Below are 224,992 nucleotides of genomic sequence, written 5' to 3'. Positions count from 1 at the left end.
GGGGTCGGCACTGACCGACACCCTCGAGACCTATCTTGACTGCGGGGCCGCCGTCGAGACCTGCGCCCGCAAGCTGTTCGTGCACCCCAACACTGTCCGGTATCGACTTAAAAGGATCAGTGAGATCACCGGCAGGGACCCCATGAACCCGCGCGACGCATACGTTCTCAGAGTCGCGTCAACGGTGGGTCGTTTGGCTCAAGCCGGTCACGAAACAACCCATCCAGTCACTCCAATCACATTCTTCACAAACCGTGCGATCGACTTGTAACGTTCCCCCGCCCACTTCCGATGCCGGTACCCCACATGCGATTTTGTGGGAACCCTACAAAACACTTGTCCAAGGTTGATGGTCAAAAACATCACCCACATACCGCTGGACAGTGTTCCCTTATCTTGTGATTTCGTTGCTTGCCCCGGGTCAGGGCTCCCAAACCCCCGGCATGCTCAGCCCTTGGCTGGAGCTGCCGGGCACTGCAGACCGCATTTCCATCTGGTCGAAGGCCTCCGGCCTCGACCTCGAAAGGCTCGGCACCACCGCCACGGCCGACGAGATCACCGACACCTCGGTCACCCAACCCCTCGTGGTCGCCGCCGCGCTGCTCGCCTTCGAGGAGCTCGAGCGCCGTGGCCTCGTCCCCGCGGACGTGATCGCTGCTGGTCACTCGGTCGGTGAGCTGGCCGCGGCCGCCATCGCCGGAGTGATCTCCTCGGACGACGCCGTCGCGCTCGCCGCGCTCCGCGGCTCCGAGATGGCCAAGGCCTGCGCGCTCCAGCCGACCGGCATGTCCGCGGTGCTCGGCGGCGACGAAGAGGTCGTCCTTGCCCGCCTCGCCGAGCTCGGCCTCGAGCCCGCGAACCGGAACGCGGCCGGCCAGATCGTGGCGGCGGGCCTGCTCAGCTCCCTGGAGGAGCTCGCGGCCGCGCCTCCGGAGAAGGCCCGGGTCCGGGCCCTGCCCGTGGCCGGCGCGTTCCACACCGCGTTCATGGCGCCCGCGCAGGAAGCCGTCACCGAGGCGGCATCCCGCATCAGCCCCTCGGATCCGACGCGCACCCTCCTGTCCAATGCCGACGGTCAGCCGGTCACCTCCGGCGCCGACGCGCTGGCCAAGCTGGCCGCCCAGGTGACCAGGCCCGTGCGCTGGGACCTGTGCACCGAATCGCTGCGCGCGGCCCAGGTCACGGCGATCGCCGAGCTCCCCCCGGCCGGCACCCTGGTGGGTATCGCCAAGCGGGAGATGAAGGGCACGCCCACCCTGGCGCTCAAGACGCCGGACGACATCCCAGCGCTGTCCGAGCTCACAGGACTCGGATGAGGACCGCCGCGATCCTGCGGCCCTAGGCGCCTCGCAGCAGGACCACACACCACATTGGCCGGTCTGCCGACCGGCCAAGGCCAGACCCAAGTAACAACAAACAAGAAGGGAGCCACGAAGTGGCCACCACCCAGGAAGACATCATTGCCGGACTCGCGGAGATCATCGAGGAGGTCACCGGCATCGAGCCGTCCGAGGTGACCATCGAGAAGTCCTTCGTCGACGACCTCGACATCGACTCGCTCTCCATGGTGGAGATCGCCGTGCAGACCGAGGACAAGTACGGCGTGAAGATCCCCGACGAGGATCTCGCCAGCCTGCGCACCGTCGGCGACGCCGTCAGCTACATCCAGAAGCTCGAGGCCGAGGGTGGCGAAGCCGCTGACGCCGTCAAGGCGAAGCTCGACTCCGCGAACGAGGAGTGAGCAGGCCCGTGACCTCCACCAGGAACTTCCCCAACATCGTCGTCACCAGCCTCGCGGCCTCGACGTCGATCGCTGGTGACGTGGATGCCACGTGGAAGGGCCTGCTCGCAGGCGAGAGCGGGATCGACGTCCTCGAAGATCCGTTCATCGCGGAGTACGACCTTCCCGTCCGCATCGGCGGGCACCTGAAGGTGAGCCCCGACGATGCACTCTCCCGCGTCGAGATCCGGCGGATGAGCTTCGTGGAGCGACTCGCTCTCGTGCTCGGACGCCAGGTGTGGCAGAACGCGGGCAGCCCCGAGGTGGACAAGGACCGGCTCGCCGTTGTCCTCGGTACCGGACTCGGGGGCGGCGAGGCACTGATCGACGCCGTCGACAAGATCAAGACCCAGGGATACCGGAAGGTGTCGCCGTTCTCTGTGCAGATGGTGATGCCGAACGGTCCCGCCGCGGTCGTCGGGCTCGAGCTCGGCGCCCGCGCAGGCGTGATCACTCCCGTCTCGGCGTGCTCGTCGGGCTCGGAAGCGATCGCGCACGCGTACCGGATGCTCATCATGGGTGACGCCGACATCGTCGTCACCGGTGGAGTCGAAGGCCAGATCGATCCCGTGCCGATCGCGAGCTTCGCGATGATGCGGGCACTGAGTTCGCGCAACGACGATCCGAAGGCCGCCTCGCGACCCTTCGACAAGGATCGCGACGGCTTCGTCTTCGGCGAGGCCGGGGCGCTGATGGTCCTCGAGACCGAGGAGCACGCCAAGGCGCGCGGGGCCACCATCCACGCACGCCTGATGGGTGCGGGCATCACCTCGGACGGCTACCACATCGTGGCGCCGCACCCCGAGGGCACGGGCGCCGCCCGCGCGATGACCCGGGCGATCCAGACCGCCGGTCTGGCGAAGTCCGACATCACCCACGTGAACGCGCACGCCACGGCGACGCCGATCGGGGACACGGCCGAGGCCCTTGCCATCAAGGCCGCGGTCGGTGGCCACGCTGCGGTGTACGCACCGAAGTCAGCTCTCGGGCACTCCATCGGCGCCGTCGGCGCGCTCGAGGCCGTGCTCACGGTCCTGTCTGTGCGTGACGGAGTCATTCCGCCCACGCTCAATCTCGACAACCAGGATCCAGAGATCGATCTCGATGTCGTGAAGGGTGAACCCCGTTACGGCCAGATCGATTTCGCGCTCAACAATTCATTTGGATTCGGTGGGCACAATGTCGCGCTCGCCTTCGGCCGCGCCTGACCGGTCGGACTAGCTCGATGGTGGGGGCCTCGCATCCCGGGGCCCCCACCCCGACTACCGCCGCAGGCGGCCAGTACAAGGAGGACAAGCGATGACCATCTTGGCCCCGATCACCCGATCCGATGCCCAGCTCGATCCCCGCGACCCGATGGCGCGACTCGAGAACCTCTTCGACGCAGGGACCACCGTCCCGCTGCACGATCGTGACAAGTCCGGTGTGCTCGCCGCTACCGGCGAGATCGACGGAGTTCGCACGATCGCCTACTGCTCCGACGCGACCGTCATGGGCGGCGCGATGGGTGTCGAAGGCTGCAAGCACATCGTGAACGCGATCAACACCGCGATCGAGGAGAAGTCCCCGATCGTCGGCATCTGGCATTCCGGCGGTGCGCGGCTCGCGGAGGGCGTGGAGGCCCTGCACGCTGTCGGCCTCGTGTTCGAGGCGATGGTGCGCGCGTCCGGCCTGATCCCCCAGATCTCCGTCGTCCTCGGCTTCGCCGCGGGCGGCGCCGCCTACGGGCCCGCGCTCACCGACGTCGTGATCATGGCGCCCGAGGGACGGGTCTTCGTGACCGGCCCCGACGTGGTCCGCTCGGTCACCGGCGAACAGGTCGACATGGAGTCCCTCGGCGGCCCGGACACCCACACCAAGAAGTCGGGCGTCGCGCACATCGCGGCCACCGACGAGCTGGATGCGCTCAACCGGGCGCGCCGCCTGGTGTCGATGTTCTGCGACCAGGGCACCTTCGACCAGGCCGCGGCCGAACACGGCGACACCGACCTGCGCGCACTGATGCCCGAATCGGCCAAGCGCGCCTACGACGTGCGTCCGATCGTGCACGAGCTGCTCGACAACGTCGAGGGCGAGTCGACCCTCGAGGAGCTGCAGGGCAACTACGCCCGCAGCATCGTCACCGGTCTCGGTCGCCTCGGCGGTCGCACCGTCGGCGTCATCGCCAACAATCCGCTGCGCCTCGGCGGCTGCCTCAACTCGGAGAGTGCCGAGAAGGCCGCGCGCTTCGTCCGGCTCTGCGACGCGTTCGGCATCCCGCTGGTCGTGATCGTCGATGTCCCGGGCTACCTGCCCGGCGTGAGCATGGAGTGGGAGGGCGTCGTCCGTCGCGGCGCCAAGCTGCTGCACGCGTTCGCCGAGGCCACCGTCCCCCGCGTGACGGTGGTGACCAGGAAGATCTACGGCGGCGCGTACATCGCGATGAACTCACGGGCCCTCGGCGCCACCGCCGTCTACGCCTGGCCGGATGCCGAGGTCGCCGTGATGGGTGCCAAGGCCGCCGTCGGCATCCTGCACAAGCGGGCACTGGCCGCCGCGCCGGAGGAGGAGCGCGAGGCACTGCACGATCGCCTCGCCGCCGAGCACGAGGCCATCGCGGGCGGCGTCGGCCGCGCCATGGCGATCGGCGTCGTCGACGAGCTGATCGACCCCGCCAAGACCCGCAGCCGGGTCACCGCCGCGCTGGCGGCCGCCCCGGCTGGCCGCGGGCAGCACAAGAACATCCCGCTCTGATCGCAGCAGAGACGAGAAGGGCCCCCGACCTGAGGTCGGGGGCCCTTCTCGCTGAACGGGTGGCTCAGAGCACGTGAACCGCGGTGGCCTGCGGGCCCTTCGGCCCCTCGGTCACCTCGAACTCGACCTGCTGGTTCTCCTCGAGGCTCCGGAAACCGGAACCCTGGATCTCGGAGAAGTGCACGAAGAGATCCGGTCCGTCGGTGCGCGAGATGAAGCCGAAGCCCTTCTCCGCGTTGAACCACTTGACTGTTCCCTGACTCATATTTGCTCCTCACAGGGCTGGGATGACGGGGCCCACACGGTGTGGTGTCCCGGGCCGGTTCGAGACTCGGCGTCTCCAGATTCCTGAAGGCAAACAGAGCGCACGCAACTTGAGTTCCTGCGAGCGTGCGTAATACACAGACACACAAAACTTACGACCGCCTGGTGTAACGCCCGCGCCGGCGGATCCATTCCCGACGGGGCCATCTCCCCGTCGAGGGGGTGGCTGTCGGGCCCGCACTCGACCACCGCCCCGATAACCTCCCCTTCGCCCGCTCACACCGGCGCCCCGGCCATGCGCAGCTTCGCGCGCACCCGCTCCAGCACCACGTCCGGCCGATCACGCAACAGCTCTGCACTCACCCGAATCACCGCCCACCCCAGCGCCTCGAGGTCAGCGGCCCTGTCGATGTCGCGTGAACGTTGCCGTTCATCCAGCCAGTGGTGGTCGCCGTCGTACTCGACCAGTCTCGGGGCGTGGCAGCCCGTCGCGCACGATCAACAGCCGGGTTCGGGTCTCGGGCGGGGACTCCGCCCCGCCGTCGACCAGGTCGAGCACCCGTCGCAGCTGGACCAGGCCACGCGCGCCGGGGTGGTGACGGTCACGCCATCGACCCGACAGATCTCACCGTCGAGTAGCTGTGCCTTCCTGACGACGATTCCCTTCGGCGCGCGCACGTGACCCGCACGGATCAGCTCGGCGGGCTCGCTCGGATCGATCCACCTGCTGCCGTGCAGGGCGGCGGCGGAGAACCCGGCGAGCACGCCCGCGTCCCCCGACCACAGCTGTGCAGCGCGCGCACGGGCCACTGCGGTTGGCGGAGTGCCCTTGCGCACGTAGACGTCTCGGTGCAGCCGCAGGAAGTCGCGCCTGAGCTGATGCGCCGTCAGGGCGCCCCGGCGCAGGGCAAGGGTTCCGCGGAACGGCATCGGATTCACGCCTCGACAATCCCCGATCCGGACCCCACTCAGGGACGGAATACCCGCCCTGTGGATGACCGAAGCACCCCTCCACAGAATGCCGAGGGGGCGGCTCCCGGGCCGAGGGGGTGGTTGTCGGGCCCGCACTCGACCATCGCCCCGAGAACCTCCCCCTCACGCGTTCCCGTCAGCCGACCGCGACCAGTTCTAGGCTGTACTCAGGACGCTCGACCTCGTCGATCAGCGCGGCGGCGAGGTCCGCGTATGAGAACGGCCGCGCCCCGTCTGCGTCGGCAATGATGGTGCCACCGCCGATCCGGTTCGGCCCGGATCCAACGCCCAGTCCGCGGCGATGCCCGTCGCAGCCGCGGCGACCGCACCCGTGAGCCGGTTCGGGGAGTATCGGGCACCGCGCCGACCGATGATTCCCACGCCACCGACGACCTTCCCGTTCCCGCCGAGGATCGGGGCACCGACGCAGGACCACCCGAGAAGGGTCTGCTCGTACTCGACCGCGAATCCGTGGTCGAGGACCGAGGTCAATTGGTCGCGAAGCCTGCCGGGCTCAGTGACGGTGTACGCGGTCAAACGTCGAATCGGCTCGCGGAGAGCGACATCGGCGAGATCCGGTCGATGTGCCAGCAGACAGCGCCCCAAGGCGGTGGAGACCGCGTCCGTCACGGGACCACCGGCGAGTTGGCGCTGGGCGATGGCATCCCTGTTGTGACCGTGGACGCGTTCGAGTTCCGCCATGTCGTCCCCACACAACAACGCGAGGACGATCACCTCACCCGTCCGGGCGAACAGCTCCTGCAGGTGCGGCATCGCCGCGTCGCGCATGCCGTGATGAATCGCCGCGGTGGTGCCGAGATCGATCAGTTTCGCGCCGAGGCGGTATCCGCCCGGGCCCCGTTGCAGGACACCCCGCGCGGCCAGATCGTTGGCGACGCGTAGGACCGTGGGCTTGGGGATTCCGGTGGACTCCGTCAACGCCGCGAGGGACGCGCGTCCGTCGAGCTCGGCGGTCGCGTCGATGATGGCGAGCATTCGCCCCGCAACGGTGTGGTCATCCATGGCCGCGGCCCCGACGTGTCAGCAAAACAAACCGATAGTCCTGAACGTATCACTGGGTGACATGCAAGTCTTTTCCTCGCGGGGCGAGCGGCGAATCCTGAGGGAGTAGGCAACCTTCGGTCCGATCCACCATCAAAGGGATGATCGCCATGCCTGTCCTCGAACAGTCCGTCCTCATCGCCCGCCCCGCGTCGGAGGTGTGGGACTTTCTCGCAGATCCTGCGAACTGGCCGTCCTGGGAGTCGTCGATGCTCGAAATGGAGCAGGTCACCGACGGCCCGCTCCGGTTGGGCACACGGTGGCGCGGGGCGACCCGGGTCCTCGGCAAACGAATCGACTGGGTGGCGGAGTTCACCGAGTTCGACCCCCCGAAGGCGACCGTCTCCAAATCCGTGGAGAGCACGATCGACTTCACCACGACGATGAGGCTCGAGGAGGTCGACGGCGGCACCCGGTTCACGTATCGGACCGACACCGAGGCCGGTCTCGGTGGCGTGTTCGGCAAACTCGCCGACCTCTTCGTCACCAAGGCCGCCGAGCGCTCGCAGCGGGCGAGCCTGGACAACCTCGCCGACCTGTTGGCCACGGACAGCTGATTCCTGACGGGGTCGACTAGCCGACGTTCCTGCGCAGCCAGGTGACCTCGGCGCCCTCGCCGCCACTGCGGTACGGCTCGAGCGCCTCGTCCCAGGCCGTGCCGAGCGCGGTGTCGAGCTCGGAGGCGAGTTCGCCCGTGCTGCCGTGGGCCTGCATCAGCGCGCGCAGCCGCATCTCGCCGAGGATCACGTCGCCGTTCGCGCTCATCGCGCCGCGCCACAGCCCCAGCCCGGGGACGTGGCTGAAGCGCTCGCCGTCGACGCCGTCGCTCGGGTCCTCGGTGATCTCGAACCGCAGCATCGGCCAGGACCGCAGCGCGGTGACCAGCCGGGCACCGGTGCCGACCGGCCCGACCCAGTTGCTGGTCGCGCGCAGCAGCCCTGCCCCTGCGGACTGCGAGGTCCACTTGAGGTTGGCCGGGCTCTCGAGGGTGGCGGTGAGCGCCCACTCGACGTGGGGACACACCGCGGCGGGCGACGAATGCACGTAGAGCACACCAGTCGTCGCATCGGCGAACTGATTCAACGCGCGCACAAGCACCTCCGGCTCAGACGAGGGACGTCTTCCCCAACGACCTCATTTGTGCCTGCCGCGCGATTTGCGTCACCAGTGTGCCCTGTGAACCCCTGTTACGCCAGTGATAGACGAGATTGGTGTGATCACGCGCCCGCGAGCTCGGCCAGCACGGCCTCGCTCAGCGCAGGCCAGGCCGCCTTGGCCCAATCTCCGAAGGCCCGGTCGGCCAGCGCGACACACGCGATCGAGCGGGCCGGGTCGACCCACAGGAAGGTCCCGGCCTGACCGAAATGACCGTAGGTCGACGGCGAGTTCGTCGCACCCGTCCAGTGCGGCGCCTTGCGAGACCTGATCTCGAAGCCGAGCCCCCAGTCGTTGGGCCGCTGGACGCCGTAGCCGGGCAGCAGACCGTCCAGCCCGGGAAACTGCACACCCACGGCCTCCCGCGCCGTCTCGGCCGAGATCAGGGTCGGGCCAAGCAGTTCCCCCGCGAACCGAGCCAGGTCGGTCGCGCTGGACCTGGCGCCGTGCCCCGCCGGACCGTCGAGGGTCGACGACGCCATGCCGAGCGGCTCGAACACCGCCTCGCGCAGGTAATCCGGGAAGGCGATGTCGGTCTCCGACGCGATGAGGTCGGCCAGCACCTCGAATCCGGCGCTGGAGTAGATCCGCTTGGTCCCTGGCGCGCTCTGCACCGTCGGCTCGCCGAAGGCCAGCCCCGAGGTGTGTGCGAGCAGGTGCCGCACGGTGGCGCCGGGCGGCCCCGCGGGCTGGTCGAGCTCGATCGCACCCTCCTCGACGGCCACCAGCGCGGCGTACGCCACGAGCGGCTTGGTCACCGAGGCGAGCGCGAACACCCGGTCCTGTTCCCCGGCCGAGCCGATGGTGCCGTCCGGACCGACCACCGCCACCGCGGCGTGGTCTACGGGCCAGTGTTCGATCGCATTGAGGCTGTGCACCTTTGCAGCCTACGAGACCGCACTCACCCCTCCGCCAGCCTGGCCAGCCCCGCCGCAATTGCCGGATCCGCACCCGAGGCGGACTGGAGCGCAGCCAGGAACGTACCGGCCAGCAGCTGCTCGAGCACCGCCCGCTCGACGTCCGCGCTCGCCAGCCAGCGCAGGCACGCGGCCTTCTCGAACGCCAGGCAGCCCTCGATCGCCATCACCGCGACCTCGCTCGGCGTATCGATGCCGAGCGCGTCGAGGATCAGCTCGAACGAGGCCGCGTCCACCCTGCGCCCGAGTTCGGCGAGGCCCGAACTCCCGCCGGCCCGCATCAACGCCTGCCACCCGACGCTGTGCAACTGCACATGGTCCAGGTAGGCCCCGAGCCCGGTCATCAGCCTGCCGAGCAGGGATCCCTCCCCCGCGGCCGCGGTCAGGTCCGCGATCATCTTGTCCGCCGCGGACTCCATCGCCGCGAAGACCAGCGCGTCCTTTCCGCCGAAGTAGTGGTACAGCAGCCCGACGGACACCCCGGCCTCGGCCGAGATCTCTTGCACGGAAAGCCGTTCCGGCTCCCGAGTGGCCAGGGCACGCAGGGTCGCCTCGATCAGCTCGGCGCGACGTTGCTCGGTCGTCAGCCGGGTGCGTTGCTCGGGCATCGGCGCCCCTCCCCTCGGTCGCGCCCACTCTAGGCGCTCGAAGGCTATTGAAATGGCGTTCAACAGAGGCTACCGTCGTAGACACTATTGAATCCACTTTCAATACAGGGAGACCGACATGACGCACGGCGGCACCAACCTGGAAGTAGAACGCTGGATCGAGACCACCGCGGGCCCGGTACATCTGCGCGAGCTCGGCCCCCCGACCGGCGCCCCGCTGCTGTTCGTGCACGGCGCGCTCGTCGACAGTCACCTCTGGGACGGCGTCGCCGAGCGAGCAGCCGCGCTGGGTTACCGGTGCCTGCTGCCGACGCTGCCCCTCGGCTCCCACACCCGGCCGATGAACCCCGGCGCCGACCTGGATCCGCCCGCGCTTGCCGACCTCGCCGCCGAGGTGGTCGAGCAGCTCGGGCTCCGCGCGGTCACGGTGGTGGGCAACGACACCGGCGGCGGCCTGAGCCAGATCCTGGCCGCGCGACATCCGGAGCTGGTGCGGACGCTGGTCCTCACCGCCTGCGATGCCTACGAACAGTTCCCGCCCCGCTCGCTGCGCGCCTTCTTCGCGCTCGGCAGGGCGCCCGGCGTTCTCACCCTCGGGGGGCAGCTCATGCGGCTGCGGACGGCGCGACGGTTCGCGATCCCCCGTCCGCTGAGCCATCGCGGGGTCGGCGACGAGATGGTCGCCGGCTGGACCCGACCATTGCGGGACCGGGCGCTGCGCCGGGACACCGTCAAGTTCTTCGCGGGGATCGAGGCCTCGCACACCCTGGCGGCCGCGCGGCAGCTGCGCCATTACACGGGCGGCGCGTTGCTCGTCTGGGGTTCCGACGACCGCGTCTTCGGTCTCGAGCTGGGCCGCAGGCTGGCGGCCGACATCCCGGGCGCCCGGCTCGAGATCCTCGACGACTGCGGCGCGTTCGTCCCGCTCGACGCCCCGGACCGGGTCGCCGAACTCATCGACGAGTGGCTGACGAAATAGACAACGGCGCCGGGCAGCTCGACTGAGCTGCCCGGCGCCGTGGCGGTGTTGTCTAGCGGTCCGCGTCGGTGTACTTGATGACGCCGCGCAGGTTCTTGCCGTCCAGCATGTCCTGGTAGCCCTCGTTGATCTGCTCGAGGCTGTAGGTGTTGGAGATCATGTCCTGCAGGTTGAGCTGGCCCGACTTGTACAGGTCGAGCAGCATCGGGATCTCGTGACGCGGGTTGGCGCCACCGAAGACGTTGCCCTTGAGCGTCTTCTGCAGCATCGCGAAGAGGAAGAGGTTCATCTTCACGTCCATGTCGGACATGTTGCCCATCGAGGTCACGACGCAGGTGCCCGTCTTGGCGGTCAGGGTCAGCGCCGGATCCACCATCGCGCCGTCCATCTCGCCCATGGTGAGGATGACCTTCTGGCACATCTTGCCCCAGGTCAGCTCCATGACCGGGACGATGGCCTCCTCGAGGCTCGCGTAGGCGTGCGTGGCACCGAACTTGAGGGCCTGCTCGCGCTTGAACGCGACCGGGTCGATCGCGATGACGTGGCGTGCGCCCGAGACCACCGCACCCTGCAGCGCGGCCATGCCGACGCCGCCGACGCCGACGATCGCGACGGAGTCACCGGGGCGGACCTGCGCGACGTTGGTCGCCGAGCCCCAACCCGTCGTCACGCCGCAGCCGACGAGCGCGGCGACCTCGAACGGGATGTGCTCGTCGATCTTGACCGCGGAGTACTCGTGCACGGTCATGTAGGGCGAGAACGTGCCGAGCAGGGACATCGGGATGACGTTCTGGCCGCGGGCCTGGATGCGGTACGAGCCGTCGGAGATGGACTGGCCGCTCAGCAGGCCCATGCCCAGGTCGCAGAGGTTCGAATGACCCTGCGTACACGGGTCACAGGTGCCGCACGCCGGGATGAAGGACAGGACGACATGGTCGCCCTCCTTCAGCCTCTTCACGTTCGGGCCGACCTTGGTGACGACGCCGGAACCCTCGTGTCCACCCAGCGCCGGGAACGACGGCATCGGGGTGGCACCGGTGACGATGTGATAGTCGGAGTGGCACATACCGGCCGCCTCCATGCGGATCTGGACCTCGCCCTCTCGGGGATCACCCAGCTCGATCTCCTCGACCGACCACGGCTCGTTGAGACCCCACAGGAGCGCGCCTTTTGTCTTCATTTCGTTCCGGCCTTTCGTCCGCATCCGCTATACGTGATCGAGGTGACGGCGATCACAGCGCACACAATATCCCGAAACTCCGCAAATTGGAACACGTTCTAGGGGAATTTCGTGCCATGGTCTAACGAAGCTAGAAAAGACCAGGACAGCAGGGTTTTCACAGGCGACACGTGAGTCTCTCCGAGTCCCAGTGAGTGAGTTTCCAGGCCCCGAACTGAACGTTCGTCCGTCAGCCGCGCACGTCGTGCAGGTGATGGATCGGGTCGTGCACGAAGTACCGCGCCAGTGAGTCCACCGTGAAGGCCGATCCGTCGCTGCGCAGTCCCCGCCGCCCCCGGTCCGCGAGCGGGACCGCCTCGAATGCGTCCGCAACGGCGGCCGCGGCGGCACCGAGTTCGGCCGCGACCGTGGCCGGGTCCTGTTCGCCGTAGCGCTCGGCGACGGCGGTCTCGTCCTGATCCCAGTTCGCGAAGTGCGGGTCGTCCTGCGCGAGCATCAGCTCCAGTCGTTCGCGGAAGATCCGGAACACGTCCCGAACGTGCGCGGAGTACTCCAATGCCGACCAGGTCTGCTCGTCCGGCCGCACGGCGACATCCGGCCGCGCCAACACCGCGGGCCAGGCCGCCGCGTTCGCGCGGACCAGGCCGGGGATCTCGTCGTATTCGACCGCACCGGAATCGAATCCACAGTCGGCGCAGGGACGCTCGAGGACCCAGGTCCAGTTCTTGGTGTCGGGCGTGATCGTCATGGGTCCAGGCTAGTGATCGCGCCCGGGTTCCGCGCGCTCGAGACACACGTCGAGGGCGCGCGCCTCGTGCTCGTGTCCGACCCACTCGTAGCCGACGACCGTCACCACGGGGGCCAGCATCACCACGATCAGGCACCACGCCATCGAGACGCCCTGTGCGGCAATGACGACCGCGAGAACCAGGGGCGCCACGGTGCCGACGAGAAGGATCAGGTGGAACGGATCGGGTACCCGTACGAGATAGGCGTAGAGCAGGTAGACGGCCCCGATGAAGACCGCAACGGGTATCGCCACGGCGAGCACCGTGGCCACGGCACCGACGTGCGCGACGTGCTCGATGTAGTAGGCCGCGACATGCAGCCCGGCCCCGACCGCCGCGAGCGACGAGAAAATCAGGATGTGGCCGTAACCCCATACGAAGGAACGGTTTCGGTGCACCTCGAGCACCTCGGCCGACGGGAGGATGTAGTACACCCACCACAGACCGAAGGTCAGCCCGATCCCGGCGACCGCGACCAGAACCGCATCGAGCGTCCACCCCTGCCTGCCCACCACGGCCGAGAGCGACGCCACCGTGCCGATCACGCCCTCCCCCAGCGTGATGATGACGAGCAGCCCGTGGCGCTCGACGATGTGGTGCACGTGCCACGGCGTCCCGCCCTTGTTCCGCTCGGCGATGACCGGTCCGCTGAGCTCGAGCAGCATGAGCACCGCGGCGACCCCGAACACCTCCTCGAGGGTGAGCGGGGCGATGAGCACCGCCACCCAGCCGACCTGGGCGATGACGAGCGTCACGGCGTAGGTGAGCGCCGCGGGGCGATGCGTCGGATCGTGCTTCGCCGCCCGCAGCCACTGGAAGACCATGGCCACGCGCATCACGATGTACCCGGCGACCATCACGGCGTTGTCGAGTTCGGCCCCGCGGTCGATGGAGGCGAACATCTGCGGCAGTCCGAGCGCGAGGATCACCACCCCGACCATCTGCACCATCGTGGTGACCCGGTAGATCCAGTCATCGGTGTCGTAGGCGGAGGCGAACCAGGAGAAGTTGATCCAGGCCCAGGTGATCGCGAACATCGCGAACCCGAATCCGGCGAGCCCGCTCCCGAGGTGACCCTCGGCGATGAGGTGGGCGAACTCCTCGCCGGCAGCGCCGAAGGCGACGACGAACGTCAGGTCGAAGAGCAGTTCGAGTGGGGTCGCCGACCGGTGGGCCTCGTCCGGGTCACGACCGGCCATCCGCTGCACGCGGTGGGCGTAGTAACGGGCCGACCCCGCCGACTGCTGCGCTGCGCTCATGGTCGGGCTCCCTCACCAGGGTCCACGAATGATCGTTGCGGTGACAACCTACCGGCACGGTGGGCGCGCGAGGGGGACTTCCCCAGTGGGGCGGGCGGGGCTCGAACCCGCGACCAATGGATTATGAGTCCACGGCTCTAACCGACTGAGCTACCGCCCCATGGCCACATCAAGAGCATCCGTGGCCCGCCGAATGCTACCGGCCCCGCTCACCCCATTGTCCGCCGAGGGTGCCGGAGTGCGATGCCGGCAGATGCCTGTGCCGCCGAAAGCAAGAGGACCCCGTCACACGATGTGTGACGGGGTCCTCCCGGATGCTCCCCCGGCTGGACTCGAACCAGCAACCGTCCGATTAACAGTCGGAAGCTCTGCCAATTGAGCTACAGGGGATTATTCCGTCAGCCGTTCGTTTCCGTTTGGCTGCGGACAGACTTTAACCCATCCCCCCACCCAGGTACCAAATCGCCTGCCCGGAGGCCCATCAGGCAGACTGTCGAGAGGCTGGTCGGAGGAGGAAAGCAGGGATGATGCGCTTGTTGATCGCTGTCGGCGTCGGGTACGTGCTGGGGACCAAGGCGGGCAGGTCGCGCTACGAACAGATCAGCAAGGCCGCCAAGGCCGTGGCGGCCAGCCCTGCCACGAAGAAGGTCATCGACGTGGGCAGGCAGAAGCTCTCCGACAGCCTGAACACCCAGCCCCGGCTGGAGCCGCTCGAGGCCATCGATTCGGACACCACGATCTACGTCCCGCGCGACCGCCGGTAGCGGCGGTAGCGGCGGACCGCGCTACAGGTCGTCGGAGCTGTCCCCGACGGCCTGTTCCAGCAGGCTGCGCCGGTACTGCTCGAGCGCGACCAGGTCGCCGAACAGGGACATGTACTCGTCGGGCTGATCGGCCTGCGACATCCGCTGCAGCTTCGACTTGAGGTCGGCCACCTGGTTGCCCACCCACACCTCTTGCAGCCGGGCCAGCACCCGCGGGATGTAGGCAGGCACGTCCGAGGCCCGCATCGGGTCCACGGCCAGCTCGGTCACCAGCGACTGCAGCGGTTCGGCCCGCTTGCCGACCGCCTCCATCCACTCGGCCCCGCCGAGCCCGGCGCCGGTCCCGCCCGCCTCCGCGATCGCGTCGCGCACCAGCGCGTACGCGGGATGGGTGAACGATTCGGTCGGCAGCGAGTCGAACACCGAGCCGGCGATCGCCGGGTACTGCAGGGCCGACTTGAGCGCCTCGCGCTGCGGCCACAGCGTCGGGTCCGTCGGGTTCGGCCGGGCGGGACCCGCGGGCGCCTCCTGGGCGACCTGCTCCGGCACCCGGCTCCGCTCCTGCCGCTGCTGCCCGCGACCCGACCTCGGCGAGTTCCTGCGGGCCTCCTCGCGGACCCGCTTGATCACGGTGGGGATGTCATCCCAGCCGACCCAGCCGGCCAGCTGCCGGGCGTAGTCCTCGCGCAGCGCCTCGTCCTTGATCCGGGCGACCACCGGCACCGTCCGGCGCAGCGCCTCGACCCGGCCCTCGCCGGTGTCGAGGTCATGCTCGGCGAGCAGGGAACGCACCACGAACTTGAACATCGGGATGCGCCGGGCGACCAGGTCGCGCACCGCGGCGTCCCCCGCCGACTGGCGCAGCTCGCACGGGTCCATCCCGTCCGGCGCCACCGCGACGTAGGTCTGCCCCGCCATCTTCTGATCGCCCTCGAACGCCTTGAGCGCCGCCGCCTGGCCCGCGGCGTCGCCGTCGAAGGTGTAGATCACCTCGCCGCGGAAGTAGCTGTCGTCCATCAGGAGTCGGCGCAGCATCGCCAGATGGTCGTCGCCGAACGCAGTGCCACAGGCCGCGACCGCCGTCTTCACCCCGGCCAGGTGCATGGCCATCACGTCGGTGTAGCCCTCGACGACCACCGCCTGGTGACCCTTCGCGATGTCCCGCTTGGCCAGGTCGAGACCGAAGAGCACCTGAGACTTCTTGTACAGCAGGGTTTCCGGCGTGTTGATGTACTTGCCGGGCATGGTGTCGTCGTCGAACAGCTTGCGAGCGCCGAAACCGATGACGTCGCCGCCGAGGTTGCGGATCGGCCAGACCAGCCGGCGCCGGAACCGGTCGATCGGGGTGCCCCGCTTGCCGGGCGTCGCCAGGCCGGCGTCGACGATCTCGTTCGCCTCGAATCCCTTGACCATCAGGTGCTTGGTCAGGGTGTCCCAGCCGTCGGGGGCGTAGCCGCAGCCGAAGGTGATCGCGGCCTGGCCGTCGAAGTTGCGTTCGGTGAGGTAGTCACGGGCGGTCTGGGCGTCCGGTTCCCGCAATCGTGCCGCGTAGAACTCCTGCGCCGCGGCGTTGGCAGCCACCAGTCGCGCCCGTGTGCCGCGGTCGCGCTGCACGGAGGGGCCGCCGCCCTCGTAGGAGATCGTGTAGTTGAGCCGGTCGGCCAGCTGCTCGACGGCCTCGACGAAGGAGATGTGCTCGATCTTCTGCAGGAACGAGTAGACGTCGCCGCCCTCGCCGCAGCCGAAGCAGTGGTAGGTCCCGTGGTTGGGGCGGGCGTGGAAGGAGGGCGACTTCTCGTCGTGGAACGGGCACAGCCCCTTCATCGAGTCGCCGCCGCTGCGCTTGAGCGCGACGTACTCCCCCACGATGTCCTCGATGTGGGTCCGGTCGCGGATGGCCGCGATGTCTCGTTCAGGAATTCGGCCGGCCACCCGAGCAGTGTAGGCGCTATCCCCAGCTCGCCTGCGCGCCGAGGCTCTGCTTGTCGACGCGTTCGAGCCGGCTCTCGGTGTACGAGGCGATCTGGTCGACGATCACCCTCGTGCGGGCCGCATCGTCCGCCGCGCGCTCCCAGGCGGAGAGCAGCAGCGGATCCAGCCCGGACGGCGCCGTGCGGTGCAGCCATTCCGAGACCCGATGGATGCGGTCACGCTGCCGGTCCTGCTTGGTGCGGTGCCCGGCATCGGACATCACGTACCGCAGCGCGACCGTCTTGAGCAGCGCCACCTCCGCGGCCACCACCGGCGGGATCTCCAGATCCGCGGCGTAGCGCGCGAGCGGTCCTTCGCCCGCGACCCGTCGGGTCTCGGTGACGGCCGCGGTGGCGAACCGTCCGACCAGCTCACTGGTGAGGTTCTTCAGTGCCACCGAACTGGTCAGCGTGCCGTCGAAGCCGCCGCCCGCGCCGACAACCACCGGCAGCACGGACAGCCTGCGCGCCGCCTCCACCAGGTCGTCGACGATCAGGCCACGGAACTCCGAGGCACCCATCTCGGCCAGCGCCCGCTGCTCGGCGGGGTCCGCGAGCGCGCGCAGGTCGATGCGGCCTGCGATCACGCCGTCCTCCACGTCGTGCACCGAATAGGCGACGTCGTCCGCCCAGTCCATCACCTGCGACTCCAGGCAGCGCCGCCGCCCCGGGGCGCCCTCGCGCACCCAGGCCAGGATCTGGGCGTCGTCCTCGTAGGCGCCGAACTTGGCGCCGGGCGCCGGACGCGTCCACGGGTACTTGATCGACGCGTCGAGGGCCGCGCGGGTGAGGTTGAGCCCCACGCTGCGTCCGTCGGCATCGAGCACCTTCGGCTCCAGGCTGGTGAGGATCCGCAGATTCTGGGCGTTGCCCTCGAATCCGCCGCAGTCCGCGGCCACCTCGTCGAGCGCCTTCTCGCCGTTGTGCCCGTACGGCGGGTGGCCGATGTCGTGGGCGAGCCCGGCGAGGTCGACCAGGTCCGGGTCGCAGCCGAGGCCGTCCGCGATGCTGCGGCCGATCTGCGCGACCTCGATCGAGTGGGTGAGCCGGGTCCGCGGGGTGTCGCCGTCGCGCGGGCCGACCACCTGGGTCTTGTCGGCGAGCCGACGCAGCGCCGCGCAGTGCAGCACCCGGGCCCGGTCGCGGGAGAAGTCGGTCCGCCTGGCCGAGGTGCCGGGCAGCCCGCCGGTCTTCGGCGCCTCCGACACCCGCCGCTCCAGGTCCTGCTCGGTGTAGTCCGCCACCGGATCCGGCGCCATCACTGTCCCGCGGTGTAGGGGAAGTCCGCGGAGAAGTGGGTGAGCTGATACCAGATCAACGCCCCTGTCTCCCTTGCGATTCCGTGAGCCTGCGACTCCCGGGTGAAGACTGCGGGTCCCTGCCGGGTCGGCGCCGTCCATGCCTCGAGCCCGGCGTCGCGGGCCATCGTCCTTGTACGCAGCGAATGCCACGGATCGCTGACGAGGACGGCGGAGGTCATGCCGTGCTCGCCCATCTCCCGGCTGACGCCCTCGATGCTGCGCAGGGTGTCCGAACCCTCCTCGACGGCGATGATCCGGTCCCCCGGCACGCCGCGACCGATCAGGTAGTTCCGTCCCGACGCGGCCTCGGTGTAGACGTCGCCCTCCTGCTTGCCGCCGACGGTGACCACGCTCGGCGCGACGCCCCTGTTGAACAGCTTCACGGCCTGCTCCAGGCGCGCCTCGAACACCGACGACGGCGTCCCCGAGTACTGGGCCGCGCCGAGCACGACGATGGCGTCGGCCTTGGTCGGGTCGTCGATCCGGGCGACCTGCCACACGCGGGCGGCGGTACCGCCGACCAACAGCAGGCCCATCAGCACCGCACCGGCGATGGTGCGGCGCGTCCACCGGGCAAGGGTGCCCCCGAAACCGAGTCGGTCGGCTTCGTGCACGCGGACTACGGGTGAACTCACTCCGCAAGTCTGCCAGCCCTACGCCCCAGCGCACGTCGCGGCGCGCCCGAGCTACAACCAGCCGAGCCGTTCTGCGGCCTTGACCGCCTCGGCCCTCGTCGTCGTGCCGGTCTTCCCGATCGCCGACGAGAGGTGATTGCGCACCGTGCCCTCCGAGAGGTGCAGCGTCCTCGCGATGACGCCGGTGCCCGCCCCGCCGGATGCGGTCCTGAGCACCTCGCGCTCACGGGCGGTCAGCGGGGACGAACCGGTCGCCAGGGTCTCGGTGGCCAGGGTGGGGTCCACCGCACGCAGGCCCATGTGCACGCGACGCACGGCGTCCGCGAGCTCGCGGGCCGGGGTGTCCTTCACCACGAACCCGCTCGCGCCCGCGTCGATCGCGCGCCGCAGGTACCCGGGCCTGCCGAACGTGGTGACCATCAGGATCCGGCAGTCGGGGCACTGCACGCGCAGCTGCTCGGCCACCGCGATGCCGTCCATACCCGGCATCTCGACGTCCAGCAGGACCACCTGCGGCCGGTGCTCGCGGACCGCGGCGAGCACCTCGTCTCCCCTGCCGACCTCCGCCACCACGGCCAGGTCCGGCTCCAGGTTCAGCAGCGCCGCGAGCGCTCCCCGCACCAGGGCCTGATCGTCCGCGATGAGCAGGGTGATCGGCGCGGTCATCGCCTGCCCCACTTCGCGCCCACGCGGGCAACGTCCTGGGTCTCCGGGAACACCGCGCTGACGAGGAACCCGCCCGCAGGGGGCCGCGCGAGCCGCAGGCCCCCGCCCGCCCGGCCGATGCGCTCTCGGAGACCGGCCAGCCCGTTGCCCTCGCCGCCGTCGGAGCCGGGCCCCCGCCCGTCGTCGGAGATCTCGATCGTGGTCGGCGACAGGCGCACCTCGCACCGCGACGCCCCGCTGTGCCTGACCACGTTCGTCACCGCCTCGCGCAGCGTCCAGCCGAAGACCTCCTGACGGGACCGCGGCACGTCCTCCACCGAATCGGGGAGCACGGCCTCGATGCCCGCCGCGGTGAGCGCCGAACGGGCGTTGGCCAGTTCGCCCTCGAGGCTGACCTCCCGCAACCGCCCGACGGTGTCGCGGACGCCCGCGAGCGCCTCCCGCGCCAGCGACTCGATGTCGTCGAGTTCCGCGCGCGCCCGGTCGAGATCGAGGTCGAGCAGCCTGCGCGCCAGTTCGGACTTGACGGTGATCACGGTGAGCGAGTGTCCCAGGATGTCGTGCACATCGCGCCCGACACGCAGGCGTTCCTCGGCCACCGCCATCGCGGCCAGCTGCTCCCTGGCGGCGGCGAGCTGCATGTTCCGATAGATGATCTGCCCGATGCCCCAGGAGGCGACGGCCGCCACGATCATCTGGAAGGCCAGAAAGTCCTGGGGCTGTAGCGATTCGACGAGCCTCGGGAGCGCGAACACGGCCACAGCGAGCAGGCCGACCACCGTCGCGGCCCTGGCCGTCGGCAGCGTGATCGCCCCGAGCGCGGCGATGTAGATGGCGAGCGCGAACGCATCCGAGCCGAGCGGGATCATCGCCGCGGCCATGAGCGCGGTCAGCACCGCCAGTCCGGTGTAGACCACCCGCTGCTCCGGCCGCGGCCACTGCTGGCGGATCCCGTCGATCGTCCGGAACACGACGAAGCTGCCGACATACGCGATGCCGAACAGTCCGATCAGCACCAGCGCGAACACCCGCGCCGCCGGGTCGCTCAGCTGCAGCGCCGAGGACACCGGGTAGGCGAGGTAGACGAGCCAGATGGCGGCGAACAGGAAACCCATCCGTCCAGGGGCCCGCGGTTCGAGTGCGCGCTCGTCGATCACGTCCATCACGCTAACCCCGCCGAGACGACGGGGTCGGCCGCTGGTCGGTTTGATCATCAGACCCGCGCGGTGTCGCGGCGGAAGAGCACCGTCGCCCCGACGACGAAGATCGCCGCCCACACGAGCAGGTTCACCACCGCGACCGCCATGGTGCCCGCCCCTATCTCGCCGAGCGGCGAACGGGCCAGGGCCGCAACACCATAGGTCGGGAAGAACCGCGACACCGTCTCGAACCAGCCGCTGGGCGGGACGAACAACCCACCGGCGAAGGCGAGCACCGCGAGCCCTGGACCGAGGATCTGCATGACGTTCTCGGACGGGAGCAGGTACCCCATGAACAGACCGAACGCCGCGAACACCACCGAACCGAGCCAGGCCAGCAGGAAGCTGCCGAGCCACGCGGCCGCGGGCATGTGTGCCCCCAGCACACCCCCGACCACGAACACCACGCTCACCGAGACCAGGCCGAGGACCATCGCGACCGCGATCTTGGTGGCCACATACGCGTTCGGACGTAGTGGGGTGAGCCGCAGCTGGCGGCTCCAGCCGAGCGCGCGTTCGATCGAGACCATCGCGCCGCCACTGGTGGTGGCGAGCATCGCGCCGTACACGGCCATCGAGATCATCACGTACGCGGTGACATTGCCCGACCCGTAGGCCTGCGTCGTGAAATCGGATTGCACCCCGAAGATGGCGAAGAAGGCGGGCGGCATGACGAGGGTGAAGATCAACGTGCGCTTGTTCCGGAGCATGCGGCGCAGCTCCAGCAGCAGGAAGCCGAGGCTGAACCCGCCCGCGACCGGGATCCTGCGGGCCGAAGGGGCAACGGTCGTGATGGTCATGATCAGACTCCCTGGGTGATGTAGTCGGCGGCGGACGCACGGGGTGCGGTTTCGGTGGTGAGCGCCAGGAACGCGTCCTCGAGTCCCTTCGAGGCGATCTCCAGGTCCCGGGCGTCGGTGTGCGTCAGCAGGTATCGGGCCACCGCATCGGAGTCCCTCGCGTGCACGACGAGCCGCTCGCCGCGCAGCTCCACCTCGTCGACCCCGTCGATGGCGAGCAGCCGACTCTGGTCGGCGCCGGGCAGGGTCGCACTGATCACCCGGCCGGAGGCCAGGTTCTTGATCTCCGCCGCGCTGCCGTCGGCCACCACGCGGCCCTGCCGGACCAGGACGATCCGGTCCGCGTAGGCGTCGGCCTCGTCGAGATAGTGGGTGGCGAACAGCACCGTCCGTCCGCGGCTCGAGTCCTCGCGCATGGCGTTCCAGAATTCGCGGCGGCCCTCGACATCCATGCCGGTGGTCGGCTCGTCGAGCACGATCAGGTCCGGATTCGGCAGCAGCGCGAGCGCGAAGCGCAGTCGCTGCTGCTGGCCGCCGGAGCACTTGCCGACCAGCCGGTCCGAGATGTCCGCGATTCCGGCCCTGGCCAGTACCTCCTCGACCGGCCGGGTGGTGGCGAACAGCGCGCCGACGAGGCGGACGGTCTCCTCCACGGTGAGGTCCCTGAGCAGCCCGCCGCTCTGCAGGACCGCGGAAACCCGTCCGGTGGCGATCGCCTCGCCCGGCGTACCGCCGAACAGCGAGACGGCGCCGGAATCGGGCACGGCCAGGCCGAGCATCATGTCGATGGTGGTCGTCTTACCGGCGCCGTTGGGTCCGAGGAAGGCGACGACCTCACCCGGCTGGACGGTGAGGTCGAGCCCGTCGACGGCCTGCACGGGACGGCCGCCCCTGACGGCGAACCGCTTACGCAGATCTCTGAGTTCGATCGCAGGTGTGGTCATGGCATCGACCTTGCTCCGAACGCGGCCGTGACGGACCTGTCGGACGTCACGATCGACCCATGACATCTGTCATCCCTGCCCGACGACCGGCCGGACCTCGGATCACAGCGCGAATCCCACCGATGCCGATAGATTCAGTGCCATGGCACTCGCACAGCCGCACGCTCGCGGTCGACACGCTTCCCACCGCATCTCGATCGCCGCGGCCACGGCCTCCGTGCTGGCGTTACTCGGCCTGATCTGCCTGCCCGGAGTCGCGTCCGCCGAGGCGCCGTTCCGGATGCCCGGCCAGATCTCCGACCGGGTCGGCGCCCTCGACGACGCCGAACGCGCCGACGTGCGGGCCGCGCTCGACGCGCTCTTCGACGAGCAGCACGTGCAGCTCTGGGTGACCTACGTCGCCGGCTTCGACGGGATGGACGCCGGACAATGGGCGAGCAAGACGGCGCAGCAGAGCGGGCTCGGGGACAACAGCGCGCTGCTGGCGGTGGCGACCGAAGACCGCGCCTACGCCCTCGACCTGCCGCCGAACCTGAGCAATGTCAGCACCGCCGAGATCGACAGCATCGAGCAGGACGCCATCGTTCCCGCTCTGCGACAAGATGATTGGGCTGGCGCTGCGATTGCGGCCGCGGGCGGCATCGACGACGCGATGAGCTCGTCGGGGTCGGGATCGACGGCCAAGTACCTGCTCATCGGTGGTGGCGTCGTGGTCATCGGGGCCGGCGGCGTGGTGCTGTACTCGCGCCGCAAGAAGAGCGAGCGGATCCGTGAGGGCATCGAGGCGGCCAAGGACGTCGACTGGACCAACCCGGACGCGATCGCGGCCCTGCCGATCGAGACCCTCGACGCCAGGGCCAAGGAAGTACTGGTCGAGACCGACAACGCGATCCGCACCAGCGAGGAGGAGCTGAACCTGGCCCGCGGCGAGTTCGGCGATCAGTCGACCGCGCCGTTCACGACCGCCTACGAGGCCGCGAAGGCCGCCCTCGCGTCGGCGTTCACCCTCCGCCAGCGCCTGGACGACGACATCCCCGAAACCCCGGATCAGAAGCGGGACATGCTGATCCAGCTGATCTCGACGTGCAGCCGTGCGGACAAGGAGCTCAATTCGCGGGTGACGGAGTTCGACGGGATGCGCGACCTGCTCCTCGACGCGCCTGCCCGTCTCGACGCCCTCACCCAGGACGTCGTCGAGTTGACCGTCCGGGTCCCGAAGTCGGAGGCCACCCTCGCCGGGCTGCAGAACGAGTTCCCTGCGCCCGCGCTCGCATCGGTGTCGGGGAATGTCGCGATGGCGCAGCAACAGCTGACGTTCGCGGACCAGAACATCACCGCGGGCCGCGAGGCGGCCGCGCTGCCCGCGGGCAAGCAGGGTCCCGCCGTCGTCGCGATCCGGGCCGCGGAGGGTGCCATCGCACAGGTCCGCGAGCTGCTCGACGGAGTCGACCATGCCGCGGACAACATCCGCACCGCCATCGCCACCCTGCCCGCGGTCCTCGACGACGCCCGCAAGGACATTGCGGCGGCGGCCGCGTTGGCCCAGCACGGCGGCCAGGCCCTCGCCTCGGCCAAGGCCGCGACGGAGGCGGCGCTGACGCAGGCCGAGTCTCTCAAGGACAGCGACCCGCTCGGGGCGTTCAACGCGATCGTCAAGGCGGACAACGAACTCGACACCGTCCTGGCCGCCGCGATGGACGCCAAGGAGCAGACCGAGCGGGCTGCGCAGCGCCTCGCCCAGGACCTGACGGTCGCCCAGTCACAGATCACCGCCGCCAAGGACTACATCAACACCCGCCGCGGCGCCGTCGGCGCGGAGGCACGCACCCGACTCTCGGAGGCGGAGCGCCACCTCGACGCCGCCCGCCAGCTCAGCCAGTCCGATCCCGCGAAGGCGCTGCAGCACGCGAAGGCCGCGGGCGACCTCGGCGCCAGGGCACTGCGACTCGCACAGGGCGACGTGCAGACCTGGGAGGCGAGCAGGCAGCCGAGGAACTCCGGCGCGAACACCGGCGCGATCCTCGGCGGCATCCTCATCGAGTCGATGATGCGCGGCGGGATGAGCGGCGGCTGGGGCAACCGTGGCGGCGGAGGCGGCGGCGGTGGCCGCGGTCCCGGCTCCTTCGGCGGCCCGAGCAGTTCCGGGCGGATCAGTCGCAGCGGGCGGTTCTAGGGCAGCCTCGATGCCTGCGCCGACCGCCAGGGACACACCGTGAGTTCCGCACTGGCGCAGCCGGGGCCGGCACTGGCTGTCGTCTGCGTGGCCATGGCCGCGATCGCCGCGGTGGTGTACCGGGTTGCGGCACTCGACCCTCCGCTGACGGTGCCTCGGGCAGCGCTCCGCGGCGCCCTGCAGCTCGCGGTCGTCTCCGTCGTGCTCGCGGCCGCGCTGCGCCACCTGTGGTCGGCGGCCGCGGTCTTGCTCCTGATGTATGTCGCGGCCTCGGCAACCGCCGCACGCCGATCGGGCGCCGGTCGGTCGGGTCGATGGCTGGCGCTTGCCCTTGCTGTGGGCGTCGCGGCCGTTCTGCCGCTGATGTTGATCAGCGGCGTCGTGCCGCTCGAGGGGGTGGCGCTGATCCCGATCGGCGGCATCGTGCTCGGCGGTGCGATGACCGCCACCTCGCTGGCGGCCAAGCGTGCGCTCGACGCCATCGATCAACGACACGGGGAGGTCGAGGCGGCGCTGAGCCTCGGCCTGAGCCTGCGGGACGCGCGGATGGAGGTGATCCACACGGCCGCGTCCGACGCGCTGCTCCCGGGCCTCGACCAGACCCGCACGGTGGGTCTGGTGACGCTTCCCGGCGCCTTCGTCGGCGTGCTGCTCGCCAGCGGATCTGCGATCCAGGCAGGGGCGGTGCAGATTTTGGTGCTCGTCGGCCTGCTGTTGGCGCAGACCTGTGCGGTGGCCGTGACGATGGAACTGGTGGCCCGGGCCGCGGTCAGGCGCTGACGCCGTCGGCTGTGCTCCGGCGTCAGCTCACCGACCGGCGGCCCAGTCCTTGCTCGACGATCCACGCTGCGACCTGGATCCGGGACGCGAATCCGAGCTTCGCGAGGATCTGCTCGACGTGTCCCTGCACGGTGCGCTGGGAGATCAGGAGCTGCGCAGCGATCGCCTTGTTGGTCAGGCCCTGAGCCACGAGCTCGGCGACCTGCCGCTCACGCTGCGTCAGCGCCGATGCCGGCCCAGGTGACCGCCGCTCCTCCTCGGCCTCGGAGAGTTCGTCGAGCGCGAACGCGATCGCCTCCTCAGGGCCCCACCCTGCCCCTTCTCTGACGGCCCCCTCGAAGGCCCGGTCACCGAGAACCCGACGGGTCTGCTGCTCGCATTCTGCGTGGTACGCCTGCAGCGTCCTGGCGACCACCCCGGGGCTACCGACCGTTCGCCACATCGTCTCCACCGCGCCGAGCAACAGCGCGGCACGTCGGGCCTGATTCTCCGCGCACGCGATCCACGCCAGCGTCTCGACACACATCGCGGCCGCGAGCAGGTCGTCCGCAGATCGGGACAGTCGCAGGCCCTGTTCGAGGAGGCCGGCCGCGCGCGGTGGATCGGCCTCCCACAGCGCGAGTCCCAGCGCGCATGCCGCGTATGCCCGGTAGACGAACTCGCCGGTTCGTTCGCTGATGGAAAGGGCTTCTTCCTGGTACCCGACCGCCCCGGCGGCGTCGCCGAGCAGCCCGGATGCCAGGGTGAGCCCGAGCAAGGTCGAGATCTGCCTGAGGTTGTTCCCCTGGTCCCGGAAGGCCGAGAGGGCATCCGCCCACCCGGTCACGGCGCCGGGCAGGTCCCCGGCGAAGGCGGCGAGGTACGCATTTGCATGCATGACGGCCGCACGCAACGCGTCGTCGTCCAGCCGCTCCGCCAGGTCTTGTGCCGCCGCCGCCAACTCGGTCGCAGGCGCGGTGTCGCCCTGATACCCGGCGAGAAGGCTGTTCGCACACAGCGCCTTGACCCTGTCGACGGTCGGTTCGTCCCCGTGCAGGTCCAGCGCGCAGTCGAGCCAGTACCTGCCCTCGCGGAGTAGACCACGGGAGAGCCAGAACGGGAACAGCGCGACGGAGATCTGAAGGGCGATCTCGGCCTCGTCCGGCTCCCTCATGCAGTGGTGCATCGCTTCTCGCAGGTTCGCCTGCTCGCGCCCCAGTCGCGCCATGAGCTCGACCTGGCGGGGACCGATCCACTCGAATCTCGTCGTCGAGACCAGATCCCGGTACCAGTTCAGGTGCCGTCGACGGAGGACCGGGATGTCGTCAGGGGCGAGCAACTCCTCGCGGCCGTATTCGCGCAGGGTCTCGAGCATCCGGTATCGCACCACCGCCCCCGCGCCCTCACAGATCAGGATCGACTTGTCGACGAGCGACGCCAGCACGTCGAGCACCTCGTCCGCAGGCCGATCGCCTGCGCAGATCCCTTCCGCCGCATCGAGTTCGAACCCGCCGGAGAAGATCGTCAACCGACCCCACAGCTCACGTTCGGTTTCGGTGCACAGCTCGCGGCTCCACTCGATGCACAACCTGAGCGTTTGCTGCCTGCTCGGCGCTCCCCTGCGGCCACCCGTGAGCAGCTGATACCGATCGGACAGCCGGTCGAGGATCTGGTCGGCCGACAGTGTTCGCAGCCGGACCGCCGCCAGTTCGATGGCGAGCGGGAGCCCGTCCAGCCCGTGACAGATCTTCGCCACGGCCACTCGATTGTCCTCGGTGAGCACGAAACCGGGCACCGCAACGGCGGCGCGGTCGAGGAACAGCGTCGCCGCCTCGAAGCGAGAGAGCTCCTGCAGCGTCGGCGGCTCGTCCGGGTCGGGCACCGCGAGGGACGGGACTCGCAACACCGCTTCTCCGCCGACGGCGAGGGCCTCGCGACTGGTCGTCAGGATCCGCAGCCCCGGACAGCTTCGCAACAGGGTGATCGCCAGCGACGCAACCGCATCCACCACGTGCTCACAGTTGTCGATCACCAGTAGCAGGCGTCGATCTCGCAGGTGTTCCGCCAACATCCCGAGTGGCGGCTCGCTCGAGGTGTTCCTCGGCGCGAGGGTGGCCGCCACCATGCCTGCCACCAGGGCCGGATCGCGCAGGTCACCGAGCTCGACGAGCCACACCCCGTTCGCGAAGTCTCGTCTCGAATCGGCGGCTACCCGCAGCGCCAGTCGCGTCTTGCCGACCCCACCGATACCGGTCAACGTCACCAGCCGCGAGGAGGACAACAGTCGCCTCGACTCGGCCGTCTCGCTGCGGCGTCCGACGAAGCTGTTCAGTTCGACGGGCAGGTTTCCGGCCACCTTGCCATGGACAGTGGGCGGCATCGTCACTCCCGCCTTCCCCCGGCACAGGGCCGCGACCGATCTCGGCCGGAACCCGCCCCGTGCGGCGAGGCTCCGACTTGACACTTTAGAGTGAACTGTAACGCCATGGCACCGTGCGCCGTCGCGCGGATGAAGGTGCCGTCACGGCAGGCGCGGCCCGAAAACAGGTACGTCCCCCCGTCATCCCGCCGTGGTGCTCGACACAGCCCCCGCGAAGTATGGGATTTGTCAGATCTGCCCAGCGTGAAGTCGAGGTTCTCCGATGCTCTTGCTCACACGACCCATCACGGCCGGCAACCGATCGCCACGCGATGACGCGCCTGAGGTGCTGATGATCCGGAACTGCGCGCGCTGCGCGACACTACTGAGCCCGGAGAGCTCCACCTGCGACGTCTGCGGAGGCACGGACCTACCGCGGGTCCCGTCTACGGGGCTCGGGGAGATCCGCACATGGACGGTGGTCGATCGGGAGGCACCCGACAGGTGCGGCGATCCGATGCCGTGCCTGCTCGCGGTCGTCGCACTCGACGACGGCCCCTGGATCTGCACCTGGCTCGAGGGCGAGATCGCTGTTCGCTCGGACCAGCACGTCCGCGTCCAGTTCGATCACCTGGCCTCCGGGGACTGGTATCCCGTGTTCTGCGCCTGCGGCGCCGACTGCAACCAGTCGCTCCCCACCGGCTGACAGACGGCCGGCACTCGCTTTCCGATACCTGTACAACATTCGACGATCCACCCGAGGTACCGAACACGAACCGACACCCATTCGCACAAAAAGTGCGCATATTCAACCATTTTTAGAACGCCCCTATCACCGAACAAACCGCCCCCGAAATAAAGTCGGCACGGGCGGCATTTCTGCCTGCCAAGAAGACCATTAACCGAATTGCAGTGTCAATAAACAGTAATTCACTGTAATTCAATCAGAATCGGCCACAGACAACGCCACCGCGACCTGGCAGACCCATGCCGTCAACCCGCCTCACAGCACCCAAGCACGCCACTCGACCTGCATCTATTGGCCATGTTCAGCATTCTCCACGGGACACCGATGACGACTCCCACGCAAACAATCGGTGAACACACCGTAAATTGCGCCCCTTCCGCGGGCCTTACAGAACTCCGGACAGATTGCCTTTCTTTTTCACCCACATGGCGTCACCTCTTCGTGGTAGAAATTTGTGCGGCCGCAACTGCCCCCTGGTTGCGGCCGCACAAATTTCAGGAGCTCGATTCAAGGAGTGATCAATGGCAACCTTTCTCACGGTCCTCGGTGTACTCGGGAAGATCGGCACGGTCGGCACCCTGCTGCAGGCGCTGAGCTGACGACCCGGCGAGGGGCCGGCGCTCTCCCGAGGAGCACCGGCCCCTCGACCGCCAGTTAGCGGCGCCACCATCACCCGAGTCATCAACAACGGCAGCTGATTCCCACACCCGGGTGATCGACACCCGGCCCTCGACCCCGTGTGCTCGGCGCAGCGACCGCCGCGCGCCGAGCACACGGCTCCACACCCGAACACCGCGACCTTCATGCCGAAGTCGACGGTCGCCGTCCCAACCACCGAAGGAACAGCCATGACACAACGAGAGATCACCCGCGGCATCGCCGCAGGCGCGGCCGCGGCACTGTCCATCGGGGCGCTCGCCGTCCTCGGCGCAGGCACCGCAGGCGCGGCCCCCGGCTCGATCTCCTGGGACGACGGCAAGTCCCAGTTCACCAGGACCATCAGCAACACCACCCCAACGGTGGGCGACACGGTGACCGTGACAACGAAGTTCGACCGGACCAGCTGGATCGACGAGTACATCTACAGCGTCACGGACCGGCATCCGTCCTGCCTGACCTACATCCCCGGCTCCGCCAAGATGGGTGGGGAGCAGACCGACACGGACGACGTGAAACCCGACTACGTCCACTCCTCTTGGAGCGTCATTTCCTGGGTTGTCCAGAATCGCCCGGGCTTCCACGCCACACCGGAGTACAGCGTCTCCTACAAGATCGGCGCGAACTGCCCCACCGGTACCCCCCTGGCCACCGGCATGGACTACACCGGATCACTCGGCAGCGGCAACTACGGCAACAAGGGCCCGTCGATCACCGTTTCCCCGGCCAGTACCGGTGGAACGGGCGGAACGGGCGGCACCGGAGGCACCGGAGGCACCGGAGGCACCGGAGGCACTGGCAGCCTCAGCAAACTCCTCGCCGGCTTCGGCTCCTGACGACCGGCACACGATGAAGGGTCTGTCCCCAGCCACCGCGGCCGGGGACAGACCCTTCATTGCAGAGACTCGGCGATCCACGCCGCGATCTGAGTTCGCGAGGTGAACCCGAGCTTGGACAGGATGTGTTCGACGTGGCCCTGGGCGGTGCGGGTTGAGATCACCAGCATCGAGGCGATCGCCTTGTTCGAATGGCCTGCCGCGACGAGCTGTGCCACCTCGGTTTCGCGCGGGGTCAACAGTGACGACACAAGTGCGGGCTGAGGCCGGTCGGTGAGGTTCTCGCCGAGTGCGTAGGAGACGGATTCGTCGAGGTTCATGGCGGTACCGGTGCGAAATGCTTCGCCGTAGGCCTTGTCCCCGAGTGCATTGCGGGTGAGTTGCTCGCACTCGTCGTGGTTGCCGAGCAGGTTCGGGAGGGTCACCGAGATCCTTCCGACCGTCTGCGCGAGCGTCTCGGCGGCGCCCATCAGGACGGCGGCCCGGGTCGCCTGGTCCTCGCGAATCGCGGCCCAGGCCAACGACTCGAGACACCAGCCCGCCATGACCAGGTCTTTGAGGCGCCGAAGCAGCGGCAACGCCGAATTCAGGAGGGCTGTTGCCCGATCGGTGTCTCCTGCCTGCAATGCCGTCAGCGCGAGGGCCCACGATGCCCACGCACGGTAGGTGGACTCACCTCGCGGCGCGGTGATCGCGAGCACCTGCTCATGACAAGCGACCGCGGTCTCCTCGTCCCCCGACAGTCCGCTCGCGATCGCCAGGCCGAGAAACCCACCTATCGATCGTGCGATTTGGAGTCCGGTCCCGGTCGGGTGGGCGCCCTCCGCGCGTGCCCTGACGAGGGCCGCCCGGAACGGTTCGACCGCCCCTGCGAGGTCTCCGGTGAACAAGGCCAGATATCCACGCGCATAGTTCGCGACCTCGAGCGACTCCACGTGCCCCGATTGCTCTGCGAGCGAACAGCATTCCACCGCCCGCGTCGCGGCCTCCTCGAGTTGACCCTGCATCCCCGCCAACAAGCAGTCGCCGTACAACGTCTTGACGCGTTCCTCGGCCCCCGCAGTGTCGGAGCCGGCGAGGCAGCGGCCCATCCAATACCGGGCCTCCGTCAACAGGCCCCGGCACGACCAGAACAGCCACAAGGCGTTCGCCATGCGCGCGGCGACATCCGGGTCGGTGGCGACGACCTCCTCGGTCAGGCTGAACGTCAGCGCCTCCCGCAGGTTCGGCTGCTCCCGATCGAATCGATCGACCCAGTCCACCTGGTCGGGGCCGATCCACTCGATCTCGACCCGCTTGACCAAGCTCTCATACCACGCGAGGTGCCGCCGCTGCGCTTTGGAATAGTCGCCGGATTCGCGCAACTTCTCCTTGCCATACGCACCGATCGTCTCGACCATCCCGAATCGCACCACCGCCCCGCACTCCTGGCGTACCAGGATCGACTTGTCGACGAGGGAGGCCACCGAGTCGAGAAATCCGTCGACCAGTTCCTCGGGACAGATGCCCTCGGCCGCGTCCAGCTCGAAACCGCCCACGAACACCGACAGCCACGCCCACAGCTGCTGCTCGCGGGGCCCGCACAGCTCGTAGCTCCAGTCCACGCAGGACCGCAACGTCTGCTGTCGGGACGGCGCCACCCGGGATCCGACGGTCAACAACTGGTAGCGGTCGGTCAGGCGCTGCAGGATCTGCTCGGCTGTCATCGCGCGGATCCGCACCGCGGCCAGCTCGATGGCCAACGGAAGTCCGTCCAGCTGGCGGCATATCCCCGCCACCGCAGCGCAATTGGCCTCGGTGAGCGCGAAATCAGGCAGAGCGTCGGCGGCCCGCGCGACGAACAGCGCCACCGATTCGTACCGGGGCATCGCCTCGAGTCTCGGGGTGTGCTGCGGGTCCGGCGCCGTCAACGGCGGCACCTTCAGCACCCGCTCCCCGTCCACCCCGAGGATCTCGCGGCTCGTGGCCAGGATCCGCAGCTCCGGGCACGCTCGCAACAGGGTCTGCGCCAACTCCGCGACAGCACCCAAGAGGTGCTCGCAATTGTCCAGGACCAACAACGTGTGCCGGGTGGAGAGGTGATCGGCCAGCAGGCGAGCCAACGACAGGCCCGGCTGATCCGGCAGCCCGAGCGCGCCGGCGACGGCCTCCACCAACAACTCGGAATCCTGCAGGTCACCGAGCGCGACGAACCACACCCCATCGGCGAACGCTCGCCGCGAATCCTCGGCGACCCGCAACGCCAGCCTGGACTTGCCGACCCCACCGATGCCGGCCAACGTCACCAACCGCGAGGCCCCCAGCAGCCGCCTCGCCTCGGCGATCTCGTGGCGCCTGCCGATGAAACTGGTCAGCTCCGCCGGCAGGTTCCCGGGCTTCTCCTTCACCAAGGTCGCCATCGAGCGTCCTGTCGTTCGTCGTTGTCGTGTGCTCGAAACTACCCCTGTCACGTCACGACAAACAGATCGAAGGGGCCCGGTCGACCCTGTGGTCGACCGGCCCCTTCCGCACGTGCTCGCTCAGCGCCAGTCACCGACGCGGACCTCGTCGGGCGCGGGCGCGCCCGTCCCGGTCTCGACCAGCTGGATCAGGCTGAGGAGGAACGTTGCCCACTTCGTGCTGCAGTGGTGCATGAACTCCACCGGCTCCCGCCAGCCGGCGTGCTTGAAGAGAACGATCGTGTAGTCACCGTCCTGGCGCAGGTCGAACTCGATCGTTGTACCGAGCCACTCCTCGGGGCTCTCCCCCACGACTCGCCACACGACACGCTTGCCCGCGACGAGCTCGACCACCTCCATGTCGAACCCGCCGACCGGCGGGAACCTGAACTCGATGACGCCGCCGACCTCGTCGGGCGTGCCCGACGTGTCACGGGTCCACCACGCGGCAAGGCCGTCGATCGAGGTCAGCGCGTCATAGATCGGTTCCGGCGTCGGCGTCTTCGCGCCGACCCGATGCAGGATGTCCATCATCATTTCTCCTCTTTGCGCAATGTTTGGTTGCACATAACGTTAGCGGCTCCCCCGTCTATGCGCAACCATTGGTTGCGAATTGGTCGCCGACTACGTCGGCACGACAAAGGCCGCCCGGCAGCGATGTAGACGCTGCGGGCGGCCTTTTGCGGGTCAGACCCTTACGGGACTAGGCGCCGATCAGGCGCTGGGCGAGGTAACTCTCGACCTTGTCGAGCGAGACCCGCTCCTGCTCCATGGTGTCGCGCTCTCGGATCGTCACGGCCTGATCGTCGAGGGTGTCGAAGTCGACCGTGATGCAGAACGGGGTGCCGATCTCGTCCTGGCGACGGTAGCGGCGACCGATGGCGCCCGCGTCGTCGAACTCGACGTTCCAGTTCTTGCGCAGCAGTGCCGCGAGGTCCTTGGCCTTCGGGGTGAGGTCGGCGTTGCGGCTGAGCGGCAGCACCGCGGCCTTGACCGGGGCCAGCCGACGATCCAGGCGCAGCACGGTGCGCTTGTCGACACCACCCTTGGCGTTGGGCGCCTCGTCCTCAGAGTAGGCGTCGACCAGGAAGGCCATCAGCGAGCGGGTCAGGCCTGCTGCCGGCTCGATGACGTACGGGGTGTACCGCTCACCGCTGGCCTGGTCGAAGTAGTTCAGGTCGGTGCCCGAGTGCTGCGAGTGGGTCTTGAGGTCGAAGTCGGTGCGGTTGGCGACGCCCTCGAGCTCGCCCCATTCGCTGCCCTGGAACCGGAAGCGGTACTCGATGTCGACGGTGCGGGTCGAGTAGTGCGAGAGCTTGTCGGCGGGGTGCTCGTAGAGCCGCAGGTTCTCGGGATCGATGCCGAGATCGGTGTACCAGGCGAGCCGGGTGTCGATCCAGTACTGGTGCCACTGCTCGTCCTCGCCCGGCTTGACGAAGAACTCCATCTCCATCTGCTCGAACTCGCGGGTGCGGAAGATGAAGTTGCCGGGCGTGATCTCGTTGCGGAAGCTCTTGCCGATCTGGGCGATGCCGAACGGCGGCTTCTTGCGCGAGGTGGTGAGCACGTTGGCGAAGTTGACGAAGATGCCCTGCGCGGTCTCGGGCCGCAGGTAGTGCAGCCCCTCCTCGGTCTCGATGGGGCCGAGGTGCGTCTTGAGCATCATGTTGAAGTCACGCGGCTCGGTCCACTGGCCGACGGTTCCGCAGTCCGGGCACACGATGAGCTCCATGGACACGTCGTCGGGGTTGTCCAGGCCCTTCTTCTCCGCGTAGGCCTCCTGCAGGTGGTCCTGGCGGTGCCGCTTGTGGCAGTGCAGGCACTCGACGAGCGGGTCGTTGAAGACGCCGACGTGCCCGGATGCCACCCACACCTCGCGCGGGAGGATCACCGAGGAGTCGAGGCCGACGACGTCGTCGCGGCTGGTGACGATGTTGCGCCACCACTGCTTCTTGATGTTCTCCTTGAGCTCGACGCCGAGCGGCCCGTAGTCCCAGGCAGACTTGGTCCCGCCGTAGATCTCACCGCAGGGATAGACGAGCCCCCTGCGCTTGGCGAGGTTGGCGACGGTCTCGATCATGGACTTGGGTGCCACTTGGGGAGCTCTCCATCTGGGTAATAGATGCTGCGGTCACGTGCGATTTTCTGGCACCCAGCCTATCTGCCCCGCCGGGCCGACCGAAATCTCCCCATTTGACATGCGCATCCATGCATATCAAAATGGAATCGATTTGCAATAAGGCGAGCGCGGACCGACATGATCGGTCCAACGAGGAGGTGGGCACAGGGTGAGCATCAGCGATGCCGACGATCTCCACACCACCGAACACGTTCCGTCCGGATCGAGGCCGCCTGCCGCCCTGCCGAGCAAGGACACCCTGAGCGCAGCGGGCGACATCCTGCGCGCCCTTGCCGCCCCGGTGCGGATCGCGATCGTGCTGCAGCTGCGCGACGCGGAGCGCTGCGTGCATGAACTCGTCGAGGCGCTCGGTGTCACCCAACCGTTGATCAGCCAACACCTGCGGGTGCTCAAGTCGGCGGGCGTCGTGCGCGGCGAACGCAACGGCCGCGAGGTGTTCTACCGCCTCGTCGACGACCACCTCGCCCACATCGTGATCGACGCCGTCGCCCACGCCGAGGAAGGACCGAGACCGTGACCGAGAAGAACGACAGGCGCAGCCCGGTCGTGGTCGGCGTGCGAGCCACCAAGCAGCGCAGCGCGATCTCCGCTCTCCTGGACGAGATCGACGAGTTCCGCTCGGCGCAGGACCTGCACGACGAGCTGCGCAAGCGCGGCGAGGGCATCGGCCTGACGACCGTCTACCGGACGCTGCAGACCCTGGCCGACGCCGGCACCGTCGACGTCCTGCGCACCGACACCGGCGAGTCGGTGTACCGCCGGTGCTCCTCCGGGCATCACCACCACCTGGTGTGCCGCTCGTGCGGGTTCACCGTCGAGGTCGAGGGCCCGACGGTCGAGCAGTGGTCGCAGTCCATCGCCGACGAGAACGGCTTCACCGACGTCAGCCACACCGTCGAGATCTTCGGCACCTGCCGCAACTGCTCCGCCTGACGTCGGCGCGGTTTCGCCGATCCCAGGCCCGCCGCTCACGCCGCCCGGGTCAGCGGGTGTGCGGGATAGGCGTGGACCAGCGCGGTCGAGAGCTCGGGGACCGCATGGGTGAGCGCGTGTTCGGCTCGGTGCGCGATCCGATGGGCGTCCTCGAGACTGGTGCAGGCGTCGATGTCGAGTTCGGCGTCGGCGTGCAGCCGATGACCGATCCACCGCATCTTCAGGCTCCTGACCCCCGCCACCCCCGGCTCCGCGGCGAGCACCCGCTCGCAGGCATCGACCAGGTCCGGATCGACCCCGTCCATCAGCCGACGGAACACCTCACGCGCCGCGCTCCCGAGCACGACCAGGATCGCGGCGGTGATGAGCAGGCCCACGACGGGGTCGGCCAGCGGGAACCCGAGGGCGACGCCTCCCGCACCGAACAGCACCGCGAGCGAGGTGAAGCCGTCCGTGCGCGCGTGCAGGCCGTCGGCGACAAGTGCGGCGGATCCGATCCGCCGGCCGACCCGGATCCGGTAGAGCGCGACGAGCTCATTGCCGACGAACCCGACCAGCCCGGCCGCCGCCACCCATCCGAGGTGCTCGATCGGGACCGGTTCGAGCAGTCGGCGCACCGCCTCGTAACCCGCGATCATCGCGGACAGCGCGATCATGGCGAGCACGAACAGGCCGGCCAGATCCTCGGCGCGACCGAACCCGTACGTGTAGCGGCGGGTCGCCGCTCGTCTGCCCAGTGCGAACGCGATCCACAGGGGGACGGCGGTCAGCGCGTCGGCGAAGTTGTGGATGGTGTCGGCCAGCAGGGCCACCGACCCCGAGACCGCGACGATCGCCGACTGCACGAGCGCGGTGACAGCCAATGCCACCAGGCTGATCTTGACGGCCCTGATGCCGATCGCGCTCGATTCGAGGGCGTTGTCGACGCGGTCGGCCGCGTCGTGTCGGTGCGGGACGAACACCTCCCGCACCGCGGACCGGAGGCCGCCGCCGAGGCCGTCCGCTCGCCGGTGGCCGTGCCCGTGGTGTTCGTGCGTCACGGCTGGCCGCCGATCTCGCCGACCGCCGCCTCCCCCGCGGCATCGGCGTGCAGGACCCGCAACCCGCTGTCGGTGCGGTGATGGCCGGGCACGCCGGGACCGGCGTGCTCGGCGTTGAACACCGCGTCGGTCAGCAGCTGCCGCACGTGGTCGTTCTCGAGCCGATAGAACACCGTCGTGCCCTCGCGGCGTGTCCGCACCAGGCGCGCCATTCTCAGCTTCGCCAGGTGCTGTGACACCGACGGTGCCGGCTTGCCGACGTGCGCCGCCAGCTCGTTGACCGAGCATTCCCGGTCGATCAGGGCCCACAACAGGTGCACGCGAGTGGCGTCGGCCAGCATGCGGAAGACCTCCACGACCAGGCCGACCTGGTCGTCCTGCAGCCGACGCCTGCAAACGTCACTATCTGCATTCATACGCAGATAATACGCCCCGACCTCACCGGACGAATCCGCTGCGCGCAACGTAGCCCGTAGATTTTAGAGTTCAGTTCTCGTTCGGGCCGTGCTCGTCAACCGGAAAGGATCGACGTTGATTCGTGACGTCGTGCGCCGTGCGCGCGAGCTGCTCGCGGACGGTGATCAGGAGCAGGCGCACGCGATCCTGACGCTGGCGCTGGATGGGCAGAGGTTTGCCGCCCAGGATGTAGAAGCAATCGCCGTGGCCGAGGCGACCGGGATGCTCGTCCGGATGGAGGCTCCGTCCGAACCACACCATGTCGTCGAGCGGCGGATCGCGAGGATGACCGAACTCACGGACGGCTTCGACGCCGACGCCGTCCGTGAGGCCCGCGCGCTCGCCGAGCTCGAGGCGATCGAGTGGGTCCACCGGCACGAGCCCGACGATGCGGTCGTGCTCGTCGACGTGATGCGAGCGGCGGAGTCGTTCGCGGCGCGTCACAGTGGGGACGAGCAACCGCTCGGTGTGCGGCGGGCACGAGCGGAGGCAATGTTCACCGCCGAGATCCTGCGGAGGCACCTCGGACGAGATCACCATCGCGTGGCGGTCGGACTCGAGACGCTGGCGCTCACGCTCACCGCGGAATCCGACGAGCGGTTACGTCACCTTCGCATTGCCGCGCTCTATCGGGCGGCGCAGATCCGCTACGACGCCGGCGACGACCCGGAGTCGGCGATCGCGCTGATGCACCGTGTCATCGCCGAGGCCGAGCCTGTCCCCTCGGCGCGGACGCTCCTGCACGCCGCATCGCTCTGTCTGGTCGACGACGAGATCGGCCGGGGAGCGCCGGCGGCGGTGGCGATTGCCCACGGTCTCCGCGCCCTGGATGTGCCCGTCGCCGAGCTCGGCTTCGAGGCGGCCGCCGAACAGGCCCGGCACCTCGACCAGACACTGGAGCGGCTACCCGACACCGAGCGCGACCCCGCCGCGGTGGAACACGGTGCTGCACTGGTGGACCGCTATGCCGCCTGCGCATCCGAGGACGCGCGCGAGGCGATCCTGTGGTGGGTGCTCGGGGGCGTTCCCGGGGACGCGGGCGCGGTGACGGCGGTGCATCGACAGGTCCTCGCGCACGCCGACCACGCGTTCGGCACCGACCCGAGCCCGCTCACCGCGGCAGCACGGGCGCGGGTGGCGGCACGCCTCGCCGAGGTGACCGCGCACCTCGGCGACCCCGAGGGCGCCGTGCGGCTCTACGAGCGGCTCGATGCTCGATTCCCCGGGCACGAACACGACGAGCGCCTCGTCGTGCCGCTCGCCCTGGCGACAGTCGACCGGGCACTTCGACTCGCCGACACCGGACGACGGAAAGAGGCACTCGATGCGCTGGCGCAGGTACCGCACCGCTACGCCACTGCCGCAGGCGTGCCCGGCGTGCCGGCGGCGATAGCCCAGGCGATGTACTGGCGAGGACGCCTACTGCGGGAAGCAGGCGAACTGGCCGAATCTCGCCGCGTCATAGGCGATGCCGTGGATCGCTCGGCCCCCGACGCCGACGCCGATGTGCGCCTGTGGGCGGCGAATGCGCTCTTCTCGACGTGGCAGTCACCCGGCCTCGATCCCGCCGAGATCGACGGTGCCCTACACCGCTTCTCAGACCTGTTCGCCGACGACGAGGACATCCGCATCCGCCGCCTCGACGCCCGGCGACGCCTCACTCAGTCGACGCGCGCGGCGGAACGCGGCGAACACCAGGTGGCGGCGACGTTGCTGCAGAGCCTGGTGACGAGACATGCGGACAGCGACGACCCGGATATTCGCGACACCGTCGAACTCGCGACCGAGAATCGACGGATCCTCGCGATCTCGTCCCCCACGAATGCGGCCCCCGCCTCGGCGGGAGAGGCCCGCTACCGTGAATTTCGCGAACGGGTGCACCGGGCCGACACGGCGGTCGCCGAGGGACGCCACGCGGACGCCGAAGAACTCCTCGCGGCGATTGCGGCCGACACCCGCGCAGACCCCGATCCGAACATCGTCATGCTCGGGCTCGCGGCGTTGGACGTGCTCGGAGGCCTGTTTCTCGACGCCGGGCGGTGGGAGGAGCTCGTCGCCGTCGCACGCAGCGCCGCCTTGCGCCGCCCCGGTCTCGACACCCGGGCACGCCGGGTGCACGCGCGTGGTCACCTGAGGCTCGGCATCGCGCTCGGCCGGCTCGGCGAGGAACGCGCCGCGATCGAGGCCTACGAGGCACTCGAGCGGCTCGCCGACGGATCGACCGACGGCGACATCGTGAACGCCCGCGAAGTAGCCGCCTACAACCGCGCCGTCCTGACCGACAACCTGGACGACCCCTTCGCTGCGATCGCCGCCTACGACCACGTCCTCAGAATCCACGACCAGTCCGTCGACTCCGCCGAGCGCCGGCTCCGCCGCATCAAGGCACTGCGCAACAAAGCGCTACTCCTGACCGGTCTCGGCCGCCTACCCGAGGCGACCAGCGCCCACCGAATCATCCTGGACATCGCCTGCGCCTTCCCCGACTCCGAGATCGCCGAACGAGGCCGCAAGTCCGCCTTCGACCTGGCGGCCTGCTACACGCAACTCGGCCAGCACCGTGCAGCATCGGACCTCTACACCTGGATGCGATCCGCCCATCACCTCGGATTCACCCGCGACGAGCTCAAGAGCATCACCCGCTCAGCGAAGAAGGCAGCCCGCGAATCCAAACGCGCACAGCGGTAATGCCGGAGTGCTGCGACTAGGGCAGCAGCCCCTGCCTGCCCTGGTCGGCGCCCGAGAGCACCAGCAGCAGCATCGTGGTGAGCGCCTCATCCTCGAGCCCGGCGGCCGGGAAGGTGTAGCGCAGGATCACGTCGGCCAACTTGCCGCGGGTGATCACCGTGATCGAGCCGAACTGCATCATCGAGTTCTTCTCGGCGACCTTCTTGTGCAGCGCGGGCTTGACCGGACGGTCCCACGCCAGCACGGCGGTCACCGACAGCACGTCGAGCCCGGGCGCGAGGTTCACCGCCCGCAGCGAGCACAGGGCCCCCGCGTACTCGAAACCCAGTGACCCGTCATCGGATTCGCGCACCTCCACGAAATGCGCGAGCGCGTCACGGGCGCGGTCCTGCAGTACCTGCGCGGTGCCGGCGCTCATTTGCCCCCGCCACTGTGCTTGTTCATTTGACTCCGCCACTGTGCTTGTTCATTTGACTCCGCCAAAGCGCCGGTCGCGCGAGGCGTACTCGACGCATGCGGCCCACAGGTCGCGGCGGTCGAAGTCCGGAAACAGCTTCTCCTGGAACACCATCTCCGCGTAGGCGGACTGCCAGATCAGGAAGTTCGAGGTGCGCAGCTCACCCGAGGGGCGCAGGAACAGGTCCACGTCCGGCATGTCGGGCTCGTCGAGATATTTCGCGACGGTCGCCTCGGTCACCTTCTCCGGGTTCAGCTCCCCCGCCGCCACCCGGCGCGCGATCTCCCGTGCCGCATCGGCGATCTCGGCGCGACCGCCGTAGTTCACGCACATCGTCAGGGTCATCGTCGTGTTGTGCTTGGTCAGCTCCTCGGCGATCTCGAGCTCCTTGATCACGCTGGCCCACAGCCTGGGCCTGCGCCCCGCCCAGCGCACCCGCACACCCATCTCGTGCATCTCGTCGCGCCGACGCCGGATCACGTCCCGGTTGAAGCCCATCAGGAACCTCACCTCCTCGGGACTGCGCTTCCAGTTCTCGGTGGAGAACGCGTACGCCGAGAGCCACTTCACGCCGATCTCGATGCAGCCCTCGAGGGTGTCCATCAGCACCGCCTCGCCGCGCTCGTGGCCGGCCGTGCGCGGCAGGCCCCGATCCTGGGCCCAGCGACCGTTTCCGTCCATCACCAGCGCGACGTGCCGCGGGATCAGCTCGGGCTGCAGGATCGGCGCCCTGGCGCCGGAGGGATGTGGGGCCGGGGGCCGGATCACGCGGCTAGGCGGAGCTTGCGGTTCGCGTCGTCGAATCACGGTCACCATCCTGCCCGACCGGACGGGGTGCTCCCGCCACCGCCCGCGGATCCGCGGCATCCGGCTCGACCGCGGCGTGCGGGCGCGAGCGCTCGATCAACGGCAGGGTGCGCAGCTGACGCTCGAGATGCCACTGCAGGTGCGCGGCGACCAGCCCGCTGGCCTGCGCCCGGACTGCGGCCGTGACGGTCTCGGTCTGCGCCCACTCCCCGCGTGCGAGCGCGTCCATCAGGTCGAGCACGCCAGGGGACGGGGTCGCCGAGCCCGGTGGGCGGCAGTGCACGCACACCGCCCCGCCCGCGGCCACGTGGAAGGCGCGATGCGGACCGGGGGCGGTGCACCGCGCGCACTCCTCCAGCGCGGGTGCCCAGCCGGCGAAACCCATCGCCCGCAACAGGAACGCATCGAGGATCAGCTCGGGCGGCCGAACCTGCTCCCCCACCGCGCGCAGCGCGCCGACGGTGAGCTGATGCAGCCGCAGCGCGGGAGCACGCTCCTCGCCCGCGAGCCGTTCGGCGGTCTCGAGCACCGCGCAGGCGGTGGTGTACCGGCCGTAGTCGTCGACGATGTCGCCCGCGAAGGCGTCCAGGGTCTGCACCTGGGTGACGATGTCGAGGTTGCGGCCCGGGTAGAGCTGCACGTCGATGTGCGCGAACGGCTCCAGGCGCGCCCCGAACTTCGACTTGGTGCGGCGCACACCCTTGGCCACCGCCCGCACCAGCCCGTGCTGGCGGGTCAGCAGGGTGACGATGCGATCGGCCTCACCCAGCTTGTGCTGGCGCAACACCACCGCATGGTCCCGGTACAACCTCACCAGGAAAGTGTCCCACGGTGCGCGGACAATCCCGGACTGCCCGCCCCCGGCACGCACCGCGTCATGCCAACCGTTGCCCGATCAGCTCGACGAGCCGCTCCGGCGCCTCGAGCTGCGGCCAGTGCCCGACGCCGGGCAGCACGGTCACCGCGGTGGCGGGACGCAGCTCGAGCAACCGCGCGGTCATGTCGGGGACAGCGATGGGGTCGCACTCGCCCCACAGCAGCGCCAGCGGTTCCCGATACTCCACCAGCCCCGCGGTCCAGCGATCCTGGTGCGCCCGGCGCTCCAGGATGTAGCGGTTCTGACGGGGCAGCAGCCGCGCTCCGTCGCCACGCTCGATGGCCTCGATCAGGGCGTCGATGGCACCGGCCGGCGCGGGCGCGCGCGGCGAGAAGCTGCGGTCGATCGCACGCTCCAGCAACCATCGTGGGGGCGAGAACGGCAGCGCCCGCGCGGGCAGTCGCAGCATCGCGCGCTGGCCGGACGTCAGGTGCGCGAGGTCGATGAAGATCGAGCCGTTGGTCAGGATGACCTGCTCGGGGACGAATCCCAGGACGCCGAGGTGGTGACGGTACAGCAGCTCGGCCACCACGGTGTCCCCCATGTCGTGGGCGATCAGCACGCAGCGGGCGATGCCCAACCGGCCGAGCACGGCCTCCACCAGGTCCGCCTGCTCGAACAGCGAGTAGCGGGCTGCGGTGGGCTTGTCGGACAGCCCGAATCCCAGCAGGTCGAGCAGCACCACCCGCCGACCGGACCCGAGCCGCTCCGCCACCGCGGCGAAGTCGTGCGACGACCCGGGGAACCCGTGCACGATCACGAGCGGAGCCCCCGGCCCCGCCCCGACCTCGACGACGAAGATCCGGTTCCCACCGATCTCGAGGTGGAGACCACGGCGTTCCCAGGCGCTCAGGTCACCGCTCATGACTCCTCCGATGTTCGGCGCTGGGCCCAAAGCTACTCACCTGGCCTCGCTTTCGGACCCGAAACCTGGCGGCCGACACCTGACGGAGGTACTGTTCGTTCGAACGAACAGACATTGGGGAGGCACGGCGTGAGCACGCACATGGAAGACACCCGAGAGCTCGGGCTCGAGGAGACGGCACACTCCCTGGCGACCGGTGCTTCCACGTCCGTCGACCTGGTTCGCCACAGCCTCGACGCCATCGACGCCAGCCAGTCGAGCCTCAACGCCTTCCGGGTGGTCCGCCGTGCGGCCGCCCTCGCGGAGGCCGCCGAGGCCGACCGCCGGCTGGCCGCGGGCGAGCGCCTGCCGCTGCTCGGCGTCCCGATCGCGGTCAAGGACGACGTCGACGTCACCGGCGAGCCGACCGCCTTCGGCTGCCCTGGCGAATTCCCCGCCAAGACCGCGGACTCCGAGGTCGTGAGGCGACTCCGCGCCGCTGGCGCGGTCATCGTCGGCAAGACCAACAGCCCCGAGCTCGGCCAGTGGCCGTTCACGGGAGGCAGCTTCGGGCACACCAGGAACCCGTGGGCGCGCGAGCGGACCCCCGGCGGGTCCTCCGGCGGCAGCGCGGCCGCGGTCGCCGCCGGGTTGGTGCCCGCCGCGCTCGGCTCGGACGGCGCGGGTTCGGTCCGGATCCCGGCGTCCTGGACCAACCTGGTCGGCATCAAGCCGCAACGCGGCCGGATCTCCACCTGGCCCGAGCCCGAGGCGTTCTACGGCATCACCGTCATGGGCCCGCTCGCCCGCACGGTGGCGGACGCGGCGCTCCTGCTGGACCTGGTCTCCGGCAGCCACGAGGGCGACCTGCACCAGCCCCCGCCTGTGACCGTGCGGGACGCCGTGGACCGTGAGCCCGGCAAGCTGCGCATCGCGCTGTCGCTGAAGATCCCCTACACGGCCACGCCGAGGACGCTGCACCCCGAGGTCAAGGCAGCGATCGGTGCCACCGCGCACGTGCTGCGCCGGCTCGGCCACGAGGTGACCGTGGCCGATCCCGCCTACGGGCTGCTGCTGGGCACGAACTTCCTGCCGCGGTCGATGGCGGGTCTCGAGCAGTGGCGCTCGCGGGTGCCGGACCCGACGCTTCTCGACCCGCGCACCCTGTCCAACGCGCGCACCGGCAGGCTACTGGGGGGCCTGCCGTTGCGCGCGTCCCGCGCCGCCGAGCCGCGCATGCGCAGGCGAATCGGCACCATCTTCAACGACTTCGACGTCATCCTGGCCCCGACCACCGCAACCCCGCCGCCGCCGGTGGACGCGATCGACGGCACCGGGCACTTCGAGACGGACAAGGTGATCACCGCGGCCTGCCCGTACACCTGGCCGTGGAACATCCTGGGCTGGCCGAGCGTGAACGTGCCCGCCGGCTTCACCTCGGACGGCCTGCCGGTCGGCGCGCAGCTGATGGGTCACGACAACACCGAACCGTTGCTGGTCTCGCTCGCGGCCCAGCTCGAACGTGAACTACGTTGGGATCGTGAACGTCCCGAACAGTGGTGGTGACCGGTGAGCGAGGCCCCGGTTCGTGAGCGGATCCTCGCCGCGGTCCTGCACATCATCGGAACCGACGGCATCGCCGCCGTCACCAACCGCAGGATCGCGGCGCAGGCCGAGGTCTCGCTCGGCTCGATCACCTACCACTTCCCCAGCCAGACGGACCTGCTGCGCGACGCCCTGCTCGGGTTCGTCACCGCCGAGACCGCCCGGCTGACCGAGCTGGCCGAGCAGTACCGGCACGCCGGGTTGAGCGTGCAGGACGCCGCCTCGCTGACGGAGCAGGTGGTCCGGGACCTCGCGTTCGACGCCGAACGGATGGCGCCGTTCGAGCTGTACATCCAGGCAGGCCGCGACCCCGAGCTCCGTGCGGCCGCCGACGAGTGCTTCGCCGCCTACGACACGCTCACCCTGACCATCCTCGAGGCACTCGGGGTGCCCGACGCCGCGGCGATCGCGCCTACCCTGGTCGCGACCATCGCCGGCCTGCAGCTGCGCCGCCTGGCCACCGGCACCGTCCAGGACGTGTCGGCGGCCATCCTCAGGCTCGTCGTGCCGCGCTAGCGCGCCCGATCGGCACCGGCCCCCGAGCGCGCCGCGGCCGCACCGGCTAGAACCCCAGGCGGCCGAGCTGTTTCGGGTCGCGCTGCCAGTCCTTGGCGACCTTCACGTGCAGCTCCAGGAAGATCCGGGTGCCGAGCAGCTTCTCGATCTGGGTGCGCGCCTTGGTGCCGACCTCGCGCAGCCTGGCTCCGCCCTTGCCGATCACGATGCCCTTCTGGCTGGGGCGCTCGACGTAGAGCAGCGCGTGCACGTCGAGCATCTCGCCCTGCTTCTCCGTGCGACCCTCGCGCTCGATGACCTCCTCGATCACCACGGCCAGCGAGTGCGGCAGCTCGTCGCCGAGCCCCTCGAGCGCGGCCTCGCGGATGAGCTCGGCCATCAGCGTCTCCTCCGGCTCGTCGGTGATCTCGCCGTCCGGGTAGAACGCCGGGCCCTCGTCCATCGACTTCGCCAGCAGGTCGACCAGCATCTCGACCTGCTCCCCCGACGCCGCCGACACCGGGATCACGTCGGTCTCCGGTCCGAGCAGCTTCGACAGCGCCACCAGCTGCTCGGCGACCTTCTCCCGGCTGACCTTGTCGATCTTGGTGACGATGCCGATCAGCTTGGTCTTCGGCGCCATCTGGCGGACCTGCTCGAGGATCCAGCGGTCGCCGGGGCCGATCTTCTCGTCCGCGGGGATGCACAGGCCGATCGCGTCGACCTCGGAGTAGGTGTCGCGCACCAGGTCGTTCAGCCGCTGACCGAGCAACGTCCTCGGTCGGTGCAGCCCGGGGGTGTCGACCAGGATCAGCTGGGCGTGCGGGCGGTGCACGATGCCGCGGATGGTGTGCCGGGTGGTCTGCGGCCGCGACGAGGTGATCGCGATCTTGCTGCCGACCAGCGCGTTGGTCAGCGTCGACTTGCCGGTGTTCGGCCGTCCGACGAAACAGACGAAGCCGGAACGGAATTCGGTCTCAGTGCTCATGGGCATCTCCAGAAATGGGTCGGTAGGGCTCCCAGCCCATGACATAGGGGTCCGAGCCGTCGGCTCGGGCGGCGATCAGCTTGGCGGATGCGGTCACCTCGGTCAGTGCGAGCACCCCGGGCTCGTTGTCCCTGACCGCGGTCACGATGTCCGCAGCGCTGCCGGGCAGGTCGCCGACCACCGCGGCGGCCTCGAAGCCCTCCGCCCCGCTCGAGAGGGCGGCGGCGATCGCGGCCTGCAACGCGGTCAGGGTGAGGGCGTCGAGCGAGACCGGGCCTGCGGCGTAGGTGCGGCCGTCGAGGTCCCGCACCGCGGCGCCCTGCGCACCGCCGGTTCGCCCCATCGCCCCGCGGGCGAGGACCACCAGCTTGGCGTCCTCCTCGTCGAGATGCTCAGTCATGTCGGCCCTCGTCTCCCTCGTCATCGCCGACCGAGTCGGCGTCCGGTTCGGGCGCTCTCCATGCAAGAACAGTACTGATCCGGACGCGGCCGCGGACGTCGCTGCCGCCCTCGGCGCGCAGCATCAGGCCGTCGGTGGTGACCTCCGAGCCCGGCAGCGGGACCCGGCCGAGCTCGTAGCCGAGCAGCCCGCCGACCGTCTCCACCTCGTCGTTGTCGATCTCCATCTCGAACAGCTCCGCGAGGTCCTCGACCGGCAGGCGGGCCGAGAGCCGAAAGCGGCCGTCGCCCAGGTCCTCCACCGGTGCGATCTCGCCGATGTCGTACTCGTCGGCGATCTCGCCGACGATCTCCTCGATGACGTCCTCGATGGTGACCAGCCCGGCGATGCCGCCGTACTCGTCGACGAGCAGCGCCATGTGGTTGCGGTCGCGCTGCATCTCCGCGAGCAGGCTGTCGAGCGGCTTGGAGTCGGGCACGAACACCGGCGGTCGCATCACCTCGCCGACGGTGACGCCACGGCCGCCGTCGGTCGAGTGATACGTCCGCTGGACCAGGTCCTTGAGGTACACGACGCCGAGGATGTCGTCCACGTTCTCGCCGATCACCGGGATCCGGGAGTGCCCGCTGCGGACGGCCAGCGAGGTGGCCTGACCCGCGGACTTGGTCGCCTCGATCCACACCATCTCGGTGCGCGGGACCATCACCTCCCTTGCGGGGGTGTCGCCGAGCTCGAACACGGACTGGATCATCCGGCGTTCCTCGTCGGCCACCACCCCGCGCTCCTGCGCCATATCGACCAGCTCACGCAGCTCGATCTCGGAGGCGAAGGGTCCGTTGCGGAAACCCCGGCCGGGGGTGAGCGCGTTGCCGACCAGGATCAGCAGTCCGCTGATCGGGGAGAACAGGACGCCGATCACCTGCAGCGGCAGCGCCGCGGCGAGCGTGATCGAGTAGGCGTGCTGGCGGCCGATCGTCCTCGGCCCCACCCCGATCGCCACATAGACGATGAGCACCATGACGACGGCGGTGACCAGCAGCGCCCAGCTCCGATCGAGCATGTCCAGGAGCGCGGCGGCGAGCAGGACCGTGGCGGTGATCTCGGCCAGGATCCGCAGCAGCACCATGAGATTGACGTACCGGGGCCGGTCGGCCACGACCGTCAGGAGGCGCTGCGCACCCGGCCGCGCGTCCTTGGCCAGGTCCTCGACCCGGGCGCGGGAGATCGTGTTGAGCGCGGAGTCGATGGCGGCGAACAGCCCGCCGAGCGGTACCAGGACCGCGGCCAGCAGGATCTGGACTAGCTCATCACTCACTGCTCGGGGCCGTCGAAGAACCCGGTCTTGCCCAGCAGCCTGCGGTCACGGGCGGCCAGCTCCGCCTCTCGCTCGGCAATGCGCAGCTCGTCGTACCAGTCGGCGAGCAGGCTGTTCTGCAGCGCGAACATCTCCTTCTCCTCCTCCGGCTCGGCGTGGTCGTAGCCGAGCAGGTGCAGGACACCGTGCACGGTGAGCAGCGCCAGCTCGTGCGCGGTGGAATGGCCCGCCTTGGCTGCCTGGTCGGCGGCGAACGCGGGGCACAGCACGATGTCGCCGAGCATCGCCGGTCCGGGTTCGGGGGCGTCGGGCCGCCCGCCGGGCTCGAGCTCGTCCATCGGGAAGGACATCACGTCGGTCGGGCCGGGCAGGTCCATCCACCGCATGTGCAGGTCGGCCATCGTGTCGAGGTCGACGAGCACCATCGACAGCTCGGCCGCCGGGTGCACGTCCATCCGGCCGATGACGAACCGCGCGACGCTGATCAGCTCGCCCTCGGAGACGTCGATCCCGGACTCGTTGGATACCTCAATGCTCATGACAGTCGTTCTCCTCGGGGCCGCCTGCGGCGGTGATGGGCGGGGGCGGTGTTGCTCACGTGGGCTGACCGTCAGCGCCGCGACGAGCGGGCCTGCGCCGCCCGGCGCTGCGAGCGGTTGCCGAGCTTGACCTCGTCGATCCGCTCGGTCTCGAAACGGTCGTAGGCGTCGACGATGTCGGAGACCAGGCGGTGCCGCACCACGTCCGCACTGGTGAGCTCCGCGAAGTGGATGTCGTCGATGTCGGTCAGGATCTCCGAGGCCGCCCGCAGCCCGGACCGGGCGCCGCCGGGCAGGTCCACCTGGGTCACGTCACCGGTCACCACGATCTTGGAACCGAACCCGAGCCGGGTCAGGAACATCTTCATCTGCTCGGCGGTGGTGTTCTGCGCCTCGTCCAAGATGATGAACGCGTCGTTGAGGGTGCGGCCGCGCATGTAGGCCAGCGGGGCGACCTCGATGACGCCCGCCTGCATCAGCTTCGGGATCGCCTCGGGATCCATCATGTCGTGCAGCGCGTCGTGCAGCGGCCGCAGGTACGGATCGATCTTCTCGTGCAACGTGCCGGGCAGGAACCCGAGCCGCTCCCCTGCCTCGACCGCGGGGCGGGTCAGGATGATCCGGCTGACGTTCTTGCTCTGCAGCGCCTGCACGGCCTTGGCCATGGCGAGGTAGGTCTTGCCGGTGCCCGCGGGGCCGATGCCGAAGACGATGGTGTTCGCGTCGATCGCGTCGACGTATCGCTTCTGGTTGACCGTCTTGGGCCGGATGGTCTTGCCGCGCCGGGACAGGATGTCGAGGCTCAGGACCTCCGCGGGCGATTCCGCGACGCCCTCGGTGAGCATCGCGATGCTGCGCCGGACCGCGTCGGGGGTCAGCGAGTTGCCGCCGGCGACGACCGCGATGAGCTCGCCGATCACCCGCTCGGCCAGCGCGACGTCCGCGGCCCTGCCGGTGAGGGTGATCGCGTTGCCACGAACGTGAATGTCTGCGTCGAGGGCGTGTTCGAGTTCCTTGAGGTTCTGATCCGAGGAACCGAGGAGCGGGAGCACCGCGTCGGGTGAGACCTCCATGCTCGACCGCACAGTGCGCTGCGCTGGGCGGTCCTGGCTGCCGTTGGCCTTCGCCCCTGCGCGCGAAGCGCGTCCCCCTGCGTCGTCCGACTGATCGCCCATGTCGCTGTCTGCACTCACGTGGTAGCTATGGCCTACTTTCCTGGTTCCGTGTCCCGACGGCTCGGGCCGCCCTGATACCTCGAAGTCTATCGCGGGTCGTTCGCGCCGCCCACACGATTACCGCCGGTCAGGGCCAGCCGTGGGCACCGACGGGCCGCCGGTGTCGCGGATCCACGCCCATGCCTCCTCGACCACCGCCGCCGCCCGCTCGGGCGGGACCCCGAGCAGCACCAGCGAGGTGACGCCGAACGACTCCCCGGAATCGCGGATGCCGCCCTTGTTGGCCTGGTCGAGCAGGGTCATCGTGACGGCCTCGGTCATCGCGACCAGGAGCCCGGCCGGCAGATACGACGAGAAGAGCCCGTCGCGCTGGCCCTGCTCGACGAGGGCGATGGTCGGCGCCCGCGCCGGTTCCATCAGGTCGAGCATCCGCTGCTCGCCGAGCTCCTTGCGCGCGAAGGTCAGCAGCATCCGGAACCGGTCGCCGACCGGCCAGGTCAGCAGGGCGAGCACGGCGAGCGCGAGGTCGGGACGTTCCGGCCGCGGGATGTCCGCACCGAACGACGCAACCAGCGCGGCCGACGCCTCGTCCGCGATGCCCTCGACGAGCGCCTCCCGGCTGGGGAAATGCGCGTACACCGTGCGGCGGACCACCCCTGCCGCGCGGGCGACGTCGTCCATGCTCGCGTCCGGATCGGCAGCGAAAGCACCGATCGCGGCGTCGATGATGCGCGTCCGATTGGCCCGCGCCTCGCTGCGCCGACGCCTCACCGGCTCCGCCACCGTCGCATCCACCCTCTCGCCGCCCGATGTGATCTGCGTCAAGCATAGTTGCACAGCACTGTGCAAGCTATTAACTTGCACATCAATGTGCAGATAGGCCCGGCACCCCACCGGACCGCCGCCGAACGGAGCGCCGACGATGACCACACTCGCGACCAAACCGGTCTCCCGGATGGAGCAGCCCTACCGCTGGCGCTGGGCCGCCCTCGGCGTGCTGTGCCTGAGCCTGCTGATCGTGGTGATGGCGAACACCGCGCTCATCGTGGCGGCGCCGGACATGACCAGGGACCTCGCCCTGACCAGCGCGCAGCTGCAGTGGGTGATCGACGGCTACACCGTGCCCTACGCGGCGCTGATGCTGCTGGCAGGCGTGATCGGCGACAAGTACAGCCGCCGCGGCGCGCTGCTCACCGGCCTGCTGGTGTTCGGCGGCGGCGCGGTGTTCGGCAGCCTCGCGGACACGACGAACGCGGTGATCGCCGCCCGGATGATCATGGGCATCGGCGCGGCGATCATCATGCCCGCGACGCTGTCGCTACTCGTCGCGACCTTCCCCAAGACGGAGCGCTCCCGCGCGATCGCCGCGTGGGCGGCCACCTCCGGGCTGGCCATCGCGTTCGGACCGCTGCTGGCGGGCTGGATCCTCGAGAGCCACTCCTGGAACGCGACCTTCCTGATCAACGTCCCCATCGCCGCGGTCGCGGCCGTCGCCGCCGTGATCCTCGTGCCGCCGTCGCGCGCGGAGGGCATGGACCGCATCGACTGGATCGGTGGGCTGCTGTCGGTGGTCGCGATCGGGGCGCTCGTCTACGCGATCATCAACGGCTTCCACTTCGGTTGGGGCGCAGGCCCGCTCGCCGGCGCCGCGACGGCACTGGTCGGGCTCGCGGCGTTCGTCGCCTGGGAGCTCCGGCACCCGCAGCCGCTGCTGAACGTGCGCAAGCTCGGCGAGCGCGCCGTCGGCGGCTCCACCCTCGCGGTGCTGCTGCTGTTCCTGTCGGCGTTCGGCGCCATCTACTTCGTCGCCCAGGAGTTCCAGTTCGTGCTCGGGTACGGCCCGCTCGAGACCGGCGTCCGGTTGCTGCCCCTCGCGGCCGCCGTGTCGGCGGGCGCGGTCGTCAGCGGCCGGATCACCCCGCGCATCGGGGTCCGCGGCGCGATCGTGGCCGGCATGGTCCTCGCGGCGGCGGGCGTGCTGCTGCTGACGCGGGTCGACGGCGGCTCGGGCTACCTCGACTTCCTCCTCCCACTCGTCCTGCTCGGCGTCGGCATCGGCCTGAGCGAGCCGCCCGCCACCGACGCGATCATGGGCAGCTTCCCGGACAGCGATCTCGGCGCCGCGGGCGGTCTCAACGACACCGCCATCGAGCTGGGCGGATCGCTCGGCATCGCCATCCTCGGCTCCGTCCTGGCCGCGACCTACAAGGACTCGATCGCCGGCTTCATCGACGGTGCACCGCTCCCCCAACTCGGCGGGGATCTCGCCGCCAAGGCCGACTACGCGATGGAGGTCTCGCGGGAGTCCGTCGGCGGCGCGGCGCTCGTCGCGCAGGAGCTGGCGACCAATCCGCTGTCGGCCTCGTACGCGCAACCGCTCCTCGAGGCCGCCTCCACCTCGTTCGCGGACGCAATCGTGAGCGCGAGCCTGGCCGGTGGACTCGCGCTCGCCATCGGCGCGGTGCTGGTGGCGGCGATCCTGCCGGGCAGGTCGACCGACTGACCGTAGCCGGCGGCGCGGGGCGGCCTCGGACCGATGAGTTCCGCCCCGCCGAGGGGTCTACCTCCCCAAGGGACACAACGGGAGGCGGATCATGCGGGTGATGCAGACAGTGGCAAACGGTTTCGGCCAGCTCGAATCCCCACGGTGGCACGAGGGCCGGTTGTGGTTCGCGGATTGGACCGCCGGGGTGATCCACACGATCGACAAGGACGGCCGGATCGAGGCCGTGGTCGAGCACCGGTCGTTGCCGCTGTGCTTCGACTTCCTCCCCGACGGGGCACCGGTGCTCGCCTCGGGCCCCGAGCGGGCGCTACTGCTCCTGTCCCCCGACCGGACCCTCACGCCCTACGCGGACCTGTCGGCGCTGTCGCCCTACGGCAGCAACGACATTGTCGTCGACGGCAGGGGAAACACCTACGTCAACAACATCAACTTCGACTTCGCCGACGGGCCGCCCGCGACCGGGACCGCACCCGGATTCGTGGCACTGGTCACCGCGGATGGACGAGCACGCGTCGTCGCCGAGGACCTGGCCTTCCCGAACGGCATGGCGGTCACCGCCGACAATGCCACGCTCATCGTCGCCGAGTCCTACCGTCACCGGCTCACCGCCTTCGACATCGCGTCCGGCGGGTCACTGACGAACCGGCGCGTCTGGGCCGACGTCGGCGACCACTCACCCGACGGCATCTGCCTCGACGCCGAGGGCGCCGCCTGGTACGCCGACGTCGGCGACCGGTGCTGCGTGCGCGTCACCGAGGGCGGTCAGGTCACCGATCGGGTGCAACTCGACCGCGGCGCCTTCGCCTGCGCGCTCGGCGGGGCCGACGGCGACACCCTCTTCGTCGTCGCCGCGCGGTGGCCGGGAGCCGAGCGCCTGATGGACCACGCGGCGTGGGACGGCACCGTGATCAGCACGTCCGCGCCCGCGGCGGGGGCCGGGTGGCCCGGTCCTGGGGCCTGAGTCACACCGGCGGCGTCGACCACGGATCGTCGTCGAGCAGCGCCCGCACGGTCAGATCCCAGCTGCGGGAACCGCGGGAAAGGAAGTCGTTGTGCCCCTCGCCCGGCACCTCCCAGAACGCCACCGTGTCCCCTGCCGCCGCCGCGGCGTCCCGGTACGCGCGGCTGGCGGCTGCCGGAACCTGGATGTCCTCCGCGCCGTGGATGCAGACCACCGGGACACCGATCGGGACCCGATACACCGGTGAGGCGTCGCGGTAGAGCTGCGGCGCGTCCTCGAATCGCGCGCCGAAGAACGCCGTCAGGGCGGCCCCGGCCGTGCGGCCGGCCGCACGCGCCGCCAGGTCCATCGCGCCAGCCTGCGCGACGACCCGCTCGGGGCGAACCGGGGAATCCCGTTGTCCGGCAACCCACAACGCCAGCTGCGCGCCCGCGGAGTGACCGACGATCCGGACGTTGGCCAGGTCCAGCGGTATCGGTGACAGGGCGGGGAGCACGCCGCCGACCGCGGCCAGCGCGGCCTCCATGTCGGCACTGGTCTGCTCCCAGCCGCCGCCCGCGCCGACCCGGCGGTACTCGACGTTCCACGACGCCACGCCGAGCCGGGCCAGTTCGATGGCGAGCGAGGTCGCCAGGTTGAGGTGGAAGTCGGCGCTCCAATAGCCGCCGTGGACGAGCATCACCACCGGCACCGGCTCGGCGACCGGGGCGGCGGGCAGGTACAGATGCCCGAACTGCTGCGGCTCGGGTCCGTAGTCGACGCGTTGGCGGGGCACGCCGGCTACTGCAGGGGCCGCGCGGACCAGCGGCCGGTCAGCACGCCGATCGCGCCGAGCGCCACCGCGCCGGCCGTGGACGTCCGCAGCACCGTGGGACCGAGCCGCACCGCGACCGCCCCCGCCGCGGTCAGCGCGTCGACCTCCGCATCGTCCAGGCCGCCCTCGGGCCCGACCACCAGCAGCACCTCGGCTGCCTGGGACAGCGGCAGCTCCGCCAGCGCCGTCGTGGCCGACTCGTGCAGCACTGCGACCACACCACCGTCGGCCACCGACCGCGCCACCCGCTCGACAACCGCGGGCGTGCGGTGCAGGTCGAGGACCTCCGGAATATGTGCTCGCCGTGACTGTTTCGCGGCGGCCGCCGCGACCGCTCGCCACTTCGCCACGCCCTTGTCGGCCTTCGGGCCCTCCCAGCGGGCCACGCACCGGGCGGACTGCCAGGGCACGATCGCGTCGATCCCGGCCTCGGTGGCCAGCTCGACCGCCAGCTCCGAGCGCTCCGCCTTCGGCAGCGCCTGCACCAGCGTCACCGCCGGAGCGGCGGCCGGGACGGTGTCACGGGCGGTGACCTCCAGGTCGAGACGGTCCTTGCCGACCTCGACGACCACCGCGTCCGCGACGGCACCCCGGCCGTCGGAGAGCACCAGCCGCTCACCGACCCGGATCCGGCGCACCGTTGCGGCGTGCCTGCCCTCCTTGCCGTCGAGCACGGCGACCGCGCCGACCTCGGGCAGCGGGTCCAGATAGAACACCGTCGCGGCCATGTTCGTTCGCCGACCCGTCAGCGACCGCTGAACGCGTCGCGCAGGCGGGAGAACAATCCGCCGTTGTGCTGCGAGGCGGTGGTGACGACCTCGGCCTGATCCTTGTCGCGGAGGTCCTTGAACGCGCTCAGCGCCGCGGCCTGCTTGCTGTCGAGGCGCGAGGGGACCACCACCTCCAGGTGCGCGTGCAGATCGCCGCGCACCCCGGAACGCAGCTTCGGCATGCCATGCCCGCGGACCGACTCGACCTTGCCCGGCTGGGTGCCCGGGGGGACGGTGATCTCCGTCGGGCCGTCGATGATCGTGTTGACGGTGACGGTGGTGCCGAGCGCCGCGTCGACCATCGGGACGCGAACCGTGCAGTGCAGGTCGTCGCCGTCGCGGACGAACACGTCGTGCTGCTGCTCGATGATCTCGACGTAGAGATCGCCTGCGTGGCCTCCGCCTGGGCCGACCTCGCCCTGGGCGGCCAGCCGGATCCGCATGCCGCCGCTCACGCCGACCGGGACCTTCACCGCGATGTCGCGGCGGGCGCGCACCCGGCCGTCGCCGCCGCACTTGTGGCAGGGATCCGGGATCGTCTCGCCCGCGCCGCGACAGGTCGGGCACGGCCGGGAGGTCATCACCTGGCCGAGGAACGAGCGCTGGACGGACTGCACCTCGCCCGCGCCGCGGCAGGTCTCACAGGTCACGGGCTTGGAGTCGCCGTTGGTGCCGGAGCCGGTGCACGCGTCGCACAGGATCGCGGTGTCCACCGTGATGTGCTTGGTGACGCCGGTGGCGCACTCCTCGAGGGTCAGCTTGGTCCGCAGCAGCGAGTCGGCGCCGGGCTGGACGCGGCCGCGCGGTCCGCGGCTGGTCTGGCCGCCACCGCCGAAGAAGGCCTCGAACACGTCGCCGAGTCCGCCGCCGAAGCCGGCACCACCGAATCCGGCGCCGCCCCCGCCGCCCTGGGACAGCGGGTCGCCACCGAGGTCGACGATGCGTCGCTTCTCGGGGTCGGAGAGCACCTCGTACGCGGTCGAGATGTCCTTGAACCGGGCCTGCGCCGCCTCGTCGGGGTTGACGTCGGGATGCAGCTCCCTGGCGAGCTTGCGGTACGCCCGCTTGATCTCCTGATCGGTCGCCTTGGTGCTGACACCCAGAAGTCCGTAGTAATCCCGTGCCACGTTAAGTCTCTCGTCCTCGTTGTCGATCAGTTCCAGCTGTCAGTGAAAGTCCTGCTTCGCGGGCCGGCCGCGCACGCGCGTCAGCGCTCGGCGAGCACCTCGCCGATATACCTCGCAACGGCGGCGACCGATGCGATTGTTCCCGGGTAGTCCATCCGGGTGGGGCCGAGCACCCCCATACCGCCGAAGACGTTGCCGCCCGCGCCGTAGCCGGTGGTGATCACCGAGGTCCCGCGGATCTGCTCCATCTGGGTCTCTTCGCCGATCCGGACGGTCACCTTGCCCGCGTCGCCGGTGGCGGCGAGCAGCTTGAGCACGATGACCTGCTCCTCGAGCGCCTCGAGGACCGACCGCAGGGAACCGGGGAATCCGGTGAAGTCGGCCGCGTTGCGGGTCAGGTTCGCGGTGCCGCCCAGCACCAGCCGCTCCTCGGGATGCTCGACGAGGGTCTCGATCAGCACCGTCGCCGAGCGGACCACAGCGTCGCGCAGGTGGTCGGGGGCGTCGGCGGCGAGCTCCGAGACGGCGATCGACGCGGCGGCCAGGCGCTTGCCCTCCAGCGCGCCACCCAGCAGGTCCCGCAGCCGGGACAGGCTCTCGTCGTCGATCACGTCGCCCAGTTCGACGATGCGCTGGTCAACGCGGCCGGAGTCGGTGATGAGCACCAGCAGCAGCCGGGCCGGGGTCAGCGCGACCACCTCGAGGTGGCGGACCGAGGAGGACGAGAGCGTCGGGTACTGCACGACCGCGACCTGCCGGGTCAGCTGGGCCAGCAGCCGCACCCCGCGGCGGAGCACGTCGTCGAGGTCGACGCCGGATTCGAGGAACTCCAGGATGGCGCGGCGTTCGGCGGGCGAGAGCGGCTTGACGTCGGCGATCCGGTCCACGAACTGCCGGTAGCCCTTGTCCGTCGGCACCCGGCCTGAGCTGGTGTGCGGCTGGGCGATGTAGCCCTCGGCCTCGAGCACGGCCATGTCGTTGCGCACGGTGGCGCTGGAGACGCCCAGGTTGTGGCGTTCGACGAGGGCCTTCGAGCCGATCGGTTCCTGGGTGGCGACGTAGTCGGCGACGATCGCGCGCAGCACCTCGAAGCGTCGTTCATCGGTACTCGACACTGCGGCCACCTCCGTCACCCAACTCCCCCGTCCGGAAGTCCGGCGAGACCATCGTCACGGTCGGCGTGGTTCACACCCCCGCGACCGGCTACCAGTCTAATCGCCCTGCCGGGCACTTCCCGCGAGGCCTTACTGTGTGGGGTGCGCGAACGGCGCCAGGTGCCGACCGCGCACCCCCGACTACCGGGACGGGAACACCGATGATTTTCAAGGGCGTGAGGGACGGCAAGCCGTACCCGGACCATGGGCTGTCGATCCGCGACTGGTCGAAGATCCCGCCGCGCCAGGTGCGCCTCGACGAGATCGTGACCACCACCAAGGTCCTGGAACTGGATCGCCTGCTGTCCGAGGACTCCACCTTTTACGGCGATCTGTTCCCGCACGCGGTGCTCTGGGACGGCGTGATCTACCTCGAGGACGGCCTGCACCGCGCGGTCCGCTCCGCCCTGCGCAACAGGGTCGTCCTGCACGCCCGGGTCTTCGACTACGACGCGATCCGCTGACGCGACCGCCGGCTCAGCAGTACCGGTCGAGATCGACGATCGGGATGCACAGCGGCGCGGGCGCGGCCCGCGAGATGAGATCTCTCAACCCCTGGTGTCGAGAATTTCCCCACCAGGAGCGAGATCGGGCCGGATGTCCCCCGATCGCAGCCGAGCGAGTACACCCGCATGATCGCTCAGCCTGCCGCCGTCGTCGCGGCCCGACCAGGCCTGCACCGCACTGCAGGTGAGATCCGACGCTATGTGGTCGATCAGCGGACCGTGCTCGATCTCACCCGCCGTGTGGATCGCCCAGGGACCCAGAACGTCCGCCAACCGCTGCGCCACCCGAATCGGCTGTCGACCGCGAGGGACACGCTGATTGAAATCGCCTGCGATGACGGTTGGGACGCGTGGGTCGAATCCCGAGGCCATCTTCTCGATCTGGTCGCAGCACTCGAGATGCTCGGACCAGTTGCTCGCGTCACGGCGCCCAGTGCTGACGTGGGCACTGGCCCATGGGATGCAGACCGCGACGATACGGATCGGCCCGATGGCTGATTCGGCCTCAGCCATCACCACCCGGCCCTTGCCTGCGCCGTCGCCGATCGGCGTCACCCCCGTCAGCGGCCACCGCGACCAGAGCATCGTCTTGCGCCGGTATGGCGGCGACTCGTAACCCCAGTCCGCGCCTGCGTCGATCACGTGTCCGCCCGGCGGCAGCAGATCGCGGCTGCCCTCGGTCACCACCAGAAGGTCAGCGGCCACTTCGCGCAGGCGAGCAGCAACCAGCATTCCGCGCGGGCTCGACCCTCTCGCCCACTGCGCATTCCACGTCGCAACGGTGATCTCGCGGGTGTCCATTGCCGAACCGTAATCGAACCGGCCGATGGCCTGGCCCCTATCGACCCACGACTGGCATGATTCCCGCCGACAGCGCCGCCTGACGCGAGGAGCCACCATCAACATCGCCAGCGCACTCCTGCTGCCGGAACGTGTGCTCACGCGCGGTTTCGGTCAACTACGCGAACTGGAGCGTCAGTTCATGTCGACCCTCGCCGCAGCCCGGGGCGTCTTCGACCGCGATGCCGAGGTGCTGGCCCGCGACGCGGGCCGCCTGGCCCGGTTCACCGACCGGATCCCCGGCGGCGGCAAGCGCCAGGCGTGACACCCGGACATTGGTCGCGTCAGATCATCAGGGCGGCGAAACCGACACAGACGATGGTGAACAGCGCCACGAGCGCGCACAGGACAACGGATCCGGTCACGATCAATGCGGGCGCGCAGGCCGAGACGCCGGAGCCGAGCGCGATGACCGGCGACGATCGGAGCCGAGAGGTCGACGATTCGGCGGGGACGGGAGCCCGGCCGGCTTCTGGGTGGTTCATGTGATGTCCTGTCCCGGCCTACAGGCCGACGGTCGTTTCGAGGGCGCAGAGTTCGTCGTCGAGGTGACCGAGCAGCGGCTGAAGTAGCGGCACCGCTCGCCGGCAGCTGGTCAGCCCGAACGCGATCTCGTCGTCGGTACTGGTGCACGTGATGTTGAGGGCCTGCCCGTCGACCGGGATCGACAGCGGATACAGCGCGGTCAGGCGGGCGCCGTTCCAGTACAGAGGCGTAATCGGCCCGGGGACGTTGGAGATCATCACGTTCGGCGGGCGGATCGGCCCACCGATTCCGAACATGCCCAGTGCGAGCGGCGCGGCCCCGAGCGCACTCATCGCCAGACCCTGCGCCGAGCTCATCGCCCGCAGTGCCTGCTTGCCCTCGCGCATGGAAGACGTCACGGTCGCGAGCCGCTTCGCCGGGTCGGCGAGGTGCGTGGCCAGATTGCACATCAGCACTCCGATCTCGTTGCCTGCCTTGCTCTCCCGCTGCTCGCCACGCAGCGAGACAGGCACCATCGCGATCAGCGGGTCGGCGGGCAGCGCCTCGAAGTCGCCCAGGTAGCCGCGCAGCGCCCCGGAGCACATCGCGAGCACCACGTCGTTGATGGTCGCCTCGGCATGCTTGGCGACCAGCCGTAGCCGCTCGATCGGCCAGGAGCGCACCGCAAACCGTCGGGCTCCTCCGATCGGCACGTTGAGCATCGACCCGGGCGCCGAGAACGAAAGCGATCCTCCACGCCCGCGCAAGGCCCGGTCGACGGTGCCCACGAGCGCGGGCACGAGTCCTCCCAGCTCACCGATCGCGCCGCGGGCGACGCGCAGCGCGGTGGCAGGCACGCCGAGGGGCCCGGGGCCGCCGGCCTGCGGGTCTGGGACGAGTCGCAACGCGCTGCGCTCGCGCACCAGCGGCTGCCAGGGCGCGGGCATCTCCCGCCGTGCCGGGTCCGCGCTGAGCCCACGGCGCAGCAGCTTCATTGCCGACACACCGTCCGCGAGGGCGTGGTGGATCTTGGTGTAGACCGCGAAGCGGCCGTCAGCGAGGCCCTCGATGAGGTGCATCTCCCATAGCGGTCTACTACGGTCCAGCAACACGGCGTGCAGGCGGGAGACCAGCTCCAGCAGTTCGGTGATCCCGCCGGGGTGCGGCAGGGCATCGTGACGCACGTGGTGCCCGAGGTCGACCTCGACATCCGTTTCCCAGCCCCACTGCCCCAGCGAGGTCACCGACCGGCGGGCGCGTTTGCGCAACAGCGGCGCGACATCGCCTCGACCCAATGACGAATCGAGCAGTGCCCGCACATCGCACGCATCGGCGCCATCCGGCGGAGCGAACAGCGCGAGCCCCCCGACATGCATCGGATGGTCACGGGACTCGCCGAGCAGGAACATCGAATCGGTCGGCGCCATCGGCAGCAGCAAGGTTCGGCCTTTCCATGTGCCCGCACTCGAACGATCACGCGGTTCGTGGAGCCGAGGGGGCGTGTCCTGGATTTTGTCCAGCGGCAACGATGCGGCCAACGCTAGATGCAGCAGCGGCTGAGGACTGTCCCCTGAGCGCGGGAGATGTCCCGATTGCGCAGGGACTTCGAGCGCGCAGGGTTTCGCGCCGGGCTACATGGTGGTGAGGGTCTTCGACGGCGGTTGCCCGTACCGCTTTCGGTATTCGTGAGCGAAACGGCCGAGGTGCTGGAATCCCCAGCGATAGGCCACATCGGTGACCGCGACGTCGAACGGGTCCGCCTGGACCAGATCCTCATGGGCCCGCTCGAGCCGCACATCGCGAAGATAGGCCAGTGGCGAGACCCCGACATACCGCTGGAATCCGTCCTGCAAGGTGCGCACGCTGACGCCCACCAGCATCGCCAACCCACTGACGGTCCACGGCTCCTCGGGATGCTCATGGATCGCATCGATGGCCCGACCGATGGTGCGCGGGCGGGCAGCGTATACGGGCGAGTCGAGGAGCTCACGGCTGTCGTGATCCGCGGCGAGCAGCAGGCCGGTGGTCACGGCATCCACCAGCCGGCTCGAAACAAGCTCGTTGTAGAGCAGGCTGCTGTCGTCGTCGAGTTCCGCGGCGAGGGTTCGGACCAGCGCCAGCCAGCTTGCGCCCGCCTTGCTGGACAGATCGAGCACGGGGTCGAAGGTCACCGGTTTACCGACCGGCCGGCCGAGGAGGGCACGAAGTTCGGACTCGAGGTAGGCACGATCGAACTTGATCCCGTACACCACGCAGTCCGCGCTCCATCGCGTGATCCTGGTGGAGCGATGCGGGAGGTAGATGGACGCACGCCCGCGGGTGACCACATCGGACTCTCCGCCGGATTCCGACTCGAAGCCGCCCGACATCGGAATGCTCACGTGGTAGGCACTTTCCAGCTCGCCGAGGTCGATGCTCACGTCCGCTCCGTACGACAACCGCCCCACGGCCACAGGACCGAGCTGCACGGTGCGTAGCGACATGTCGAGATCGGAATCCGTGGTGAGCTGGGCCAGCCGGTGGGGGTAGTACTTCCGACCGACGGCTACGCGCGCTTCGTCGAGGGTTCGGGCGTGAAATGCCAACACCCGGCGCGCCGGTTCGGGCGCACCCGCTGCAGGCGATTTGTCGTGCATCTTTCGCCTCCACACCCAGGCTACCCGCGGCGACCCTGCCATCAGCCCACTTGTGCCGCTGACCCAAAACGCCCGTGGTCGTTGGCCGAATCGGCCAAGCGCAGCGGCTCCGATCGAATCGATACTCGACGCCACCGACCACCGAGGAGTGCGCGATGAGTATCGACCAGCTGGTGCCGACGACCGCCCGAGCGTCCGTGTCCGTCCGCAATCCTGCGACCGGCGAGGTGGTCGGCTCGGTTCCCGACACCGAGCCCGCATCGGTCGCCGAGGTGGTCGACGAACTCCGCGCCCAGCAGCCGACCTGGGAGGCACTCGGACCCAAGGGCCGCGCCAAGTGGCTCTTCGCCCTACGGGACTGGATGCTGGACAACGAGATCCACCTGGAGGAGGTGCTCCAGTCGGAGACCGGAAAACCGCGGACCGAGGCCGGGCTCGAAGTGCCGGTGGTCGCCGAGATCATCAACTTCTACGCCGCCCGCGCGCCGCGCGACCTCGCCGACGCGAAGCTCCCGACCTCCGGCGCGTTCAGCCTCACCAAGACGCAGCGCAAGACGTACCGCCCGCATCCGGTTGTCGGGGTGATCACGCCGTGGAACTTCCCACTGCTGATGCCCGCCATGGACGTGATCCCGGCGCTGCTCGCCGGCGCCGCGGTCATCCTCAAGCCGTCCGAGGTGACCCCGCTGTCCGCGCTCGAACTGGCGCGCGGATGGCGCGAGATCGGCGCACCGCCGGTGCTGGACTGCGTCACCGGCCGCGGGGGAACCGGCGCGGCCGTCGTCGACGCAGTCGACATGGTGCAGTTCACCGGCTCCACGGCCACCGGGCGCAAGATCGCCGCCCGGGCAGGCGAGCGCCTGATCCCCTGCAGCGTCGAACTCGGCGGGAAGGACGCCGCGATCGTGCTGGCCGACGCCGACCTCGAGCGCGCAGCCAACGGGATCGTCTGGGGCGGGCTGATGAACTCCGGCCAGGCCTGCATCTCGGTCGAACGGGTCTACGTCGAGGAGCCGGTTCACGACGAGTTCGTCGCGCTGCTCGCCGCGAAGGTCCGGTCGCTGCGTCAGGGCGCGGATGACGACTCCTACTCCGCGGACGTCGGCGCGCTGGCCAACGCGAACCAGGTCGACATCGTGCGCCGTCACGTCGACGACGCGGTCGCCCGCGGCGCGACGGCGCTGACCGGTGGCGCCCCGACCGGGGTGGGGACCTTCTTCGAACCGACCGTGCTGGTCGACGTGGACCACACCATGGCCTGCATGAACGAGGAGACCTTCGGCCCCACCATCCCCGTGATGAAGGTCGCCGACGCAGACGAGGCCGTCCGGCTCGCCAACGATTCGGTCTACGGCCTGTCCGCGACGGTCTGGACCGGCAGCCGCTCGCGCGGGGACGCCATCGCACGGCGCCTCGAGGCCGGGGCGGTGAACATCAACGATATGTTCAGCAACCTCTTCTGCTTCGGGCTGCCACACGGTGGGTGGAAGAGCTCCGGGATCGGCGCGCGCTTCGGCGGTGCGTCGGGCGTGCACAAGTACTGCCGGGTGCAGGCCGTCACCGCGCCCCGGTTCCCCACCCCGACGAACGAACCGCTGTGGTACCCGTACACGCCGTCACGGGGGCGGGTCGCGGCCCGGCTGCTACGGGCGATCGTCGCCCGCGACGTTCGCAGGCGCCTCTCCGGAACCCGTCGGTGACGCTCAGAGGTCAGACCACCTCCGCAGTCCGCGCCGGTTCTGTTTAACGGTTGACCTGCGACAACGCCGCTTTCCGAATTCGACTGCCGGCCCGGCTGACTCGCCCTACTCTGGCCGATCGGGGGCCGGGTGTGGGCCGCCGAGCCAGCACACTTCGAGCGAAGGAATCTAATGTCACGATCTCTGGCGCGCCGCGGCGCGTCCGTCCTTGTCGCCGCGGCCCTGCTCGGCGGCGGCATGACCCTCGGTGGGGGTACGGCATCGGCCGCGGAAATCTTCGGCAGCGTGAGCGCCCCCGACCGCGTCATCCTCGATCTGCCGGCAGCCCTGGTGTTAACGCTCGGGCAGGCGGCAGGCTCCGTCGGTCCACTTGACGGGATGTGTTTCTATCCAGGTGCGGGGCCGAGATGTCCCAGCAACACGGAGCTTTTGCTCGACTTGTTGCTGGGAAACGAGTCTTCGTAAGCTCCCCGTCAGTTCGTGGCCGCGGCCAGTCGGCCGCAACCCCCGCCCGCCCGGGATTCCCGGGCGAGCGGAATTGCGTACCGAGGGTTCAGCTCAGGATGTCGCGGATCACGCCGTCGGCCAGCAACCTGCCGCGGTCGGTGAGCACCAGGCGGTCATCGACGCGCGAGAGCAACCCGTCCGCGACGACCTGCTCGGCGGCCGCGAGCTCGCTCGGGCGCAGGTCCGACGCCGGTAGACCGGACCGCAGCCGCATCGTCAGCATCACCCGCTCCATGTGCCGGTCCTCGGCGGTGAGCTGTTCGCTGTCCGCGACGGGTAGCTCGCCCGCCGTCAGCCGGTCGGCATAGCGCGCCGGGTGCTTGACGTTCCACCAGCGCACCCCGCCGACGTGGCCGTGCGCGCCGGGACCCGCGCCCCACCAGTCGCCGCCGTCCCAGTACCCCAGGTTGTGCCTGCACTCGGCGCCCTCCTTCGCCCAGTTCGACACCTCGTACCAGGTCAGCCCGGCATCCGCGAGGCGGGCATCGATCCGCTCGTACCGCGCGGCGAGGACGTCGTCGTCGGGCGCGGGCAGATCCCCGCGCCGCACCTTCCTGGCCAGCGCGGTGCCGTCCTCCACGATCAGCGCGTACGCCGAGACGTGGTCGACACCCGCGGAGAGCACGGCATCCAGGGACGCGTCCAGGTCCTCGTCGCGCTCGCCGGGCGTGCCGTAGATCAGGTCCAGGTTCACGTGCTCGAACCCCGCCGCGCGCGCCTCCACGGCCGCCGCCACCGGCCGTCCGGGGGTGTGGGTGCGGTCGAGGATCCGCAGCACGTGCTGCGCCGCGGACTGCATGCCGAGCGAGATACGGGTGAACCCGGCCTCCCGGAGCCGGCCGAAGAACTCCGGCGAGGTCGACTCCGGGTTCGATTCGGTGGTCACCTCCGCGCCCGCGGCCAGGCCGAAGCTCGAGCGGACCGCGCCCAGCACGTCGGCCAGACCGTCGCCGCCGAGCAGCGAGGGCGTGCCGCCGCCGACGAACACCGTCTCCGCCGCAGGCACCGCACCCGCGGCGCCGAGCATCTCGGCGGCCGCGTCCAGCTCGCGCCGCAGGCCCTCGAGCCAGGACTCCGGCGACGCGGACGTGCCCAGCTCCCCCGCCGTGTAGGTGTTGAAGTCGCAGTACCCGCAGCGCGTCGCGCAGAACGGGACGTGGATGTAGATGCCGAACGGACGCGACCCCACTCCGGCCAGGGCATGGTCCGGCAGCGCAAACGCAGCAGCCACCGGCTCGGTCATCGATCCACTCACCAGACCAGTGTCCCATTACACGACGACGTGACGAGCACCACACAGCGCCCTGCCTGCGCATTTCCCCCGAGTCAGGGGGAAATGGTCTCCGGATGTCGGAATCGGCGAGGTGATCTGGCACAATTGGCCGGGTGACCGGACTTGGGATTGCGCTCGTGGCTCGACGCCACGTCGATCTCAAGCGTGTCTGTAGCTGTCTGCCCTTGCCTGCGTAGACGCCATTCCGCCAGCCCCCTCTCAGTCCCGGCCGGTCTCGGATGTGCCTGCGGGGACAGCCCTCCCCGTCGGCGATGCCATTACAGACCGGCGCACCGAAGAAGATTCTGGAGCGCCTCCGATGTCGCAAAGTGTCGACACTCCTCCTCCCGCCCGCGCGCCGCGGCCGGCCAAGCGCCGGGCCGAGGGCCAGTGGGCCCTCGGCTACCGCGAGCCGCTGAACGCCAACGAGCAGGCCAAGAAGGACGACAACCCCCTCAACGTCCGTGCCCGCATCGAGAACATCTACTCGAAGCAGGGCTTCGACAGCATCGACAAGTCCGACCTGCGCGGCCGGATGCGCTGGTGGGGCCTCTACACCCAGCGTGAGCAGGGTTATGACGGCACCTTCACCGGCGACGAGAACATCGACCTGCTCGAGGCCAAGTACTTCATGATGCGGGTCCGCTGCGACGCGGGCGCCCTCAATGTCGAGCAGCTGCGCACCATCGCAGGCATCTCCACCGAGTTCGGCCGCGACACCGCCGACCTCTCCGACCGCGAGAACGTCCAGTACCACTGGATCGAGGTCGAGAACGTCCCCGAGATCTGGAAGCGGCTCGAGTCGGTCGGCCTCAAGACCACCGAGGCCTGCGGCGACTGCCCGCGCGTCGTGCTCGGGTCCCCGCTCGCGGGCGAGTCCCTCGACGAGGTGCTCGACCCGACCCCGGCGATCGACGAGATCGTCCGCCGCTACATCGGCAAGCCCGAGTACTCGAACCTGCCGCGCAAGTTCAAGACCGCGATCTCCGGCCAGCAGGACGTCGTACACGAGATCAACGACGTCGCGTTCATCGGCGTGAACCATCCCGAGCACGGACCCGGCCTTGACCTGTGGGTGGGCGGCGGACTGTCGACGAACCCGATGCTGGCGCAGCGCGTCGGCGTCTGGGTGCCGCTCGACGAGGTGCCGGATGTGTGGGAGGCCGTGGTCTCGATCTTCCGCGACTACGGCTACCGCCGGCTGCGCTCCAAGGCGCGGCTGAAGTTCCTCATCAAGGACTGGGGCATCGAGAAGTTCCGCGAGGTGCTCGAGACCGAGTACCTCAAGCGGAAGCTGATCGACGGCCCCGCGCCCGAGCAGCCCAAGCGACCCATCGACCACGTCGGCGTGCAGAAGACCCGCAACGGCCTCAACGCCGTCGGCTTCGCGCCGATCGCGGGCCGGGTCTCCGGCACCATCCTCGCGAAGGTCGCCGACGCCGCCGAGAAGGCGGGCAGCGACAAGATCCGCTTCACCCCGTACCAGAAGCTGATCATCCTCGACGTCGCCGACGACAAGCTCGATCAGCTGATCGCGGACCTCGACGAGCTGGGCCTGCCCGCCCGCCCGTCGCACTGGCGGCAGAACCTGATGGCCTGCTCCGGCATCGAGTTCTGCAAGCTGTCCTTCGCCGAGACCCGCAAGCGCTCGCAGGTGCTGGTGCCCGAGCTCGAGCAGCGACTCGCGGACATCAACGCGCAGCTCGACGTGCCGATCACCATCAACATCAACGGCTGCCCCAACTCCTGCGCACGCTCGCAGGTCGCGGACATCGGATTCAAGGGCATGCTCATCGACGACGGTGAGGGGAATCAGGTGGAGGGCTTCCAGGTTCACCTGGGAGGCAGCCTCGGATTCGACGTGGCGTTCGGCCGCAAGCTGCGCCAGCACAAGGTCGCCAGCACCGAGATGGGCGACTACATCGACCGGGTGGTCCGGCAGTTCGTCAAGCACCGCAATGCGGGCGAACGCTTCGCCGAGTGGGCCGTCCGCGCAGACGAGGGGGATCTCCGATGACCGAAGCGAAATTGGATCTGGCCACCGCCACCGCGGACGACCTCCGCGCGCTTGCCGCTCAGGGTGCGGCGAGCCTGGACGGCGCGTCCGCGCAGGAACTCCTGCAGTGGACCGAGGACACGTTCGGGACCGACTACATCGTCGCGTCGAACATGCAGGACGGTGTCCTCGTGCACCTGGCCGCCCAGGTGCACCCCGGCGTCGACGTGCTGTTCCTCGAGACCGGCTACCACTTCGCCGAGACGATCGGCACCCGCGACGCGGTCGAGGCGGTGTACGGGGTGAACGTCATCAACGTCCAGGCCGAGGCCAGCGTCGCCGAGCAGGACGCGGCCGAGGGCAAGGACCTGTTCGCCCGCGACCCCGGCCGGTGCTGCGCACTGCGCAAGGTCGCGCCGCTGAAGAAGGCGCTCACCGAGTACAAGGCCTGGGTGACCGGCATCCGCCGGGTCGAGTCCCCCACCCGCGCCAACGCCCCGCTGATCTCGTTCGACGAGGCGTTCGGGCTCGTGAAGATCAACCCGATCGCCGCGTGGTCCGACGACGACATGCAGGCCTACATCGACAAGCACTCGATTCTGGTGAATCCGCTTGTCGACGAAGGCTATCCATCCATCGGGTGCGCGCCGTGCACCGCCAAGCCAGCCCCCGGCTCCGATCCGCGCAGCGGACGGTGGGCCGGTAACGCCAAGACAGAATGCGGGTTGCACGCCTCATGACTGCTGAACTGACCGACATCCGACCGCAACTCGACGGCACCGACTTCGACACGCTCGCCGCCCTCGAGTCCGAGGCCATCCACATCTTCCGTGAGGTGGCAGGCGAATTCGAGCGCCCGGTGATCCTGTTCTCCGGCGGCAAGGACTCCACGGTGCTGCTGCACCTGGCGATCAAGGCCTTCTGGCCCGCGCCGCTGCCCTTCGCGCTGCTGCACGTGGACACCGGGCACAACCTGCCCGAGGTGCTGGCCTTCCGCGACCACGTGGTCGAGAAGTACAACCTGCGCCTGCACGTGGCCAAGGTCGAGGACTACCTCGCGGACGGGCGGCTCACCGAGCGGGCCGACGGCATCCGCAACCCGCTGCAGACGGTGCCGCTGCTGGACGCCATCGCCGAGAACCGCTTCGACGCGGTGTTCGGCGGCGCCCGCCGCGACGAGGAGCGGGCCCGCGCCAAGGAGCGGATCTTCTCGCTGCGCAACGCATTCGGCCAGTGGGACCCGAAGAAGCAGCGTCCCGAGCTGTGGAACCTGTACAACGGCAAGCACTCCCCCGGCGAGCAGGTCCGTGTGTTCCCGCTGAGCAACTTCACCGAGCTCGACATCTGGCGCTACATCGCCCGCGACAACGTCGAGCTGGCCAGCATCTACTACGCCCACGAACGCGAGGTGTACCAGCGCGACGGCATGTGGATGACCTCCGGTGTCTGGGGCGGACCGCGGGACGGCGAAGAGGTGCAGACCCTGTCGGTGCGCTACCGCACCGTCGGCGACGGCTCCACCACCGGCGCGGTGCTGTCCGAGGCCGCCGACAACGAGGCCATCCTGGCCGAGGTCGCGGCGTCCCGTTTGACCGAGCGCGGCGCCACCCGTGGCGACGACCGAGTTTCCGAAGCGGCCATGGAAGACCGCAAGCGAGAGGGCTACTTCTGATGAGCGACCTCCTTCGACTCGCCACCGCGGGCAGCGTCGACGACGGCAAGTCCACCCTGGTGGGCCGGCTGCTGTACGACACGAAATCCGTTCTCGCCGACCAGATCGACGCCGTCACCCGCGCATCGGTCGACCGTGGACTCGACACCCCCGACCTCTCGCTGCTGGTCGACGGCCTGCGCGCGGAGCGTGAGCAGGGCATCACCATCGACGTGGCGTACCGCTACTTCGCGACGCCCAACCGCACCTTCGTGCTGGCCGACACCCCCGGCCATGTGCAGTACACCCGCAACACCGTCTCCGGCGCGTCCACCGCGCAGCTGGTGATCCTGCTGGTCGACGCGCGCAAGGGCGTCATCTCGCAGACCCGCAAGCACGCAGCCGTGCTCGCGCTGCTCGGCGTGCCGAAGCTGGTGCTCGCGGTCAACAAGATCGACCTGGTCGAGAACCCCGCCCAGGTGTTCGCGGACATCTCCGAGGAGTTCAACGCGCTGACCACCTCGCTGGGGTGGGCATCCGAGGACGTCGTGGAGATCCCGGTCTCCGCGCTGCACGGCGACAACGTGGCCGTCCGCTCCGAGAACACCCCGTACTACGACGGCCCCACCCTGATCGAGCACCTCGAGTCGATCCCGGTGGACGCCGAGCCGCACCGGGTCGGCCTGCGCTTCCCGGTCCAGTACGTGATCCGGCCGCGCACCGCCGAGTTCCTCGACTACCGCGGCTACGCCGGTCAGGTGGCCGCGGGTTCGGTCCGCCCCGGCGACGAGGTGGTGATCCTGCCGTCCGGCACCCGCACCACCGTCGAGCGCGTCGACACCGCCGACGGTGAGCTCGACGTCGCGAACGCGGGGCGCAGCGTCACGCTGATCCTGGCCGACGACGTCGACGTCTCGCGCGGCGACACCATCGCCTCCGTCGAGGACGCGCCCGAACCGATCGGCGAGTTCGAGGCGACGGTCTGCTGGCTCGCCGAGAAGCCGCTGCGGCCCGGCGCCCGGCTGCTGCTCAAGCACGGCACCCGCACCACGCAGGCGATCGTCGGCGGCATCGTGGAACGGTTCGACGAGCAGGACCTCACCACGGCGCAGAGCCCGGAAACCCTCGAGCTCAACGAGATCGGCAAGATCTCGGTGCGCGTCGCGGAGCCGATCGTGGCTGACGACTACACCGTCAACCGGCACACCGGCAGCTTCCTGCTGATCGACCCGGCGGGTGGCAACACCCTCGCGGCCGGCCTGGTCGGCGACGCGATCGCCGCCGTCGAGCTGGTCCGCGTCTAGCGTCGTGTTCGACATCCAGGTCGGGGCGCACGCCTTCCCGATGCCCGTCCCGGCGCCGCTGATCGCGGTCGCCCACGGCAGCCGCGACCCCCGCTCCGCGCGGGCGGTCGCGGCCGCAGTGGACGGCATCCGCGCGGCGCGCCCCGACCTGGACGTCCGCCTCTGCTTCCTGGACCTGTCCGCCCCCTCGGTGGACCAGGCCATCGATGCGGTTGCCGCCGAAGGCCATTCGTCGGCAATCGTGGTGCCACTGCTGCTCGGCAGCGCCTTCCACGCGCGGGTGGACCTGCCCGCCCTGCTCGCGGCCGGCCGCCGCAGGCATCCCGGGCTCGACCTGGTCCAGGCCGACGTGCTCGGCGACGACGCCCGGCTGGTGTCGGCGGTGCGCGACCGCATCGCCCAGACCGGCACCTCTCTCGGCGATCCCGAGGTCGGGGTGGTGCTGGCCGCGGTCGGCTCGTCCTCGGAGGCCGCCAACGAACTCACCATGCGGATCGGCCCGCGGCTGCTGGCCGGCACCGCATGGGCGGGCGTCGAGGTCTGCTTCGCGACCACCGGACCCGGTCTGCCACAGGCCGTCTCGGCACTCCGGGCCCGCGGCGCGCGATCGATCGTCGTCGCCCCGTGGTTTCTCGCGCCCGGCCTGCTCACCGACCGGATCGGCCGGTCCGCCGAGGACTGCGCCCCGCAATCGCGGCACGCCGACGTGATCGGCGCCCACCCCCTGCTCGCGGAGGTCGCGCTGGACCGGTACGCCGCGGGCGTCGGGCGGCTCGCCGCCACCCCGGTCGAGCTCTCCGCCTAGCCCGACCGCTCGACCTCGTCGAGCCTGCGCCGCAGGTGCTCCCGTTCGGAGTCGGTGCCGACCGTCTCCAGCGCCGCCCGGTAGGCCGCCGCTGCCTCGGGGTACCGGCCGAGCCGCTGCAGCAGGTCCGCGCGGGCCACCGCGAACGGGTGATAGCCGCGCAGCCGCGGCTCCCCAGCCAACCCGTCGAGCAGCGTCAGGCCCGCCTCAGGTCCGTCCCGCATCGCCACCGCCACCGCCCGGTTCAGCGCCACCACCGGCGACGGGGCCAGCGCGAGCAGCACGTCGTAGAGCGCCACCACCTGCGGCCAGTCCGTGCTCGCGACGTCCGCGGCCTCGTCGTGCAGCGCCGCGATGGCGGCCTGCACCCCGTACACACCGGGCGGGCCACCGGTCAGCGCGACCACCACCAGGGCGGCGCCCTCCTCGATGGCCGCGCGGTCCCAGTCACCGCGATCCTGGTCGTCGAGCAGCACGAGCTCTCCGCCTGGCCCGGTCCGCGCGTCGCGGCGGGCATGGACCAACAGCATCAGCGCGAGCAGCCCGGCGACCTCCCGTTCGGCGGGCAGCAGCCGCCGCAGGATCCGGGCGAGCCGGATCGCCTCCTCCGCGAGGTCGAGGCGCTGCAGGTCGGGACCCGAACTGGCCGCATATCCCTCGGTGAAGATCGAGTAGATCACCCCGAGCACCCCGGGCAGGCGGTCCGGCAACTCGTCGGCCCCCGGCACCCGGAACGGGATCCGGGCCTGCCGGATCTTCTTCTTGGCCCGCACTATTCGCTGCGCCATGGTCGCGGTCGGGACGAGGAACGCCCGGGCCACCTCTGGCGTGGTCAGGCCCGCAAGGCAGCGCAGGGTCAGCGCGGCACGGTCCTCGTCCGCGAGCGCCGGGTGGGTGCAGGTGAAGAACATCTGCAGCCGTTCGTCGGGCAGGTCGGCGAGCGCGTCCGCGGGCGGGGCCGGATCCACCCGGTCGGCCTCGACCTGCAGGACGGCGAGCCGGGCCGCGTAGGCCTGGTCCCGCCGCAGCCGGTCGACCGCCCGCCGCCGCGCCGTCGTCATCAACCAGGCACCGGGCCGGGCCGGAACGCCGTCCACCGGCCAGTGCACCAGTGCGGCCTCGATGGCCTCCGAGGTGACCTCCTCGGCGAGGTCGAGGTCGCCGAACCGGCGGACGAGCGAGGCGAGCAGCCGGCCGCGTTCCTCCCGGAACACTGAATCCACGGACGATCCGGCCGCGGCCCGCTCGTCCATCGCGGTCACTCCCCGAAGTCGGCGATCGGCCGCACCACGACCGATCCGCCACCGCGGGCACCGGGGCAGCGTGCGGCCCAGTCGAGCGCGACGTCGAGATTCGGCACATCGATCACGTAGAAGCCACCCAGGACCTCCCTGGTCTCGGCGAACGGCCCGTCGGTGACGGTCCGCGCACCGTCCGGACCGACCCGGACCGCGGTGGCTGTGGTCAGGTCGGCAAGCGATTCCCCGGACACGAAGATGCCCGCCTCGGTGACCTGCTTGTCGTAGACCATCCAGTCCTCGGGCGTGCACCCGTTTGCGATGGGATCGGTGGAGGCCGCGTTGATCAGCATCATGTACTTCATGGCTCGACTCCTGTCGTCTCGTCGTGCGGCGAGGTGCCGTACTCAATGACGACGAACGGAACCCGGTCGAATCGACACGTCCAGGAAAATAGTAGGCGGCTTCGCCGCCCGTGAGTCCTTTTGGTCCCTGTGCGGGCCAGAAGGACTCACGGGCCGCGGAGCGGCCTAGGCCGGGATGTTGGGGATCAGGGTGGCGCGGGCGTAGACGGTCTCGCCCTCCTTGAGCTGCAGCGCCTCGCTGTCGCCGCGGGTCACCTGCGCCGCGAACAGGTCGCCGGTCGCGGCGTTGCGCAGCTCCACCCGCACCTCGAAGCCGAGGTGCACCACCCGCTCGACCGTCGCCCTGGTCACTCCTGCAGACTCCGCGGTGCCTGCCTTCTGCGCGACCGCCATGCTGGGGTCGCGGCCGACGCGGATGTCGTGCGGGCGCACCAGCTGACCGTTCAGCTTGGCCACCGGGCCAAGGAACGACATCACGAAGTCGTTCGCGGGCGTGTCGTACAGATCGCGAGGGGTGCCGACCTGCTCGATCCGCCCCTTGTTCAGCACCGCGATCCGGTCGGCGACGTCGAGCGCCTCCTCCTGGTCGTGGGTGACCAGCACGGTGGTCACGTGCACCTCGTCGTGCAGCCGCCGCAGCCAGGTCCGCAGGTCCTCGCGGACCTTGGCGTCGAGCGCGCCGAACGGCTCGTCGAGCAGCAGCACCTGCGGGTCGACGGCGAGCGCGCGGGCCAGCGCCATGCGCTGCCGCTGACCACCGGAGAGCTGAGCCGGGTAGCGGTGCTGGAAGCCGTCGAGGCCGACGATCTCGAGCAGCTCGTTGACCTTCTTGTCGATCTCCGGCTTCGGCCGCTTGCGGATCTTCAGCCCGAACGCGACGTTGTCCCGGACGGTCATGTGCTTGAACGCCGCGTAGTGCTGGAACACAAAGCCGATGTCCCGCTTCTGCGGGGGCACGCCGGTGACGTCCTTGCCGCCGATGGTGATGGTCCCCGAGTCCGGGTTCTCCAGCCCGGCGATCGACCGCAGCAGGGTCGACTTGCCGGACCCGGACGGGCCGAGCAGCGCCGTCAGGGAGCCGGCAGGGATGTCCAGCGACAGGTTGTCCAGCGCGGCGAAGTCGCCGAAGTTCTTGTTGGCGCCGATCACGGAAATCATGTGTTGCTCCTCTTGCGGTCGAGCAGCGTCATCAGCAGCAGGGTCACCAGCGCGATCCCCATCAGCAGCGTCGCCGCGCAGTAGGCCCCGTAGGTGTTGTGATCGTCGATGTAGCGCGAGTGCACGAGCAGGGTCAGGGTCTGGGAGACGCCGGGGAACCCCGAGGACACCATGATCACCGCGCCGAACTCGCCGAGCGAGCGGGCCACGGTGAGCACCACGCCGTAGGTCAGGCCCCAGCGGATCGCGGGCAGGGTGATCCGCCAGAAGGTCTGCCACTTGGAGGCGCCGAGCGTCGCGGCGGCCTGCTCCTGCTCGTCGCCGATCTCGTGCAGCACCGGCTCGACCTCGCGCACCACGAACGGCAGCGTGACGAAGATGGTGGCCAGCACCATGCCCGGCAGCCCGAAGATCACCCGGAACCCGGCCTCGTCCAGCGCGCCGAACCAGCCGTTGACGCCCCACAGCAGGATCAGCGAGACGCCGACGACGATCGGCGAGACCGCGAACGGCAGGTCGACGACCGCCTGCATCAGGCCGCGGCCAGGGAACCGGCCCCGGACCAACGCCAGGGCCGTGACGATGCCGAAGATCACGTTGATCGGCACCACGATGGCCACGATCAGCAGCGAGAGGTTCAGCGCCGAGATCGCTGCCGGGGTGGAGATCGCATCGATGAAGGCACCGATGCCCCGCTCGAAGGTGCGCCACAGGATGACGCCGATCGGCACCAACAGCAGGAAGAACAGGTAGCCGAGCGCGACGACCCGCATCCCGAGCTTCGATCCGGTCGAGAGGTTCACTGGGCCTGCTCCTCGCGTCGCTGGTTGCGGCTCGAGAGCACCCGCAACACCAACAGGGTGACGAAGGCGATCGCCAGCAGCGCCACCGACACGGCGGCGGCGTTGACCGGCCGGTCGATCTCGATCTGCTGCTGGATGTACTGCGAGGTCACCTGCGTCTCGCGCGGGATGTTGCCGCCGATCAGCACCACCGAGCCGTACTCGCCGATGGCCCTGGCGAACGCCAGGCCAGCGCCGCTGATGATCGCGGGTGAGAGGATCGGCAGCACCACCTTCCGGAAGATGGTCCAGTTACTGGCGCCGAGGGACGCGGCGGCCTGCTCCACCTCCCGGTCGGTCTCGATCAGCACCGGCTGGACCGACCGGACCACGAACGGCAGCGTGACGAACGCCAGCGCGACGACGAGGCCGGGCTGGGTGGCGTTGAGCTGGACGTTGATCGGGCTGTTCGGCCCGTACAGCGCCAGCAGCACGATGCTCGCCACGATGGTCGGCAACGCGAACGGGAGATCGATGAGCGCGTTGACGATTCGCTTACCGGGGAACTCGTCGCGGACCAGCACCCAGGCGATGAGGGTGCCCATCACCACGTTGATCAGCGCGACGATGGCGGAGACGGTCACGGTCACCCGCAGCGAGGCCAGCGCGACCGGGCTGGTCACCGCCTCCCAGAACCCGCTGAGGCCGTCCTCGAACGAGGTCACCGTCAGTGCCGCGAGCGGGAGCAGCACGATGACGCTGAGCCAGAGCATCGCGACACCGATGCCCAGCGGGCCGACGGTGCCGGTCACGGCGGTCCACTTGCGCTTCTTCGGACGGGCGGGCCGAGCGGGGGGACCGGCCTCGGTCGACTGCTGTCCCACGGTCTCGGACACCAGTCCCCCCGTCGTCGTATCAGTAATGCTGGTCACGGTCAGATTACTTGGTGGCGTTGTCGTAGATCGTGGCGATGGAACCGGTCTCCTTCTTGAACAGACTCTCGTCGACTGCCTTCCAGCCGCCGAGGTCCGCGATCGTCCACAGCTTCGCGGGCGCAGGGAAGTCGGCAGCGAACTCGGCAGCGACACCGGGATCGACCGGGCGGAATCCGGCCTCGGCCCACAGCTTCTGGCCCTCGGTCGTAAAGAGGAAGTCCTTGAACGCGTTGGCCTTCTCGAGGTTCTTGCTGTTGTTGATCACGGCGACCGGGTTCTCGATCTTGAACGTGACCGGCGGCGTGACGTGCTCGACCGGGTCCCCGTTGCGCTCGGCGAACAGGGCCTCGTTCTCGTAGCTCAGCAACACGTCGCCGGTGCCCTGCAGGAACGTCTCGGTGGCCTCGCGACCGGACTTCGGCTGGACCTTCACGTGCTCGGTGACGAGCGTGTTCAGGTAGTCCAGTCCGGCCTGCGGGTTCTTACCGCCGTCGCTCTTGGCGGCATACGGAGCCAACAGGTTCCACTTCGCCGAGCCCGAGCTGAACGGGTTGGGCGTGACCACCTCGAGGCCGGGCTGGAGCAGGTCGTCCCAGTCCTTGATGCCCTTCGGGTTGCCCTTGCGGACCACCACCGTCACGACGGAGCCGAACGGGATCCCGTTGTAGGCGTCCTTGTTCCAGTCCTCGCTCACCAGGCCCGCGTCGACGAGGCGGGTAATGTCCGGCTCGACGGAGAAGTTGACGAAGTCGGCCTGGGCGCCGTCCTTGACCTTGCGGGACTGGTCGCCCGAGGCGCCGTAGGACTGCTGGAACTCGACGTTCTTGCCCTCGTCAGTGTCGTTGAAGGCCGGGATCAGCTTGTCGTAGCCGGGCTTGGGGACCGCGTAGGCGAACAGGCTGATGGTGCCCCCGCTGCCGTCGCTCGCGCCGCCCTCGGCGCCGACGGTGTCGCTCGAACCGCCGCTGCACGCGGTCAGTGCGACCGATGCGGCGGTGACGGCGGCGGCCAGCAGGAGGCCGGAACGGGTGATGGGAGAGCGCGCGCTCATGTGAATTGCCTTTCACAGGTGTGCCACGAGGGCAACGAGGTGATGTCCGGTCCTCAGACCGCAGCGCGGGACCACTGCCGGCGACGGCGTGGTCTCACGGTGACACAGAATGGGGTTGTCGCCCGCTACGTGGGGCGGACCGGCCGCGGCTCGATGGCTCGCGCGGCTACCGCAATCAACAACAGTCGATATCGGCGACCGCAAGCATGCCGACAGCGATCAACGCCAGTTCATGGCGGACCTGGTGCACGGCTGTTGCAGACACGCGCACGAATGTAGCAGAGCGATCGGCCCGGATCGAACCGGAGCCGAGCACCGTTCCACTACCTGGTCAGCAGCCAGCCGATCAGGACGAGGAGGATCAGCGCGATCAGCGCAAGGGTGACGCGAGAGCGGGGCATCAGCGGGCACCTTCCACGGGCGCGACGGTCGCGGCCGAGTCCCGGCCGAGCAGCACGAAAATCCTGGCGAGCAGCAGATCGGCTCCGGTGGCGATCCCGATCGCGAGCGGCATCATCACCGCCATCACGAGGATCAGCTGCGGAATGAAGGGCAGCCCGATCACCCAGAGCTCGAGTCCGTCCCACCAGCTGGCAATCTGCGTCACGCGGTCAGCCTATCGCCCCCACTCCAGTGGACGACCACGCCCGTCGGGCAGATGATGATGAGATGGCCCAACTCGATGATCAGATGGCCCCACTCGATGACACCGAGCAGCTCACCGAAGGCGAGATGGTGCCCGCGAACCTACCGGCGCTCATCGATATGGAGCACCGCAGCACCTTCCCGCCCATCGACGACTACGCCTTCCTCTCCGACTGTGAGACCACCTGCCTGATCGCCCGCAACGGCTCCGTCGAGTGGATGTGCCTCCCCCGGCCCGACTCGCCGAGCGTGTTCGGCGCGGTGCTGGACCGCAGCGCCGGCCACTTCCGGATCGGCCCCTACGGCCAGAATGTCCCGGCCGCCCGCCGCTACCTGCCCGGCGGGCTGATCGTCGAGACCACGTGGCAGACCGAGACCGGCTGGCTGATCGTCCGCGACGCCCTGGTGATGGGCCCGTGGCACAACATCCAGGAGCGCTCGAAGACCCATCGTCGGACCCCGACCGACTGGGACGCCGAGGGCATCCTTTTGCGCACGATCAAATGCGTCAGCGGGACCATCGAACTGGAGATGAGCTGCGAACCCGCCTTCGACTACCACCGCGCCGCCGCGAATTGGGAGTACACCGGCAAGGTCTACGAGGAGGCCACCGCCACCTGCGACGGGAGCCTGCTCGGCGCGCACCCCACCCTGCGGCTGACCACCAACTTCAAGCTCGGTCTCGAGGGCCGCGAGGCGCGGATCCGCACCCGGATGCGGGAGGGCGACAACGGCTTCGTCGCGCTGTCCTGGGCCGACGTGCCCCCGCCCGGCACCTTCGAGGAAGCCGCGGACAAGATGTGGCAGACCGCGGAGTGCTGGCGCCAGTGGATCACCATCGGGCGCTTCCCCGACCACCCGTGGCGCGGCTACCTGCAGCGCAGCGCGCTCGCCCTCAAGGGCCTGACCTACAGCCCGACCGGCGCCCTGCTCGCCGCCTGTACCACCTCCCTGCCGGAAACCCCTGGAGGCGAACGCAACTGGGACTACCGGTACGCGTGGGTACGCGACTCCACCTTCGCGCTGTGGGGCCTGTACACCCTCGGCCTCGACCGGGAGGCCAACGACTTCTTCTCGTTCATCTACGACGTGTCCAGGTCCGAGGACGGTCACCCGAACCCGCTGCAGGTGATGTACGGGATCGGGGGCGAGAAGACCCTCGAGGAGGAGGAACTCGGCCACCTGTCCGGATACGACGGGGCCCGACCGGTGCGCATCGGCAACGGCGCCTACAACCAGAACCAGCACGACATTTGGGGCACCATGCTCGACTCGGTGTACCTGCACGTGCGCTCGCGCGACCGGGTCCCGGAATCGCTGTGGCCGCTGCTCAAGCGGCAGGTCGAGGAGGCGATCGAGCACTGGCGTCAGCCCGACCGCGGGATCTGGGAGGTGCGCGGCGAACCGCAGCACTTCACCTCCTCGAAGGTGATGTGCTGGGTGGCCCTCGACCGCGGCAGCAAGTTGGCGATCCTGCACGGCGAGAAGGCGTATGCCGAGCAATGGGCACGGATCGCCGACGAGATCAAGAACGACATCCTCGAACACGGGGTGGACGACCGTGGGGTCTTCACGCAGCGCTACGGCGACGATTCGCTGGACGCCTCGCTGCTGTTGGTCCCGCTGCTGCGGTTCCTGCCCTCGCACGACCATCGGGTGCGAGCCACCGTGCTGGCCATCGCCGACGAGCTGACCGAGGACGGCCTGGTGCTGCGGTACCGGGTGGAGACCACCGACGACGGGCTGTCCGGCGAGGAGGGCACCTTCACCATCTGCTCGTTCTGGCTGGTGTCGGCGCTGGTCGAGATCGGAGAACTGCCCCGCGCCAAGCGGCTGTGCGAACGGCTGCTCGGGTTCGCCAGCCCCCTCAAGCTGTACGCCGAGGAGATCGACCCGCGGACCGGCAGGCACCTGGGAAACTTCCCCCAGGCCTTCACCCACCTGGCGCTGATCAACGCCGTGGTGCACGTGATCCGGGCCGAGGAGGCAGGCGACACCGGCGCGTTCCAGCCCGCGCACGGTCCCACCTGAGGCGCCGCGGGTCACCCCCGCCGTCAGCGGCCGATCGCCTCCAGCTGCGGGGTGATCCGGCCGAGCGAGTACCGCAGCGACGCGCTCGACGGGGTGTTGAAGCCGACCACCGTCGGGTAATCCTCGACGGCAAGGCCGCCGCTGCCGACCGACGGCAGCGCGGCGAACCCGGGGAGCTTCATCAGGTCGTCTCGGGTGCCGCCGTTGGGCAGCATCACCACCAGGTCCGCGGTGAGGGCATCGACCCGCTCGGGGCTGAGCAGCAGCCGACCTCCCGTCGCCCCCGCCTCCTCGACGAGGCGCGGCGGCACCGTCATGCCGAGCCGGGCGAACGTCCGGCTGGCACCGTCCCTCGGATCGGCGACGACGACCAGCTGGTTGGTCTTGAAGACGAACTGGGACAGCACCGCCGTCTTGCCCTTCAGTCCCGGCAGCCGCGCGGCGAGCCCGTCGATCTCGCCGTTGGTGGCGGAGATGATCTCCTCGGCCCTGTCCTGCCTGCCGAGGATCCGGCCGAGCGCCGTCACCTGGTCCTCCCACGAGTCGACCTGCGCGTCGCCGATCTCGCCGATGGTGGGCGCGATCTTGTTGACACGGTCGAAGTCGCTCCGGCTGGCCACGAACGATCCGAGGATCAGGTCCGGGTCCTGCGCGGCGATCTCCTCCACCGGGAGGGCGGCGCCCAGCTGGCTGAGGACGGCCCTGTCGAGTTCCACCGCCGACGCGTCGAGCGAGCCCTCCCATGGATAGAGGCCGCGCTCGTCGCCCCGATCCCCCGCGGCCAGGTAGGCCACCGGTTGCACGCCGAACTCGAGCAGCGCGTCCAGCCACTGGCTGCCCGCCGCCACGATCCGGGTCGGGGTCCCCTCGACCGTGGTGGAACCGAATCTGTGCTCGATCGTCGTCGTCCGATCGGCGCCGTCGTCGGCACCGGCGTCCGCGCCGCAACCCGCGGTTGCGATCGCCACCACCCCGAGCAGCGTCGCTGCCACCAGCCTCACCGCACGCACCCACATCACCCCTTCGAAGTTAGCGAAGGCTAACCTTCACACACTTCGAGGGGTGACGCCAGGGGTTCGTCAGGCGAACCGGCGCAGCAGCCGCTCCGCGTCGGCCGCGATGTGCCGAACCACCTCGCCCGCGGGACGGGCCGAGTGCACCAGGCCGACCGCCTCACCCGCGTACACCACGCCGAGGTCGGGGTCGCTCGGGTCGTAGGCCTCCGCGAGGGTCTCGTCGGATCCGTCGGTGCCGTGCCAGGTCTCGGTGAACTCGTTCGCGATCGCCCGGCCGCCCCAGCGGCTCGGCCACGGCTGACTGCGGGCCTGGTCGAAGACGGAGGTGTACACGGTGTCCGCACTCCCGGCCTCGACCACCCGCTCGCGGGCGTAGCCGGGTCCGATGGTCTCCGGGCTGGCCAGCAGAGCGGTGCCGATCAGCGCGCCCTCGGCGCCCGCGGCGATCACCGCGGCCAGTCCCCGCCCCGTCCCGATGCCGCCGGCCGCGACCACCGGCAGGTCCGTCGCGTCGAGCAGCTCCTGCAGCAGGGGCAGGGTGCCGATCCGGCCGGTGTGCCCGCCCGCCTCGCCGCCCTGGGCGATCACGAGGTCAACCCCGGCCCGCTCGGCGACCCGCAGGTCGTCGAGGGTGTTCACCTGCGACACGACCGGGATCCCCGCGGCGTGCACCCGCGGCACGTAGGCGGCCGGATCGCCGAAGGACAGCGACACCAGCACCGGCTCCTCCGCCAGCGCGGCGTCGAGCAGGGTGTCGTCGTCGTCCAGCGCCCACGTCATCAGCCCGACGCCGAACCGCCCGCCGATGCGGCGGGCCACCTCGGCCTCCTCCGCCACCCATTGCGGGGTGGCGTACCTCGCCGCGCCGAGCAGCCCGAGGCCGCCCGCCTTGGACACCTCACCGGTCAGCTCGCCACCGGCCCTGCCGCCCATCGGCGCGCCGAGGATCGGCACCTCGATCCGCAGTTCCCGGGTCAACCAGGTCTCGAGCATGCCGAATCCTCTCCTGTCGCGGCTACGCCGACCGTGCGCGGCGCCTACTTCTTCGGCTTGTCCGCCACCGACTCGTTCGACAGCGCCGCCACGAAGGCCTCCTGCGGGACCTCGACGCGACCGATGGTCTTCATCCGCTTCTTGCCCTCCTTCTGCTTCTCGAGCAGCTTGCGCTTGCGGCTGATGTCGCCGCCGTAGCACTTGGCGAGCACGTCCTTGCGGATCGCGCGAATGTTCTCTCGCGCAATGATCTTCGCGCCGATCGCGGCCTGGATCGGCACCTCGAACTGCTGGCGCGGGATCAGCTCGCGCAGCTTGGTTGTCATCTTGTTGCCGTAGGCGAACGCGGCGTCCTTGTGCACGATCGCGCTGAACGCGTCGACGGCCTCGCCCTGCAGCAGGATGTCCACCTTCACCAGTGCGGCCTGCTGCTCGTCCGTCGGCTCGTAGTCGAGGCTGGCGTAGCCCTTGGTCCGCGACTTGAGGGCGTCGAAGAAGTCGAACATGATCTCGCCCATCGGCAGCGTGTAGCGCAGCTCGACCCGGGTCTCGGAGAGGTAGTCCATGCCGCCGAGCTCGCCGCGGCGGGACTGGCACAGTTCCATGATCGCGCCGGTGTACTCGCTCGGAGCGATGACGGTGCACTTGGCCATCGGCTCATACACCTCGCGCACCCGGCCCTCCGGCCAGTACGACGGGTTGGTCACCTCGTGCTCGGTGCCGTCCTCCATCGTCACGCGATACACCACGTTCGGCGCCGTCGAGATCAGGTCGAGGCCGAACTCACGCTCGAGCCGGTCCCGGGTGATCTCCATGTGCAGCAGCCCGAGGAAGCCGCAGCGGAAGCCGAAGCCAAGGGCCACAGAGGTTTCCGGCTCGTATGCCAGCGCAGCGTCGTTGAGCCGCAGCTTGTCGAGGGCATCGCGCAGCACCGGGTAGTCGGAGCCGTCCATGGGGTACAGGCCCGAGTACACCATCGGCTTGGGGTCGCGGTAGCCGACCAGCGGCTCGGTCGCGCCGTTGCGGAAGGTGGTGACAGTGTCACCGACCCGGGACTGGCGGACGTCCTTGACGCCGGTGATCAGGTAGCCGACCTCGCCGACGCCCAGGCCGACGGTGGGCTTGGGTTCGGGCGAGATGATGCCCACCTCGAGCAGTTCGTGAGTGGTGCCGGTCGACATCATCGTGATCTTCTCGCGGGGACGGATCTTGCCGTCCACCACTCGCACGTAGGTGACCACGCCGCGGTACGCGTCGTACACCGAGTCGAAGATCATCGCGCGCGCCGGGCCGTCGGCGTCGCCCACCGGCGCGGGCACCTGCTTGACGACCTCGTCGAGCAGTTCCTTGACCCCGACCCCGGTCTTGCCGGAGACCCGCAGCACGTCGCCGGGCTCACAGCCGACGATGTGCGCGATTTCCGCGGCGTAGCGGTCGGGGTCGGCCGCGGGCAGGTCGATCTTGTTGAGCACCGGGATGATGGTGAGGTCCTTCTCCATCGCCAGGTACAGGTTGGCCAGCGTCTGCGCCTCGATGCCCTGCGCGGCGTCCACCAGCAGCACGGCGCCCTCACAGGCCTCCAGCGCGCGGGAGACCTCGTAGGTGAAGTCGACGTGACCGGGCGTGTCGATCAGGTGCAGGACGATCTCTTCCTCGGTGCCGTCCTCGTTCGTGACGACCCAGGGCAGCCGCACGTTCTGCGCCTTGATGGTGATGCCGCGCTCGCGCTCGATGTCCATCCGGTCCAGGTACTGGGCTCGCATCTGCCGCGGATCGACCACTCCGGTGAGCTGCAGCATCCGGTCCGCGAGAGTCGACTTGCCGTGGTCGATGTGCGCGATGATGCAGAAGTTCCGGATCCGTGCGGGATCCGTGAACGTCGTGTCGGCGAAGCTGCTGATTTCGGGGCCCCTTAGCTGGACTGGCACCGACCCGAATTCGGGTCACTGTCACCTCAGAGGATATCCAAGCGGCGCCGGGCTCCGTCGGACGGGCAGATAGGTTGGACACATGGCACGAAGCTGGACCTCGATCGGCAAACAACTCGGCGCCCTGGCGATGACCCAGGCACCCCGACTTCTGAAGGAACTGCAGAAGTCGGGCGTCCTGCCCGGCAAGGCGAGCACCGCGCCGAAGCCACAGCGGCAGACGATCACCCCCGGCCGCCCGGTGTCCTCCACCGCGGTGCCGACCGCGCACCGCGCCCGCCGGGTCGAGTACTCCCCCGACCTCGACGGCCGGGCCGACCCGGGCGAGGTCGTGTGGACCTGGGTGACCTACGAGGAGGACGCCCACCAGGGCAAGGACCGGCCGGTCCTGGTCGTCGGGCGCGACGGCGACACACTGCTCGGTCTGATGCTGTCCTCGAACGCCGAGCGCGACGGCGACCGGAACTGGATGGGAGTCGGTTCCGGCTCCTGGGACAGCGCAGGCCGCCCGAGCTGGGTGCGCCTCGACCGGGTGCTCGACGTCCCCGAGTCCGGCATCCGCCGTGAGGGCGCCATCCTCGATCAGCGCCGCTTCGAGCAGGTCGCGAGCCGCCTGCGGTCCGACTTCAGCTGGAGCTGAGGACCGCCGGGCCCGCGACGTGGGTCAGTTCCCGGCGAACTCGACGTCGAGCCGCAGCCGATGGGTTCCGTCGGCGTCGACCAGCAGCTCGCCGGTCCCGTTGATCCCCGCCAGCTCTCCGGTCCCACTGGTGGGGACCACCACGAGCTGGTGATGGGTGCGCTCGGTGCCGTCGGTGGTCGCCATGTGCGCGAAGTTGAAGGTGCCGCGGCGCCCGCCGATCGCCCCCTCGAAGGACTCCATCGCGAGGTAGGTGCCCACGCCAGTCTCCTGGGAGCAAGCGGAGGTGAACTGGGTCCGCGAGGTGCCTTCGATGTCGCCGGTGAAGGTCTTGGTCATGTAGGTGTACCCGACGTCGAGTCCGGTCTGGATCGGCGAGGTGTACTCGGTCGGCTCGAACGAGGTCACGGAGAAAGTGCTGTCTGCCTGCATGAAACGAGCGTAGGACCGGCCACCGACACCGCGCTTGAACAAACGCGACGCCACGACACAGACGAAGGGACCCCCGGCGCGATCCGCGCCGGGGGTCCCTCGGTCCGTGTTGTCCGGACCGTTAGATGTTGATCCGGTCGTATCGACCGAACACCCCGCGGTAGGCCAGCGCGCCGAGGGCGCCGCCGATCAGCGGGAACACGATGAACGCCCACAGCTGGCCGAGTGCGCCGTCCTGGTAGGGCGCCACCGCGATGCTGCGGGCCGGGTTCACCGAGGTGTTGTCGATCGGGATCGACACCAGGTGGATCACCGCAAGGGTGAAACCGATGGAGATGCCGGCCAGCGGCACGTCCGAGATCTGGTCCGTCGAGGCCATGACCACGAACACCAGCAGCGCGGTGAGGAGCACCTCGATGACGATCATCGCGGCGAGGCCGTAGCCGTTCTCCAGCACCCCGATGCCGAGCGGCCCCTTGATCGCCGACGGGCTGTGCGCGCCCCACCCGTTGGCGCCGAGCCCCGCCGAGGCGCGGTTGTAGGAGGGCAGCGACTTGGCCACCGAATAGAGGACGACGCCCGCGAGCACGCCGCCGAGCAACTGGGCCACCACGTACAGACCGGCCTTGGCCGCGGCGATCCGGCCGAGCAGGAAATGCCCGAAGGTGACGGCCGGGTTCACGTGGCAACCCGAGATGGGTCCGATCGAGTAGACGAGGAACAGCAGGGTGAGGCCGAACGCCAGGGCGACGCCCAGGTTGCCGACCTTGTCGCCCGCGATCACCGCGGTGCCAACGGAGGCGAACACCAAGACGAACGTGCCGATGCCCTCGGCGATGTACTTCTTGGCGTCCGAGATCGGTTCCTTCTCGGCGATTTCCTGCGCAGTTGGAGACATGTGCCACCTTCGATTAGATCGGTTCAGGGCGTACCACAAGGACTCGGGCCGGACGCTACGCGAGGCCGGTACCCTGCACAACGACATCGAGGCCGTTTCGGGGAACGCATGCCGGTTTGGGTTCACAGCGGCATCCCTGGTAATCTCGAGCGTCGGCGCCCAAGTGCGCCCAAAGCTTCTTAGACAAGAAACCGAGCGAAAACGACAGGATTCTACGCGTGGCCAACATCAAGTCCCAGGTGAAGCGGATCGCTACCAACGAGCGCCAGCGACTGCGCAACCAGTCGGTGAAGTCCTCGCTGCGTACCGCGATCCGTTCCTTCCGTGAGGCTGCGTCCTCGGGCGACAAGGCGAAGGCCGACGAGCTCCTCCTGGTCGCGAGCCGCAAGCTCGACAAGGCAGCCAGCAAGGGCGTCATCCACGCCAACCAGGCCGCCAACAAGAAGTCGGCCCTCGCGCTGGCCGCCAACAAGCTCTGACGTAAACCGTCTCGCAGAACCGCCCGGTCCACGACCGGGCGGTTTTTCGCGTTCCGGCGTCAGGGCCTGCGGGCGTTGACGAACTGGGTGACCCCGCGGATCTGCTGCGCCACGTCGATCAGCCCCGCCGCGGCGAACGCCTCCGGCAGGGTCGCGCGGTCGTACATGCGGACGCCGAGGGTGCCCGCCGCCAACCCGAGCGCCGACCGCAGCAGCGGGTGCTCGCGGCCGTAGCTGGTCATCACCGCGATCCGACCGCCAGGCGCGAGCACCCGGATCATCTCGTCGACGACAGTCATCGGTTCCGGGACGAGGTAGAGCGCGGCATAGCAGCAGACGGCATCGAACGTCCCGTCGTCGAACGGCAGCCGCCTGGCATCTCCGCGAACGTAGGCGGCGTGCGGGCCGCGGCCCGTGCGCACCGCCTGATCGAGCATGGGTCGCGAGATGTCGAACCCGACCGCGACGCCCTCCCCCGCGAGTCGCTCGCCGAAGTAGCGGGTGAAGTTGCCAGGGCCGCACGCCACATCGAGGACCCGCTGCTCACCGCCGAGGCCGAGGTCGGCGGCCGCCTTCGCTCGCTCGCCGCCCGCCGACAGTCCGTTGGCCCCCATCACGGCGGTCCAGACCGGACGCCAGGCCCGCTCGTACACGGCGGCGACGAGTCGATTGTTCATCGCGTGCTGAGCCGCCGTCGGTCGCGGCGAGCCCTCGTCCCGGAGCAGGTCGAGGTAGCCCGCGTCGGCGCGCGCGCTAGCACGCAGGTCGTCCGGACGGAGCAGTGCACGCGCCCGCTCGAGCGCACGCTCGCCGTCGTCGGGCGCGGGACTCACCGGTACAGCTCGGCGACGCGCCGAACCGCGAACTCCACGGCGTAGTCCGGGTCCGCGGCCGCGCCCTTGACGTCGGCATTGAGCTGGGCGACGACACCGAGGGCCTCACCGATGGACTCGGTACCCCAGCCGCGCGCCTGCCCCTGCGCCTTCTTGATCTTCCAGGGCGGCATGCCCAGCTCGGACGCCATCCGGAACGGGTCGCCACGGCCGGCGGAGCCCACCCGGGCGACGGTGTGCACGGCGTCGGCGAGGGCGTCGGCGAGCAGCACGTGCGGGACGCCCCGCAGCATCGCCCACCGCAGTGCCTCCATCGCGCCGGTCCGGTCACCCGAGACCGCCAGCTCGGCGACGTCGAAGCCCGAGACCTCGGCCTTGCCCGTGTAGTACTTCTGCACGGCGGCCGCGTCGATCAGTCCGCCGGTGTCGGCTGCGAGCTGCGAGCAGGCCGCGGCCAGCTCGCGCAGGTCGGACCCGACCGCGTCGATCACCGCCTGGATGACCTCCGGCGAGACCCGAACGCCCGCCGCGCGGAACTCGCCACGCACGAAATCGGCGCGCTCGCCCTGCTTGCTGAGCTTGGCGCAGTCGTGCACGACGGCGCCGGACTTCTGCAACGCCCCCACCATCGCCTTGGCGCGGCCGCCACCGGAATGCAGGATCACCAGGACGAATCCCTCGGGCGGTGCGGCCGCGGCATCGAGGACCAGCGCGACCGAGTCCTTGCCCGCCTCGGCGGCGGCCTCGAGCACGATCACCCGGTCCTCGGCGAACAGCGAGGGACTGAGCAGCTCGGCGAACTCCGCGACGCTGACGTCACCCGCCCGAAGCCTGGTCACGGGCAGTTCCTCGGCGTTCGCCGAGCTCGCCCTGACCGCGGAGACGATGCCTGCGACCGCGCGATCGATCAGCAGTTCCTCGTCACCGAGTACCAGGTGGAGCGGCGCGGGAGCGGGGGATGCGGGACTCACCCGACGATGGTCCCACGATGCGCCGACACGGCGCGGCGGGGAGTCGTGCCTGCGCCTGTCGCGAACCCGACCCGGGCCTTGCATGGGACGCGGAGTCTCAGTAAATTGAGGCGGCACCACAGAGCCGGTCAGGCCCGGACGCACGCACTCGCCGAACCGCACCGAACCACGACCAGGGAGACCATCGATGGCGACGTCAACGACACCCCCAGCCGAGTTGCTCGATCCCACCTATCGCGAACTGCTGCAAACGCTTTCCGAGGGATCCGTCCACCGCCGCTTCGATCCCTATCTCGATATCGATTGGGATGCACCGGAATTCGCCATCGACCCGGAAGATCCGCGCTGGGTCCTCTCCCCCGAGATCGATCCGCTCGGCGCCACCCGCTGGTATCGGGAGCAGCCGCTGGAGCGACAGATCGCGATCGGGAAGTGGCGCCAGGCCAACTCGGTCAAGGTCGGCGCGGCCTTCGAGAGCATCCTGATCCGCGGAATGATGCAGTACATCATGAAGCTGCCCAACCGGTCGCCGGAGTTCCGCTACTGCCTCCACGAGATGACCGAGGAGTGCAACCACATCCAGATGTTCCAGGAGCTCGTCAACCGGATCGGGGTCGACGTTCCCGGCATGCGGCGGCCCTTCCGCGCGCTGTCCCCGTTCATCGGGGTGGCAGGCGGCTACGCGCACGTGATCCTCTTCATCGGCATCCTCGGCGGCGAGGAGCCGATCGACCACTACCAGAAGGCGTTGATCCGCGAGGGCGCGAACATCCCGCCCGCGATGCTGCGCACCATGGAGATCCACATCGCCGAGGAGGCGCGGCACATCTCCTTCGCCAACGAGTTCCTCAAGGCCCACGTCGGCATGATGAGCGCCGCCTCCAAGGCCGTGTGCGCGGTGAGCTTCCCCCTCGCCATGCGCTGGCTCGCCGGCGAGATCATGACCCCGCCAAAGGCATTCGCCAAGGAGTTCGGGATCCCGCGCGCGGTGATGAAGGAGGCGTTCTGGCGCAGCGAGCACTCCCGCACCATCCTGCGGGGCTACTTCGGCGACATGCGCGCGCTCGCCGAGGAACTGGGCCTGATGAACGCGCTCACCACCCGGTTGTGGCGGCGGCTGCACATCGACGGGCCGCCCTCTCGCTACCGCAGCGAGCCCGACCGTCAGGCTCGGCAGGCCGCCTGACCCGACAGCTGCGCGATGACCGCGGACAGCTCCGCCGTCGGGTCGACGGTCACGCCTGCCGAGCGCGCGGCGCCGTCCAGCACGAACCAGGCCAGCCGCGCGAGGTCGGCCACGATCTCCGACCGGTCACGCGTGGGCTCGGGATCGTTGACCCATTGCGTCAGGGTGCCCTCGACCATGGTCACCACCGCGAACGGCACGGCGTCGAACGCGCTGTCGTCGACGTCGATGAGCGTGGCGATCGACGAGATGAGCTCCCTGGCCCGGTCCGACATCCGGACCTTCAGACCGCTCACTGCGTCGATGTCCGCGCCGACGGTGATCGGCCCGGTGCGGGCGAACTCGTTCAGGCGCGGGTGGTCGGTCATCCAGTCCGCCACGGCGCGAATGGTCCGGACGAGGATCTCCTCGACCGACCCGGTGGAGATGTCGAGTTGGGTGTCCAGGGTGCGGGAGAACTCGTCGACGAGATACGCCCGTACCCGGCAGTCCAGGTCCTCGCGGCCGTCGAACTGTCGGTACACCACCGATTTGGCGAGCCCGGCACGAGTCGCGATCTGCTGCACCGGAATGTCCGCGCCCGCCGGGCTCTCCTCGAGCATCGCGACCGCCGCCTCGAGGATCCGTGTCTGCCGCTCGAGATTGTGTTGCTCCCAGCGGGCCTCGTGCCCGCTGGCGGAGCGCGACTCCTCGGACCGCTTCGCGGTGATCGACATGGGCCGAGTCTAACGATCAGGGGCCGGGTCATCACGGTCGTCCGACTGCGATGGCCCCGCCACCGGATCTGCCGACCGCGACGTCGCCGCCCCTGTCGGTCCTGGCGACCGTCGCGCCCATCTCCTGCAGGGCACGCAGGATGCCGGGGTTGGGGTGGCCGAAGGTGTTGCCCTCCCCGACCGAGACCACGACCAGGTTCGCCCCGACCGCCCGCAGGAACTCCTCGGTGGTGGTGCGCGAGCCGTGGTGCGGCAGTTTGAGGATGTCCGCGGCCACCGGCACCCGATCCCGCAGCAGGTCCCGCTGACCGTCCGCCTCGACGTCCCCGGTCAGCAGGATCCGTCCCGCGACGGTGTCCACCGACAGCACCAGCGATTGGTCGTTCGCCATCTCCGCCCCCGCGGCCGGGCTGCGCGGCACGGGAAGCGTCGGCCCGAGGACCCGGAATGTCAGCGCCCCCAGCTGCAGCTGCTGTCCCGCCCGCGCCTCCCTGATCGCCACGCCCGCGGCCGCGGTCTGCGTGCTCACCTGGCGAAAACCGCTCTCCGGCTGGTGCATCGGGCCGAGCACCACGGCACCGACTCGGCGGCCCCGCAGCACCCCTGGCAGGCCGTCGATGTGGTCGGCATGCAGATGCGTCAGCACCACCGCCACGATCGTCCGCACGCCCAGCCGGTCGAGGCAGCCGTCGACGAGTCGCGCTTCCGGGCCCGCATCGACCACCACCGCCGTGCCGTCGCCCGCGGCGAGCACCAGCGCGTCGCCCTGCCCGACGGCGCAGGCCACCAGCACCCAGTCCCGCAACGGCCAGCCCGGCCACAGGACCCGGACCGGCACCCACACCAGCGCCAGCCCCAGCACCGCGGCTGCGAGCACCCGCCGCAGCCACCGGGATCGGATCGCGAGCAGCAGGCCGACCGCGATCCCCGCCACCGCCGCGGCGCCGCCGAGCCCGGCGGGAACAGCAACCGTGGCGCCCGGTGCCCCCGCGGACCACTCGGCGACCCGCAGCAGCCACCACAGCGGCGGCCCGGTCGCCCGCACGATCAGTTCGCCGAGCGGGAGCCACACCGCGGCACCCGCGGCCCCGATCGCGCCGATCACGGTGACCGGCGCGATCACAGGGGCGACAGCGACGTTGGCGACGATCGCCACCGTGCTGAGAGTGCCGGACATCGCCGCCACGATCGGCACCGTCGCGACGTACGCGGCGGTCGCCACCGCCACCGCCTCGGCCAGCGCGCGCGGCCAGCCGCGCTCCCGAAGCCATCGCGCCCAGCCGGGCGCGAGCAGCACCAGCGCCGCGGTCGCCGCGACGGACAACGCGAACCCGAAATCGACTGCCAACGCGGGAAACAACGCCAGCAGGACGATCACCGCCGCCCCGAGCGCCGGCATCGCCTGTTTGCGCCTGCCGGTCGTCAGGGCGAGCAGCCCGATCGAGCCCATCACCGCGGCCCTGAGCACGCTCGGCGACGGCCGGGCCAGGATCACGAAGGCCGCCAGCGCCGACGCCGCCAGCACCGCCGACGCGCGCGGGCCGAGCGCCAACGCCCGCATGAGCAGCAGCACGGCGCCGATCAGGATCGAGATGTTCGCCCCGGAGACCGCGGTCAGATGCGACAGCCCGGCGGCGGTGAAATCGTCCCGCACCCCGCCCGGCAGCGCGGAGGTGTCCCCCACCACCAGACCAGGCAACAGACCGGCGGCGTCGGGCGGCAGCGCCGATCGCGCGGCCGCGGCGAAGCGGTCCCGGACCGCGTCGGCCGCCCGCTGCGTCGGTGGCGCCGGTTCGACGCGCAGCGGCGCCCCCGTCACGCGGATGGTCGCGACCGTGAGATCGCGGCGAATCGGGCGGCTCACCTTGCCGCGCAGGCTCACCCGCTGCCCCGGCAGGAGCGCCTGCCAGCCGTGCGCAGGAGCGAAGATCACCACCGAACCGCCGACGGCGAATCCGCCTACCCCGGATCCTCCCGCGTCGATCGACCGCAGCGACGCCCGCACCATCACGGTGTCGCCGGCCGGAGAACGCACGTGCCTCGGGTCGTCCACCGGCACGACCGTGAGGCTCACGTGGCCTCCCCGCGACGCGACCGCGGCCAGCGGGTGCTCGGCCACCGCGCGCTCGCGGGCCGCGACGGCGACCGCGAAGCCGGCGCCGATCAGCAGCGCGGCGATCAGCACACCCGCGGCCGCTCGGCGAATGCCCGCCACCGCGACGACCACGGCGACGGCCGCCGCGGCCAGCGCGCCGACCGCCGTCCACAGCGCGGCCCGCCATCCCAGCTCGATCCCGACCAACGTTGCGCCCCAGCACATCCCCGCCGACGGCAGCAGCCGTAGGTCGAGCACTCGCCCCTCGGGAGCCGGGCCGCCAGGTGTCGCCATCTACACGGTCACCAGCGCGCGCAACTTCTCCAGCCGGGCCGGGCCGATCCCGTCCACCTCGCCGAGCTGTTCGACGTCGGTGAACCGCCCGTTGGCCTGCCGCCATGCGGCGATGGCCGCCGCCGTGACCGGACCAACCCCCGGCAGCCCGTCCAGCTCCGCCTCGGTCGCCGTGTTGAGGTTCACCCTGCCGGGAGCCGCAGGGCCGGGCGGACGGGCCGTGCCCGCCGCGGCAGGGCCCGCTCCGATGGTGGCGCTGCCCACCGTGACGGGCGCCCCGTCGCGTGGCGCCAGCCCGACCAGGACCTGGTCGCCGTCGCTGAGGCGCTGCGCCAGGTTCAGCCCCAGCAGGTCGGCGCCGTCCTTTGCGCCGCCCGCCGCCGCGAGCGCGTCCGCGATCCGCGCCCCCGCAGGCAGGTGCACCAGACCCGCGGTCCGCACCAGACCGACGACGCTGACCACCAGCTCGGCCGGCGGTGGCGCGGCCGCGGGATCCGCCGGCGTCGGCGTCGGGGTCGGCACGTCCCCTGGCTGCCCAGGGGATTCGGTGGACACGACCGGCACCGGTTCGACCGCCCGCGCGACGGGCCGGTCCCGCCAGGCCATCAGGCCACCGATCACCGCCGCGACGAGCGCCACCGCCGCCAACGCCACGACCCCGCCGCGGCCGGGCGACAGCCGCGGGCGCGCCGGGGCCGCCTGCTCGGTCAGCCACTCGGGTGCGTGCAGGCCCGGATCGCCGTCACCGGGTTCCGGCACGGGTTCCGCCTGATCGACGCGGCCCCAGGCGGTCGCGGGCTTGTCGACCCGGCCGCCGGCAGCGATCGCCTCGAGTCGTTGCCTGATCCGGTCACGGGTCTCGTCGGTGCTGCGCATGGCAGCGACGCTAGGACCGCGATCTGCCCGGTTCAGGCCGGCAGACCCCGGGTTCGGGCCTGCTGTGGATCAGTTCTCGGGCTGTGGATGAGCGCCGTCGCCCGGCGCAGCGGGCTCCGCCGCCATGTTCTCGGCGTCGGCGCCGCCGGGGCAGACCAGCACGCCGATGGCACCGGGGCCGACGTGCGTGCCGATCACGGTTCCGATCTCCGAGACCACCATCTCGCTGATCGACGGGATCCGCTCCCGCAACGCGTCCGCGACCTCCTCGGCCCGCTCCGGTGCCTGCAGATGGTGCACGGCCACCGCGGCCGGGCCCTCCCCCGCGTACTCGGCCGCGCTCTCGACGATCTTGGCGAGCGCCTTGGTCGCGGTGCGGGTCTTCTCCCTGAGCACCAGCTTGCCGTCCACCAGGTGCAGCACCGGCTTCATGGCCAGCGCGGTCCCGAGCAACGCCGCGGCGGTGCCGATCCGGCCGCCCTTGCGCAGGTGATCGAGCCGATCGACCATGATCAGCAGTCGGCCGCGGTTCGCGACGTCCACGGCGCGCTCATAGACCGCCCGTAGATCGCCGCCTGCCTTCGCGAGCCGGGCGGCAGCCAGTGCCGGGTAGCCCAATCCCATTGCCGTGGACTGTGAATCGACGATGCGCACGTTCCCGCCGAATTCCTCGGCGGCCTGCCGTCCCGCCTCCCAGGTACCGGAGAGCTGACGCGAGATGTGCACGGCGAGCACGCCGTCGCCCGCGCTCTCGTCCAGTGCCCGCGAGTATGCCTCGGTCAGCTCGCCGGGAGAGGCCCCAGACGTGGTGATCGCGGCTCCCTGCGGGAGCTGTTGGGGCATCTCGTCGACGCCCTCCCTGACATCGCTGCCGTCGACGAGGACATGCAGGGGCACGATGCGAATCCCGTACCGCTGGGCCACTTCGGGAGCGATACAGGCCGAGGAATCGGTGACGACGACGACGGGCACAGGCCTACCGTATGCCCTCCAGCGGTTCCCGGCCGGGAACCGCTGCGCGGATCGCGCTGAGCATGGCGGCGGCGACCCGCTCGTGCCCCTCCCAGCCCCAGTGGATGCCGTCCGGATTGCCGTGTTCCGAGAAGACGTTCTCCCGAACCGCCTCGGCGAGGTCGACGAGCGGAACGTTCTTCTCCGCACCCCACTGTTCGAGCGCGCGCACCGCACCCGGCCGGCCCGAATGCACCTTGCCGTAGGCGTCGCAGTCGTGGACGGACGGAAGGGTGCCGATCACCGGGAGTTCGGGGCGCATGTATTCCAATGCGTTCCTTGCACTCTCGAGATACTCGACGCTCAGCTTCGGGGGCAGCGCGACCGGCCAGCCGAGCGGCGACAGCCGCGGCTGCAGCCAACCATAGGCGGACCGGACCACGCGCCGCAGCGCGGGCGGACGCACGTACCGGATCTGCTCACGCAGCGCGGTCGGCAGCGGCGAGGGCAACGAGTCCATGCCGCCGACGGCGAAGACGACGGCCCCCGCGCGTGGCACGGTGGCCCACACCCGCGGATCCTGGATCAACGCCCAGTAGGCATCTCGACTGGTCCAGCCGATTCGGGCGACCAGTTCGACGTCCCAGCCGAGCTCGGCGGCAACGATGCTGGGCCAGATCCGCGGGTGATCGGCCGGCAGCCCGCCCTTGGGCCCGAAGTAGGCAAGGGAATCGGCCAGCACCAACAGGACCGGGCGGCCGGGCTCGGCGGGCGGTTCGACCGCGAGCTCAGAGGACATCGCTGGCCACCGTCGCCGAAGCGTTCCACACGTCCAGACGCCAGTTCGGCTCGTCCTGGTCCCCGTGTCCGCTCAGCTGCACCCAACTGGTGTTGCCGAGGCCCCCGAACACCGACCACCGGTCGACGGGCAGGTCCAGCAGCGCGGCCGTGAGGGCGGCGATCAGCCCGCCGTGCGCGACCAGCACGATCGGCTCGTCTCCCCAGCCCTCCTGCCGGGCAACCAGTTCGGTCACCACCGGCTTCGCGCGTCGGGCCACGTCGATCCGGCTCTCGCCGCCGGGCGGCGCCCACCCGGCGTCGGCGCGCCAGGCCATCCGGGCACCAGGGTCACGCTCGTCGACCTGTGTATGGGTCAGTCCCTGCCACTCGCCGAGATGGGTCTCGCGCAGCCGCTCGTCGAGTGCGACCTCGAGGCCCGCGTGCTCGCCCAACGCGGTGGCCGTGTCGTGGGCCCGCCGCAGGTCCGAGGAGACGATCTCGATCGGGCGTCGCTCGGCCAGCACCCTGGCCGCCGACTTCGCCTGCACCCGACCGAGTTCCGAGAGATCGGTGTCGAGCTGACCCTGCATCCGGTCGCCTGCGTTGTACTCGGTCTGGCCGTGCCGGAGCAGGATCAGGCGCCGGACCGACGGGCCGGTGGTGGGGCTTTCGGTCACTGAGCGGACTCCGGGTAGTCGGGGGACTCCACGGCCTCGTCCTCGGGCGTGCCCGCGATCTTCGAACGCGGCTCGATGCCGTCGACCGGGACCACCGGGCAGTCCTTCCACAGCCGCTCGAGCGCGTAGAAGTTCCGCTCCTCGTCGTGCTGGACGTGGACGACCATGTCGACGTAGTCGAGCAGCGCCCAGCGACCCTCGCGGGTGCCCTCCTTGCGGACCGGCTTGTGGCCTGCCTCGCGCAGCTTCTCCTCGACGTTGTCGACGATGGCGTTGACCTGACGCTCGTTCGCCGCGGACGCGATGACGAAGCAGTCGGTGATGACGAGCTGCTCGGAGACGTCGAGCACCACCACATCGCTCGCCAGTTTCTCGTCTGCTGCCAGCGCCGCGATTCGCGACATTTCAAGGGCTTCGGCGGTTGCGCTCACTACGTGTTCTCCCGGTTCTGCGGATGGGTACTGATCTTGTGCGGTGCCGGTTGCGACACGGTGACGGCGCCGTCGAGGCGCTCGGAATCGTGCGGTCGGTACAGATTGCGTTTCGAGATGTACTGCACGACCCCGTCCGGCACCAGGTACCAGACGGGACGGTTCTCGGCGGCCCGGAGCCGGCACTCGGTCGAGGAGATCGCAAGGGCGGGGACCTCGATCAGCGTGACGGCGTCCTCCGGCAGGCCCTCCAGGTGTTCGGCCAGGTGCCCGACGCCGAGCTCGAAGCCAGGACGGCTCACGCCGACGAACTTCGCGAGTTCGAACAGTTCCTCCCAGTCCTGCCAGGACAGGATGCTCTCCAGCGCGTCCGCGCCGGTGATGAAGAACAGTTCGGCATCGGGATGCTGCCGGTGCAGATCGCGGAGGGTGTCCACGGTGTAGGTGGCCTTCTCGCGGTCCACGTCCACCCGGCTGACCGAGAAGCTCGGGTTCGAGGCCGTCGCGATCACGGTCATCAGGTAGCGGTCCTCGGCCGGGCTGACGGTGCGCGCGGCCTTCTGCCACGGCTGCCCGGTCGGCACGAAGATCACCTCGTCGAGCGCGAACCGGTCCGCGACCTCGCTGGCCGCGACCAGGTGGCCGTGGTGGATCGGGTCGAAGGTGCCGCCCATCACACCGAGACGGCGCGGTCGCCGTCTCGGGGCTGCTCCTGGTTCCTGCTGCACGAGTGTCGAGCTTACTGGCTGCCGCGGCGCGACCCGACCGAGCGCCGTCACACCGGGAGCAGACCCTCGACCACCGCGGCGAGCTGCTGCGCCGACCGGCACTCGTGCATGGTCACCGCGTCCGCGTAGACGAAGGCCGCGGAGTCGCCGCTGCCCCACTGCCCGCGCGGCTCCGGGTTGAGCCAGTGCGTGTGCTTGGCGACAGCGGCGAGGTGGGTGAGCGCGGCGATGTTCGGGTCGCGGTAGTTGTTGCGCGCGTCGCCGAGGATCAGCAGCGAGCTCTTGCTGGTCAGGCTGTGCGCGAAGCGTTCGGCGAAGACACCGAGCGCATTGCCGTAATCGGAATGGCCGTCGTAGGTGATCAGCTCGGCCTCGCGGATCATCCGCGACATCGCCGCGCCGAGGTCGGCGCCCGCGTCGAAGAACCGGGTGACCTCGTCGGTGGTGTCGATGAACGCGAAGACCCGCACCCGGGAGAACTGCTCCCGCAGCGCGTGCACGAGTAGCAGCGTGAAGTTGCTGAAGCCCGCCACCGAACCGGAGACGTCGCACAGCACCACCAGCTCCGGTCGGGCCGGCCGCGGCTTGCGCTGCACGAGGTCGATCGGCACCCCGCCGGTCGACATCGACTTGCGCAGCGTCTTGCGCAGGTCGATGGCCCCCGCCCTGCTGCGCTTGCGCCTGGCCGCGAGCCGGCTCGCCAGCTTGCGCGCCAGGGGGCTCACGCTGCGGCGCAGCGCCACCAGCTCGGAGTCCGAGGCCCGGAGGAAGTCGACCTCCTCGGCGAGCCGGGGTACCCCGTAGGTCGCCACCCGGTCCTTGCCGAGCTGTTCGGCGGACCGGCGGCGTGTCTCCACCTCGACCATCTTGCGGAAGTCCGCGATCCGCTGAGCGGCGGTCCTGCGCGCGACCTCGGTGGCGTAGTCGCCGTCCGGGTGCTCACCGTCGACGCTGTTGCCGATCAGCCCGTCGAGGATCCGGGCGAGCAGCGTCTCCGGCGCCACGTCGCGCAGTGCCTGGTAGGCGGAGAAGGAGGGCCCCTTGGACGACTCGTACTTGCCGAGCTCCTCGACGAGCTGCCCGGTGAGCAGCTCGGTCATCGCCAGCGACTCCGGCGATCCGTCGGCGAGCAGTCCGGCGATCAGCTCCCGCAGGGCGTCGAAGTCCACCTCGCCCTCGGGGGTGCGCGGGATCGACACCTCGGCGCCGCCGTCCGCGCGCAGTCCGACCCCGGCGGGGAACCAGAGGTCGAACAGCGCGTCGAAGGTGGCGCGGTGGGTGGGCCTGCGCAGGAGCGAACAGGCCAGGCCCTCACGCAGTGACTCGCGGTCGAGCAGGTCGAGCACCGCCATCACCCGACCGGCGTCCACGGTTTCCGAGGGTCCGACCGCGATCCCCCGCTTGCGCAGCGCCTCGACGAATTCGACGAGGTGGCCGGGCAGCCCGTGCGGCGACGCGAGGGCACCGGGCGTGTGGGGCGTTGCGGCCATGTCGGTTCCGTCCTCTCGGTTCGGACGAGCTAGTTCAGCCGGAGTTCGGCCGCGGCCCGCAGCTGATCGGACTGGTGCTTGAGGATGACGCCCATCGTGGCGCGGACCGCATCGTCGTCGAGCGTGTCCATGCCGAGCGCCAGCAGCGTGCGACCCCAGTCGATGGTCTCGGCGACCGACGGCAGCTTCTTGAGCTGCATGCCGCGCAACACCCTGATCGTCCGCACGAGCTGCTCGGCCACCGCCTCGGGCAGCTCGGGAACGCGGCTGGCGAGGATGCGCCGCTCGAGGTCCGCGTCCGGGAAGTCGAGGTGCAGGAACAGGCAGCGGCGCTTGAGCGCCTCGGAGAGCTCGCGGGTCGCGTTCGAGGTCAGCACCGCGAACGGCTTCCGGCTGGCGACGATGGTGCCCAGCTCGGGAACGGTCACCGCGAAGTCGCTGAGCACCTCGAGCAGCAGGCCCTCGATCTCGACGTCCGCCTTGTCGACCTCGTCGATCAGCAGCACGGTCGGGTCCTCGCGCCGGATCGCGGTGAGCAGCGGACGCGGCAGCAGGAACTCCTCGGAGAACACGTCCTGCTTGGTCGAATCCCAGTTGTCACTGCCCGCCTGGATGCGCAGGATCTGCTTGGCGTGGTTCCACTCGTACAGCGCGCGGGACTCGTCGACCCCCTCGTAGCACTGCAGGCGCACCAGTTCCGCGTCCGAGACCTGCGCGACCGCCCGGGCCAGCTCGGTCTTGCCGACGCCTGCGGGCCCCTCGATGAGCAGCGGCTTGCCCAGCCGGTCGGCGAGGAACACCGCCGTCGCGGTGGCCTTGTCGGAGAGGTACCCGGTCTCGGCGAGCCGGGAGATCACCTCATCGACGCTCGCGAAGATCGGCGGCGTCGTCGGAAGTGCGCGGTCCACACTCGCTCCTTGTGCTTGTCGGTGTCTGTCAGTCCTGCGGGCCCGGCGACTACACCGGTCGGGTGTGTCCGTCGCCCCAGACGGTCCACTTGGTGGAGGTCAGCTCGGGCAGGCCCATCGGACCGCGCGCGTGCAGCTTCTGCGTCGAGATGCCGATCTCCGCGCCGAACCCGAACTGCTCGCCGTCGGTGAACGCGGTGGAGGCGTTGACCATCACGGCGGCCGCGTCGACCCGGGCGGTGAACTCGCGGGCCGCGGCCAGATCAGCGGTCACGATGGCCTCGGTGTGACCGGTGCCGTAGCGGTTGATGTGGTCGATCGCGTCGTCGATCCCGTCGACCACCTTGAGCGCGACGTCGAGCGAGAGGTACTCCTCGGCCCAGTCGGCCTCGGTTGCGGGCACCTGCCCGGGCAGGTCGCCGTGGATGATCACACCCTGCGACTGCAGCGCCTGGGTCACGGCGGGCAACGCGGTCTCGGCGATGGCCTTGTCGATGAGCACGGTCTCGGCGGTGTTGCACACGCTCGGGCGGCGGGTCTTGGAGTTCAGCACGATCTTGACGGCCATCGGGAGGTCGGCCGCGGCGTGCACGTAGACGTGGCAGTTGCCGACGCCCGTCTCGATCGTCGGCACGGTCGCGTCGCGGACGACGGCGTTGATCAGCCCCGCGCCGCCGCGCGGGATGACGACGTCCACTAGGCCGCGGGCCTGGATCAGGTGGGTCACGCTGGAGCGGTCCTCGCTGGAGAGCAACTGCACGGCGTCGGCGGGCAGGTCCTGCGAGACGAGGGAGGTACGCAGCACCTCGACGAGCGCGGCGTTGGAGTGCACGGCGGACGACGAGCCACGCAGCAGCGCAGCGTTGCCGGACTTGAGCGCGAGCCCGAACGCGTCGACGGTGACGTTGGGGCGGGCCTCGTACACCATGCCGATCACGCCGAGGGGCACCCGCACCTGACGGATCTCCAGGCCGTTGGGCAAGGTCGCGCCGAGCACCACCTCGCCGACCGGATCCGCGAGCCCGGCCACCTGCCGCAGGCCTGCCGCGATGCCGCCGACGCGGTCGGCGGTCAGGCGCAGCCGGTCGAGCAGGCTCTCCTCGGTGCCGGTGGCCTTGGCGGCCTCGATGTCGAGGGCGTTGGCGGCGAGCACGGCGTCGGTGGCGGCGAGCACGGCATCGGCCGCCGCGTGCAGCGCCGCGTTCTTCTGCGCCGTCGTCAGCTGGGCCAGGATCCGCGACGCAATGCGGGCGTTGCGGGCGGCCTCGTGAACGGCCGCACGGGCCGGGTCGCCGCGCCCGTCGTCATCGCCCTTGGCAGCGCCGTTCGTCTCCACCGTCTTGCTCACCGCGGTCATGAGTACAGGGTAACGACCGGCCCGGCGCATAATCGTTCAGCCCAAGTAGTTAACAGAGGAAATCAGGTCCCATGACCCAGACCCACACCGAGGTGCTCACCGAGGAACCGTCCGAGGGCTACAGCCGCGGGCTCAGTTCTCGGACCATCCAGATGATCGCACTCGGCGGCGCCATCGGAACCGGCCTGTTCTACGGCGCGGGCGGCGCGATCGAGGAGGCCGGACCGTCGCTGATCCTGGCTTACCTCGCGGCGGGGCTGGTGATCTTCGTGATCATGCGGGCGCTCGGTGAGCTGCTCAGCTACCGCCCCGTCTCGGGCAGCTTCGGCGAGTACGCGGAGGAGTTCCTCGGCCGTTTCTTCGGGTTCGTCACCGGCTGGACGTACTGGGCGGTGTGGGTGGCCACCTGCATGGCCGAGATCACGGTGGCAGGCAAGTACGTCGAGTTCTGGTGGCCGTCCGTGCCCACCTGGCTGACGGCACTGGTGGTGCTGGTCGTACTGTTCGGCGCCAACCTGATCTCGGTCAAGCTGTTCGGCGAGGCCGAGTTCTGGTTCTCCGCCATCAAGATCACCGCGATCCTGGGCATGATCCTGATCGGCATCGGCGTGCTCACCCTCGGCTTCGGTCACGCCACCAACCCGACGGTGACCAACCTGTGGGCGGACGGCGGGGTGTTCCCCAACGGGTTCGGGGCCGCGCTGATGAGCCTGCAGATCGTGATGTTCGCGTACGTGGGAGTCGAACTGGTCGGCGTGACCGCTGGCGAGGCGAGGGACCCGAAGCCGACCCTGCGCAAGGCGATCAACACCCTGCCGTTCCGGATCGGCCTGTTCTACATCGGCTCGCTGGTGGTGATCCTCTCGGTGGCGAGCTGGCGCGACTTCCACGCGGGCATGAGCCCGTTCGTGGAGGTCCTGCAGCAGATCGGCATCCCGGCGGCGGCAGGCATCATGAATTTCGTGCTGCTGACGGCGGCGCTGTCCTCGTGCAACTCGGGCCTCTACTCCACCGGCCGGATGCTGCGCAGCCTGTCGCAGCGCCACGAGGCCCCGGCCGCGCTCGGCGCGCTCAGCAAGCGATCGGTCCCGTTCGCGGGCATCACGCTGTCCGCGGGCGCGATGGTGATCGGCGTGATCGTCAACATCGTCTCCCCCGATCGCGCGTTCCTCTACATCACCTCGGTGTCCACGGTGGGCATCATCTTCGTCTGGGGCACCATCCTGGTCTGCCACCTCCGGTTCCGGGCGGCGGTCCGGGCCGGCAGGCTGCCTGCCGCGGAGTACCGCCTGCCAGGGGCGCCGGTGACCAACTGGCTGGCCCTCGCCTTCCTGGCGATGGTGGTGGTGCTGCTCTTCTTCACCTCGACCGGCCGCACAGCGCTGATCGTCGGTGTCGTGTTCGGGGCCGCGGTGTGCGGCGGATACGCGCTGCTACGGGCGCGCGTGCCCGCCGACACCAACTGAAGGCCCCGCTCCTCACCCTCGGATCAGGAGCTCACCCGCGCGGGGCCGGTGTACTTGACGGCGAGCCGGGCGAGCGCGATCGCCGCGACCATCAGCCCGAAGTCCCGCAGGGCGATGTCGTAGAACCCGGACAGGGTCAGCAGGTTGACAATGATCCCCGCCAGCCAGGCCGCGACCAGCCACGCGCCGAACCTGGGTGCAACGGCGACGGCGAGGCCCGCCACCACCTCGATCACACCGACGACGTACATCCCCTGCTGCGCGGTCCCGGGCAGGATGTCGTCGATCCACGGCGCCAGGTACTGCGGCCAGTCGGTCAGCAGGTTCGTGAACTTGTCGAGACCGAACAGGATCGGTGCCACGGTGAAGACCGTCCGCAACGCCAAGAACGCCTGATAGCCGGGGTCGGAGAGCCGGGCCGAGACCCCGCTGACCTGCCCCTTCGAGTCGGTCGTCATGACGCCCTCCTTTCTAAAATCAATGTAAATTGACTATAGAACCGTTCGCGGAATTTCGTCAACGATGATTGGTTTTACAATGTCGATCATGGATCCGACCCCGCACTCGGACATCTCGGCCGTCTCCTCGCTCGACGAACCGGCCCGGCGACGGCTGTACGACTTCGTCCGTAGACACCAGGAGCCGGTCAGTCGCGACCAGGCCGCGGAGGCACTCGGGCTCGCCAGGCAGACCGCCGCCTTCCACCTCGACAAGCTGGTCGACGCGGACCTCCTGACGGTCGAGTTCGCGCGGCGCAGCGGCCGCTCCGGCCCCGGCGCGGGCCGGCCGGCCAAGCTGTACCGGCGTTCGGACCGCGAGGTGGCGGTGCAACTACCCGAGCGCTCCTACGAGCTGGCCGGGCAGTTGCTCGCCCAGGCCGCCGACGACGCCGAGCGCACGGGCGAGTCGCCACGTGCCGCCCTCGGCAGGCGGGCGACCGACCTGGGGCTCGCCCTCGGGTCGGGCGCGGGCCCGACCGACGCCGAGGTCCTCGCGGTTCTCGAACGGTGCGGCTACGAGCCGCGCGCGGAGGGTACGGACATCGCCCTGGTGAACTGCCCCTTCCATGCCCTCGCCGAGCGGCACACCGAGATGGTGTGCGGGATGAACCTCGCGCTGATCGGCGGGCTGCTCACCGGGGCCGACTGCTCGGCACGCCGCGCCCGACTGGCCCCAACCGCTGGACACTGCTGCGTCCGGATCGGACCGGCCGCGGACCGGGAATCCCGCTAGCCTCGGCACATGTCAGCTCCCCGGATCACCGTCCTCGGCAGCATCAACATGGACCTGGTCACCACCACCCCGCGGCTGCCTGCTCCCGGCGAGACCATCCTCGGCCACGGCTTCTCGACCGGACCGGGAGGCAAGGGCGCCAACCAGGCCGTCGCCGCGGCCCGCGCGGGCGCCGAGGTGCGGTTCCTCGGCGCGGTCGGCGACGACGCCTTCGCGCCGGAACTGCGGACCGCGCTGCTCGGCGCGGGGGTGGACGCCGACCTGCTGCGCGAGACCGAGGGGCCGAGCGGGGTCGCCGTCATCTCGGTCGACGATTCCGGCGAGAACTCCATCGTCGTGGTGAGCGGAGCCAACGCCGCCATGCGCGAACCGACCACCGCCGAGCTCGGCGCGATCGCCGCCGCCGACCTCCTGCTGTGCCAGCTGGAGCTCCCGCTGGCCGCCGTGACCGCCGGCGCCCGCCACGCCAGGGCCAACGGGACAACGGTGATCCTCAACCCGTCACCGGCTGCGCCGCTCCCGGACGAGCTGCTCGAGTGCGTGGACGTGCTCGTCGTGAACGAGACCGAGGCCGCGCAACTGGGCGCATCGACCCTGGCACGGGTGCCCGACGTGGTCACCACCCTCGGTGCGCGGGGCGCCACCCTGCGCGGTCCCGGCGGCATGGAGACACGCAGCGAGCCGCCCGCCGTCGAGGTGGTGGACACAACAGGCGCAGGCGATGCCTTCGCCGGGACCCTCGCCGCGTGCTGGCACCTCGGGCGAGAGGTCGCGCTCGCGCGGGCGTGCGCCGCCGGGGCCCTCGCCACCACCAGGGCGGGGGCCGCCTCGGCACCGACCGGCGCCGAGGTCGACGCCGCGCGGGGCGGCGGTGACCCGATGTCGTAGCCGTCGGGCACCATGGGAGCCATGACCACAGCCACCGAGCCCGCGACCCTCGATCTCCGTGCCGACGCGGAACGGCTGCTGCGCGAGCTCGCCGGACCCGACGCCACGCTGCGCGAGGACCAGTGGACGGCGATCGAGGCGCTGGTGGTGCAGCGCAAACGCGCGCTGGTGGTGCAGCGGACCGGCTGGGGCAAGTCCGCCGTCTACTTCATCTCCGCGAAGCTGCTGCGGGCGCGCGGGCACGGACCAACCGTGATCGTCTCCCCACTGCTCGCGCTGATGCGCAACCAGGTGGCCTCCGCCGAGCGTGCCGGGGTCCGCGCCGCGACGATCAATTCCGGCAACGTCACCGAATGGGACGAGATCCACGCCGCCATCGCCGACGGGACCGTGGATGTGCTGCTGGTCAGCCCGGAGCGGCTGAACAATCCCGACTTCCGCGACCAGGTGCTGCCCTCGCTCGCCGCGGACGCGGGCCTTGTCGTGGTCGACGAGGCGCACTGCGTCTCCGACTGGGGCCACGACTTCCGCCCCGACTACCGACGGATCCGCACGCTGATCGGCGAGCTGGGCGAGGGCATTCCCGTGCTGGCCACCACCGCGACCGCGAACGACCGGGTGGTGGCCGACGTGTCAGCACAACTCGGGGTCGGCGGCTCCGAGACCCTTGTGCTGCGCGGCGGCCTCGAGCGGGAGTCGCTGCGGCTGTCGGTGGTGCACATCGACGAGGCCAGCAAGCGCGCCGCCTGGCTCGGCCAGCAGCTGGACCGGCTGCCCGGGTCCGGCATCATCTACACCCTCACCGTGTCCGCCGCCCGCGACCTGGCCGGGCTGCTCTCCGAGCAGGGCCACGAGGTGGCCGCCTACACCGGCCAGACCGACCCGGCCGAACGCGAGAGCCTCGAGGCCGACCTGCTCGAGAACCGGGTCAAGGCCCTGGTCGCGACGTCGGCGCTCGGCATGGGATTCGACAAGCCCGACCTCGGGTTCGTCGTCCACCTCGGCGCCCCGTCCTCCCCCATCTCCTACTACCAGCAGGTCGGCCGCGCCGGCCGCTCCACCGACCGAGCCGAGGTGGTCCTGCTGCCCGGGTTCGAGGACCGGCAGATCTGGAGCTACTTCGCCAGCATCGCATTCCCGCGCGAGCACCTGGTGCGCAGGGTCATCGAGGTGCTCGACGCCGAACGACCGCAGTCCACCCAGGCCCTCGAGCCGCTGGTCGAGCTCAGCAGGAACCGGCTCGAGATGGTGCTCAAGGTCCTGGACGTGGACGGCGCCGTCAAGCGGGTCCGCGGCGGCTGGATCAGCACCGGGCAGCCGTGGGAGTACGACGCGGAGCGATACGGCAGGCTCGAGCAGGCCCGCGAGTCCGAGCAGCAGGCGATGATCGAGTACCAGCGAACCCCCATGTGCCGCATGGAGTTCCTGCGGCGACAGCTGGACGACCCCGGCCTGTCCGCCGACCCCCAGCCGTGTGGTCGCTGCGACAACTGCGCGGGCTCCGCCCACTCCGCGGAGGTGGATGAGGAGGCCATCGCGCGAGCGCGGGCGAGGCTGGACCGGCCCGGCGTCGACCTGGCCCCGCGCAAGCAGTGGCCGACCGGCCTCGCCAAGCTGGGCGTGCCGTTGTCCGGCAAGATCACCGACGGACCCGAGACGGGCCGGGTGCTCGGCCGCCTGTCCGACCTCGGCTGGGGCCAGCGCCTGCGCGCGCTGTTCGACGAGCCCGACGGCCCGGTGCCGGACGCGATCGTCGACGCCTGCGTCAAGGTGTTGGCCGCCTGGGATTGGCAGCAGCGACCGACGGCGGTGATGGCCCTCGAATCGGCGACCCGCCCTCAGTTGATCGGCTCGCTCGCCGACCGGCTCGCGCAGGTCGGCAGGCTCCGCAACCTGGGCACCCTCACCAGGAACCCCGAGCGCCCGCCGGTGTCCGCGGCCAATTCCGCCTACCGCGTTGCGGGGCTGACGGGGGCCTGGCTGGCGCCGGATCTGGGTGGCGCCGACGGGCCGATCCTGCTGCTCGACGACCTCGCCGACACCGGCTGGACGCTCACGATGGCGGCCCGCGAACTCCGCATGGCCGGCGCTCCGGCCGTCCTGCCGTTTGCCCTGGCGAGCGTCAGCTGACATCCCCCATGTGACCAGGCTCACACAGTCGGGCTCACCAGTACGGGAGCGGGGTCAGCGCATGCGGAATCGCCCGGGGTAGCTGTAATCCGTTGCGCCCATTGTTACGTTCGTTCGACAGATGAGCCCCGTTACAGAGAGTGCGACCCCGACCACCGCTCCCGGAGCGGTGACGACAAGGCAGCCCGATATCGATGACGCCGTGCGGATGTGGGAGATTGCCCGCGATTCGCAGGTGCTCGATCTGAACTCAAGCTATGCATACCTGTTGTGGTGCAGGGATTTCCGTGACACATCCGTGGTCGCGGAACAGGACGGCCGCGTCGGCGGTTTCGTCACCGGTTTCGTCCGACCGGAAGATCCCCGGACGGTCTTCGTCTGGCAGGTGGCGGTCGACGAATCGCTGCGCGGCCGCGGAGTGGCCGCGGCGATGCTGAACGCCCTGCTCGATCACCTCGCCCTCCAGGGCGTGACCAGACTCGAGACCACGATCAGTCCGGGCAACGAGGCGTCCCGAGCCCTGTTCTCATCGGTGGCTCGGATGCGATACGCCGACCTCACCAAGCGAGAACTGTTCACCAACAAGCATTTTCCCGATCAGCACGAATCCGAAGAGCTCTACATCATCGGCGATGACACCACCGGAGGAGAGCGATGACCACCCTGGAAGACAACAGCATCTTTGCCACCCTCGAGTCCGAGGTCCGCAGCTACAGCCGGAGCTGGCCGACCGTGTTCAGCTCCGCGTCCGGCTCCTGGATGCGCGCCGAGGACGGCCGCGACTACCTGGACTTCTTCGCGGGTGCGGGCGCGCTGAACTACGGCCACAACAACCCCGTACTCAAGCAGGCGCTCGTCGACTACATCGTCGGCGACGGCATCACCCACAGCCTCGACATGTCCACCGTGGCGAAGCGGCAGTTCCTCGAGAGCTTCCAGCGGCACATCCTCGAACCGCGCGGGCTCGACTACAAGGTCCAGTTCCCCGGGCCGACCGGCGCGAACACCGTCGAGGCGGCGCTCAAGCTGGCCAGGAAGGTCACCGGCCGAGAGTCGATCATCAACTTCACCAACGCCTTTCACGGCATGACCCTTGGCGCACTGTCGGTCACCGGCAACTCGATGAAGCGCGCGGGTGCGGGGGTTCCGCTGGTACACGCCACGCCGATGCCCTTCGACAACTACTTCGACGGCGCCACCGAGGATTTCCACTGGTTCGAGCGCGTGCTGGACGATTCCGGCAGTGGACTGAACCGTCCTGCCGCGGTCATCGTGGAGACCGTGCAGGGTGAGGGCGGGGTGAACGTCGCGCGACCGGAGTGGCTGCGTGCGCTCGCCGAACTCTGCCGGAGCCGGGACATCCTGCTCATCGTGGACGACGTCCAGATGGGCTGCGGGCGAACCGGGCCGTTCTTCTCCTTCGAGATCGCGGGGATCACGCCGGACATCGTCACGCTGTCGAAGTCGATCGGCGGCTACGGCCTGCCGATGGCCCTGACCCTGATGCGGCCCGAACTCGACGTATGGGCGCCCGGCGAGCACAACGGCACCTTCCGCGGGAACAACCCCGCATTCGTGACGGCGACGGCCGCGATCGAGCAGTACTGGACCGACGACACGCTGGAGCGCTCCACCGCCGCCAAGGGCAAGCGCATCGCGCAGATCTTCGCCAACCTGTCGGACCAGTTCGACGGGGTGAGCACCCGCGGCCGCGGCATGGTCCAGGGCCTGGTGTTCGACGATCCGGGCAGGGCGGTCAAGGTGTGCGGGCTCGCGTTCGACGAGGGCCTGCTGGCCGAGACCTCCGGCCCCTCCGACGAGGTGGTCAAGCTCCTGCCGCCGCTGACGATCACCGATGCCGAACTCGACCACGGCCTGAGCATTCTCGCCGAGGCCACCGCCAAGGTCTGTGCCTGAGGAGGGACCGAAGATGATCGTCCGCACCACCGAAGAGATCACCGGCACCGAGCGCGACATCACCAGCGCCGATGGGAACTGGCGCAGCAAACGCATCGTGCTCGGCGCGGATCGCGTCGGATTCTCGTTCCACGAGACCACGATTCGGGCCGGATCCGTCAACGAGTTCCACTACGCCAATCACGTCGAGGCGGTCTGGCTGATCGAGGGCGACGGCATCCTCACTGACCTGGACAACGGCGTCGTCCACCAGCTCGGCCCCGGCTCGATGTACCTGCTCGACGGCCACGAGCGACACCGGGTCGAGCCGGTCACCGAGATGCGCATGCTGTGCGTGTTCAACCCCCCGGTCACCGGTCGCGAGGTCCATGACGAGAACGGCGTCTATCCGCTGATCGAGATCCCCGGCTAGCCGCAGGCGCTCCGCGCCCGTGCGCGGTTGACGAGTGCAGGGACACGTCAACCGCGCACGGGCGGCTCAGCCGGGCGTGATCGAGCGCTCGGCCAGGAGCCAGCAGTCGTTGACCTTCCGGAAAACATCGCGGTAGGTCCCCATGCTCGAGAGTCTCGGCGCGGTGGTGGTGTCGACGAAGAACTGCCAGACCGACTGCACGCGGGCGGAATCCTCGGAATCGAACGCTATGGACACACAGCTGGTCACGTGCCGTGTCGCGGTGCCGGGACCGGCGATCCCGTCGGCCCGTCGACCGCCGGCACTCGCCGCGATCGCGTGCCTGCCCTCGACGATCTGGGGTGCAATCGCGACGCTCGGGCCTGCGCTCTTCATCTCCCAGACCGCGTCGTCCGTGAAAAGCTGGATGTACTCGTCGATCGATCCCTCGTCGGCCAGATGAGCAATCCGCGCAACCAGCGAACGGATCACCTCGGACGGGCACTCAGTTGCCATCGATCACTCCTCGCTCGAAGAAACTCGGTTCCGGTGGGCAGGGTGTCAGGCTCACACGCCGTATCCCCCATCGACATCGAGTTTTTGCCCGCTGATGAAGTCGGCGCGATCGGACGCAAGGAAACAGACTGCCTCAGCGATGTCGTCGGCATCTCCGAATGTCCCCAAGGGTATGCGCCCCCTCGCGACGTCCAAAGCGTGATCGTCCAGCTCGCCGTTCCCGATGAGCCTCGCGGCCATCCCGTCAGTGGTCATTCCGGGCCCGACGCAGTTCGCTCGGACGCCGTATCGTCCTTCCTCGGCCGCGATTCCCCGGACGAGTGCCTCGACGGCGCCCTTGGGTCCGACCGACATCCCGTCCCGAACCGGATAACGTGCGGTCCCCGCGCTGGTGATTGCGACGACACTCCCCCTGGTTTCCCGCAGATGCGGCAGTGCGGCGTGAGTCGCGTTGAAGAAACCGGCGACGTCGTCGACCACCTGGCGCTTGAAGTCGACCGGATCGACCTTGCTCAGGTGCCGCATCGGCACGTGCGGGCCCGCCGCGTAGACGAGAGTGTGTATTCCACCGAACTCCGCCGCTGCCTGCGCCACGACCTCGGAAGCCGAGGCGGCGTCGGACAGGTCGAGCTGCCAGGTCTTCGCCCCCCGACCGTGCGTACGCGCGGCGGCGAGGACCTCGTCGAGCGCACTGTGCGAACGGAAGTAGGTCAGCGCGACGTCGCTACCGCGCTCGATGAACATCCGAGCAGTCGCCTTCCCCAGTCCGCCACTGGCACCGAGCACCAGCGCGGCTCCAGAACGATGGCTGAAATCTTCCACGTAGTCCCTCCTCGGGGAGTTGTCGAACGATGCACTGGGACGCCCCACTGTGCTGATGCGCGTCCCGACGTGGCCTGAGTAGTTGGTACCCCACCACAGACGGACAAGCAAGCATTTGGTTGGTATCGACGTCGACGGCTACCCGACCGAGGACGTCACGCTGCGGTTTCGTGCCTCGCGGGCCTCGGGGAAGGTTCCGCCCAGCGGGAACTCAGCGGTCGACCTGACCAAACCACCTGCCGCCCAATACATGCCACTATTGGCGAACACCATGACGAAACCAGGCCCCGAGGAGACCGACATGACGCCCGTGCCCATCGCCCTCGGCCCCCACGCCGACCCCCTGCTGATGGAGGCCATCGCCTCGGGCGGAGGCGAATGGGCGCCGATGGTCGACGCGCAGGCACTGGTCTGGGCGGCGGACCCCGACCGGTTCCCCGACGAGCTGCCGGAGTCGGTCCGGTGGGTGCAGCTGTACTCCGCCGGGGTCGAGGACTGGTTCGCGGCCGGGATCATCGCCCGCCACCCACGGGTCGTGTTCACCTCGGCCGCCGGCGCGTTCTCCGCGACCGTCGCCGAGCACGCCTTCGCGCTGCTGCTGGCCGGGGTCCGGGCACTGCCCGAGCAACTCGCCGCCACCAGCTGGCGGCAGCAGGAGTTCTTCGGCAAGGTCGGAACGCTGCGCGGGAGCACGGTGGCGATCGTCGGCGCGGGAGGCATCGGGCGCGCGCTGATCCCGATGCTCAGCTCGGTCGGCGCGAGGGTGCTCGCGGTCACCCGCTCGGGGCGGGCGGTTCCCGGCGCCGCCGAGACCCTGCCAGCCGACCGCACCGACGAGGTCTGGGACCGCACCGATCACGTCGTGGTCGCGGCGCCCGCGACGGCCAGGACACGGCACCTCGTCGGCGCCGAGCAACTGGCCCGGCTGGGCGCCCACTCGTGGGTGATCAATGTGGCACGGGGCTCCCTCGTCGACACCGACGCCCTCGTGAAGGCGCTCCGGGACAAGGCGATCGGCGGCGCCGGGCTCGATGTCACCGACCCCGAGCCACTGCCGGACGGGCATCCGCTGTGGACCCTGCCGAACGCGATCATCACCCCGCACTGCTCGAACCCGCCGTCGGTCCGGCCGCCCGCCTTCGCCGACCACGTCGCGATGAACGTACGACGCTTCGTGGCCGGCGAGGAGCTGCTGGCACGGATCGACCCGGTCGCGGGTTACTGAGCCCCTGACTCCTCGTCCGGGGTGAGGGCGGGCTTCGCGGGCGACACCCGGATCACGCCCGCATCCAGGTCGAGGTCGAGGCGCGGCTGATACGTCTGCCCGCCGCCGTCCTGACTGTCGTCGTTCTCCAGCTTCTTCCCCGGGAACATCTCACCGATAACACCCATGCGATCGACCGTACTCGCGACGCTCCGGGTCCGCCCGGATCCCCATGGTCATTCCGCCGGGTAGAACAGCTCACGGGCGCGCCGGGCCACCTCCTCGGCTGGCACGTCCTCGATCTTCGTGCAGACCGCCCACCGATGCCCGAACGGATCGAGGAAGACCCCGTGCCGGTCGCCGGAGAACGTGTCCGCGACGGCGCTGACGAGGGTGGCGCCCGCGCGAACCGCCCGGTCCACGAACGCGTCGGTGTCGTCGACGTACACCACCACCGAGCTGTGCACCCAGCCCTGCTCGGGCGCCTTGAGTCCGTAATCGGGCATGTCATCGGACAGCTGCAGCATCGAGTCGCCGATCCGCAGCTCGGCGTGCATCAGGCCGCCGTCGGGGGCGTTCATCGCGTCCACGACCTCGGCACCGAGGCCGCGACGGTAGAAGTCCAGCGCCGCCTGGCCGTCCTTGACGGCGAGATAGGGCGTGAGGGTCCGGTATCCGGCGGGGATTGGGTTCACTGTGCTCATGCCGACCAGTGTCGAGCGAGGCACCCGATGCGGGATTGAACATTCACGACACGGTTAGCCTGGAAGCCATGTCCGCTCCCCCACTCGAGACCCCGGCAGGCGAGGACAGTGCGCGCCTGGCCGACCTGGTGGGCGGCCGCCGGGTGGTCGCTCTGACCGGCGCGGGGATGTCCACCGACTCGGGCATCCCGGACTACCGGGGTCCCGACTCCCCTCCGCGCACCCCGATGACCTTCCAGCAGTTCATGGGCGACGCCGCGTTCCGCAGGCACTACTGGGCCCGCAATCACCTCGGCTGGCGACACATGGACGCCTCGCGCCCCAATGCCGGCCACCGCGCGCTCGCCGGACTGGAACGGGCGGGCGTGGTCTGCGGCGTGCTGACCCAGAACGTGGACCTGCTGCACACCAAGGCGGGCAGCAGGAGGGTCATCGACCTGCACGGCAGCTACGCACAGGTGCGGTGCATGGGGTGCGAAGCCCTGATCTCGCGGTTCACCCTCGCGCAGCGGCTCGATGCCGCGAATCCTGGGTTCGCCGAATCCGTCTCCGCGGCAACGGGAGTCGAGATCGCGCCCGATGCCGACGCGGTGATCGAGGAGACCGCACACTTCGTGATGGTCAACTGCGAGCACTGCGGCGGGATCCTGAAACCGGACATCGTCTACTTCGGCGAGAGCGTGCCCAAACCCCGGGTCGAGGCGGCGTTCGCGATGGTCGCCGAGTGCGAGCTACTGCTGGTGCTCGGGTCCTCGCTGACCGTCATGTCCGGCCTGCGCTTCGTCCGCCGCGCCGCCAAGGACGGCACCCCGGTTGTCATCGTCAACCGGGGTCCGACCAGGGGCGACGAGTTCGCGACACTCAAACTGGATGCCGGCTGCTCGGAGGTCCTGACCGCCCTCGACGATCAGAAGGTCTCGGGGTTCCAGACGTAGATCTTGTTCGTCAGCGGCCCCAGCCACGGGGTGTCCAGCCAATGCTTGTTCCCCCACGGGTCGACCTGATACCCGCCGGTCATCCCGTGCCAGGAGGTGCAGTACACCTCGCCCGCACCGAACGGGCTGAGCACGATCTTGTCGCTCGCACCGTCACGGATCCAGGCCTGCGGGTCCCACGGCGCCCGGAACGACTCGCACCGCGAGTACTCCCCTGGACCGCCCACCGCTGCCGCCGTCGGCGCAAGCACCGTCCCCAACCCGATCGCCACGATCCCCGCCGCCGCCACCATCAAGCCCCTCATGCGATTTCGCCTCCCCATCTGAATACCGGACAGTCTGTTTGTCCGTTTCGAGGGGGCAGGCGTTACAGCCGCACGAGATCGTCGGCGTGCACAACGGGCCGCTGAAGCTCGGACGGCAGCTCGACCGTTGACCGGCCCAGCATCTCGCCGAGCTCGGTCGAGTCGTACGCCACCACACCGCGCGCGACCGGCGAACCGTCGGGACCGAACAGCGACACCACGTCCCCGCCGTAGAACCGGCCGTCGACACCGGTGATCCCGGCGGGCAGCAACGACCGCCGCCGGTCGACCACCGCCCGCACCGCACCCGCATCGAGATGCAGCCCGCCCCTGGTGTCGGCAGCATGCCGCACCCAGAACTTGCGCGCCGACATCCGGGTCGGCCGAGCCGCGAAGGCCGTGCCGACGCCTGCGCCGGTCAGGGCATCGGCGGCCTCGGTGGCCGCGGCGAGCAGCACCGGCACACCGGAGTCGGCCGCGAGCCGGGCCGCGGACAGCTTGGAGGCCATCCCGCCGGTGCCGAGCGCTCCCCCGGAGCCGGCGACAACGCCGTCGAGATCCTCGGGGCTGGTCACCTCGGGGATCAGCGTGGCGCCACCCTTGCGGGGGTCGCCGTCGTACAGGCCGTCGACGTCGGAGAGCAGGACCAGCGCGTCCGCCCCGACGAGGTGCGCGACCATCGCGGCCAGCCGGTCGTTGTCCCCGAAGCGCAGTTCGGTGGTGGCGACGGTGTCGTTCTCGTTGACGATCGCGACTGCACCGAGGGCACGGAGCCGGTCGAGGGTGCTCTGCGCGTTGCGGTGCTGGGTGCGCCGGGCGATGTCGTCGGCGGTGAGCAGCACCTGCCCGACGGTCCGCCCGTACCGCGCGAACGAGGTGCCCCAGGCATGCGCGAGCGCCAGCTGCCCGACACTGGCCGCCGCCTGCTTGGTGGCGAGATCCCGTGGCCGCTTGGTCAGCCCGAGCGGGGCGATGCCGGCCCCGACCGCGCCGGAGGACACCACCACGACGTCGGAGCCGGCGCGCATCCTGGCCTCGATCGCGTCGGCGAGGGCGTTCAGCGCCCGCAGGTCGATGCCGGACTCCATGCTGGTGAGCGCGGAGGACCCGATCTTCACGACCACGCTGCGCGCGGTCGCGATGGTGGCGCGGGTCTCCGAGAGCGAACGGACCGCGTCGTCCATCACTGTTCTTCGGGATCCAGGCCTTCGAGGCCACGCCGGATCCGGTGCGCGTGCTTACGTTCGGCTGCGCCGATGCGGTCCACCTGATCGAGTCGCGGATCCGTGCCGCGGCCGGTGCGGGTCAAGTCGATGCCCGCCGGGGTCTGCGGCTCCCACTCGAAGCTGACATCGCCGATGGTGACGTAGCAACCGGGCTCGGCGCCCTGCTTGACCAACGCGTCCTCGACACCGAGCCGGGCGAGCCGGTCCGCGAGGTAGCCGACGGCTTCGTCATTGTCGAACGCGGTCTGACGGATCCACCGCTCCGGCCGGGTACCGCGGACGATGAAGCCACCGGGGGTCTCCGGGTCGGCGATGACGCTGAAGCCGGTCTCGTCCTTGGCAACCGGGCGGATGATCTGACGCTTCGGCTCGGCCTTCGGGTGCGCGAGACGGTACTCCTCGACCATCTTTGCCAGAGCAAAGGTCAACGGGCGCAGCCCTTCCCGACTGACCGCCGAGATCGTGAACACGGGCCAGCCACGCTCCTCGAACTCGGGGGTGATCATCTCCGCGAGCTCCGCCGCGTCGGGGACGTCGGCCTTGTTCAGGATGACGATCCGGGGACGGTCGGCGAGGTCGCCGAGGCTCGCGTCGCCCGACAGCGCGGGCTTGTACGCGGCGAGTTCGGCCTCGAGCGCGTCGACGTCGGAGACCGGGTCACGGCCCGGCTCGAGGGTGGCGCAGTCGACGACGTGCGCGAGCACGGCGGTGCGCTCGATGTGCCGCAGGAAGTCCAGGCCGAGGCCTCGGCCCTCGCTGGCGCCCGGGATCAGTCCCGGCACGTCGGCGACGGTGAACGTGGTGTCGCCGCTCGAGACCACGCCCAGGTTCGGCACCAGCGTGGTGAACGGGTAGTCCGCGATCTTCGGCTTGGCGGCCGAGAGCACCGAGACCAGCGACGACTTGCCCGCGGACGGGAAGCCGACGAGTCCGACATCGGCGACCGACTTGAGCTCGAGGACGAGGTCGCGCTCGACGCCCTCCTCCCCGAGCAGGGCGAAGCCGGGCGCCTTGCGGGCCTTCGAGGACAGCGCCGCATTGCCGAGGCCGCCGCGGCCGCCGGGGGCCGCGTCGAAGCGGGACCCGGTGCCGATCAGGTCGGCGAGGACGTTGCCGTCGGAGTCGAGGACCACGGTGCCGTCCGGCACGCGCAGGACCAGATCCGAGCCGTTCGCGCCCTCGCGGTTGCCGCCTGCGCCCTGCTTGCCGTTGCCCGCCTTGGCATGCGGGTGGAAGTGGAAGTCCAGCAGGGTGTGCACGTTCTCGTCGACGACGAGCACCACGTCACCGCCACGCCCGCCGTTGCCGCCGTCCGGTCCGCCGAGCGGCTTGAACTTCTCGCGGTGAACGGAGGCGCAACCATTGCCGCCTTTTCCGGCGCTGACGTGCAGCACCACGCGGTCAATGAATCGGGACATGACTGCCGGATCCTTCCTCAGTCTGGAAAAAAGCAATAGGGGCGGGCCGGGTATGAGACCCTGGCCCGCCCCTATTGGGGAGCTTAGAACGCGTCACGCCTCGACCGAGAAACGATCGGGCGAAAGTCGCGGCAGAATCAGGCCTCTGCCGCGGCCGGGACGATGTTGACGGTCTTGCGTCCACGCTTGGTGCCGAACTCGACCGCACCTGCGGCGAGCGCGAACAGGGTGTCGTCGCCGCCACGGCCGACGTTCACGCCGGGGTGGAAGTGGGTTCCGCGCTGACGCACCAGGATCTCGCCTGCGCTGACGGACTGGCCGCCGAAGCGCTTCACGCCGAGTCGCTGGGCGTTCGAATCGCGACCGTTACGGGAGCTGGATGCACCCTTCTTATGTGCCATGTTGTTGACCCTCCTCGGGTGAAATCAGCTGAAGAAGCGCTAGTTACTTGATGCCGGTGACCTTGAGGACCGTCAGCTTCTGCCGGTGGCCCTGACGCTTGTGGTAGCCGGTCTTGTTCTTGAACTTGTGGATGCGGATCTTCGGACCCTTGGTGTGCTCGACGACCTCGCCGGTGACCGTGATCTTGGCCAGCTTGGCGGCGTCGGTGGTCAGCTCGGAACCGTCGACGACGAGAACCGGGGCCAGCGAGACAGCAGTGCCGGGCTCACCCTCGATCTTCTCGACCTTGACGAGGTCGCCGACAGCGACCTTGTACTGCTTTCCGCCGGTCTTGACGATCGCGTACGTTGCCATCGGAGGGCTACCCCTTGCTTCTTCGAACGTGCTCGCGCGGCTTGAGCCGCGCGACTGGTCTGGTGTGCTTGCTACCTCGGGCAGGCCCGCCGCCGCCCTCGCGGGCGCAGCAGAGCCATATCGCCGGGTAGCGACCGGTCAAGGTTACGGGATGGAGAACCGCAGGGTCAAACTGGCGATCTCCGACTCCCCTCGACCGGCCGTCGGTCAGGCGTCGACGTCCGCCGGCGGTCCCGCGGGCCTGGCCGCGGCCCGACGACGAGGCCGACGAGCGGGCGCGGCGGGTGCGCCGTCCCCCTTGACGGGTTCCGTCGCCACGGCGGTCTCCTCGGCCTTCGCCGGCTCGACCACCACTGGCTCGACAACCTTGGTCTCGACGACCTCGGGTTCGACGACCGCCTTCTCGACGACCTTGGGCTCGGCCGGTTCGGGCGCTGCCTCGATCACGACCACGGCGGCCTCAGCGGCCTCCTGGGTCTCCGCCGCGGGGGCGGCTGTGGCCCGGGACGCACGCCGCGAACGACGCCTGCCCTTCGTGGGGGCCTCGGCTGGGGCCTCAGCGGGCTCCGGCGCGGCCTGCGCCTCCGGTTCCGCCCCGACATCGACGGCAACCTCGACAACCGGTTCGACGGCGACCTCGGCCACCGTCGGCTCCGGCGTGGCGGCAGTGGCCTCGGCAGGCTCCGGCTGGTGCTCGGCGGATTCGTCGTCGTGGTGATGCGCGGCCATCGCGAGCGCCACCGGGTGGGCGCGCTTGACCGTCGCGTCGACCTCGGCAGCGGGCGCCTGTCCGTTCTTGGGTGCGGCGGTCTCCGCGGCGCCGGACTTGTCGCGTCCCCGCTTCTTGCGGCCGCCGGACTCGCCCTTCGGCGCGCCCGAACGTCCGGCGTCCTCGGAGGTGCGCACCTCGACCGGCTCCGCATGCACGATGATGCCGCGGCCGTGGCAGTGCTCACAGTTGGTGGAGAACGCCTCGACCAGTCCGGTGCCCAGCTTCTTTCGGGTCATCTGGACCAGGCCGAGCGAGGTCACCTCGGACACCTGGTGGCGGGTCCGGTCGCGGCCGAGCGCCTCGGTCAGTCGACGCAGGACCAGGTCCCGGTTCGACTCGAGCACCATGTCGATGAAGTCGACCACGATCATGCCGCCGATGTCGCGCAGCCGCATCTGACGCACGATCTCCTCGGCCGCCTCCAGGTTGTTCCTGGTGACGGTCTCCTCGAGGTTGCCGCCCGCGCCGGTGAACTTGCCGGTGTTGACGTCGACGACGGTCATCGCCTCGGTGCGGTCGATCACCAGGGTGCCGCCCGAGGGCAGCCACACCTTGCGGTCGAGCGCCTTGGCCAGCTGCTCGTCGATCCGCTTCGCCTCGAACACGTCGGGGCCGCCGTTGCCCTCGTACTTCTCGACCCGCGGCAGCAGGTCGGGCGCGACGGTCTTGATGTAGTTCTCGACCGTCGACCAGGACTTCTCGCCCTCGATGACGATCTTGGCGAAGTCCTCGTTGAAGAGGTCACGGACGACCTTGACCAGCAGGTCCGGCTCCTCGTACAGGGCCTTCGGATTGCCCGACTTGCCCTTGTCCGCGGCCGCGGCCTGCTTCTCGATGTCGTCCCACTGGGTCTGCAGACGCTTGACGTCGCGGGCCAGCTCTTCCTCGCTCACGCCCTCCGACGCGGTGCGGATGATGACACCCGCCTCCGGCGGCACGATCTCGCGCAGGATCTCCTTGAGGCGCTTGCGCTCGGTGTCGGGCAGCTTGCGGCTGATGCCGGTCGAGCTGCCGCCGGGCACGTACACCAGGAATCGCCCGGCCAGGGAGATCTGCGTGGTCAGGCGGGCACCCTTGTGCCCGACCGGATCCTTGCTGACCTGGACCAGGACCTGGTCACCCGGCTTGAGGGCCTGCTCGATCTTGCGGCTGTTGCCGCCGAGGCCTGCGGCCTCCCAGTTGACCTCACCCGCGTACAGCACGCCGTTGCGGCCGCGGCCGATGTCGATGAACGCGGCCTCCATCGAGGGCAGCACGTTCTGGACACGACCGAGGTAGACGTTGCCGACCATCGACGCGGACGCCGAGCTGGTGACGAAGTGCTCGACGAGGATGCCGTCCTCGAGCACCGCGACCTGCGTCAGGCCCTCCGCGTGCGCGCCGGTCTTCTCGCGGACCACCATCACGCGGTCGACGGCCTCGCGGCGCGCCAGGAACTCCGATTCGGTGAGGATCGGCGGGCGGCGACGGCCGGCGTCGCGCCCGTCGCGGCGGCGCTGACGCTTGGCCTCGAGCCGGGTCGAGCCCGAGATGCCCTGGACCTCGTCCTTGACGCGGGCCTTCGTGCGCGGCTCGCGCTCGTGCACCACGGTGGTGACGCCGTCGTCCTCGGTGGCTGCCTCCGCACCATCGCCACTGCCCTTGCGGCGGCGGCGACGACGACGGCGACGGCTCGATCCGTCTCCGGCCTCGCCTGCCTCCTCCGACTCCTCGGACTCGGCCGCCTCGGCCTCGGCCTCCGGCTCGGTGGACTCGGCCTGCTCGGTGACCTCGGCGGTGGCCTCGGCCGCTCCCTCGGACTCGTTCTGCTCCTCGTCGGTGGCCTGCTCGCCCCGGCCGCGACCACGACCGCGACGACCACGACGCCTGCGACGGCTCTGCGACTCGCCGCCGTCCTCGTCGGACTCGACCTCTGCCGCGGTGGCCTCCTCGGTCACCGAGGTGTCGGCCTCCTCGACCGCACGCTCCTCGTGACGCTCCTCGTGCTCGACGACGGTGGTCACCTCGATGGGCGCGTCCTCGCTCGGCGCCGCTGCCACGCGGCGGGCGCGGCGACGCCGGGGTGCGGCCTCCGCGGCGGCCGCGTCGGGCTGCAGGAACAGCGGGGCCTGGAACACGGGGGTGACGTCGGGAACGACGTGCACCTCGGGCTCGGCGATGTTGGTGAACAGCCCCGCGGTCTCCACGCCGGGCGCGGACGCGGCTTCCGGCCTCGCCGTCTCGGACGCGGGAGCCGGTTCGGCCGCTGCGACCTCCGGTTGCGCCTCGGCCTGCGGGTTGAACGCCGCGTGCACCCGCTCGGCGAGGGCGCGGTCAACGCTGGACTGCGCGCTGCGCACCTCGGCACCGAACTCGGCGACCTGGGCGAGCACCTGCTTGCTGGTCAGTCCCAGCAGCTTGGCGAGCGCGTGCACCCGAATCTTGTCCGGGAAGGTCGGCACCGCATTCGCTGCGGCTGAAGTCTGTGAATTTTCGGGCGGCGCTTGATCGGCCACGTAGTCTCCTCGGACCCCCGGGCGCGTCCACCCAGGTCGTCCTGGGTGTGAAGCGGCCACGCGAGGGCGCTGATTGTGTACTCATACCGGTGGGCATGAGATTGTCTGGTCTCGCCCCGCACGTCTCGCAGTGACCCGTTAAATCACTGCCAGCTCGCACGGCGCCTGGCTGGATGGCCGTACTCCCTGGTCCGTGCGCCTGATCATCCAGCGTGCCTGGGATCGCGAGGGATTTCCTGCGCGCCGTGGCAGCGATGATCGGGCATCGAACCGTGGTGTCATCCGATCGGGCCCGTATGGAACACATCGCGGGTCGACCGCCATCAGTATCCCACACCGGTGGGCCCGACCACGCCAACGGCGCACCGGCGCCGATCCAGCGTGGCGTGTTCGGACCTCTTACGGGTGGTCGGGGGTGATGCGGACTAGCCGCGGGCGAGCTCGGGGAACCAGAGCGCGATCTCCCGCTCGGCCGACTCGACGGAGTCGGAGCCGTGGACCAGGTTCTGCTGGCCGTCCAACGCCAGATCTGCGCGGATGGAACCGGGGACGGCCTTCTCGACCGGGTCGGTGCCGCCCGCGAGCTGCCGGAACGCCGCGATCGCGCGCGGGCCCTCGAGCACCGCGGCGACGAGGGGCCCGGACGTGATGAACTCGATCAGCCCCGGGTAGAAGGGCCTGCCCAGGTGCTCGGCGTAATGCTGGCCTGCCAGCGCCTCGTCCGCGGACTTCATCTCGAGGGCCGTGATGGACAGCCCTTTGCGCTCGACACGGGAGAGGATCTCTCCTACGAATCGGCGCGCGACGCCATCGGGCTTGATCAGTACCAGGGTCCGCTCAGTCACGGCGGACAGCTTAAGGGGTCAGTCTCGCTGGCCCGGAAGCAGACCCTGTTCGATCCGCTCGGTGAGGTCCCGCTTGAGATACAGCAGGTAGGCCCACACGGCAGCGAACAGCAGTCCCACCGCACCGATGGCGGGGTGCACCGCGAAGCCGGCGATCAGCGCGGCCTGCAACGCGAAGTTGTACCCCATCGCCCACGGCTTGCCCTGGACACCGCCGCCGAGAACCATCAACACCGCGAGTCCGACCAGGTAGACGCCAGACAGCCAGGTGACGCCACCACCTACCGTCGCCACCACCGGCAGCGCCAGCAGCACCACGATCGCTTCCAGGATCAGGGTGCCTGCGCACACTCCCCTGAAACCCTTCCACGGGTCGCTCACCGGGGGCCGGAAGCGCTGAGCGCCGCCTTCCGCGTCGCCCTCGGGTGTGCTCGATCCCTCAGGTGTACTCACGCCGGGTCCTTTCCGAACAGGGTGCGGGCCATGCCCGCGGTGACCACCGATCCGGTGACCACGACGCCCGCCCCCGATACTGCCTCACCGGGCTCGGCGACCTCCTCGGCCAGTCCGATGGCGGTCTCGAGTGCGTCCGGGAGCGTCTGCGCCACGACCACGCGTTCGTCGCCGAACCGGGCCACCGCCAGGTTGGCGAGTTCCTCGACATCCATGCCGCGCGGCGATCCGTTGTGCGTCACGACGATCTCGTCGAACACCGGTTCCAGCGCGGTCAGGATCCCGGCCACGTCCTTGTCCCCCATCACCGCGACGACGCCGACCAGCTTGCGGAAGTCGAACTCCGCGACGAGCGCGGCGGCCAGCGCCTTCGCCCCGTGCGGGTTGTGCGCGGCGTCCAGGAAGACCGTCGGCGCGCTGCGCACCCGCTCGAGGCGTCCCGGGTTGGTCACCGAGGCGAAGCCCTCACGGATCGCGTCGATGTCGAGCTGGCGGTCCGCGCCGGCCCCGAAGAACGCTTCCACCGCGGCGAGCGCGAGCGAGGCGTTGCGGGCCTGATGCTCGCCGTGCAGCGGCAGGAAGATGTCGCTGTAGACCCCGGACAGGCCCTGCAGTTCCAGTTGCTGTCCGCCGATGGCGATCCGGCGGGCCAGCACCTTGAACTCGGAGCCCTCGCGGGCCACCGCGGCGTCGGCCTCGACGGCCCGGCGCAGCAGGACCTCGGTCACCTCCGGGGTCTGCTCCGCGAGGATCGCGACGGTGTCGCGCGGCACCAGCGACTCGGGCGCCTTCTTGATGATCCCGGCCTTCTCGGCGGCGATCCCGGCGATGTCACTGCCGAGGAACTCGACGTGGTCGAGCCCGATGGGCGTGATCACCGCCACCTGGCCATCGATGACATTCGTTGCGTCCCAACGGCCGCCGAGCCCGGTCTCCACGACCGCGACATCCACCGGCGCCTCAGCGAAGGCCGCGAACGCCATCGCGGTGAGCACCTCGAACTTGCTCATCGCGGGGCCACCAGCCGCCTGGGACTGCGCGTCGATCATCTCGACGTACGGCGCCAGTTCGCGGTAGGTGTCCACGTACAGGCGCGGCGAGATCGGCCTGCCGTCGATGCTGATCCGCTCGGTGGCCAGCTGCAGATGCGGGCTGGTGGTCCGCCCGACCCGACGGTGCAGGCGCGTCATCAGCGCGTCGATCATCCGGGTGACCGAGGTCTTCCCGTTGGTGCCCGCGACGTGGATGGCGGGATAGCTGTGCTGCGGCGAGCCGAGCAGGTCCATCAGGGCCGCGATGCGGGCCGTGGAGGGCTCGATCTTGGTCTCGGGCCAGCGCTTGTCGAGTTCTGCCTCGACGAGCGCGAGCTCGGCCAGATCGACGGGCGAGGGCTGCGATCCCCCGTCCCACTTCTCGGGTGTCTCGGCGTTCACGCCTGACCCTTCAGATCCATGTCCTTGAGTCGGGCGGTGATCCGCTCGACCTCTTCCGCTGCCAGGGTCTGCCTGGCACGGATCTTGTCGACCACGTTGTCCGGTGCCTTGCCGAGGAACGCCTCGTTGGACAGCTTGGCCGCGGTGCCCGCGAGTTCCTTCTCGGCCGCCGCCAGGTCCTTCTCGAGGCGCTTGTGCTCGGCGACCAGGTCAACGGTGCCCGAGGTGTCCAGCTCGACGGTGACGGTGCCGCGGCTGAGCCGCACCTCCAGCGACGCGGTGGCCGCGAAGTCGTCTGCCGGGTCCGTGAGCTTGACCAGGGAGGCGACCGCGGTCTGCTTGCCGTCCAGGTCGGCCTCCGCGATCCCGCCGAGCCTCGCCGCCACCTTCTGACCGGGGTTCAGACCCTGATCGCTGCGGAACCTGCGGATCTCGGTGACGAGTCGCTGGACGTCCGCGATGCGCTGCGCGGCAACGGCATCGGCGCTCGCACCGGTCGCGGTCGGCCACTGGGCGATCACCACCGACTCCCCGCCGGTCAGCACCTTCCAGAGGGTCTCGGTGACGAACGGCATCACCGGGTGCAGCATGCGCAGCAGCGCGTCGAGGACGTTGCCGAGCACGGCCTTGGTGCCCTCGGCCTCGGGGCCCGCGAACTGCACCTTGGCCAGCTCGAGGTACCAGTCGCACACCTCATCCCACGCGAAGTGGTAGAGCGCGTCGCAGGCCTTGCCGAAGTCGTAGCGGTCGAACGCGGCGTCGACCTCCGCCCGGACCTGTTCGAGCCGGTCCAGGATCCAGCGGTCCGCATCGCTGAGCTCGGCGGGCAGCGGCGCGGGCGCAGCGCCGTTCATCAGGGCGAACTTGGTGGCGTTGAACAGCTTCGTGGCGAAGCTGCGCGAGGCCTTCGCGTGATCCTCACCGACGGAGAGGTCGCTGCCGGGGTTGGCGCCGCGGGCCAGCGTGAAGCGCAGCGCATCGGCGCCGAACTCGCGCACCCAGTCCAGCGGGTCGATGCCGTTGCCCTTCGACTTCGACATCTTCCTGCCGAACTCGTCGCGGACCAGGCCGTGCAGGAACACGTCCTTGAACGGCACCTGCGGACCGCTCTTACCCTCGCCCGAGGTGATCGCGTCGTCCTCGGAGACGAAGGTGCCGAACATCATCATCCGGGCCACCCAGAAGAACAGGATGTCGTAGCCGGTGACGAGAACGCTTGTGGGGTAGAACTTCTCGAGTTCCGGGGTCTTCTCCGGCCAACCCATCGTCGAGAACGGCCACAGCCCGGACGAGAACCAGGTGTCCAGGACGTCGGGGTCCTGCTCCCAGCCCTCGGGCGCGGTCTCGTCGGGTCCGACACAGCGGACCTCCCCCTCGGGGCTGTACCAGATCGGGATGCGGTGGCCCCACCACAGCTGACGCGAGATGCACCAGTCGTGCATGTTGTCGACCCAGCCGAACCAGCGCGGCTCCAGGCTGGCGGGGTGAATCGTGGTGTCGCCGTTACGGACCGCGTCGCCCGCCGCCTTGGCGAGCTCCTCGACCTTGACCCACCACTGCAGCGAGAGCCGAGGCTCGATGGACTCACCGCTGCGCTCGGAGTGTCCGACGCTGTGCAGGTAGGGACGCTTCTCGGCGACGACCCGACCCTGCTCGGCCAGTGCCTCACGCACCTTCACGCGGGCCTCGAACCGGTCCATGCCGTCGAACTGCGTTCCAGTGTCGGCGATCTTGCCGGTCTTGTCCATGATCGTGGGCATCGGCAGGTTGTGCCGCAGGCCCATCTCGAAGTCGTTGGGGTCGTGCGCGGGGGTGATCTTGACCGCACCGGTGCCGAACTCCGGGTCGACGTAGTCGTCGGCGATGATCGGGATCTGCCGCCCGGTGATGGGGTGCTCGAGGGTGGTGCCCAGCAGGTGCTGGTAGCGCTCGTCGTCGGGGTGCACCGCGACCGCGGTGTCGCCCAGCATCGTCTCCACGCGGGTGGTGGCCACGATCACGTGCGGCTCGTTGTCGTCGAGCGAGCCGTAGCGGAGCGACACCAGTTCGCCCTCGACGTCCTCGAACTTGACCTCGATGTCGGAGATGGCGGTCTGCAGCACCGGCGACCAGTTGACCAGGCGCTCGGCCCGGTAGATCAGGCCCGCGTCGTACATCCGCTTGAAGATGGTCTGGACGGCGCGCGAGAGGCCCTCGTCCATGGTGAACCGGTCGCGGCTCCAGTCGACGCCGTCGCCGAGTCGGCGCATCTGACCGCCGATGGTGCCGCCGGACTCGCGCTTCCAGTCCCAGACCTTGTCGATGAACAGCTCGCGTCCGAAGTCTTCCTTCGTCTTGCCGTCCGCCGCGAGCTGCTTCTCCACCACGTTCTGGGTGGCGATGCCCGCATGGTCCATGCCGGGCAGCCAGAGCACCTCGTAGCCCTGCATGCGCTTGCGACGCGAGAGCACGTCCATCAGGGTGTGGTCGAGGGCGTGGCCCATGTGCAAGCTGCCGGTCACGTTCGGCGGCGGGAGCACGATCGAGTAGCCGGGCTTGTCGCTGGTCGGGTCCGCCGTGAAGTAGCCGGCGTCCACCCAACCCTCGTACAATTCCTGCTCTACCGCGCTGGGGTCCCAGCTCTTCGGGAGGGCGTCGGCGGGGTTCATGGGGTCCTGCGGCACGGCACTGGTCACCCGGTGATTCTAGAGAACCCGCGGGCTCCCCCGACACCGCCGTCCGGTCAGCGCGGCGCCCGCCACATCGCCCACAGCGTCGGGCCACCGTTCGGGATGACGATCTCGCCCGTCACCTCGAAGCCGAATCGCTCGTAATAGGGGACGTTCGACGCCTTGCTCGACTCCAGATAGGCGGGCGCGTGCTCCGCGTCGCACCGGGCCAATCGGGAGTTCATCAGCGCTTTGCCGTGACCAGCGCCACGCGCCGAGGGGTCGGTACCGATGGTGCTGAGATACCAGTGCGGCTCCTCCGGGTGTGCCTTCTCGACCGTCCCGGCGAACTCCGCCCCCACCATGATCCGGTTGCCGAAAGCGCGGATCAGTCCGGGTAGCGCGCGTAACTGGCTCAGCGCCGACTGCCGCCAGCGTCCCGGCGGGTCCCACATGGTGGCCCCGGCCACGGACCCGTCCGGCGCGAGCGCCACCTCGACGCCGCCGAGCGGGAAGTGGTGGTGTCGGATGAGCGTCTCGAAGAGCCGCGGCAGCCCGGCCCGGCGCGAGCCGATATCCGGCCACATCCATTCCATGACCGGGTCGTCCTCGAAGGCCGCGGCCAGCACGCCCCCGGCAGCGGCGACGTCGGAGCGGGCGGCGGGTCGAACCGTGACGGCGGCCATGCCGTGACGCTACCGCCCCGGAGAGCGACTGTCCGGCCGGTCCGTACGTTGTAGGCATGACGGCGGCATGGATGTTCCTGGCGGTGGCCATCTGCGCGGAGGTACTCGCGACGAGTCTGCTGACCCGGACGGAGGGCTTCCGACGGCCCGGCCCGACCGCGGTCGTCCTCGGCCTGTACGGCGTGGCGCTGTACTGCCTGTCGCTGACCCTGCGCACCCTCGACGTCGGTGTGGCGTACGCCGTCTGGGCAGGTGTCGGCACCGCCGCGATCGCCGCGATCGGGATGCTGGTCCTGCGCGAACCCCGGTCCGCAGGCCGAATACTCGGCATCACCCTGGTGGTGGCCGGCGTGGTCGCGCTCAACCTGGACGGTGTCGGATGAGCGACCGCAGGCGGGCGTGGGCCTTCCTCGCCGCGGCGATCACCTGCGAGATCCTCGCCACGGTGTTCCTCGGCAGCACGGAGGAGTTCAGTCGGCCGTTGCCGACGATCGCCGTTCTGCTCGGCTACGCCACCTCATTCGCCTGCCTGGCCCAGGCGCTGCGGTCGCTGCCGGTGAGCCTGGCGTATGCGCTCTGGTCCGGGATCGGGACCGCAACGGTTGCGATGATCGGCATCGCGTTCCTCGGCGAACAGGCATCGGCGGCGAAGTTCCTCGGGCTCGCGCTGATCATCGCGGGCGTGGTGATCCTGAACATGAAGCAGCCGGCGCCTACCGCCGGACGGGGAGGGTGAGGGCGTGCTGTCCGATCGCGTTGTGGATGTGCATGATCGCCCCGGCGAGCATCTCGTGACGCCAGAGTCCGGCGGTCTTGAACTGGTGGTGCAGGACGCACAGGCACTGCAGGTTGGTGCGGATGGTCCAGCCACCGCGAATCGGGTCACCCCGCCTGAACGGGACGACGTGGTCGATCTGGCAGTCGGCGGCTGCGATCAGGCAGTCGGGATGACGGCAGGTGCCATCGCGCAACCGAATGGCGGCGGCGAGTAGGTCGCTGGGTCGGTAGGTCAAGGCCCCCGGTGGCGGCTGCGTGAATCCGCCGTGACCGTCCGGGAACGCTGCGACGAGCCCTGCGGGGTCGTTCTGAATGGTGCGGCACAGGCCGTCGATGGCATCGGCCGACGAGACGATCCCCGGCTGTGGAAGTTTGCGGGCGGGTAGGGCGATTGCGCCCGCGGGCAGGGGCCGGCTCGCGCGCACCAACAGGCCGGCTTCGGAAATCGGCTCGGTCTCGGCATCCGCGGCAGTGCGCGGATCCGGCGGGCCGGTTGGATCTGGCGGGTCCGGTTCGTACGCTTCGGGTGCCGCCCTGTTGCCGGCTGACGAGTGGCCCGATTCCGCGTTGACCGACTTGGGCGGCATTCCCGGCATCTCGGCGGATTCGGTCACGCAGTCGGCGCTGTCAGTGCGATCGGCGTCGTCGCCGAACTCGTGTTGCAGGCGGTCGAGCGCCTGTGTGGCGCAGTCGATGATGGCCTGCCAGGTGGCGTCCCCTGCGATGGCGCGGGCCTGCCCGGCATCGAGGTACCCGTAGCCCTCGAGGTAGGCGGGGTTGTCGGCGAGACCGAGCAGCGTCTCCAGCCCGCACGAGATTCTCAGATTGACCTGCGCGCCTTCGGGTTCACAGTTGCGAGTGGCCGCGCAATTCCGGTCGCCGCATTCGCAGATCAGGACACTCCCGCCGCGCATCAGCACCATGAACGCGTCCGCACACCGAACATCGAGGGGGCGCGGATCGGCCCGGCACACCGTCTTGGCAACCTTCACGATCAGGCCCGTGGCCGCCGCCAACTGGGTCGCCGTCAACGTCACCGACAGCACACCCATCCCGTGAGGTAGGCGGCGGGAGCGAACCTTGCGCTTGGCCTCGGCCTCGTCGCGGGTACGTTCCGCCCAGGCGGCGTCGTCCTCGATCAGCAACCGGTCGATCTCGATTCCGAGCGGGGTTGGTGCGAGTCGTCGTGCGGCGGAGAGGATGTCGGCGTCGAGGCGCAGCACCGCAGCGGTGGCGGCCTTACGGGTGTGCTCGTCGATCACCCGGATCTTCGCCAGCGACACCTCCCCGGCGGCGAAGGCCTCCCGAATCTCGGGCATCCGTTCGAGGGTGAACCCGAGTCGCATCAGCGACGACACCGATCTGAAGGTGCTCGACAACGCCAGCGCGACCTCCGCGATCGCGGACCGCTCCGCCTGCTCGGTATCGAATCCGGCACCGGGAGCCCGATGGTCGAAGGTGCCACGAGAGTTGGTGTAGTCCATGATCTGCGCGATCAGCCGGGCTGCCGCCGCATTCTCGGCGCGTGAGGTCTCGGCGATCGCGTCGAGCAGGCACCGCTCATGATCGGTCACCATCGAACCAGCCAAGTCCATCACCCCCGAGAGGGGCGAGAACATATGTTCGATTCTACTCGAGAACGGCCCGCGCGCACGGGATTTGCGGAACTCCGGACTATTGGATTCGAATGATGACGCCGACGCCGCGATACCTTGGATACGACGCCCTCGGGAGCCATGACGGCAATCCCGCCATCATCGGGCGGCGGCACGCCGTTCCTGCCGCCGGTCGCCGAAAACGTGCCGCTCGACCTGCTCGAGATCAGGACGTTCGGCTTGCGTGATCTACGAGCGCTACCGGCGCGTTCGCCGTCGCTGGGACTGACACCTCCAACAGCGCCGCCAACAGCGGAGAAATGACGTCAACATCATTGAGCTTTCGACTGGCTCGTAGATGCTGTAGGCATGACGAATCGGTTGGTTGGAATCACGATCGACTGCGCGGACCCCGCACGGCTGGCATCGTTCTGGAGCGCAATGCTCGACATTGCGGAGTCGGACGATCACGGCGACGACCGCGGATGGGCCACCGTGGGATCTCGCCTTGACGGCCAGCCGCGCCTGACCTTCCAACGAGTTCCGGAACCCAAAACCGGTAAGGTCCGCATTCACCTCGACATTCAGGTCGAAGATATCGACGCAGGCCGCCACCGTGTCGAAAGCCTGGGCGGCCGCTGGGCCGGCGTGCGTCACGACTACGACGATGGAACCGTGATGGTGATGCACGATCCAGAGGATCACGAGTTCTGCATCGTCCAGTTCTACAACTGAAATTCCGGGTAACCCCACGGATTGACAACACCAGAGGGAGACGCCCCTTGCCGCCGTGTGCGCGGCGATCAGCCGAACTCGGCGGGACGCTGAATTGCCGCTACGCGATGATTGCAAGATGACCTCACGCGCCACGGACGAGCAGCGACTGCTCGAGATCGTCTTGGCGAATCCCGTGTGCCGCCGGATCGTGGATCAGGCGGACCACCTCGGCGTGGAGGACTGGTACCTCACTGCAGGCGGGGTATTCCAGACGGTCTGGAATCACCTCGACGGCCGCGATCTGCGGGCCGGCATCAAGGACTACGACCTGTTCTATTTCGACGGGTCCGATCTGAGCTACGCCGCCGAGGACAGTGTCATCAAGAGGGCCGAGATCTTGTTCCGCGACATCGACGAAGTTGTCGAGGTCCGCAACGAGGCACGCGTACACCTCTGGTACGAGGAGCATTTCGGCGTTCCGGCCACGCCCTTCACGAACAGCGCGGATGCTATCGACCACTTCGCGTCCACCACGTGCTGCTTCGGCATCACACGAAAGGCCGGCACAGATCCCCAGGTCTACGCCCCTCACGGTTTCGACGATCTCTTCAACATGGTGGTGCGCCCCAACCCGGTGATGGCGCCCCGGGAGGTTTACGAAACGAAGGCCGACCGATGGCAAGCGGAGTGGCCACGGCTGACGGTCCTTCCGTGGCCGGATCGGTGACCCCGTTGCCGCCGGGCTTCAGGGCGGCACCGGAGCCTGCATCGGTCGCTACCTTCGCCGCTTCCGTCTCTGTTGCGCAGGCTTCGGCCGGGTGGCCGGTCGAGCACCTGGTTTGGGCGCAGTGACCACGCGCTGTTCGGCAACCTCTCGCTGTTTCGCGGCTTCTTCCCTGTCGATGCGAGTGAACACGAGGTGCTGCTGGCCATAGGTCCAGATGTTGTTGCTCACCCAGTACAGCAAGATCGCGATCATCAGGAATGGCCCGCCGACCAGGACGCCGAGAGGGAAGACCCACAGCATCAGCTTGTTCATGATCGCCGACTGCGGGTTGGCTGCCGCTTCCGCACTCTGCCGTTTCACCGATGCCCTCGCGTTGAAGTGCGTGGCAAGGCTCGCGAGCACCATCAGAGGGATCGCCACCGCGGCAATCGTGGCCACGGTCGGGACTCCGCCGTACGGAGCAAACGACGCCAACGTGCTCTGCGGACTGGTGACCGCCACGGAGATCGGTGCACCGAACAGGCGAGCACTCAGAAACGACTGCACATCAGCGGCGCTGAAGAAGTAGTTCGGAGTGTTGGCGTTGGCCTCGGGAGTCATGCCGAGGTTGCCCAGTCCGGTCCCGGTTCGATTGAACGAACGCAACACGTGATAGAGCCCGAGGAACACCGGTGCCTGAACCAGTGCAGGCAGGCACCCCATCAGCGGATTGAACCCGTGCTCCTTCTGCAGCTTCTGCATCTCGGTCGCCTGGCGTTGCCGGTCACCGGCGTACTTCTTCTGTAGGGCCTTGATCTGCGGTTGCAACTCCTGCATCTGGCGGGTCGTACGGACCTGTTTGATCGCGGGCTTTATCAGCAAGACACGGAGGGTGAAGACCAGGAACACCACGGCCAGCGCCCAAGCGAATCCATTGTCGGGGCCAAGAACCGAGCCGAACGCCTTGTGCCAGAACCACAAGATCGCGGATACGGGGTAGTAGATGAAGTCGAGCATTCGAGTACCTCTTTGCTGCACGACGCAGCGTCACACGGCATCGTGCGAGTGGGAGTTGACGCCCTGATCCTCTGCGGATCACTCAGGCGTGGAAGGACGGTCGACCGAGGCGCTCGCGCAGCGTCAGTGCAGCGCGGCGGCCAGGACCTGTCCGGGTGCTCGAGGTCGGCGGGGCCGGCCGGGGGTGTCCGGGGCGCTCTGACGACGGAACGCGCCCCGCAGGCGCTGCTCGTCCCGTGATGGGCCCGTGGTCGGCTCGGTCAGCGAGCGCAGTTGGGACAGCGAGCCTTGTCCGGCCACTGCGAGCAGAAGAACGATCGCAATCGCGGCGCCGACAACCGCGGTCGGCCCGTCCATCGCTGTTGTCGTGGCAACTACCAACGTCAGCACGGCCACCCACGTGAGCTGAACAAGATTCAGCCTCCGCGTGAGTAGTGACCACATCCATGCCATGCGACAAAGCGTACCGAGTGAACCCCGCGCATACAGCTTGTCGCATCCCGAGAGCCACACGCCGATCGGTACTAACCTTCCCCCTATGCGCGCAGTCGTGATCACCAAGCATGGGGACGCCGACGTCCTCCAGGTCCAGGAACGCCCCTCGCCGACGCTCCGCCCCGGCGCGGTCCGCATCGACGTCCGGGCCGCGGGCGTCAATTTCGCCGACGTAATGGCCCGGCTCGGCCTGTACGCCGACGCCCCGCCGCTGCCGAGCATCGTCGGCTACGAGGTCGCGGGCACGATCGGCGAGGTCGCCTCGGACGTGGTCGGCCTTGCCGTCGGCGACCGGGTGGTCGCGGGCACGAGGTTCGGCGGCTACGCGGAGGAGGTGGTTGCCGATGCCCGAGACGTCATCGCGCTGCCGGATTCGCTGACCTTCGAGCAGGGCGCCGCCATCCCCGTCAACTATGCGACAGCGTGGGCCGGCCTGGTCGGCTACTCGAACCTCCTTGAGGGAGAGCGTGTCCTGATCCAGGCGGCGGCCGGTGGCGTCGGGATCGCGGCGACGCAGATCGCCAAACACCGCGGCGCCGAGGTCTACGGCACCGCCTCACCGGGCAAGCACGATGCCATCCGCGGCTTCGGTGTGGACGTGGCGCTGGACTACCGGAAGCCCGGATGGGACAGCGGACTCCCGCCGATGGACGTGATCATGGATGCGATCGGCGGCGAATCGCTGCGACGAAGCTACGGCCTCTTGCGTCCCGGCGGCAGGCTCGTCGCCTTCGGGGCCAGCTCGGTTGTCGCGGGCGACAAGCGAAACCTGCTGCGGGCCGCGCCGCAGGCCCTGCGCATGATGCGGGGCTTCAACCTCATCGACCAGATGAGCGAGTCCAAGGCGGTGATCGGACTCAACATGCTGCGGCTGTGGGACGACCGCGGCACCCTCGAGCCCTGGATCACCCCGTTGCGCGAGCTGATCGAGAACGGCGTCGTGGCGCCGGTGGTGTCCGACGCGGTCCCGTTCGCCAACGCGCCAGAGGCCCATCGAATCCTGACCGAACGTCGCAACGTCGGAAAGGTCGTGCTGGTCCCCTAGCGCGTCGGGCGAACCCTCGTCAGGACTACTTGGTGAGCAGCGGAGCGATCCGCGGCGGGATGTTCTCCAGCGCGTACGGCAGCGACAGGACGGTGCTCCAGGTCATCGCCTCGGCGGCCTCGTCCTCGAGGATGATCGTGCGGCCCTCCTTGACGACGTTCAGCTCCTGGTAGACCGGCGTCTTGTCGAGCTCGGCCCGCAGCTTGTCGCCGTAGCCGCCACCCGCGTACCAGACCAGCAGGTCGGCGTCCGCGAGCGAGAGCTGCTCCGTGCTGATCGGGGCGAAGTTCGTCGTCGTGATCTGCTGCGTGACAGGCGGATTGACGAAGCCGAGCTCGGTGAAGAAGCGGACCTTCGGGTCCTCAGGGCCGTAGACCCCGAACTGGCCCGGACCCTTGAGCGCGCCAACGATCACCGTCTTGCCCGCGAAGGCGGGGTTGGCGGCCGCGACATCGGTGAACTGCTTCTCGACGGAGGCCACCAGCTCCTTCGCCTTGTCCTGCTTGCCGAGCGCCTCGCCGATGATCCGGGTCTGGTCCTGCCACGGCACGCCGTAGTCGGCGAACTCCTTGGGCTGCGCGACGGTCGGCGCGAGCGCGCTGAGCTTGTTGTACTGGTCCTTGGTCAGGCCCGAGTAGGTGCCGACGATCAGATCCGGACCGGTGGCGGCCACCTTCTCGACGTCGATCCCGGTGTTCGCGCTGCCGATGATCGCGGGGGTCGCCCCGGCGAGCAGTCCCTGCGCCCATGGCCACACGGCATTCGGGTAGTTGCCGTACCAGTCGAAAACGCCGACCGGGGTGGAGCCGAGCGCAAGGAGCGCGTCCTGGTCGTTGTATCCGACGCTGACAACGCGCTGCGGGTCGAGCGGCACCTGGGTCTCGCCGTACTTGTTGCCGATGGTCGCGCCGGTGCCCGCCGACGCCGATCCGCCGTCACCGTCACTGCTGCAGGCAGCGGCGAACGCGAGCAGCGCGCCCGACGTTCCGATCAGAAATCCCCGCCGCGTCAACTTCCCGACGTCTGCCATCGACTCTCCTCCATCGTCACCAAAGCTAGGTAAGGCTAGCCGAAATAGTAGGCAGAGTGGGTCACCCTCCTGTCGGCGGGCCCGCCGCAAGGCCACTATGTAGGCATGACTCGCAAGGGACCCGACCGCGACATCGACGAATCCGAGCTGGTCGTCACGCACAGCAAGGACCACGCCGCGGGTGTGCCCGCGGTGCTGGTGTCCCTGCAACGCGGTCTCGAACAGATGGGGGCCGTCCGCACCGCCCGGACCCTGGCCCGGCTCAATCAGCGGCACGGTTTCGACTGTCCCGGCTGCGCCTGGCCCGAGACGCCGGGACACCGCAAGCCCGCGGAGTTCTGCGAGAACGGCGCCAAGGCCGTGGCCGAGGAGGCGACGCTGCGCCGCGTCGGTACCGAGTTCTTCGCCGAGCACTCGGTGGCGGAGCTGGCCGAGAAGACCGACTACTGGCTCGGACAGCAGGGACGCCTGACGCACCCGATGGTGCTCCGCGAGGGCGCGACCCACTACACCCCGATCGGATGGGACGAGGCCTACCGACTGATCGCCGACCACCTGCGCGCGCTGCCCAGCCCCGACCGGGCGGTGTTCTACACCTCCGGTCGCACCAGCAACGAGGCCGCCTTCCTCTACCAGCTGATGATCCGTAGCTTCGGCACCAACAACCTGCCCGACTGCTCCAACATGTGCCACGAATCATCCGGCAGCGCACTGACCGAATCGATCGGGATCGGCAAGGGCTCGGTGACGGTGCCGGACCTCGAGTACGCCGACCTGATCCTCATCGCAGGCCAGAATCCCGGCACCAACCACCCCCGCATGCTCTCCACCCTGGAGAAGGCAAAGGCGAACGGCGCCAAGATCATCGCGGTGAACCCGCTGCCCGAGGCCGGGCTGCGCCGGTTCAAGGACCCGCAGAAGGTGGGCGGTGTGATCGGGCGCGGCGTCGACATCGCCGACGAGTTCCTGCAGATCCGCCTCGGCGGCGACATGGCCCTGTTCCAGGGGCTCGGGCGGCTGCTGCTCGAGGCCGACGACGCGGACCCCGGCTCGGTGGTGGACCGCGCCTTCGTCGAGCAACACTGCGCGGGCTTCGCCGAGTACGAGAAGAACGTGCGCGCCGTGGATCTCGACGTCGTCCTCGAGGCCACCGGCCTCACGATGACGCAGCTGCGCGAGACCGCCAACGCGTTGGCCCGTTCCGAACGGACGATCGCGTGCTGGGCGATGGGCCTGACCCAACAGACGCACGGGGTCGCGACCATCCAGGAGATCACCAACCTGCTGCTGATGCGCGGCATGATCGGCAAGCCCGGCGCGGGCGTCTGCCCGGTGCGCGGGCACTCCAACGTCCAGGGTGACCGCACGATGGGCATCTGGGAGAAGATGCCGGACTCGTTCCTCGACGCACTGGACCGCGAGTTCTCCATTGTCAGCCCGCGAAAGCACGGCTGGGACACCGTCGCCGCCATCCGCGGCATGCGCGACGGCAAGGGTGCCGTGTTCATGGCGATGGGCGGCAACTTCATCCGGGCCACCCCGGACACCGAGGCCACCGAGGCCGCGCTGCGGTCGTGCGCACTCACAGTCCAGGTCTCGACCAAGCTCAACGGCTCCCACGTGGTGACCGGCGCCACCGCGGTCATCCTGCCCACCCTCGGCCGCACCGACAAGGACATCCAGGCGAGCGGGAAACAGATGGTGTCCGTGGAGGATTCGATGTCGATGGTGCACCTCTCGCGGGGCAGCCTCACACCGATCAGCGATCAGTTGCGCAGCGAGGTCGCGATCGTCTGCGAGCTCGCGGAGCACCTGCTCGGCGCCGACCACTCGGTGCCGTGGGCGCATTTCAGGGGGGACTACGACCGCATCCGCGACTCGATCTCGCGGGTGGTGCCCGGCTGCGAGAACTACAACGAGCGGGTCCGCAGGCCCGACGGGTTTCAGCTGCCGCACCCGCCCCGCGACCGGCGCGAGTTCCCCACCCGTACCGGCAAGGCCAACTTCACCGCGAGTCCGCTGCAGTGGCTGCCCACTCCCCCCGGCCGGTTGATCCTGCAGACCCTGCGCAGTCACGACCAGTACAACACCACCATCTACGGGCTCGACGATCGCTATCGCGGAGTGAAGGGTGGCCGCCGGGTGATCTTCGTGTCCGCGGCCGACCTCGCGGAACTGGGCATCGCCGATGGCGCGTCCGTGGACGTCGTCTCCGAGTGGACCGGCCCCGACGGCGTGCTGCAGGAGCGGCGGGTGCGGGACTTCAAGGCGGTCGAGTACAGCACGCCCAAGGGCAACGCCGCCGCCTACTACCCGGAGACCAACCCCCTCATCCCGCTCGATCACGTTGCCGCGAAATCGAATACACCGGTTTCCAAGGCGGTGCTGGTGCGGCTGGAACCGGCGGGGGCGCACTGATGGGTCGGGTCACCGCGCGCCGCCCGGTGCTGCGGATCACCGGACCGAGCGGGGATTCCACCGGCAGCACCAGCGTGCGCAGGCCGGACAGCCTGGCCGTGGAGGAACCGCTGGAGATCCGACTCGGCGGCCGATCGCTCTCGGTGACCATGCGCACCCCGGGGGACGACATCGACCTGGTGCACGGGTTCCTGCTGGGCGAGGGCATCATCGGTTCGGCGTCCGACGTCTCGGTCATCCGGTACTGCGACGGCGTCGACAGCGACGGCGCCAACACCTACAACGTCCTCGACGTCGCGCTCGCGCCCGGCGTCCCACCGCCGACCGGCGCCGATCGCCAGTTCCTGACCACCTCGGCCTGCGGCGTCTGCGGCAAGTCCTCGCTCGAGGCGGTCCGGGTCCGCTCGCGCTATGACCTCACGGCTCCCGGCCCGGTGGTGACGTCGTCGACCCTGGCGTCGATGCCCACGACCCTGCGCGCGCGGCAACGGGTCTTCGACTCGACGGGCGGCCTGCACGCCGCCGGGCTGTTCACCCCCGATGGCGCCATGCTCGCGATTCGCGAGGATGTGGGCAGGCACAACGCCGTCGACAAGGTGCTCGGCTGGGCGTTGACCGCCGGCCGGGTACCGCTGCGCGAGGCGATCCTCGTGGTCAGCGGGCGCGCCTCCTTCGAACTCGTACAGAAGGCCGTGGTCGCGGGGGTTCCGATGCTGGCCGCGGTGTCCGCACCGTCGTCGCTCGCCGTCGATCTCGCCACCGAGTCCGGGCTGAGCCTGGTCGGTTTCCTGCGCGGCGAGACCATGAACGTCTACAGCGGCGAGGCCCGGATCACGCCGGCCTGACGCCCCGCTCCGCCAACGGCACCACCCTGTGACGCTTCTCGCACCCTTTTATATACCCCCTAGGGTATAGTCGTTGCATACCTGACAGATACCCCATGGGGCATATCGAGGAGTTACGCATGACGAGCAACACAGCCGAGGTGGACAAAACCCGGTCAGCGGCGGCGGTCGGCGACGGCCCGCCGCCGGCGTCGCCTGGGGGAATCCTCGGCCGACTGGGCGCCACGATGGTCGGGCGCGCGCGCTGGGTGTTCGGCATCTGGCTGATCGCGCTGGTGGCGCTCGGCGCCGCCGCGCCGTCGGTGTTCACGTCGCTGGCTGGTGCCGGCTGGCAGGCCAACGGCTCGGAATCCGTGCAGGTCCGCGAGCTCGCCGAGGAGCACTTCGGCGGGAATTCCTCCGCCGCGGTGCAGGTCGTGGTGCACTCGGACACCCTCGCGGTCGCCGATCCGCAGGTGCAGCAGGTCCTCGCCGACGCGACAGCGGTGTTCGCCGATGATCAGCGTTTCGGCGAGGTCATCGCCCCGCAGCCCGGCATGTCCATCAGCCCGGACGGGCACACCGGCATCCTGATCGCGGGCGCGAACGCGAGCACCGACGACATGGTCAAGGCCGTCGACGAGCTCAAGGGAGAACTGGGCGCGCTGTCGACGGACGAGATCGAGGTCTACCCCACCGGCGCGTCGGCGCTCTGGAGCGACTTCAACAAGGCCAATCACGACGCGATGATCCAGGCGGAGATGCTCTCCTGGCCGGTGACGCTCGCGATCATGGTGCTGGCCTTCGGGTCACTGGTCGCCGCGGGACTGCCGCTGCTGCTGACCATGGCGGGCCTGATCGCCTCGGCGGGCGGGCTGGTCCTGCTCAACACGGTCACGCCGATCTCGGTGTGGGCCATGAACTTCGCGATGATGTTCGCCCTCGCGCTCGGCATCGACTACGCGCTGTTCATCGTGTCGCGATTCCGGGATGCGCTGAGCAAGAGCGGCGACCCGCGCGCGGCGGTCGCCGAGACGATGGACACCGCGGGCAAGGCCGTCGTCCTGTCGGGGTTGACCGTGCTCGTGAGCCTGTCCGCAGTGCTGCTGGTCCCCGCGCCCGCGGTCCGGACGATGGCCGTCGGCATCATGCTCGCCGTCACCTTCGTCCTCGCGGCCACCCTGACCCTGCTGCCCGCGGTGCTCGGCAAGCTCGGCACCAAGGTGAACGCAGGCTCGCTCCCCTACGCCAAGCGGCAGCAGCACCGCTCCCCGCGCTTCGCCGCGTGGGGCAACCTCCTGCACAGGCACCCGTGGCCGTTCGCGATCGGCTCGCTCCTGATCCTGATCGCGCTGTCACTGCCGGTGCTCGGCTTGAAGGTCGCGATGCCGTCGATCGAGGTGGTCCCCTCCGATGCGCCGGTCCGCCAGGGCTACGAACTCGTCCAGGCACAGCTGGGCGAAGGCGCACCAGGAATGCTGCAGATCATCGCCCCGGCGTCCGAGGCCGAGGCCACGGCGGGTGCCGCGGCCGCCGTCGACGGGATCGCGATGGTCACCCCACCGCAGCCTGCGATCGACGGCTCCGATCACGTGATGCTGCAGGCGATCCCGGGTGTCGATCCCTCCGACGAGGCGATGGGGTCGATCCTCACCCAGCTGCGGTCCGAGCTACCCGCTCAGGCCCTGGTCGGCGGCGCGCCTGCCGAGAACCTCGACCTGCAGCAGGCGCTGAACGACTACCTGCCCCTGATCGTCGGCATCATCCTGGTCCTCGGCTTCCTGCTGCTGCTGGTCGCGCTGCAGGCCCCGCTGATCGCCGTTCTCGGCACGGTGGTGAGCCTGCTCTCGACCGCCGCCGCGTTCGGGGTCGCCAAGCTGATCTTCCAGGACGGGCACGGGGCCGGCCTGCTCGGCTTCACCCCGCAGGGGTTCCTCGACGGCTGGGGGCCGGTGTTCTTCTTCGCGATGATCTTCGCCATCGCGATGGACTACACGGTGTTCCTGCTGTCCACCGCGAAGGAGCACTACGAGCGGTCCGGCGATCCGAAGGTCGCGCATGTGGACGGCCTCGCACACTCGGGCCGGGTGATCGCCGCCGCAGCGGCGGTGATGGTGGCGGTGTTCTTCACCTTCGCGCTCGCCGACCCGCTCCCGCCGAAGGAGATGGGCATCATCCTCGGCGTCGCCGTCCTGCTCGACGCGGTCCTCATCCGGCTCGTCCTGCTGCCGGTGCTGCTGCGGTTGACCGGGCACGCCGCCTGGTGGTCCCCCGTCTGGCTGCGCAGGGTGCTGCCGAACATCAGCTTCTCCCACGGCTGACCCGATTTCACGGAAGGAAATCCGACATGTCAACACTCCCCCGCCACCACGGCTGGACGGTCGAGCGACTGGTTCCGCTCCTGGGCGGCACCATGGTCCTGCTCAGCGTCGCGCTCACCCTCGCGTTGTCGTCGTGGTGGTTGATCCTCACCGGGTTCGTCGCCGCGAACCTGCTCCTCTACGCGGCCGTCGGATGGTGCCCGGCCAGCCTGCTGATGCAGCGACTGGGCGTGCGGCGACTCGACGACCGAATGTGAACACCCCGATCCAGAACGGAGACAACTCATGAACCTGGCACTGTCGACGACACTGCGGACCTCCTTCGCCGATGCGGTCGAGAAGACCCGAGAGGCCCTTCGGGAACAGGGCTTCGGCGTCCTCACCGAGATCGACATGCGCGCGACCCTCAAGGCCAAGCTCGACGTGGACATGGAGGACTACCTGATTCTCGGGGCCTGCAATCCGCCGCTTGCGCACCGCGCCGTCACCATCGACCGGCAGATCGGGTTGCTGCTTCCGTGCAACGTGATCGTTCGCTCCGATCCGGCCGCCGACGGCACCGTCACGGTGGAGGCGATGAATCCCGAGCTGATGGTGCAGGTCACGGGCGAACCCGCGCTCGAGGCCGTCGCCGAGGAGGCGGGCACCCGCCTGCGGGCCGCGATCGCCTCACTCGGCGACGCTTCCTGAGCCCCGCTGCTGCCGTCGACAGATCCAGTCGACGGCGGCGCGGTAGCCGTCCGCCCCGAGACCGCAGATCACACCGTCGGCGACCGGCGACACGAGCGACCGGTGCCGGAACACCTCGCGACCGTGGATGTTGCTGACGTGCACCTCCACCACCGGCACCCCGAGCGTGGCGAGTGCGTCGCGCAGCGCGACCGAGGTGTGCGAGTAGCCGCCCGGGTTGATCACCACCCCCGAGGCCCCCTCGCGGGCCTCGTGGATCCAATCGATCAGGACGCCTTCGTGATTGGACTGGCGGGCGTCGATCTCACGGCCGTACCCGGCGGCCGCCTCGCGGCACAGGGCCACCACATCGTCGAGGGTGGCGGGCCCGTACACCTCGGGCTGCCGCTGTCCGAGCAGGTTCAGGTTGGGTCCGTTGAGCACGAGGATCGGGCCTGCGGTCGCCATACGGGACACGCTAGCTCGCGGCAACCCCGACAGACGGAGAACGGCCGGTGGGAATCCCACCGGCCGTTCTCCTGTGTCGTTGTGCGGACTACGCCGACTTGTCGCGTCGTTCCGGCCGCTCGGGCTTGCGCGGGACGATCGTCGGCAGCACGTTGTCGTTGACCGTCTCGGCCGTCACGACCACCTTGGCGACGTCGTCGCGGCTCGGGATGTCGTACATCACCGGCAGCAGGACCTCTTCCATGATGGCGCGCAGGCCGCGGGCACCGGTGCCGCGCAGGATCGCCTGATCCGCGACCGCCTCGAGCGCGTCCGGCGAGAACTCGAGTTCCACCCCGTCCATGTCGAACAGTCGCGTGTACTGCTTGACCAGCGCGTTCTTCGGCTCCGACAGGATCTGCACGAGGGAGTCCTTGTCCAGGCTGGTCACCGAGGCCACGACCGGGAGACGGCCGATGAACTCCGGGATCAGGCCGAACTTGATCAGATCCTCTGGCATCACCTCGGCGAAGTGGTCCTGGGTGTCCAACTCCGCCTTGGAACGCACCTCCGCCCCGAAACCGATGCCGCGCTTGCCGACCCGATCGGAGACGATCCGCTCCAGCCCCGCGAACGCACCCGCCACGATGAACAGCACGTTGGTCGTGTCGATCTGGATGAATTCCTGATGGGGGTGCTTGCGGCCGCCCTGCGGGGGCACGCTCGCCTGGGTGCCCTCGAGGATCTTCAGCAGCGCCTGCTGCACACCCTCGCCGGACACGTCCCTGGTGATCGACGGGTTCTCGCTCTTGCGGGCGATCTTGTCGACCTCGTCGATGTAGATGATGCCGGTCTCGGCGCGCTTGACGTCGTAGTCCGCGGCCTGGATCAGCTTGAGCAGGATGTTCTCGACATCCTCGCCGACATAGCCCGCCTCCGTGAGCGCCGTCGCGTCGGCGATGGCGAACGGCACGTTCAGCATCTTCGCGAGCGTCTGCGCGAGGTAGGTCTTGCCGCAGCCGGTGGGGCCGAGCATGAGGATGTTCGACTTGGCCAGTTCCACGGTCTCGCCGCGGGCGTCGCGGCCCTTGTCGCCGGCCTGGATGCGCTTGTAGTGGTTGTAAACCGCGACAGCGAGCGTGCGCTTGGCCGCGTCCTGACCGATCACATAGTTCTCGAGGAAGTCGCGGATCTCGGCCGGCTTGGGCAGCTCATCGAGCTTGACCTCGCTCGACTCGGCCAGCTCTTCCTCGATGATCTCGTTGCACAGGTCGATGCACTCATCGCAGATATAGACCCCTGGTCCCGCGATGAGCTTCTTCACCTGCTTCTGACTCTTGCCGCAGAAAGAGCACTTCAGCAGGTCGCCGCCGTCACCGATGCGTGCCATCTCGTCAGGTCCCTACTTCCTTCTCAGCGTGGTGACCGTCCCCCACCCGTGTGTGAGTCGTCACGACCCACATCCCCTGGGCGGACAAAGCCCCTGATGTGACCGTACCCGTAGTTCCGGAACGAGGTCGACCAGTTGCCGATGATTCGACCCGGCGCGCAGCCGAGGCGAAGCTCCGACGACCGTGTCCCCCGATTCCGACCGGGGGTCCCAGCCTGACCGGTCGGCTCCCGGACACGCCGCATCCCTATGAACGCGGCGTGTCGCGAGCCAGACCGTCTCCCGTCGACCCGATGAGCCGACAGACCGTTACTTCTGCGCGGAGAGCTTCCGGTACTCCAGCACGTCGTCGATGATCCCGTACTCCTTGGCCTCCGCGGCCGTGAGGATCTTGTCGCGATCGGTGTCCTTGCGGATCACCTCGGCGTCCTTGCCGGTGTGCTTGCTCAGCGTCGACTCCATGAGCCTGCGCATCCGCTCGATCTCGGCGGCCTGGATCTCGAGATCCGAGACCTGGCCCTGGATGCCGCCCGTGGACGGCTGATGGATCAGCACACGCGCGTTCGGCAGCGCGAGGCGCTTACCGGGAGTGCCCGCGGCGAGCAGCACGGCCGCGGCCGAGGCCGCCTGGCCGAGGCACACCGTGGTGATGTCGGCGCGCACGTACTGCATCGTGTCGTAGATCGCCATCAGCGACGTGAACGAGCCGCCGGGCGAGTTGATGTACATCGTGATGTCGCGGTCCGGATCGAGCGACTCGAGCACGAGCAGCTGCGCCATCACGTCGTTGGCCGAAGCGTCGTCCACCTGCACACCGAGGAAGATGATGCGCTCCTCGAACAGCTTGTTGTACGGGTTCGACTCCTTGACGCCGTAGCTGGAGTGCTCGATGAACGAGGGCAGGATGTAGCGCGACTGAGCGCCGGCCGGTGCCTGGCCGCCGAGCGCACGGGGATCGAAGAGGTTGGTCATCAGTTCTCCAAGATGGTGTGGACGAGAGGTCGGAGGCGGTGGCGGGTCAGTTGCCCGCGCCGCCGGCCTGCCGTGCGCGGGTGATGACGTGATCGACGAAGCCGTAGTCGAGCGCTTCCTTGGCGGTGAACCAACGGTCACGGTCCGAGTCGGCGGTGATCTGCTCGACGGTCTGACCGGTGTGCTCCGCGATGAGCTCGGCCATCTCACGCTTGGTGTGCGCGAACTGCTCGGCCATGATCGCGATGTCCGACGCGGTTCCACCGATACCGGCGGACGGCTGGTGCATCATGATCCGCGCGTGCGGCAGGGCGAAGCGCTTGCCCTTGGTGCCCGCCGAGAGCAGGAACTGCCCCATCGACGCGGCGAGGCCCATGCCGAACGTCGCGACGTCGCACTCCGCGAACTGCATGGTGTCGAAGATCGCCATGCCCGCCGTCACCGAACCACCCGGCGAGTTGATGTACAGGTTGATGTCCCGCGTCGGGTCCTCTGCCGACAGCAGCAGGATCTGCGCGCACAGCTTGTTCGCGATGTCGTCGTCGACCTGGGTACCGAGGAAGATGATGCGTTCCCGAAGCAGGCGCTCGAACACCGAGTCGCTGAGATTCAGACCAGAGGTGGCTGAAGTCATGGCGGGGCTCAACGAAGCCCCCGGGTTCTGTGAAGTCACGGTACCTGCCTTCTCCATAACTGAATTCGATGGTTCTTGACACTGACACTAACGAACAGGGACGGCCCCGGAGTCCCGGTGCCGTCCCTGTTCGCTATTGGCGTGAAATCTAGCTCTCGTCCGCGGCCTCGGCCTCGTCCGACTCCGGGCTGCCGAACAGCTCCGCGGTGTCGACTGCCGCACCGGAGGTGTCCGTGACGGTCACCTGGTCGACGACGGTCGCGAGCGCCTTGCCGCGACGGACGTCGGCGAACACGGCGCCGAGCTGACCGGCCTGCTGGACCTGCTGGATGAACTGATCCGGCGAGATGCCGTACCGCTGTGCCTGGAAGATGATCCGCTCGGTCAGCTCCTGCTGGCCGACCTCGGTGCCCGCCTCGTCCGCGATCGCGTCGAGCAGCAGCTGGGTCTTCACCGACTTCTCGGCGGCCTCGGTGGCGTCCTTGTCGAACTGCTCGCGGCTGGTGCCCTGCGCCTCGAGGAGGGCGTTGAGCTGCTCCTCGTCGTGGTCGAGGCCGTGCACGGCCTCGTGCAGCTGGGCGTCGACCTCGGCCTTGACCACGGTCTCGGGCAGCGGGACCTCGATGGTCTCGAGCAGCGTCTCGAGGACCTTGTCGCGGATCTGGCCGGCCTGCTCGACCTTGGCCACCCGGCCGACCCGCTCGCGCAGGTCGTCCTTGAGCGCGTCGAGGGTGTCGAACTCGCTCGCCAGCTGGGCGAACTCGTCGTCGGCCTCGGGCAGCTCGCGCTCCTTGACGGTGCCGACGGTGACCGTCACGACGGCCTCCTTGTCGGCGTGCTCACCGGCGACGAGCTTGGTGGTGAAGTCCTTCGACTCGCCGGCCTTGAGTCCGACGATCGCCTCGTCGAGACCCTCGATCAGCTGGCCGGAGCCAACCTCGTGGGACAGGCCGGACGCGGTCGCCTCCGGGACGGCCTCGCCGTCGATGGCGGCCGACAGGTCGATCGACACGAAGTCGCCGTCCTGAACCGCGCGCTCGACACCGGTGAGGGTGCCGAAACGCTGACGCAGCGACAGCAGCTGCTCCTCGACGGCCTCATCGGTGATCTCGACCGGGTCGACGGTGACCGCGAGGGTGCTGTAGTCGGGCAGGTCGATCTCGGGACGGACGTCCACCTCGGCGGTGAACGCGAGCAGCTCACCGTCTTCGATCTTGGTGATGTCGATCTCGGGCTGGCCGATCGCCTTGACGCCCGCGGTGGTCACGGCCTCCGAGTAGCGCCCGGGAAGGGTGTCGTTGACGACCTGCTCGAGCACGGCGCCGCGGCCGACGCGAGCCTCGAGGAGCTTGGCCGGGGCCTTGCCCGGACGGAAGCCGGGGAGACGGATCTGCTGCGCGAGGGCCTTGTACGCCTTGTCGAAATCGGGCTTGAGCTCCTCGAAGGGCACCTCAACGTTGATACGGACCCGCGTCGGGCTCAGCTGCTCGACGGTGCTCTTCACGGACATGCTCCTTCGTGTGGTCTTGCTCGTTGCGTCGCGGCCCTGGTCTTCAGTTCCGCGCTGTTATGACGTTGTCCCTGGTCGGGGTGACAGGATTTGAACCTGCGACCCTCCGCTCCCAAAGCGGATGCGCTACCAAGCTGCGCTACACCCCGTTAGGTCCGCGACACGGCGGCCGCGCGAAAGATCCGCGTGGCTACCGCCGTGGTGAATCCTACGGGTCACCCGTTCGTGGAATTCCCGGCCACCCTTTTTGGCGGATCGACCGCCACCCGATTGGCAAATCCAGAACTGGGTTGGGTACAGTCTCTCAACGCAGACGACATCGATGGCGATCCCAAGTTGTCGTGTGCACGGGGATGTAGCTTAGTGGTAAAGCCTCTGCCTTCCAAGCAGATGATGCGGGTTCGATTCCCGTCATCCCCTCCACGATCCACCAGCCCACCCAGGCCTTCGCCGGGTGGGTTTTTTCGTGCCCGGGTGCGGTGTGCGCCCCTGGCCCCCACGACAGGTCGAGAGCCCTCGGGGATCCGCCCCGCAACCGGTGGTGTCGTCGCGACACTCAGTGGTGTCATAGCGATCGCCGGCGACGTCGATACGGCCCGGAACTCTCCGAAAGCGATCCGTGGCGGCACTTCTTCAGGCTCGCCACATGGACCAGATATCACCCTGACCTGCACATTCATCCAGCCAGCACCGCATTGACACCACCATGCCACCAGAAAGGTGGCCATTCCCCTTGCGCTGACACCCACGTGGTGTCATAGTGGTGTCATGGAACTTACGAGATACGTCGACGAGCTGCAGCACCAGCTCGCCACCGCAGCCGCCGCAGGCGGAAACGAGGCACGTGAGCTGGCCGAGCGCCTGACTGCCCCGCTCGACGCCGCCGTCCGACTCATGCTGCTCGAGGCCCTCTCGGCCGCGGCGAACGAGATCACGGCCGAGCTCGCCCCCGGCTCCGTCGATGTGCGCCTCCAGGGCCGCGACCCGGAGTTCGTCGTCACCCCCGCCCCGTCCTCGGCGTTCGAGGACGCCGGGCCCGCGACCGCAGAGCCCGCGCCGCCCGCGGCTCTCGACCCCGACGACGTCAGCACCTCCCGCACCACGCTCCGCCTCCCCGACCAGCTCAAGGCACAGGTCGAGGCGGCGGCGGCCCGCGAGGGCGTCTCCCTCAACACCTGGCTCGTGCGCGCGGTCGCTGCCGCCGTCCGGCCCGCCACACCGTCCAGCGCGACAGCGCGCACCTCCAGCACCTCCGGCCGGCTCTCCGGCTGGGTGCGCTGATCCACCTCCCCGAACCACACACCCGCGCCCCGCAAACAGGGCAGACACCAGAACCGAGGACTCACCATGCCTACTTTCGCGACCCCCGAGCCGATCACCGTCTCCGTCGACATCGCCGTCGGCGCCGTCAATCTCGTCGCGAGCGATCGCTCCGACACCGTGGTCACCGTCCGCCCCAACGACCCGAACAAGTCCGGCGATGTGAAGGCCGCCGACGAGACCCGCGTCGACTTCCACGACGGCACCCTCACCGTGCAGACGGGCACCAGGTGGAAGTACCTCACCAAGTCCTCCGTCGACCTCACGATCGAGCTGCCGACCGGTTCCTCCGTGCAGGGCGGTGCGCTCGGCCCCCTCTTCGCCCAGGGCAGGCTCGGAACCTGCTCGTTCACGAGCCGCGCCGGTGACGTTCGGGTCGACGAGGTCGGCGGCAGGCTCGACCTCCGCGCGAGCGCGGGCTCCGTCGTCGTCGGACGCGCCCTCGGCTCCACCGAGATCGTCGTCACCGCAGGCGGCGTGCGCATCCGCGAGCTGGCCGGGGACGCCAGCATCAAGAACCCGAACGGTCCGACCGAGATCGGCGAGGTGACCGGCACCCTGCGCGTGAACGGAGCCCACGGGCCCATCTCGATCGACCGGTCGCTCGGTGACACCACCGCTCGCACCGCGCACGGGAACATCCGCATCGAGCAGGCCACCAGCGGCCGGGTCCAGCTCGAGAGCTCGACCGGGGCGATCGAGATCGGGGTGCCCGAGGGCACCGCGGCCTGGCTCGACGCCACCACGCAGCACGGCAAGGTCCGCAATCTCCTGCACGACGCCGCGGGCCCCGACGAGAGCGACCGGACCGCCGAGGTTCGCGCCGGCTCCAGCTACGGCGACATCGTCGTCCGACGTCCGCACGCCTGACCAAGAGCCCGACCCACCACCATCGAAGGAGAACCCATGACCACCACCGTCCGCGGTCCCGCGATCGAGGTCGCCGGCCTGCGCAAGTCGTACCGGTCGAAGGCAGGCGAGCAAGTCGTGCTCGACGGCGTCGACCTGGTCGTGCCCGCCGGCACCGTGACCGCCCTGCTCGGCCCCAACGGGGCAGGCAAGACCACCGCCGTCGGCGTCATGTCCACCCTGCTCGCCGCCGACGCGGGCACGGTCCGCGTCGCGGGCCACGACGTGGCCCGCGAGCCCGAGGCGGTGCGGGCGTCGATCGGCGTGACGGGCCAGATCACCGCCGTCGACGAGCTGCTCAACGCCACCGAGAACCTGCGGCTCATGGCCGACCTCAATCACCTCGGGCGCGCCGAGGGACGCCGCCGGATCACCGAACTGCTCGGGCGCTTCGGCCTCGCCGACGCCGCGCGCAAGCCCGTCGCGACCTTCTCCGGTGGCATGAAACGGAAGCTCGACCTCGCGATGACGCTCGTCGGTGCACCGTCCGTCGTGTTCCTCGACGAGCCGACGACGGGCCTCGACCCGCGCAGCCGTCGCGTCCTGTGGGACGAGGTGCGCACGCTCGTCGCCGCGGGCACCACGATCCTGCTCACCACGCAGTACCTCGAGGAGGCCGACCAGCTCGCCGACTCGGTCGCCGTCCTGAACGAAGGCCGCATCGTCGCCGAGGGCACCCCCGCCGACCTCAAGGCCGCGCACGACACCGGCTCACTGGACGACGTGTTCCTCGCCCTCACCGAGCCGCCAACGGAGACCGAGAACGAGAACGGCCCCGCCACCACCAAGGAGAACGTCCGATGACCGCCATCGCCACCACCGCTCCCGCCACCGTGCGCTCGCGCCCGGCGACGGATGTCCTCACGATGCTGCGCCGCAACCTCCTGCGCGCGGTGCGCTACCCGGGGCTCACCATGTTCCTCGTCGCAGGCCCGCTGGTGATGCTCGTGCTGTTCGTGTACATCTTCGGCGGCGCCCTCGGCGCCGGGGTCATGCCCGGGGTCGCCCCCGGTGCCGACGGGCGGGCGGCGTACCTGGACTACATCACCCCAACGCTGTTCATTCTCACCATCGTCGGCGCGGGACAATCCGTGGCCATCAGCGCCGCCATGGACGCCGCGAGCGGGATCATGGCGCGGTTCAAGACCATGGCGATCTCGCCCGGGTCCGTGCTCTCCGGGCAGGTGCTCGGCACGGTGCTCCAGTCGCTGGCGGCGATCGTGCTGGTGCTCGGCGCGGCACTCGCGATGGGCTACCGTCCCGACGCGGGGGCGCTCGACTGGCTCGCGCTGCTGGGCCTGTTCGTGCTGCTTGGTCTCGCCCTCAGCTGGCTGTGCGTCGCGATGGGGCTGAACGCTCGGAGCGTGGAGACGGCCAGCAACACCCCGATGATCCTGCTGCTGCTGCCGTTCCTCGGTAGCGGGTTCGTGCCGGTCGAGACCATGCCGACGGCGGTCCGCTGGTTCGCGGAGTACCAGCCGTTCACACCGATCATCGAGACCGTGCGCGGGCTGCTCGCAGGCGGCGCGGGCCTCGAGGCCGCGGTGGTCGCGCAGGCCGTCGGCTGGACCGTCGCGATCGGCGTCGCCGGATACGCCTGGGCGCGCTCGCTCTACCGCCGCGAGCGTCGTCTCTGAGCGCCCATCGACCCACAGCTGTCAGGGCCACACCGGATTATCCCGGTGTGGCCCTGAGGGCTGTGGGTCGAGAAGGTTGCTCTCACCCCTAGTCGGGCAGGATCGGCACCGTGACCCCCTGATCGCGGCCGAGTAGGACCGCCCTTGTGACGGCGGCCGAGCCGAACCGGTCCCGCAGGCTGTCCAGGGTGGTGTCGAGGGAACTGCTCGAGAGCGGGCCGAACGGCAGCGCGAGTTGCTCCGCCCCGCCCTCCTCCAGATTGGCGAGCGCCACCCCGACCAGGCTCAGACCACGATCGCGGATGGTCGGCATCGCCGCGGCCAGGAGACCACGAGCCTCGGCCTGGAGCACCGCGGTCTGCGACGTGGGCTGGCCGAGGGTGTGCGAGCGGGTCACCCGGGTGAAATCGTCGAAACGCAGCCGCAGCACCACGGTCCGGCAGACCCGGTCCGCCGCCCGCAGCCGCTTCGCCACCCGATCGACCAGCGCGACGAGCGACGCCTCGATGTCCTCCGGTGACTTCGGCCGACGCCCTAGCGCGTGCTGCGCGCCGATCGACCGCCTGCGACGCCCGACCTGGACACGTCGAGGGTCACGGGCCCAGGCGAGCGCGTGCAGGTGCCTGCCCGCCGCCTGCCCGACCACCGACATCAGTTCGCGTTCGGGGATCTCCGCGATCTGCCCGACGGTGCCGATCCCGTAGTCGCGCAACTTGCGTGAGGTGACGGCGCCGACACCCCACAGCCTCTCGATCGGCAGCGGATGCAGGAAGGCCAGCTCACGGTCGGGCGGCACCACGAGCAACCCGTCCGGCTTGCCCACCGCGCTGGCCACCTTGGCGAGGAACTTGGTCCTCGCGACGCCGACCGTGATCGGCAGCCCGACCCGCTCGCGCACCTCCGCCCGGAGCCGGGTGGCGATCTCGACAGGGGTTCCCGAGACCCGCCGCAATCCCCCGACGTCGAGGAACGCCTCATCGATCGACACCCCCTCGACGAGCGGGGTGGTCTGCCGGAACACCTCGAACACGGCGCGGCTCGCCTCCGCGTACGCGGACATCCGCGGCCGGACGACCACCGCCTGCGGACACGACCGCAGCGCCTGCGCCCCACTGCCCGCCGTGCGGACACCGAAGGCCTTGGCCTCGTAGCTCGCGGCGAGGACGACTCCCCCACCGACGATCACCGGCCGACCCCGCAGTGACGGGTCGTCCCGCTGCTCGACCGAGGCATAGAAGGCATCGAGATCGGCATGCAGGATCGTGGCCTCGGCCCTGGCCGGCTCGGAGGGCGGGGTCGGAAACGCTGGACGATCGGACACGAACATATGTTCGTATCGAACACCGACAGCCGGAAGCCCCGCGGCACCCGATACCGGCTCACCTCGCTACCGCGCAGACCCGGCCTCGCGATGCATGCGCCACACCTCGGGTCCGTCATCGATGGCGATGTGTCCGGTGATCGAGAACCCGTGACGCTCGTACAGCGGCAGGTTTCGGCGGGTCGCCGTGTCCAGCCAACATGCGTGACCCCTGCGGTCCATCTCGGCCAGCCCGGCGGCGAGCAGATCGCCGCCCAGCCCACGCCCCTGCGCGCCGCGGGCCACCCCGATCGTCGCCAGAAGCCATGCGTCATCCCAGGTGCCCATCGTCGACAGCTGCGCTTCCGTCTCCACCATCCGTGCGAACCGGTCCCCGTGTAGCTCGGCAATCGTCGCGAAAACGGATTCGGCGGGGGCAGGCGCATCGGGGGGAATGAAGGCGACCACGCCGTTCCGATCGGCGTCGGTGTACACGAGGCCATGTGGCACGGCCATGTGCTCGAGGTACAACCGCTGCAGCCCGGTCACCCGCTCCTGGTGCGAGTCTGCTTCGACGCACCAGTTGGTCCACGGATAGTCAGTGAAAGCCTCCCCGAGCACGGCCGCCGCGCGGTCCAGATCTTCTGCCGCCAACGGCCGAATCGCTATGTGCATACGGCACTACATCACGACAGCCAGTCCCGACGAAAGTGATTATTCGGACATTGGACATGCCATGGCGAGTCGCCGCCGGTGTGGTGCGCGTCAGGTTGAAAGCAGCGCCCGCACCGCACCCGGCGTCCGGCCAAGGTGTGCGCGCATCGTCCTGGTCAGGTGGGCCTGGTCGGCGAACCCGAGGTCCGCGGCGAGCAACGCGAGGTCCCGCTCCCCTCCCTCGAGCCGCGCCAGCGCCCGGCCCACCCGGACCCGATTGCGGTAGCGGGTGAGGGAGACGCCGGTCACCGCGGTGAAGGTGCGGCTCAACAGGAACGGCGACACGTCCAGCGCCTCGGACAGTGGGATCAGGCCGTCGGTGCCCGGACCCCCGTCGAGGATCGCGGCCCTTGCGGCGGACGCCAGCACCCGGCCGCGCGCGCCGGACCGGATCCGCGCCGGCCTCGCGCCGCCAACGACACGCGGCACGAGCTCCCCGACGAGCCCCACCGCCTCTTCCGCGACCGCGAACCCGACGTCGGCACTCCCGGCCGCCAGGAGCAACCGCCGATGACACAGCTCCACCGCGGCGTCGACGTAGAGATCCGCGGCGAGCGGCACCCCGGAGTCGCCCACTATCGAGTGCCACAGCTCGGGGCCGATCTCGATCGAGGTGCAGAGGTCGCCGCCGACAGGGTGCGCGAACCTCTCCTCCTGGCCCGGTCGGCCCAGGTAGGCGGTCGTCTGGTCCAGCACCGATTCCATCCCGTCGGCCCGCCGCAGGAACCGTCCCGACCGCACGAGCACCAGCCGGTGATCGTCGTGGAATTCCGGATCCGACCATGCGGCGTGCTCGCCTGCGCAGGTGACCGCCCAGGCACTGAACTGGGGCAGTTCTGCGATCCGCGCCGCCGATTGCATGAGGAAAACGCTACGCGCGGCCACCGACACGGGGCCGCAATAATGTTCAAGACCAGCGGGCAGGCGAGGGGCACGCTCGGGTCATGGCATACATACGCACCGAAACACTCGTCGACACCACCCCCGAGCGCGCGTGGGATGCGCTCCGCGACTGGAGTGCACTGCACGAGCGCCTGGCCGTCGGGTTCGTCACGGAGACCACCCTCGACGGGGCCGACCGGATCGTCACCTTCGGCGACGGTTCGGTCGTCCGCGAACGGCTGGTCGCGCTGGACGAGGCGGCTCGCCGCCTGTCGTGGTCGATCGTCGGCGGGCCCTACGAGCATCACAACGCGTCGGCCCAGGTGTTCGCCGAGAGCGATGGGCGCACCCGATTCGTCTGGATCGCGGACCTGCTGCCGGATGCGATGGCGGCCCGCACCGCGGCCATGATGGAGCTCGGTACCAGCGCGATTCGCCGAACTCTCGAGGGCGACCGGGTGCGCGGCGGCTGACCGACGGGGGCGAGGCGGCAGTTCCGCGGACGGCGGGCACCTCCGGATCGCCGGTAGGCTGGGACTCGTCCGATTTGTCCCGATGGGAAGGCCCCCAGTGGAACTCCTCCTGATCCTCGCCGTCATCGGTGTCGTCGTGTTCCTGGTGATGAAAAGCCAGAAACGCTCCGTCGGCCACACCGCCACCCAACTCGAGGACGCCAAGGCGGACGCGCGCCAGGCGATCGAGCGACTCGGCGGCCAGGTCTACAACCTGACCGGCACCGACACGGCCTCGAAGCAGGCCCTCGCCGACGCCTCCGAGCGCCACATCGCGGCAGGCTCGCAGATCGACCAGGCAAACAGCCCCGCGCAGGCCCGCCTCGCGAAACAGACTGCGCTGGAAGGCCTCTACTACATCCGTGCCGCGCGATTGGCGATGGGAATGGATCCGGGACCCGAGGTTCCCAGCATCGACGGCCAGCGCGCAGCGGGCGAGGTGACCGAGAACCGCGACATCGAGTTCGAGGGCCGTCAGGTCTCCGCTTCCCCCAACCCGTCCCCGCGCACGCCGAACTACTACCCGGGCGGTCGCGTCGCGGGTCGGCCCGTCCCGGCCGGCTGGTACTCCGAGCCCTGGTGGAAGCCGGCGCTCGTCGCGGGCGCGTGGGGCGTCGGCTCGATGTTCCTGTTCTCCGCGATGTTCGGCGGCATGGCCGGGGTGCCGTATGACGCCCAGGCCTTCGAGAGCGGCGCGGGCGACGGCAGCGACGCCGGCGGTGACGGCGGTGGCGATGCAGGCGGCGACGCCGGCGGAGATGCTGGCGCCGACGCCGGTGGCGACGCGGGCGGCGGCGACTGGGGTGGCGACGCCGGCGGTGGAGATTGGGGCGGTGGCGATTTCGGCGGTGGCGACTTCGGCGGCGGCGACTTCGGCGGCTTCTAGGCCCGGTTGAGAAAATTTCGGCAGGATTTCACCCGCTTTCCGGGCGAGATCCTGCCGAACTCGTACCACGCCTCAGACCGGCTGACAGGTCGGGCACCAGAACAGGTTGCGCGCCTTCATCACCGAGTGAGCAATCGGCGTGCCGCACACGCGGCATGCCGATCCCGTTCGCCGATACACGTAGGTCCGAGGGCGGTCCTTGGCGTACGACGGCTCGCCGTTGTCGTGTTCGGGGCGCACCACGTGCATCTTCCCCCGCCGGACACCGACCTTCATCAGCGAGACGAGGTCGGCCCACATCGCATCCCATTCGGCCGCGCCCAGCCGCGCGCCGGGGCGGTTCGGGTTGATCCCGTGCCGGAACAGCACCTCCGCGCGGTACACGTTGCCGACCCCCGCGATCACCGCCTGATCCATCAGCAGTGCTCCGATCGCCGTCTGCGACTTGGAGATCCGGCGCCATGCCCGCGTGGGATCCGCATCGGGACGCAGCGGGTCGGGTCCGAGCCGACCCTCGAGCGCCCTCAGCTGCGGCTCGTCGTAGATCTCGCAGGCGGTCGGCCCGCGCAGGTCGGTGCCGATCTCGGCCCCGACCATCCGCATGCGGACCTGACCCACCGGCGCGCCCATGGGCAGCGGGAGATCGGTGAACTTGCCGTACAGCCCGAGGTGCACGTGCACGATCAGGCCCGACTCGTAGTGGTGCAGCAGGTGCTTGCCCCACGCCTCGGCCCGGAGCAGGACCCTGCCGTCGACGCGCGCGGCGCCGGACTCGAACCTGCCCTGCGGGCTGGACACACGAACGGGAGCACCGGCGAAGTGTCGCTGGTGCTCCCGTGCGAGGCGGTGGAGAGTGTGGCCCTCGGGCACTCAGGCCTCGGGCAGGGCCGGCGGCACGCCGGTGCGCTCGTACTCCGACAGGATGTCGATGCGCCGCTGGTGCCGCTCCTCGCCCGACCACGGGGTCTCGAGGAACGCGTCGACGATGGCGAGCGCCTCCTCCTTCGAGTGCATGCGGCCGCCGATTCCGATCAGCTGGGCCTTGTTGTGCTGGCGCGCGAGCCGGGCGGTCTCCACGCTCCAGGCCAGTGCGCAGCGGGCGCCGGGCACCTTGTTCGCGGCGATCTGCTCGCCGTTGCCGCTGCCGCCGAGCACGATGCCCAGGCTGCCCTCGTCCTCGACCACGCGGCGCGCGGCATCGACGCAGAAGGCGGGGTAGTCGTCGAGCGCGTCGTACTCGTGAGCGCCGCAGTCCACCACCTCGTGGCCGTTCGCGGTGAGATGGTCCTTGATCTGGTTCTTGAGTTCGAAGCCTGCGTGGTCGGCACCTAGGTATACGCGCATGTGTCGATTCTGACAGGTCGGCGCGGCGGCCCCGGACCCGACCACGAATAGGGTTTGTCCACATGGAGCAGTTCCCACCCACGGTCACGCATCATTCGCCCGCCCACCCGGCCCCCGGATTCGCGCCGCCGCAGATGCTCCCGCCGCGTGGACTCTCCCCGTGGGGCATGCCGATCCGGCACCACTTCGAGATCCCGCTGCTGGTCCTGTCGATCGCGACCACCGTGGTGACCTACCTGGTGTCGATCGCGCTGATCGCCTCGGGCGCGCTGGAGCCGTGGGTGATCCTCGTGCTGCTCGCACCGATCCTGCTGTTCTTCGCCCGCGGCCAGATGTACGCCGCGCAGCGCGTCAACGGCGTGAAGATGACACCGACCCAGTTCCCCGACGGCTACCGGATGCTGGTCGAGGCGGCCGGGCGGTTCGGCATGCCGCAGGTGCCCGACGGCTATGTCATCCTCGGCAACGGTCAGATCAACGCGTTCGCCTCCGGTCACGGCTTCCGGCGGTACGTGGTGATCTACAGCGACATGTTCGAGATCGGCGGCCAGGCGCGCAATCCCGACGCGCTGGCGTTCATCATCGGACACGAGGTCGGGCACATCGCGGCCGGCCACACCTCCTACTGGCGCCAGCTCGGCATGTTCGCCTCCAATTACATCCCGGTGATCGGGTCCTCGCTCTCGCGAGCGCAGGAGTACACCGCCGACAACCACGGGCTGTGCAACCGTCCGCACGGGGCGCCGGGCGCGATCGGAGTGCTCGCCGCAGGCAAGTACCTGATGAGCCTGGTCGGGTTCGACGAGTTGGCGGACCGGGCCCACACCGAGCGCGGCTTCTTCCCCTGGCTGGTGAACATCCTCTCCAGCCACCCGGTGCTGACCTGGCGCGCCGCCGCCCTGCGGGACCGCTCCCGCCACGGCCGGGTGTTCTAGCCGGCGACCTGCTCACAGTGCGCGCGAACCCTGCGGTGGTCCGAATCCACCCAGCCCTTGGACTCCGCGTAGTCGATCATCGCCACGAAGCGCGGCAGCCAGTCCTCGCCGCGCTTGGGGTGGCTGCGCACCGCCCCCTCGAGCGCGCCGATGTCGAGCCAGACGTGGTCGCCGTCGACGGTGCCCCACCCGCCGAGCGCGGCGGCGGCCCGTTCCCGGTCGCGTTCGCCCCGCATGGTGACCGCCAGCTTGGTGAACTCGTCGACACCCGTCAGTTCCACCGTCGCCTCGGCCTCACGAAGGTCCACCTCGAGCTGCATCTCGCACCCGCCTCTTCCAGGGACCGACCCACAATCGGATCAGTTGATTGAATCGTTCGATCTATTTGATGCCATGACCCCGGCCCCGTCAAGGGTGGGTGTGCGAAACTTCCGACATGTCCACCCCGATCCAGAACCGTCAGGGCAACGCCACCCGAATGCGCCTGGTGAAGGCGGCCGAGAAACTCTTCGCCGCCCAGGGCGTTGACGCCGTTTCGGTCCGGTCCGTCAACTCGGCCGCAGGACTCGGGCCGGCCTCGGTGCACTATCACTTCGGCACCAAGGACGACCTGCTGGCGGCGGTTCTCCTCGATCTCGGCGGTGCGGTCCGCGACCAGATCCGGGTCAACGTCGACCGACTCGCCGCATCTCCCGTCTCGCCCACAGCGGACACCCTTGTCCGCGCCGTCACCGAGCCCTACCTCGAACTCCTACTGCGCCAACGGGTCCGGGGCATGCGATGGGTCAAGATCATCGCGCAGATCTCCCAGGAGGGCCATCCGGCCCTCGAGGCCGCGGGCCAGCATCTGTCGGAGAGCCTGCTCGACCAGGTTCGCCGCGTGTATCCGGAATCGGACCAGGACCGCCTCGCGCTGCGCTGGGCGATCTCCGTGATGGGGTTCCTCCAGGCGCTGAGCCGGGCCGACGAGTGGAGCCACGGCGCCGGCCGCCTCTCCCCCGAGGACCTGACGGCCTTCTACGAGGACCTCGTCCTCTTCGTCGTCGGCGGCGTCGACCGACTGCTCGGTTCCTGACCCACGGCAAGGGACCGAAATCCGCTCCTGCGCGAGAGTGTCCACTCAGCGGGAGATTTTTGGATCATGTGATCCAGTTCGGTGATAGAACTGTCGACAGGCGGATGTGATGCCGCTCACTTTCGAACGCCGATCACCCTCGATGCCTCTCCCGAGGGCCGGCACCCACCTGTCAAGGAGATGACGCTCGTGTGGACCACCGATTCGATCAACTTCGGCGCCTTCCTCGCGCCGTACCACCCGCTGAACGCCGATCCCGCGCTGCAACTGCGCCGCGACATCGACCTCATGGAACATCTCGATCACCTCGGATTCGACGAGGCGTGGATGGGTGAACACCACTCCACCGGCGCCGAGATCGTGCCGGCCCCCGACATGTTCATCGCTGCGGCCGCCGAGCGGACCGAGCGGATCCGGTTCGGCACCGGGGTCACCTCCCTGCCGTACCACCATCCCCTGGTCACCGCGGACCGAATCACGCAGCTGGACCTGCAGACCCGCGGCCGGCTGATCTTCGGCACCGGCCCCGGCAAGATCCCGCTCGACGCGCACATGATGGGGATCAACCCCTCGGACCAGCGCCGGATGCAGGGCGAGGCCCTCGAGGCGATCCTGCCGCTGCTGCGCGGCGAGGTCGTGAACATGGAGACGGACTGGTTCACCCTGCGCGACGCCCGCGCCCAGCTGCCCACCTACAACCCGGCGGGCATCGAGATCGCGACCGCGTCGACGATGTCACCCAACGGCTCGGTCCTGGCAGGCACCCACGGCCTCTCACTGCTGTCGCTCGCCGCCAGCTCCCCCAGCGGCTTCGACGTCCTCGACCGCAACTGGGGCGTCTACGAGAAGGTCTGTGCCGAGCACGGCCATGTCGCCGACCGGTCCACCTGGCGGCTGGTCAACCCGATGTTCCTCGCCGAGACGCGGGCCGACGCAGAGCGCGCGGTGAGCCGGCGAATCGACTCGATGGCGGCCTACGTCAACCGGCAGACCGGGCAGAACCCGGACTGGGCGCAGACCCCCAAGGGCATCATCGATCAATGGCGGGGCGACACCCTCGGTGAGTTCGGCCAGGCGATCATCGGCACGCCCGACGAGGCGATCGCCCAGATCGAGCGCCTGATCGAGAAGACCGGCGGCTTCGGCACCATGCTGATCCTGCACGTCGACATGGCGAACTGGGAGGACACCAAGCGCAGCTACGACCTTTTCGCCTCCGAGGTGATCCCGCACTTCAAGAACCGCAATCGCGGCCGCGAGGCCAGCCTCCAGTTCGCCGAGGACAACCGCGACTACCTCATCGGCGGCCTGGTCGGCGCGATCACCAAGGCACACACCGACTACTACGGCCAGCCCGCCGAGACCGCAGGAGCACAGGCATGAAGGCAGCACAGTTCAGCAACGGCGCGTTCACTGTCGCCGACGTCCCGGACGCACCCGCGCTCGCGCCCGCTCAGCTCCGCATCGACGTCACCGCCTGCGGCATCTGCGGCAGCGACCTGAGCATGTCGAAGGACCCGTGCCGGTTCGTGCACGTCGCCGAGAACGCCGGCTACCCGCTGGCCACCTTCGACACCGACCGGCCCGTCGTCCTCGGTCACGAGTACGCGGGCATCGTGTCCGAGATCGGCTCGGCCGTCACCGATTTCGCCGTCGGCGACCGGGTGGCAGGCATCGGGCTGGCCACCGACACCGCGACCGGCATCCCGAAGATCATCGGCTACTCGAACGAGTACCACGGCGCGTTCGGCGAGCAGATCGTCGTGGACGCGTTCTGGGTCCGGCACGTCCCCGATGGACTCTCGCTCGAGCACGCCACCCTGGCCGAACCGTTGCACGTCGGCGAGATGCACATGCAGCAGTCCGGCCTCACCCCCGCCGACTCGGCACTGGTGATCGGTTGCGGCACCATCGGACTCGGCGCCATCGTCGCGGCGAAGGCCCGCGGGGCGCAGCTGGTGATCGCGTCCGAGCCGTCGCCGAAACGGCGCGAGCTCGCGGCGAAGATGGGCGCCGACATCGTCGTCGACCCGAACGAGCAGGACCCCATCGAGTTGTGGAACCAGATGGTCGCGGAGGGCAACACCCTGGTGGGCCAGGCGGGCGCGGGCATCCTCATCGCCTACGAGTGCAGCGGCCGGGCCGGGATCCTCGGCACCCTGATGCACACGATGCCGTTCAACTCACGGATCCAGGTGCTGGCGGCGCCGTTCGGCGACGAGGTGATCATCCCCGTGGTCGGGCAGTTCCGCCGGATCGCGATCAACTTCGGTCACGGCCCCTACGAGAACGCCTACGACATCACCCTCCAGCGGTTGGCCGACGGCGAGATCGACGCCGAGTCCATCATCACCGGCCGGGTCGGCCTCGACGGCGTTGCGGAGGCCTTCGCCGCACTGCGCGACCCCGAGGAGCACGTGAAGATCCTGGTGCTGCCCTAAACGGCTCCGCCGCCCGTGAGTCCTTCTGGCCCGCCACGGGACCAAAAGGACTCACGGGCGCGTAGCGCCTACTCGAAGGAGGGATCCTCGGTCCTGGTGCGCTTGAGCTCGAAGAAGTGCGGGTAGGAGGCCAGCGCGACGGTGCCGTCCCACACCCGGCCCGCGTCCTCGCCACGCGGGATGCGCGAGAGCACCGGGCCGAAGAAGGCCACGCCGTTGACGTGGATGGTCGGGGTGCCGACATCGGGGCCGACGGCATCCATCCCGGCCTTGTGGCTGCGGCGCAGGTCCTCGTCGTGCGCGTCGGTGTCGGCCGCTGAGGCCAGGTCGGCGGGCAGGCCCACCTCGGCGAGCGCCTCCGCGATAACAACCGGGAAGTCCTTGTTGTCCTGATCGTGGATCCGGGTGCCCATCGCGGTGTACAGCGGCAGCAGGACCTCGTCGCCGTGTTCCTTGGCCGCGGCGATCGCGACCCGGACCGGCCCCCACGCCTTCTCCATCATCGCCTGGTACTGCTCGGGCAGATCGCGGCCCTCGTTCAGGACCGCAAGGCTCATGACGTGGAAATTCGCCTCTATGTCACGGACCTTCTCGACCTCGAGGATCCAGCGCGAGGTGATCCAGCACCACGGGCAGAGCGGGTCGAACCAAAAATCGGCGGTATCCCTGGTTTCGCTCACGGGCTGCTCCCTTGTCTTCTCGTCGCGGCTGTCGGCGCGCTCGTCTGGTGGGGACCCGCAACCGACGGGTCCATTCGTAGCCAACCACCGACCGGACCGAATGCTTCCCGGCCGAGAAGGCCCCTACCGGCCGGTGCTCGGCAGTAGGGTCGACAGCAGCGACATCCAGGACCGTTTTCGTCACCATGCAGTGTCTCGAACGGAGTGTTGATGACATGTCACCGAACCGTACGTTCGTGATCGTCGGCGGCGGGCTCGCCGGAGCGAAGACCGCGGAAGCCCTGCGCGAGAAGGATTTCGACGGCGCTATCGTCCTGCTCAGCGAGGAGGACCATCTCCCCTACGAGCGGCCACCACTGTCCAAGGAGCACGTGGCCGGCAAGAAGGCGCTCGCCGACTTCACCGTCCACCACGGCGACTGGTACCGCGACCACCACGTCGACCTGCGGCTCGGCACCACCGCCACCGCCCTCGATCGCGGCGCCCACGAGGTGCGGCTGCCGGACGGCTCGACCCTCGGCTACGACAAGCTCGCGCTGGCCACCGGTTCGCGCTCACGTCGACCGCCGATCCCCGGTTCCGACGCAGCAGGCGTGCACTATCTGCGCACCATCGAGGAGTCCGACGGCCTGATCGACGCGCTCGCGGCGAATTCTCGGCTGGTCGTGATCGGCGCCGGGTGGATCGGACTCGAGGTCGCCGCCCAGGCCCGCGAGCGCGGTGTCGTGGTCACCGTCGTCGAGGCCGCGGCGCTGCCGCTGCTCGGGTCCCTCGGCCCCGAGATGGGCACGGTGTTCGCGGAACTGCACCGCGAGCACGGGGTCGACCTGCATTTCGAGGCCACCGTGGAGGAGATCACCACCGACGCCGGGCGGGTCACCGGCGTCCGCCTCGGCACCGGCGCCGCGCTGCCCGCCGACGCCGTGCTGGTCGCGGTCGGGGCCCAACCGAATGTCGAACTCGCCGAACAGGCCGGGCTCGCGGTGGACGGCGGGGTGCTGGTGGACGCCGCCCTGACCACGAGTGACCCCGACATCGTCGCGGTCGGCGACATCGCGGCACAGCAGCACCCGGTGTTGGGCACCAGGATTCGCGTCGAGCACTGGGCGAACGCCCTCAACCAGCCCGCCGTCGCCGCGGCGACGATGCTCGGCAAGCCTGCCGAGTACACCAACCTGCCGTACTTCTTCACCGATCAGTACGACCTGGGCATGGAGTACGTCGGGTACGCACCGACCGGCGGGTACGACAGCCTCGTCGTGCGCGGCGACGTGACCCGGCGCGAGTTCGTCGCGTTCTGGCTCGGCGGGGACAACAGGGTGCTGGCAGGCATGAACGTCAACGTCTGGGACGTGACCGACGCCGTCAAGCATCTGATCACCGCGGGGGAACCCGTCGACCCGGCCCGTCTGGCCGACCCGTCGACGCCACTCGACCAGATTTTGTGACCTGAATCACATAAGCATGCGGAGAAGTGTGTAGTGAGAGCCGGCCGGGCTCCGTCCTAACCATGAGAGCGCCACGGGGGCGCACCCGATCGAAGGAGCCGACAATGAAGTACATGCTGGTCAAGACCTACAGCGAGGCCGCGTACTGCGACACCCCGATCACCGAGTGGGAGCCGAAGGACATCGCGGCGCACATCGACTTCCAGCGCGTGCTCGGCGAGCAACTGGCCGCGTCCGGTGAGCTGGTCGAAGCGCAGGGTCTGGCAGGCCCGGACCAGGCGCGCATCGTCAGCTCCGACGGCCGCTCCGCGCCGGTGGTGACCGACGGACCGTTCCCGGAGAGCAAGGAATTCCTGGCCGGGTACTGGATCGTCGACGTCGACAGCGCCGAGCGCGCCATCGAGATCGCCGCTCAGGCCTCGGCGGCGCCGGGACCCGGCGGCAAGCCGATCGGCGAGTACATCGAGGTGCGCGCGATCATGAGTGCCCCGCCCGCCGATCTGTGACCCTGCCGCCCTCCGACGACACCGAGGACCTGCTGCGCGAACTCCGTCCGCAGGTCCTCGGTGCCCTCGTCCGCAGGTTCGGCGACTTCGCCGCCGCCGAGGACGCACTACAGGAGGCGCTCGTCGCGGCCGCCACCCACTGGCCGACCGACGGCGTGCCCGACAATCCACGCGGCTGGCTCATCCAGGTCGCCCACCGCCGCATGACCGATGCCATCCGCGCCGATGCCGCCCGCCGGAACCGTGAGGCCATCGCCGCCGGGCGGGACCCGACCCTGGTGCCCGACATCGCCACGCCCGACCGGGACGACACGCTCACCCTGTTCTTCCTCTGCTGCCATCCGGCGTTGCCGCCCGCGGGTGCGATCGCGCTGACGCTACGCGCGGTCGGCGGGCTGACGACCGCCGAGATAGCGCGGGCCTTCCTGCTGCCGGAAGCGACCATGGCACAGCGGATCACCCGCGCCAAGAAGCGGGTCGCCGCCCTGGATCGCCCGTTCGCGGTGCCGGGGTCCGGGCAGTGGCACGACCGCCTCGGCGCGGTCCTGCACGTGCTGTACCTGATCTTCACCGAGGGCCACGCCAGTACATCCGGTCCGGAGGTGCGTCGTGCGGACCTGTCGACGGAGGCGATCCGGCTGACGCGGGCGATCCACCGCCAGCTGCCCGACGATCCCGAGGTCACCGGACTGCTCGCGCTGATGCTGCTCACCGATGCGCACCGCGCCGCACGCACCGGCCCGCGCGGGGAACTGGTCCCCCTCGCCGAGCAGGATCGCAGGCTGTGGGATCGCGAGGCGATCACCGAGGGGGTCCGGCTGACCACGGTGGCGATCGGGCACGGACTGACGGGCCCCTATCGAATCCAGGCCGCGATCGCCGTGCTGCACGCCCAGGCGGCGAGCACCGAGGACACCGATTGGGACGGCATCCTGGCGCTCTATCGCCTGCTCGCACGCGTCGCGCCGAATCCACTGGTCACCCTGAACCTCGGGGTCGCCACAGCCATGGCGCACGGTCCGGCGGCGGGCCTGGACCTGATCGCCGCCCACGAGGACCAGCTGTCCGGCACCCATCGACTGGCCGCCGTTCGCGCCCATCTGCACGAGATGGCCGGCGACACGACCAGTGCCGTCGCCGACTACACCACCGCCGCGAACACCACACCCAGTACGGCCGAGCGGGACTATCTGACCCTGCGCGCAGCCCGGCTCCGGGACCACGGCCGAGCACACTGACATCACAGTGACGACTCGGTTCTCGTCCTACTCCAGGTTGGCGATCATCCGCTGCAGGACATCCATCATGGTCGCGTAGTCCTCCGGCCGGATGCCGGCCACGGACAGGTCCCGGACGCTGCCCACCTTCTCGGCCGCCGCAGCGTGTGCAGCGCTCCCCGAGCCGGTCAACGCGATCCGGTTGTCGGGCCCGCGGCCGACCCAGCCGCGCTCGGTCAGGTCCGTCACCACCTCGGCGACGTTCTCCCCGTTCACTTCCCAGAACGGTCGGAGCGCCTCGACGAGATGGGCGTCGTCCGCAGGCCCGCGACTGATCGTGTTGAGCGTCTGCCATTCGCGGCGCGACAGGCCCGTCTCGTCCAGACTCCGATCGAGGGTGGTTTCGATCAGCTGATCGAGTCGCTTGAGCTGGAATCCGATCATTCTCATCGCGAGTTCCTTGTGGTCGAGTCTATCACTCTGGACAACTACATGTTACATTGCAAGTACTTGTGCAGTTGTACCATAGCGCCGTGGACGAGGTCGAACGAGTCGAACGCGCAATGATCGCGATCCGTCGGAGGCAGACCAAGCGCACGCTCGCGGAGGACGAGCCCGCCGGACAAGCCTTCGACGTCCTGGACGTGATCGAGGCATCGGAGGGCCCGACCGTGTCGGCGGTCGCGACCGCACTCGCCGTCGATCAACCGAGGGCGAGCAAACTGGTGTCGGGCGCGGTGTCGGCTGGCCTGGTACGGCGGGTTGCCGATCAGGCGGACGGCAGACGTTCGGTGCTGGTGCTGACCGAACGAGGCCAGGCGTTGGTCACCGACGCCCATCAGCGCCGACAGCGGGCATTCGCCGAGGCCATGTCCCGATGGACACCGCGCGAGCGTGCCGAATTCGCCGGTTTGCTCACCCGTTTCGTCGATGCAATGCGTTGAGCCATCAGCGCGGTGCGTGAGCACGGCCGTCGATGTGTGGGGCAGGACGGAGGCGATCGAGGCACCTCTCGTGATGGGATAGAGCCCGAGCATCTGTCCCCGATCACGAGGAGCGTCCGACGTGGCCCCACCGAACCTGACCCGCGAACAGGCAGCACAGCGGTCCGCGCTGTTGAGCGTCGACAACTACCGCATCGAGCTGGACCTGACCGACGGCGACGGCAAGCCCGGCGAGCACACCTTCTCCTCCCGCACCACGGTCACCTTCGGCGCGACAGCGGGCGGCGACACCTTCATCGACCTGATCGCGACCGCCATCCGCAGCGCCACCCTCAACGGCGCGGCCCTCGACGTCTCCGGGTACGACGAGTCCACCGGCATCGCACTGACCGGCCTGGCCGAGCGCAACGAGCTGATCATCGAGGCGGACTGCGAGTACTCGCACACCGGCGAGGGCCTGCACCGCTTCGTCGATCCCGCCGACGGGTCGGTCTACCTGTACTCGCAGTTCGAAACCGCAGACGCCAAGCGGATGTTCGCCTGCTTCGACCAGCCCGACCTCAAGGCCACCTTCGATGTCACCGTGACCGCGCCAACCGACTGGCAGGTCATCTCGAACTCGGCCGTGGTCGAAACCCTCGCCGCCACACCGGGACTGCACCAGTTCCGCACCACCCCGAAGATGAGCACCTACCTCGTCGCCCTGATCGCCGGGCCGTACGCGCGGTGGACCGACAGCTACACCGACGAGCAGGGCCACATCCCGCTCGGCATCTACTGCCGCGCCTCACTCGCCGAGCACATGGACGCCGAGCGGTTGTTCACCGAGACCAAGCAGGGCTTCGGTTTCTATCACCGCAACTTCGAGGTGCCCTACGCCTTCGGCAAGTACGACCAGCTGTTCGTCCCCGAGTTCAACGCGGGCGCAATGGAGAACGCGGGCGCGGTGACCTTCCTCGAGGACTACGTGTTCCGTTCCAAGGTGACCCGGGCGTCCTACGAACGCCGCGCCGAGACGGTGCTGCACGAGATGGCGCACATGTGGTTCGGCGACCTCGTCACCATGACGTGGTGGGACGACCTGTGGCTCAACGAGTCCTTCGCGACCTTCGCGTCGGTGCTGTGCCAGTCCGAGGCCACCGAGTACGTCAACGCCTGGACCACGTTCGCGAACGCCGAGAAGTCGTGGGCGTACCGGCAGGATCAGCTGCCCTCCACCCATCCCATCGCCGCCGACATCCCCGACCTCGCCGCGGTCGAGGTCAACTTCGACGGGATCACCTACGCCAAGGGCGCGAGCGTGCTCAAGCAGCTCGTCGCGTATGTCGGGCTCGATCCGTTCCTGGCCGGCCTTCGTGCCTACTTCAAGGAGCACGCGTTCGGCAACGCCACCTTCGACGATCTGCTCGCGGCGCTGGAGCACTCGTCCGGCCGGGACCTGTCCGACTGGGGTGCCCAGTGGCTCAAGACCACCGGGCTGAACATCCTGCGGCCGGAGTTCACGGTCGCCGAGGACGGCACCTTCTCGTCCTTCGCCGTGCTGCAGGGCCGCGCAGAGCCCGGCGCGGGCGAGTACCGCGTGCACCGCCTCGCGGTCGGCATCTACGACGACGTGGACGGCAAGCTGGTGCGCACCGAGCGCATCGAGCTCGACGTCGACGGACCACGGACCGAGGTGCCCGAGCTGGTCGGGGTTGCCCGCGGCAAGTTCGTGCTCGTCAACGATGACGACCTCACCTACTGCTCGGTGCGGCTCGACCCGGACTCGCTCGCGGTGCTGATCGAGCGCATCGGCGACATCGCCGAACCGCTGCCGAGGACGCTGGCGTGGTCGGCAGCATGGGAGATGACGCGGCAGGCCGAGCTCAAGGCCAGGGACTTCGTCGAACTGGTGCAGCGCGGCGTCGGCGCGGAGACCGAGGTCGGGGTCGCGTCGCGGCTGCTGATGCAGGCGCACGCCGCGCTCGGCAGCTACGCCGAGCCCGGCTGGGCGAACGACACCGGGTGGCCCGGCTTCGCGAACCGGCTGCTCGAGCTGGCCAGGGAGGCCGAGCCGGGGTCCGATCACCAGCTGGCCTTCCTGAACTCGCTGACCGCGGCGCGCCTGCAGCCCTGGCACACCGAGGTGCTGCAGGAGCTGCTCGACGCCGATCCGGCGACCGTCGGGTTGCCGGGGCTGGTGGTCGACACCGACCTGCGCTGGCGGTTGGTGCAGGCGTTGGCGGTGGCGGGCGAGGTGGACGCGGACGGCCCCGAGTCGCCGTTCATCGACGCGGAGGCGCAGCGGGATCCGACCGCGGCAGGCGTCCGGCAGGCGGCGGCCGCGCGGGCGGCCCGACCGCAGGCGGCGGTCAAGGAGGCGGCCTGGGCGACGGTCGTCGGCGACGACTCCGTCCCGAACATCACCGCCCGCGCGATCATCGGCGGCTTCGCGGCGCCGGGTCAGGGCGAGCTGCTCCAGCCGTACGTGGCCCGGTACTTCGCCGAGATCCCCGACGTCTGGGCGCGCCGCTCGAGCGAGGTGGCGCAGACCGTGGTCGTCGGGCTGTACCCCGCATGGTCGATCACCGAGTCCTCGGTCGCGGCCGCCGACGACTTCCTGGCCGGTGACCATCCACCCGCGCTGCGCAGGCTGGTGGTCGAGGGCAAGGCCGGGATCGTGCGGGCGCTGAAGGCGCGGGCCTTCGACGCCGGCTGACCTGCCCCACAGACGACCGGAGGTGCCCCTCCCGCGACGGACCGCGGGAGGGGCACCTCCGGTTGAAGCGAAGTCGGACTAACGCACCGCGATGGCCGCACTCATCACGCGGACCGCGCTGACCAGGCCGTCGATCAGGTCGGCCTCACCGAAGGACGACACCGCTGCGGTCACACCGAGCTGTGCGACCCGGTCGGTGACCCGATCGGCCACCTTGCGTCCGGAACGGATCTCGATGGCGCGCTGGTTCGGGGAGACCGCGATCAGCACCGACCGCTCGGCCTCGGGGGTCTTCGGGAACAGCGCCTCGACGCCGGCCGCGGTGTCCTCTCCGAGGTCACCGATGTACGCGTTGAAGCGCACCTTGGTCGACCGCGTCGCGTCGGTCAACGCGTCGTCGAGGGCCACCAGCTCGTCGACACTGAACGGCAGATCGTCGTAGGGATCGCCGACACGGTGCACGCTCGAGACGCGGCCGCTCGCGGTCACCACCGAGCCCACCGGGAGCTCGGACTCGATCACCGCCGGGAAACGGTTACCACTTGCCACTTGCCGAACCTCCGATCAGATCTGCGGATCCGGACTCGATGGCCGCGTGCCCGCCGTGGTGACCGACCGTCACCTCGTCGACCGCGGACCACAGCACCGGCTTGTGGGTCCATTCCTCGTCCAGCGAGTAGTGCGCGGGGGTGGTTCCTGCCACCGGCTTGGCCATGTAGCACAGCCCCGCGATGATCGCCGTGATGAGCGCAGGGATCCCTACGAAGATCAGCGATGTCTCAAGAATGCTCACGCCCCAAACCGTAGCCCAGTGCGCCGAAATTTGTGCCGTCGGGGCCACCTCGAGATCGGACGTTTACGCAGCGCCCTCGCCGAGGTAGCGCAACCACACCGGGTCGAGCTCCTTGGTGCTGGCCAGCAGCCGCCAGTGCTGCCCCTTGGGCGGCACCAGGGCGGCCCGCAACGTCCAGCCCAGCTCGCTGAGTAGCTTGTCGGCCTTGCGGTGGTTGCAGGGCGCGCAGCAGGCCACGCAGTTCTCCCAGGAATGCCCGCCTCCCCGGCTGCGCGGGATGACGTGGTCCACGGTCTCGGCCTTGTCGCCGCAGTACGCACACCGGAAGCGGTCCCTGTGCATCAGCGCGGCCCTGGTCATCGGGATCCGGGCCCGGTAGGGCACCCGCACGTAGTTGCGCAGCCGGATCACCGAGGGGACCTGCACGGACCAGTCGGCGGAATGGATGACCTGCCCGTCCGGGTCCTCGTGGACGGCGCTGGCCTTCTCGCACACCAGCAGGACGACGGCACGGCGGACGGGAAGCGCGGTCAGCGGCTCGTAGGTGGCGTTCAGAAGCAGCACCCGGCGCTTGACCCAGGAGGGAACCGCGTCGTCCTCACCTGGGGTCGAGGGTCTCAGACCCTCGTCGATCACTTGCAGCGAAGAAGCCCCCGATCCCCGCGGCAGGCGGGCATCAGTGGGCTGGAGTTGTCGGTGCGCTCGGGCGGTGTGCGAGTTCTTCATGCGACCTCCGGGAAGATTGCTCCCAAGTTGACCACGGATGGCCTGCTCGCGCACGTCCATTTGGTACAAAGATGCAGGACTTTCGGTGAACAACCGATGACAACACGAGCGCGTCGACGTCACGGCGCGAGTACGGGCACAATGGACGCCGACATGACTGATGCCGAAGTGAGCTTCTACGACGCAGTGGGCGGAGCCGAGACGTTCCGCAAACTGACCGCGCGGTTCTACGAGGAAGTGGCCAAGGACGAGATCGTCCGGCCCCTCTATCCGGAGGAGGACCTCGGGCCGGCCGAACGCCGCATGCGGATGTTCCTCGAGCAGTACTGGGGCGGCCCGCGTACCTACTCCGACGAACGCGGACACCCCCGGCTGCGGCTGCGCCACCAGCCGTTCCGTATCGGTCCGCTCGAGCGCGACGCGTGGCTGCGCTGCATGCACATCGCGATCGCGTCGATCGACGAGGCCACCCTCGACGAGCCGCACCGCCGCGCCCTCATCGACTACATGGACATGGCCGCCGCCTCGATGGTGAACTCGCCCGTCTGATCGGCGCAAACCGGACACATCCCCTTCGAAGTCGTGCTGTCCGCACGGGTTTGGCACTATGTGTCCCTGTGACCACTGACGAGGCCGGGCCGGAGACCACAGTTCCCTGGTGGACAAACGCGGTCTTCTATCAGATCTATCCGCGTTCGTTCTCCGACTCCAACGGCGACGGCGTCGGCGACCTTGGCGGCGTCCGCGACCGGCTCGGGTACCTCGAGCTGCTCGGCGTCGACGCCATCTGGCTGAGCCCGGTGATGCGCTCACCGATGGCCGACCACGGCTACGACGTCTCGGATCCGCGCGACATCGATCCGCTGTTCGGCGACCTCGACGTGATGGACGCGCTGATCGCGCAGGCGCACGCGCGGCGGATCAAGGTCACCATGGACCTGGTCCCGAACCACACCAGCGCGGAGCACCCGTGGTTCGCGGCCGCGCTCGCGGCCGAGCCGGGCAGCCCCGAGCGGGCTCGCTACCACTTCCGCGACGGTCTCGGCCCGGACGGCGCCGAGCCGCCGAACAACTGGCCGAGCATCTTCGGCGGGCCGGCCTGGACCCGGGTCACCGAGCCGGACGGCTCCCCCGGCCAGTGGTACCTGCACATCTTCGCCCCCGAGCAGCCGGACCTGAACTGGGACAACCCCGAGGTCGCCGAGGACCTCGCGACCACGCTGCGGTTCTGGCTGGATCGCGGCGTCGACGGTTTCCGTATCGATGTCGCGCACGGGATGGCCAAGCCGGAGGGCCTGCCGGACTACGACTGGGAATCCAATCGGCTCCTGAGCAACGATGACAACGACCCGAGGTTCAACAACCCGGCCGTGCACGAGATCCATCGCGGCCTGCGCAAGGTGATGAACGAATACCCCGACACGGTGGCCGTCGGTGAGATCTGGGTGCGCGACAACGAACGCTTCGGCGAGTACATCCGGCCCGACGAACTGCACCTGGGCTTCAACTTCCGGCTCGCCGAGGCCGAGTTCGGCGCCGACAGCCTGCGTGAGGCCATCGAGAACTCGCTCGGTGCGGTGGCCGCGGTCGGCGGCACCCCCACCTGGACGCTGTCGAACCACGACGTCGCGCGCGAGGTCACCCGCTACGGCGGCGGCGAGATCGGCCTGGCCAGGGCCCGCGCCATGGCCATCGTCGAGTTCGCGCTGCCGGGGGCGGTCTTCATCTACAACGGCGCCGAGCTCGGGCTGCCGAACGTCGAACTCCCGGACGAGGCGCTGCAGGATCCGGTGTGGGAGCGGTCGGGCCACACCGAACGCGGCCGCGACGGCTGCCGGGTCCCGGTGCCGTGGGAGGGCACTGCCCCGCCGTTCGGCTTCAGCTCGGCGGAGACGTCGTGGCTGCCGATGCCGCCGGAATGGGCCGATCGCACCGTGGAGGCGCAGATCGAGGACGTGACGTCCACGCTGTCGCTTTACCGGTCGGCGCTGGAGCTGCGGGCCCTGCGGCCGGAGTTCTCCGGCGACGAGATCGATTGGTACGGAAGCCCGTCCGGTTGCCTGGCGTTCCGGCGGCGCGGCGGGCTGGTGTGTGCGCTCAACGCCACGGATGCGCCCATCCCGCTGCCGCCGGGGGAACTGCTGCTGGCCAGCGCCCCGTTGGTGAACGGGGAGCTGCCCCCGAACGCGGCGGCCTGGCTGGTCTGACCGCCGCCGACGGGGGTCAACGGCGCACGGTCAGCCCGATCTCGCCGCCGCGCCTGCTGAACACGGTGCCGAAACGCGCGTCCAGGCGCAGCCAGGTCCTGGTCGCGCGCACCCGCACCATCTCGGACGCGTCGATGCGCTCGAGATCGACGGCCGCGGTCATCGGATCCGACCCGACATGCGGGATGAATCCCATTGCGGCGAGGGCGAACACCGTGCGCATCGACACCCCGACGACCTCGCCCGCGCCCTCGACGCTCAGCACCTCCTGCGCCAGCAGCGAGGCGGGCGGACCGTGGCTGCTGCCGTGCTCCTTGGCCAGCGCCGCGCCCTGCTGAGCCAGGTCGATCAGCACCCGCGCCGGAACGTCGTCGATGTGCGCGAACCCGGTCTCCGGCGGCAGGGCACCCCGCCACGCCGAGTCCATCGAGAAGCCGGGGTCGATGTCGGCGCCTGCGGCGGCCGTCAGGCCGTGCAGCAATCCGTCACCCGCGGCGGAGGTGTCGTCCGGGCTGATCCGCCCGGAGACGACCCGCGCCGCCAGCGCGTCGAATCCCGTCGGCACGAAGGCGACCAGCTGCCCCTCGTCCCGCTGCCGCATCCGAACGATCACCGCCTCGTCCAGCCGGACCGCCTTGGCGAGGAACGTCGCGAGGTTCTCCCGTTCGCCCGCGTCCGGGATGGTCAGGACCCGCTCATGCACGCTTCCACTGCTCCAGATACTCGCGCTCGGGCGCGGTCAGCCTGCGCAGTCGCTGGGTGTCGATGTCGAACGCGGCGATCTGCGTCGACGCCACGATCGACGGAGCCGAGTCCGGCGCCGCGCCGCCTGCGCGCACCTCGTACCCGATGGTGAAGTCCACGGCACGGACCGACTCGATCCACATGAGCACGTCGAGGGGGCCGTCGTCGTGCCGCAGCTGGCCGCGGTAGCGCACGTGCAGGTCGGCGATCACCGCGCCGTCCCTGAGGGTGACCGTCGGCCTGCCGTCCTCGAACAGCCACGGGATGCGCGCCTCCTCCAGCAGGGTCACCATCCTCGCGTGGTTGATGTGCTGGAAGACGTCCATATCCGACCAGCGCACACCCACCTTCGTGTGGAAGCCGACCGCGGCCGCGGTCACCGACCCTGACGTTTCGACGCTCAACTTCGATCCCTTCCGATCAGATGCCCGCTCCGCGCACCATGCTGCGAACCTGACGCGCCGCCACCGAGAGCGTCGCGAGGTCAAGCGTCCCAGACTCCGCGATCTCACCGAGCGCTGCCCTTGCCCTACTCAGCCGTGACGAGTTCGACGACTCCCAGTCCAGGATCTTCTCCTCGGCCGTCTCGTCCGGTTCACCGCCCGCGAGCACATCGAGGGTGAGCGAGCGCAACGAGCTGTACAGGTCGTCGCGCAGCGCGAGCCTGGCCAGCGAATGCCACCGATCGCCGCGCTCGAGACCCGAGATGGCGGTGAGGAATCCGTCGATCCCGAGGCGCTCGTCGAGCGCGTAGTACAGCTCACCGACCTCCTCGACCTCGCGATCGCTGATGTCCGAGATGTCGATGATGTCGAGCGACGGGAACCCGTCGAGCAAGCTGTACACCCGCCGGGCGAGCGGCTCGGGGCAGCCGTGCTCGACCACGTGCGACATCCGGGTGACGAGGTCGGTGACATGATGTCCGCGCAGCCAGTTCGGGAGTTTGGGGGTCATCGCCCTGACCCGCGCGGCGTACCTGTTGATCTCCGCGCCCACCGCGACCGGCTGCGGACGGTTCGACAGCAACCACCGCGCCGCGCGGTCGAGCATTCGGCGCGATTCCAGCATCAGCTCGTCGGCCACCGACGAAGCGACCGGCGCCTCGCGGATGTCGCTCCACACCGAGCGCAGGTCGAAGATCTCGGTCGCCGCGGTGAAGGCCCTGATCGAGTCGGTGCTGCTCGCGCCCGCCTCCTCGGCGAGCCGGTACGCGAAGCTGATCCCGCCGAAGTCGATGGCCTCGTTGGCCAGGATCGTGGCCACGATCTGGCGGCGCAGGCGATGCGACTTGATCTCCCCGGCGAACCGCTCGCGCAGCGGCCGCGGGAAGTACCTGGGCAGCCGCACCGCGTAGGTGTCGCTGTCGGGCAACTCGCTGGCCAGCAGGTCGTCCTTGACCGCGAGCTTGACGTGGGCGAGCAGGGTGGCCAGTTCCGGAGAGGTGAGGCCGACGCCCTCCTGCAGTCGCTCCTCGATCTCCACGGGTCCTGGCAGGGCCTCGATCTCCCGGTCCAGCCCGCGACGGGCCTCGAGGTCGGCGAGCTGGCGCGCGTGCACCCCCAACATCGCCACGGCGTCGGCGCGCGAGGTGCCCATCAGGTCGTTCTGGTCGATGTTGTCCCGCAGCACCAGCCGCGACACCTCGTCGGTCATCGACGCGAGCAGATCGTTGCGCTCGGCCTTCGGCAGAGCGCCACCACTGACGGCGGTGTCCAGCAGGATCTTGATGTTGACCTCGTGGTCGGAACAGTCGACGCCCGCCGAGTTGTCCAGGGCATCGGTGTTGATCCGGCCACCCGCGAGGTCGTACTCGATCCTGCCCCGCTGCGTCACCCCGAGGTTGCCGCCCTCGCCGATCACCTTGGCGCGCACCTCGTTCCCGTTTACCCGCACCGGATCGTTCGACTTGTCGCCGACATCCGCATGGCTCTCCGTGGTGGCCTTGATGTACGTGCCGATCCCGCCGTTCCAGAGCAGGTCGACCGGCGCGCGCAGGATCGCACGCACCAGCTCCGGCGGCGACAGCTCGGTGACGTCCTCGTCGAGGCCGAGCGCCGCGCGCGCCTGCGCGGTCAGCGGCACCGACTTGCGCGAGCGGTCCCACACCCCGCCACCCGCACTGATGAGTGCCGGGTCGTAGTCCGCCCACGAGGAGCGTGGCAGCGCGAAGAGCCGTTGCCGTTCGAGGAAGGACCTCGAGGCGGCCGGATCGGGGTCGAGGAAGATGTGCCGGTGGTCGAACGCCGCGACCAGCCGGATGTGCGGGCTCAGGAGCATCCCGTTCCCGAACACGTCGCCGCTCATGTCGCCGATGCCTGCGACGGTGAAGTCCTCCGTCTGGGTGTCGATCCCCATCTCCCGGAAGTGCCTGCGCACGCTCACCCAGGCGCCCTTCGCCGTGATCCCCATGGCCTTGTGGTCGTAGCCGACCGAGCCGCCGGACGCGAAGGCGTCGCCGAGCCAGAACCCGTACCGGGCCGCCACGTCGTTGGCGAGGTCGGAGAACTGGGCGGTGCCCTTGTCCGCGGCCACGACGAGGTAGGTGTCGTCGCTGTCCCGGCGGACCACCCGGTCCGGTGGCAGCACGACCCCGGTCGCGGGTTCGACGTTGTCGGTGATGTCGAGTAGACCGGAGACGAACAGCCGGTAGCAGGACTGTCCCTCCGCGAGGAGCGACTGTCGGTCCGCCGCCGGGTCCCCTGTCGGCACCGGCGCCCGCTTGACCACGAATCCGCCCTTCGCGCCGACCGGCACGATCACGGCGTTCTTCACCGCCTGCGCCTTGACCAGGCCGAGGATCTCCGTCCGGAAGTCCTCCCGACGGTCCGACCAGCGCAACCCGCCCCTGGCCACCGGACCGAATCGCAGGTGCACGCCCTCGACCCGCGGCGAGTAGGCGAACACCTCGAAACGAGGTCGCGGCCTCGGCAGTTCGACGATCTGCTGGGAGTTGAGTTTGAACACCAGGATGTCGCGGGGATTGCCGTCCTCGTCGGTGACGTAGTAGTTCGTCCGCAGCGTGGCCAGGACGAGTCCGAGCATCCCGCGCAGGATCCGATCGGCGTCGAGGCTGACCACCTCGTTGATCCGCGCGCGCAGCTCGGCCGCGAGTTCCTCCGCCCGCGGCGCCGAGGCCAGATCGGGGTCGAAGATCGACTGGAACAACTCGACCAGCAGCCCGGTCGTCTGACCGTGCTCGATCAGCACACCCTCGATGTGGAACTGACTGTACGGAAATCCCGCCTGGCGCAAGTACTTCGAGTACGCGCGCAGCACGGTTGCCTGTCGCCACTCGAGCCCGGCCCGCAGCACCAGCTCGTTGAACCGGTCTGGTTCGGACCGGTCGTACCAGACGGCGGTGAAGGCATCGGTGAACCGGTGCTGGAGGGCGATCGCCTTCGTCGACTCGATGCTCCGGTCCACCTCGTCCAGCTCCGAGTCCAGGTTCTCCCCGACCGTCGCGTCGACCAGTTCGGGAGCAGCGGACAGCCCGAAATCGTAGATCCAGCACGGCAGCCCGTCGGGACGAACCACCCGGTACGGCCGCTCGTCGAGCACCTCGACGCCCAGGCTCTGCAGCACGGGCAGCACCTGGCTGAGCGAGACCCCCGCACCGCTGATGTACAGCGTGAAACGCCACTGCCCCGGTCGGGCGTCCTTGTGCCGGTACAGCTTCAGATCGATCGCCTCGCCTGCGAGGGCCTCCAGACGCGCGATGTCCCTGACCGCCCGCGCGGCGTCGAAGTCCTGCTTGTAGGCCTCGGGGAACGCGGCGGCGAAGCGCAGCGCGGTCACCGAGGTCACCGAGGGCTCGGCCGCGACGGCGTCGAGGAGGTCGTCCTCCCACGCCCTGGTCGCCGCCGCCAGCATCGCCTCGATCCGGTCGCGGCCACCGGCCGAGATCTGCGCCGACGACGGGGCCGCGTCCGGCTCCTTGCGGATGGTGAAGTGCACCATGGCGAGGTCCGACTCGGTCACACGCGCGCTGTACTCCAGCGTGCCCCCGCCCAGTTCCCGCAGCAGGATCGCCTGCATCGCCAGGCGGACCCGGGTGGTGTAGCGGTCCCGGGGCAGGTAGACCAGCGCGGAGGTGAATCCGCCGAACTGGTCGTCCCGGAGGAAGAGCCGCACCTGCCTGCGCATGCCGATGGCCAGCACGGAGGTGATGGTCTCGTACAGGGTCTCGGTGTCGCTGGAGAAGAGCTCGGTACGCGGGAAGGACTGGATGACTTCGAGCATCCGCTGACCGGAGAAGGAACCGATGTCGAATCCGGCCCGTTCGATCACGGTGCGCGCTCGCCGCTCGATCACCGGGATGTCGAGCACGTTCTCGTGCAGCGCGGTCACCGTGAACACACCGACGAAGCGGTGCTCGCCGGTGATCGCGCCGTCAGCGTCGAGCCCGGTGACGGAGACGAAGAACGGGTACACCGATCGGTGCACGGTGGCGGGCGCCGCACCCTGCGCGAGCAGCAGGATGGGCCGGTCGACACTGAATTCGGGTGCGGGCAGGTCGATTCGGTGGTCGGCCACCGACGCCGCACCGAGCACCCCGAGCCCGCTCTCGGGCACGATGTGGGCGAGCGGGCGCCCGTGTTCGCCGGGATCCCAGAACTCGTAGCGCCGGTAGCCGAGGGTCATGAAATGCCCCTCCGACATCCAGCGCAGCAGCGCCGCGGTGTCCCTGATGTCGACCGCCCGGTACCCCTGCGGTTCGCGGTCCGCGAGCTCGTCGAGCTGCTCGGCGAGCACCAGCTGGCCGTAGCGCATCGCGTCCGCGTCGGCGATCACCTGACGCACGTCGGCCAGCACGTCCCTGACCGCGTCCCCGACCTGGGCGAGCACCTCCTGCTCGGTGGTCGGATGCAGCAGGACGAGCATCCAGGACTCGGTGCGCACCCCCTCTCCCGCCGCCGTGCCGTTGGCGAGCACATCGAGGAGGCCGCCGTCCGCATCGCGGCGGACCTGGAAGACCGGATGGATCAGCTCGGTGACCGTGATACCGAGGCGGGCGATCAGCGCCATGACCGACTCGACCAGCAGCGGCATGTCGTCGGTGACGATCTGGACGGCCGGCTGGCCGGGCAGCGGCTCGAGCACCCGCGACACCGCGTGCCCGGAGGGGCGGCGTGCGGCCAGTTCGAGGTGGCTGCCGAACACTGTCTCGGCGTCGGCGCTCGGGCGACCAGGCGACCCGGCCCAGTCGATGTTGCGGAAGTAGACCTCGCGGATCCCGTCGAGATGGGAGGCGAGGTCCGCGGGCAGGCCCATTGTGGCCCCGTGGTCGAAGCGATCGGCAGATCTGGTCATCTCGCGGCCCACTCCCCTGGTCGAACTGACGTGACGGGTGTGCACGTCCGAGCCTAACCGCGGGGAGCGGGACGAGAGGTGAACTGACGGCGCCTTCTAGCGCACCGGTTCCGTGATCGCGTACTCCGACAACACCGATCGCTCCAGTTCCGGGAGCGGAACCGAGGTCTCGGTCTTCACGTCGAACCGCACGAGGACCGCGTCCGCGACGCCACAGGTGACCCCGTGGACGTCGCGGATCACGTGCCGGATTCCGAACGAGGAGGTCCCCACCGCGAGGACGGACACCTCGACGGTGACCGGGCCCGACTCGTCGGTGATGGGCTTGAGGAACTCGATCTCCATCTTGCGCACCACCATCGCCGTGGGGCGCACGCCCGCGGGGAAGACCCGGTCGCGGAAGAACTTCACCCGCGCTTCCTGTGCGTACTCGAGGAAGAGGGTGTTGTTGACGTGGCCGAGGCGATCGGAATCGCCCCAGCGCACCTCGACCTCGCAGGTGTAGACCTTGTTCGGCACGTGCTAGCCCCGGGTGAGCTTGCGGTGGGTGACCCGGTGCGGGCGGGCCGCGTCGGCACCGAGCCGCGCGACCTTGTTCTCCTCGTACGCCTCGAAGTTGCCCTCGAACCAGTACCAGGCCGCCTCGTTGTCGCCGAAGGCGCCTTCCCAGGCCAGGATGTGCGTGCAGGTCCGGTCAAGGAACCAGCGGTCGTGCGAGATCACCACGGCGCAGCCGGGGAATTCCTGCAGCGCGTTCTCGAGCGAGCTGAGGGTCTCGACGTCGAGGTCGTTGGTCGGCTCATCGAGCAGGATCAGGTTGCCGCCCTCTTTGAGGGTCAGCGCCAGGTTCAGCCGGTTGCGCTCACCACCGGAGAGCACGCCCGCGGGCTTCTGCTGATCCGGGCCCTTGAACCCGAAGGCGCTCACGTACGCACGCGAGGGCATCTCGTTCTGGCCGACCTCGATGAAGTCGAGTCCGTCGGAGACCGTCTCCCATACCGTCTTGGTCGGGTCGATGTTCGCCCGCGTCTGGTCGACGTAGCTGAGCTTGACCGTCTCGCCGACCTTGACCGTGCCCGAGTCCGGCTCCTCGAGCCCGACGATGGTCTTGAACAGGGTGGTCTTACCGACGCCGTTGGGACCGATCACGCCGACGATGCCGTTACGGGGCAGCGTGAAGGACAGGTCCTTGATCAGCAGCCGGCCGTCGAAGCCCTTGTCGAGGTTCTCCACCTCGACCACGACGTTGCCGAGGCGCGGCGGCGTCGGGATCTGGATCTCCTCGAAGTCGAGCTTGCGGTGCTTCTCGGCCTCCGCGACCATCTCGTCGTAGCGGTCGAGGCGGGCCTTGCTCTTGGCCTGGCGGGCCTTCGCGCCGGAGCGGACCCAGGCGAGTTCCTCCTTGAGGCGCTTCTGCAGCTTCTGGTCCTTCTTGCCCTGGACCTCGAGTCGCGCTGCCTTCTGCTCCAGGTAGGTGGAGTAGTTGCCCTCGTACGGGTAGAGCCGGCCGCGGTCGACCTCACAGATCCACTGCGCGACGTGATCGAGGAAGTAACGGTCGTGGGTGACGGCGAGGATGGCGCCCGGGTAGGCGGCCAGGTGCTGCTCGAGCCACAGCACGGACTCGGCGTCGAGGTGGTTGGTGGGCTCGTCGAGCAGCAGCAGGTCGGGCTTGCTCAGCAGCAGCTTGCACAGCGCGACGCGGCGCTTCTCGCCACCGGAGAGGTGGGTGACGGGCTCGTCCGCCGGCGGGCAGCGCAGCGCGTCCATCGCCTGCTCGAGCTGGGAGTCGATCTCCCAGGCGTCGGCGTGGTCGAGCTTCTCCTGGAGCTCGCCCATCTCCTCCATGAGCTCGTCGGAGTAGTCGGTGGCCATCAGCTCTGCGATCTCGTTGTAGCGCTTGAGCTGCACCATCGTCTCGCCGAGGCCCTCCTCGACGTTCTCGCGCACCGTCTTGGTCTCGTCGAGGTGCGGCTCCTGCATCAGGATGCCGACGGTGGCGCCCGGCGCCAGGAACGCCTCGCCGTTGCCCGGCTGGTCGAGTCCGGCCATGATCTTGAGGATGGAGGACTTACCCGCGCCGTTCGGGCCGACGACACCGATCTTCGCGCCCGGGTAGAAGCTCATCGTGACGTCATCGAGGATGACCTTGTCGCCGTGCGCCTTGCGCACCTTCTTCATCGTGTAAATGAACTCCGCCATGGCGACCAGAGTATCGGGACACCAGGCGACGCCCCAATCCACACGGGCCTACGGCCCGATCTGCGGCGGACCACGACCGAGTCGCGGCCCGCCGCAGGTCAGCTCGGGGGTTCAGGCGGTCCCGAACAACGACCGCACGAACGCGGTCGTGTCCGGCAGCGCCTGCATCACCGACGCTCCGTGAGCGCCCGGGTAGGACCGGAAGGTGACGGGCTGGCCGGCCAGTTGCAGGTCGAGCGCGAGCTTCGCGCCGAGCGGATACGGAACCGTCTGATCGCTCGCACCGTGCCCGATGAACACCGGCCGGTCGTAGCCGGTGGTGGGGACCGAAAGGTAATCGCGCATGGCCGAACGGAACATCTCGTTGTCGAGGGGGCGGCTGAGCATCTCACCCACACCGAAGGTTCCTGTGTGCTTCTGAAGGGGAACGAAGCACATGGTCTCGGAGGTCTTGACCAGCTCGCGCCCGGCCGGGCTGAGGTAGTCCTCGATCGGCAGGTCCGGTCGGGCCACCTTCATCCCGTCGACCACGTACGCGGCGAAAGCGGTCAGCCCGTTCAGGCCGAGGTTCGGGAAGCCGGGACCGCCGAGCGGGAAGAGCAGCTCCAGGTTCGCCGGGGTACCGGTGGCGACCGCGCCGCGGTAGTCCAGCTCCGGGGCGTACCGAGTCGCCTCGTGCGCGGCGAACATGGCGGCGTGACCGCCCTGAGAGTGCCCAACGACCACCCAGGAGGGGGACAGCTCCGGCGTCACCTTTCGGGCCGCCCGGACCATGTCGATCACCGAGCGACCCTCGCTGCGCCCGTGCAGATAGGCGTGGACTCCCTCGGTGCCGAGGCCCACGTAGTCGGTGGCCACCACCGCGTAGCCCTGCGCCAGCCATGCCGAGACGTAGTCGCGGGTGAGCGCGGTCACGTCGAAACCCATTGCGGGCGCGCAGCCGTCGCCGACACCGGTTGTGCCGTGCGCCCAGGACACCACGGGCCAGCCGCCCGCGGGCGCGGTCCCCTTCGGCAGGTACACGGCTCCGGTGCTGAGCGCGGGCGCCCCGGTCGGACCCTCGGTCCAATACGTGAGTTGGCGCGATCCACTCGCCGCCCCGCCGACCTCCGCCACCGCAGGCAGCGCCTTGTCTGCCACGACCGTTCCGGGTTCGCGGACCGGATCCGCCGCGGCCTGCCCGGCCGCCGGGACGGCCAGGACCAGCAGCGCCAGCACTGCCGCGCCTGCGCGCAGGCCGAGGCGATGACCCCGTGCGAGACCGAATTCGAACTTCATCGTGTTCCCCACCCTTGGTTGTTGTGTATGTGGTCCCGGCTGGTCGCACGCGCACCGCCGGCCACGGAGGCCGCGCCTGCCATCAAGAAGCCCTGGACCCGGTGCAGCGTAATACCCCGGCCCGGCCGCGACTCGGAAAAACAGGACACTCGTCCAGTCTGTTGGCGAGGTCGCCCTCTCACGCGCGGCCGGTCACCGGATCAGCGGCTCGACGAAGGCCATGGAGTCGGCCGAGGAGGCGGCGAGGGACTCGCCGTGCCCCGCACCCGGGTAGGCGGCGAACCGCACGTCCGAACCGGCGCGTTGGAGGTCCGCGACCAGCTTCAGCGTCAGCACGATCGGCACCACGGTGTCGGCGGTGCCGTGCCCGATGAGCAGCGGCCGGTCGTACCCAGTGGTCGGCACCCCCAGATAGTCAGCGAGCGCCGATCGGACCTCGTCGTCGCCGATCGGCCGGGAGAACAGCTCGCCCACCTGCGCCCCCGCGACCTGACCGGCCAGCTCGGGTGAGCACAGCCGCTCCGCGAGCCCCGCCAGTTCGCGCCCGCGCGGCGACAGGTAACTGTCGAGGTCGAGGTCGGGGCGAGCCGACCGCAGCCCGACGATGGTGAACAGGGAGAACGTCGTCAGCCCCCGCAGGCCGAGGTTCGGAAAGCCCGGACCTCCGAGCGGAAACAGCTGTTCGAGGCTCGACGGCGCACCGATTGCGACCGCGCCGCGGTAGTCCAGGTCGGGTGCGTACCTCGTCGCCTCGTGAGCGGTGGCCAGTGCGGCGTGCCCACCCTCCGAGAGCCCGATCACCACCCACCTCGGTGAGACCCCCGCGTCGATCGTCCTGGCCGCCCGCACCGCGTCGATCACGCTGTGCGCCGCGGCCTTCCCGTCGAGATACGGCAGCACGCCGGGCGTGCCGAGACCCAGATAGTCCGTCGCGACCACCGCGTACCCGCGCGCCAGCCAGTCCTCGAGATAGACGGACTCGATGCGCTGCAATCCGGTCATCGAGGGTGCGCATTGATCGGACACCCCGATCGTTCCGTGCGCATAGGAGACCACCGGCCAGCCTCCCTCGGGGGCAGGCCCCGGAGGGAGGTACACCGCCCCGGTGCTGGTCGCGGGGGCACCCGAATGGTCGGTGGTCGCGTAGGTGAGCCGGTAGGCCCGCCCGGTCCCCGGGATCCAGAGTTCCCTCGGCATGTCCTGCACCGCGATCACCGATCCTGGCGGTGCCTGCGCCGCCACCGCCGTGCCGACGGCGACCGACGCAGCGGCCATCGCGGCGACGATCAGGACCACGAAGAACAACCTCAGGCGTGCCATGCGGGACACCCCCTCACCACACGGGAAGACCCACAGCCTATGCCGCCACGGTGACCGAAATGCCCGGTTTCGGTCAGCTCGCCCGGAGAGCGGGATCGAGGCCGGCATCCACCAGGTCCCCTGGATCGCGCTCCGACTCCCCCGGTTCCCGGTCGGCGTCCGGTTCGGCGGACTGCGCCGCCTTGGGTGCCCGGTCGAGCCTGGCTCGGCAGCGAGCCAGGTCGGGTCCGACCGCGCTGGCACGCATCTCCAGGTCGGCGCGGTCCACCCCGTCCTTGGTCGTGTACTCGTTGGTTCGCAGCTGCCCACAGGCGATCACCGGATCCCCCTTCATCAGCGAGGCGCCGACACCGGACACCAGCCGCCGCCAGCAGGTCACCGTCAGGTAGAGGGTGCCGCCGTCCGTCCACTCCCCGGTCGAGCGGTCCTGCCGCCTGACGTTGCTCGCCATCCGAAAGCTGAGCACCTCCTCGCCCGAGTTCGTGGGCCGCTTGACCGGATTGGTGATCACGGTGCCGACCACCGCCGTGTGTGTCTCGTACATGTCGCTCCCCCTTGGCATCCGTGGGCCGCGCGGCCCCTCGATGCCAGCGTCCCCCGTCGGGTCGCCGAAATGTGGCCGCTGGCGAATCTGTGGATGAACGAACCGGGTGTCCACAGATCCGCGAAAACGGCTACGTGGAAACGTTGTTCGTCTGGGTGGCGTGCTACGCGGGAGGGCGGCCCGAGGTGATCGCGGCGGCCAGCGCCGCCGCGTAGGTGACCAGTCGCTCACCCGAATAGGTGACGGGGTCACTGACCGCGAGCCTGCCGAGCATCTCGGCGAAGGAGAGCATCGTGTGGGCCAGCAGCACCGGGTCCAGACCGGCCAGTCCCGGCTCGAGCGCTATCCCCGTCCTGGCCAACTCCTCGGCCCTCGTCAGCACCGCCGCCCTGGAGGCACGCAGGTGCTCCTGATACTCGGCTGGCGCCTGGTCGGGCGCGGTCAGGATCAGCCGCCACCGGGTGGGGTTGTCCACCACGACGCGCACGAACGAGGACACCGTTCCCGCGTAGGCCGCGGCAGGCCCCAGCGCGGTGAGGTCGGTCGGCATCGCCGCCATCACCTGCTCGATCGCGCGCCGGTGCTCGCGATCGAGCAGCGCCGCGACGAGCTCCGCACGGGTACGGAACACGTTGTAGAGCACGGGTTTACCGACGCCGGCCTCCGCCGCGACGGCCTCCATGTTCAGCTCGTGCAGGCCCGACCGCCTGGTCACCTCGACCGCGGCGTCGAGCACCTGGTCACGGCGCTCGGCCGGCGGCAGCCGCGGCGCGTACTTGCGTCGCGGGCGCTCATCCGCCGTCTGCGCTCTCGTCATCGACCCACCTCCGCGTCCACCTTAGGGATCGCCACTCGCGCTCATGTCCCACCGGGACAATGCTACGCAACCGTTGTATTCGCCGATGGCAATTGCTACGGTCGCGTTGTATTCAGATATCACCGACTCACCCGTCCCGAGCATCCGCAGGAGAACACGATGAGCGAACCCCGCATGCTGGCCGACCGAGGCTGGCCGTTCGATCCCGCGCGGCGGCGAGAGGACAACGGATTCTTCGGGCCGGGATCGCCGACGTGGAAGGTCTGGACCAACCCGACCGCGCTGCTCGGGTTCCAGCGGTCGGTCACCCTCGAGCACTTCGACCCCTTCCTGACCGCCGCGGTCGCCGACGCCCAGGGGATCTACCTGGACCCGAGGGGGCGTCTCGACGGCACCCTCTCCTACTTCCTGATCGTGGCGGTCGGCGACTCCCGGTCGGCGATCGAGACGTCCGAACTGCTGATGCGGGTGCACGCGAAGGCCACCGGGATCGAGCCGATCAGCGGGCAGCGATACAGCGCCAACAACCCGGACAGCCAGCTGTGGATCCACGTCACCGGCTGGCACTCGGTCCTCAAGTGCTACGAGATGTTCGGCCCCGGCCCCCTGAGCCCGGACGAGGAAGCCCGGTACTGGGCCGAGTGCGCCGTCGCCGCCGAGTTGCAGACCTGCAAGCCGGCGGACATCCCGCGCTCGCGCGCCGAGGTACACGAGTACTTCACTGCGGTGCGGCCGCGATTGTGCACCTCCGAGCGGGCCGTCGAGGGCATGCACTACCTGCTGCGCACCCGGTTCGGGAAGGGCCGGCTCGCGCTGTGGGCGATGAGTCGGCTGATGGCGCCCGCGACGATCGCCACCCTGCCGAGGTGGATGCGCGAACTCGGCGACGTCGATCAGCCCGCGGTGGTCGACCGGGTCGTCACGCCGCTCGCCCGGGCCGCCGTCCGCGCCACGAGCAGCCCGAGAACCGAGCTGGCCGTCGTCAAGCGCCTGCTCCCGATGACCCATTCGGTCCTCGAACAGCACTTCAACGGGGCGCCGCCGGTACGTGCGGAGACCGTCACCCCGTCGGCGGCGCGTGAGCTCCACGGCGCTCGGGCCGGGCGACCCGCGTAAAGCTAGTCCGTGGGCAGCGTCGTCGGGTCCGTGTTGGCGCCACAGATCACGGCGGCGATCCGCTCCCCCTCGGCAGGCGCGTAGGCGCCGCTGAGCAGGGCGGCGATCGGCGCCGCGGCCGCATGCTCCACCGCCAGCCGGAAGTCGCGCCACAGCAGGCTCCGCGCCAGGGCGATCGCCTCGTCCTCGACCAGCACCGAGCCGATCCCGGTCCGGCGGGCGACATCCATGGCGATGTCACCGAGGCGGGTCGCGCCGAGCGCGTCGGCCGCGATGCTGTCCACCGCCACGTCCACCGGGACACCGGCGGCGAGCGCCGCATGCAGGGTCGGGGCGCCGCTCGGCTCCACCCCGACGACCGACTTCTCCCCCGCCAGCGCCGCGGCTATCCCCGCGACGAGGCCGCCGCCACCCACCGCGACCAGCACCGTGGTGGCCTCGGGAACCTCCTCGGCCAGCTCGAGCCCGATCGTCCCCGCGCCCGCGACCACATCGGGCAGGTCGTAGGCGTGCAACTGCTGGGCGCCCTGCTGCGCGGCGATGGCCGACGCCCGGACGTAGGCGTCCGCGTAGCGCTCGCCGTCGAGCACGACATCGGCGCCGAGCGCGCGCAGCCGATCCACCTTCACCGTGGGCGCCGAGGCCGGGACGACCACCGTGCACGCGATTCCCAGCATCCCGGCCGCGGTCGCGGCCGCGATCCCGGCATTCCCACCGGACGCGATCACCACAGGCGAATCACGGTGCACGCCATCCCGGTTCAGCATGGCGTTGAGGCTGCCGCGGATCTTGAACGACCCGCCGAGCTGCAGTTGCTCGAGCTTGAGCGCGACCGGGACGTCCCCGCCCGGCGTCGGCAGGACCACCCGGAGCACCGGGGTGCGCCGGACCAGGGCACCGACCCGCCGCCGCGCGGCGAGCACGTCCTCGCGTGTGGTCACCGCCCGGCTTCGTGGTCGCGCCGCGCCAGCTCCGCGAACATGGCGTTGTGCGCCGCGAGCTCGGCGTCGTCATCGCGGTCCGCCGCACGGTCGACCCGCTTGGCCGTCTTCTGGTCACTGCGCGACCACTGCACCAGCAGCGCCAGCATCACCAGCACGAGGGGGATCTCGCCGGTGGCCCAGGCGATGCCGCCGCCGAGCCGCTGATCACCGATGAGGTCCGAGTTCCAGTCCAGGCCCAGCGCCCGGTAGTACCAACCGCCCATCACCTCGCCCATGCTCATCAGCGCGATGCCGAAGAAGGCGTGGAACGGCAACGACCCGAACACCATCGCGAGCTTGGTGATCGGCTGCAGGTTGCGCGGCGCCGGGTCGATGCCGATCACCACCCAGTAGAAGAGATAGCCGCTCAGGATGAAGTGCACGTTCATCAGCAGGTGCGCGCCGTGCGAGTCGAGCGTCGCGCCGAAGATGCCGCCGAGGTACAGGGCGTAGAAGCCGCCGACGAAGAGCACCGAGGCCACCAGCGGGTGGGTCAGGAATCGGGAAACCGGGCTGTGCAGCGCGGCCAGCAGCCACTCGCGCGGACCGGGCACCCCCTTGGGCCCGGCCGGGGACAACGCGCGCAGCGCCAGGGTCATCGGGCCGCCGAGCACCAGCAGCACCGGCGCCAGCATCGACAGCGCCATGTGCGCGCCCATGTGGACGCTGAACACCGCAGGCGAGTACCTGCCGAGGCCCGAGGAGGTCGCGACCAGGAGCGTCGCGCAGCCCAGCACCCAGGCGATGGTGCGGCCGACGGGCCACGTGTCCCCGCGCTTGCGGAGCCGTCGCACGCCGAGCAGGTAGACCACCGCCATGATGATGGCCGCGGTGCCGAAGACCAGGTCGAACCGCCAGTCGAACGCGAGCCGTTCGAAGGTCGGCGGGCCGTCCAGGTTGTAGCCCAGCTGCACCTCGGTCGGGGTCGGGTTGATGTTCTCGGCGGGGGGCGGGGTCCGGCCGAGGCCGACGGCGATACCGATGGTCGCGGCGAAGATGAGCGCCTCACCGCCGGCGAAGCGGATCAGCGGACCGCGGGCCGTCGGGTCGGCGGCAAGGGCGGGCAGCGCGCTGCGCCGCTGCAGGTAACCGAACACACCCAGGACCACCAGCGCGACGGTCTTGGCCACGAGCAGCCAGCCGTAGGTGCTGGTGAACAGCTCGCGCAGCGGGAGCCGCACCAGTCCGTTGAGGACACCGGAGATCGCCATCACCACGAATGCCGCCGTGGCGACGTTCGAGAACCGGCGCGTCGCGACGTCGGTGTACGCGCCCCGCCTGCGCGCGTGCGCGAGCAGCGCAAATAGCCCGCCCGCCCACAACGCCGCGGCGATCAGGTGCCAGAGCAGGCTGTTGGTGGCCAGATCGTGCGATCCGCCGGAGGAGGAGTGCCCGGTCAGCGCAAGCGGGATCAGGGTGGCGATGCCGAGCAGCAGCAGCACCGGGGTCCAGGACCAGCGCAGGACCAGTCGAGTGGCCACCGCGAGCAGCACCGCCAGGATCGCGGTCGATCGCCACGCCCCCGCGAGCTCGATCTGCGGGATCGCCTTCCAGAGGTTGGCGGGCTGGATGGCCGCGCTCAGCGGCTGACCGGAGGTGTCCGAGACGGTCAGCGGCACCAGGGCCAGCGCGCAAGCCGCCCAGACGATGGCGGCGTTCGACGCGGTTCGCACCGCCCGGTAGCCGTCGACATCGAGCACCCCGCTGCGCTGCGGCGGCACCAGGAAGGCGGCGAGCAGCAACGACCCGATCGCCAGGACGGCGGCGACCTCACCGGCAGCCTTCACGGCGGGCAGTCCGTATGTGGTGAGGGGACCCGGGTCGGGGATGCCGAGCAGCACCAGCGCGTCCGAGGCGGACAGCCCGACGATGATCGCCGCGACCAACCCCGCGATGATCCCGAGCGTCACGAAGATAGGTACCGAGTTCTCCCCCGCCCTTCGGATCGGCGACGGGGCGGAGGGGGCGAGCTCGGGTGATGCCATGCCAACAAGGGTAGGAGGCGCGCGCCTGCCGGGTTCGTCCAGGTTCGCCGACCCGTAAGCGAACCTATCGAATATTGCGCAGACCTACCGGTAGACTCCGGAGCCGATCCGGTCACGGATCACGCCTCCGTAGCTCAGTTGGATAGAGCAAGAGCCTTCTAATCTCTAGGTCGCAGGTTCGATTCCTGCCGGGGGCACCATCTTGCCTGCGCATTTGCGCCAGGTCGCAGGGACGTCCATCCCACCAACGATGACCAAGACGAGCGACAGCGTGTTCATTGGCCCAGGCGACGCACAGGGCCACCTATGTCAGGGGTCAGGTACCCCTTGCCGATCACAGCCTCGCAACAGCGCAGAAGTTGGACCCTACGCGGATCGCGGCTCCAAGCTGTGGCCCTACAAACAACTCCAGATCCAACATCACAATCACCTTTCGATGGTCGCCGACAACTAGCTCGGTGGCGATGGATCACAGAAGCCTCCCCATCCGCACGGCAGCAACCTGATCAACGGCACTCGCCATTCGTCAGGCATGGGGAAGTAGAAGACCCAGGAATCCATTTCGATCACCTCACCGGAGGGTTGCCCGGCTAGGGGCAGTGACCACCCAAGTCGCACGGGATGATCGACGACAGTGTTGCTCACCATTCCCAAGGCAACGGCAGATACCAAATCCAACCACCTGCCTTCATGCGCGGACACCTCCGGTTGAACAGTGTCTGCCGAAGTCGCGAGAGCGTCCACGGCAAGCAGCACCAACACCGATTCGTGGCGATGCGAATTGCTACTTTTCAGCAACTTTGGATGATCGCCGTCTTCGACCGCGGTCCTGCGTGTCCACGATCGCCGCCGCCGTGGACGCGATCGTCCGGTCGCGATCCTCGGTCAGTCGGGCGAGTGCCCTCCGTGCCGCCGCACCGGGAATCTCGGCAAGGGCCTGCGTGATCCGCAACCGCGTGGGAGCGTGGTCTGTCTTGTCGAGCTCCTCCTGCATGACCTCGACGAGGTCGTCGGCCGTGGGCGACAGCTCGGCCAGCAGGCCCAACACCTCGGCGGCCTCGACGTCGCGCCGCCCCTCGACAACCATCTCGAGGAGGGCGGGCACGGAGTCGGCGTTCCCGCGAGAGCCGAGGGCCAGGGCCGCGTATCCGCGGACCGTGGCGTCCGAATCATCGAGGGCTCGTCTCAGAAGTGCCGCCGCCTCCTCGGTGTGCACTGCCGCTATCGCGGCGGCGGCGCGACGCCGGACGTCGACCGTCTCTGAGCCGAGACCCACGGCAAGAGCTGTGAGCCCCGGACCGGCGGCCCGCGCCAACGACCACCGCAGCGCCCCGGCCACATTGGGGTCGTCCTCCGACAGCAAGGCCTCGACCAGCGCTTCGACGGGCAGCGCCGCCTTCCCGCCATGAGACAGGATCGCCTGTTGACGGCGGGCCGCGGACTCCGATTCGAGCGCGCGCAGCAGAGTGACGATGTGCAGGGCGTCGTCCCATTCCGCCGGTGCGGCGGCGTCGACGTGTTCGAGCTTCGTGAGCAGTTCCTCCTCGGCAGCGATCCGCTGGCGCGTGTGCCGTATGAGGTCCCCCACCAGGTCGGCGGGCGCGAAGTCCGGCTCGTCCAGTGCGCGCTTGGCCTCGTTCAACGAGAGACCGAGAGTCCTCAGGCTCTCGACGTGGAAGAGCCGGCGGATGTCGTCGGCGGAGTACTCGCGGTAGCCGCCTGACGTGCGGCCCGTCGGCGTCACCAGCCCCAACGTGTCGTAGTGGCGCAGCATCCGAGTGCTGACTCCACAACGCCGCGAGACCTCACCGATCAACATCCCCGTCTCCTCCTCACTACGTGTCCGGGCCGGCGACCGCGACACGCTTCGCCATCTCGACAGCGAGGGTGAAGCCACTGTCGGGGTCGCGGATCAACTGCTGCGTCGCGCTCGCATGCGCACGAATCCGCGGATCGGGACTCGCCCCGGCTGCGTCGAGGACCGGGCCGACGGCCTCCCCGAGCGCCACCAGCGCACGGCTCAGGCTGAGCTGCATGTGATGGTCCCCCCGTCCGAGCTCGGTCGCCAGATCGTCGGCCAACCCTGCCTGGTCGCCGGGTGGGACGAGAACCGCGGCCGCCCGCCACGCGCTCCGCGCGACCTCCTCGTGCTCGTCGTGCAGCAGCGCCGACACCGCAGGCCAGGCGAACCGATCTCCGATCTTGGACAGGGTGTGCAGCGCCTGACTGCGGGCCTGTGGGGTGTCGGATCGGAGCTCGTCGATCAGCATGGGCACCGTGATCTCCGCGGGCAGGCGGCACAACGCCCAGGTCAGCATGTCCCGGACGAAGAAGTCCGGTTCGACGGCGCACCGAGCCACGAGAGTCGCCACGAGTCGGGGATCGGGGCTCGTGCCCGCGGTGAGCGCAGCCTGCAGCCGAACCGACGGGTCGGCCGCGGCCAGAGCATCGACGAAGTGAGCATTCGGCCCACCGTGGTTGGTTGTGTTCACGACAACCACCTCCTTCGTCGACCATTCGAATCCTTGTCACTGTGTCAGGGTCAAGCCTCGATGTCTGTGAGTGTCGAGACCTGTGCGGTCACCGCTCGGCATTCTGAACGCGAACGCGGGACCGACCCCGAGAAGGGATCGGTCCCGCACTGGACTCGTGGTTTCGCCGGGACCATGACGCCGGCGCAACGGATCAGGACTTGGAGGCCTCGTCGATCTCCTTGCTGACCTGGTCGACATCCGCCTCGAGCTGCTTCTTGGTCACCTTGGCTGCGCGTTTGAGCGCCCTCTCGACGCGTGCCTCGAGATCCGTCGCCGCGACGACGATCAGCCCGCTCTCACCCTCGTCGAGCAGTTCACCCACCTCCTTGAGGTCGGAGCGGCTCATCCCCGCCGCGACGTGCCCGCCGAGAGCCCCGAGGCCCGCGCCGCCCGCGCCGCCCAGCAACAACCCGGCACCGAGCCCGACGGCCGGGAAGAGGGCGACCAGCGCACCCCCGACCAGGCCGATGCCGAGCCCGCCCCAGGCGCCCTGACGGGTCGGCTGCTCGTGCTTCTTGACGATCTTGACCTTGCCCTTGTCGGTCCGCGTGATGACCGCCGCGTCATAGGTGTCGACCAGGTGGGCCTCTACGTAGAGGTCGTGCACGGTGTCGTAGTCGGCGATCGCCGCGTCCTCCGTGTCGTAGACCGCCGCGAGCAGAGCGAATGTGTCCATGGCCATGGGTTTCCTCCGTTGGGTTGTCGTCCGGCTTCCAGCCTCGGCCCCGACGGCGCGGACGGCATCCCCCAAAACGGGTGACCACCCAGGCCCGGCCACTCCTCCGGCCGCAATCACCCAAAATCGGAGGCGGATTCCTGCAACATTGAACCGAGACCCGGCGATATACAGGGTTGAGGTGAGTCCCCATGACGGACAAAGACGCCGCACGGCGCGCCGGAGCGGGCAGTGGACCAGACCGCGGGCATTTCGCGGTGGCCACCTGCCGCTCGCCACCGCCGCTGCGACCGCGCGTTCTCTGATCGCGCCCAAGGATTCCGGATCGCCCAACGCGATCGACGGAAGTCAGAACGGCGTTGCCGTCCTCTCGAGCGGTGGGCGGGAATTGCTCGACTGGTGCGCCTCGCGTTCAGTTGCGACCACACCGCTCACACCACGAATTACCCATGAAGGCGGCAAGAAGATGGACCTCGAAATGCTCGAGAAGCTGATCGATCTCATGAGCAAGGTGATGGACATGATGGGCGGCATGCAGGGCGGCGGAGGCGGCGCAGGCCCCCTCGGCAGCCTCGGCGGGGGGAGCCTCGGGTCGTGATCGACCCTCCCGCAGGAAAGGCTCTCGGCCCACGGGCCGGGGGCCTTTTCTCGTCACAGGTGGCAGGCGGCCGCGGGCGGCGGGACGTGATCTCCGCCGTTCCAGTCGTGGGCTGTCGGCCACCGCGCTAGTGTTTTTACCTGACTCTTGGCGACTCCGTGGAGGTGCGCTATGGATGTGGCCGCACCGTACGGCGCGATCCGAGCTCTCATTCCTGCACGAAGTCCGTCGCCCCCAGCCGCCGACAAGACCAGCCGACTCTACGGCGACTGAATTGGATCATGGCCATCCAAACCAGTATTGGAGTCCTGCAATGAATCCGACCAAATCTCTTGCCGCGTCCGCGCTCGTGGTCGTCGCCCTCGGCGCCGGCGCCGGAACCGCCTACGCCGAACCCGCGGTGCCGCCGCCACCTGGCGCCGAGGCCGTCTCGGACGCGATCTGGCCCGACAATCCCACCAAGCAATCCGCCTTCGACGCCTTCGCCACCGAGGTCGCCGTCGGCTGGAACAACGGCGGCGGGCAGGGCGCGCTGATCGGGCTCGGCGTCGGCGCGGGCATCGGCTGCCTGTCGATCTTTCCCAACTTCATCGCAGGGTGCATCGTGGGCGGTGTGATCGGCGCAGGCGTCGGCGCCATGAACGGGATCAAGGACTCCAACCCGAACGTGCTGCCCGCCTTCGACAAGTTCATGGCGACGCCCTGAGCTGACGGCGCGGGGCGAGACCACGGTGCCGATCCGGTACCGCTGTCTCGCCCATCTGCATCGGAGGACGCGCGACGTGCCCTAGACTTCGATCGGACGCCATCGCACAATCGTTCGAAGTCACGCCGCCCGTGACCCACGGCCTGCAATGGGCAGGCATCATCAGTTGAGGGCGCACTTGAACAAGCTCAGTCTCGGAATCACGTCGGAGTCACGCAAAGAGAACGAGCACCGGCTCCCGATCCATCCCCTGCACCTCGAGCGAATCGATGCGGGGCTCCGCGAGCACATCTACCTCGAGCGCGGGTACGGCAAACACTTCGGGATCCCCGACGAACAACTTGCTCCCCTCGTCGCGGGCCTGCTCTCGCGTGAGCAGCTCATCGCGACCTGCGACGTCATGCTGATCGCCAAGCCGCTCGCGGAGGATCTCGCGGAATTGCGGGAGGGCCAGGTGCTGTGGGGCTGGCCGCACTGCGTCCAGGACGCAGCCGTCACCCAGCTGTCGATCGACCGGCGGCTGACGCTGATCGCCTTCGAGGCGATGAACCACTGGACGGCCGACGGTTCGCTCAGCCTGCACGTCTTCCACAAGAACAATGAGCTGGCCGGCTACTGCTCGGTGCTCCACGCCATGCAGATCGCCGGGTCGACCGGCGACTACGGCCGCAGGCTGCGGGCCGCGGTGATCGGCTTCGGCGCGACCGCCAGGGGCGCGGTCACGGCGCTGAGCGCGCACGGCGTCCACGACGTCGAGGTGCTCACCGTCCGCGGGGTCAGCGCGGTCGCCGCGCCCATCCACTCCGCCCGGATGGTGCAGTTCGATCACGACGACGCCGACCCGCGCCGCAGCCACGCCCACACCGAACGCGGTCGCGTCCCGGTGGCCGGGTTCCTCGCCGAGCACGACATCATCGTCAACTGCGTCCTGCAGGACACCGACGCGCCGCTGACCTTCCTCGCCGACGAGGACCTCGATTCACTCACGCCGGGCACCCTGATCGTCGACGTCTCCTGCGACGAGGGCATGGGATTCAGCTGGGCGAGGCCGACATCGTTCGAGCAGCCCACCTTCGAGGTCGGCAACAACGTCGTCTACTACGGCGTGGACCACAGCCCGTCCTACCTGTGGAACTCCGCCACCTGGGAGATCAGTGAGGCGCTGCTCCCCCATATTGCGACGGTGCTCGGCGGGCCCGCGGCCTGGGATGCCGACACGACAATCCGGCGTGCCATCGAGATCCGTGACGGGATCGTCCAGAATCCCAGCATCCTGTCCTTCCAGGAGCGCTCACCCGACTACCCGCACGCTCCGCTCTGACGATGGCGTGGTCCGCGCCGACGTCGGTCGGTGCGGACCCGCTCTCCCGGTCAGTTGGTCGCCACGGCGAACCATGCCGAGGCACCGACGAGGACCAGGGCGATCAGAATGACCGCGCGCGTGGTGTAGACGTGCCGCATGGGACCTCCGATCAGACAAAGTTGAATCGTTCGGTGTGGAGTCGCTCGGCCGGCACGCCGAGCGCCGTCAGGGCGTCCTCCACCGCGGCGAGCATGGGTGCCGGTCCACAGATGAAGTACTGCATGCTCTGGTGCCGGGCGGGTAGGTGACGAGCCAGGATGTCCCGGTCGAGGAACCCCCGCTCGCCCTCCCACCCCGCGGACGGGCGCTCGATGATGTGCACGATCGTCAGGTCCAGGCGTCGACGCAGCTCCTCGAGTTCCTCGTCGAAGGTGATGTCGTCCTCGGATCGGCTGGCGTAGTACAGAACCTGCGGCCGACGGTCGCCGCGGTCGGCCATCGTGCGCAAGATACTGATCATGGGCGTGATGCCGACACCTCCGGCGATCAGGACGAAGCCCGGCCCCTCGTTGCGGTCGGGGGTGAACACGCCGTGCGGCCCGTCCAGATAGGCGCGGGCCCCCGGGGTCAGCGTCCCGACGGAGGCGGTGAAGTCGCCGAGCGATTTGATGGTCATCTGCACCGATTCGCGTTCTTCCGCACTCGACGAGAAGGAGAACGGGTGCGCGGTGACAGCGAAGGGCGAGCGGTCGACCATGAGCCACCCGAACTGGCCGGGCTCGAACCGGAAACCGTTGTGCCCGACCGGTTGGAGCGTCACGGTGCATGCGTCACCCCGTTCGGGGGTGACCCGCGCGATCTCCCACGGGCGCCGGAGGCGCATGAGGGGCCTGATCACCCGGACCCACAACAGCAGCGACATCAGGGCCACGGTCATCACCGCCCACAGCCACTTCTTCCAGGCGTTGTCGACGTAGTACCCGACCAGCAGCACGTGCGTGAGCGCGAACGCGACGACCACCACAGCTGCGACACCGTGGATGACCTGCCACAACTCATAGCGGATCCGCAGTCGCCGCCGCCAGATCGACGTCGCGATGATCACGAGCAGTAAGACCGTGGAGGTGACCGCGAATCGCGCCCGCCACGGTGCCTGCGCGAGGTTGAGCAGGCCGACGATGTCGATGCCCGCCACCTGTAACAGGATCGGATGCGCAAGGACGAACGCCAGCGCCACGTAGGACACCTGCCAGTGGAACTGGACCAGCGCGTCCTCTCCGAACGGCGCCGCCGCCGCCTGGAACCGGGCAACGAGCGCGAACTGCATGCCCATCATCGAGAGCCCGACGAATCCGAGCGCGACCGAGAAGTCGGTGAGAAAGCCGCGCCCGGGCGGCGCCTCGCCGAGGACGGCAAAGACCAGGGGCACCAACGCGACCGCCAGATAGAGGCCGATCCAGGCGATCCCACGAGCTATGAGCGGCATCGATCCGAACTCCCGTCGGTGACTGCACCCGGACCATCAAACCCGAAGATGCCACACCGAAATACGCGAAGGAGGCGGTTCGGACCAAACGGGCGCGCCCCTACTTCGACGCGGCCTTACGCACCACCGTCAGCTTGTGCAGGCGCGAGGAGATCCGCTTGTCGTCGCTGCCCCGAAGCAGGGCGATTCCGGACCGGATCTCCTCCACCGCCCAGGTGCCGGCGGTATCCGAAATATGCACCAGGTCGCCGACCTGAACTGCCTCACTCATCGCCGTTCTCCGCATCCACTACTCCAGGCAGGCGCGTGTCATCGCCCCGCCGATCATCATCAGCTAGATCAATTATCACGCGCCCGGTGCCGGGTGCCGCAGACGGGCGGCAACTACTTGCCTGCGGGGCCGTCGTCGACGTCCGCCTCGCCCGCCTGGACGTCCGGTTCCTCGTCGGCGGCGTCCGCCTGCGCCCGCTTCGACGCCTCGCGCATCTCGATGCCGTCGGTGATCCAGTCGCCGATCTCGCGGGTCACGTCCCGCACCGCCCCCGCGATGATCATCGCGATCTTGCCGACGTGCGTGGCCCCGGACTCGGTCAGCTCCTGCACGGTGTCCTTGCGTCGCTCGAACTTGCTCACCATGGACGCGTCACCTCTCACGCTGCGGCCTTCTGACGTTCGACGATAACACCGGGAGTCGACTCGGAGCGGGTGAGGAACGGCGGCAACGCGAGCTTGAAGATCTTGCCCCACACCGATCCGATCTGCTTGAAGAAGCCGCCGGTGTTGTACGGCAGACCGTGCTTCTCGCACAGCGCCCGCACGTGCGGCGCCATCTCTGGATAGCGGTGCGCCGGGATGTCGGGGAACAGGTGGTGCTCGATCTGGTGCGAGAGGTTTCCGGACATGATGTGGAACAGCGGGCTGCCCTCGATGTTCGCGCTGCCGAGCATCTGGCGCACATACCACTGCCCCTGGGTCTCCTCCGCGGTCTCCTCCTCGCTGAAGGTCTGCACTCCCGTCGGGAAGTGCCCGCAGAAGATGATCGAGTACGTCCACAGGTTGCGGACCAGGTTGGCGCTCGCGTTGCCGAGCAGGGTGGTCACGAACAGCGGACCGGTCAGGGCCGGGAACACGAGGTAGTCCTTGAGGACCTGACGACCGGCCTTGCGCCACATGCCCTGCAGCAGCGGCTTGACGTCGTGCCACTTGCGCTTGCCCTTGACGATGTTCTCGGTCTCGAGGTCGTGCAGCATCACGCCCCACTCGAAGAAGAGCATGAGCGCGAATGCGTAGACGGGGTTGCCCAGGTAGTACGGATTCCACTTCTGGGCCTCGTCCATCCGCAGGATTCCGTAACCGATGTCGCGGTCGCGGCCGACGATATTGGTATAGGTGTGGTGCATGTAGTTGTGCGAGTGGCGCCATTGGTCCGCGGGGCACACGGTGTCCCATTCGAAGACCCGCGAGTTCAGGCCGGGTTCACGCATCCAGTCGTACTGGCCGTGCATGACGTTGTGGCCGATCTCCATGTTGTCGAGGATCTTCGAGATGCCGAGGGCGCCGACGGCGGCGAGCCAGAAGGGCGGCAGGAACCCGAGGTACATCAGGCCGCGGCCTGCCACCTCGAATCCACGCTGAGCCTTGATGATCCTGTAGATGTACTCGCGGTCCTGTTCGCCGAGGTCGGCGACGATCCGGGCGCGCAGCTCGTCGAGTTCGCGTCCGATCTCCTCGACCTGCTCGTAGCTGAGCACGATCGGGGCGGTGGTCTCTTCGTTCTTCGCGCCGCCGAGGAACGGCAGCGTCGGGAGGGACAAACCGAGCATGGGAGTTCTCCTTGGTCGAAGGTGATCAGATGTCGACGGAGACGTCGCCGACGGCAGCCGAGATGCACAGCTGGATCGGCTGATCCGGGTCGGAGTCGGTCTCGCCGGTACGCAGGTTCCTGGTGCAGCCGGAGGTCTTGACCGCGGTGCAGGAGAAGCAGATCCCCATCCGGCACCCGAACTCGGGAGTCAGACCGGCGGCCTCCGCCTGGTCGAGCAGGCTCGCCCCCGAGTTCTGCGCCGTCACCCCGGACGCGGTGAACGTGAGCAGGCCGGTGGCGCCGGAGTCGGCGGCGGTCACCGGCGCGGTGAACTCCTCGGTGTGCAGCCGCTCGGCGAGCCCGATCCGGTCGTAGTGCTCACGAACCCCCCGCATCAGCCCGGGCGGGCCGCACAGGTAGGTCTGGGCCTCACCGTGCCAGGGCGCCGCGGCCTCGAGGTGTTCCTGCCCGAAGAATCCGTGCAGATCGCCGCCGCCCGACTGGCCGGTGTAGGCCAGCACCACCCGCAGGTTGTCGTGGTCCGCCGCCAGCTCGTCCAGCTCGACGCGATGGGCCACGCCACTCTCGGTGTCGGCGTAGTGCAGGAAGGTGATCTCGCCGTCGTGCGCCTCGTCGAGCAGGGTGCGCAGCATCGACAGCACCGGCGTGATCCCGCTGCCACCGCTGATGAGCAGGATCTTCTCGGGCCTGCGGGCAGGCATCCGGAACACACCGTCGGCCTGCGACAGGCTCACCACGAGCCCCGGCTCGGCGTTGGCGTGCAGGTACTGCGACACCAGGCCCTGCGGGTGCGCCTTGACGGTGAGCTCGATGTGTCCGTCCGAACGATGCTGTGAACAGGCGGGTGAATAGCACCGGGTGTGCCGGACACCGTCGATCACCACCCCGATCTGGACGAACTGACCGGCCTCGAAGCCCCGCCACTGCCGCGTGGGGCGCAGCGTGAGGGTGACGGTGTCCGCGGTCGTGCGGCGCACCTCGGTGACCTCGGCCCGCAGGTCGCGCACGGTCGCCATCGGGTTCACGAGCTCGAGGTACCTGTCGATCTGGTGTGGGCTCGCCATCGCCTCCAACAGCGACATCAGCGACAGCCGTCGGGTCCTGGTTCGGGTCTGCAAGGTCACCACGGCCTCCTGTGGGAGTTTCGGAGAGTTTCAGTGAACACTCGTACACAAACAAGTGTGTCAGGAAGTACCAGGTAGATGTCAACCCCAAGGGCGCTGTGACGCCGATTACAGACCACCCGTACACGGAACAAGTGAACACACATACACTGATTGCCGTGACCGAACCGGAGACCAGGGCCGAACGCAAGGAGCGCACGAGGGCAGCGCTCCTCGGCGGAGCCCTCGAGCTACTGGAGGACCGCAGCTTCGCGAACCTGAGCCTGCGCGAGGTCGCGCGGTCGGCCGGGATCGTCCCGACCGCGTTCTACCGGCACTTCGCGTCGATGGACGACCTCGGCGTCGCCCTGGTCGAGGACAGCATGCGCATGCTGCGCCGGATGCTGCGCGAGGCCCGTCGCGACCCCAGCGCCAAGAACGCGGGCGCGTCGCTGGAGATCCTGCTGCGCCAGGTGCACGCACACGAGGGCCAGTTCCGGTTCCTCAGCCGCGAACGCTACGGCGGCGTCGCCGAGGTGCGGCGGGCCATCGCCTCCGAACTACGTTTGTTCGCAAGCGAACTCACCATCGACCTGTCCCGGGTGCCGGGCCTGTCCGGCTGGGAGGTCGAGGACCTCGAAATGGCCGCCGACCTGATCGTTGGCACCATGATGTCCACCGTCGTGAGCGTCCTCGAGGTCGACCAGCGCGACGAGCGCGAGGTGATCGCCCGCGCCGAACGTCAGCTGCGGCTGATCATGATCGGGATGGGCGGCTGGCGATCCGGGCCGCGGTGACACGCGTCGGCGGCCCAATTCAGCGCCCGGCCGCACACCGGGGCGTGGTCGAATAGGCCATGCAGTTCCGCCAGCTCGAGTACTTCGTGGCGCTCGCCCGGGAGCGACACTTCGCTCGCGCCGCGAGCGCCTGCTACGTGTCCCAACCGGCGCTGTCGGAAGCGATCCGCAAGCTCGAGCACGAACTGAAGGTCCCGCTGGTCCGCCGCGGGCGTACCTTCGAAGGCCTCACCCCCGAGGGCGAACTGCTGGTGCCGTGGGCGCGGCGCATCCTGGCCGACCACGACCTGCTCAAGCAGGAGGTCGCGGCGCTGCAGACCGGGCTCTCCGGCGAACTCCGGCTCGGGGTGATCCCGGCCGCGTCGACGACCGTCGCGCTGCTCACCGATCCGTTCTGCGCGGAGCACCCGCTCGTCCGCGTACAGCTCGAGTCGGGCCTGCGGTCGGCCGAGATCCTCGACAGAATCAGACGATTCGAGCTCGACGCCGGACTCGTCTACCCGGACGGTGAGGACACCGCCGACCTTCTCGTCACGCCGTTGTACGAGGAGCGGCACGTCCTCGTCGCGGGCAGCGAACTGCTCACCGGCCGATCGGGCACCATCGGCTGGCAGGACGCGCTGGAACTGCCGATGTGCCTGCTGAACACGGGCATGCGTGGCCGCCAGCTCATCGACGATGCGCTGGCCACGCGCGGCCTCGCGGCCTCACCGCAGCTCGAAACCGATTCCGCCGTCACGCTTCTCGCCCATGTCGGCACCGGCCGCTGGGCGAGCATCGTCCCTCAGACCTGGCTTCGCAGCCTGGTCCTGCCCGCGGGCACTCGCGTGCTGGCGCTGGATGGCCCGGCGATCACGGCTCGGGTCGCGCTGGTGACCGACGCGGCCGAGCCCGGCTCGGTACTGACCCGTGCCCTGATACGGACCGCGCATGCCGCCGATGTCGACGCCTCGCTCCGCGTACCGCCCGGGCCTGCCACCGACTGACCCCGCCGCTCGATCGGCCGCGCCTATCGAGCGTTCGGAAACGCGTCTTGGACACCCCCGGCGCCGCCCCGCGAGACTGGGATCGCTTTCCGACATGACGAACAGCGACGAGTACAGCTGCCACGCGGCCGGTCTCGGATCGGAGTACAACCTTGCGCGCGGCACCGGCACGTCGACTGCTCAGCGTCGTCCGCGTCGAGAACGACCACCTGCACGCGGGCAGGGTTGCGATCGGACTGGTCGTTCCCGGACTCGTGCTGGTGGCCGCCGGACGCCCCGACCTGATCATCTACGCCGTCTTCGGATCGTTCACCGGCATGTACGGACGGTCCGAATGCCACCGCGAGCGACTCCGACATCAGGTGCAGGCGAGCGCGGTGCTGCTGACCGGTATCGGCATCGGGATCCTGTTGTCCGGCCTCCACGCCCGTCCGTGGGTTCTCGTGGTCACCGAAGTCGGCTTCGCCGCGGGGGGATCGCTGGTGACGGACCGATTCGGCCTCCGGCCCGCCGGCCCGTTCTTCGGGATCTTCGCGCTCGGCGCCGTCGCGGCCGTACCCGCAGGCCACGTCGCTCCTGCTGCGGCGCTGTCGATCTGCGCCGCGACGGCACTGCTCTGCATCGCCGTCGGCCAATCCGGTTCGATTCACGCCCGGGCGCCCCGATGGGACACGTCCGTTCGACGGATGAGCCCAGACGAGGACCCGCGTGCCTCGGACGCGTTGGTCCAGGCCGCACGCTACGCGCTGGCCCTCTCCCTCGCCGGTGCGGTGGGACTACTCCTGGGGATCGGTCACCTCAACTGGGCGCTGGCGGGCGCCGCCGTTCCGCTGGCCGCCACCGACGCGCGCAGCCGCGTCTATCGCGGCATCCACCGCGTGCTGGGCACGGTCGCCGGGCTCGGCGTCGCCGCCGCACTGCTCCTACAGGACCTGCCGCCGACCGCGCTCGCCCTCCTGGTGATCGCCCTGATGTTCCCGACCGAGCTGTTCATGACGCGCAACTACGGCCTGGCCATCGGGTTCTTCACGCCGTTGATCATGCTGATGACCGAACTGGCCGACCCGGCCGAGCCGGTGGCGCTCCTCGAAGCCCGGGTGATCGCCACCCTCGTCGGAGTCGCCGCGGGCGTCGCGGTCGCGGTCATCACCCACCGATCCCGAGTCCCCTAGCAGGACAAAAGCACTCGCGTGATCGCGTCCTTCTCCGCCTGGGTGACCCACAGCCGGTAGGCGGCCTTGACCTCGACCTGCTTCGAGACGTAGGTGCACCGGTACGGCTTCGCAGGCGGGAGCCACGTCGCCGCGTCGCCGTCCGACTTCTGTGCGTTCGTCGGGCCGTCGACGGCGAGCAGATTCCGCGGATCGTTGGCGAAGTCCCTGCGGGTCGGCTCGTCGAGTTGCTGAGCCCCCTTCTGCCAGGCGTCGCTGAGCGCGACCACGTGGTCGATCTGGACCGCGCTCGAGGTGCCCGTACCGCGGGTGAAGGCGATCGACTTGCCGGTGTACGGATCGTGCAGGGTGCCGGTGAGCACGATGCAGTTCCTGGTCCCCGGCTTGACCGTGGTGTCGACGAGGTCGCGGGCGAGGATGTCGTTGCGGGTGTCGCATCCGTTCCTGCCGCCCGCGACGGTGACGTCGTCGGTCCAGGACTGTCCGAACAGATCGCGCGAGTACCCCGTCTTGGGCGCCCGGCCCTTGACCGGGATCGTCTCCAGCGTGGCGAGGGTGGCGGCCACCCCTTCGGCCTGGGTGCTACCGGAGTCGCCCGCGCTCCCGGTCGGCATCGCCTCCGCCGCAGGAGCAGAGCAGCCGGTGAGGGCGAGCGCAGCCACCGCGGTGGCGATCAGGATCAGACGCGGACGGGTGGCCGAACGAAAACGCAAGGGGGAACTCCTGTTCGAGATGTGAGCGGGCCGCCCAGTATGGCGCACAAAGGGGTCGGTCCCCGCGCGACGCGCGGGGACCGACCCCTTTTGTTGACCCACATCACGGACCGGGTGCGGTCCCGACGTGCATCGCGGCTAGCGATGATCCCGGACGATCGGTCCGGACTGGTCGCGATGGTCGCGGACGATCGGTCCGGATCCATCGGAGGGCCCGACGATCACGCCACCGGGCGGGTTCGGGTCGACCCCGTCTCCACGGTGATCCCGAACGACGGGATCGGACACCGGCGCGGCAGGCGGCGGATCCACCGGATCCACCACGGGCCCGCCCGGCTTCGGACCCGGGTCCGCGGGTCCGGGATCCACCGGTCCCGGCTGCGGCGGGACCACCGGATCGGCCACCGGCACGCCGGGCTTCGGGGCAGCAGGGGCAGCGGGGCCGGACGGGCCTCCCTGGTTCGGGGCCGCGGGACCGACCGGACCCGGGACCGTCGCCGCCTCGACCGGTGCCACGACGGCCCCCGGCTCCACACCGCCACCCGCGGCGCGGCTCTTGTCCGCGCCAGGCACGACCGCGCCCCCTGGCCCGACCGGGGAGTCCACGCTCGTGGCCGTTCCCGAGTCGGTGTGCGATGCGATCGACACGGCACCAACCCCGGCGAGGGCGATGGCGGCCACCGCCGCGGCTGAGGCGAGGACTGTGCGGGTCATGGTGGTCTGGCGCATGGGATGTCGCTCCGTTCGGTTCGGTATCGGGGTTGGAATTCAAGACTCGCCCGCCGCGCCGCCTCCCGAAACACACCCAAGGGTGAGCAATCCGCTCCCTCCGCTACCCGAGCCGGGCCCGCCGCAGCAGCCAGGCCTGGACGCCGAGCACGACCGCGCCGATCAGTCCGACGACGTGCAGACCGCTCGTGAACGCGGCCTGTGCCGAGGCGAGGAGCTCCGCGCCCGCTGCCGGTGGGAGGTCTGCGGCGACCGCGGCGGCCCCGGCAACGGTCTGCCCCGCCGCCGTCGCGGCCGCGTCGGGAACACCCGACGGAATCGACCCCGCGATCCGGTGTTGGTAGATGCCTGCGGCGACGCTGCCGAGGATGGCGATGCCTAGGGTCCCGCCGAGATAGTTGCTCGTTTCCGCCATCGAGGCCGCGGAGCCCGCCCGCTCGGGCGGCACCGAGCCCATGACGATTCCCGTGCCGAGCGCGAACAGCGGACCGGTCCCCAACGCAAGGATCGCGATGCCCGCGATCACCGTGCCGAGACCGGATTCGGGCCCGACGAGCGCCAGCAACACCGCACCGATCGCCGACAGTGCCAGCCCCGCGGCGATCGCCGTCACCGGCTCGACGCGCCGCGCGATCGCGGGTGAGAGCGTGGTGCCGAGGGCCACCGCCAATCCCATGGGCGCGAACCAGAGTGCGGCCGAGACGGGCGAATGGCCGAGCACCGACTGGAGGTACTGGGTCACCAGCAGGCCCGTTCCCGCCATCACCACCCCGGCGAGGGTCAACGCCAGCAGAATCAGCCGGAAGGACCCGCCGCCAAGCAACCGCAGATCCAGCAGGGGGTCGTCCAGCCGCAGCTGACGCACCACGAACGCGGCCGCGAACACGCCGCCGAGAACCAGCGCCGACACCGCAACGGTCGACGGCGTCGTGTCGGCGGTCAGCCTCTTCACGCCGTACACGAGCGGCAGGATCGCCAGCATCGACAACGCGACACTCGGCAGATCCAGGCGTGCGGCGTCCGGGTTCCTGAACTCGGGCAGCACGAACGGCCCCGCGATCACGAGGACCGCGACGGCAGGCACCGCCATCAGGAACACCGCGCCCCACCAGAAGTGCGCGAGGAGCAATCCGCCGACGACCGGCCCGAGGGCGGCGCCGGTGAACGTGCAGGTGGACCAGATGGCGATTGCCGTCCCGCGTTGCCTGCCGTCGCCGAACATGTTCGTGATCAGCGCGAGGGTGGACGGCATCAGGGTCGCGCCCGCGATCCCCAACAGCACCCTCGACGCGATGAGCATCTCAGGATCGGTCGAGTAGGCCGCCAGCGTCGAGGCGATCGCGAAGCCGACACTTCCGATGAAAAGCAGCCTGCGCCTGCCGATCCGGTCACCGAGCGTGCCCATCGTGATCACCAGGCCGGCCACCATGAAGCCGTAGATGTCGGCGATCCACAGTTGCTGGACGCCGCTCGCGCCCAGGTCTGCTGTCAGCTGTGGCAACGCCAGGAACAACGCGTTGATGTCCAGGGCGACAACCAGAGTCGGCAGTGCCAACAACGCCAACCCCAGCCATTGCCTCCGTCCCGCGCGCTCCGTCACTACTGTCGGTATTGCTGCACCCATCTGGTCCTCCGCTACTGATCCCTGTCGATGCCGGGCTCGCAAGGCCCGGTGTCCTTCGCAGGTAGGTCGTGACCGGCGGTCGGATCTCTACATCGGCTCTCGAAAAACGAGGTGTCGGGCCGATGTAGAGAAACGGCAACCCGCGACGACCTGTCTGCGAGACGTGCCCACCGGGCACCCGAACGAAGGAGAAGGCTCCGTGAAGTACCTGCTGATCATGCAGATCGACCCCGAGGTGATGGCGGCGCTGTCCGAGGACGATCGGAACGCGATCATGACCGGACACGGCGAGTTCATCAAGACGATCCAGCAGTCCGGCGAGATGGTCATCACCCAGGCCCTCGCGGACCCCGCGAACAGCACCGTCGTCCGCACCCGCGACGGCGTTCCTGCCGTGACCGACGGCCCGTATCTCGAGGCCAAGGAGTACATGGGCGGGTATTACATGGTGGACGTGGAGAACAAGGAGCGCGCGATCGAACTCGCCATGCAGATCCCCGACACGAAGATCGACGGCCTCGCCATCGAGGTTCGCCCTGTCATGTTCTCGGGCGGACCGGACATGTGACGACCGACATCACCGCGTTCGAGGACCTGCTGCGCCGTAGTGCGCCGCAGGTCCTCGCGCGGCTCGTCCGCAGGCACGGCCAGTTCGATGCGTGCGAGGAGGCCGTGCAGGACGCGCTCCTCGCGGCCGCCGCTCAGTGGCCACACGAGGGTGTTCCGCTCGATCCGACCGGCTGGCTCCACACCGTCGCACGACGTCGGCTGATCGACTCGTGGCGAAGCGAGCACGCGCGACGGGCGCGCGAGGAACTCGCCGCCGCGCAGACGCCGGACCACCAACGGACGGCTCCCGACGCGAGCGAGGGCACACCGGGGCAATCGGACAACACGCTCTCGCTCTTCTTCCTGTGTTGCCACCCGCGCCTGTCGTCACCGTCGCAGATCGCGCTGACGCTGCGCGCGGTCGGCGGACTCACGACCGCGCAGATCGCCCGCGCGTTCCTCGTCCCCGAAGCGACCATGGCACAACGGATCAGCCGGGCCAAGCAGCAGATCACCAAGGCAGGCGCCGAACTCTCGATGCCGCCCGAGCCCGAGAGATCGGGACGCCTGGAGGTGGTCCTGCACGTGCTCTACCTGATCTTCAACGAGGGATACACCGCGACCTCGGGCGGCGATCTGCAGTGCGAAACCCTTGCGACCGAGGCGATCCGGCTCACCCGCCTGGTGCGCGCGCTCCGCCCCGACGACGGCGAGGTCGCCGGGTTGCTCGCACTGATGCTGCTCACCGACTCCCGCCGCGACGCTCGCACCACTGCAACCGGCGCCATGATCCCGCTGGCCGACCAGGACCGAACGCGGTGGGACCACGCCCTCATCGACGAGGGTGTGGCACTGATCAGCGAGACACTGGCGCACTCCACCGTGGGGGCCTACCAGCTCCAGGCGGCCATCGCCGCGGTGCACGCGGAGGCCCCCGACACGGCACGGACGGACTGGCACCAGATCCTGATCCTGTACAAGATCCTCGACCGGGTCGCACCGAACCCGATGGCGACCCTCAACCGTGCCGTCGCGACCGCGATGGTCCACGGTCCGCGGGCCGGGCTCGTCCTCCTCGCCGAACTCGACACCGACAAACGCATCGCGGGCCACTACCGCATCGACGCGGTCCGTGGACACCTGCTGAGAATGGCCGGTGACCACGCAGGCGCGCGGACGCACTACCTGTCGGCGGCCAAGCACACCCTCAGCGTCCCCGAACAGCGCTACCTCGAATCCTGCGCCGCCCAGCTGCGGCACCGACCGACCGGCGCCGCGGACCGAGCTGACGGGCAAGCGAGGAGAATGTCCCCGTGACGTCAAAAAAGGAGGGGCCCTCCGATCCGGCCCGTACCCTCGACCTGCTGTGGGGGTTGGGCGGGAAGGCCGGGCGCAAGGGCCTCACCGTCGAGGCGATCGTGTCCGCGGGCATCGAGCTCGCGGACGCCGAGGGCCTGGACGGGGTCTCGATGAGACGCGTCGCCGACCGGCTCGGTTCCGGTGCCATGTCGCTGTACACGCACGTACCGGGCAAGGACGACCTGATCGACCTGATGCACGACAACGTGCTCGGCGGCCTCTACGCGGACCTCGACGAACCCGCGAGGGCCGAGGGCGGATGGCGCGGCGGCCTCGAGTTCATCGCGGCGCGCAACTGGGACCTCTACCAGCGCCACCCCTGGATGCTCCAGCTGGTCGGGATGCGTCCGGTCCTCGGCCCGAACACCGTCCGCAAGTACGAGGCCGAGCTGCGGCCGCTGGACGGGATCGGCCTCTCCGACATCGAGATGGACTCGGTCCTCACGCTGGTGCTGACCCATGTGGTCGGCACCGCCCGCCTGCTCGTCAGCGTCGCCGCGACCGCGGAGAGATCCGGGCTGACCGACGCGCAGTGGTGGGACATCGTCTCGCCGACCCTCGAACGCCTGATGGATCCCGCGGAGTTCCCGGTCTCCGGGCGGGTGGGCGAGGCGGCCGGGACCGAGTTCGAGTCCACCGGCGATCCGGTTCACGCGCTCCGATTCGGACTCGGCCGCATCCTCGACGGCGTCGCGGTCCTCATCCGCGAACGGACGGGGTCGAAACAGGGTCAGTCGGAACCGGAGTAGTCGCCGGGCTCACTCAGATCGATCTCGGCGACCACGCCCCGGTGATCCGACCCCGGCAGGTCCACCGCCTCCGCGTTCACCGCGACCGCGCCCGTGACCAGGATGTGGTCGATCCCCAGCACGGGAGGCCACCAGCGGTCCGCCGGATAGGTGCGCAGGACACCGGCACCGGACTGCTCCGCCGCGTCGCTGTACCCGTCGCCGATCAGCGCGCGGAACTGCGCATGATCGTAGGTCGCGTTGAGATCGGCGCCCATGATCACCGGCTCGCCGCGCCCACGGAGATCCTGCAGGATGTCGCGCACCTGTCCCATCTCCGCGGACCACGTCGTCGTCTGCGGCCGGGGCCACGGCGGCAACGGGTGCGCCGCGACCACCACGAAGGGCCGCTGCTCGGGCTCGTGCACCCGAACGGAGACCATGTTCAGCACGAAACCCATGTGCTCGGTTTCCTCGGTGATCGGGTGACGGCTCCAGATCCCGGTCCCGCCGCCGCCCCACTCCATCGGTCGCAGGTACCGGTACGGCAGCTCCTCGTCCAGGCCGGCGGCGCCGAGCCGTGGGATCGCACCGTCGGTCAGCTCGTTGACCGTCAGCACATCCACGCCACGCGAGCGGACCTGCGCGACAAGGGCTTCCGGATCACCCTGACCGAAGAGGATGTTCGCCTGCATCACGGTCAGCTCGGGGTCTCCGTCGGCGGCACGGTCGCCCAGGTACAGCGGCAGCTGCGTCCACGCCGCGGCCACCAACACCACAGCCGCGACCGCGGTCCCGACCCACCGGCGGGCGCAGGCGAGCGCGACGAGGCCGATCACCCCGCACGCCATCAGGAACGGCGCGAACGACGCCAGCACGACGAGCACGGTGATCGTCGAGCCCAGGTAGTGCGCGAGGACGCCCACCGCGGCCGCCAGCACCGCCGCCCATCCGAGTGCCGTCGCCGCCAACCGAACCCACCGCATCGAATCCCCCTCGAGGTCACGGCGCCGGATCGCCGCCGAGCCCTCCACTATGCCCGAGGCGGGGCGAAGGGCTCTCCGCTCAGCCGAGCGCCCTTCGCGCCGCCAGCGCCGCCCCCACGTGCGGGAGGTCGGCGGGGTCAGCCGGGTTCAGCCCGGTCAGCTCGGCGACGCGCCGCATGCGGTAGTCGACGGTGTTGGCGTGTACCTGCAGCGCCGTTGCCGTCGCGCGGCGGTTCAGTCCGCTGGCCACATAGGCCTCGAGCGTCTGCATCAGCTCGGGCCGCGCGACCAGCGGCTCGAGCAGACCCGCGAGTTCGGGGTGTGCGGGGCTGGGCCTGCTGAGCTGATACTCGAGCAGCACGTCGCGCAGCCGGTACAGCCCGGGCGGGCGACCCGACCGCGAGATGAGCGCGATGATCTCGGCCGTCTGCTCCACCGCCGCCGGCACCTCGGCCGGCGTCGCGACCAGCGCGGCCGCCCGGATCTCGGTGCCGACCACCGCCTGCGTTCGCGCGATCATCCGTTGCAGCGCGTCCCATTCCGGCGGGTTCCCTTGGCACGGGATCAGGGCCGTTCCACCGCCGCTGTCGATGACGGTGAGCGCCGGCTCCCCGGTGATCCGGTCCAGCTCGGCCTGCAGCCTGCGCAGCTTTCGCCTGCCCGCCACGGTGCCGCTGACGCCCTCGCCGCGCTCGTCGGCGTGCTCCCCGATCGACAGGCTCATCGCGAGATAGTGCGGGGCGAGGCGGAGCCCGGTCCGCTGCGCGATGGCGTCGAGGGGCTCTCCCGCAACCAGCGCGGCCATCAGCGAACGGCGGCCGGAGTTCTCCTGACTGTCCATGATCTGGCGCTCCTCGAGGTACGACGAACTCACCTCGAGGGTCAACTGACGCAGGAAATCGAGCACCATCACCATGATCGTCTGCACGTCGCCGATGTCGCCGGGTTCCGCGTCGGCGAACAGCTCCTGGGCCGCCATCCCGATCCCGACGTGGTACGCGTGCAGCACGGCGTCGAGGGGGACGCCCTCCTCCGCGCGCCTGGCCGAGGAGTTCCGCTGCTCGACGAACTCGGCCTTGCGCCCGGGGCGGCGCTCACGGACGAGCGTCGCGAACAGCTCCATGTTGTGGTGCACGATGTCCGCGATCTCGCCCTGCACCACCTCCCGCGGCAGCTGCTTGTAGATCGGCAGATCGTCGACGAGGCGCTCGATCACCGCGGCGGTCAGGTCGGTCGCTGCGGCGTCCAGCCAGTTCGCCACCGACCGTCCTGCGATTCGCAGGGGCTCGTCATCGCGGACCCCACCATTGGCAATCGTCACAGTTCACTCCCCGATATCCCCTCGATACCACGCCGGGTCACCTGGTACCAACAGATACTTAGCATGCTTCCGGAACCGGGCGAACCGGATCGGCCGATGCGCTCACCTCATCGTCACAAACCCCTGGCATCCCAGCCGAGGGGGCACGGCGGGGGCCACCACGAATGCCGCCCTTTTCGAGGCCCGAGCGGTAATCTCTGCCCATACCGGGCACGCAACGACGAGCGTTGAGGGACAAATGGATTCCGTGGACGATCGTACTCACTCCGCAGTGACCGTCGGCGGGCTCACCTTCGAGGTCGAGGAGTCCGGTCCCGTCGGCGGACCCCCGGTCGTGCTGTTGCACGGCTTCCCGGAGACCTCGGCCTGCTGGCGCCCGCTGAGGCCGCTGCTGACCGCGGCGGGCCTCCGGGTGATCGCGCCGTCGCAGCGTGGCTACTCCCCCGGCGCCCGACCGGTCGGCGTCGAGCACTACGCGCTCGAGCAGCTCGGCGCCGATGTGCTGGCCATGATGGACGCCACCGGGATGGCGTCGGCGCACCTGGTCGGACACGACTGGGGCGCGGTGGTCGCCTGGTGGATTGCCGCGTACCACCCCGAACGCGCCGAGACCCTGACCGCGGTGTCCGTTCCGCACCCCTCCGCGTTCGGCTGGGCGCTGCGCGAGGACGCCGACCAGCAGAAGCGCTCGCGCTACATCGGTGTCTTCCGGGACGGCCAGGTGGCGGAGAAGCTGCTGCTCGACGACGACGCCAAGCGCCTGCGCGCGGTGTACGGCGACCTCGACCCCGACCAGGTCGCCGAGTACGTGCGGGCGCTCACCGAGCCGGGCGCGCTCACGGCCGCGCTGTCCTGGTACCGCGCCATGCGCGCCGACTTCGGCGGCATCCCATCGGTCCGGGTGCCCACCACCTACGTCTGGGGGTCCGAGGACGAGGCGCTCGGCCGCGCGGGCGCGGAACGGTGCGGCGAGTTCGTCGATGCCCCATACCGTTTCGTCGAGCTCGACGGCGTCGGCCACTGGATACCGGAACAAGCACCCGATGCGCTGGCCGAAGCGGTCCTCGCGCGAATCGAAGGGAACGAGAAATGAGCGGGATCGCAGTACTGCTGGTCGGTGCGCTGTTGTGCTTCTACGGCATCCGATCGCTGCACCTCGCGGTGCTCGCCGCCGGCTTCGGACTCGGCTGGCTGATCGCGGACCTGTTCCACGCCTCGCTGGCGACGCTGTTCCTGTTCGCGCTCGTCGGCGCGCTCATCTCGTGGGTGGTCACCACGTTGGTCTTCAAGTTCTCCGCCTACTTCATCGGCGGCCTGACCGGCGCGATGGCGGGCGCGAAACTCGCGGAGGTGGTGCAGCGCGGCGACAACAACTGGGCTGTCAGCGCGATCGTGATCATCGCGGTCGCGGTGGCCGCCGCCTTCCTCGCCGACAAGTACCGGGCCAGGGCGCTGCTGTGGCTCACCTCGATCGGCGGCGCGAGCATGATCCTGGCCGGCCTGGGGCGCACCACCGACGCCCTCGCGTTCCTGCACCAACCGAACCCGGGATGGGAGCAGGTGACCTCGACCCTGCTGTGGATCGCACTCTCGGTGGCCGGCTGGATCGTGCAGCGACGCCTGTTCCCCGAGAAGCTCGGGATTCAGACCGACGAGGGTTCCCGCCGGTAGTCGCGCTCGGGCGCCCGCACCGGCAGCACCGCCGCCAGCCCGAGTCCGAGCACCACGAGCAGGCCGACGATGCCGGCCCTGTCGCTGGCGAAGGCCCACGCGAACAGCCCGAACAGGGTCGGTGCCAGGAACGAGACCGCCCGGCCCGTGGTCGCGTACAGGCCGAACATCTGCCCCTCCCTTCCGTTCGGGGTGATCCGCACGAGGAAGGTCCTCGACGCCGACTGCGCGGGGCCGACGAAGACGCACAGCAGCAGCCCGAACACCCAGAACGCCACCGGACCCGAGACCACCAGCAGGATCCCGCCCGCACCCAGCATCGCGGCGAGCGAGGCGACGATGACCGTCTTCGGCCCGAGGGTGTCGTCGAACCGCCCTGCCGCCAGCGCCGCGACACCGGAGACCACGTTGGCGGCCACGCCGAAGAGCAGCACGTCGGATGCCGCGATGCCGTAGACGTTGACCGCGAGGACCGCCCCGAAGGTGAACACCCCGGCCAGGCCGTCGCGGAAGAGCGCACTGGCGAGCAGGAACCCGACGGTGCGGCGATCCGCCGTCCACAGCTCCTTGACGTCGCGCCAGAGCACACCGTAGGAGGCGAAGAACCCCGCTCGGGCGGCCGCTGGATCCGCCTCCGCGCGGGGCAGCTCCGGCACCGTGACCAACACGGGAATCGCGAACGCCGCGAACCACAGTGCCGCCACCAGCGCCACCATCCGGATGTTGAATCCCCCGTCGGTGCTCAGACCCAGCAGTCCTCGGGTGTCGCCGTCGCCTGCGATGAACCCGAAGTAGCAGACCAGAAGCAGCACGATGCCGCCGAAATAGCCCATCGCCCAACCGAACCCGGATACCCTGCCGACGTTCTCCTGCGTGGACACCTGGCGCAGCATCGCGCTGTAGGGCACCTCGGCGAGCGTGAACAGGACCGAGCCGATGCCGAGCAGGGCCAACCCCGCCCACAGGTATTCGTACCTGTCCTCGACCAGGAACATCGCCGCCATCACGACCACCACCGCCGCCGTGAGGAGCGCGAGTGAGCGCCGCCGATGCCCGGTCGCGTCCGAGCGCTGCCCGGTGACCGGCGCCAGGACCGCGATCAGCAGGCCGGAGGCGCCGAGCGACCAGCCGAGCCACGTGCTCGCCGAGATCGAGCCCGGCAGGTCGTCGCCGACCGCGTCGGTGAGGTAGACGGAGAAGACGAACGTCACGATCACGGCGTTGAACGCGGCCGAACCCCAGTCCCACAGTCCCCACGCGAAGACCTGCCCACGGGTGACGCCGGTGCCGATCGCCGCTTGGCCCATGACCGCGAGCCTAGGCGAGCGAACCGCGTCCGGCTCCCCCGTCGTCGAGACCGTATGCGCGGCGGGCGTTCTCCGCGGCGATCAGGTGCGCGATCCGCTCGGCGTCCCGCTCGGACCAGGCATCGTCCTCGACTCCCGCGGCCAGGAAATCCCACAGCGCGCGGCGGAACAGCGTGGCGCTGACGTGGAACAGCTCCGGCAGCCCGTAGCCGTCGGAGGAGAACAGCACCGACCCGAAGGGCGCGAGCTCGAGCAGTTCGGCCACCACCTGTCCGGCCCGGCTCCCGACGTTCTGCACCGCGAGACCGACGTCGACGAAGACATGGTCGAACACCTGCGCCAGGCAGCCCGCGTGCCGATGGAAGGGGTAGGTGTGCAGCAACATGATCGGTACCCCGCGACCGGCCGTCGCACGCAGCAACGGCGCCAGCAGCAGCGGATCGCATCGGCCGAGATCCGCGTCGGCGTCGCCGAATCCGGTGTGGAACTGGATCGGCCGACCGAGGTCGACGGCGGTCCAGATCAGGAACCGGATCAGGGTCTCGTCGGCCAGACGGATCGGCCCTCCCCGTTCGATCGCGCCAGCCCACCGCGTGGCCGCGGCGACCACCTCGTCGGTCGGCGGACGCTCCGGGGCCAGGTCGAGGCCGACCCGATACGCGGCGATCGATTTGAACCCGATCGCGGTCGCCGCCGCGGAGGTCAGGCGGTCCCGGCAGGCCTCGGCGAAGTCGTCCGCGCGGTGGGTGGCGATCACCTCCTCCGCCACCGGCTCGAGCCGGGCGATCTCCTGCGCCGACGCCGCGGCACAGGCGGCCAGCTCGCCCGGTGTGGTCAGTCGGTCGGGCCGAAAGCCCGTGTCCACGAAGAACTCGGAGATCCCGGCGCCGCGCAACAGCCGCCGGGCCACCTCGTTGGAGCCGAGCTCGGCCCGCCGCGCGAGGTAGTCGTCGGCGGGCACGTCCGGCGGCAGGTCGAGCACGGGGCCGCACAGGCGCCGGACCGCGAGCCCGACCTGGGTGTCGAACAGCGTCCCGTGCCAGCGACCGGGCGCATCGGCCTCACAGAGCAGCGATTCGAACCCGGCCCGGTCGAGTGGGCCCCGCACGATCCCGTGGCAGTGATGGTCGACGAGCGCGATCTGCCCGACCAGCTCCCCCAGCCGCCGTTCGCCCGACCTCGATGGCCGCGCCGACGTATCGTCTGAGGATCGTGCCATGACCGCCATTCTGCCGCTGAACGGCGATCGCCGCTGATCAGAGACCGCGCGAAGGAGCCGCGATGGACCGGGACGAGCGTGAGCGGCGGGCCGCGGAGGCCGGCCCGGTTGCGGCCCGACTGGCCGATCAGGGCGTGGTCGGGGTGGCGCTGACATGGGTCGACAACAGCGGGATCACCCGGACGAAGGCGGTCCCGGTCGATCGGCTGGCGAACGCCGCGGCCTGGGGCGTCGGCGCGTCGCCGGTGTTCGACGCGTTCGCGACCGACGATTCGATCATCTCCGGCCGCTGCGCGGGTGGGCCCGTGGGCGACCTGCGGCTGCTGCCGGACCTGACCCGGATCGTCGCCCTCGCCGCGCAGCCCGGATGGGCGTGGGCGCCGGCAGACCGCTACACGCAGGACGGAACGCCGCACCCCCAGGACGCCAGGAACGTCACCCGCCGCGCGGTCGCGCGCCTGGCCGAGGCCGGCCTGACCGCGAAGTCCGCGATCGAGGTGGAATGGACCCTCGGGCGGGGCGGGGACGACTTCGTGCCCGCCACCCGCGGGCCCGCCTACGGTTTCACCCGGCTCGTCGAACACTCGGACTACCTGGCCGACCTGCTCACCGCACTGCGCGAACAGGGCGTCGCGGTGGAGCAGATCCACCCCGAGTACGCGGCTGGGCAGTATGAGCTGTCCGTCGCCGCCGAGGATCCGCTCGGCGCCGCCGATACCTTCGTGCTGGTACGCGAGACCATCCGGGCGCTGAGCGCGGACCGCGGCCTGCGCGCCTCCTTCTCCCCGAAGGTGATGGCCGACGGCGTGGGGAACGGCGGCCACGTGCACCTGTCCATCTGGCGCCGCAGGACCAACCTGCACCACGGCGGCGACGGCCCCTGCGGCATGACCGACGCCGCGGAGGCCTTCGCGGCCGGCATCCTGCACCGGCTGCCGGCACTGCTCGCGGTCGGCGCGCCCTCGGTCGCGAGCTACCTGCGGCTCGTTCCCGGCCACTGGGCTGCGCCGTACCAGGCGTGTGGCCACGAGAATCGCGAGACCGCGCTGCGCCTGGTCACAGGCAGCCACGGCGACGAGGGCCGCTCGGCCAACCTGGAGGTCAAGGTTCTCGACCAGTCGGCCAACCCGTACCTGTGCCTCGCCGCGCTGATCTTCGCCGGCCTGGCCGGGCTCGCCAGGCCGTCCCGCCTGCCCGCGCTGGTCGACGTCGACCCCGCGGGCCTGAGCGTGGACGAGCGGGCCAGGCGCGGGATCCGTGCGCTGCCGGACACCCTCGCCGAGTCCACCGACGCGTTCGAGGCCGACGCCGTGCTCGGCGAGGCGTTCGGGCCGGAGCTCGCGGCCACCGTCGTCGACCTCCGACGCGCCGAGGTGGCACGCTTCGCCGATTCGAGCCCCGAGGAGATCGTGGCCGCGCTCCGCTGGGTCTTCTGACCGCCCTGCCCCGCGTTCGCCGCGGGGAGAAACGACCGACCCTATGAACTCAGTTGCATAGTCGCCTCGTTGCATAGATACTCGACCTCGTGGCACTCGAACACGCACTATTGGTCTCGCTCTCCGAACACTCCGGGTCGGGGTACGAGCTCGCGCGCCGATTCGACAAGTCCATCGGCTTCTTCTGGAGCGCCAGCCACCAGCAGATCTACCGCGTGCTCAAGCGCATGGACGAGGCCGGCTGGGTGGACGGCGAGACCGTCGGCCAGGACGGCCGCCCGGACAAGCGGGTCTACCGCGTCAGCGACGCGGGCAGAGCCGAGCTGCGGCGGTGGATCGCGGAGCCGACCGAGGCCGGGCACCTGCGCGACGAGCTGGCCGTGAAGATCCGCGCCGCGTCCTTCGGCGACATCGACGACGTGCGCGCCGAGGTTGGCAGGCACCGCGACGACCACGCCAGGCGGCTCGAGGTCTACCGGCTGATCGAGAAGCGCGACTTCCCCGTGCCCGACCGGCTGTCCGGCACCGAACTGCACCAGTACCTGGTCCTGCGCGGCGGCATCCGCGTCGAGGAGGGCTTCACCGCCTGGTGCCAGGAGGTGCTCGATGCGCTGCACGCCGACCCAACCACCCCAGCCCGAGTCCGATCCGAAAGGCCCCCCACGTGAGCAACCCGTACCCGAACCTGTTGTCCCCGTTGGACCTGGGCTTCACCACGCTGCGCAACCGCGTGGTGATGGGCTCGATGCACACCGGGCTCGAGGACCGCACTCGCGACATCCCGAAGCTCGCCGCCTATTTCGCCGAGCGGGCCCGCGGCGGCGTCGGCCTCATCATCACCGGCGGCTACGCGCCTAACCGCACCGGCTGGCTGCTGCCCCTCGGGGCCAAGCTCACCACCCGCAAGGCGGCGAAGCTGCACCGCGAGGTCACCGACGCCGTGCACGCCGAGGGCGGCAAGATCGCCCTGCAGATCCTGCACGCGGGCCGGTACTCCTACCAGCCGCTGAGCGTGTCGGCCTCCTCGATCAAGGCACCCATCAACCCCTTCCGGCCCCGGGCGCTGACCGGCCGCGGCGTCGAGAGCACCATCGACGACTACGTGCGCTGCGCGCAGCTCGCGCAGTCCGCCGGCTACGACGGCGTCGAGATCATGGGCGGGGAGGGCTACTTCATCAACCAGTTCCTCGCGGCCCGCACCAACAAGCGCAGGGACAAGTGGGGCGGCAGCGCGGAGAACCGGCGCCGACTTGCGGTCGAGATCGTGCGCCGCACCCGCGCGGCGGTCGGGCCGGACTTCATCATCGTCTTCCGGCTGTCCATGGCCGACCTCGTCGAGAAGGGCCAGACCTGGGACGAGATCTCCGCCCTGGCAACCGAACTCGAGGACGCAGGCACCACGATCATCAACACCGACATCGGCTGGCACGAATCGCGGGTGCCCACCATCGTCACCTCGGTGCCGCGGGCGGCGTTCGTCGAGTTCACCGCCAAGGTCGCCGCGGCCGTGTCGATCCCGGTCTGCGCGTCGAACCGGATCAACATGCCGGAGGTCGCCGAGGAGATCCTCACCCGGGGGGACGCCGAGCTGATCTCGATGGCCCGGCCGATGCTCGCCGACCCGGAGTGGGTCCGCAAGGCCGAGACCGACCGCAGCGACGAGATCAACACCTGCATCGCCTGCAACCAGGCCTGCCTCGATCACGCGTTCGTCCGCAAGAACGTGTCCTGCCTGCTCAATCCGCGCGCCGGCCGCGAGACCGAGCTGGTGCTGGCACCGACCAGGCGGGCGAAGAGCATGGCCGTCGTCGGCGCCGGACCCGCGGGCCTGTCCGCGGCCGTCGGCCTCGCACAGCGCGGCCACACCGTCGAGCTCTTCGAGGCGGGCACCGAGATCGGCGGCCAGTTCGGCATCGCCCGGCGGATCCCCGGCAAGGAGGAGTTCGCCGAGACGATCCGCTACTACACCCGGCAGCTGGAACTGACCGGCGTGAAGGTGCACCTGGGCACCCGGGTCGACGCAGGCAGGCTCGTCGACGGCGGGTACGACGAGGTGGTCCTCGCCACCGGCGTCACGCCGCGGATTCCGAGCATCCCCGGCATCGACCACGCGAGCGTGCTCTCGTATGCCGAGCTCGTCCGCGACGGCAGGCCCGTCGGCGACCGCGTCGCGGTCATCGGCGCGGGCGGCATCGGCGTCGATGTCTCCGAGTACCTGACCCACGCCAGCTCCCCCACCCTCGACCTGGACGAGTGGAAGCGCGAGTGGGGCGTCACCGATTCCGACACCGCACCCGGCTCGCTCACCGCGCCCGCGACCGAGCCGTCGCCTCGCGAGGTGTACCTGCTCCAGCGCAAGCCCGGCCAGATCGGCGCGCGACTCGGCAAGACCTCCGGCTGGGTGCACCGGGCCGCGCTGAAGAAGAAGGGCGTGCACCAGCTCTCGGGCGTGAACTACGAGCGGATCGACGACGACGGGCTGCACATCACCTTCGGCGAGAAGCGCGAACGACCGCAGGTCCTCGCCGTCGACAACGTGGTGATCTGCGCGGGCCAGGAATCGGTGCGTGAACTCGCGGGCGACCTGGCCTCGGCCGGGGTGACCACACACGTGATCGGTGGCGCGGACGTCGCGGCCGAACTGGACGCGAAGCGGGCCATCGAGCAGGGCACCCGGCTCGCGGCGGCGATCTGACCCGCTAGCCTGAGCCCGTGAGCCTGCCTACCCCCACCCCTGACTCCCGCGCGGTCGTGACCGGCGCCTCCTCCGGCATCGGCGAGGCGCTGGCCACCGACCTGGCCGCGCGCGGCTACTCGCTGATCCTGGTGGCCCGCCGCGGCGACCTGCTCGAGGCGCTGGCGGCAAAACTGACCGCGGCGCACGGCGTCGAGGTCGAGGTCCGCGCGGTCGACCTGTCCGATCGAGACCAGCGCGGCGCCCTGGTCGACGAGCTCGCCGAGCGCCCGATCAGCATCCTGTGCAACAACGCCGGGATCGCCACGTTCGGCCCGGTGTCCGAACTGGACCCCGCCTACGAGCGGGCCCAGGTCGAGCTCAATGCCGTTGCCGTGCACGACCTCACGCTGGCCGTGCTGCCCGGAATGCTCGCGCGCGACTCCGGCGGCATCCTGATGGTCGGATCGGCGGCGGGCAACATGCCGATCCCGAACAACGCCACCTACGCGGCCACCAAGGCGTTCGTGAACACCTTCTCGGAGTCGCTGCGCGGCGAGCTCACCGGCACCGGCGTGCACGTCACCCTGCTGGCCCCCGGCCCGGTGCGCACGGAGATCCCGGACCCGGCGGAGGCGTCCATCGTCGACAAGCTGGTCCCCGATTTCTTCTGGATCTCCAGCGAGTACACCGCCAAGCTGTCGCTGGACTCCCTCGCGAAGAACAAGATGCGCGTGGTGCCGGGAATCCTGAGCAAGGGCATGTCGGTGGCGGGCCAGTACAGCCCGCGCGCGGTGGTCGCCCCGATCGTGGGCACGTTCTACAAGAAGCTGGGGGGCTAGCGGCCCACCACGGCCGGCTCTCCTTCCACCCTGCGCCGAGAACTCCGGAAACACACCGCCCTCAGAAGATAGTTCGGCTAAGTTCACGACTACGCCGGACAATCGGCGATGACGAAAGTCGGAGGACACCGTGGAATTTGTTGGTTCTGTCGCCGGAATCGCACAGATGGTCATCGGCACCATCCTCGCCAACACCGGATCGGGAGGTTCCGGCTCCGGTTGGTGAGCGCGCGACCGAATTCGGCTCGATACCCGCGAGCCGAATCCGGTCGTTGCACATGGGCGGCAAGGGGCAGGCGGCCTGTTCAGTACCGGGTGTAATGATGTCCGATCACCTGTTCACCGGCGCAGATGCACTTCCGGTCGAGGTGTCGGTCCGAGGTCGCGGCGCAGAACCGAGTACCGAGCGCATCGTGGGACTCCAGGCTGTGCGGGCACACCGGGCAGGAGGGCGACGATTCCAGCGCCTGAGCAGGGCCGGGAGACGCGGAATCTGCTTGAGGATTCGACACATCGGTCGGGTTCGACGCCATGGCGGCGCTCCAGTTCTCGGCCCTTCGCCTGCGGACCGGTTGGGCGCCGAGGACGACATGGCTTGACCGCGCATATTCGAATTGCCCTCGACATCCACGACGCTACTCTTCCCCGCCTGCCCCTTCGGACCCATCTCGACACCTAGGGGGCGATCGGCGCCCCCTAGGGTGCCTATCGTCGGGCCCGGCCAGGACCGACGCTGGAGCGGCAAGCAACATCCGCCGCCTCAGGAGATGAACGATGGCCGCCCCGATCACCGCCACCACCGGTTCACCGCACAGCGCGATCGTCGGGCTGGGGGTGTACCGCCCGTCCCGCGTCGTCGACAACGCCGAGATCTGCCGGAGCATCGACTCCACCGACGAGTGGATCCAGACCCGCTCCGGGATCAAGACCAGGCGGTTCGCCGGGCCGGAGGAATCGATCCTCGAGATGTCCGTCGCGGCGGGACACCGGGCGCTGGCGTCGTCCGGGGTGGCGGCCGAGCAGATCGGCTGCGTGATCGTCGCGACGTCGACCTACCTCTACCAGTCCCCCGCCGTCGCCCCGCAGATCGCCCACCGACTCGGCATCTACGGCGCCGCGTTCGACGTCTCGGCCGGGTGCGCCGGCTTCTGCCATGCCCTGGCCGTCGCCTCCGACATGGTCAGGGGCGGCAGCGCGGAGCACGTCCTGGTCATCGGCGTCGAGCGGATGAGCGAGTGCCTCGACATGACCGACAGGACAACCGCGTTCATCTTCGCCGACGGCGCGGGGGCAGTGGTGGTGGGACCGTCGCAGAGCCCCGGGATCGGACCGGTCGAGTGGGGCTCGGACGGGTCGCAGTCGAACGCGATCTGCCAGGCCCCGTCCTGGGATGTCTACCGCGACGATCCGACCGGGCCGCGGCCGACCGTCAAGTTCGACGGAAGGGCAGTGTTCCGTTGGGCGGCATTCGAGATGGAGAAGGTGGCAGGGGCCGCGTTGGACCGCGCGGGCGTCGCACCCGAGCAGCTGGACGCCTTCATCCCACACCAGGCGAACCTCCGGATTACCGACATCATCGCCAAGCGGCTGGCGCTCTCGCCCGACGCCGCGGTCGCGCGCGACATCGTCGACGCCGGCAACACGTCGGCGGCCTCGGTCCCCCTGGCGATGGACACGCTGCTCCGGTCGGGCGAGGCCCCCGCCGGCGGCACTGCGCTGCTGATCGCGTTCGGGGCCGGGCTGTCCTACGCCGCACAGGTGGTCAGGCTGCCCGCGAGGTTCGATTCGTCAGCATGACGTCAAGCCACGATCGATCGGCGTCAAGGTCGCGTCAGGGGCCGCGGCAAGGCGCCGGAACGCGAGTACTCCGGAGGGTGAACCATCACCCCTAGGAGAACCCGGTGACCCTTCTCGACATCTTCCCGTCGCTCCGCTCGGCCATGTCCCCGCGGCTCGATCCCGCGGTGTGGCCGATCAACACCCACCACGACGAGCACGGACGGATCACCGTCGGCGGCGTCGCGCTGTCCGATGTCGCCGACCAGTACGGCACACCGAGCTACGTGATCGACGAACTGGACGTCCGGCACCGCTGTCGCACCTACCTCGAGATCTTCCCCGAGGCCGAGATCGCGTACGCCGGAAAGGCGCTGATGACCCGGGCGCTCGCCTCCTGGGTGAGCCAGGAGGGGCTGGCCCTTGACGTGTGCTCGGCAGGGGAACTGACCATCGCCCTGTCTGCGGGCGTCGACCCGCGCCGAATCATCATGCACGGCAACGCCAAGACCCCCGCCGAACTCACCGCCGCGATCGACGCGGGCGTCGGCCGCATCGTCATCGACTCCTACACCGAGATCGTGGTCCTCGGCTCGTCGCTCGACCACAAGCAGGACGTCCTGGTCCGCGTGACCCCGGACATCGACGTGCACGGTCACCGCGCGGTCCGAACCGGCATCGCGGACCAGAAATTCGGGTTCCCCATCGACCACGGCCAGGCGGATGCCGCGATCAAGCGGGTGCTCGACCAGCCACACCTGAACCTGATCGGGCTGCACTGCCACCTGGGATCGCAGATCACCGATCCCGAGCACTTCGGCGCCGCGGTGCACCGGATGATCGCCCAGATGGCGCAGGTGTACCACGATCACGGACTGATCCTGACCGAGCTCAATCTCGGTGGCGGCCATGCGGTCTCGTACGGGTTCGACGACGTGCCACTGGACCTCACCCAGCTTGCCTCGACCGTCGAGGACGCGCTCGACGAGGCGTGCGCGCGGCACCGGTTCCCGCGGCCGAAGATCACCCTCGAACCGGGCCGTGCCATCGTCGCCAGGTCGGGGGTGACGGTGTACCGGGTCGTGTCCGTCAAGCACATCGAGGGCGGTCGCACCTTCGTCTGCGTCGACGGCGGCATGAGCGACAACCCCCGCGTCTGCCTCTACGCGGCCAGGTACAGCGTCGCCCTTGCCAACCGGCATCCGGTGGGCGCCCAGGTCCCGGTCACCGTCGCGGGACGGCATTGCGAATCGGGTGACGAACTGGCGGTCGACGTGCCGCTGCCCGCGGACGTGCGGCCCGGCGATGTGCTGGCGATCCCCGGCACGGGCGCCTACCACCACGGCCTCGCGTCCAGCTACAACTCCGTGGGCAGGCCGCCGATTATCGCGGTGTGCAACGGCTCGGCCCGCGAACTGATCCGTCGCGAGACCATCGACGACCTGCTCCGAAGGGAATCCTCGCTCTAGGGGGTGACGAGGTCGGTCTCCACTTCGCCGGTTGCCTGTAGGTGCCTGCGGCGGCTCGGCATCAGCACCGTCGGGTGACCGACGCTCCATGCCGCACCTGCGCAGACGAACTCCTTGATGCGCGCGGCTGCCCTGCCCGTGACAGCGCTGGACTTGGCCTGATCGTCGGGGGTCACGGCCTGGATGATCCCATCACGGCGCCCCAGGCTGATGCACTGGAAGTTGTAACCGATCGTGGTCTCGGGAACCTCGCGACCGGTCAGACGTGCGGCGAGGGCATCCGCGGCCTGCCATGCCATCGGTCCGCCCGAGGCACAGGACATCCGCAGCGGTCGGCCGCCCGCACCCTCGGCGAGCGCGGCGTCGCCGACGGCGTACACATCGGGGTGCGAGACCGAGCGCATGCTGGCGTCGACGACGATCCGCCCGGTATCGGACACCGTCAGCGTGGTGGCGGCCGCGATCGGGTGCACGGCGAAGCCCGCGGTCCACACGGTCAGCTCGGCCGGGATCTCCCTTGCGGCGCCGTCGATCACGGCGCTCGCGGTGACCCGCGTGACGTCGACGCGCTCGTGGACCGTGATACCGAGCCGGTCGAAGGTACCGCGCAGATGGCGCTGGGCCTTCTCGCTCAGCCAGTCGCCGACGCCTCCTCGGGCGACGATCGAGACCGCGAGATCCGGTCGGGTCTCGGCGATCTCGGTGGAGGCTTCGATGCCGGTCAGGCCGCCTCCGACGACCACAACCGTTGCACCAGGCGCCAGTTCGCTCAGCCGCGCCCGCAGCCGCAACGCGGCCTGTTTTCCCGCGACGCTGTGCGCGTACTCGGCGACGCCGGGGACGCCGTGGTCGGCGCCGGTGCTCCCGAGGGCGTAGACGAGGCTGTCGTAGCCGAGGGTCTCGTCGCCGCCGAGATCGACGGTCTTGCGATCGACGTCGACCGCGGCGACCCGCGCGATCCTGACCTGCACACCGGTGCCCGCGAAGAACTCGCGCAGCGGGCGGGGGCGCAGATCCTGGCCGCTCGCGAGCTGGTGCATACGCACCCGTTCGACGAACTCGGGATCGGCGTTGACGAGGGTGATCTGGACGTCGTCGCGGTGCAGCCGCTTCGCAAGACGACCGGCGGCGGTGGCCCCGGCGTACCCGGCTCCGAGGACGACAATGCGGTGCTTCATGGCTCGCTCCTATCGGTGTGGACTCACCTCCTGAACCGGACAGGCGCGCGATCCCTGACACGAAGCGAGTGTGATGTGGGTCACCATGTCACATCGAGGGGGCTGTGCGGGCCCTCGGCCGCCCACAGGCGGGTGATGCGAACCAACTTCTCGGGGTTGACCTGGATGTGGACCGCTGCGATGCCGTCCTGCGTCGCCTCGAGGTCGAGGACGGCGATGACCCGCTCACCGACCTGCGCCAGCACGCCGGGACCACCGTTGACCGTGCAGGCGTAGAACACCGGATCGCCACCGACGTAGCGACGCTTGGCATCGGTCAGGTGGAACACATGGCTCAGGTAGCGCGCGATGTCGAACGCACCGAGGACCGGCGTCTTGCGGGCCGGGATCCGGCCTCCGCCGTCGGCGACGGCGACCGCGTCGTCGGCGAGCAGACGGATCAGCGGGTCGGTGTCGCCGCTGAGGACCGCGGCGAGGAATTCCTCGACGATCCGCCGCGCGGCGACCGCGTCGACCGTGGTGCGGGCACCCCCGGCGACGTGCTGCTTGGCCCGCCGGTAGATCTGCTGACAGTTCGACTCGCTGAGGTCGAGGATCTCGGCGATCTCGCGATGCGGGTAGCCGAACGCCTCGCGCAGCACGTAGACCACGCGCTCGTTGGGCGAGAGCCGCTCCATGAGCGTGAGCATCGCGAGCGAGACCGACTCGCGCTGCTCCGCGGTGTCGGCCGGACCGAGCATCCGGTCCCCGCCCAGGACCGGCTCCGGAAGCCACTGCCCCACATAGGTTTCCCGCCTGGCCCGCGCCGAGGTGAGCTGATTGAGGCAGTGATTGGTCAGCACCTTCGTCAGCCAGGCCTCGGGCGCCTCGATCCACTCCCGGTCCGCGGCATGCCAGCGCAGGAACACATCCTGCACCGCGTCCTCGGCATCCCCTGCGGACCCCAGCATCCGGTAGGCGATCGCCTCCAGGCGACCCCTGAAGCCCTCGAACAGATCGGCCTCATCGGCACTGAGCGTCATCGCCCCATGGTCGGCCATGCCCCCAGCCGGTGTCCACCCGCCGGTCATCGATCACCGGCGCGAGCCGTCGGGTACCCATTGGCATGATCCTTACCGCCGAGTAAGTTACCGGGGGGCTGTGGCCGCCGCCATACACCCAAGAGCCAGGAGGACCCGCCGAGATGCCCAGCGTTACCGGAGCAACCGACCTACTCAAGGGACTCGTCCCCGTCACCAAGGCAGGCATCGTCGGCCCGATGGGCCCGAGCAGGCTCGCAGGCGTCGTCTCCGCCTGGTTCCAGTGGGACTTCACCGCGGGTGGCCTGCTCGCGGTGGCCGCACGCCGCGACGGCGACCGCATCGCCGTCATCGACGACCGCGGGCCGATCAGCTACCGGCAGCTCGACGAGGACGCTCGCGCACTCGCCGCCGCGCTGCACGAGCGTGGGCTGCGCGAACGCGGACGGATCGGCATCCTGGCCCGCAATCACCGCGGCTTCCTGATCGCGATGGGCGCGTCCGCCCGGCTCGGCACCGACCTGGTGCTGCTGAACACCGGGGCGTCGACCACCCAGCTCGCCGAGGTGCTGGCGGAGCAGAAGATCGACTGGCTGCTGGTCGACTCCGAGTTCACCCCGCTGCTGACGGACACCGCCCCGAATGTCGCGGTCTTTGCCGACGCGGAACCCGCGGAGGCTCCCGCTGACACGGACCGGGTTGGCTTCGAGGATCTGCTCGCAGGCGGGCGGCGGAGCACCGCGCCGCTGGCCCGCCGCCCGAGGCGCGGCCGGATCGTCGTCCTCACCTCCGGCACGACGGGCACCCCGAAGGGCGCCAACCGGCCGGAACCGCGCAGCTGGATGCCCGCGTCCGCGCTGCTGTCCCGGCTCCCCCTGCGCAGTGCCGAGACCACCATCGTCGCATCGCCGATCTTCCACACCTGGGGCCTGGCCGCCGCCCAGGTGGGCCTGGCCCTGCGCTCGACCATGGTGCTCGCCCGCCGGTTCGACCCGGCAGCCACCGTCGCCCAGATCGCTGAGCACCGCGCCGCCGCGCTGTGGGTGGTGCCGACGATGTTGCAGCGGATCACCGACCTGCCCGCAGACGATCGGGACGCCGATCTCGCCACGCTGCGGGTGATCGCGGCCAGCGGCTCGGCGATCCCGACCGGGGTGGTGCACAAGACCTTCGAGGTGTTCGGGTCCGTGCTGTACAACTTCTACGGCTCCACCGAGGTGAGCTGGGCGTCGATCGCGCAACCGCACGAGCTGCGTGCGCACCCCACCACCGCCGGTCGTCCCCCGCTCGGGACCGTCGTGCGGATCCTCGACGATCGCGGCAACGAGGTGCCGCACGGCACCGTCGGCCGCGTGTTCGTCGGCAACGGGATGCTGTTCGAGGGCTACACCCGCAGCGGGAGCGAGAAGGAGACCAGCGGCGGACTGATGTCCACCGGCGACCTCGGGCATTTCGACCCGAGCGGCCTGCTGTTCCTCGACGGCCGCAGCGACGACATGATCGTCTCGGGCGGCGAGAACGTCTACCCCCGTGAGGTCGAGAACCTGCTCAGCGAGCTGCCAGGGGTGCTGGAGAACGCGGTCGTCGGCATCGACGATCCGGAGTTCGGCGCGCGGCTGGCGGCCTACGTGGTGCGCACCGACGACCCCGACGGCGCGGGCCTGACCGAGGACGGGATCAAGTCGCACGTGAAGGCGCACCTGGCCAGGCACTGCGTCCCGCGCGAGGTCGCGTTCCTCGACGAACTCCCCCGCAACCCGGCGGGCAAGGTGGTCCCCCGCCTGCTCCCCAAGGCCTGAGGCGGCTCCGCCGCCCGTGAGTCCTTTTGGCCCCTAGACGGGCCAAAAGGACTCACGGGTGCGTCAGCGCTTGCGGCGGCGGCCGGTGCCGAAGATCGAGCGCGAGATCTCGCGGCCGGCGACGGTGGCCGCCGAGCGCAGGAAGCTCTTGACCGCCTGGTTCTCCATGATCCGTTCCACGGCGCTCGGCTCGTCCGGCGGCGGGGGCGGCAGGTCGGGCAGGTCCGGCAGTGCGGGCGGCAGGTCGATACCGTCCGCGTTCGGCGCGCCGGACACGCTGGCCGTCAGCTTCTCGTAGGCGGATTCCCTGTCGATGGTCTGGCCGTACTTCGCGTGCAGCGGGCTCGCGGCGGCCGCCGCCCTGATCGCCGGCTCGCCGATGGTGTCCATCAGCGAACGCGGCGGCGGGATCTTCGCCCAGGCCACCGGCGTCGGCGCGCCCTTCTCCGACAGCACGGTCACCACCGCCTCACCGATGCCCAGCGAGGTCAGCGCCTTCTCCAGGTCGTAGTGCTCCGTCTTCGGGTAGGTGCGAACCGTCTTGTTCAGCGCCTTCTGATCGTCCGGGGTGAAGGCGCGCAGCGCGTGCTGGATCCGGGCACCGAGCTGCGAGAGCACGTTGTTGGGAACGTCCGTTGGCAGCTGGGTGCAGAAGAAGACACCGACGCCCTTCGAGCGAATCAGCTTGACGGTCTGCTCCACCTGCTGCAGGAACGCCTTCGACGCGTCCGCGAACAGCAGATGCGCCTCGTCGAAGATGAAGACGAGCTTCGGCTTGTCCACGTCGCCGACCTCGGGCAGCGTCTGGAACAGATCGGCGAGCACCCACATCAGGAAGGTGGAGAACATCACCGGCCGGGCCGCCTGCGCACCCAGCTCGAAGAGCGTGATGACGCCCTTGCCGTCCGGGCCCACCCGCAGCAGGTCCTCGGTCTCGAGTTCCGGCTCGCCGAAGAAGGTGTCGCCGCCGTCCGCCTCCAGGTTGACCAGCGCGCGCAGGATCACGCCCGCGGTCGCCGAGGAGACGCCGCCGATGCCCTTGAGGTCGGCCTTGCCCTCGTCAGAGGTCAGGTGCGCGATGACCGAGCGCAGGTCCTTGAGGTCGAGCAGTGCGAGGCCCTGGGTGTCCGCCCAGTGGAAGATCAGCCCGAGCGTGGACTCCTGGGTTTCGTTGAGCCCCAACACCTTGCTCAGCAGGATCGGCCCGAAGCTGGTGATGGTGGCGCGCACCGGGATGCCGATGCCCTCGGTGCCGAGCGAGAGGAACTCGACGGGGAACCCGGTCGGCGCCCAGTCCGAGATGCCGGTCGAGACGGCCCGCGCGACCATCTTCTCGCTCGACTCGCCGGGCGCGGAGAGCCCGGACACGTCGCCCTTGACGTCGGCCATCACCACGGGCACGCCCGCGGCCGAGAGCTGCTCACAGATGCCCTGCAGCGTCTTCGTCTTGCCGGTGCCGGTCGCACCCGCCACCAGTCCGTGCCTGTTGATCGTGGCGAGCGGGATCCGGACGCGCGCAGCGGGATCCACGACGTCGTCGATGATCACCGTGCCCAGCTCCAGCGCCGCGCCCTCGAACGCATAGCCCGCGGCGATCTCCTGCGCCGCCGGATTCGGTGCAGGCACGGACTCGGCCGCAGCGGGAGCGGCGTCAACCGCAGGAGCCTCGGCAGGAGCGCCGTCGACCGGCGCCGGCTTGGCCGGCGTCTTCGCCGCCTGGATCCGCGCGGCCTCGGCCGCTGCCTGCTCCGCGGCCTGCGCCGCCGCCAGCGCCTCCGCCGCGACGCGGGCGGCCTCCTCGGCGGCGGCCTTGGCCGCCTTGGCCTTCTCCTCGAGCGATACCGAGTCCACCTGTGGTGCGGATTCGCCGGATGAGGTTGGATCCACCGTCATTCATGCCCTCCTCGGAGCGACAAACGTCTTCGGATGTGTCCGCCGCCGCCCAGCCGAGTGGGCCCGCGAAGCGACCAGTTGACCTTAACCCGACCATCGGCTGACTACTGTGTTCCTGGTGCAGGACAAACTTGTGTGGATCGATTGCGAAATGACCGGACTGCGGCTCGGCACGGACAAGCTGATCGAGGTGGCCGCGCTGGTCACCGACAGCGATCTGAACGTGCTCGGAGACGGTGTGGACATCGTCATCCACGCCGACGACGCCGCGCTGGCCGACATGCCCGACGTGGTCAAGGAGATGCACGAGCGCTCCGGGCTGACGGAGGAGGTGCGCCGGTCAACGGTGACGCTCGAGGAGGCCGAGCAGCAGGTGCTCGCCTACATCCGCGAGCACATCCCCACCGCGGGCACCGCCCCGCTGGCGGGCAACTCGATCGCCACCGACCGCGGTTTCCTCGCCAGGGACATGCCCGCGCTCGACGAATACCTGCACTACCGGATGATCGACGTCAGCTCGATCAAGGAGCTGTGCCGCCGCTGGTATCCCCGGATCTACTTCGGTCAGCCGGAGAAGGGGCTCGCGCACCGGGCGCTGGCGGACATCCAGGAATCCATCCGCGAACTCAAGTACTACCGCCGGACCGCGTTCGTCGCGGATCCCGGCCCGTCTACCGGCGATATCGCCGCGGTCGTCGAGGATCTGATCGCCGAATAGGTATCGATTGGCATTCCGGCGACGAGTCAGGCTAATATCGTGCACGCCGATACGGAGCAGCCCGCGAGGGTGAAACCTGACGGCAATGGTGACTGTAGTTCAGTTGGTAGAGCACCAGGTTGTGATCCTGGCTGTCGCGGGTTCGAGTCCCGTCAGTCACCCGAAGAGAACGCCCCCCGACTCCGGTCGGGGGGCGTTTTCCGTTTCCGTAGGCATGCTCCGGGGCATGCAGAAACTCCCCTGACCCGGCTGACCGGTCCGCACGAAGCAAAGGGCCCCGCCACCCTGGTGTGGGTGCGGGGCCCTCGCTACGGCCGCGTGATCAGGCGTTGCCGGCCTTCCAGGTCGCCCACGGGATGTTCCAGTCACCGAGGCCGTCCGTGCCGGAGAGCGTGCCGCCCACGGTGTTCTTCACGACCGCCAGGTCGCCGCGCTTGGTGTTCTCGAACACCCACCTGGCATTGGCCGGACTGAGGTTCAGGCAGCCGTGGCTGACGTTGGCCGAGCCCTGGTCCCCCACCGACCACGGCGCAGAGTGGAAGAAGATGCCGCTGTACGACATTCGGGTCGCGTAGTCGACGGGAGTCTTGTAACCCTGCGGGGAGTTCACCGGGACGCCGTACGTCGACGAGTCCATGATCAGGTGCTCGAAACGGTCACCGATGATGTACACGCCGTTGTCGGTGGGCGAGCTGTCCTTGCCCATCGACGTCGGCATCGTCATGACCACCTGGCCGTTGCGCTCGAAGGTGACCTGCTTGGTGTTGTCGTCGGCGTACGCGATCATCGAGTCGCCGATCCGGAACTCGCGGTGCTCGTTCGCCTGGCCGAACAGGGTGCCGCCGAGGTTGCGGCCGAAGACGTTGACGTCCACCGTCACCGCGGTGCCAGGGGCCCAGTAGTTCTCGG

The 224,992-nt window shown here is 69.5% G+C and carries 221 protein-coding genes, 6 tRNA genes and 2 pseudogenes (2 of these 229 cut by a window edge); 92 read left to right on the top strand and 137 right to left on the bottom strand.

Annotated elements, in window-relative coordinates:
- From BR31_RS27455 to BR31_RS0105000, 5 genes are all read left to right on the top strand, one after another.
- Positions 1-271, top strand: the 3' portion of a protein-coding gene (locus BR31_RS27455; protein ID WP_051636968.1) for a PucR family transcriptional regulator. The gene continues 1,046 nt to the left of window position 1, outside the view; the window shows 271 of its 1,317 coding nt (coding positions 1,047-1,317); the start codon falls outside the window, past its left edge; the stop codon is at positions 269-271.
- A gap of 127 nt (positions 272-398) precedes the next feature.
- Positions 399-1,316, top strand: a complete 918-nt coding sequence (locus BR31_RS0105015; protein WP_027500005.1) for an ACP S-malonyltransferase — start codon at positions 399-401, stop codon at positions 1,314-1,316.
- 119 nt (positions 1,317-1,435) lie between these two features.
- Positions 1,436-1,741 (top strand): meromycolate extension acyl carrier protein AcpM, encoded by a 306-nt coding sequence (gene acpM, locus BR31_RS0105010; protein WP_027500004.1) that lies wholly within the window; start codon positions 1,436-1,438, stop codon positions 1,739-1,741.
- 8 nt (positions 1,742-1,749) lie between these two features.
- Entirely contained in the window at positions 1,750-2,988 is a 1,239-nt protein-coding gene (locus BR31_RS0105005; RefSeq protein ID WP_442970191.1) for a KasA/KasB family beta-ketoacyl-ACP synthase, read from the top strand.
- 91 nt (positions 2,989-3,079) lie between these two features.
- Positions 3,080-4,513: an acyl-CoA carboxylase subunit beta gene (locus tag BR31_RS0105000; RefSeq protein WP_027500002.1), complete on the top strand. Its 1,434-nt coding sequence runs from the start codon at positions 3,080-3,082 to the stop codon at positions 4,511-4,513.
- Between the two features lie 64 nt (positions 4,514-4,577).
- Here the strand turns inward: BR31_RS0105000 and BR31_RS0104995 are convergent, their stop codons facing one another.
- From BR31_RS0104995 to BR31_RS30430, 3 genes and pseudogenes are all read right to left on the bottom strand, one after another.
- On the bottom strand, positions 4,578-4,778 hold the full coding sequence (locus tag BR31_RS0104995; RefSeq protein ID WP_027500001.1) for a cold-shock protein: 201 nt from the start codon (positions 4,776-4,778) through the stop codon (positions 4,578-4,580).
- A gap of 275 nt (positions 4,779-5,053) precedes the next feature.
- Positions 5,054-5,707: pseudogene (locus BR31_RS27450) on the bottom strand (DUF559 domain-containing protein).
- Positions 5,708-5,938: 231 nt separating this feature from the next.
- Entirely contained in the window at positions 5,939-6,772 is an 834-nt protein-coding gene (locus BR31_RS30430) for an IclR family transcriptional regulator (RefSeq protein ID WP_081830320.1), read from the bottom strand.
- A 140-nt stretch (positions 6,773-6,912) separates the two neighbouring features.
- Between BR31_RS30430 and BR31_RS0104980 the strand changes: the two genes are divergently transcribed.
- Positions 6,913-7,368 carry an SRPBCC family protein gene (locus BR31_RS0104980; RefSeq protein ID WP_081830319.1) on the top strand — a complete coding sequence of 152 codons (456 nt, stop codon included), beginning with the start codon at positions 6,913-6,915 and terminating at the stop codon, positions 7,366-7,368.
- Positions 7,369-7,384: 16 nt separating this feature from the next.
- Here the strand turns inward: BR31_RS0104980 and BR31_RS0104975 are convergent, their stop codons facing one another.
- The 3 genes from BR31_RS0104975 to BR31_RS30425 form a co-directional block, all read right to left on the bottom strand.
- A complete protein-coding gene (locus BR31_RS0104975) occupies positions 7,385-7,903 on the bottom strand; it encodes a DUF3145 domain-containing protein (RefSeq protein WP_027499998.1) in 519 nt (172 codons plus the stop codon).
- A gap of 125 nt (positions 7,904-8,028) precedes the next feature.
- Positions 8,029-8,844, bottom strand: coding sequence for a serine hydrolase domain-containing protein (locus tag BR31_RS0104970; RefSeq protein WP_027499997.1), 816 nt, complete (start codon positions 8,842-8,844; stop codon positions 8,029-8,031).
- Between the two features lie 23 nt (positions 8,845-8,867).
- On the bottom strand, positions 8,868-9,491 hold the full coding sequence (locus BR31_RS30425) for a TetR/AcrR family transcriptional regulator (RefSeq protein ID WP_051636967.1): 624 nt from the start codon (positions 9,489-9,491) through the stop codon (positions 8,868-8,870).
- A 118-nt stretch (positions 9,492-9,609) separates the two neighbouring features.
- On the opposite strand from BR31_RS30425, the gene BR31_RS0104960 reads away from it, so the two are divergent.
- Positions 9,610-10,470, top strand: coding sequence for an alpha/beta fold hydrolase (locus BR31_RS0104960; protein WP_051636966.1), 861 nt, complete (start codon positions 9,610-9,612; stop codon positions 10,468-10,470).
- A gap of 52 nt (positions 10,471-10,522) precedes the next feature.
- On the opposite strand, the gene BR31_RS0104955 is transcribed toward BR31_RS0104960, so the two are convergent.
- From BR31_RS0104955 to BR31_RS0104930, 5 genes are all read right to left on the bottom strand, one after another.
- Entirely contained in the window at positions 10,523-11,650 is a 1,128-nt protein-coding gene (locus BR31_RS0104955) for an NDMA-dependent alcohol dehydrogenase (protein ID WP_027499995.1), read from the bottom strand.
- 229 nt (positions 11,651-11,879) lie between these two features.
- The gene (locus tag BR31_RS0104950) at positions 11,880-12,398 is read right to left on the bottom strand and encodes a DinB family protein (RefSeq protein WP_027499994.1); all 519 of its coding nucleotides are present in this window, start codon (positions 12,396-12,398) and stop codon (positions 11,880-11,882) included.
- A gap of 9 nt (positions 12,399-12,407) precedes the next feature.
- On the bottom strand, positions 12,408-13,637 hold the full coding sequence (locus tag BR31_RS0104945) for a low temperature requirement protein A (RefSeq protein ID WP_442970197.1): 1,230 nt from the start codon (positions 13,635-13,637) through the stop codon (positions 12,408-12,410).
- Positions 13,638-13,783: 146 nt separating this feature from the next.
- Positions 13,784-13,857, bottom strand: a tRNA-Ile gene (locus BR31_RS0104940).
- Between the two features lie 157 nt (positions 13,858-14,014).
- Positions 14,015-14,087: transfer RNA gene (locus BR31_RS0104930), tRNA-Asn, on the bottom strand.
- Between the two features lie 134 nt (positions 14,088-14,221).
- Here BR31_RS0104930 and BR31_RS0104925 point away from each other — a divergent pair.
- Entirely contained in the window at positions 14,222-14,461 is a 240-nt protein-coding gene (locus BR31_RS0104925) for a hypothetical protein (RefSeq protein ID WP_027499992.1), read from the top strand.
- A gap of 21 nt (positions 14,462-14,482) precedes the next feature.
- Here the strand turns inward: BR31_RS0104925 and dnaG are convergent, their stop codons facing one another.
- From dnaG to BR31_RS27430, 7 genes are read right to left on the bottom strand one after another with little or no spacing between them, the layout of a single operon-like run.
- On the bottom strand, positions 14,483-16,393 hold the full coding sequence (dnaG, locus tag BR31_RS0104920; RefSeq protein WP_027499991.1) for a DNA primase: 1,911 nt from the start codon (positions 16,391-16,393) through the stop codon (positions 14,483-14,485).
- Positions 16,394-16,409: 16 nt separating this feature from the next.
- A complete protein-coding gene (locus BR31_RS0104915; RefSeq protein ID WP_027499990.1) occupies positions 16,410-17,690 on the bottom strand; it encodes a deoxyguanosinetriphosphate triphosphohydrolase in 1,281 nt (426 codons plus the stop codon).
- The gene (locus BR31_RS0104910) at positions 17,690-18,367 is read right to left on the bottom strand and encodes a YdcF family protein (protein ID WP_027499989.1); all 678 of its coding nucleotides are present in this window, start codon (positions 18,365-18,367) and stop codon (positions 17,690-17,692) included. The genes BR31_RS0104915 and BR31_RS0104910 overlap by 1 nt, the downstream gene beginning before the upstream one ends.
- A 51-nt stretch (positions 18,368-18,418) precedes the next feature.
- Entirely contained in the window at positions 18,419-19,033 is a 615-nt protein-coding gene (locus tag BR31_RS0104905) for a response regulator transcription factor (protein WP_027499988.1), read from the bottom strand.
- Complete coding sequence (locus BR31_RS27435; RefSeq protein ID WP_231496376.1) at positions 19,030-20,190, bottom strand: sensor histidine kinase; 1,161 nt, start codon at positions 20,188-20,190, stop codon at positions 19,030-19,032. The genes BR31_RS0104905 and BR31_RS27435 overlap by 4 nt, the downstream gene beginning before the upstream one ends.
- Before the next feature lie 56 nt (positions 20,191-20,246).
- Positions 20,247-21,032 carry an ABC transporter permease gene (locus tag BR31_RS0104895; protein ID WP_051636964.1) on the bottom strand — a complete coding sequence of 262 codons (786 nt, stop codon included), beginning with the start codon at positions 21,030-21,032 and terminating at the stop codon, positions 20,247-20,249.
- Between the two features lie 2 nt (positions 21,033-21,034).
- Positions 21,035-21,976, bottom strand: coding sequence for an ABC transporter ATP-binding protein (locus BR31_RS27430; protein WP_051636963.1), 942 nt, complete (start codon positions 21,974-21,976; stop codon positions 21,035-21,037).
- Positions 21,977-22,118: 142 nt separating this feature from the next.
- Here BR31_RS27430 and BR31_RS0104885 point away from each other — a divergent pair, with 142 nt between their 5' ends.
- Together BR31_RS0104885 and BR31_RS0104880 are read left to right on the top strand one after the other, a co-directional pair.
- Positions 22,119-24,149, top strand: coding sequence for a TPM domain-containing protein (locus BR31_RS0104885; protein WP_027499986.1), 2,031 nt, complete (start codon positions 22,119-22,121; stop codon positions 24,147-24,149).
- Positions 24,150-24,188: 39 nt separating this feature from the next.
- The gene (locus tag BR31_RS0104880; protein WP_027499985.1) at positions 24,189-24,929 is read left to right on the top strand and encodes an ABC transporter permease; all 741 of its coding nucleotides are present in this window, start codon (positions 24,189-24,191) and stop codon (positions 24,927-24,929) included.
- A 22-nt stretch (positions 24,930-24,951) separates the two neighbouring features.
- Here BR31_RS0104880 and BR31_RS0104875 read toward each other — a convergent pair whose 3' ends face one another.
- Entirely contained in the window at positions 24,952-27,288 is a 2,337-nt protein-coding gene (locus tag BR31_RS0104875) for an ATP-binding protein (RefSeq protein ID WP_156042352.1), read from the bottom strand.
- A 262-nt stretch (positions 27,289-27,550) separates the two neighbouring features.
- Here BR31_RS0104875 and BR31_RS27425 point away from each other — a divergent pair, with 262 nt between their 5' ends.
- Complete coding sequence (locus tag BR31_RS27425) at positions 27,551-27,973, top strand: Zn-ribbon domain-containing OB-fold protein (protein ID WP_051636962.1); 423 nt, start codon at positions 27,551-27,553, stop codon at positions 27,971-27,973.
- An 890-nt stretch (positions 27,974-28,863) separates the two neighbouring features.
- Positions 28,864-29,508 carry a hypothetical protein gene (locus tag BR31_RS31820; protein ID WP_197023552.1) on the top strand — a complete coding sequence of 215 codons (645 nt, stop codon included), beginning with the start codon at positions 28,864-28,866 and terminating at the stop codon, positions 29,506-29,508.
- 56 nt (positions 29,509-29,564) lie between these two features.
- Here BR31_RS31820 and BR31_RS27415 read toward each other — a convergent pair whose 3' ends face one another.
- The 3 genes from BR31_RS27415 to BR31_RS0104850 form a co-directional block, all read right to left on the bottom strand.
- On the bottom strand, positions 29,565-31,907 hold the full coding sequence (locus BR31_RS27415) for an ATP-binding protein (protein WP_037175557.1): 2,343 nt from the start codon (positions 31,905-31,907) through the stop codon (positions 29,565-29,567).
- Between the two features lie 120 nt (positions 31,908-32,027).
- Positions 32,028-32,477: an SRPBCC family protein gene (locus BR31_RS0104855; RefSeq protein ID WP_231496375.1), complete on the bottom strand. Its 450-nt coding sequence runs from the start codon at positions 32,475-32,477 to the stop codon at positions 32,028-32,030.
- A gap of 172 nt (positions 32,478-32,649) precedes the next feature.
- Positions 32,650-34,041 carry a glycine--tRNA ligase gene (locus BR31_RS0104850; protein WP_027499981.1) on the bottom strand — a complete coding sequence of 464 codons (1,392 nt, stop codon included), beginning with the start codon at positions 34,039-34,041 and terminating at the stop codon, positions 32,650-32,652.
- A gap of 199 nt (positions 34,042-34,240) precedes the next feature.
- Between BR31_RS0104850 and BR31_RS0104845 the strand changes: the two genes are divergently transcribed.
- Together BR31_RS0104845 and BR31_RS0104840 are read left to right on the top strand one after the other, a co-directional pair.
- Complete coding sequence (locus tag BR31_RS0104845) at positions 34,241-34,603, top strand: ArsR/SmtB family transcription factor (RefSeq protein WP_425528728.1); 363 nt, start codon at positions 34,241-34,243, stop codon at positions 34,601-34,603.
- Positions 34,600-35,019, top strand: a complete 420-nt coding sequence (locus BR31_RS0104840; RefSeq protein WP_027499979.1) for a Fur family transcriptional regulator — start codon at positions 34,600-34,602, stop codon at positions 35,017-35,019. The genes BR31_RS0104845 and BR31_RS0104840 overlap by 4 nt, the downstream gene beginning before the upstream one ends.
- A gap of 35 nt (positions 35,020-35,054) precedes the next feature.
- Here BR31_RS0104840 and BR31_RS0104835 read toward each other — a convergent pair whose 3' ends face one another.
- Together BR31_RS0104835 and BR31_RS0104830 are read right to left on the bottom strand one after the other, a co-directional pair.
- On the bottom strand, positions 35,055-36,059 hold the full coding sequence (locus tag BR31_RS0104835; RefSeq protein ID WP_027499978.1) for a cation diffusion facilitator family transporter: 1,005 nt from the start codon (positions 36,057-36,059) through the stop codon (positions 35,055-35,057).
- Positions 36,056-36,475 carry an ArsR/SmtB family transcription factor gene (locus BR31_RS0104830; RefSeq protein ID WP_027499977.1) on the bottom strand — a complete coding sequence of 140 codons (420 nt, stop codon included), beginning with the start codon at positions 36,473-36,475 and terminating at the stop codon, positions 36,056-36,058. The genes BR31_RS0104835 and BR31_RS0104830 overlap by 4 nt, the downstream gene beginning before the upstream one ends.
- Positions 36,476-36,590: 115 nt before the next feature.
- On the opposite strand from BR31_RS0104830, the gene BR31_RS0104825 reads away from it, so the two are divergent.
- Positions 36,591-39,203: a hypothetical protein gene (locus BR31_RS0104825; RefSeq protein ID WP_156042351.1), complete on the top strand. Its 2,613-nt coding sequence runs from the start codon at positions 36,591-36,593 to the stop codon at positions 39,201-39,203.
- A 16-nt stretch (positions 39,204-39,219) separates the two neighbouring features.
- Here the strand turns inward: BR31_RS0104825 and BR31_RS0104820 are convergent, their stop codons facing one another.
- The 4 genes from BR31_RS0104820 to BR31_RS27410 form a co-directional block, all read right to left on the bottom strand.
- Complete coding sequence (locus tag BR31_RS0104820) at positions 39,220-39,621, bottom strand: hypothetical protein (RefSeq protein WP_027499975.1); 402 nt, start codon at positions 39,619-39,621, stop codon at positions 39,220-39,222.
- A gap of 48 nt (positions 39,622-39,669) precedes the next feature.
- Positions 39,670-40,476, bottom strand: a complete 807-nt coding sequence (locus BR31_RS0104815) for an isoprenyl transferase (protein ID WP_051636986.1) — start codon at positions 40,474-40,476, stop codon at positions 39,670-39,672.
- Complete coding sequence (recO, locus tag BR31_RS0104810) at positions 40,433-41,281, bottom strand: DNA repair protein RecO (RefSeq protein WP_027499973.1); 849 nt, start codon at positions 41,279-41,281, stop codon at positions 40,433-40,435. Before recO ends, BR31_RS0104815 begins: the two co-directional genes overlap by 44 nt.
- Before the next feature lie 61 nt (positions 41,282-41,342).
- Complete coding sequence (locus BR31_RS27410; protein ID WP_051636961.1) at positions 41,343-42,209, bottom strand: alpha/beta fold hydrolase; 867 nt, start codon at positions 42,207-42,209, stop codon at positions 41,343-41,345.
- Between the two features lie 141 nt (positions 42,210-42,350).
- On the opposite strand from BR31_RS27410, the gene BR31_RS0104800 reads away from it, so the two are divergent.
- Both BR31_RS0104800 and BR31_RS0104795 read left to right on the top strand, forming a co-directional pair.
- Positions 42,351-43,754 carry an amidase gene (locus BR31_RS0104800; RefSeq protein WP_037175629.1) on the top strand — a complete coding sequence of 468 codons (1,404 nt, stop codon included), beginning with the start codon at positions 42,351-42,353 and terminating at the stop codon, positions 43,752-43,754.
- A gap of 3 nt (positions 43,755-43,757) precedes the next feature.
- Entirely contained in the window at positions 43,758-44,309 is a 552-nt protein-coding gene (locus BR31_RS0104795) for a TetR/AcrR family transcriptional regulator (RefSeq protein ID WP_027499971.1), read from the top strand.
- A gap of 46 nt (positions 44,310-44,355) precedes the next feature.
- Here BR31_RS0104795 and era read toward each other — a convergent pair whose 3' ends face one another.
- The 6 genes from era to BR31_RS0104765 form a co-directional block, all read right to left on the bottom strand.
- Complete coding sequence (gene era, locus BR31_RS0104790; protein ID WP_037175549.1) at positions 44,356-45,276, bottom strand: GTPase Era; 921 nt, start codon at positions 45,274-45,276, stop codon at positions 44,356-44,358.
- Positions 45,266-45,676 (bottom strand): hypothetical protein, encoded by a 411-nt coding sequence (locus tag BR31_RS27405; RefSeq protein ID WP_051636960.1) that lies wholly within the window; start codon positions 45,674-45,676, stop codon positions 45,266-45,268. The genes era and BR31_RS27405 overlap by 11 nt, the downstream gene beginning before the upstream one ends.
- Positions 45,669-46,991, bottom strand: coding sequence for a hemolysin family protein (locus BR31_RS0104780; RefSeq protein ID WP_027499969.1), 1,323 nt, complete (start codon positions 46,989-46,991; stop codon positions 45,669-45,671). The genes BR31_RS27405 and BR31_RS0104780 overlap by 8 nt, the downstream gene beginning before the upstream one ends.
- A complete protein-coding gene (ybeY, locus tag BR31_RS0104775; protein WP_027499968.1) occupies positions 46,988-47,530 on the bottom strand; it encodes an rRNA maturation RNase YbeY in 543 nt (180 codons plus the stop codon). Before ybeY ends, BR31_RS0104780 begins: the two co-directional genes overlap by 4 nt.
- A gap of 71 nt (positions 47,531-47,601) precedes the next feature.
- Positions 47,602-48,603, bottom strand: coding sequence for a PhoH family protein (locus BR31_RS0104770; RefSeq protein WP_231496384.1), 1,002 nt, complete (start codon positions 48,601-48,603; stop codon positions 47,602-47,604).
- A 219-nt stretch (positions 48,604-48,822) separates the two neighbouring features.
- Positions 48,823-49,488: a TetR/AcrR family transcriptional regulator gene (locus BR31_RS0104765; RefSeq protein ID WP_081830331.1), complete on the bottom strand. Its 666-nt coding sequence runs from the start codon at positions 49,486-49,488 to the stop codon at positions 48,823-48,825.
- Between the two features lie 139 nt (positions 49,489-49,627).
- Between BR31_RS0104765 and BR31_RS0104760 the strand changes: the two genes are divergently transcribed.
- Together BR31_RS0104760 and BR31_RS0104755 are read left to right on the top strand one after the other, a co-directional pair.
- The gene (locus BR31_RS0104760) at positions 49,628-51,208 is read left to right on the top strand and encodes an MFS transporter (RefSeq protein ID WP_027499965.1); all 1,581 of its coding nucleotides are present in this window, start codon (positions 49,628-49,630) and stop codon (positions 51,206-51,208) included.
- Between the two features lie 100 nt (positions 51,209-51,308).
- Complete coding sequence (locus tag BR31_RS0104755) at positions 51,309-52,172, top strand: SMP-30/gluconolactonase/LRE family protein (protein ID WP_027499964.1); 864 nt, start codon at positions 51,309-51,311, stop codon at positions 52,170-52,172.
- 1 nt (position 52,173) lies between these two features.
- On the opposite strand, the gene BR31_RS0104750 is transcribed toward BR31_RS0104755, so the two are convergent.
- The 4 genes from BR31_RS0104750 to hrcA all read right to left on the bottom strand — a co-directional run bounded on the left by BR31_RS0104750 (position 52,174) and on the right by hrcA (position 55,998).
- The gene (locus tag BR31_RS0104750; protein ID WP_027499963.1) at positions 52,174-52,947 is read right to left on the bottom strand and encodes an alpha/beta hydrolase family protein; all 774 of its coding nucleotides are present in this window, start codon (positions 52,945-52,947) and stop codon (positions 52,174-52,176) included.
- Positions 52,948-52,952: 5 nt separating this feature from the next.
- Complete coding sequence (locus tag BR31_RS0104745; protein ID WP_027499962.1) at positions 52,953-53,714, bottom strand: 16S rRNA (uracil(1498)-N(3))-methyltransferase; 762 nt, start codon at positions 53,712-53,714, stop codon at positions 52,953-52,955.
- 17 nt (positions 53,715-53,731) lie between these two features.
- Positions 53,732-54,883: a molecular chaperone DnaJ gene (gene dnaJ, locus BR31_RS0104740; RefSeq protein ID WP_027499961.1), complete on the bottom strand. Its 1,152-nt coding sequence runs from the start codon at positions 54,881-54,883 to the stop codon at positions 53,732-53,734.
- Between the two features lie 80 nt (positions 54,884-54,963).
- Positions 54,964-55,998 carry a heat-inducible transcriptional repressor HrcA gene (gene hrcA / locus BR31_RS0104735; protein ID WP_027499960.1) on the bottom strand — a complete coding sequence of 345 codons (1,035 nt, stop codon included), beginning with the start codon at positions 55,996-55,998 and terminating at the stop codon, positions 54,964-54,966.
- 200 nt (positions 55,999-56,198) lie between these two features.
- Between hrcA and BR31_RS0104730 the strand changes: the two genes are divergently transcribed.
- Positions 56,199-56,501, top strand: a complete 303-nt coding sequence (locus BR31_RS0104730; protein WP_027499959.1) for a type II toxin-antitoxin system VapB family antitoxin — start codon at positions 56,199-56,201, stop codon at positions 56,499-56,501.
- 84 nt (positions 56,502-56,585) lie between these two features.
- Here the strand turns inward: BR31_RS0104730 and BR31_RS27400 are convergent, their stop codons facing one another.
- Complete coding sequence (locus tag BR31_RS27400) at positions 56,586-57,344, bottom strand: endonuclease/exonuclease/phosphatase family protein (protein ID WP_051636958.1); 759 nt, start codon at positions 57,342-57,344, stop codon at positions 56,586-56,588.
- A 25-nt stretch (positions 57,345-57,369) separates the two neighbouring features.
- Here BR31_RS27400 and BR31_RS27395 point away from each other — a divergent pair, with 25 nt between their 5' ends.
- On the top strand, positions 57,370-57,648 hold the full coding sequence (locus BR31_RS27395; protein WP_037175548.1) for a hypothetical protein: 279 nt from the start codon (positions 57,370-57,372) through the stop codon (positions 57,646-57,648).
- A gap of 19 nt (positions 57,649-57,667) precedes the next feature.
- On the opposite strand, the gene BR31_RS0104715 is transcribed toward BR31_RS27395, so the two are convergent.
- From BR31_RS0104715 to BR31_RS0104705, 3 genes are all read right to left on the bottom strand, one after another.
- The gene (locus BR31_RS0104715; RefSeq protein WP_027499958.1) at positions 57,668-57,868 is read right to left on the bottom strand and encodes a hypothetical protein; all 201 of its coding nucleotides are present in this window, start codon (positions 57,866-57,868) and stop codon (positions 57,668-57,670) included.
- 18 nt (positions 57,869-57,886) lie between these two features.
- Positions 57,887-59,287, bottom strand: a complete 1,401-nt coding sequence (locus BR31_RS0104710; protein WP_027499957.1) for a WS/DGAT/MGAT family O-acyltransferase — start codon at positions 59,285-59,287, stop codon at positions 57,887-57,889.
- Between the two features lie 192 nt (positions 59,288-59,479).
- Positions 59,480-60,484 (bottom strand): AraC family transcriptional regulator, encoded by a 1,005-nt coding sequence (locus tag BR31_RS0104705; protein ID WP_197023551.1) that lies wholly within the window; start codon positions 60,482-60,484, stop codon positions 59,480-59,482.
- A 155-nt stretch (positions 60,485-60,639) separates the two neighbouring features.
- On the opposite strand from BR31_RS0104705, the gene BR31_RS0104700 reads away from it, so the two are divergent.
- Positions 60,640-62,184 (top strand): aldehyde dehydrogenase family protein, encoded by a 1,545-nt coding sequence (locus tag BR31_RS0104700; RefSeq protein WP_051636957.1) that lies wholly within the window; start codon positions 60,640-60,642, stop codon positions 62,182-62,184.
- A 553-nt stretch (positions 62,185-62,737) separates the two neighbouring features.
- On the opposite strand, the gene hemW is transcribed toward BR31_RS0104700, so the two are convergent.
- The gene (hemW, locus tag BR31_RS0104690; RefSeq protein WP_027499953.1) at positions 62,738-63,934 is read right to left on the bottom strand and encodes a radical SAM family heme chaperone HemW; all 1,197 of its coding nucleotides are present in this window, start codon (positions 63,932-63,934) and stop codon (positions 62,738-62,740) included.
- 143 nt (positions 63,935-64,077) lie between these two features.
- On the opposite strand from hemW, the gene BR31_RS32565 reads away from it, so the two are divergent.
- The 6 genes from BR31_RS32565 to BR31_RS0104665 all read left to right on the top strand — a co-directional run bounded on the left by BR31_RS32565 (position 64,078) and on the right by BR31_RS0104665 (position 69,720).
- Complete coding sequence (locus BR31_RS32565; RefSeq protein ID WP_354581628.1) at positions 64,078-64,161, top strand: Ms4527A family Cys-rich leader peptide; 84 nt, start codon at positions 64,078-64,080, stop codon at positions 64,159-64,161.
- A 122-nt stretch (positions 64,162-64,283) separates the two neighbouring features.
- A complete protein-coding gene (locus BR31_RS0104685; protein ID WP_027499952.1) occupies positions 64,284-65,981 on the top strand; it encodes a nitrite/sulfite reductase in 1,698 nt (565 codons plus the stop codon).
- Complete coding sequence (locus BR31_RS0104680; RefSeq protein WP_037175547.1) at positions 65,978-66,700, top strand: phosphoadenylyl-sulfate reductase; 723 nt, start codon at positions 65,978-65,980, stop codon at positions 66,698-66,700. The genes BR31_RS0104685 and BR31_RS0104680 overlap by 4 nt, the downstream gene beginning before the upstream one ends.
- Positions 66,697-67,632 (top strand): sulfate adenylyltransferase subunit CysD, encoded by a 936-nt coding sequence (cysD, locus tag BR31_RS0104675; RefSeq protein WP_027499950.1) that lies wholly within the window; start codon positions 66,697-66,699, stop codon positions 67,630-67,632. Before BR31_RS0104680 ends, cysD begins: the two co-directional genes overlap by 4 nt.
- Entirely contained in the window at positions 67,632-68,915 is a 1,284-nt protein-coding gene (locus tag BR31_RS0104670) for a sulfate adenylyltransferase subunit 1 (protein ID WP_027499949.1), read from the top strand. Before cysD ends, BR31_RS0104670 begins: the two co-directional genes overlap by 1 nt.
- Before the next feature lie 40 nt (positions 68,916-68,955).
- Positions 68,956-69,720, top strand: coding sequence for a sirohydrochlorin chelatase (locus BR31_RS0104665; RefSeq protein ID WP_027499948.1), 765 nt, complete (start codon positions 68,956-68,958; stop codon positions 69,718-69,720).
- On the opposite strand, the gene BR31_RS0104660 is transcribed toward BR31_RS0104665, so the two are convergent.
- The 8 genes from BR31_RS0104660 to BR31_RS0104630 form a co-directional block, all read right to left on the bottom strand.
- A complete protein-coding gene (locus tag BR31_RS0104660; RefSeq protein ID WP_027499947.1) occupies positions 69,717-70,973 on the bottom strand; it encodes an RNA polymerase sigma factor in 1,257 nt (418 codons plus the stop codon). The two genes, BR31_RS0104665 and BR31_RS0104660, sit on opposite strands and share 4 nt — an antisense overlap.
- A 5-nt stretch (positions 70,974-70,978) precedes the next feature.
- Positions 70,979-71,323 (bottom strand): YciI family protein, encoded by a 345-nt coding sequence (locus tag BR31_RS0104655; protein ID WP_027499946.1) that lies wholly within the window; start codon positions 71,321-71,323, stop codon positions 70,979-70,981.
- Positions 71,324-71,488: 165 nt separating this feature from the next.
- On the bottom strand, positions 71,489-72,481 hold the full coding sequence (locus BR31_RS0104650; protein WP_027499945.1) for a sulfate/molybdate ABC transporter ATP-binding protein: 993 nt from the start codon (positions 72,479-72,481) through the stop codon (positions 71,489-71,491).
- Positions 72,478-73,254, bottom strand: a complete 777-nt coding sequence (gene cysW, locus BR31_RS0104645; RefSeq protein WP_425528705.1) for a sulfate ABC transporter permease subunit CysW — start codon at positions 73,252-73,254, stop codon at positions 72,478-72,480. Before cysW ends, BR31_RS0104650 begins: the two co-directional genes overlap by 4 nt.
- A gap of 26 nt (positions 73,255-73,280) precedes the next feature.
- Complete coding sequence (gene cysT / locus BR31_RS0104640; protein ID WP_027499943.1) at positions 73,281-74,186, bottom strand: sulfate ABC transporter permease subunit CysT; 906 nt, start codon at positions 74,184-74,186, stop codon at positions 73,281-73,283.
- 16 nt (positions 74,187-74,202) lie between these two features.
- Positions 74,203-75,249, bottom strand: a complete 1,047-nt coding sequence (locus tag BR31_RS0104635; protein ID WP_027499942.1) for a sulfate ABC transporter substrate-binding protein — start codon at positions 75,247-75,249, stop codon at positions 74,203-74,205.
- 175 nt (positions 75,250-75,424) lie between these two features.
- Entirely contained in the window at positions 75,425-75,499 is a 75-nt protein-coding gene (locus BR31_RS32560; RefSeq protein ID WP_371851165.1) for an Ms4533A family Cys-rich leader peptide, read from the bottom strand.
- Positions 75,500-75,649: 150 nt separating this feature from the next.
- Positions 75,650-75,856: a hypothetical protein gene (locus BR31_RS0104630; protein ID WP_027499941.1), complete on the bottom strand. Its 207-nt coding sequence runs from the start codon at positions 75,854-75,856 to the stop codon at positions 75,650-75,652.
- A 125-nt stretch (positions 75,857-75,981) separates the two neighbouring features.
- Here BR31_RS0104630 and BR31_RS0104625 point away from each other — a divergent pair, with 125 nt between their 5' ends.
- Entirely contained in the window at positions 75,982-77,925 is a 1,944-nt protein-coding gene (locus BR31_RS0104625; RefSeq protein ID WP_051636985.1) for a glycoside hydrolase family 15 protein, read from the top strand.
- Between the two features lie 23 nt (positions 77,926-77,948).
- Here the strand turns inward: BR31_RS0104625 and BR31_RS0104620 are convergent, their stop codons facing one another.
- The 3 genes from BR31_RS0104620 to lepA all read right to left on the bottom strand — a co-directional run bounded on the left by BR31_RS0104620 (position 77,949) and on the right by lepA (position 81,862).
- Entirely contained in the window at positions 77,949-78,926 is a 978-nt protein-coding gene (locus BR31_RS0104620) for an ABC transporter substrate-binding protein (protein ID WP_231496374.1), read from the bottom strand.
- A gap of 78 nt (positions 78,927-79,004) precedes the next feature.
- A complete protein-coding gene (locus BR31_RS0104615) occupies positions 79,005-79,934 on the bottom strand; it encodes an NAD(P)H-dependent flavin oxidoreductase (protein ID WP_027499938.1) in 930 nt (309 codons plus the stop codon).
- A 44-nt stretch (positions 79,935-79,978) separates the two neighbouring features.
- Positions 79,979-81,862, bottom strand: coding sequence for a translation elongation factor 4 (lepA, locus tag BR31_RS0104610; RefSeq protein WP_027499937.1), 1,884 nt, complete (start codon positions 81,860-81,862; stop codon positions 79,979-79,981).
- Positions 81,863-81,944: 82 nt separating this feature from the next.
- Between lepA and BR31_RS0104605 the strand changes: the two genes are divergently transcribed.
- Entirely contained in the window at positions 81,945-82,502 is a 558-nt protein-coding gene (locus tag BR31_RS0104605) for a type II toxin-antitoxin system PemK/MazF family toxin (protein ID WP_027499936.1), read from the top strand.
- 24 nt (positions 82,503-82,526) lie between these two features.
- Here the strand turns inward: BR31_RS0104605 and BR31_RS0104600 are convergent, their stop codons facing one another.
- Together BR31_RS0104600 and BR31_RS0104595 are read right to left on the bottom strand one after the other, a co-directional pair.
- A complete protein-coding gene (locus tag BR31_RS0104600; protein WP_027499935.1) occupies positions 82,527-82,934 on the bottom strand; it encodes a DUF3224 domain-containing protein in 408 nt (135 codons plus the stop codon).
- A gap of 121 nt (positions 82,935-83,055) precedes the next feature.
- Positions 83,056-83,832: an aquaporin gene (locus tag BR31_RS0104595; RefSeq protein ID WP_027499934.1), complete on the bottom strand. Its 777-nt coding sequence runs from the start codon at positions 83,830-83,832 to the stop codon at positions 83,056-83,058.
- A gap of 218 nt (positions 83,833-84,050) precedes the next feature.
- Between BR31_RS0104595 and rpsT the strand changes: the two genes are divergently transcribed.
- Positions 84,051-84,311 (top strand): 30S ribosomal protein S20, encoded by a 261-nt coding sequence (rpsT, locus tag BR31_RS0104590; protein ID WP_027499933.1) that lies wholly within the window; start codon positions 84,051-84,053, stop codon positions 84,309-84,311.
- Between the two features lie 59 nt (positions 84,312-84,370).
- On the opposite strand, the gene BR31_RS0104585 is transcribed toward rpsT, so the two are convergent.
- Together BR31_RS0104585 and holA are read right to left on the bottom strand one after the other, a co-directional pair.
- Entirely contained in the window at positions 84,371-85,144 is a 774-nt protein-coding gene (locus tag BR31_RS0104585) for a class I SAM-dependent methyltransferase (protein ID WP_027499932.1), read from the bottom strand.
- Complete coding sequence (holA, locus tag BR31_RS0104580) at positions 85,141-86,115, bottom strand: DNA polymerase III subunit delta (RefSeq protein ID WP_027499931.1); 975 nt, start codon at positions 86,113-86,115, stop codon at positions 85,141-85,143. Before holA ends, BR31_RS0104585 begins: the two co-directional genes overlap by 4 nt.
- A 187-nt stretch (positions 86,116-86,302) precedes the next feature.
- Between holA and BR31_RS0104575 the strand changes: the two genes are divergently transcribed.
- Entirely contained in the window at positions 86,303-87,301 is a 999-nt protein-coding gene (locus tag BR31_RS0104575) for an AurF N-oxygenase family protein (RefSeq protein WP_027499930.1), read from the top strand.
- Here the strand turns inward: BR31_RS0104575 and BR31_RS0104570 are convergent.
- The 11 genes from BR31_RS0104570 to BR31_RS0104520 all read right to left on the bottom strand — a co-directional run bounded on the left by BR31_RS0104570 (position 87,280) and on the right by BR31_RS0104520 (position 98,604).
- A complete protein-coding gene (locus tag BR31_RS0104570) occupies positions 87,280-88,017 on the bottom strand; it encodes a TetR/AcrR family transcriptional regulator (RefSeq protein WP_037175542.1) in 738 nt (245 codons plus the stop codon). The two genes, BR31_RS0104575 and BR31_RS0104570, sit on opposite strands and share 22 nt — an antisense overlap.
- Before the next feature lie 31 nt (positions 88,018-88,048).
- Positions 88,049-90,406 carry a ComEC/Rec2 family competence protein gene (locus tag BR31_RS0104565; RefSeq protein ID WP_051636955.1) on the bottom strand — a complete coding sequence of 786 codons (2,358 nt, stop codon included), beginning with the start codon at positions 90,404-90,406 and terminating at the stop codon, positions 88,049-88,051.
- Positions 90,407-91,282 (bottom strand): ComEA family DNA-binding protein, encoded by an 876-nt coding sequence (locus BR31_RS0104560; RefSeq protein ID WP_027499927.1) that lies wholly within the window; start codon positions 91,280-91,282, stop codon positions 90,407-90,409.
- A 69-nt stretch (positions 91,283-91,351) separates the two neighbouring features.
- Positions 91,352-92,254 (bottom strand): DegV family protein, encoded by a 903-nt coding sequence (locus BR31_RS0104555; RefSeq protein WP_027499926.1) that lies wholly within the window; start codon positions 92,252-92,254, stop codon positions 91,352-91,354.
- Between the two features lie 4 nt (positions 92,255-92,258).
- Positions 92,259-93,032 carry a diglucosylglycerate octanoyltransferase gene (octT, locus tag BR31_RS0104550; RefSeq protein WP_027499925.1) on the bottom strand — a complete coding sequence of 258 codons (774 nt, stop codon included), beginning with the start codon at positions 93,030-93,032 and terminating at the stop codon, positions 92,259-92,261.
- Complete coding sequence (locus BR31_RS0104545) at positions 93,022-93,690, bottom strand: histidine phosphatase family protein (RefSeq protein ID WP_027499924.1); 669 nt, start codon at positions 93,688-93,690, stop codon at positions 93,022-93,024. Before BR31_RS0104545 ends, octT begins: the two co-directional genes overlap by 11 nt.
- On the bottom strand, positions 93,687-94,121 hold the full coding sequence (gene rsfS, locus BR31_RS0104540) for a ribosome silencing factor (protein ID WP_027499923.1): 435 nt from the start codon (positions 94,119-94,121) through the stop codon (positions 93,687-93,689). The genes BR31_RS0104545 and rsfS overlap by 4 nt, the downstream gene beginning before the upstream one ends.
- Positions 94,121-94,795: a nicotinate-nucleotide adenylyltransferase gene (gene nadD, locus BR31_RS0104535; RefSeq protein WP_027499922.1), complete on the bottom strand. Its 675-nt coding sequence runs from the start codon at positions 94,793-94,795 to the stop codon at positions 94,121-94,123. Before nadD ends, rsfS begins: the two co-directional genes overlap by 1 nt.
- A 101-nt stretch (positions 94,796-94,896) precedes the next feature.
- Positions 94,897-96,339 carry a vWA domain-containing protein gene (locus BR31_RS0104530; RefSeq protein ID WP_027499921.1) on the bottom strand — a complete coding sequence of 481 codons (1,443 nt, stop codon included), beginning with the start codon at positions 96,337-96,339 and terminating at the stop codon, positions 94,897-94,899.
- 29 nt (positions 96,340-96,368) lie between these two features.
- Complete coding sequence (locus BR31_RS0104525; RefSeq protein WP_027499920.1) at positions 96,369-97,247, bottom strand: AAA family ATPase; 879 nt, start codon at positions 97,245-97,247, stop codon at positions 96,369-96,371.
- 49 nt (positions 97,248-97,296) lie between these two features.
- Entirely contained in the window at positions 97,297-98,604 is a 1,308-nt protein-coding gene (locus BR31_RS0104520; protein ID WP_027499919.1) for a glutamate-5-semialdehyde dehydrogenase, read from the bottom strand.
- A gap of 71 nt (positions 98,605-98,675) precedes the next feature.
- Here BR31_RS0104520 and BR31_RS0104515 point away from each other — a divergent pair, with 71 nt between their 5' ends.
- Positions 98,676-100,070 carry an amino acid permease gene (locus BR31_RS0104515; RefSeq protein WP_027499918.1) on the top strand — a complete coding sequence of 465 codons (1,395 nt, stop codon included), beginning with the start codon at positions 98,676-98,678 and terminating at the stop codon, positions 100,068-100,070.
- Positions 100,071-100,093: 23 nt separating this feature from the next.
- On the opposite strand, the gene BR31_RS0104510 is transcribed toward BR31_RS0104515, so the two are convergent.
- The gene (locus BR31_RS0104510) at positions 100,094-100,528 is read right to left on the bottom strand and encodes a DoxX family membrane protein (RefSeq protein WP_027499917.1); all 435 of its coding nucleotides are present in this window, start codon (positions 100,526-100,528) and stop codon (positions 100,094-100,096) included.
- Between the two features lie 88 nt (positions 100,529-100,616).
- Between BR31_RS0104510 and BR31_RS0104505 the strand changes: the two genes are divergently transcribed.
- The 6 genes from BR31_RS0104505 to BR31_RS0104480 all read left to right on the top strand — a co-directional run bounded on the left by BR31_RS0104505 (position 100,617) and on the right by BR31_RS0104480 (position 106,650).
- The gene (locus BR31_RS0104505; protein WP_027499916.1) at positions 100,617-101,303 is read left to right on the top strand and encodes a helix-turn-helix transcriptional regulator; all 687 of its coding nucleotides are present in this window, start codon (positions 100,617-100,619) and stop codon (positions 101,301-101,303) included.
- Positions 101,304-101,312: 9 nt separating this feature from the next.
- Positions 101,313-102,191, top strand: coding sequence for a ribokinase (locus BR31_RS0104500; RefSeq protein ID WP_027499915.1), 879 nt, complete (start codon positions 101,313-101,315; stop codon positions 102,189-102,191).
- Between the two features lie 21 nt (positions 102,192-102,212).
- Positions 102,213-104,321, top strand: coding sequence for a RecQ family ATP-dependent DNA helicase (locus tag BR31_RS0104495; RefSeq protein ID WP_027499914.1), 2,109 nt, complete (start codon positions 102,213-102,215; stop codon positions 104,319-104,321).
- A gap of 121 nt (positions 104,322-104,442) precedes the next feature.
- Complete coding sequence (gene ectA, locus BR31_RS0104490) at positions 104,443-104,979, top strand: diaminobutyrate acetyltransferase (protein ID WP_027499913.1); 537 nt, start codon at positions 104,443-104,445, stop codon at positions 104,977-104,979.
- On the top strand, positions 104,976-106,238 hold the full coding sequence (gene ectB / locus BR31_RS0104485) for a diaminobutyrate--2-oxoglutarate transaminase (RefSeq protein WP_027499912.1): 1,263 nt from the start codon (positions 104,976-104,978) through the stop codon (positions 106,236-106,238). The genes ectA and ectB overlap by 4 nt, the downstream gene beginning before the upstream one ends.
- Positions 106,239-106,251: 13 nt before the next feature.
- On the top strand, positions 106,252-106,650 hold the full coding sequence (locus BR31_RS0104480) for an ectoine synthase (protein WP_027499911.1): 399 nt from the start codon (positions 106,252-106,254) through the stop codon (positions 106,648-106,650).
- A 66-nt stretch (positions 106,651-106,716) separates the two neighbouring features.
- On the opposite strand, the gene BR31_RS0104475 is transcribed toward BR31_RS0104480, so the two are convergent.
- Positions 106,717-107,145 (bottom strand): nuclear transport factor 2 family protein, encoded by a 429-nt coding sequence (locus BR31_RS0104475; protein WP_027499910.1) that lies wholly within the window; start codon positions 107,143-107,145, stop codon positions 106,717-106,719.
- Positions 107,146-107,196: 51 nt separating this feature from the next.
- Entirely contained in the window at positions 107,197-107,967 is a 771-nt protein-coding gene (locus BR31_RS0104470) for an SDR family NAD(P)-dependent oxidoreductase (RefSeq protein ID WP_027499909.1), read from the bottom strand.
- A 301-nt stretch (positions 107,968-108,268) separates the two neighbouring features.
- On the opposite strand from BR31_RS0104470, the gene BR31_RS0104465 reads away from it, so the two are divergent.
- The gene (locus BR31_RS0104465; RefSeq protein ID WP_027499908.1) at positions 108,269-109,192 is read left to right on the top strand and encodes a D-isomer specific 2-hydroxyacid dehydrogenase family protein; all 924 of its coding nucleotides are present in this window, start codon (positions 108,269-108,271) and stop codon (positions 109,190-109,192) included.
- On the opposite strand, the gene BR31_RS31815 is transcribed toward BR31_RS0104465, so the two are convergent.
- On the bottom strand, positions 109,186-109,359 hold the full coding sequence (locus BR31_RS31815) for a hypothetical protein (protein WP_197023550.1): 174 nt from the start codon (positions 109,357-109,359) through the stop codon (positions 109,186-109,188). The genes BR31_RS0104465 and BR31_RS31815 overlap by 7 nt on opposite strands.
- Before the next feature lie 48 nt (positions 109,360-109,407).
- A complete protein-coding gene (locus BR31_RS0104455; protein WP_027499907.1) occupies positions 109,408-109,875 on the bottom strand; it encodes a VOC family protein in 468 nt (155 codons plus the stop codon).
- A gap of 68 nt (positions 109,876-109,943) precedes the next feature.
- Between BR31_RS0104455 and BR31_RS0104450 the strand changes: the two genes are divergently transcribed.
- Complete coding sequence (locus tag BR31_RS0104450; RefSeq protein WP_051636953.1) at positions 109,944-110,810, top strand: Sir2 family NAD-dependent protein deacetylase; 867 nt, start codon at positions 109,944-109,946, stop codon at positions 110,808-110,810.
- Here the strand turns inward: BR31_RS0104450 and BR31_RS27390 are convergent.
- From BR31_RS27390 to BR31_RS0104395, 11 genes are all read right to left on the bottom strand, one after another.
- Entirely contained in the window at positions 110,783-111,115 is a 333-nt protein-coding gene (locus tag BR31_RS27390) for a hypothetical protein (RefSeq protein WP_156042350.1), read from the bottom strand. The genes BR31_RS0104450 and BR31_RS27390 overlap by 28 nt on opposite strands.
- Positions 111,116-111,177: 62 nt before the next feature.
- Positions 111,178-112,299, bottom strand: a complete 1,122-nt coding sequence (gene proB, locus BR31_RS0104440) for a glutamate 5-kinase (RefSeq protein ID WP_037175539.1) — start codon at positions 112,297-112,299, stop codon at positions 111,178-111,180.
- Positions 112,299-113,759: a GTPase ObgE gene (gene obgE / locus BR31_RS0104435; RefSeq protein ID WP_027499904.1), complete on the bottom strand. Its 1,461-nt coding sequence runs from the start codon at positions 113,757-113,759 to the stop codon at positions 112,299-112,301. The genes proB and obgE overlap by 1 nt, the downstream gene beginning before the upstream one ends.
- A 137-nt stretch (positions 113,760-113,896) precedes the next feature.
- Entirely contained in the window at positions 113,897-114,160 is a 264-nt protein-coding gene (rpmA, locus tag BR31_RS0104430; RefSeq protein WP_027499903.1) for a 50S ribosomal protein L27, read from the bottom strand.
- 43 nt (positions 114,161-114,203) lie between these two features.
- Positions 114,204-114,515, bottom strand: coding sequence for a 50S ribosomal protein L21 (gene rplU / locus BR31_RS0104425; protein WP_027499902.1), 312 nt, complete (start codon positions 114,513-114,515; stop codon positions 114,204-114,206).
- A 207-nt stretch (positions 114,516-114,722) separates the two neighbouring features.
- Entirely contained in the window at positions 114,723-117,782 is a 3,060-nt protein-coding gene (locus BR31_RS0104420) for a translation initiation factor IF-2 N-terminal domain-containing protein (RefSeq protein ID WP_027499901.1), read from the bottom strand.
- A 425-nt stretch (positions 117,783-118,207) separates the two neighbouring features.
- Positions 118,208-118,627: a nucleoside-diphosphate kinase gene (gene ndk / locus BR31_RS0104415; RefSeq protein WP_027499900.1), complete on the bottom strand. Its 420-nt coding sequence runs from the start codon at positions 118,625-118,627 to the stop codon at positions 118,208-118,210.
- A gap of 18 nt (positions 118,628-118,645) precedes the next feature.
- Positions 118,646-119,080 carry a DUF4233 domain-containing protein gene (locus BR31_RS0104410; protein WP_027499899.1) on the bottom strand — a complete coding sequence of 145 codons (435 nt, stop codon included), beginning with the start codon at positions 119,078-119,080 and terminating at the stop codon, positions 118,646-118,648.
- Positions 119,077-120,513: a bifunctional tetrahydrofolate synthase/dihydrofolate synthase gene (folC, locus tag BR31_RS0104405; protein WP_027499898.1), complete on the bottom strand. Its 1,437-nt coding sequence runs from the start codon at positions 120,511-120,513 to the stop codon at positions 119,077-119,079. Before folC ends, BR31_RS0104410 begins: the two co-directional genes overlap by 4 nt.
- Positions 120,510-123,161 (bottom strand): valine--tRNA ligase, encoded by a 2,652-nt coding sequence (locus tag BR31_RS0104400; protein WP_442970196.1) that lies wholly within the window; start codon positions 123,159-123,161, stop codon positions 120,510-120,512. Before BR31_RS0104400 ends, folC begins: the two co-directional genes overlap by 4 nt.
- Before the next feature lie 74 nt (positions 123,162-123,235).
- The gene (locus tag BR31_RS0104395; protein ID WP_027499896.1) at positions 123,236-123,847 is read right to left on the bottom strand and encodes a GNAT family N-acetyltransferase; all 612 of its coding nucleotides are present in this window, start codon (positions 123,845-123,847) and stop codon (positions 123,236-123,238) included.
- 56 nt (positions 123,848-123,903) lie between these two features.
- Between BR31_RS0104395 and BR31_RS0104390 the strand changes: the two genes are divergently transcribed.
- Both BR31_RS0104390 and BR31_RS0104385 read left to right on the top strand, forming a co-directional pair.
- Positions 123,904-124,230 (top strand): DMT family transporter, encoded by a 327-nt coding sequence (locus tag BR31_RS0104390; protein ID WP_027499895.1) that lies wholly within the window; start codon positions 123,904-123,906, stop codon positions 124,228-124,230.
- The gene (locus BR31_RS0104385) at positions 124,227-124,583 is read left to right on the top strand and encodes a DMT family transporter (RefSeq protein ID WP_027499894.1); all 357 of its coding nucleotides are present in this window, start codon (positions 124,227-124,229) and stop codon (positions 124,581-124,583) included. Before BR31_RS0104390 ends, BR31_RS0104385 begins: the two co-directional genes overlap by 4 nt.
- Here the strand turns inward: BR31_RS0104385 and BR31_RS0104380 are convergent.
- Complete coding sequence (locus BR31_RS0104380; RefSeq protein WP_027499893.1) at positions 124,561-126,243, bottom strand: HNH endonuclease signature motif containing protein; 1,683 nt, start codon at positions 126,241-126,243, stop codon at positions 124,561-124,563. The two genes, BR31_RS0104385 and BR31_RS0104380, sit on opposite strands and share 23 nt — an antisense overlap.
- Positions 126,244-126,360: 117 nt before the next feature.
- On the opposite strand from BR31_RS0104380, the gene BR31_RS31365 reads away from it, so the two are divergent.
- From BR31_RS31365 to BR31_RS0104370, 3 genes are read left to right on the top strand one after another with little or no spacing between them, the layout of a single operon-like run.
- The gene (locus tag BR31_RS31365; RefSeq protein ID WP_197023549.1) at positions 126,361-126,543 is read left to right on the top strand and encodes a hypothetical protein; all 183 of its coding nucleotides are present in this window, start codon (positions 126,361-126,363) and stop codon (positions 126,541-126,543) included.
- A 45-nt stretch (positions 126,544-126,588) separates the two neighbouring features.
- Positions 126,589-126,954 carry a VOC family protein gene (locus BR31_RS0104375; protein ID WP_027499892.1) on the top strand — a complete coding sequence of 122 codons (366 nt, stop codon included), beginning with the start codon at positions 126,589-126,591 and terminating at the stop codon, positions 126,952-126,954.
- Positions 126,955-127,009: 55 nt separating this feature from the next.
- The gene (locus BR31_RS0104370) at positions 127,010-127,663 is read left to right on the top strand and encodes a nucleotidyltransferase family protein (protein ID WP_231496373.1); all 654 of its coding nucleotides are present in this window, start codon (positions 127,010-127,012) and stop codon (positions 127,661-127,663) included.
- 48 nt (positions 127,664-127,711) lie between these two features.
- Here the strand turns inward: BR31_RS0104370 and yidC are convergent, their stop codons facing one another.
- Both yidC and BR31_RS0104360 read right to left on the bottom strand, forming a co-directional pair.
- Positions 127,712-128,659 (bottom strand): membrane protein insertase YidC, encoded by a 948-nt coding sequence (gene yidC, locus BR31_RS27385; RefSeq protein ID WP_081830314.1) that lies wholly within the window; start codon positions 128,657-128,659, stop codon positions 127,712-127,714.
- 123 nt (positions 128,660-128,782) lie between these two features.
- Positions 128,783-129,112, bottom strand: coding sequence for a DUF6412 domain-containing protein (locus BR31_RS0104360; protein WP_027499890.1), 330 nt, complete (start codon positions 129,110-129,112; stop codon positions 128,783-128,785).
- Between the two features lie 85 nt (positions 129,113-129,197).
- Between BR31_RS0104360 and BR31_RS0104355 the strand changes: the two genes are divergently transcribed.
- Positions 129,198-130,199: a zinc-binding dehydrogenase gene (locus BR31_RS0104355; RefSeq protein WP_027499889.1), complete on the top strand. Its 1,002-nt coding sequence runs from the start codon at positions 129,198-129,200 to the stop codon at positions 130,197-130,199.
- Between the two features lie 25 nt (positions 130,200-130,224).
- Here BR31_RS0104355 and BR31_RS0104350 read toward each other — a convergent pair whose 3' ends face one another.
- Positions 130,225-131,229 carry an iron-siderophore ABC transporter substrate-binding protein gene (locus BR31_RS0104350; protein ID WP_027499888.1) on the bottom strand — a complete coding sequence of 335 codons (1,005 nt, stop codon included), beginning with the start codon at positions 131,227-131,229 and terminating at the stop codon, positions 130,225-130,227.
- A gap of 105 nt (positions 131,230-131,334) precedes the next feature.
- Here BR31_RS0104350 and BR31_RS0104345 point away from each other — a divergent pair, with 105 nt between their 5' ends.
- From BR31_RS0104345 to BR31_RS0104325, 5 genes are all read left to right on the top strand, one after another.
- Positions 131,335-133,647, top strand: coding sequence for an FdhF/YdeP family oxidoreductase (locus BR31_RS0104345; RefSeq protein ID WP_027499887.1), 2,313 nt, complete (start codon positions 131,335-131,337; stop codon positions 133,645-133,647).
- Complete coding sequence (gene fdhD / locus BR31_RS0104340; protein ID WP_027499886.1) at positions 133,647-134,492, top strand: formate dehydrogenase accessory sulfurtransferase FdhD; 846 nt, start codon at positions 133,647-133,649, stop codon at positions 134,490-134,492. Before BR31_RS0104345 ends, fdhD begins: the two co-directional genes overlap by 1 nt.
- Positions 134,493-134,611: 119 nt before the next feature.
- The gene (locus BR31_RS0104335; RefSeq protein WP_027499885.1) at positions 134,612-136,792 is read left to right on the top strand and encodes an MMPL family transporter; all 2,181 of its coding nucleotides are present in this window, start codon (positions 134,612-134,614) and stop codon (positions 136,790-136,792) included.
- A 26-nt stretch (positions 136,793-136,818) separates the two neighbouring features.
- The gene (locus BR31_RS0104330; protein ID WP_027499884.1) at positions 136,819-137,049 is read left to right on the top strand and encodes a YgaP family membrane protein; all 231 of its coding nucleotides are present in this window, start codon (positions 136,819-136,821) and stop codon (positions 137,047-137,049) included.
- Between the two features lie 28 nt (positions 137,050-137,077).
- On the top strand, positions 137,078-137,482 hold the full coding sequence (locus BR31_RS0104325) for a DUF302 domain-containing protein (RefSeq protein WP_027499883.1): 405 nt from the start codon (positions 137,078-137,080) through the stop codon (positions 137,480-137,482).
- Here BR31_RS0104325 and aroQ read toward each other — a convergent pair.
- The 6 genes from aroQ to BR31_RS0104295 form a co-directional block, all read right to left on the bottom strand.
- Entirely contained in the window at positions 137,462-137,929 is a 468-nt protein-coding gene (gene aroQ / locus BR31_RS0104320; RefSeq protein WP_027499882.1) for a type II 3-dehydroquinate dehydratase, read from the bottom strand. The genes BR31_RS0104325 and aroQ overlap by 21 nt on opposite strands.
- 88 nt (positions 137,930-138,017) lie before the next feature.
- On the bottom strand, positions 138,018-139,298 hold the full coding sequence (gene clpX, locus BR31_RS0104315) for an ATP-dependent Clp protease ATP-binding subunit ClpX (protein ID WP_027499881.1): 1,281 nt from the start codon (positions 139,296-139,298) through the stop codon (positions 138,018-138,020).
- 309 nt (positions 139,299-139,607) lie between these two features.
- Positions 139,608-140,270 carry an ATP-dependent Clp protease proteolytic subunit gene (locus BR31_RS0104310; protein ID WP_027499880.1) on the bottom strand — a complete coding sequence of 221 codons (663 nt, stop codon included), beginning with the start codon at positions 140,268-140,270 and terminating at the stop codon, positions 139,608-139,610.
- Positions 140,271-140,316: 46 nt separating this feature from the next.
- The gene (locus BR31_RS0104305) at positions 140,317-140,961 is read right to left on the bottom strand and encodes an ATP-dependent Clp protease proteolytic subunit (protein WP_072751059.1); all 645 of its coding nucleotides are present in this window, start codon (positions 140,959-140,961) and stop codon (positions 140,317-140,319) included.
- A gap of 91 nt (positions 140,962-141,052) precedes the next feature.
- A complete protein-coding gene (gene tig, locus BR31_RS0104300) occupies positions 141,053-142,408 on the bottom strand; it encodes a trigger factor (RefSeq protein WP_027499878.1) in 1,356 nt (451 codons plus the stop codon).
- A 78-nt stretch (positions 142,409-142,486) separates the two neighbouring features.
- Positions 142,487-142,563, bottom strand: a tRNA-Pro gene (locus tag BR31_RS0104295).
- A 200-nt stretch (positions 142,564-142,763) separates the two neighbouring features.
- Between BR31_RS0104295 and BR31_RS0104290 the strand changes: the two genes are divergently transcribed.
- The 5 genes from BR31_RS0104290 to BR31_RS0104270 all read left to right on the top strand — a co-directional run bounded on the left by BR31_RS0104290 (position 142,764) and on the right by BR31_RS0104270 (position 146,280).
- Positions 142,764-142,837: transfer RNA gene (locus BR31_RS0104290), tRNA-Gly, on the top strand.
- 345 nt (positions 142,838-143,182) lie between these two features.
- The gene (locus tag BR31_RS0104285) at positions 143,183-143,695 is read left to right on the top strand and encodes a YlcI/YnfO family protein (RefSeq protein WP_027499877.1); all 513 of its coding nucleotides are present in this window, start codon (positions 143,183-143,185) and stop codon (positions 143,693-143,695) included.
- A 66-nt stretch (positions 143,696-143,761) separates the two neighbouring features.
- On the top strand, positions 143,762-144,604 hold the full coding sequence (locus BR31_RS0104280; protein ID WP_027499876.1) for a DUF4097 family beta strand repeat-containing protein: 843 nt from the start codon (positions 143,762-143,764) through the stop codon (positions 144,602-144,604).
- A 36-nt stretch (positions 144,605-144,640) separates the two neighbouring features.
- Positions 144,641-145,447, top strand: coding sequence for an ABC transporter ATP-binding protein (locus BR31_RS0104275; protein ID WP_027499875.1), 807 nt, complete (start codon positions 144,641-144,643; stop codon positions 145,445-145,447).
- Positions 145,444-146,280: an ABC transporter permease gene (locus BR31_RS0104270; RefSeq protein ID WP_081830313.1), complete on the top strand. Its 837-nt coding sequence runs from the start codon at positions 145,444-145,446 to the stop codon at positions 146,278-146,280. The genes BR31_RS0104275 and BR31_RS0104270 overlap by 4 nt, the downstream gene beginning before the upstream one ends.
- Positions 146,281-146,368: 88 nt before the next feature.
- Here the strand turns inward: BR31_RS0104270 and dinB are convergent, their stop codons facing one another.
- The 3 genes from dinB to BR31_RS0104255 form a co-directional block, all read right to left on the bottom strand.
- Positions 146,369-147,607, bottom strand: coding sequence for a DNA polymerase IV (gene dinB / locus BR31_RS0104265; RefSeq protein ID WP_027499873.1), 1,239 nt, complete (start codon positions 147,605-147,607; stop codon positions 146,369-146,371).
- Between the two features lie 60 nt (positions 147,608-147,667).
- Positions 147,668-148,234, bottom strand: coding sequence for a GNAT family N-acetyltransferase (locus BR31_RS0104260; RefSeq protein ID WP_231496371.1), 567 nt, complete (start codon positions 148,232-148,234; stop codon positions 147,668-147,670).
- Between the two features lie 111 nt (positions 148,235-148,345).
- Complete coding sequence (locus BR31_RS0104255) at positions 148,346-149,155, bottom strand: helix-turn-helix domain-containing protein (RefSeq protein WP_156042349.1); 810 nt, start codon at positions 149,153-149,155, stop codon at positions 148,346-148,348.
- A gap of 83 nt (positions 149,156-149,238) precedes the next feature.
- Between BR31_RS0104255 and BR31_RS0104250 the strand changes: the two genes are divergently transcribed.
- Positions 149,239-149,649 (top strand): SRPBCC family protein, encoded by a 411-nt coding sequence (locus tag BR31_RS0104250; RefSeq protein WP_027499870.1) that lies wholly within the window; start codon positions 149,239-149,241, stop codon positions 149,647-149,649.
- A gap of 97 nt (positions 149,650-149,746) precedes the next feature.
- On the top strand, positions 149,747-150,574 hold the full coding sequence (locus tag BR31_RS0104245; protein ID WP_027499869.1) for a GA module-containing protein: 828 nt from the start codon (positions 149,747-149,749) through the stop codon (positions 150,572-150,574).
- A 72-nt stretch (positions 150,575-150,646) separates the two neighbouring features.
- Here the strand turns inward: BR31_RS0104245 and BR31_RS0104240 are convergent, their stop codons facing one another.
- Together BR31_RS0104240 and BR31_RS0104235 are read right to left on the bottom strand one after the other, a co-directional pair.
- The gene (locus BR31_RS0104240) at positions 150,647-151,444 is read right to left on the bottom strand and encodes an Fpg/Nei family DNA glycosylase (protein ID WP_027499868.1); all 798 of its coding nucleotides are present in this window, start codon (positions 151,442-151,444) and stop codon (positions 150,647-150,649) included.
- Positions 151,445-151,918 (bottom strand): ribose-5-phosphate isomerase, encoded by a 474-nt coding sequence (locus BR31_RS0104235; RefSeq protein ID WP_027499867.1) that lies wholly within the window; start codon positions 151,916-151,918, stop codon positions 151,445-151,447.
- Positions 151,919-151,980: 62 nt separating this feature from the next.
- On the opposite strand from BR31_RS0104235, the gene BR31_RS27380 reads away from it, so the two are divergent.
- Positions 151,981-152,853: a M48 family metallopeptidase gene (locus BR31_RS27380; protein WP_442970187.1), complete on the top strand. Its 873-nt coding sequence runs from the start codon at positions 151,981-151,983 to the stop codon at positions 152,851-152,853.
- Here the strand turns inward: BR31_RS27380 and BR31_RS0104225 are convergent.
- On the bottom strand, positions 152,850-153,173 hold the full coding sequence (locus BR31_RS0104225) for a hypothetical protein (protein ID WP_027499866.1): 324 nt from the start codon (positions 153,171-153,173) through the stop codon (positions 152,850-152,852). The two genes, BR31_RS27380 and BR31_RS0104225, sit on opposite strands and share 4 nt — an antisense overlap.
- A gap of 116 nt (positions 153,174-153,289) precedes the next feature.
- On the opposite strand from BR31_RS0104225, the gene BR31_RS0104220 reads away from it, so the two are divergent.
- The 3 genes from BR31_RS0104220 to BR31_RS0104210 all read left to right on the top strand — a co-directional run bounded on the left by BR31_RS0104220 (position 153,290) and on the right by BR31_RS0104210 (position 156,369).
- Entirely contained in the window at positions 153,290-153,928 is a 639-nt protein-coding gene (locus BR31_RS0104220) for a TetR/AcrR family transcriptional regulator (protein WP_027499865.1), read from the top strand.
- Between the two features lie 180 nt (positions 153,929-154,108).
- Positions 154,109-155,311 carry an LLM class flavin-dependent oxidoreductase gene (locus BR31_RS0104215; RefSeq protein ID WP_027499864.1) on the top strand — a complete coding sequence of 401 codons (1,203 nt, stop codon included), beginning with the start codon at positions 154,109-154,111 and terminating at the stop codon, positions 155,309-155,311.
- A complete protein-coding gene (locus tag BR31_RS0104210) occupies positions 155,308-156,369 on the top strand; it encodes an alcohol dehydrogenase catalytic domain-containing protein (protein ID WP_027499863.1) in 1,062 nt (353 codons plus the stop codon). Before BR31_RS0104215 ends, BR31_RS0104210 begins: the two co-directional genes overlap by 4 nt.
- A gap of 68 nt (positions 156,370-156,437) precedes the next feature.
- On the opposite strand, the gene BR31_RS0104205 is transcribed toward BR31_RS0104210, so the two are convergent.
- A complete protein-coding gene (locus BR31_RS0104205; RefSeq protein WP_027499862.1) occupies positions 156,438-157,049 on the bottom strand; it encodes a DsbA family oxidoreductase in 612 nt (203 codons plus the stop codon).
- A 215-nt stretch (positions 157,050-157,264) separates the two neighbouring features.
- Here BR31_RS0104205 and BR31_RS0104200 point away from each other — a divergent pair, with 215 nt between their 5' ends.
- The 3 genes from BR31_RS0104200 (at position 157,265) to BR31_RS0104190 (ending at position 160,241) form a co-directional block, all read left to right on the top strand.
- Positions 157,265-158,497, top strand: coding sequence for an NAD(P)/FAD-dependent oxidoreductase (locus BR31_RS0104200; protein ID WP_027499861.1), 1,233 nt, complete (start codon positions 157,265-157,267; stop codon positions 158,495-158,497).
- Between the two features lie 104 nt (positions 158,498-158,601).
- Positions 158,602-159,003 (top strand): YciI family protein, encoded by a 402-nt coding sequence (locus tag BR31_RS0104195; protein WP_027499860.1) that lies wholly within the window; start codon positions 158,602-158,604, stop codon positions 159,001-159,003.
- Between the two features lie 2 nt (positions 159,004-159,005).
- Positions 159,006-160,241, top strand: coding sequence for an RNA polymerase sigma factor (locus BR31_RS0104190; RefSeq protein ID WP_027499859.1), 1,236 nt, complete (start codon positions 159,006-159,008; stop codon positions 160,239-160,241).
- A 27-nt stretch (positions 160,242-160,268) separates the two neighbouring features.
- Here BR31_RS0104190 and BR31_RS0104185 read toward each other — a convergent pair whose 3' ends face one another.
- Entirely contained in the window at positions 160,269-160,670 is a 402-nt protein-coding gene (locus BR31_RS0104185; RefSeq protein ID WP_037175535.1) for a MarR family winged helix-turn-helix transcriptional regulator, read from the bottom strand.
- An 83-nt stretch (positions 160,671-160,753) separates the two neighbouring features.
- On the opposite strand from BR31_RS0104185, the gene BR31_RS0104180 reads away from it, so the two are divergent.
- Complete coding sequence (locus tag BR31_RS0104180; protein ID WP_027499857.1) at positions 160,754-161,164, top strand: MarR family winged helix-turn-helix transcriptional regulator; 411 nt, start codon at positions 160,754-160,756, stop codon at positions 161,162-161,164.
- A 121-nt stretch (positions 161,165-161,285) separates the two neighbouring features.
- Positions 161,286-163,862, top strand: coding sequence for an aminopeptidase N (gene pepN / locus BR31_RS0104175; protein ID WP_027499856.1), 2,577 nt, complete (start codon positions 161,286-161,288; stop codon positions 163,860-163,862).
- Positions 163,863-163,940: 78 nt separating this feature from the next.
- Here pepN and BR31_RS0104170 read toward each other — a convergent pair whose 3' ends face one another.
- The 3 genes from BR31_RS0104170 to BR31_RS0104160 all read right to left on the bottom strand — a co-directional run bounded on the left by BR31_RS0104170 (position 163,941) and on the right by BR31_RS0104160 (position 165,381).
- Entirely contained in the window at positions 163,941-164,411 is a 471-nt protein-coding gene (locus BR31_RS0104170) for a DUF5130 domain-containing protein (protein ID WP_027499855.1), read from the bottom strand.
- A complete protein-coding gene (ctaJ, locus tag BR31_RS0104165) occupies positions 164,398-164,655 on the bottom strand; it encodes an aa3-type cytochrome oxidase subunit CtaJ (RefSeq protein ID WP_027499854.1) in 258 nt (85 codons plus the stop codon). Before ctaJ ends, BR31_RS0104170 begins: the two co-directional genes overlap by 14 nt.
- Before the next feature lie 63 nt (positions 164,656-164,718).
- On the bottom strand, positions 164,719-165,381 hold the full coding sequence (locus tag BR31_RS0104160; RefSeq protein ID WP_072751126.1) for an HNH endonuclease: 663 nt from the start codon (positions 165,379-165,381) through the stop codon (positions 164,719-164,721).
- A 153-nt stretch (positions 165,382-165,534) separates the two neighbouring features.
- Between BR31_RS0104160 and BR31_RS0104155 the strand changes: the two genes are divergently transcribed.
- The gene (locus tag BR31_RS0104155) at positions 165,535-165,930 is read left to right on the top strand and encodes a globin (RefSeq protein ID WP_027499852.1); all 396 of its coding nucleotides are present in this window, start codon (positions 165,535-165,537) and stop codon (positions 165,928-165,930) included.
- Positions 165,931-165,998: 68 nt separating this feature from the next.
- Positions 165,999-167,588, top strand: a complete 1,590-nt coding sequence (locus BR31_RS0104150) for a glycoside hydrolase family 13 protein (protein ID WP_027499851.1) — start codon at positions 165,999-166,001, stop codon at positions 167,586-167,588.
- Between the two features lie 16 nt (positions 167,589-167,604).
- Here BR31_RS0104150 and BR31_RS0104145 read toward each other — a convergent pair whose 3' ends face one another.
- The 9 genes from BR31_RS0104145 to BR31_RS0104105 all read right to left on the bottom strand — a co-directional run bounded on the left by BR31_RS0104145 (position 167,605) and on the right by BR31_RS0104105 (position 179,803).
- The gene (locus tag BR31_RS0104145; RefSeq protein ID WP_027499850.1) at positions 167,605-168,291 is read right to left on the bottom strand and encodes a DUF8010 domain-containing protein; all 687 of its coding nucleotides are present in this window, start codon (positions 168,289-168,291) and stop codon (positions 167,605-167,607) included.
- Positions 168,284-168,736 carry an acyl-CoA thioesterase gene (locus BR31_RS0104140; protein ID WP_257017437.1) on the bottom strand — a complete coding sequence of 151 codons (453 nt, stop codon included), beginning with the start codon at positions 168,734-168,736 and terminating at the stop codon, positions 168,284-168,286. The genes BR31_RS0104145 and BR31_RS0104140 overlap by 8 nt, the downstream gene beginning before the upstream one ends.
- A gap of 16 nt (positions 168,737-168,752) precedes the next feature.
- Positions 168,753-173,642, bottom strand: coding sequence for an NAD-glutamate dehydrogenase (locus BR31_RS0104135; protein WP_027499848.1), 4,890 nt, complete (start codon positions 173,640-173,642; stop codon positions 168,753-168,755).
- A gap of 96 nt (positions 173,643-173,738) precedes the next feature.
- Complete coding sequence (locus BR31_RS0104130) at positions 173,739-174,161, bottom strand: acyl-CoA thioesterase (RefSeq protein WP_027499847.1); 423 nt, start codon at positions 174,159-174,161, stop codon at positions 173,739-173,741.
- Positions 174,162-174,164: 3 nt separating this feature from the next.
- The gene (ettA, locus tag BR31_RS0104125; RefSeq protein WP_027499846.1) at positions 174,165-175,844 is read right to left on the bottom strand and encodes an energy-dependent translational throttle protein EttA; all 1,680 of its coding nucleotides are present in this window, start codon (positions 175,842-175,844) and stop codon (positions 174,165-174,167) included.
- Between the two features lie 111 nt (positions 175,845-175,955).
- Entirely contained in the window at positions 175,956-177,122 is a 1,167-nt protein-coding gene (locus BR31_RS0104120; RefSeq protein ID WP_037175531.1) for a lipase family protein, read from the bottom strand.
- A 192-nt stretch (positions 177,123-177,314) separates the two neighbouring features.
- Positions 177,315-178,442, bottom strand: coding sequence for an alpha/beta hydrolase family protein (locus BR31_RS0104115; protein WP_081830311.1), 1,128 nt, complete (start codon positions 178,440-178,442; stop codon positions 177,315-177,317).
- Between the two features lie 73 nt (positions 178,443-178,515).
- Positions 178,516-178,986: a single-stranded DNA-binding protein gene (locus BR31_RS27375; protein WP_051636949.1), complete on the bottom strand. Its 471-nt coding sequence runs from the start codon at positions 178,984-178,986 to the stop codon at positions 178,516-178,518.
- A 163-nt stretch (positions 178,987-179,149) separates the two neighbouring features.
- Complete coding sequence (locus tag BR31_RS0104105) at positions 179,150-179,803, bottom strand: TetR/AcrR family transcriptional regulator (RefSeq protein WP_027499843.1); 654 nt, start codon at positions 179,801-179,803, stop codon at positions 179,150-179,152.
- A gap of 159 nt (positions 179,804-179,962) precedes the next feature.
- On the opposite strand from BR31_RS0104105, the gene BR31_RS0104100 reads away from it, so the two are divergent.
- Positions 179,963-180,919 (top strand): oxygenase MpaB family protein, encoded by a 957-nt coding sequence (locus tag BR31_RS0104100; RefSeq protein ID WP_081830310.1) that lies wholly within the window; start codon positions 179,963-179,965, stop codon positions 180,917-180,919.
- A gap of 2 nt (positions 180,920-180,921) precedes the next feature.
- Here BR31_RS0104100 and BR31_RS0104095 read toward each other — a convergent pair whose 3' ends face one another.
- Entirely contained in the window at positions 180,922-181,860 is a 939-nt protein-coding gene (locus tag BR31_RS0104095; RefSeq protein WP_027499841.1) for a serine/threonine dehydratase, read from the bottom strand.
- Positions 181,857-183,887, bottom strand: coding sequence for a bifunctional copper resistance protein CopD/cytochrome c oxidase assembly protein (locus BR31_RS0104090; RefSeq protein ID WP_027499840.1), 2,031 nt, complete (start codon positions 183,885-183,887; stop codon positions 181,857-181,859). Before BR31_RS0104090 ends, BR31_RS0104095 begins: the two co-directional genes overlap by 4 nt.
- Positions 183,888-184,010: 123 nt before the next feature.
- Between BR31_RS0104090 and BR31_RS0104085 the strand changes: the two genes are divergently transcribed.
- Positions 184,011-184,087 (top strand) — tRNA-Arg (locus BR31_RS0104085).
- A gap of 584 nt (positions 184,088-184,671) precedes the next feature.
- Here the strand turns inward: BR31_RS0104085 and BR31_RS0104080 are convergent.
- The 3 genes from BR31_RS0104080 to BR31_RS0104070 all read right to left on the bottom strand — a co-directional run bounded on the left by BR31_RS0104080 (position 184,672) and on the right by BR31_RS0104070 (position 187,097).
- A complete protein-coding gene (locus BR31_RS0104080; RefSeq protein ID WP_027499839.1) occupies positions 184,672-185,706 on the bottom strand; it encodes a MerR family transcriptional regulator in 1,035 nt (344 codons plus the stop codon).
- Positions 185,707-185,722: 16 nt separating this feature from the next.
- Positions 185,723-186,388, bottom strand: a complete 666-nt coding sequence (locus BR31_RS0104075) for a HEAT repeat domain-containing protein (protein ID WP_027499838.1) — start codon at positions 186,386-186,388, stop codon at positions 185,723-185,725.
- 184 nt (positions 186,389-186,572) lie between these two features.
- Complete coding sequence (locus tag BR31_RS0104070) at positions 186,573-187,097, bottom strand: DUF1269 domain-containing protein (protein ID WP_231496369.1); 525 nt, start codon at positions 187,095-187,097, stop codon at positions 186,573-186,575.
- Positions 187,098-187,563: 466 nt separating this feature from the next.
- On the opposite strand from BR31_RS0104070, the gene BR31_RS32355 reads away from it, so the two are divergent.
- The 3 genes from BR31_RS32355 (at position 187,564) to BR31_RS0104055 (ending at position 189,722) form a co-directional block, all read left to right on the top strand.
- Positions 187,564-187,695, top strand: coding sequence for a hypothetical protein (locus BR31_RS32355; protein ID WP_269321294.1), 132 nt, complete (start codon positions 187,564-187,566; stop codon positions 187,693-187,695).
- Between the two features lie 313 nt (positions 187,696-188,008).
- Positions 188,009-188,401 (top strand): hypothetical protein, encoded by a 393-nt coding sequence (locus tag BR31_RS0104060; protein ID WP_027499836.1) that lies wholly within the window; start codon positions 188,009-188,011, stop codon positions 188,399-188,401.
- Between the two features lie 148 nt (positions 188,402-188,549).
- Positions 188,550-189,722: a N(5)-(carboxyethyl)ornithine synthase gene (locus BR31_RS0104055; protein WP_037175528.1), complete on the top strand. Its 1,173-nt coding sequence runs from the start codon at positions 188,550-188,552 to the stop codon at positions 189,720-189,722.
- Positions 189,723-189,873: 151 nt separating this feature from the next.
- On the opposite strand, the gene BR31_RS0104045 is transcribed toward BR31_RS0104055, so the two are convergent.
- The 5 genes from BR31_RS0104045 to BR31_RS0104025 all read right to left on the bottom strand — a co-directional run bounded on the left by BR31_RS0104045 (position 189,874) and on the right by BR31_RS0104025 (position 194,097).
- Entirely contained in the window at positions 189,874-191,190 is a 1,317-nt protein-coding gene (locus BR31_RS0104045) for a ferredoxin reductase family protein (protein WP_027499834.1), read from the bottom strand.
- A 100-nt stretch (positions 191,191-191,290) separates the two neighbouring features.
- Positions 191,291-191,461, bottom strand: coding sequence for a hypothetical protein (locus tag BR31_RS31810; protein WP_197023548.1), 171 nt, complete (start codon positions 191,459-191,461; stop codon positions 191,291-191,293).
- Positions 191,462-191,574: 113 nt separating this feature from the next.
- Positions 191,575-191,826: a hypothetical protein gene (locus BR31_RS0104035; protein WP_027499833.1), complete on the bottom strand. Its 252-nt coding sequence runs from the start codon at positions 191,824-191,826 to the stop codon at positions 191,575-191,577.
- Between the two features lie 14 nt (positions 191,827-191,840).
- Positions 191,841-193,013, bottom strand: a complete 1,173-nt coding sequence (locus BR31_RS0104030; protein WP_027499832.1) for a fatty acid desaturase family protein — start codon at positions 193,011-193,013, stop codon at positions 191,841-191,843.
- A 25-nt stretch (positions 193,014-193,038) separates the two neighbouring features.
- The gene (locus BR31_RS0104025; RefSeq protein WP_197023556.1) at positions 193,039-194,097 is read right to left on the bottom strand and encodes a ferredoxin reductase; all 1,059 of its coding nucleotides are present in this window, start codon (positions 194,095-194,097) and stop codon (positions 193,039-193,041) included.
- A gap of 200 nt (positions 194,098-194,297) precedes the next feature.
- Here BR31_RS0104025 and BR31_RS0104020 point away from each other — a divergent pair, with 200 nt between their 5' ends.
- From BR31_RS0104020 to BR31_RS27370, 3 genes are all read left to right on the top strand, one after another.
- On the top strand, positions 194,298-194,915 hold the full coding sequence (locus BR31_RS0104020; protein ID WP_037175524.1) for a TetR family transcriptional regulator: 618 nt from the start codon (positions 194,298-194,300) through the stop codon (positions 194,913-194,915).
- A 59-nt stretch (positions 194,916-194,974) separates the two neighbouring features.
- Positions 194,975-195,901, top strand: coding sequence for a LysR family transcriptional regulator (locus BR31_RS0104015; protein ID WP_027499829.1), 927 nt, complete (start codon positions 194,975-194,977; stop codon positions 195,899-195,901).
- A gap of 152 nt (positions 195,902-196,053) precedes the next feature.
- Entirely contained in the window at positions 196,054-197,073 is a 1,020-nt protein-coding gene (locus BR31_RS27370; RefSeq protein WP_051636947.1) for an FUSC family protein, read from the top strand.
- Here the strand turns inward: BR31_RS27370 and BR31_RS0104005 are convergent.
- From BR31_RS0104005 to BR31_RS27365, 3 genes and pseudogenes are all read right to left on the bottom strand, one after another.
- Positions 197,073-197,786, bottom strand: a pseudogene (locus BR31_RS0104005) (HNH endonuclease family protein); the annotation flags it as partial. The gene BR31_RS27370 and the pseudogene BR31_RS0104005 sit on opposite strands and share 1 nt — an antisense overlap.
- 138 nt (positions 197,787-197,924) lie before the next feature.
- Entirely contained in the window at positions 197,925-198,515 is a 591-nt protein-coding gene (locus BR31_RS0104000) for a hypothetical protein (RefSeq protein ID WP_027499827.1), read from the bottom strand.
- Between the two features lie 103 nt (positions 198,516-198,618).
- Positions 198,619-200,070 carry an MFS transporter gene (locus BR31_RS27365; RefSeq protein ID WP_231496368.1) on the bottom strand — a complete coding sequence of 484 codons (1,452 nt, stop codon included), beginning with the start codon at positions 200,068-200,070 and terminating at the stop codon, positions 198,619-198,621.
- A 268-nt stretch (positions 200,071-200,338) separates the two neighbouring features.
- On the opposite strand from BR31_RS27365, the gene BR31_RS0103990 reads away from it, so the two are divergent.
- The 3 genes from BR31_RS0103990 to BR31_RS0103980 are packed head-to-tail and all read left to right on the top strand — an operon-like array spanning position 200,339 to position 202,796.
- Positions 200,339-200,707, top strand: coding sequence for a YciI family protein (locus BR31_RS0103990; protein WP_027499826.1), 369 nt, complete (start codon positions 200,339-200,341; stop codon positions 200,705-200,707).
- Positions 200,704-202,005: an RNA polymerase sigma factor gene (locus BR31_RS27360; RefSeq protein ID WP_051636945.1), complete on the top strand. Its 1,302-nt coding sequence runs from the start codon at positions 200,704-200,706 to the stop codon at positions 202,003-202,005. The genes BR31_RS0103990 and BR31_RS27360 overlap by 4 nt, the downstream gene beginning before the upstream one ends.
- Positions 202,002-202,796 (top strand): TetR/AcrR family transcriptional regulator, encoded by a 795-nt coding sequence (locus BR31_RS0103980; RefSeq protein ID WP_027499825.1) that lies wholly within the window; start codon positions 202,002-202,004, stop codon positions 202,794-202,796. The genes BR31_RS27360 and BR31_RS0103980 overlap by 4 nt, the downstream gene beginning before the upstream one ends.
- Here the strand turns inward: BR31_RS0103980 and BR31_RS0103975 are convergent.
- On the bottom strand, positions 202,778-203,761 hold the full coding sequence (locus tag BR31_RS0103975) for an endonuclease/exonuclease/phosphatase family protein (protein WP_027499824.1): 984 nt from the start codon (positions 203,759-203,761) through the stop codon (positions 202,778-202,780). The two genes, BR31_RS0103980 and BR31_RS0103975, sit on opposite strands and share 19 nt — an antisense overlap.
- 79 nt (positions 203,762-203,840) lie before the next feature.
- Positions 203,841-205,082 (bottom strand): PucR family transcriptional regulator, encoded by a 1,242-nt coding sequence (locus tag BR31_RS0103970; RefSeq protein WP_197023547.1) that lies wholly within the window; start codon positions 205,080-205,082, stop codon positions 203,841-203,843.
- 247 nt (positions 205,083-205,329) lie between these two features.
- Between BR31_RS0103970 and BR31_RS0103965 the strand changes: the two genes are divergently transcribed.
- Together BR31_RS0103965 and BR31_RS0103960 are read left to right on the top strand one after the other, a co-directional pair.
- Entirely contained in the window at positions 205,330-206,175 is an 846-nt protein-coding gene (locus BR31_RS0103965) for an alpha/beta fold hydrolase (protein WP_027499822.1), read from the top strand.
- Positions 206,172-206,753, top strand: a complete 582-nt coding sequence (locus tag BR31_RS0103960; RefSeq protein WP_027499821.1) for a DUF4203 domain-containing protein — start codon at positions 206,172-206,174, stop codon at positions 206,751-206,753. Before BR31_RS0103965 ends, BR31_RS0103960 begins: the two co-directional genes overlap by 4 nt.
- Here BR31_RS0103960 and BR31_RS0103955 read toward each other — a convergent pair.
- Together BR31_RS0103955 and BR31_RS0103950 are read right to left on the bottom strand one after the other, a co-directional pair.
- Positions 206,726-208,060, bottom strand: a complete 1,335-nt coding sequence (locus BR31_RS0103955) for an MFS transporter (protein WP_027499820.1) — start codon at positions 208,058-208,060, stop codon at positions 206,726-206,728. The genes BR31_RS0103960 and BR31_RS0103955 overlap by 28 nt on opposite strands.
- A gap of 10 nt (positions 208,061-208,070) precedes the next feature.
- A complete protein-coding gene (locus BR31_RS0103950) occupies positions 208,071-209,279 on the bottom strand; it encodes an amidohydrolase family protein (RefSeq protein WP_051636978.1) in 1,209 nt (402 codons plus the stop codon).
- Between the two features lie 62 nt (positions 209,280-209,341).
- On the opposite strand from BR31_RS0103950, the gene BR31_RS0103945 reads away from it, so the two are divergent.
- The 4 genes from BR31_RS0103945 to cmrA all read left to right on the top strand — a co-directional run bounded on the left by BR31_RS0103945 (position 209,342) and on the right by cmrA (position 214,231).
- Positions 209,342-210,715, top strand: a complete 1,374-nt coding sequence (locus tag BR31_RS0103945) for a glutamine synthetase family protein (RefSeq protein ID WP_027499818.1) — start codon at positions 209,342-209,344, stop codon at positions 210,713-210,715.
- Between the two features lie 89 nt (positions 210,716-210,804).
- Positions 210,805-211,383: a PadR family transcriptional regulator gene (locus BR31_RS27355; RefSeq protein WP_051636943.1), complete on the top strand. Its 579-nt coding sequence runs from the start codon at positions 210,805-210,807 to the stop codon at positions 211,381-211,383.
- A complete protein-coding gene (locus BR31_RS0103935) occupies positions 211,380-213,410 on the top strand; it encodes an NADPH-dependent 2,4-dienoyl-CoA reductase (RefSeq protein ID WP_027499817.1) in 2,031 nt (676 codons plus the stop codon). Before BR31_RS27355 ends, BR31_RS0103935 begins: the two co-directional genes overlap by 4 nt.
- A 17-nt stretch (positions 213,411-213,427) precedes the next feature.
- Entirely contained in the window at positions 213,428-214,231 is an 804-nt protein-coding gene (gene cmrA / locus BR31_RS0103930; protein WP_027499816.1) for a mycolate reductase, read from the top strand.
- A gap of 305 nt (positions 214,232-214,536) precedes the next feature.
- Here cmrA and BR31_RS32095 read toward each other — a convergent pair whose 3' ends face one another.
- Positions 214,537-214,764 (bottom strand): RGCVC family protein, encoded by a 228-nt coding sequence (locus BR31_RS32095; protein ID WP_027499815.1) that lies wholly within the window; start codon positions 214,762-214,764, stop codon positions 214,537-214,539.
- Between the two features lie 241 nt (positions 214,765-215,005).
- Here BR31_RS32095 and BR31_RS0103915 point away from each other — a divergent pair, with 241 nt between their 5' ends.
- Together BR31_RS0103915 and lysA are read left to right on the top strand one after the other, a co-directional pair.
- Positions 215,006-216,028, top strand: a complete 1,023-nt coding sequence (locus BR31_RS0103915) for a beta-ketoacyl-ACP synthase III (RefSeq protein WP_027499814.1) — start codon at positions 215,006-215,008, stop codon at positions 216,026-216,028.
- A gap of 104 nt (positions 216,029-216,132) precedes the next feature.
- The gene (gene lysA, locus BR31_RS0103910; protein WP_027499813.1) at positions 216,133-217,476 is read left to right on the top strand and encodes a diaminopimelate decarboxylase; all 1,344 of its coding nucleotides are present in this window, start codon (positions 216,133-216,135) and stop codon (positions 217,474-217,476) included.
- Here lysA and BR31_RS0103905 read toward each other — a convergent pair.
- Together BR31_RS0103905 and sigJ are read right to left on the bottom strand one after the other, a co-directional pair.
- A complete protein-coding gene (locus BR31_RS0103905) occupies positions 217,473-218,654 on the bottom strand; it encodes an NAD(P)/FAD-dependent oxidoreductase (RefSeq protein WP_027499812.1) in 1,182 nt (393 codons plus the stop codon). The two genes, lysA and BR31_RS0103905, sit on opposite strands and share 4 nt — an antisense overlap.
- A gap of 80 nt (positions 218,655-218,734) precedes the next feature.
- Positions 218,735-219,676: an RNA polymerase sigma factor SigJ gene (gene sigJ, locus BR31_RS0103900; protein WP_037175585.1), complete on the bottom strand. Its 942-nt coding sequence runs from the start codon at positions 219,674-219,676 to the stop codon at positions 218,735-218,737.
- 161 nt (positions 219,677-219,837) lie between these two features.
- Here sigJ and BR31_RS0103895 point away from each other — a divergent pair, with 161 nt between their 5' ends.
- The gene (locus tag BR31_RS0103895) at positions 219,838-221,472 is read left to right on the top strand and encodes an AMP-binding protein (protein WP_027499810.1); all 1,635 of its coding nucleotides are present in this window, start codon (positions 219,838-219,840) and stop codon (positions 221,470-221,472) included.
- Positions 221,473-221,535: 63 nt separating this feature from the next.
- On the opposite strand, the gene BR31_RS0103890 is transcribed toward BR31_RS0103895, so the two are convergent.
- Complete coding sequence (locus tag BR31_RS0103890; RefSeq protein ID WP_027499809.1) at positions 221,536-223,365, bottom strand: helicase HerA-like domain-containing protein; 1,830 nt, start codon at positions 223,363-223,365, stop codon at positions 221,536-221,538.
- A gap of 118 nt (positions 223,366-223,483) precedes the next feature.
- Between BR31_RS0103890 and orn the strand changes: the two genes are divergently transcribed.
- Both orn and BR31_RS0103880 read left to right on the top strand, forming a co-directional pair.
- Entirely contained in the window at positions 223,484-224,083 is a 600-nt protein-coding gene (gene orn, locus BR31_RS0103885) for an oligoribonuclease (RefSeq protein ID WP_027499808.1), read from the top strand.
- A gap of 88 nt (positions 224,084-224,171) precedes the next feature.
- Positions 224,172-224,244, top strand: a tRNA-His gene (locus BR31_RS0103880).
- A 161-nt stretch (positions 224,245-224,405) separates the two neighbouring features.
- Here BR31_RS0103880 and BR31_RS0103875 read toward each other — a convergent pair.
- Positions 224,406-224,992 carry the 3' portion of a L,D-transpeptidase gene (locus BR31_RS0103875; RefSeq protein WP_081830308.1) on the bottom strand. The gene runs 559 nt beyond the window's last position, so 587 of the gene's 1,146 nt are visible here — the last part of the coding sequence; the start codon falls outside the window, past its right edge; it ends in the stop codon at positions 224,406-224,408.

Source organism: Rhodococcus sp. UNC363MFTsu5.1 (assembly GCF_000686785.1).
GTDB lineage: Bacteria > Actinomycetota > Actinomycetes > Mycobacteriales > Mycobacteriaceae > Rhodococcus_G > Rhodococcus_G maanshanensis.
Note: the sequence above shows the minus strand (reverse complement) of the source record. Positions and strands in the feature narration are given on the sequence as shown.

Excerpts from the sequence above, each read along its gene's own strand:
- nadD (WP_027499922.1), bottom strand. The coding sequence starts at position 94,795 with ATGGGCGGCACCTTCGACCCGATCCACCACGGCCACCTGGTCGCGGCC.
- BR31_RS0104800 (WP_037175629.1), top strand. The coding sequence starts at position 42,351 with ATGGAAGACACCCGAGAGCTCGGGCTCGAGGAGACGGCACACTCCCTG.
- clpX (WP_027499881.1), bottom strand. The coding sequence starts at position 139,298 with ATGGCACGCATCGGTGACGGCGGCGACCTGCTGAAGTGCTCTTTCTGC.
- BR31_RS27415 (WP_037175557.1), bottom strand. The coding sequence starts at position 31,907 with ATGGCGACCTTGGTGAAGGAGAAGCCCGGGAACCTGCCGGCGGAGCTG.
- BR31_RS0104280 (WP_027499876.1), top strand. The coding sequence starts at position 143,762 with ATGCCTACTTTCGCGACCCCCGAGCCGATCACCGTCTCCGTCGACATC.
- BR31_RS0104770 (WP_231496384.1), bottom strand. The coding sequence starts at position 48,603 with ATGGAGGTCTCACCCGACGCGGTGCTCCCGCTCCTCGGTTCCTCGGAT.
- BR31_RS0104045 (WP_027499834.1), bottom strand. The coding sequence starts at position 191,190 with ATGCCGCTCATAGCTCGTGGGATCGCCTGGATCGGCCTCTATCTGGCG.
- BR31_RS0104285 (WP_027499877.1), top strand. The coding sequence starts at position 143,183 with ATGGAACTTACGAGATACGTCGACGAGCTGCAGCACCAGCTCGCCACC.
- BR31_RS0103945 (WP_027499818.1), top strand. The coding sequence starts at position 209,342 with ATGGACCGGGACGAGCGTGAGCGGCGGGCCGCGGAGGCCGGCCCGGTT.
- BR31_RS0104885 (WP_027499986.1), top strand. The coding sequence starts at position 22,119 with ATGGCACTCGCACAGCCGCACGCTCGCGGTCGACACGCTTCCCACCGC.
- BR31_RS0104505 (WP_027499916.1), top strand. The coding sequence starts at position 100,617 with ATGGATCCGACCCCGCACTCGGACATCTCGGCCGTCTCCTCGCTCGAC.
- BR31_RS0104115 (WP_081830311.1), bottom strand. The coding sequence starts at position 178,442 with ATGGCACGCCTGAGGTTGTTCTTCGTGGTCCTGATCGTCGCCGCGATG.
- dinB (WP_027499873.1), bottom strand. The coding sequence starts at position 147,607 with ATGTTCGTGTCCGATCGTCCAGCGTTTCCGACCCCGCCCTCCGAGCCG.
- BR31_RS0103915 (WP_027499814.1), top strand. The coding sequence starts at position 215,006 with ATGGCCGCCCCGATCACCGCCACCACCGGTTCACCGCACAGCGCGATC.
- BR31_RS0104915 (WP_027499990.1), bottom strand. The coding sequence starts at position 17,690 with ATGGCGCCGGATCCGGTGGCGGACTACACCGAGCAGGACCTGGAGCGG.
- BR31_RS0104090 (WP_027499840.1), bottom strand. The coding sequence starts at position 183,887 with ATGGCATCACCCGAGCTCGCCCCCTCCGCCCCGTCGCCGATCCGAAGG.
- BR31_RS0104685 (WP_027499952.1), top strand. The coding sequence starts at position 64,284 with ATGTCGCAAAGTGTCGACACTCCTCCTCCCGCCCGCGCGCCGCGGCCG.
- proB (WP_037175539.1), bottom strand. The coding sequence starts at position 112,299 with ATGGACGACGCGGTCCGTTCGCTCTCGGAGACCCGCGCCACCATCGCG.
- BR31_RS0104650 (WP_027499945.1), bottom strand. The coding sequence starts at position 72,481 with ATGATTTCCGTGATCGGCGCCAACAAGAACTTCGGCGACTTCGCCGCG.
- rpmA (WP_027499903.1), bottom strand. The coding sequence starts at position 114,160 with ATGGCACATAAGAAGGGTGCATCCAGCTCCCGTAACGGTCGCGATTCG.
- BR31_RS0103955 (WP_027499820.1), bottom strand. The coding sequence starts at position 208,060 with ATGGGCCAAGCGGCGATCGGCACCGGCGTCACCCGTGGGCAGGTCTTC.
- BR31_RS0104135 (WP_027499848.1), bottom strand. The coding sequence starts at position 173,642 with ATGACCAGATCTGCCGATCGCTTCGACCACGGGGCCACAATGGGCCTG.
- BR31_RS0104100 (WP_081830310.1), top strand. The coding sequence starts at position 179,963 with ATGAGCGAACCCCGCATGCTGGCCGACCGAGGCTGGCCGTTCGATCCC.
- BR31_RS0104670 (WP_027499949.1), top strand. The coding sequence starts at position 67,632 with ATGAGCGACCTCCTTCGACTCGCCACCGCGGGCAGCGTCGACGACGGC.
- BR31_RS0104660 (WP_027499947.1), bottom strand. The coding sequence starts at position 70,973 with ATGGACGAGCGGGCCGCGGCCGGATCGTCCGTGGATTCAGTGTTCCGG.
- BR31_RS0104120 (WP_037175531.1), bottom strand. The coding sequence starts at position 177,122 with ATGAAGTTCGAATTCGGTCTCGCACGGGGTCATCGCCTCGGCCTGCGC.
- BR31_RS0104275 (WP_027499875.1), top strand. The coding sequence starts at position 144,641 with ATGACCACCACCGTCCGCGGTCCCGCGATCGAGGTCGCCGGCCTGCGC.
- BR31_RS27395 (WP_037175548.1), top strand. The coding sequence starts at position 57,370 with ATGGCCTGGCCCCTATCGACCCACGACTGGCATGATTCCCGCCGACAG.
- BR31_RS0104615 (WP_027499938.1), bottom strand. The coding sequence starts at position 79,934 with ATGCTCGAGACCTGGTTGACCCGGGAACTGCGGATCGAGGTGCCGATC.
- BR31_RS0104220 (WP_027499865.1), top strand. The coding sequence starts at position 153,290 with ATGTCCACCCCGATCCAGAACCGTCAGGGCAACGCCACCCGAATGCGC.
- BR31_RS27390 (WP_156042350.1), bottom strand. The coding sequence starts at position 111,115 with ATGAGGGGCTTGATGGTGGCGGCGGCGGGGATCGTGGCGATCGGGTTG.
- BR31_RS0104830 (WP_027499977.1), bottom strand. The coding sequence starts at position 36,475 with ATGAATGCAGATAGTGACGTTTGCAGGCGTCGGCTGCAGGACGACCAG.
- BR31_RS0104000 (WP_027499827.1), bottom strand. The coding sequence starts at position 198,515 with ATGCGCCAGACCACCATGACCCGCACAGTCCTCGCCTCAGCCGCGGCG.
- aroQ (WP_027499882.1), bottom strand. The coding sequence starts at position 137,929 with ATGGCGACCGCAGGCCCGATCCTCGTGCTCAACGGACCCAACCTGAAC.
- BR31_RS0104385 (WP_027499894.1), top strand. The coding sequence starts at position 124,227 with ATGAGCGACCGCAGGCGGGCGTGGGCCTTCCTCGCCGCGGCGATCACC.
- BR31_RS0104635 (WP_027499942.1), bottom strand. The coding sequence starts at position 75,249 with ATGAGCGCGCGCTCTCCCATCACCCGTTCCGGCCTCCTGCTGGCCGCC.
- BR31_RS0103950 (WP_051636978.1), bottom strand. The coding sequence starts at position 209,279 with ATGGCACGATCCTCAGACGATACGTCGGCGCGGCCATCGAGGTCGGGC.
- BR31_RS0104950 (WP_027499994.1), bottom strand. The coding sequence starts at position 12,398 with ATGACGATCACGCCCGACACCAAGAACTGGACCTGGGTCCTCGAGCGT.
- BR31_RS0104215 (WP_027499864.1), top strand. The coding sequence starts at position 154,109 with ATGACGCTCGTGTGGACCACCGATTCGATCAACTTCGGCGCCTTCCTC.
- BR31_RS0104680 (WP_037175547.1), top strand. The coding sequence starts at position 65,978 with ATGACCGAAGCGAAATTGGATCTGGCCACCGCCACCGCGGACGACCTC.
- BR31_RS0104015 (WP_027499829.1), top strand. The coding sequence starts at position 194,975 with ATGCAGTTCCGCCAGCTCGAGTACTTCGTGGCGCTCGCCCGGGAGCGA.
- BR31_RS0104200 (WP_027499861.1), top strand. The coding sequence starts at position 157,265 with ATGTCACCGAACCGTACGTTCGTGATCGTCGGCGGCGGGCTCGCCGGA.
- BR31_RS0103890 (WP_027499809.1), bottom strand. The coding sequence starts at position 223,365 with ATGACGGTGGATCCAACCTCATCCGGCGAATCCGCACCACAGGTGGAC.
- BR31_RS0104570 (WP_037175542.1), bottom strand. The coding sequence starts at position 88,017 with ATGTCGATCACCGCGAAGCGGTCCGAGGAGTCGCGCTCCGCCAGCGGG.
- BR31_RS32355 (WP_269321294.1), top strand. The coding sequence starts at position 187,564 with ATGGACCTCGAAATGCTCGAGAAGCTGATCGATCTCATGAGCAAGGTG.
- BR31_RS0104310 (WP_027499880.1), bottom strand. The coding sequence starts at position 140,270 with ATGACCAACCTCTTCGATCCCCGTGCGCTCGGCGGCCAGGCACCGGCC.
- BR31_RS0104375 (WP_027499892.1), top strand. The coding sequence starts at position 126,589 with ATGACGAATCGGTTGGTTGGAATCACGATCGACTGCGCGGACCCCGCA.
- BR31_RS0104035 (WP_027499833.1), bottom strand. The coding sequence starts at position 191,826 with ATGGTGAGCAAGTTCGAGCGACGCAAGGACACCGTGCAGGAGCTGACC.
- BR31_RS0104330 (WP_027499884.1), top strand. The coding sequence starts at position 136,819 with ATGTCAACACTCCCCCGCCACCACGGCTGGACGGTCGAGCGACTGGTT.
- BR31_RS31365 (WP_197023549.1), top strand. The coding sequence starts at position 126,361 with ATGACGGCAATCCCGCCATCATCGGGCGGCGGCACGCCGTTCCTGCCG.
- ectB (WP_027499912.1), top strand. The coding sequence starts at position 104,976 with ATGACCACCCTGGAAGACAACAGCATCTTTGCCACCCTCGAGTCCGAG.
- BR31_RS0104955 (WP_027499995.1), bottom strand. The coding sequence starts at position 11,650 with ATGAAGACAAAAGGCGCGCTCCTGTGGGGTCTCAACGAGCCGTGGTCG.
- BR31_RS0104560 (WP_027499927.1), bottom strand. The coding sequence starts at position 91,282 with ATGCGCAGCACCGACGAGACCCGTGACCGGATCAGGCAACGACTCGAG.
- BR31_RS0104815 (WP_051636986.1), bottom strand. The coding sequence starts at position 40,476 with ATGGTGACCGTGATTCGACGACGCGAACCGCAAGCTCCGCCTAGCCGC.
- BR31_RS0104250 (WP_027499870.1), top strand. The coding sequence starts at position 149,239 with ATGGCATACATACGCACCGAAACACTCGTCGACACCACCCCCGAGCGC.
- BR31_RS27400 (WP_051636958.1), bottom strand. The coding sequence starts at position 57,344 with ATGGACACCCGCGAGATCACCGTTGCGACGTGGAATGCGCAGTGGGCG.
- BR31_RS0104480 (WP_027499911.1), top strand. The coding sequence starts at position 106,252 with ATGATCGTCCGCACCACCGAAGAGATCACCGGCACCGAGCGCGACATC.
- BR31_RS0104705 (WP_197023551.1), bottom strand. The coding sequence starts at position 60,484 with ATGCACGACAAATCGCCTGCAGCGGGTGCGCCCGAACCGGCGCGCCGG.
- BR31_RS0104895 (WP_051636964.1), bottom strand. The coding sequence starts at position 21,032 with ATGACCATCACGACCGTTGCCCCTTCGGCCCGCAGGATCCCGGTCGCG.
- BR31_RS0104700 (WP_051636957.1), top strand. The coding sequence starts at position 60,640 with ATGAGTATCGACCAGCTGGTGCCGACGACCGCCCGAGCGTCCGTGTCC.
- BR31_RS0104210 (WP_027499863.1), top strand. The coding sequence starts at position 155,308 with ATGAAGGCAGCACAGTTCAGCAACGGCGCGTTCACTGTCGCCGACGTC.
- rplU (WP_027499902.1), bottom strand. The coding sequence starts at position 114,515 with ATGGCAACGTACGCGATCGTCAAGACCGGCGGAAAGCAGTACAAGGTC.
- BR31_RS0104595 (WP_027499934.1), bottom strand. The coding sequence starts at position 83,832 with ATGTCTCCAACTGCGCAGGAAATCGCCGAGAAGGAACCGATCTCGGAC.
- BR31_RS27425 (WP_051636962.1), top strand. The coding sequence starts at position 27,551 with ATGCTCTTGCTCACACGACCCATCACGGCCGGCAACCGATCGCCACGC.
- BR31_RS0104855 (WP_231496375.1), bottom strand. The coding sequence starts at position 32,477 with ATGGACATCCTGCATCGGGTCGGCGCGAAGACGCCGACGCCGGAACCG.
- BR31_RS0104745 (WP_027499962.1), bottom strand. The coding sequence starts at position 53,714 with ATGGCCGCGACGGTGTTCTATCTGGACCCGCTGCCCGAGGTCGGCGCG.
- cysD (WP_027499950.1), top strand. The coding sequence starts at position 66,697 with ATGACTGCTGAACTGACCGACATCCGACCGCAACTCGACGGCACCGAC.
- BR31_RS31820 (WP_197023552.1), top strand. The coding sequence starts at position 28,864 with ATGACACAACGAGAGATCACCCGCGGCATCGCCGCAGGCGCGGCCGCG.
- BR31_RS0104105 (WP_027499843.1), bottom strand. The coding sequence starts at position 179,803 with ATGACGAGAGCGCAGACGGCGGATGAGCGCCCGCGACGCAAGTACGCG.
- BR31_RS0104515 (WP_027499918.1), top strand. The coding sequence starts at position 98,676 with ATGACCCAGACCCACACCGAGGTGCTCACCGAGGAACCGTCCGAGGGC.
- BR31_RS0104510 (WP_027499917.1), bottom strand. The coding sequence starts at position 100,528 with ATGACGACCGACTCGAAGGGGCAGGTCAGCGGGGTCTCGGCCCGGCTC.
- BR31_RS0104715 (WP_027499958.1), bottom strand. The coding sequence starts at position 57,868 with ATGAACCACCCAGAAGCCGGCCGGGCTCCCGTCCCCGCCGAATCGTCG.
- ettA (WP_027499846.1), bottom strand. The coding sequence starts at position 175,844 with ATGGCGGAGTTCATTTACACGATGAAGAAGGTGCGCAAGGCGCACGGC.
- BR31_RS0104270 (WP_081830313.1), top strand. The coding sequence starts at position 145,444 with ATGACCGCCATCGCCACCACCGCTCCCGCCACCGTGCGCTCGCGCCCG.
- BR31_RS0104500 (WP_027499915.1), top strand. The coding sequence starts at position 101,313 with ATGTCAGCTCCCCGGATCACCGTCCTCGGCAGCATCAACATGGACCTG.
- BR31_RS0104960 (WP_051636966.1), top strand. The coding sequence starts at position 9,610 with ATGACGCACGGCGGCACCAACCTGGAAGTAGAACGCTGGATCGAGACC.
- BR31_RS0104455 (WP_027499907.1), bottom strand. The coding sequence starts at position 109,875 with ATGAGCACAGTGAACCCAATCCCCGCCGGATACCGGACCCTCACGCCC.
- BR31_RS0104495 (WP_027499914.1), top strand. The coding sequence starts at position 102,213 with ATGACCACAGCCACCGAGCCCGCGACCCTCGATCTCCGTGCCGACGCG.
- sigJ (WP_037175585.1), bottom strand. The coding sequence starts at position 219,676 with ATGACGCTCAGTGCCGATGAGGCCGATCTGTTCGAGGGCTTCAGGGGT.
- BR31_RS0104305 (WP_072751059.1), bottom strand. The coding sequence starts at position 140,961 with ATGGAGAAGGCAGGTACCGTGACTTCACAGAACCCGGGGGCTTCGTTG.
- BR31_RS0104945 (WP_442970197.1), bottom strand. The coding sequence starts at position 13,637 with ATGGCCGGTCGTGACCCGGACGAGGCCCACCGGTCGGCGACCCCACTC.
- BR31_RS31815 (WP_197023550.1), bottom strand. The coding sequence starts at position 109,359 with ATGGGTGTTATCGGTGAGATGTTCCCGGGGAAGAAGCTGGAGAACGAC.
- BR31_RS0104730 (WP_027499959.1), top strand. The coding sequence starts at position 56,199 with ATGATTTTCAAGGGCGTGAGGGACGGCAAGCCGTACCCGGACCATGGG.
- BR31_RS27430 (WP_051636963.1), bottom strand. The coding sequence starts at position 21,976 with ATGACCACACCTGCGATCGAACTCAGAGATCTGCGTAAGCGGTTCGCC.
- BR31_RS0104080 (WP_027499839.1), bottom strand. The coding sequence starts at position 185,706 with ATGTTGATCGGTGAGGTCTCGCGGCGTTGTGGAGTCAGCACTCGGATG.
- BR31_RS0104225 (WP_027499866.1), bottom strand. The coding sequence starts at position 153,173 with ATGCAGCTCGAGGTGGACCTTCGTGAGGCCGAGGCGACGGTGGAACTG.
- BR31_RS0104760 (WP_027499965.1), top strand. The coding sequence starts at position 49,628 with ATGACCACACTCGCGACCAAACCGGTCTCCCGGATGGAGCAGCCCTAC.
- ybeY (WP_027499968.1), bottom strand. The coding sequence starts at position 47,530 with ATGAGCATTGAGGTATCCAACGAGTCCGGGATCGACGTCTCCGAGGGC.
- BR31_RS0104995 (WP_027500001.1), bottom strand. The coding sequence starts at position 4,778 with ATGAGTCAGGGAACAGTCAAGTGGTTCAACGCGGAGAAGGGCTTCGGC.
- BR31_RS0103975 (WP_027499824.1), bottom strand. The coding sequence starts at position 203,761 with ATGCGGTGGGTTCGGTTGGCGGCGACGGCACTCGGATGGGCGGCGGTG.
- BR31_RS0104060 (WP_027499836.1), top strand. The coding sequence starts at position 188,009 with ATGAATCCGACCAAATCTCTTGCCGCGTCCGCGCTCGTGGTCGTCGCC.
- yidC (WP_081830314.1), bottom strand. The coding sequence starts at position 128,659 with ATGCTCGACTTCATCTACTACCCCGTATCCGCGATCTTGTGGTTCTGG.
- BR31_RS30430 (WP_081830320.1), bottom strand. The coding sequence starts at position 6,772 with ATGGATGACCACACCGTTGCGGGGCGAATGCTCGCCATCATCGACGCG.
- BR31_RS0104575 (WP_027499930.1), top strand. The coding sequence starts at position 86,303 with ATGGCGACGTCAACGACACCCCCAGCCGAGTTGCTCGATCCCACCTAT.
- BR31_RS0104475 (WP_027499910.1), bottom strand. The coding sequence starts at position 107,145 with ATGGCAACTGAGTGCCCGTCCGAGGTGATCCGTTCGCTGGTTGCGCGG.
- obgE (WP_027499904.1), bottom strand. The coding sequence starts at position 113,759 with ATGTCCCGATTCATTGACCGCGTGGTGCTGCACGTCAGCGCCGGAAAA.
- BR31_RS31810 (WP_197023548.1), bottom strand. The coding sequence starts at position 191,461 with ATGAGTGAGGCAGTTCAGGTCGGCGACCTGGTGCATATTTCGGATACC.
- BR31_RS0104380 (WP_027499893.1), bottom strand. The coding sequence starts at position 126,243 with ATGTTCTCGCCCCTCTCGGGGGTGATGGACTTGGCTGGTTCGATGGTG.
- BR31_RS0105000 (WP_027500002.1), top strand. The coding sequence starts at position 3,080 with ATGACCATCTTGGCCCCGATCACCCGATCCGATGCCCAGCTCGATCCC.
- BR31_RS27375 (WP_051636949.1), bottom strand. The coding sequence starts at position 178,986 with ATGTACGAGACACACACGGCGGTGGTCGGCACCGTGATCACCAATCCG.
- BR31_RS27410 (WP_051636961.1), bottom strand. The coding sequence starts at position 42,209 with ATGAGCGGTGACCTGAGCGCCTGGGAACGCCGTGGTCTCCACCTCGAG.
- BR31_RS0104755 (WP_027499964.1), top strand. The coding sequence starts at position 51,309 with ATGCAGACAGTGGCAAACGGTTTCGGCCAGCTCGAATCCCCACGGTGG.
- fdhD (WP_027499886.1), top strand. The coding sequence starts at position 133,647 with ATGGGTCGGGTCACCGCGCGCCGCCCGGTGCTGCGGATCACCGGACCG.
- ectA (WP_027499913.1), top strand. The coding sequence starts at position 104,443 with ATGAGCCCCGTTACAGAGAGTGCGACCCCGACCACCGCTCCCGGAGCG.
- BR31_RS0104400 (WP_442970196.1), bottom strand. The coding sequence starts at position 123,161 with ATGAACCCCGCCGACGCCCTCCCGAAGAGCTGGGACCCCAGCGCGGTA.
- BR31_RS0104905 (WP_027499988.1), bottom strand. The coding sequence starts at position 19,033 with ATGACCGCGCCGATCACCCTGCTCATCGCGGACGATCAGGCCCTGGTG.
- BR31_RS0104565 (WP_051636955.1), bottom strand. The coding sequence starts at position 90,406 with ATGGCGACACCTGGCGGCCCGGCTCCCGAGGGGCGAGTGCTCGACCTA.
- BR31_RS0104465 (WP_027499908.1), top strand. The coding sequence starts at position 108,269 with ATGACGCCCGTGCCCATCGCCCTCGGCCCCCACGCCGACCCCCTGCTG.
- cysW (WP_425528705.1), bottom strand. The coding sequence starts at position 73,254 with ATGCGGGTCGTCGCGCTCGGCTACCTGTTCTTCCTGCTGTTGGTGCCG.
- BR31_RS0103895 (WP_027499810.1), top strand. The coding sequence starts at position 219,838 with ATGCCCAGCGTTACCGGAGCAACCGACCTACTCAAGGGACTCGTCCCC.
- BR31_RS0104625 (WP_051636985.1), top strand. The coding sequence starts at position 75,982 with ATGGTGCCCGCGAACCTACCGGCGCTCATCGATATGGAGCACCGCAGC.
- BR31_RS0104345 (WP_027499887.1), top strand. The coding sequence starts at position 131,335 with ATGACTCGCAAGGGACCCGACCGCGACATCGACGAATCCGAGCTGGTC.
- BR31_RS0104055 (WP_037175528.1), top strand. The coding sequence starts at position 188,550 with ATGGGCAGGCATCATCAGTTGAGGGCGCACTTGAACAAGCTCAGTCTC.
- BR31_RS0104980 (WP_081830319.1), top strand. The coding sequence starts at position 6,913 with ATGATCGCCATGCCTGTCCTCGAACAGTCCGTCCTCATCGCCCGCCCC.
- BR31_RS27380 (WP_442970187.1), top strand. The coding sequence starts at position 151,981 with ATGGAGCAGTTCCCACCCACGGTCACGCATCATTCGCCCGCCCACCCG.
- BR31_RS0104325 (WP_027499883.1), top strand. The coding sequence starts at position 137,078 with ATGAACCTGGCACTGTCGACGACACTGCGGACCTCCTTCGCCGATGCG.
- BR31_RS0104350 (WP_027499888.1), bottom strand. The coding sequence starts at position 131,229 with ATGGCAGACGTCGGGAAGTTGACGCGGCGGGGATTTCTGATCGGAACG.
- BR31_RS0104355 (WP_027499889.1), top strand. The coding sequence starts at position 129,198 with ATGCGCGCAGTCGTGATCACCAAGCATGGGGACGCCGACGTCCTCCAG.
- BR31_RS0103905 (WP_027499812.1), bottom strand. The coding sequence starts at position 218,654 with ATGAAGCACCGCATTGTCGTCCTCGGAGCCGGGTACGCCGGGGCCACC.
- BR31_RS0104875 (WP_156042352.1), bottom strand. The coding sequence starts at position 27,288 with ATGCCGCCCACTGTCCATGGCAAGGTGGCCGGAAACCTGCCCGTCGAA.
- BR31_RS0104390 (WP_027499895.1), top strand. The coding sequence starts at position 123,904 with ATGACGGCGGCATGGATGTTCCTGGCGGTGGCCATCTGCGCGGAGGTA.
- BR31_RS0104185 (WP_037175535.1), bottom strand. The coding sequence starts at position 160,670 with ATGAGAATGATCGGATTCCAGCTCAAGCGACTCGATCAGCTGATCGAA.
- BR31_RS0104360 (WP_027499890.1), bottom strand. The coding sequence starts at position 129,112 with ATGGCATGGATGTGGTCACTACTCACGCGGAGGCTGAATCTTGTTCAG.
- BR31_RS0104665 (WP_027499948.1), top strand. The coding sequence starts at position 68,956 with ATGCCCGTCCCGGCGCCGCTGATCGCGGTCGCCCACGGCAGCCGCGAC.
- BR31_RS0104160 (WP_072751126.1), bottom strand. The coding sequence starts at position 165,381 with ATGAAGAACTCGCACACCGCCCGAGCGCACCGACAACTCCAGCCCACT.
- hemW (WP_027499953.1), bottom strand. The coding sequence starts at position 63,934 with ATGACCGAGCCGGTGGCTGCTGCGTTTGCGCTGCCGGACCATGCCCTG.
- BR31_RS30425 (WP_051636967.1), bottom strand. The coding sequence starts at position 9,491 with ATGCCCGAGCAACGCACCCGGCTGACGACCGAGCAACGTCGCGCCGAG.
- BR31_RS0104070 (WP_231496369.1), bottom strand. The coding sequence starts at position 187,097 with ATGGACACATTCGCTCTGCTCGCGGCGGTCTACGACACGGAGGACGCG.
- BR31_RS0104155 (WP_027499852.1), top strand. The coding sequence starts at position 165,535 with ATGACTGATGCCGAAGTGAGCTTCTACGACGCAGTGGGCGGAGCCGAG.
- BR31_RS0104820 (WP_027499975.1), bottom strand. The coding sequence starts at position 39,621 with ATGAGCGCCGGCACCGCGCAGGTACTGCAGGACCGCGCCCGTGACGCG.
- BR31_RS0104605 (WP_027499936.1), top strand. The coding sequence starts at position 81,945 with ATGGCACGAAGCTGGACCTCGATCGGCAAACAACTCGGCGCCCTGGCG.
- BR31_RS0103960 (WP_027499821.1), top strand. The coding sequence starts at position 206,172 with ATGAGCGGGATCGCAGTACTGCTGGTCGGTGCGCTGTTGTGCTTCTAC.
- BR31_RS27405 (WP_051636960.1), bottom strand. The coding sequence starts at position 45,676 with ATGACTGAGCATCTCGACGAGGAGGACGCCAAGCTGGTGGTCCTCGCC.
- BR31_RS0104255 (WP_156042349.1), bottom strand. The coding sequence starts at position 149,155 with ATGCAATCGGCGGCGCGGATCGCAGAACTGCCCCAGTTCAGTGCCTGG.
- BR31_RS0104600 (WP_027499935.1), bottom strand. The coding sequence starts at position 82,934 with ATGCAGGCAGACAGCACTTTCTCCGTGACCTCGTTCGAGCCGACCGAG.
- BR31_RS0104450 (WP_051636953.1), top strand. The coding sequence starts at position 109,944 with ATGTCCGCTCCCCCACTCGAGACCCCGGCAGGCGAGGACAGTGCGCGC.
- BR31_RS0104395 (WP_027499896.1), bottom strand. The coding sequence starts at position 123,847 with ATGGCCGCCGTCACGGTTCGACCCGCCGCCCGCTCCGACGTCGCCGCT.
- octT (WP_027499925.1), bottom strand. The coding sequence starts at position 93,032 with ATGTCCTCTGAGCTCGCGGTCGAACCGCCCGCCGAGCCCGGCCGCCCG.
- era (WP_037175549.1), bottom strand. The coding sequence starts at position 45,276 with ATGAGCACTGAGACCGAATTCCGTTCCGGCTTCGTCTGTTTCGTCGGA.
- BR31_RS0104030 (WP_027499832.1), bottom strand. The coding sequence starts at position 193,013 with ATGCTCGGTTTGTCCCTCCCGACGCTGCCGTTCCTCGGCGGCGCGAAG.
- BR31_RS0104025 (WP_197023556.1), bottom strand. The coding sequence starts at position 194,097 with ATGTCGCTGTTGGAGGCGATGGCGAGCCCACACCAGATCGACAGGTAC.
- BR31_RS0104655 (WP_027499946.1), bottom strand. The coding sequence starts at position 71,323 with ATGAAGTACATGATGCTGATCAACGCGGCCTCCACCGATCCCATCGCA.
- BR31_RS0104335 (WP_027499885.1), top strand. The coding sequence starts at position 134,612 with ATGACGAGCAACACAGCCGAGGTGGACAAAACCCGGTCAGCGGCGGCG.
- BR31_RS0104195 (WP_027499860.1), top strand. The coding sequence starts at position 158,602 with ATGAAGTACATGCTGGTCAAGACCTACAGCGAGGCCGCGTACTGCGAC.
- BR31_RS0104925 (WP_027499992.1), top strand. The coding sequence starts at position 14,222 with ATGATGCGCTTGTTGATCGCTGTCGGCGTCGGGTACGTGCTGGGGACC.
- BR31_RS32095 (WP_027499815.1), bottom strand. The coding sequence starts at position 214,764 with ATGGCGTCGAACCCGACCGATGTGTCGAATCCTCAAGCAGATTCCGCG.
- BR31_RS0104520 (WP_027499919.1), bottom strand. The coding sequence starts at position 98,604 with ATGACCGCGGTGAGCAAGACGGTGGAGACGAACGGCGCTGCCAAGGGC.
- BR31_RS0104235 (WP_027499867.1), bottom strand. The coding sequence starts at position 151,918 with ATGCGCGTATACCTAGGTGCCGACCACGCAGGCTTCGAACTCAAGAAC.
- BR31_RS0104530 (WP_027499921.1), bottom strand. The coding sequence starts at position 96,339 with ATGGCCGCAACGCCCCACACGCCCGGTGCCCTCGCGTCGCCGCACGGG.